Annotated in this window: 197 protein-coding genes and 1 tRNA gene (2 of these 198 cut by a window edge); 87 read left to right on the forward strand and 111 right to left on the reverse strand. The window is 39.8% G+C overall.

The window, feature by feature from the left end; all coding sequences use genetic code 11:
• The 6 genes in view from ZA06_RS06880 to ZA06_RS06905 are tightly spaced (at most 18 nt apart) and all read right to left on the reverse strand, a layout consistent with a single transcriptional unit that may run on beyond the window.
• On the reverse strand, nt 1-183 hold the beginning of the coding sequence (locus ZA06_RS06880; RefSeq protein WP_053976637.1) for a rhodanese-like domain-containing protein. 480 nt of this gene lie to the left of the window's left edge; 183 of the gene's 663 nt are visible here — the first part of the coding sequence; its start codon is at nt 181-183; its stop codon lies off the left edge, out of view.
• Between the two features lie 15 nt (nt 184-198).
• A complete protein-coding gene (locus tag ZA06_RS06885; RefSeq protein ID WP_053976638.1) occupies nt 199-789 on the reverse strand; it encodes a YeeE/YedE thiosulfate transporter family protein in 591 nt (196 codons plus the stop codon).
• Nucleotides 790-807: 18 nt separating this feature from the next.
• On the reverse strand, nt 808-1,338 hold the full coding sequence (locus ZA06_RS06890; RefSeq protein WP_053976639.1) for a YeeE/YedE thiosulfate transporter family protein: 531 nt from the start codon (nt 1,336-1,338) through the stop codon (nt 808-810).
• A 10-nt stretch (nt 1,339-1,348) separates the two neighbouring features.
• Nucleotides 1,349-2,305, reverse strand: a complete 957-nt coding sequence (nrfD, locus tag ZA06_RS06895) for an NrfD/PsrC family molybdoenzyme membrane anchor subunit (RefSeq protein ID WP_053976640.1) — start codon at nt 2,303-2,305, stop codon at nt 1,349-1,351.
• 12 nt (nt 2,306-2,317) lie between these two features.
• On the reverse strand, nt 2,318-2,851 hold the full coding sequence (locus tag ZA06_RS06900; RefSeq protein ID WP_053976641.1) for a 4Fe-4S dicluster domain-containing protein: 534 nt from the start codon (nt 2,849-2,851) through the stop codon (nt 2,318-2,320).
• Nucleotides 2,848-5,091, reverse strand: coding sequence for a molybdopterin-containing oxidoreductase family protein (locus tag ZA06_RS06905; RefSeq protein ID WP_053976642.1), 2,244 nt, complete (start codon nt 5,089-5,091; stop codon nt 2,848-2,850). The genes ZA06_RS06900 and ZA06_RS06905 overlap by 4 nt, the downstream gene beginning before the upstream one ends.
• 165 nt (nt 5,092-5,256) lie before the next feature.
• On the opposite strand from ZA06_RS06905, the gene ZA06_RS06910 reads away from it, so the two are divergent.
• Nucleotides 5,257-7,146 carry a hypothetical protein gene (locus tag ZA06_RS06910; protein ID WP_053976643.1) on the forward strand — a complete coding sequence of 630 codons (1,890 nt, stop codon included), beginning with the start codon at nt 5,257-5,259 and terminating at the stop codon, nt 7,144-7,146.
• A 36-nt stretch (nt 7,147-7,182) separates the two neighbouring features.
• Here ZA06_RS06910 and ZA06_RS06915 read toward each other — a convergent pair whose 3' ends face one another.
• The 30 genes from ZA06_RS06915 to ZA06_RS07060 form a co-directional block, all read right to left on the reverse strand.
• The gene (locus ZA06_RS06915; RefSeq protein ID WP_053976644.1) at nt 7,183-8,973 is read right to left on the reverse strand and encodes a cation:proton antiporter; all 1,791 of its coding nucleotides are present in this window, start codon (nt 8,971-8,973) and stop codon (nt 7,183-7,185) included.
• Between the two features lie 118 nt (nt 8,974-9,091).
• Nucleotides 9,092-10,159, reverse strand: a complete 1,068-nt coding sequence (rsgA, locus tag ZA06_RS06920) for a ribosome small subunit-dependent GTPase A (protein WP_053976645.1) — start codon at nt 10,157-10,159, stop codon at nt 9,092-9,094.
• Between the two features lie 209 nt (nt 10,160-10,368).
• Nucleotides 10,369-10,956 (reverse strand): hypothetical protein, encoded by a 588-nt coding sequence (locus ZA06_RS06925; RefSeq protein ID WP_205625695.1) that lies wholly within the window; start codon nt 10,954-10,956, stop codon nt 10,369-10,371.
• Nucleotides 10,957-11,206: 250 nt separating this feature from the next.
• Nucleotides 11,207-11,512: a hypothetical protein gene (locus ZA06_RS06930; protein WP_053976646.1), complete on the reverse strand. Its 306-nt coding sequence runs from the start codon at nt 11,510-11,512 to the stop codon at nt 11,207-11,209.
• 280 nt (nt 11,513-11,792) lie between these two features.
• A complete protein-coding gene (locus tag ZA06_RS06935) occupies nt 11,793-12,473 on the reverse strand; it encodes a CHAP domain-containing protein (protein ID WP_240472217.1) in 681 nt (226 codons plus the stop codon).
• 19 nt (nt 12,474-12,492) lie between these two features.
• Nucleotides 12,493-13,131 (reverse strand): DUF6266 family protein, encoded by a 639-nt coding sequence (locus ZA06_RS06940; RefSeq protein ID WP_053976647.1) that lies wholly within the window; start codon nt 13,129-13,131, stop codon nt 12,493-12,495.
• A gap of 187 nt (nt 13,132-13,318) precedes the next feature.
• Nucleotides 13,319-15,544 (reverse strand): TonB-dependent receptor, encoded by a 2,226-nt coding sequence (locus ZA06_RS06945; protein ID WP_053976648.1) that lies wholly within the window; start codon nt 15,542-15,544, stop codon nt 13,319-13,321.
• Nucleotides 15,545-15,645: 101 nt separating this feature from the next.
• The gene (locus ZA06_RS06950) at nt 15,646-16,134 is read right to left on the reverse strand and encodes a hypothetical protein (protein WP_053976649.1); all 489 of its coding nucleotides are present in this window, start codon (nt 16,132-16,134) and stop codon (nt 15,646-15,648) included.
• Between the two features lie 119 nt (nt 16,135-16,253).
• Nucleotides 16,254-17,246 carry a HupE/UreJ family protein gene (locus ZA06_RS06955; protein WP_053976650.1) on the reverse strand — a complete coding sequence of 331 codons (993 nt, stop codon included), beginning with the start codon at nt 17,244-17,246 and terminating at the stop codon, nt 16,254-16,256.
• Nucleotides 17,243-18,115 carry a peptidyl-prolyl cis-trans isomerase gene (locus ZA06_RS06960; protein ID WP_053976651.1) on the reverse strand — a complete coding sequence of 291 codons (873 nt, stop codon included), beginning with the start codon at nt 18,113-18,115 and terminating at the stop codon, nt 17,243-17,245. The genes ZA06_RS06955 and ZA06_RS06960 overlap by 4 nt, the downstream gene beginning before the upstream one ends.
• A gap of 6 nt (nt 18,116-18,121) precedes the next feature.
• Complete coding sequence (locus tag ZA06_RS06965) at nt 18,122-20,002, reverse strand: DUF3604 domain-containing protein (RefSeq protein ID WP_053976652.1); 1,881 nt, start codon at nt 20,000-20,002, stop codon at nt 18,122-18,124.
• A 36-nt stretch (nt 20,003-20,038) separates the two neighbouring features.
• Nucleotides 20,039-21,931 (reverse strand): DUF3604 domain-containing protein, encoded by a 1,893-nt coding sequence (locus ZA06_RS06970; RefSeq protein ID WP_053976653.1) that lies wholly within the window; start codon nt 21,929-21,931, stop codon nt 20,039-20,041.
• Nucleotides 21,932-22,062: 131 nt separating this feature from the next.
• Nucleotides 22,063-23,955, reverse strand: coding sequence for a DUF3604 domain-containing protein (locus ZA06_RS06975; protein ID WP_157503135.1), 1,893 nt, complete (start codon nt 23,953-23,955; stop codon nt 22,063-22,065).
• 388 nt (nt 23,956-24,343) lie between these two features.
• Nucleotides 24,344-25,900, reverse strand: a complete 1,557-nt coding sequence (locus ZA06_RS06980) for an arylsulfatase (protein ID WP_053976655.1) — start codon at nt 25,898-25,900, stop codon at nt 24,344-24,346.
• Between the two features lie 178 nt (nt 25,901-26,078).
• Nucleotides 26,079-26,975, reverse strand: a complete 897-nt coding sequence (locus ZA06_RS06985; RefSeq protein WP_053976656.1) for a hypothetical protein — start codon at nt 26,973-26,975, stop codon at nt 26,079-26,081.
• Nucleotides 26,976-26,990: 15 nt separating this feature from the next.
• Entirely contained in the window at nt 26,991-27,590 is a 600-nt protein-coding gene (locus ZA06_RS06990; RefSeq protein ID WP_053976657.1) for a c-type cytochrome, read from the reverse strand.
• Between the two features lie 119 nt (nt 27,591-27,709).
• Entirely contained in the window at nt 27,710-28,459 is a 750-nt protein-coding gene (locus tag ZA06_RS06995) for a hypothetical protein (RefSeq protein ID WP_053976658.1), read from the reverse strand.
• 91 nt (nt 28,460-28,550) lie between these two features.
• Nucleotides 28,551-30,308 (reverse strand): amidohydrolase, encoded by a 1,758-nt coding sequence (locus tag ZA06_RS07000; protein ID WP_053976659.1) that lies wholly within the window; start codon nt 30,306-30,308, stop codon nt 28,551-28,553.
• Nucleotides 30,309-30,458: 150 nt separating this feature from the next.
• A complete protein-coding gene (locus ZA06_RS07005) occupies nt 30,459-31,127 on the reverse strand; it encodes a hypothetical protein (RefSeq protein WP_053976660.1) in 669 nt (222 codons plus the stop codon).
• The gene (locus ZA06_RS07010; protein ID WP_157503137.1) at nt 31,118-31,876 is read right to left on the reverse strand and encodes a hypothetical protein; all 759 of its coding nucleotides are present in this window, start codon (nt 31,874-31,876) and stop codon (nt 31,118-31,120) included. Before ZA06_RS07010 ends, ZA06_RS07005 begins: the two co-directional genes overlap by 10 nt.
• A gap of 180 nt (nt 31,877-32,056) precedes the next feature.
• Entirely contained in the window at nt 32,057-32,614 is a 558-nt protein-coding gene (locus tag ZA06_RS07015) for a hypothetical protein (protein WP_053976662.1), read from the reverse strand.
• Between the two features lie 147 nt (nt 32,615-32,761).
• The gene (locus ZA06_RS07020) at nt 32,762-33,193 is read right to left on the reverse strand and encodes a hypothetical protein (RefSeq protein WP_053976663.1); all 432 of its coding nucleotides are present in this window, start codon (nt 33,191-33,193) and stop codon (nt 32,762-32,764) included.
• A gap of 11 nt (nt 33,194-33,204) precedes the next feature.
• Nucleotides 33,205-33,744: a YfiT family bacillithiol transferase gene (locus tag ZA06_RS07025; RefSeq protein ID WP_053976664.1), complete on the reverse strand. Its 540-nt coding sequence runs from the start codon at nt 33,742-33,744 to the stop codon at nt 33,205-33,207.
• 10 nt (nt 33,745-33,754) lie between these two features.
• Nucleotides 33,755-34,501, reverse strand: coding sequence for a DUF6090 family protein (locus ZA06_RS07030; RefSeq protein ID WP_053976665.1), 747 nt, complete (start codon nt 34,499-34,501; stop codon nt 33,755-33,757).
• 48 nt (nt 34,502-34,549) lie between these two features.
• Nucleotides 34,550-35,332 carry a DUF6090 family protein gene (locus ZA06_RS07035; protein ID WP_053976666.1) on the reverse strand — a complete coding sequence of 261 codons (783 nt, stop codon included), beginning with the start codon at nt 35,330-35,332 and terminating at the stop codon, nt 34,550-34,552.
• A 288-nt stretch (nt 35,333-35,620) separates the two neighbouring features.
• The gene (locus ZA06_RS07040; RefSeq protein ID WP_053976667.1) at nt 35,621-36,142 is read right to left on the reverse strand and encodes a T9SS type B sorting domain-containing protein; all 522 of its coding nucleotides are present in this window, start codon (nt 36,140-36,142) and stop codon (nt 35,621-35,623) included.
• A gap of 109 nt (nt 36,143-36,251) precedes the next feature.
• A complete protein-coding gene (locus tag ZA06_RS07045; RefSeq protein ID WP_053976668.1) occupies nt 36,252-36,791 on the reverse strand; it encodes a T9SS type B sorting domain-containing protein in 540 nt (179 codons plus the stop codon).
• Nucleotides 36,792-37,097: 306 nt separating this feature from the next.
• Nucleotides 37,098-38,645 (reverse strand): sulfatase family protein, encoded by a 1,548-nt coding sequence (locus tag ZA06_RS07050; RefSeq protein ID WP_053976669.1) that lies wholly within the window; start codon nt 38,643-38,645, stop codon nt 37,098-37,100.
• A gap of 296 nt (nt 38,646-38,941) precedes the next feature.
• The gene (locus ZA06_RS07055) at nt 38,942-39,547 is read right to left on the reverse strand and encodes a hypothetical protein (RefSeq protein ID WP_157503139.1); all 606 of its coding nucleotides are present in this window, start codon (nt 39,545-39,547) and stop codon (nt 38,942-38,944) included.
• Between the two features lie 90 nt (nt 39,548-39,637).
• The gene (locus tag ZA06_RS07060; RefSeq protein ID WP_053976671.1) at nt 39,638-40,810 is read right to left on the reverse strand and encodes a putative phage abortive infection protein; all 1,173 of its coding nucleotides are present in this window, start codon (nt 40,808-40,810) and stop codon (nt 39,638-39,640) included.
• Nucleotides 40,811-41,392: 582 nt separating this feature from the next.
• Between ZA06_RS07060 and ZA06_RS07065 the strand changes: the two genes are divergently transcribed.
• The gene (locus tag ZA06_RS07065; RefSeq protein ID WP_053976672.1) at nt 41,393-42,034 is read left to right on the forward strand and encodes a DUF6266 family protein; all 642 of its coding nucleotides are present in this window, start codon (nt 41,393-41,395) and stop codon (nt 42,032-42,034) included.
• 120 nt (nt 42,035-42,154) lie between these two features.
• Here the strand turns inward: ZA06_RS07065 and ZA06_RS07070 are convergent, their stop codons facing one another.
• The 5 genes from ZA06_RS07070 to ZA06_RS07090 form a co-directional block, all read right to left on the reverse strand.
• Nucleotides 42,155-42,421, reverse strand: coding sequence for a helix-turn-helix domain-containing protein (locus ZA06_RS07070; protein WP_053976673.1), 267 nt, complete (start codon nt 42,419-42,421; stop codon nt 42,155-42,157).
• Nucleotides 42,422-42,723: 302 nt separating this feature from the next.
• Nucleotides 42,724-43,299 carry a hypothetical protein gene (locus ZA06_RS07075; protein ID WP_053976674.1) on the reverse strand — a complete coding sequence of 192 codons (576 nt, stop codon included), beginning with the start codon at nt 43,297-43,299 and terminating at the stop codon, nt 42,724-42,726.
• A gap of 478 nt (nt 43,300-43,777) precedes the next feature.
• Nucleotides 43,778-44,827: a T9SS type A sorting domain-containing protein gene (locus tag ZA06_RS07080; protein ID WP_053976675.1), complete on the reverse strand. Its 1,050-nt coding sequence runs from the start codon at nt 44,825-44,827 to the stop codon at nt 43,778-43,780.
• Nucleotides 44,828-45,258: 431 nt separating this feature from the next.
• Nucleotides 45,259-46,146 carry a dienelactone hydrolase family protein gene (locus ZA06_RS07085; protein ID WP_053976676.1) on the reverse strand — a complete coding sequence of 296 codons (888 nt, stop codon included), beginning with the start codon at nt 46,144-46,146 and terminating at the stop codon, nt 45,259-45,261.
• 584 nt (nt 46,147-46,730) lie between these two features.
• Nucleotides 46,731-49,031, reverse strand: a complete 2,301-nt coding sequence (locus ZA06_RS07090) for an FdhF/YdeP family oxidoreductase (protein ID WP_053976677.1) — start codon at nt 49,029-49,031, stop codon at nt 46,731-46,733.
• A 240-nt stretch (nt 49,032-49,271) separates the two neighbouring features.
• Here ZA06_RS07090 and kduI point away from each other — a divergent pair, with 240 nt between their 5' ends.
• The 11 genes from kduI (at nt 49,272) to ZA06_RS07145 (ending at nt 61,475) form a co-directional block, all read left to right on the forward strand.
• Nucleotides 49,272-50,108 (forward strand): 5-dehydro-4-deoxy-D-glucuronate isomerase, encoded by an 837-nt coding sequence (gene kduI, locus ZA06_RS07095; protein ID WP_053976678.1) that lies wholly within the window; start codon nt 49,272-49,274, stop codon nt 50,106-50,108.
• Nucleotides 50,109-50,113: 5 nt separating this feature from the next.
• Nucleotides 50,114-50,899, forward strand: coding sequence for a gluconate 5-dehydrogenase (locus tag ZA06_RS07100; protein WP_053976679.1), 786 nt, complete (start codon nt 50,114-50,116; stop codon nt 50,897-50,899).
• 18 nt (nt 50,900-50,917) lie between these two features.
• Nucleotides 50,918-52,312: a glucuronate isomerase gene (gene uxaC / locus ZA06_RS07105; RefSeq protein ID WP_053976680.1), complete on the forward strand. Its 1,395-nt coding sequence runs from the start codon at nt 50,918-50,920 to the stop codon at nt 52,310-52,312.
• Between the two features lie 27 nt (nt 52,313-52,339).
• Entirely contained in the window at nt 52,340-53,386 is a 1,047-nt protein-coding gene (locus ZA06_RS07110) for a sugar kinase (RefSeq protein ID WP_053976681.1), read from the forward strand.
• 85 nt (nt 53,387-53,471) lie between these two features.
• Nucleotides 53,472-54,143 carry a bifunctional 4-hydroxy-2-oxoglutarate aldolase/2-dehydro-3-deoxy-phosphogluconate aldolase gene (locus ZA06_RS07115; RefSeq protein ID WP_053976682.1) on the forward strand — a complete coding sequence of 224 codons (672 nt, stop codon included), beginning with the start codon at nt 53,472-53,474 and terminating at the stop codon, nt 54,141-54,143.
• A 1-nt stretch (nt 54,144) separates the two neighbouring features.
• Nucleotides 54,145-55,122: a TRAP transporter substrate-binding protein gene (locus ZA06_RS07120; protein WP_053976683.1), complete on the forward strand. Its 978-nt coding sequence runs from the start codon at nt 54,145-54,147 to the stop codon at nt 55,120-55,122.
• Nucleotide 55,123: 1 nt separating this feature from the next.
• The gene (locus ZA06_RS07125) at nt 55,124-55,585 is read left to right on the forward strand and encodes a TRAP transporter small permease (RefSeq protein ID WP_053976684.1); all 462 of its coding nucleotides are present in this window, start codon (nt 55,124-55,126) and stop codon (nt 55,583-55,585) included.
• A 1-nt stretch (nt 55,586) separates the two neighbouring features.
• Nucleotides 55,587-56,882 carry a TRAP transporter large permease gene (locus tag ZA06_RS07130; protein ID WP_053976685.1) on the forward strand — a complete coding sequence of 432 codons (1,296 nt, stop codon included), beginning with the start codon at nt 55,587-55,589 and terminating at the stop codon, nt 56,880-56,882.
• Between the two features lie 31 nt (nt 56,883-56,913).
• Nucleotides 56,914-58,359 carry a tagaturonate reductase gene (locus ZA06_RS07135; RefSeq protein WP_053976686.1) on the forward strand — a complete coding sequence of 482 codons (1,446 nt, stop codon included), beginning with the start codon at nt 56,914-56,916 and terminating at the stop codon, nt 58,357-58,359.
• Between the two features lie 5 nt (nt 58,360-58,364).
• A complete protein-coding gene (locus tag ZA06_RS07140) occupies nt 58,365-59,981 on the forward strand; it encodes a UxaA family hydrolase (protein ID WP_053976687.1) in 1,617 nt (538 codons plus the stop codon).
• A gap of 24 nt (nt 59,982-60,005) precedes the next feature.
• On the forward strand, nt 60,006-61,475 hold the full coding sequence (locus ZA06_RS07145) for a right-handed parallel beta-helix repeat-containing protein (protein WP_053976688.1): 1,470 nt from the start codon (nt 60,006-60,008) through the stop codon (nt 61,473-61,475).
• Nucleotides 61,476-62,064: 589 nt separating this feature from the next.
• Here ZA06_RS07145 and ZA06_RS07150 read toward each other — a convergent pair.
• The 4 genes from ZA06_RS07150 to ZA06_RS07165 form a co-directional block, all read right to left on the reverse strand.
• Nucleotides 62,065-63,615 carry a DUF5123 domain-containing protein gene (locus tag ZA06_RS07150; RefSeq protein WP_082331948.1) on the reverse strand — a complete coding sequence of 517 codons (1,551 nt, stop codon included), beginning with the start codon at nt 63,613-63,615 and terminating at the stop codon, nt 62,065-62,067.
• 27 nt (nt 63,616-63,642) lie between these two features.
• The gene (locus ZA06_RS07155; protein ID WP_053977089.1) at nt 63,643-65,433 is read right to left on the reverse strand and encodes a RagB/SusD family nutrient uptake outer membrane protein; all 1,791 of its coding nucleotides are present in this window, start codon (nt 65,431-65,433) and stop codon (nt 63,643-63,645) included.
• Between the two features lie 18 nt (nt 65,434-65,451).
• Entirely contained in the window at nt 65,452-68,718 is a 3,267-nt protein-coding gene (locus ZA06_RS07160) for a SusC/RagA family TonB-linked outer membrane protein (RefSeq protein ID WP_082331949.1), read from the reverse strand.
• 529 nt (nt 68,719-69,247) lie between these two features.
• Nucleotides 69,248-70,273 (reverse strand): LacI family DNA-binding transcriptional regulator, encoded by a 1,026-nt coding sequence (locus ZA06_RS07165; protein ID WP_053976690.1) that lies wholly within the window; start codon nt 70,271-70,273, stop codon nt 69,248-69,250.
• A 281-nt stretch (nt 70,274-70,554) separates the two neighbouring features.
• On the opposite strand from ZA06_RS07165, the gene ZA06_RS07170 reads away from it, so the two are divergent.
• From ZA06_RS07170 to ZA06_RS07220, 11 genes are all read left to right on the forward strand, one after another.
• Nucleotides 70,555-72,015, forward strand: a complete 1,461-nt coding sequence (locus ZA06_RS07170) for a glycoside hydrolase family 28 protein (RefSeq protein WP_082331950.1) — start codon at nt 70,555-70,557, stop codon at nt 72,013-72,015.
• A gap of 279 nt (nt 72,016-72,294) precedes the next feature.
• Entirely contained in the window at nt 72,295-73,242 is a 948-nt protein-coding gene (locus tag ZA06_RS07175; protein ID WP_053977091.1) for an alpha/beta hydrolase, read from the forward strand.
• A gap of 12 nt (nt 73,243-73,254) precedes the next feature.
• Entirely contained in the window at nt 73,255-74,277 is a 1,023-nt protein-coding gene (locus tag ZA06_RS07180; RefSeq protein ID WP_053976692.1) for a DUF4861 family protein, read from the forward strand.
• Nucleotides 74,277-74,693, forward strand: a complete 417-nt coding sequence (locus ZA06_RS07185) for a cupin domain-containing protein (protein WP_082331951.1) — start codon at nt 74,277-74,279, stop codon at nt 74,691-74,693. Before ZA06_RS07180 ends, ZA06_RS07185 begins: the two co-directional genes overlap by 1 nt.
• Before the next feature lie 3 nt (nt 74,694-74,696).
• Complete coding sequence (locus ZA06_RS07190) at nt 74,697-75,932, forward strand: glycoside hydrolase family 88/105 protein (RefSeq protein ID WP_053976693.1); 1,236 nt, start codon at nt 74,697-74,699, stop codon at nt 75,930-75,932.
• Nucleotides 75,933-75,954: 22 nt separating this feature from the next.
• The gene (locus ZA06_RS07195) at nt 75,955-77,565 is read left to right on the forward strand and encodes a glycoside hydrolase family 43 protein (RefSeq protein ID WP_053976694.1); all 1,611 of its coding nucleotides are present in this window, start codon (nt 75,955-75,957) and stop codon (nt 77,563-77,565) included.
• Nucleotides 77,565-78,749 carry a sialidase family protein gene (locus ZA06_RS07200; protein WP_205625696.1) on the forward strand — a complete coding sequence of 395 codons (1,185 nt, stop codon included), beginning with the start codon at nt 77,565-77,567 and terminating at the stop codon, nt 78,747-78,749. The genes ZA06_RS07195 and ZA06_RS07200 overlap by 1 nt, the downstream gene beginning before the upstream one ends.
• A gap of 35 nt (nt 78,750-78,784) precedes the next feature.
• Nucleotides 78,785-80,812 carry a pectate lyase gene (pelA, locus tag ZA06_RS07205; RefSeq protein ID WP_053976695.1) on the forward strand — a complete coding sequence of 676 codons (2,028 nt, stop codon included), beginning with the start codon at nt 78,785-78,787 and terminating at the stop codon, nt 80,810-80,812.
• Entirely contained in the window at nt 80,799-81,560 is a 762-nt protein-coding gene (locus ZA06_RS07210) for a rhamnogalacturonan acetylesterase (protein WP_053976696.1), read from the forward strand. The genes pelA and ZA06_RS07210 overlap by 14 nt, the downstream gene beginning before the upstream one ends.
• A 30-nt stretch (nt 81,561-81,590) precedes the next feature.
• Nucleotides 81,591-82,508, forward strand: a complete 918-nt coding sequence (locus tag ZA06_RS07215) for an alpha/beta hydrolase (protein WP_053976697.1) — start codon at nt 81,591-81,593, stop codon at nt 82,506-82,508.
• Between the two features lie 522 nt (nt 82,509-83,030).
• Nucleotides 83,031-83,228, forward strand: a complete 198-nt coding sequence (locus tag ZA06_RS07220; protein ID WP_053976698.1) for a hypothetical protein — start codon at nt 83,031-83,033, stop codon at nt 83,226-83,228.
• Nucleotides 83,229-83,235: 7 nt separating this feature from the next.
• Here ZA06_RS07220 and ZA06_RS07225 read toward each other — a convergent pair whose 3' ends face one another.
• On the reverse strand, nt 83,236-83,826 hold the full coding sequence (locus ZA06_RS07225; protein WP_053976699.1) for a riboflavin synthase: 591 nt from the start codon (nt 83,824-83,826) through the stop codon (nt 83,236-83,238).
• A gap of 142 nt (nt 83,827-83,968) precedes the next feature.
• Here ZA06_RS07225 and pdxA point away from each other — a divergent pair, with 142 nt between their 5' ends.
• The 9 genes from pdxA (at nt 83,969) to ZA06_RS07265 (ending at nt 91,408) form a co-directional block, all read left to right on the forward strand.
• Nucleotides 83,969-85,015, forward strand: coding sequence for a 4-hydroxythreonine-4-phosphate dehydrogenase PdxA (pdxA, locus tag ZA06_RS07230; RefSeq protein WP_053977094.1), 1,047 nt, complete (start codon nt 83,969-83,971; stop codon nt 85,013-85,015).
• A gap of 72 nt (nt 85,016-85,087) precedes the next feature.
• A complete protein-coding gene (locus ZA06_RS07235) occupies nt 85,088-85,627 on the forward strand; it encodes a YceD family protein (protein ID WP_053976700.1) in 540 nt (179 codons plus the stop codon).
• Between the two features lie 8 nt (nt 85,628-85,635).
• Nucleotides 85,636-85,839, forward strand: a complete 204-nt coding sequence (gene rpmF / locus ZA06_RS16755; RefSeq protein ID WP_082331952.1) for a 50S ribosomal protein L32 — start codon at nt 85,636-85,638, stop codon at nt 85,837-85,839.
• Between the two features lie 179 nt (nt 85,840-86,018).
• Nucleotides 86,019-87,014 carry a beta-ketoacyl-ACP synthase III gene (locus ZA06_RS07240; protein WP_053976701.1) on the forward strand — a complete coding sequence of 332 codons (996 nt, stop codon included), beginning with the start codon at nt 86,019-86,021 and terminating at the stop codon, nt 87,012-87,014.
• 35 nt (nt 87,015-87,049) lie between these two features.
• Nucleotides 87,050-87,535, forward strand: coding sequence for an acetyl-CoA carboxylase biotin carboxyl carrier protein (gene accB / locus ZA06_RS07245; protein ID WP_053976702.1), 486 nt, complete (start codon nt 87,050-87,052; stop codon nt 87,533-87,535).
• 81 nt (nt 87,536-87,616) lie between these two features.
• Nucleotides 87,617-88,972: an acetyl-CoA carboxylase biotin carboxylase subunit gene (gene accC, locus ZA06_RS07250; RefSeq protein ID WP_053976703.1), complete on the forward strand. Its 1,356-nt coding sequence runs from the start codon at nt 87,617-87,619 to the stop codon at nt 88,970-88,972.
• Between the two features lie 169 nt (nt 88,973-89,141).
• Nucleotides 89,142-90,257, forward strand: a complete 1,116-nt coding sequence (locus tag ZA06_RS07255; RefSeq protein ID WP_053976704.1) for an NAD(P)/FAD-dependent oxidoreductase — start codon at nt 89,142-89,144, stop codon at nt 90,255-90,257.
• A 4-nt stretch (nt 90,258-90,261) separates the two neighbouring features.
• Nucleotides 90,262-90,957 (forward strand): monofunctional biosynthetic peptidoglycan transglycosylase, encoded by a 696-nt coding sequence (gene mtgA, locus ZA06_RS07260; RefSeq protein ID WP_053976705.1) that lies wholly within the window; start codon nt 90,262-90,264, stop codon nt 90,955-90,957.
• Nucleotides 90,947-91,408: a 3-oxoacyl-ACP synthase gene (locus ZA06_RS07265; protein ID WP_053976706.1), complete on the forward strand. Its 462-nt coding sequence runs from the start codon at nt 90,947-90,949 to the stop codon at nt 91,406-91,408. Before mtgA ends, ZA06_RS07265 begins: the two co-directional genes overlap by 11 nt.
• On the opposite strand, the gene ZA06_RS07270 is transcribed toward ZA06_RS07265, so the two are convergent.
• From ZA06_RS07270 to ZA06_RS07290, 5 genes are all read right to left on the reverse strand, one after another.
• Entirely contained in the window at nt 91,401-92,312 is a 912-nt protein-coding gene (locus ZA06_RS07270; protein ID WP_053976707.1) for an ABC transporter ATP-binding protein, read from the reverse strand. The two genes, ZA06_RS07265 and ZA06_RS07270, sit on opposite strands and share 8 nt — an antisense overlap.
• Nucleotides 92,313-92,387: 75 nt before the next feature.
• Nucleotides 92,388-93,377 (reverse strand): aspartate-semialdehyde dehydrogenase, encoded by a 990-nt coding sequence (locus ZA06_RS07275; RefSeq protein ID WP_053976708.1) that lies wholly within the window; start codon nt 93,375-93,377, stop codon nt 92,388-92,390.
• A 146-nt stretch (nt 93,378-93,523) separates the two neighbouring features.
• Entirely contained in the window at nt 93,524-93,925 is a 402-nt protein-coding gene (mscL, locus tag ZA06_RS07280; RefSeq protein WP_053976709.1) for a large-conductance mechanosensitive channel protein MscL, read from the reverse strand.
• Nucleotides 93,926-93,999: 74 nt separating this feature from the next.
• Entirely contained in the window at nt 94,000-95,106 is a 1,107-nt protein-coding gene (gene alr / locus ZA06_RS07285; RefSeq protein WP_053976710.1) for an alanine racemase, read from the reverse strand.
• Nucleotides 95,106-95,750, reverse strand: a complete 645-nt coding sequence (locus ZA06_RS07290; RefSeq protein WP_053976711.1) for a thymidine kinase — start codon at nt 95,748-95,750, stop codon at nt 95,106-95,108. Before ZA06_RS07290 ends, alr begins: the two co-directional genes overlap by 1 nt.
• Before the next feature lie 104 nt (nt 95,751-95,854).
• On the opposite strand from ZA06_RS07290, the gene ZA06_RS07295 reads away from it, so the two are divergent.
• From ZA06_RS07295 to ZA06_RS07315, 5 genes are all read left to right on the forward strand, one after another.
• Nucleotides 95,855-96,595 carry a hypothetical protein gene (locus ZA06_RS07295; RefSeq protein WP_053976712.1) on the forward strand — a complete coding sequence of 247 codons (741 nt, stop codon included), beginning with the start codon at nt 95,855-95,857 and terminating at the stop codon, nt 96,593-96,595.
• 134 nt (nt 96,596-96,729) lie between these two features.
• On the forward strand, nt 96,730-97,401 hold the full coding sequence (rsmI, locus tag ZA06_RS07300) for a 16S rRNA (cytidine(1402)-2'-O)-methyltransferase (protein WP_053976713.1): 672 nt from the start codon (nt 96,730-96,732) through the stop codon (nt 97,399-97,401).
• A gap of 34 nt (nt 97,402-97,435) precedes the next feature.
• Nucleotides 97,436-97,780, forward strand: a complete 345-nt coding sequence (locus tag ZA06_RS07305) for a HopJ type III effector protein (protein WP_053976714.1) — start codon at nt 97,436-97,438, stop codon at nt 97,778-97,780.
• Nucleotides 97,781-98,104: 324 nt separating this feature from the next.
• Nucleotides 98,105-98,992, forward strand: coding sequence for a T9SS type A sorting domain-containing protein (locus tag ZA06_RS07310; RefSeq protein ID WP_053976715.1), 888 nt, complete (start codon nt 98,105-98,107; stop codon nt 98,990-98,992).
• A 277-nt stretch (nt 98,993-99,269) separates the two neighbouring features.
• Nucleotides 99,270-100,136, forward strand: a complete 867-nt coding sequence (locus ZA06_RS07315) for a T9SS type A sorting domain-containing protein (RefSeq protein ID WP_053976716.1) — start codon at nt 99,270-99,272, stop codon at nt 100,134-100,136.
• Nucleotides 100,137-100,438: 302 nt separating this feature from the next.
• Here the strand turns inward: ZA06_RS07315 and ZA06_RS07320 are convergent, their stop codons facing one another.
• The 3 genes from ZA06_RS07320 to ZA06_RS07335 all read right to left on the reverse strand — a co-directional run bounded on the left by ZA06_RS07320 (nt 100,439) and on the right by ZA06_RS07335 (nt 103,915).
• Nucleotides 100,439-101,473: a TlpA disulfide reductase family protein gene (locus ZA06_RS07320; protein ID WP_240472219.1), complete on the reverse strand. Its 1,035-nt coding sequence runs from the start codon at nt 101,471-101,473 to the stop codon at nt 100,439-100,441.
• Nucleotides 101,474-102,377: 904 nt separating this feature from the next.
• Complete coding sequence (locus ZA06_RS07330; RefSeq protein ID WP_240472220.1) at nt 102,378-103,220, reverse strand: alpha/beta hydrolase; 843 nt, start codon at nt 103,218-103,220, stop codon at nt 102,378-102,380.
• Nucleotides 103,221-103,324: 104 nt separating this feature from the next.
• Nucleotides 103,325-103,915: a carboxymuconolactone decarboxylase family protein gene (locus ZA06_RS07335; protein ID WP_053976718.1), complete on the reverse strand. Its 591-nt coding sequence runs from the start codon at nt 103,913-103,915 to the stop codon at nt 103,325-103,327.
• A gap of 66 nt (nt 103,916-103,981) precedes the next feature.
• On the opposite strand from ZA06_RS07335, the gene ZA06_RS07340 reads away from it, so the two are divergent.
• The 3 genes from ZA06_RS07340 (at nt 103,982) to ZA06_RS07350 (ending at nt 107,612) form a co-directional block, all read left to right on the forward strand.
• Nucleotides 103,982-104,404 carry an OsmC family protein gene (locus tag ZA06_RS07340; protein WP_053976719.1) on the forward strand — a complete coding sequence of 141 codons (423 nt, stop codon included), beginning with the start codon at nt 103,982-103,984 and terminating at the stop codon, nt 104,402-104,404.
• 1 nt (nt 104,405) lies between these two features.
• On the forward strand, nt 104,406-106,109 hold the full coding sequence (gene recJ / locus ZA06_RS07345; RefSeq protein ID WP_053976720.1) for a single-stranded-DNA-specific exonuclease RecJ: 1,704 nt from the start codon (nt 104,406-104,408) through the stop codon (nt 106,107-106,109).
• Nucleotides 106,110-106,340: 231 nt separating this feature from the next.
• Nucleotides 106,341-107,612 carry an MFS transporter gene (locus ZA06_RS07350; protein ID WP_053976721.1) on the forward strand — a complete coding sequence of 424 codons (1,272 nt, stop codon included), beginning with the start codon at nt 106,341-106,343 and terminating at the stop codon, nt 107,610-107,612.
• Here ZA06_RS07350 and ZA06_RS07355 read toward each other — a convergent pair.
• From ZA06_RS07355 to ZA06_RS07365, 3 genes are read right to left on the reverse strand one after another with little or no spacing between them, the layout of a single operon-like run.
• Nucleotides 107,609-108,361, reverse strand: coding sequence for a UDP-2,3-diacylglucosamine diphosphatase (locus ZA06_RS07355; RefSeq protein WP_053976722.1), 753 nt, complete (start codon nt 108,359-108,361; stop codon nt 107,609-107,611). The genes ZA06_RS07350 and ZA06_RS07355 overlap by 4 nt on opposite strands.
• Nucleotides 108,358-108,798, reverse strand: coding sequence for a DinB family protein (locus tag ZA06_RS07360; RefSeq protein WP_053976723.1), 441 nt, complete (start codon nt 108,796-108,798; stop codon nt 108,358-108,360). Before ZA06_RS07360 ends, ZA06_RS07355 begins: the two co-directional genes overlap by 4 nt.
• Before the next feature lie 33 nt (nt 108,799-108,831).
• A complete protein-coding gene (locus ZA06_RS07365) occupies nt 108,832-109,284 on the reverse strand; it encodes a 6-pyruvoyl trahydropterin synthase family protein (RefSeq protein WP_053976724.1) in 453 nt (150 codons plus the stop codon).
• 91 nt (nt 109,285-109,375) lie between these two features.
• Here ZA06_RS07365 and ZA06_RS07370 point away from each other — a divergent pair, with 91 nt between their 5' ends.
• Nucleotides 109,376-110,017, forward strand: a complete 642-nt coding sequence (locus ZA06_RS07370; protein WP_053976725.1) for a 2OG-Fe(II) oxygenase — start codon at nt 109,376-109,378, stop codon at nt 110,015-110,017.
• 109 nt (nt 110,018-110,126) lie between these two features.
• Here the strand turns inward: ZA06_RS07370 and ZA06_RS16905 are convergent, their stop codons facing one another.
• From ZA06_RS16905 to ZA06_RS07380, 3 genes are read right to left on the reverse strand one after another with little or no spacing between them, the layout of a single operon-like run.
• Complete coding sequence (locus ZA06_RS16905; RefSeq protein ID WP_157503145.1) at nt 110,127-110,288, reverse strand: hypothetical protein; 162 nt, start codon at nt 110,286-110,288, stop codon at nt 110,127-110,129.
• Between the two features lie 26 nt (nt 110,289-110,314).
• A complete protein-coding gene (locus tag ZA06_RS07375) occupies nt 110,315-111,649 on the reverse strand; it encodes an MATE family efflux transporter (RefSeq protein WP_053976726.1) in 1,335 nt (444 codons plus the stop codon).
• Entirely contained in the window at nt 111,646-112,146 is a 501-nt protein-coding gene (locus tag ZA06_RS07380; RefSeq protein ID WP_053976727.1) for a GNAT family N-acetyltransferase, read from the reverse strand. The genes ZA06_RS07375 and ZA06_RS07380 overlap by 4 nt, the downstream gene beginning before the upstream one ends.
• A gap of 103 nt (nt 112,147-112,249) precedes the next feature.
• Between ZA06_RS07380 and ZA06_RS07385 the strand changes: the two genes are divergently transcribed.
• Nucleotides 112,250-112,323 (forward strand) — tRNA-Ala (locus ZA06_RS07385).
• Nucleotides 112,324-112,373: 50 nt separating this feature from the next.
• Here the strand turns inward: ZA06_RS07385 and ZA06_RS07390 are convergent.
• The 4 genes from ZA06_RS07390 to ZA06_RS07405 all read right to left on the reverse strand — a co-directional run bounded on the left by ZA06_RS07390 (nt 112,374) and on the right by ZA06_RS07405 (nt 121,030).
• Entirely contained in the window at nt 112,374-115,136 is a 2,763-nt protein-coding gene (locus ZA06_RS07390; protein ID WP_053976728.1) for a PD-(D/E)XK nuclease family protein, read from the reverse strand.
• Nucleotides 115,137-115,207: 71 nt separating this feature from the next.
• Nucleotides 115,208-116,554, reverse strand: coding sequence for an OmpA family protein (locus tag ZA06_RS07395; RefSeq protein WP_053976729.1), 1,347 nt, complete (start codon nt 116,552-116,554; stop codon nt 115,208-115,210).
• A 121-nt stretch (nt 116,555-116,675) separates the two neighbouring features.
• Entirely contained in the window at nt 116,676-117,869 is a 1,194-nt protein-coding gene (gene kbl / locus ZA06_RS07400; protein ID WP_053976730.1) for a glycine C-acetyltransferase, read from the reverse strand.
• A gap of 23 nt (nt 117,870-117,892) precedes the next feature.
• Nucleotides 117,893-121,030: a UvrD-helicase domain-containing protein gene (locus tag ZA06_RS07405; protein ID WP_053976731.1), complete on the reverse strand. Its 3,138-nt coding sequence runs from the start codon at nt 121,028-121,030 to the stop codon at nt 117,893-117,895.
• Between the two features lie 121 nt (nt 121,031-121,151).
• On the opposite strand from ZA06_RS07405, the gene ZA06_RS07410 reads away from it, so the two are divergent.
• Complete coding sequence (locus tag ZA06_RS07410; protein WP_053976732.1) at nt 121,152-121,760, forward strand: superoxide dismutase; 609 nt, start codon at nt 121,152-121,154, stop codon at nt 121,758-121,760.
• Between the two features lie 781 nt (nt 121,761-122,541).
• On the opposite strand, the gene ZA06_RS07415 is transcribed toward ZA06_RS07410, so the two are convergent.
• The 4 genes from ZA06_RS07415 to purN all read right to left on the reverse strand — a co-directional run bounded on the left by ZA06_RS07415 (nt 122,542) and on the right by purN (nt 126,788).
• Nucleotides 122,542-124,440: an amidophosphoribosyltransferase gene (locus ZA06_RS07415; protein ID WP_053977097.1), complete on the reverse strand. Its 1,899-nt coding sequence runs from the start codon at nt 124,438-124,440 to the stop codon at nt 122,542-122,544.
• A gap of 82 nt (nt 124,441-124,522) precedes the next feature.
• Nucleotides 124,523-125,443, reverse strand: a complete 921-nt coding sequence (locus tag ZA06_RS07420) for a PfkB family carbohydrate kinase (protein ID WP_053976733.1) — start codon at nt 125,441-125,443, stop codon at nt 124,523-124,525.
• Between the two features lie 56 nt (nt 125,444-125,499).
• Nucleotides 125,500-126,141: a ribonuclease H1 domain-containing protein gene (locus ZA06_RS07425; RefSeq protein WP_053976734.1), complete on the reverse strand. Its 642-nt coding sequence runs from the start codon at nt 126,139-126,141 to the stop codon at nt 125,500-125,502.
• 68 nt (nt 126,142-126,209) lie between these two features.
• Nucleotides 126,210-126,788, reverse strand: coding sequence for a phosphoribosylglycinamide formyltransferase (gene purN, locus ZA06_RS07430; RefSeq protein ID WP_053976735.1), 579 nt, complete (start codon nt 126,786-126,788; stop codon nt 126,210-126,212).
• 273 nt (nt 126,789-127,061) lie between these two features.
• Here purN and ZA06_RS07435 point away from each other — a divergent pair, with 273 nt between their 5' ends.
• The 5 genes from ZA06_RS07435 to pyk all read left to right on the forward strand — a co-directional run bounded on the left by ZA06_RS07435 (nt 127,062) and on the right by pyk (nt 131,371).
• Nucleotides 127,062-127,295, forward strand: coding sequence for an acyl carrier protein (locus ZA06_RS07435; RefSeq protein ID WP_009778413.1), 234 nt, complete (start codon nt 127,062-127,064; stop codon nt 127,293-127,295).
• Between the two features lie 13 nt (nt 127,296-127,308).
• Nucleotides 127,309-128,559: a beta-ketoacyl-ACP synthase II gene (fabF, locus tag ZA06_RS07440; RefSeq protein WP_053976736.1), complete on the forward strand. Its 1,251-nt coding sequence runs from the start codon at nt 127,309-127,311 to the stop codon at nt 128,557-128,559.
• A 7-nt stretch (nt 128,560-128,566) separates the two neighbouring features.
• Nucleotides 128,567-129,313, forward strand: coding sequence for a ribonuclease III (gene rnc / locus ZA06_RS07445; protein WP_053976737.1), 747 nt, complete (start codon nt 128,567-128,569; stop codon nt 129,311-129,313).
• 129 nt (nt 129,314-129,442) lie between these two features.
• Nucleotides 129,443-129,922, forward strand: coding sequence for an IPExxxVDY family protein (locus ZA06_RS07450; protein WP_053976738.1), 480 nt, complete (start codon nt 129,443-129,445; stop codon nt 129,920-129,922).
• 3 nt (nt 129,923-129,925) lie between these two features.
• A complete protein-coding gene (gene pyk / locus ZA06_RS07455) occupies nt 129,926-131,371 on the forward strand; it encodes a pyruvate kinase (RefSeq protein WP_053976739.1) in 1,446 nt (481 codons plus the stop codon).
• 84 nt (nt 131,372-131,455) lie between these two features.
• Here the strand turns inward: pyk and ZA06_RS07460 are convergent, their stop codons facing one another.
• Both ZA06_RS07460 and aceB read right to left on the reverse strand, forming a co-directional pair.
• Complete coding sequence (locus ZA06_RS07460) at nt 131,456-133,087, reverse strand: isocitrate lyase (protein WP_053976740.1); 1,632 nt, start codon at nt 133,085-133,087, stop codon at nt 131,456-131,458.
• A 72-nt stretch (nt 133,088-133,159) separates the two neighbouring features.
• Nucleotides 133,160-134,758: a malate synthase A gene (aceB, locus tag ZA06_RS07465; RefSeq protein ID WP_053976741.1), complete on the reverse strand. Its 1,599-nt coding sequence runs from the start codon at nt 134,756-134,758 to the stop codon at nt 133,160-133,162.
• Between the two features lie 125 nt (nt 134,759-134,883).
• On the opposite strand from aceB, the gene ZA06_RS07470 reads away from it, so the two are divergent.
• Complete coding sequence (locus tag ZA06_RS07470; protein ID WP_053976742.1) at nt 134,884-136,359, forward strand: helix-turn-helix domain-containing protein; 1,476 nt, start codon at nt 134,884-134,886, stop codon at nt 136,357-136,359.
• Here the strand turns inward: ZA06_RS07470 and dinB are convergent.
• The gene (dinB, locus tag ZA06_RS07475) at nt 136,356-137,468 is read right to left on the reverse strand and encodes a DNA polymerase IV (protein ID WP_053976743.1); all 1,113 of its coding nucleotides are present in this window, start codon (nt 137,466-137,468) and stop codon (nt 136,356-136,358) included. The two genes, ZA06_RS07470 and dinB, sit on opposite strands and share 4 nt — an antisense overlap.
• A gap of 63 nt (nt 137,469-137,531) precedes the next feature.
• On the opposite strand from dinB, the gene ZA06_RS07480 reads away from it, so the two are divergent.
• Together ZA06_RS07480 and ZA06_RS07485 are read left to right on the forward strand one after the other, a co-directional pair.
• A complete protein-coding gene (locus ZA06_RS07480) occupies nt 137,532-138,002 on the forward strand; it encodes a CYTH domain-containing protein (protein ID WP_053976744.1) in 471 nt (156 codons plus the stop codon).
• Between the two features lie 21 nt (nt 138,003-138,023).
• On the forward strand, nt 138,024-138,566 hold the full coding sequence (locus ZA06_RS07485; protein WP_053976745.1) for a YciI family protein: 543 nt from the start codon (nt 138,024-138,026) through the stop codon (nt 138,564-138,566).
• A gap of 53 nt (nt 138,567-138,619) precedes the next feature.
• Here the strand turns inward: ZA06_RS07485 and ZA06_RS07490 are convergent, their stop codons facing one another.
• Nucleotides 138,620-139,030, reverse strand: a complete 411-nt coding sequence (locus ZA06_RS07490) for a heavy-metal-associated domain-containing protein (protein WP_053976746.1) — start codon at nt 139,028-139,030, stop codon at nt 138,620-138,622.
• Between the two features lie 115 nt (nt 139,031-139,145).
• Between ZA06_RS07490 and ZA06_RS07495 the strand changes: the two genes are divergently transcribed.
• Nucleotides 139,146-140,024: a DMT family transporter gene (locus tag ZA06_RS07495; protein WP_053976747.1), complete on the forward strand. Its 879-nt coding sequence runs from the start codon at nt 139,146-139,148 to the stop codon at nt 140,022-140,024.
• A 59-nt stretch (nt 140,025-140,083) separates the two neighbouring features.
• Here the strand turns inward: ZA06_RS07495 and ZA06_RS07500 are convergent, their stop codons facing one another.
• Nucleotides 140,084-142,132: a M16 family metallopeptidase gene (locus ZA06_RS07500; RefSeq protein ID WP_053976748.1), complete on the reverse strand. Its 2,049-nt coding sequence runs from the start codon at nt 142,130-142,132 to the stop codon at nt 140,084-140,086.
• A gap of 17 nt (nt 142,133-142,149) precedes the next feature.
• Nucleotides 142,150-143,472, reverse strand: coding sequence for a M16 family metallopeptidase (locus tag ZA06_RS07505; protein WP_053976749.1), 1,323 nt, complete (start codon nt 143,470-143,472; stop codon nt 142,150-142,152).
• Between the two features lie 192 nt (nt 143,473-143,664).
• Between ZA06_RS07505 and ZA06_RS07510 the strand changes: the two genes are divergently transcribed.
• The 7 genes from ZA06_RS07510 (at nt 143,665) to ZA06_RS07540 (ending at nt 152,728) form a co-directional block, all read left to right on the forward strand.
• Nucleotides 143,665-144,120 (forward strand): DUF4199 domain-containing protein, encoded by a 456-nt coding sequence (locus ZA06_RS07510; RefSeq protein ID WP_053977098.1) that lies wholly within the window; start codon nt 143,665-143,667, stop codon nt 144,118-144,120.
• Between the two features lie 76 nt (nt 144,121-144,196).
• Nucleotides 144,197-144,679, forward strand: a complete 483-nt coding sequence (gene rplU, locus ZA06_RS07515) for a 50S ribosomal protein L21 (RefSeq protein WP_053976750.1) — start codon at nt 144,197-144,199, stop codon at nt 144,677-144,679.
• 25 nt (nt 144,680-144,704) lie between these two features.
• A complete protein-coding gene (rpmA, locus tag ZA06_RS07520) occupies nt 144,705-144,965 on the forward strand; it encodes a 50S ribosomal protein L27 (protein ID WP_053976751.1) in 261 nt (86 codons plus the stop codon).
• Nucleotides 144,966-145,087: 122 nt separating this feature from the next.
• A complete protein-coding gene (locus tag ZA06_RS07525; protein ID WP_082331953.1) occupies nt 145,088-146,689 on the forward strand; it encodes a tetratricopeptide repeat protein in 1,602 nt (533 codons plus the stop codon).
• Nucleotides 146,690-146,851: 162 nt separating this feature from the next.
• Nucleotides 146,852-149,698, forward strand: coding sequence for a TonB-dependent receptor (locus ZA06_RS07530; protein ID WP_082331954.1), 2,847 nt, complete (start codon nt 146,852-146,854; stop codon nt 149,696-149,698).
• Nucleotides 149,699-149,701: 3 nt separating this feature from the next.
• Complete coding sequence (locus tag ZA06_RS07535) at nt 149,702-150,715, forward strand: phytase (RefSeq protein ID WP_053976753.1); 1,014 nt, start codon at nt 149,702-149,704, stop codon at nt 150,713-150,715.
• Nucleotides 150,716-150,835: 120 nt separating this feature from the next.
• Nucleotides 150,836-152,728 (forward strand): M61 family metallopeptidase, encoded by a 1,893-nt coding sequence (locus ZA06_RS07540; protein WP_240472221.1) that lies wholly within the window; start codon nt 150,836-150,838, stop codon nt 152,726-152,728.
• Nucleotides 152,729-152,773: 45 nt separating this feature from the next.
• On the opposite strand, the gene bglX is transcribed toward ZA06_RS07540, so the two are convergent.
• From bglX to ZA06_RS07605, 13 genes are all read right to left on the reverse strand, one after another.
• Complete coding sequence (gene bglX / locus ZA06_RS07545) at nt 152,774-155,083, reverse strand: beta-glucosidase BglX (protein ID WP_053976755.1); 2,310 nt, start codon at nt 155,081-155,083, stop codon at nt 152,774-152,776.
• Nucleotides 155,084-155,090: 7 nt separating this feature from the next.
• The gene (locus ZA06_RS07550) at nt 155,091-156,200 is read right to left on the reverse strand and encodes a family 16 glycosylhydrolase (RefSeq protein WP_053976756.1); all 1,110 of its coding nucleotides are present in this window, start codon (nt 156,198-156,200) and stop codon (nt 155,091-155,093) included.
• 20 nt (nt 156,201-156,220) lie between these two features.
• Entirely contained in the window at nt 156,221-157,105 is an 885-nt protein-coding gene (locus tag ZA06_RS07555; protein WP_053976757.1) for a hypothetical protein, read from the reverse strand.
• Between the two features lie 11 nt (nt 157,106-157,116).
• Nucleotides 157,117-159,198 carry a hypothetical protein gene (locus tag ZA06_RS07560; protein WP_053976758.1) on the reverse strand — a complete coding sequence of 694 codons (2,082 nt, stop codon included), beginning with the start codon at nt 159,196-159,198 and terminating at the stop codon, nt 157,117-157,119.
• Between the two features lie 11 nt (nt 159,199-159,209).
• Nucleotides 159,210-160,679, reverse strand: coding sequence for a RagB/SusD family nutrient uptake outer membrane protein (locus ZA06_RS07565; protein WP_082331955.1), 1,470 nt, complete (start codon nt 160,677-160,679; stop codon nt 159,210-159,212).
• Nucleotides 160,680-160,682: 3 nt separating this feature from the next.
• Nucleotides 160,683-163,757 carry a SusC/RagA family TonB-linked outer membrane protein gene (locus ZA06_RS07570; protein WP_053977101.1) on the reverse strand — a complete coding sequence of 1,025 codons (3,075 nt, stop codon included), beginning with the start codon at nt 163,755-163,757 and terminating at the stop codon, nt 160,683-160,685.
• Nucleotides 163,758-163,993: 236 nt separating this feature from the next.
• Complete coding sequence (locus tag ZA06_RS07575) at nt 163,994-166,822, reverse strand: helix-turn-helix and ligand-binding sensor domain-containing protein (protein WP_240472222.1); 2,829 nt, start codon at nt 166,820-166,822, stop codon at nt 163,994-163,996.
• Between the two features lie 100 nt (nt 166,823-166,922).
• A complete protein-coding gene (locus tag ZA06_RS07580; protein ID WP_053976760.1) occupies nt 166,923-168,944 on the reverse strand; it encodes a glycoside hydrolase family 97 protein in 2,022 nt (673 codons plus the stop codon).
• Nucleotides 168,945-168,965: 21 nt separating this feature from the next.
• On the reverse strand, nt 168,966-170,222 hold the full coding sequence (locus ZA06_RS07585) for a glycoside hydrolase family 71/99-like protein (RefSeq protein ID WP_053976761.1): 1,257 nt from the start codon (nt 170,220-170,222) through the stop codon (nt 168,966-168,968).
• Nucleotides 170,223-170,300: 78 nt separating this feature from the next.
• Nucleotides 170,301-171,806: a RagB/SusD family nutrient uptake outer membrane protein gene (locus ZA06_RS07590; RefSeq protein ID WP_053976762.1), complete on the reverse strand. Its 1,506-nt coding sequence runs from the start codon at nt 171,804-171,806 to the stop codon at nt 170,301-170,303.
• Nucleotides 171,807-171,838: 32 nt separating this feature from the next.
• The gene (locus tag ZA06_RS07595; protein ID WP_053976763.1) at nt 171,839-174,772 is read right to left on the reverse strand and encodes a SusC/RagA family TonB-linked outer membrane protein; all 2,934 of its coding nucleotides are present in this window, start codon (nt 174,770-174,772) and stop codon (nt 171,839-171,841) included.
• 31 nt (nt 174,773-174,803) lie between these two features.
• On the reverse strand, nt 174,804-175,886 hold the full coding sequence (locus ZA06_RS07600) for a hypothetical protein (RefSeq protein ID WP_053976764.1): 1,083 nt from the start codon (nt 175,884-175,886) through the stop codon (nt 174,804-174,806).
• A gap of 10 nt (nt 175,887-175,896) precedes the next feature.
• Nucleotides 175,897-176,418: a DUF5004 domain-containing protein gene (locus ZA06_RS07605; RefSeq protein WP_053976765.1), complete on the reverse strand. Its 522-nt coding sequence runs from the start codon at nt 176,416-176,418 to the stop codon at nt 175,897-175,899.
• Nucleotides 176,419-177,169: 751 nt separating this feature from the next.
• Between ZA06_RS07605 and ZA06_RS07610 the strand changes: the two genes are divergently transcribed.
• From ZA06_RS07610 to ZA06_RS07630, 5 genes are all read left to right on the forward strand, one after another.
• The gene (locus ZA06_RS07610; RefSeq protein WP_082331956.1) at nt 177,170-178,114 is read left to right on the forward strand and encodes a T9SS type A sorting domain-containing protein; all 945 of its coding nucleotides are present in this window, start codon (nt 177,170-177,172) and stop codon (nt 178,112-178,114) included.
• Nucleotides 178,115-178,650: 536 nt separating this feature from the next.
• A complete protein-coding gene (locus tag ZA06_RS07615) occupies nt 178,651-178,857 on the forward strand; it encodes a hypothetical protein (protein WP_053976767.1) in 207 nt (68 codons plus the stop codon).
• Between the two features lie 157 nt (nt 178,858-179,014).
• On the forward strand, nt 179,015-179,809 hold the full coding sequence (locus ZA06_RS07620) for a cation transporter (RefSeq protein WP_053976768.1): 795 nt from the start codon (nt 179,015-179,017) through the stop codon (nt 179,807-179,809).
• Between the two features lie 207 nt (nt 179,810-180,016).
• The gene (locus tag ZA06_RS07625) at nt 180,017-180,343 is read left to right on the forward strand and encodes a DMT family transporter (RefSeq protein WP_053976769.1); all 327 of its coding nucleotides are present in this window, start codon (nt 180,017-180,019) and stop codon (nt 180,341-180,343) included.
• Nucleotides 180,344-180,701: 358 nt separating this feature from the next.
• Nucleotides 180,702-180,968 (forward strand): helix-turn-helix domain-containing protein, encoded by a 267-nt coding sequence (locus ZA06_RS07630; RefSeq protein WP_053976770.1) that lies wholly within the window; start codon nt 180,702-180,704, stop codon nt 180,966-180,968.
• A 114-nt stretch (nt 180,969-181,082) separates the two neighbouring features.
• Here ZA06_RS07630 and ZA06_RS07635 read toward each other — a convergent pair whose 3' ends face one another.
• On the reverse strand, nt 181,083-181,724 hold the full coding sequence (locus ZA06_RS07635) for a DUF6266 family protein (protein WP_053976771.1): 642 nt from the start codon (nt 181,722-181,724) through the stop codon (nt 181,083-181,085).
• Nucleotides 181,725-182,277: 553 nt separating this feature from the next.
• Between ZA06_RS07635 and ZA06_RS07640 the strand changes: the two genes are divergently transcribed.
• The 3 genes from ZA06_RS07640 to ZA06_RS07650 all read left to right on the forward strand — a co-directional run bounded on the left by ZA06_RS07640 (nt 182,278) and on the right by ZA06_RS07650 (nt 184,712).
• The gene (locus tag ZA06_RS07640; protein ID WP_053976772.1) at nt 182,278-183,240 is read left to right on the forward strand and encodes a LamG-like jellyroll fold domain-containing protein; all 963 of its coding nucleotides are present in this window, start codon (nt 182,278-182,280) and stop codon (nt 183,238-183,240) included.
• A 128-nt stretch (nt 183,241-183,368) separates the two neighbouring features.
• Nucleotides 183,369-183,890, forward strand: coding sequence for a hypothetical protein (locus ZA06_RS07645; protein ID WP_053976773.1), 522 nt, complete (start codon nt 183,369-183,371; stop codon nt 183,888-183,890).
• Between the two features lie 87 nt (nt 183,891-183,977).
• On the forward strand, nt 183,978-184,712 hold the full coding sequence (locus ZA06_RS07650) for an alpha/beta hydrolase (RefSeq protein ID WP_082331957.1): 735 nt from the start codon (nt 183,978-183,980) through the stop codon (nt 184,710-184,712).
• Nucleotides 184,713-184,766: 54 nt separating this feature from the next.
• Here the strand turns inward: ZA06_RS07650 and ZA06_RS07655 are convergent, their stop codons facing one another.
• Nucleotides 184,767-185,150, reverse strand: coding sequence for a hypothetical protein (locus ZA06_RS07655; RefSeq protein WP_157503148.1), 384 nt, complete (start codon nt 185,148-185,150; stop codon nt 184,767-184,769).
• Nucleotides 185,151-185,330: 180 nt separating this feature from the next.
• Between ZA06_RS07655 and ZA06_RS16910 the strand changes: the two genes are divergently transcribed.
• From ZA06_RS16910 to ZA06_RS07710, 11 genes are all read left to right on the forward strand, one after another.
• A complete protein-coding gene (locus ZA06_RS16910; RefSeq protein WP_157503149.1) occupies nt 185,331-185,954 on the forward strand; it encodes a hypothetical protein in 624 nt (207 codons plus the stop codon).
• 253 nt (nt 185,955-186,207) lie between these two features.
• The gene (locus ZA06_RS07665) at nt 186,208-187,068 is read left to right on the forward strand and encodes a hypothetical protein (RefSeq protein WP_157503151.1); all 861 of its coding nucleotides are present in this window, start codon (nt 186,208-186,210) and stop codon (nt 187,066-187,068) included.
• A 189-nt stretch (nt 187,069-187,257) separates the two neighbouring features.
• Nucleotides 187,258-187,812, forward strand: a complete 555-nt coding sequence (locus tag ZA06_RS07670; RefSeq protein ID WP_053976778.1) for an HNH endonuclease — start codon at nt 187,258-187,260, stop codon at nt 187,810-187,812.
• Nucleotides 187,813-187,973: 161 nt separating this feature from the next.
• Entirely contained in the window at nt 187,974-188,489 is a 516-nt protein-coding gene (locus tag ZA06_RS07675) for a hypothetical protein (protein WP_053976779.1), read from the forward strand.
• 158 nt (nt 188,490-188,647) lie between these two features.
• Entirely contained in the window at nt 188,648-189,094 is a 447-nt protein-coding gene (locus tag ZA06_RS07680) for a hypothetical protein (protein WP_157503153.1), read from the forward strand.
• A 111-nt stretch (nt 189,095-189,205) separates the two neighbouring features.
• The gene (locus tag ZA06_RS07685; RefSeq protein WP_082331958.1) at nt 189,206-189,757 is read left to right on the forward strand and encodes a peroxiredoxin family protein; all 552 of its coding nucleotides are present in this window, start codon (nt 189,206-189,208) and stop codon (nt 189,755-189,757) included.
• Complete coding sequence (locus ZA06_RS07690) at nt 189,735-190,202, forward strand: protein-disulfide reductase DsbD domain-containing protein (RefSeq protein ID WP_053976782.1); 468 nt, start codon at nt 189,735-189,737, stop codon at nt 190,200-190,202. Before ZA06_RS07685 ends, ZA06_RS07690 begins: the two co-directional genes overlap by 23 nt.
• Nucleotides 190,203-190,459: 257 nt before the next feature.
• The gene (locus ZA06_RS07695; RefSeq protein WP_240472223.1) at nt 190,460-191,434 is read left to right on the forward strand and encodes a c-type cytochrome; all 975 of its coding nucleotides are present in this window, start codon (nt 190,460-190,462) and stop codon (nt 191,432-191,434) included.
• A 2-nt stretch (nt 191,435-191,436) separates the two neighbouring features.
• Nucleotides 191,437-192,114 (forward strand): Tat (twin-arginine translocation) pathway signal sequence containing protein, encoded by a 678-nt coding sequence (locus ZA06_RS07700; RefSeq protein WP_053976784.1) that lies wholly within the window; start codon nt 191,437-191,439, stop codon nt 192,112-192,114.
• 12 nt (nt 192,115-192,126) lie between these two features.
• Complete coding sequence (locus ZA06_RS07705; RefSeq protein ID WP_053976785.1) at nt 192,127-192,543, forward strand: DsrE family protein; 417 nt, start codon at nt 192,127-192,129, stop codon at nt 192,541-192,543.
• 196 nt (nt 192,544-192,739) lie between these two features.
• Nucleotides 192,740-194,341, forward strand: a complete 1,602-nt coding sequence (locus ZA06_RS07710) for a DUF6377 domain-containing protein (protein WP_053976786.1) — start codon at nt 192,740-192,742, stop codon at nt 194,339-194,341.
• On the opposite strand, the gene ZA06_RS07715 is transcribed toward ZA06_RS07710, so the two are convergent.
• Nucleotides 194,338-195,303, reverse strand: a complete 966-nt coding sequence (locus ZA06_RS07715) for an NAD-dependent epimerase/dehydratase family protein (protein ID WP_053976787.1) — start codon at nt 195,301-195,303, stop codon at nt 194,338-194,340. The genes ZA06_RS07710 and ZA06_RS07715 overlap by 4 nt on opposite strands.
• 155 nt (nt 195,304-195,458) lie before the next feature.
• On the opposite strand from ZA06_RS07715, the gene ZA06_RS07720 reads away from it, so the two are divergent.
• Together ZA06_RS07720 and ZA06_RS07725 are read left to right on the forward strand one after the other, a co-directional pair.
• Nucleotides 195,459-195,986 carry a hypothetical protein gene (locus ZA06_RS07720; protein ID WP_053976788.1) on the forward strand — a complete coding sequence of 176 codons (528 nt, stop codon included), beginning with the start codon at nt 195,459-195,461 and terminating at the stop codon, nt 195,984-195,986.
• 113 nt (nt 195,987-196,099) lie between these two features.
• Nucleotides 196,100-198,169 (forward strand): M13 family metallopeptidase, encoded by a 2,070-nt coding sequence (locus ZA06_RS07725; protein WP_053976789.1) that lies wholly within the window; start codon nt 196,100-196,102, stop codon nt 198,167-198,169.
• Nucleotides 198,170-198,428: 259 nt separating this feature from the next.
• Here ZA06_RS07725 and ZA06_RS07730 read toward each other — a convergent pair whose 3' ends face one another.
• The 6 genes from ZA06_RS07730 to ZA06_RS07755 form a co-directional block, all read right to left on the reverse strand.
• Nucleotides 198,429-199,115 (reverse strand): tetratricopeptide repeat protein, encoded by a 687-nt coding sequence (locus ZA06_RS07730; protein WP_053976790.1) that lies wholly within the window; start codon nt 199,113-199,115, stop codon nt 198,429-198,431.
• 446 nt (nt 199,116-199,561) lie between these two features.
• A complete protein-coding gene (locus ZA06_RS07735; protein ID WP_053976791.1) occupies nt 199,562-201,079 on the reverse strand; it encodes a T9SS type A sorting domain-containing protein in 1,518 nt (505 codons plus the stop codon).
• Between the two features lie 417 nt (nt 201,080-201,496).
• Nucleotides 201,497-204,094 carry a T9SS type A sorting domain-containing protein gene (locus ZA06_RS07740; protein WP_053976792.1) on the reverse strand — a complete coding sequence of 866 codons (2,598 nt, stop codon included), beginning with the start codon at nt 204,092-204,094 and terminating at the stop codon, nt 201,497-201,499.
• A gap of 394 nt (nt 204,095-204,488) precedes the next feature.
• Nucleotides 204,489-205,193 (reverse strand): response regulator transcription factor, encoded by a 705-nt coding sequence (locus tag ZA06_RS07745; RefSeq protein WP_053976793.1) that lies wholly within the window; start codon nt 205,191-205,193, stop codon nt 204,489-204,491.
• Nucleotides 205,190-206,587, reverse strand: a complete 1,398-nt coding sequence (locus ZA06_RS07750) for a sensor histidine kinase (RefSeq protein WP_053976794.1) — start codon at nt 206,585-206,587, stop codon at nt 205,190-205,192. The genes ZA06_RS07745 and ZA06_RS07750 overlap by 4 nt, the downstream gene beginning before the upstream one ends.
• A 161-nt stretch (nt 206,588-206,748) precedes the next feature.
• Nucleotides 206,749-209,052: a M28 family peptidase gene (locus tag ZA06_RS07755; protein WP_053976795.1), complete on the reverse strand. Its 2,304-nt coding sequence runs from the start codon at nt 209,050-209,052 to the stop codon at nt 206,749-206,751.
• A gap of 112 nt (nt 209,053-209,164) precedes the next feature.
• Here ZA06_RS07755 and ZA06_RS07760 point away from each other — a divergent pair, with 112 nt between their 5' ends.
• The gene (locus ZA06_RS07760) at nt 209,165-209,632 is read left to right on the forward strand and encodes a CBS domain-containing protein (RefSeq protein WP_053976796.1); all 468 of its coding nucleotides are present in this window, start codon (nt 209,165-209,167) and stop codon (nt 209,630-209,632) included.
• Between the two features lie 155 nt (nt 209,633-209,787).
• Here ZA06_RS07760 and ZA06_RS07765 read toward each other — a convergent pair whose 3' ends face one another.
• From ZA06_RS07765 to ZA06_RS07780, 4 genes are all read right to left on the reverse strand, one after another.
• A complete protein-coding gene (locus tag ZA06_RS07765; RefSeq protein WP_053976797.1) occupies nt 209,788-210,096 on the reverse strand; it encodes a hypothetical protein in 309 nt (102 codons plus the stop codon).
• A gap of 105 nt (nt 210,097-210,201) precedes the next feature.
• Nucleotides 210,202-210,897 (reverse strand): hypothetical protein, encoded by a 696-nt coding sequence (locus ZA06_RS07770; protein WP_053976798.1) that lies wholly within the window; start codon nt 210,895-210,897, stop codon nt 210,202-210,204.
• A gap of 50 nt (nt 210,898-210,947) precedes the next feature.
• Complete coding sequence (locus ZA06_RS07775; RefSeq protein WP_053976799.1) at nt 210,948-211,298, reverse strand: DUF2116 family Zn-ribbon domain-containing protein; 351 nt, start codon at nt 211,296-211,298, stop codon at nt 210,948-210,950.
• A gap of 53 nt (nt 211,299-211,351) precedes the next feature.
• Nucleotides 211,352-211,996, reverse strand: coding sequence for a spermidine synthase (locus ZA06_RS07780; RefSeq protein ID WP_053976800.1), 645 nt, complete (start codon nt 211,994-211,996; stop codon nt 211,352-211,354).
• A 192-nt stretch (nt 211,997-212,188) separates the two neighbouring features.
• Between ZA06_RS07780 and ZA06_RS07785 the strand changes: the two genes are divergently transcribed.
• On the forward strand, nt 212,189-212,521 hold the full coding sequence (locus tag ZA06_RS07785) for a single-stranded DNA-binding protein (protein ID WP_053976801.1): 333 nt from the start codon (nt 212,189-212,191) through the stop codon (nt 212,519-212,521).
• Nucleotides 212,522-212,554: 33 nt separating this feature from the next.
• On the opposite strand, the gene ZA06_RS07790 is transcribed toward ZA06_RS07785, so the two are convergent.
• Nucleotides 212,555-213,301 (reverse strand): LytR/AlgR family response regulator transcription factor, encoded by a 747-nt coding sequence (locus ZA06_RS07790; RefSeq protein ID WP_053976802.1) that lies wholly within the window; start codon nt 213,299-213,301, stop codon nt 212,555-212,557.
• Between the two features lies 1 nt (nt 213,302).
• Nucleotides 213,303-215,366, reverse strand: coding sequence for a tetratricopeptide repeat-containing sensor histidine kinase (locus ZA06_RS07795; protein ID WP_053976803.1), 2,064 nt, complete (start codon nt 215,364-215,366; stop codon nt 213,303-213,305).
• Nucleotides 215,367-215,530: 164 nt separating this feature from the next.
• Between ZA06_RS07795 and ZA06_RS07800 the strand changes: the two genes are divergently transcribed.
• The 3 genes from ZA06_RS07800 (at nt 215,531) to ZA06_RS07810 (ending at nt 217,928) form a co-directional block, all read left to right on the forward strand.
• Nucleotides 215,531-215,944: a hypothetical protein gene (locus ZA06_RS07800; protein ID WP_053976804.1), complete on the forward strand. Its 414-nt coding sequence runs from the start codon at nt 215,531-215,533 to the stop codon at nt 215,942-215,944.
• 93 nt (nt 215,945-216,037) lie between these two features.
• Nucleotides 216,038-217,159 (forward strand): hypothetical protein, encoded by a 1,122-nt coding sequence (locus ZA06_RS07805; RefSeq protein ID WP_053976805.1) that lies wholly within the window; start codon nt 216,038-216,040, stop codon nt 217,157-217,159.
• Between the two features lie 7 nt (nt 217,160-217,166).
• Nucleotides 217,167-217,928, forward strand: a complete 762-nt coding sequence (locus ZA06_RS07810) for a T9SS type A sorting domain-containing protein (protein WP_082331960.1) — start codon at nt 217,167-217,169, stop codon at nt 217,926-217,928.
• A 75-nt stretch (nt 217,929-218,003) separates the two neighbouring features.
• Here the strand turns inward: ZA06_RS07810 and ZA06_RS07815 are convergent, their stop codons facing one another.
• The 9 genes from ZA06_RS07815 to metG all read right to left on the reverse strand — a co-directional run bounded on the left by ZA06_RS07815 (nt 218,004) and on the right by metG (nt 230,164).
• The gene (locus ZA06_RS07815; protein ID WP_053976807.1) at nt 218,004-220,397 is read right to left on the reverse strand and encodes a hypothetical protein; all 2,394 of its coding nucleotides are present in this window, start codon (nt 220,395-220,397) and stop codon (nt 218,004-218,006) included.
• Nucleotides 220,398-220,766: 369 nt separating this feature from the next.
• A complete protein-coding gene (locus tag ZA06_RS07820; protein WP_053976808.1) occupies nt 220,767-221,285 on the reverse strand; it encodes a ferritin in 519 nt (172 codons plus the stop codon).
• A gap of 57 nt (nt 221,286-221,342) precedes the next feature.
• Nucleotides 221,343-222,230 carry a DMT family transporter gene (locus tag ZA06_RS07825; protein WP_053976809.1) on the reverse strand — a complete coding sequence of 296 codons (888 nt, stop codon included), beginning with the start codon at nt 222,228-222,230 and terminating at the stop codon, nt 221,343-221,345.
• A gap of 84 nt (nt 222,231-222,314) precedes the next feature.
• Complete coding sequence (locus tag ZA06_RS07830) at nt 222,315-224,444, reverse strand: Tex family protein (protein ID WP_053976810.1); 2,130 nt, start codon at nt 224,442-224,444, stop codon at nt 222,315-222,317.
• Nucleotides 224,445-224,449: 5 nt separating this feature from the next.
• On the reverse strand, nt 224,450-225,352 hold the full coding sequence (locus ZA06_RS07835) for a DUF6268 family outer membrane beta-barrel protein (RefSeq protein WP_053976811.1): 903 nt from the start codon (nt 225,350-225,352) through the stop codon (nt 224,450-224,452).
• 53 nt (nt 225,353-225,405) lie between these two features.
• Nucleotides 225,406-225,855 (reverse strand): META domain-containing protein, encoded by a 450-nt coding sequence (locus ZA06_RS07840; protein ID WP_082331961.1) that lies wholly within the window; start codon nt 225,853-225,855, stop codon nt 225,406-225,408.
• Nucleotides 225,856-225,959: 104 nt separating this feature from the next.
• Nucleotides 225,960-226,586, reverse strand: a complete 627-nt coding sequence (locus ZA06_RS07845; RefSeq protein ID WP_053976813.1) for a class I SAM-dependent methyltransferase — start codon at nt 226,584-226,586, stop codon at nt 225,960-225,962.
• A gap of 4 nt (nt 226,587-226,590) precedes the next feature.
• The gene (locus ZA06_RS07850; RefSeq protein ID WP_053976814.1) at nt 226,591-228,051 is read right to left on the reverse strand and encodes a hypothetical protein; all 1,461 of its coding nucleotides are present in this window, start codon (nt 228,049-228,051) and stop codon (nt 226,591-226,593) included.
• A gap of 43 nt (nt 228,052-228,094) precedes the next feature.
• Nucleotides 228,095-230,164, reverse strand: coding sequence for a methionine--tRNA ligase (metG, locus tag ZA06_RS07855; protein WP_053976815.1), 2,070 nt, complete (start codon nt 230,162-230,164; stop codon nt 228,095-228,097).
• Between the two features lie 121 nt (nt 230,165-230,285).
• Here metG and ZA06_RS07860 point away from each other — a divergent pair, with 121 nt between their 5' ends.
• A protein-coding gene (locus tag ZA06_RS07860) for a S66 peptidase family protein (protein ID WP_082331962.1) crosses the window boundary here: on the forward strand, nt 230,286-230,686 show its 5' portion. 616 nt of this gene lie beyond the right edge of the window; the window shows 401 of its 1,017 coding nt (coding positions 1-401); it begins with the start codon at nt 230,286-230,288; its stop codon lies off the right edge, out of view.

Raw genomic sequence — 230,686 nt, forward strand, 5'->3', positions numbered from 1 at the left:
AATGTCATCGGTGGAAATATAACGCTCCGGACTGATGGCATGGCTTAATAACTGTTTGGAGCGAATGCCTTCCTGTTTTTCATATTTAGGTAATAATACCAATCCGGCAGCAAGAATGATCAAGGTTGCAGCCAGTATTTGATAGCGATACGAGAGGAATTTTACGGTTTTCTTTTTGTCCATGAGGATCAAGTTTAATTAGTAAAACACACTTTTTACTCTTTTTCTAACCATATCGGCAATGCCAAAGGCCACTACGGCAATAATGGCAAACACAAAAATGACCCAGTAGGGATTCCAGCCAAAGGAATCTATCAAAGTAATGTTGCCAAAGTTGTAGCCGTCATAGATGGGTTCAAAAAGATTGAAGAGTTCCGAAAAGATAAAAACGCCAATCATGATGCCAATTACATACACCCAAGCATCCAATTTACCAATGGCTACGGCACACAAACTGGTGCCCGGGCAGAACCCACCGGTTACAAAACCAGCTCCCATAATAACACCACCTATGATAGCCCCCCATAAATAAGTTGGGTGCACATAGAGTTTTGAAATATCAAGATATCCCAAGTAATCCATATAGTAAATGCCAATAACTGATACGGCTGCTGCGGTAAAGAATACTTTCAATACGGCAAAGTCATAACCGTAAAACACACCGGCCAATTTTCGCGAGGATGAAAAGCCTGAAGCTTCCAATACAAAGCCAAAGGCAATTCCAATGAATATTGCTATGATACTATCCCATTCCATTGGAATATAACCGCCAGGAATTAAAGGTCCCATAATTCTATCTTTTAAATTTTAAATCCAGTTCTTTCTAAAAAAATAAGCGAAGGCATAGGCCGATCCAAAAATGGCCAGCATGGTAAGAAACCCTCCTGTTGACAATACGGCCATACCGCTTAAAGCGGCACCACTTGTACATCCTCTTGCAATTTGAGCGCCGAGTCCGAATAGAATACCTCCTATAAGTGCAAAAATCAAACGGCGTTTAGTCGTTATTTTAGGGGAATGTTGAACGCGCCACTTGATGCGTCCACTGATGCTCCCCGAAATAAAGGCGCCTATCAAAATACCTAAAGCCTCAAATACCAGCCAAGTATTCATAGGGGAGTCCCCTTCCTTGATAAACTGGCTGTAATAGCTGTTGCTTTCGGCGTGTTTGGGAGCTACATTTTCAACTACTGTTACCACACTGCTTTTCATGGCACCACTGGCTCCCAAACCTCTACCGGTAAGGTAAAAGGTGAAAATAATGATGATGCCCAATAGGAAACCACCAAAATAGGGGTTCCAGTATAGGTGTGGGTTTGCTTTATGTTTTGTATTCATAACAAATAATTTAATAGAGGTATCGGGTAAGTTGTCCTGCTTCTACCATAATAAACCTAAAAATAAGCCCGCCGATGATGACTAAAATAGCAGGAACCGCTACGGGGACTTTATAACCTAATAATTCAATGACTTCCAAAATAGCTGGGACGAGTAGGCCCAAAAGGATGACAAAGCCAAAAAACATCAGGGTAAATTCACCGCCTACCAAAAGGTCCATGGCTTCCAATTGTACTTGCGAGCCAGCATAATAGCCCATAATCATATGGGTAATCAGGGCAATTTCTATGACAATTAGGGCTAAATCTATTTTGCTGAACAGATGGCGTTCTTCTCTATTTCTGGACAGTAAAATAATGGCTGCGGCTCCCGTAGATAAACCAGAGGTTAAGAACAGTGGCCCCAGAATAGCATTGTTCCATAGGGGGCGTGCATTAAAGGCCGATAATAAAATACCTGTATACACCCCTAAGATTATCGATAAGGGAACAAGGGCATAAGCCATATAGGTTCTGTTGGCGATAAGGAATTTTTCAAATTTCTCTAAAAACTTAAATTTTTTAAAGAGTTTTAGTTTCGATTCCCACTTAGGGAAGGCACTTCGGTAATAGCTAAACAACCATAAAAAGGACAGTGGAGTGGTAATCAATAGCACCCAGGCTCCCCAGGACATTGGGGATTCTATCCTAAAAGTGGTGTATAATCTCCAGGTGTATAGTGGATGGGTTAAATCGTAAACCAATGCCAAGAGACCAATGGATAAGGCAATTGGAGGTATTACAGCGGCTGCTTTTAGAGCGGGATACTGCTTTTCTTTTCCCATAAGGTAGAATAAAGCTGCAAAGAATAGGATGCCTGCAGCAAGTCCTCCCAGAAATAGATACAGGGAGATGGGCCAATGCCAAATTTGTAATGAAGGATCAATGTTTGGAATGTTTCGGCCGCTTGTAAATAGTTCTTCTTCCATGGTACTTTAGCGTTAAATGAGATAAAACACGTGAGGATCGGTCCCTGCCTCTGGCGATAGGGTTTTATGTTTTCTGTTTTTCAACAATTGGGATATTTCGCTATTCGGGTCGTCCAAATCGCCAAAATACATGCATTTAGTTGGGCACACAGAGACACATGCGGGCTGTTGCCCTTTTTCCAATCGGTGGTGGCAAAACGTACATTTGTCTACATAGCCATCGGGGTGTTGGTATCGAGCATCGTAAGGACAGGATTCTATACAGGCCCCGCAGCCGATACATTGGTCGGCAGTCACCAAAACAATACCGCCTTCCACCACATGACTAGCCCCAGTTGGACAGCATCTTACGCATGGCGGATTGGCGCAATGGTTGCAACGTTCCGAGCGCAATTCCAATTCTAGGTTAGGGTAGGAACCGCTAACAGCTTCAGTAATCCAATCCCTGCAATAGCCATGGGGCACATTGTTTTCTGTTTGGCAAGCCACCACACAGTCGCTGCAGCCAACACATTTTAAGGTGTCTATCACCATTGCATATCTCATACCATTGTATTTTTATGTGGGTCTTCGGTTAAAATGGAAACAAAGTTTCCTCTTAAACCAGTACCACCCATTAGTGGATCTACGACGATTTGGGAAATAAGTTCGGCGTCACTGGCACCTTTTCCAAAGGCGCGGGTCAATTTTTTATTGTTATGGCCAAAGCCATGGTACATATACACAGAATCCCAACGAATACGCTCTGTAACTCTCACTTTGATAGGGAAAGCAGATAGAATGCCATCTTGGTTTTTAAGCCAAACGGGCTGGTCTTTTTTAAGATCTAGGATTCGGGCTACCCTAGGGTTGACCCAAAGGGTGTTTTCACTTTTTAAATCGCTTAAATAAGGGTTGTTGATCGTTCTACTGAATGTGTGCATGGGAGACCTTCCGTAATTCAACCTGTAAAAACCTTGTGGAGGTTGTGGATGGTGCGTGTAGACAGGCATAGGATCGAACCCTAAATCTGCCAATTCTTGAGAATAGAACTCTATTTTTCCACTTGGAGTACCAAACACATAATCCTGTCCTTCTCCGAGGAACAATGGTCCAGAGGTTCTTTCGAAGTTCTTAACACCTATCTTTTTCATTTCATCCAAAGAAGTCCCCAATTTGTTGAGTTGCCATTCAATCACCTCTTCAAAATCGTTGTAATTGAAATAGTCTCCTAAACCAATACGGTCGCCAATTTGTTTACTGATCCACCAGGCAGGTTTGGAATTGTATTTAGGCTTTACAGCTGGAATACGAACGGCAATGGACGGATGACGGTTGGTGGCAGAGCGAATACCGTCATAACGTTCTAAATAGGTGCATTCCGGTAATACCACATCGGCATAGCCTGTGATTTCCATAGGCATGGTATCTACCACGACCAAAAATTCAACCGCATTAATAGCTTCAAGAGTTTGTTCTCGCTGTGGCAGGGTGTTTATTAAATTGGTTCCTGCAATCATCCATGCTTTAATAGGATATGGATTATCTTCATTTGGAATGGTCGCTTTGACTACTTCCGAAGTATTGCCCATTTCAGCAAATGGATATTGCTGACCTATTTCATGCCAGCCCCATTTAGGTTCTGGATAGGCGGGATGCGGATATTTTGGAATACTGATTTTCTCTTTAAAGTAGAACCCACCTCGGTTACCCCAAGAGCCCAAAAGACCATTTAAAATGGCAATGGCACGTTCGCGTTGCGAGTCGTCTCCATACCAAGTCACATGGCGTCCAGGGTGTACAATGGTAGCTGGGGCAGCCGCAGCCATAAGGCGAGCCGTTTCCCTAATGCTATCAGGTTTTATGGTGGTGATGCCGTAGGCCCATTCCGGAGTATATGGTTTTACGTGGGCTTTTAGTTCCTCGAAACCAATGGCATATTTTTCAACGTATTTTTTATTGTAAAGCTCTTCCTCAATCAACACATGCATCCAAGAAAGTAGTAAGGCAATGTCAGTCGCGGGTTTGATAGGCAACCAATGCGACGATTTACTGGCCGCTGTAGAAAATCTAGGATCCACAGTAATAATGGTAGCACCATTATCGATGGCGTCAGACATTTCCTGAACCTGGGTATTGTGCATGTTCTCTCCAATATGGGAGCCAATGAGCACTAGGCATTTAGTGTCTCTAATATCGGTAGGTTCTGGAGAGCCTACCCATGAGCCGAAGGTTAGTCCGAAACCTGTTTCCCTTGGGCCTCTACACTGCGCATAGGCAGGTTCAGCAATGGTATCGGAACCATAGGCTTTAAAGAGGTGTTCCAAATGACTTCCTGGAGACCCGTGTTTTAAAAGCGCAAACGACTCGGGGCCGTACTTTTGTTTTATTTCTGTGAATTTTTCGGCAATTAGGTCTAGGGCCTCCTCCCAACTGGCTTCCCGGTAGGTTTCTTCACCGTTTATGGTGGTTCTTATTAATGGCGTTTTTAAACGATCTTCATCGCTGTACATACCAATACCTCCCGTACCTCTTGGGCAGAGTCTTCCGTTACAGTGCGGGTCATCATCATTTCCAATCACTTTTTTGATGTCGCCAGTTTCGTCTGCATAGGCCCATGCGGCACATTTCCAAAAGCATACCTCACAATAGGTAGCAGTTCTAGAAAGTTTTTTGGCAATATTTTCTTTTACGGCAGCATCCAATAATGGATTGGGTGCTAATAAATTGACTGCTGAAGAGGAAAGTGCTAAGCCCCCTAACCCTAAAGCTGAAATTTTGATGAATTTTCTTCTGGATGTCACCATAGCTATTTGGATTGGTTCTTAAAGTTAAGGAATTTTTTAATCTTTTTAGAGAGATTAAAAGTATCATTTCTACACTTGGTTTCTTGTAACAATTGTTACAGTGGAAGCGCTTTTTTGATAGTGTTTCGGGGGAAGATTTATTGTAAATTTGAACAAGCGCTCACTATGAAAGAAAAGACCTATTTCAGATGGATTTTGATACTGGCCATTTTGTTATTTGGCTTGATGTATGTTGTGAGGCATACGGATGTTTTTAGGTCTCAGGAATTTTCAGGGGAGCAATATGAAGGTAAGGTTGTTTCTGAAGTTGAATCCTGCATGCAGTGCCATCAGCAAACCAAAGGGTTTTCAGAATACCACAATCCGGAACTCATAGGCTGCGCCAATTGCCATTTGGGAAATACAAGTTCCTTTAATAAAGAGGAAGCGCATGAAGGCATGGTTTTGATACCGGGTAATTTAGCAGATGCCCAAAAGACCTGTGGAAAATGTCATGCCAACGAATTACATAATGTAGAGCACTCCCTTATGACTACCAATAGTGGGTTGGTGGCGGTTGATAAATTTGTGTTTGGTGAAGCCGATAGCTTGAATGCCCATTACCACATTAAAGACTTGCAGTATTCGGCAGCCGATAAACACTTGCGGGATTTGTGTGCCAATTGCCATTTGGGTGCCCAAAAAACCGATTATGGCCCTATTGCCCAATTAAGTCGGGGGGGAGGGTGTAATGCTTGTCATTTAAATTATTCACAACAAGCCAAAGCAGACCTTTCTAGTTACATGGCATCCAACAAAACCCAGCTGCCACAGGTACATCCTTCCAGTGATGTGTTTATGGATGATACCCATTGTTTTGGCTGTCATAGTCGTTCCAGCAGGATTTCCACCAATTATATAGGGCTTCAGGAAACCTTGTTGGATGAAGCTGAGGTGGCCCATATCAAGGGGCATGTGGTGTTGGAGGACAAAAGGGTCTATAAACAGTTGCAGGAAGATGTGCACCATACCAAGGGTCTATTGTGTATCGATTGTCATTCCTCTCACGAGGTGATGGGCGATGGTAAGACCTATTCCCACGCCGAAGATGCCGTTACCCTGAAATGCAATGATTGCCATTTCAAATCCAAGCCTCGTACGGTGCCTTTCGATTCGATTGATAGGGAAAGTAGATTGGTCTATTTACACAGGGGCTATGAGCATCGTGACAAAGAAATATTTATTGCAGAAAAAGATGGGCACCCCTTAATAAATACCTATGTGGACTCTTTGGGGAATGCCTTTCTAATTGGAAAAAAGGATCAGAAATTACACCCTTTAGCTCCCCAATCGGCTGTTTGTTCTCGGGATAATGCCCATAAAAATGTGAGTTGTAGTGCTTGTCATTCCTCTTGGACGCCACGTTGTATTGGTTGTCACAATAAGTTTGATGGCAATGAAGCCCAGGCCTTCGATTTGTTGGATAAGAAATTGGTGAAAGGCCAATGGAAGGAATATGTCGCTGAGTTTTCGGCCTCGCAACCGGCTTTAGGGGTTAGAGAGCATAAAGACGCTATTATTGTTGAACCTGCCATCCCTGGGATGGTCATGACCATAGATAAAGGCAGTTATAGTGGTCACCCCGATACCGATGTGTCCTTTCACAGGCTCTTTGCTCCAAATTCACCACATACTACTACAAAAGCGGTGCGCGACTGTAAATCCTGCCATGCCAATCCCTATACTTTGGGCTATGGCAACGGAACTTTGGTATATCAAACAAATAAAGAAATAGGGGAATGGGTCTTTACTCCAGAATATGCCTTAAATCTTAATGATGGTTTGCCGGAAGATGCTTGGATACCTTTTATGAAAGAAGGAACTGCCCAAGAACCAACATCAACAAGAACCAATTTTAGGCCTTTTAATGTAGCTGAACAACAGCGCCTCTTGTTTGTCGGGGCCTGTTTACAGTGCCATGATGATACGTCCAAGGTTATGCAACAAACTTTGGAACAGGGATTGGAAATGAGTATGAAACAATTGAGCAAGGCTTGTATTTTGCCAGCTCAATAGAGGGATTATTGTAGCAGTGAGATGCGAGGTGTCATTTCATGTAATAAAATGTACCTTTTCCAAAGGCTGTAATTGATGTCCAAAATGAAATAGTTTTTTATGCCCAGAGGGACCTTCAATCAAAAGAGGTAAGACATTTAAATTGGATGCCATCTGTTTTTTTATCCATGCCCTGCTATCCATTGGAACTGAAATTTGGTCAATGCCTTTAGAATATTCTTCCGAAGAAATCTTTTGGAACCAATAATTCACATCTACCCCAGAGGCAAAGAGACTGGAGGTATTGGACAGTTCCAATATATCGATTCCTGCTAGGTAGTTGCTTTTGGAAAGTAAGACATGTGTGTTTGGTATCTGAAAACTGCCACTGGCCAATTGGGTAGCAAGGATATTGACTTCCGTATTAGCTGTTGCGGCTATAAAGGTCTCTATGGTAGCGGCACCGGTTTCTGCCAATACCTCTTCCTGTAGGGCATTCCCGTGATAGCAAACAAAACCCTGTTCATTGGTTTGTTTGACAATATCTTGGTTGGCGTCTATAAAGGTAATTTTGGTTTGGTCTTTTAAGTATTGGGCAATCAAAAGGCTTAAGGGGTTAGCGCCCAATATTAGCAAGCCTTCACGTTTGTTGATCACTACCAGTTCCCCCCGTTTCTTCAGCCAATCGGTGGTCCATTTCAATAAAAAAGGAACAGTCATAGTAGTTAATATAGCCATAAATACCAGTATGGAAAATATCTTTTGGTCAATAATGCCCATTTCCAACCCAATACCAGCAATGATAATCTCTACTGCTCCGCGGCCATTCATTCCTGCCCCAATAGTAACACCTTCTCTCCAACCCAGGCCAGTTGGCAGATAAAATAGAGCAACCCCTAAGATCTTTCCAATTATGGCCATGGCAATAATGGTCAATAGCATGGGGAGGTCCGTATGAAATACGTCTAGATTTACCATAAAACCGGCCGATACAAAAAATACAGGAGCCAAAAAGCCAATGGAAACATCGTAAAAGGCTTTATGTACTTCTTTTGAAATATTCTTGGGAAATAAATTGTCCTTGATAAAGAGCCCTGCCATAAAAGCTCCTAAAATACTGTGCATACCTGCCAACTCCGCCAATTCTGCATAGGCTAGGGCCACAATGATAATGCTGGTGAAAAAGAAGGTGCTACTGGCCGATTTAAACTTAGAAAGATACCTTCCCAATCTGGGCAATAGGTAGATGCCAATAAGAATGGTCACTGAAAAGAAGGCAATGGCTTTGAGGGCTACAACTAGAAGTTCGGAGGCGTCAAAGGTTCCCATGGCAGCCGCGCTCAGGATCCCGGCAAAAATCAAAAGAGCCAAGGTGTCTGAAATCAATGCGCCAGCCATAAGAACGTAAGCAATCCGGGTGTTCAGGAGTTTTAGATCAACCAGTATTCTGCTTTTGGTGGCTAGGGAGGTCACGCCTACGGCCATCCCAACAAACATTCCGGCCATGGCATTGCCGCCAAACCAAATAGTGGCATAATAGCCTAAAGCAAATGGCAGAACAAAGCCACCTATAGATGCCAAAAGTCCAGGCCAGGATGCTTTTTTTAGGTCTTTAAAATCAATCTCAATACCAATATACACCATAAGCAGCATGATGCCTATTTCAGAAAGCACCCTAATGGTTTCTGTATACTCCAACCAACCCAACAGCCCGGGACCTAATAGGATGCCGATCACAAGTTCGCCTAAAATAGACGGGTAGCCAATGCGTCTGGCAGCGGCCCCTCCAAGCCACGCAGCAACAAGTACTGCCAACAGGTTGATGATATTTAGGTCGAAAGCTTCCAATGCCTTCTAAATATAATTTTTTTTCTACACTAAACCAATAGGGGTGTCTCTATGTGTTCTGTAAATCAGTTTGTTGTGTGGATGTGGAATGCTGTGGTGTAATTATCTAATGAAGCTATTAGTACTTACCTCGCTTTTTAGCGTTCTTAAATTCCTTGACCATTTTTCCGAATGCTTTGTCCTTTTTGCGTTTTTCTGCAACTGTGGCTTCAAAATGTTCCTTTTCCCGTTCCATTTTTAGGTAGTTCTCGTAGGACATGGCATCGATTTCACCTTTATCCACAGCTGAAATGACGGCGCAACCTTTTTCGGTGGTGTGGGTGCAATCTTTAAACTTGCACTGTTTAGCTAGTTCCAAAATGGTTTCAAAAGTGAGCTCCAAACCTTCGGTAACATCGGTAATGCCTACTTCCCGCATGCCGGGGTTGTCTATAATGATGCCCCCGTTGTCAAGAACTTGCAGTTCCCGGTGTGTGGTAACGTGGCGCCCACGGCTGGTATGCTTGCTGATGGCATTGGTTTTCATCAATTCTTGGCCAGAAAGTGTATTTAATAGCGTCGACTTTCCAACGCCCGAAGACCCCAACAAACAATAAGTTTTCCCTTTTTCTATAAGGGCTTTTACGGCATCAATCCCTTGTTGGGAGGTGTTGCTTATGGCAATAACAGGAACATTTGGCAGTCTTTTGACAATGCTTTCCAATAGTTCCGAAAGAATATCTTCTGATACCAAGTCAATTTTGTTCAGAATGATCACTGGATCTACTTTTGAGTCATTGCAAATGGTCAAGTACCTTTCAATTCGGTTGATACTGAAATCTCTGTCGGCCGCCTGTACAATAAAGGCAGTGTCTATATTGGTAGCAATGATTTGTGCGTCCCCTTTTTTGCCTACTGCTTGCCTCTGCAAAATAGAGGATCTAGGGAATACGGCATGGATAAGGACCTTATCGGTATCATAGTCGGAAATGGCGACCCAGTCTCCAACCGCAGGAAAATCGGCTCTACTTTGGGCCGTATACCTTAAGTTGCCCAATATTTCGCCTTCATAGTCTTGCTCTGCCGTTTTCACGATATAGCGCTCCTTGTGCTCGGCAATTACCCGTCCTACTTCAAAGCTGTCAAGGCCATGTTGTATGCGATAGGTTTCCAAGTTGGGATTGTATCCTAAATCTTCAAGTGTCATTTTTTAAGAGCGTTGAAATTGCGTGAAATGGTCTGTAGTTTTGCTTAAGTTGTTAAGCACTTATTCCAACTACTAAAGATAATTAATTCTAGCTGTTTTTCTTGAGGATTTCATGGAAAGTTCAAGCAGTTAGGGTTTTTCAAAACATGGGAAATTTAGGATAGCTATAATTGAAGGTTAGAGTTTCTCTTTTACTGTTATTGTTAATTTTAATCTTTAGTGTTAAGTCTGTTGGATATTGTATTTGTGGTTGTGCGAAGAAAATAGAAAAACCAACTTACCAAGCCGACCATTTTAGAGCCGTCTTCGATAATATATGGATTGATATAAGGAATTTGTAAAATGTCCAATCCTACTGATAATCCAAAAAAGAATAATGCCATAACCAGCAGTATGTAATCTGTTTTTAATATGGTGGGTAGGAATATTACAAGATAGGAAATAATCAGTCCTACATAAATGGAATATATTATCAATTCAGGGACCCCGAAATAAGGAAATACGGACTCGTGTAACAGAAAGGCATCATCAAACCCTAAAAGTAATGTGACCAGTCCCGAAACAAAAAGGAATTGACAAGTTCTGTAATTTCTGTGGCCTTTAGGAATTACAAGGGCGCAAAAAAAACAGATTGCCGCAGAAGTGGCCCAAAAGAATATGCCTATTTGAGAAAAGAATCCTGTGTAGAATGGGGCGCCTGCTGCTGAAATGGGGTCTCTAGTGAGTGTGCCAATGGGGATTTCTTTCCACAGGTTTAACAGTATTACGAGACCAATAAGCATTGTTGAAATGGTCATTATAAGAGTAATTGCCAATATATTTGATTTGAGAAGTGTGAGTTGTAATTTTGGGAATTCCATGGTTGTCTTATTAGTGATGAAAATCGTCTAAGCAGAAATAACTCTCTAATAGTTTAGTGATTATGCTAAAGTTTGGTAAGAGGTAATTCTGTTAGTTTTTCGTAGAGTTGATTAAATGATTTAATATGTCAGATGTCTCATATATTTAGATTATTAATAGACTTATGTTAGAGCTTAATTGCAAAATCTAGTAAGCTGTTATTTGCGATTTGATGCTGGCTTTATACCATAAATATTTTTGTTTATAGTGGTTTTTAGCACAAATGCAGCCCATTTTTTGGTCTGCTTGAGTACTTGAAATTTTGTATAGGGAGAGAATCAAGTAGGTAGGAAATTTTAATCTATAATTTGGAGGCAGTTCTACTTCAACATTTTTTTGGGTAGGTACATCCACTAAATGACAGGTTGCATTACAATCCTTCAGGGAACAGCTTGCAAAATGGCTTAGCTTTCTATAAACACTAGCAAAGATTCCAAAGGGAATTAGTGCCATGACATATCATCAATTGGTTGGTTAATGTTAAGGTATTGTTTTTTTTTCTAATTTCAATATGTTAACCTATTTATTTGTAGTATATTATATGTTTTTCTGTAGAAATACCTACAAATAGGTATTTGGATTCAGTAATATGTTGCTTGGTAAAGGTTATTTTTTGAGTGGTCGGGTTTGTGTCCCTAAAATCAAAGTAATTATTAGCCAGTATTATTTAAAGTTGCTCTTTTTTGGCATTTATTTGTTTTTGTTCTACTACTTTTTTACTGTACGACTTTACCTATTCCTTTCTCAGCCACCCCAAAGCATGACTGTCCTGTATTTGCCATTTGTTGTTTTGGTGGGTAAGTTGAAAGGTCTCCCTAGAGGAGCCCAATGGCCCTGGGTTTTGTTGGATGATTTCCACGCTGTTTTCTTTGACTTTTGAAATGATGGCCACGTGTCCATAGGGGTTATAAAGGGTAGCGTCAAACACCAAAAGGTCGTCCGTTTTAGGTTTCGTGATGCTAGAATTGCTGTACTGTATTAAGTTACGGCGTTTATTTTTCTGTCCGTCTTGAAGCGATTTGTTAAAGAAATCCTTGGCATGTCCATAACTGTCTGGCATTTTATGGTGGAGGTGTTGGTAGTAATACCGTTTTACAAATTCAACACATTGGTATTTTAATCCTAGGTTGTAGCCGTCCTTTGTAACATTTCTGCCATTCACATTGCCTACCTTGCCGTTATAAAACACCACCACATGGTTAAGGCTGTCTATAGGTTGGCCTACCTCATACCGATTGGTGAACACAGCTTTATTAAAGGACCATGTGCCCAAAATTACAGCCACTGCCAATACTGTTATTTTATAGAATCTTTTTTTGGAAATCAATGTTTCTGGTTTGTTGGTAGGCTTCCGGGTGATTGCATGAAAGATTATGAGCATCCTGTTTTGGGATGCCCACAATTCGTTCTGCATTGCATAAAAGTTTTATAAGTTACACTTCCACCACCCCAAAATAGTCACTCAGTGATGCTGTTTGGGTATTGGTATCCATAAAGGCGGCCCATACGTGCCATTGCATCCCTTCGCTAACATCGGGGAGCGACATGCTGAACTGTTGCGCGCTTCTAGGGGTATCGGTAAGCTGCCAAAAGTAATTCTGTGTTTGGGGGCTGTACAATACCATGATCAAATTATCACTGGGGTGAGCCATAGCCTTGCTGCTGTTGTCTGCCCACTGCAGTTGCAGTTGCCCAGGAGAGGGCTGCTGTAGGTTGGCTACTTCCAGGCCTCTTAAGGGGCCCATAGCAATAAGCGCCTTGGCATATTGAATTTTAAAGCTGTCGCCCTGTGGCAGCAGTGCCTCGCGCAAATGGTAGGACATGGCTAGGTTATAGCCTGTTTTTGATAGACCTGAGGCGTCAAATGTGTGGTTAATGAGTTGTTTCAACGGACTTAAAAACGTAGAAACGGTTTTAAACTTGTCGCGTTGTTGCTGTTGAGCTGGGGTGGGGTGGTGGTTGGTGTTCGCAGGAATGGTGCGTAACACGTTGATGCCTTTCCAGGAAGTGCCCACCAAAGGACCTAATTTTCCTGAAATGCCTCCCATAATCCCGTTGGGAAGTTGTGCCATGATGCAAAGTTAGTTAAAGGGTTGTTATTGGGCTTTTAAATTATTGTATTTCTGTGAGTTATGCAAAATATTGTGAGAATTTTTTTTGATTTTGTCTTACTTTCTTCTGCTTATCTAGGGGTTTTGTTCGACAATTCTTCGTGTTTTCCCCGTAAAATGGGGCATTTCTATTTATAAAATCACCTCTCTAAAATCTATAACTTACCGTGCCTTTAGTGAAAAATGGGATGCCTGGTGTAAAATGAATTTCCTCAACCGGTGCGGCTTCATCAAACAAGCGGCTTTCGGTGGCAAACTGGGTTTCGTTCCAGTCTACATTAAACAGATTTTCAATGATAAGGCCCACCTGTATTTTGCCAAAGGTATAGCTTAGGGACGCATCCGTGACTACATAGCCTTCGGCGACAATGGAGTTGTCCTCGTTGGCAGGACGGTCCTTAAGGTAGCGCAGATTGATACCCCCTGAGAACTGTTTGTAGTTGTTTATGGAGAGTCCCGCTGTAAGGGTAGTGCTAGGCGCCAAGGGGATATAGTCGGCGTTGTTGGGAGCATCCAAACTTAGGGCATGGGTAAAAGTGGCATCGCTGTTCAAGTAGAGCCAATCGCTCAGTTGATAGCGCAGCCCCAAATCGAGGCCGTAGCGTTGGGTTTTGCCGCTGGGCTCTACAATGCCGGCATCGCCTACATATACAAATTCCTGTTGCAGGTACAGATACCACAGGGCACTGTGCACCACCATTTTCGACCATGGTTTCCATATGGTGCCTACATCTACGCCATAGGCCTTTGGCAAAATTTCTTTGCCTTCCTGCTGGACCGCCACACGGGCATCGTTGGAATGAAATCCAACCCCCGACTTAACAAACCATTGCAGACGCTCGTTGGCGGTATAGAATACATTGAATTTCGGGCTTAATATGGCTTTGGTTTCGTCCAAGGTGGCATAGGAGTCGGCTAGGGCGTCTACATTCATAAAGTTGAAATAGTCCAACCGAAGGGCGGGTACTAATTTAAAATTTCCTAGTGATAGTTCGGCATTGGCAAAGGCATAGAGCTGCGTTTGATTGATATCGCCCAATTGGATGCGCTGTAACACGTCCTTTCTGTTTTTGGTGTGCGTAAGTTCGTTTTGGTTGCTTATATCGTATCGCAGTCCTGCGCCTCCATTTAACTTTAGGTCCATATTGCGCCACTGGGTATTATGGTTTATTTGGGCATTGAAGCCCAAAATATCCCTGGTTTCGGCTTGCTTGATTTGGTCGCCATTTATGGGGTCTTCCAAGAAGAAGGTGAAATTGGAATACAGCTCAAAGGTGTAGCGGCTATAAAACACATTGGCGCTTAGCTTGGTGTCTTGGTCCAGAATGCCCTTGTACTGTACATTTACATTACTTCTGCTGGTGGTGCCGCCTTCGGTATCGTCTATAGCACCGAAGCGATCAATGATCCCTTGGTCTACGGCTCTCTGCGGAATTTGGCCAGAGGCATCCCATCGACTCGTGAAGCGGGACACACCTAGGCTGATGTTATTGCCGTCTCTAAGGTTGGCGGTGTATTTTCCCAAAGCATTGAGGCGGTTAAAGTTTTGGGGCGAATGGAACGGGCCATCGGTGGCCAGGTATTCTATGGCCATATAGGCTTGATCCCTGCTCTCTTGCGAGGTCAATTTGAACATGCCCAAGGTACGCACCGTGTTGAATTGTCCATAGGTAAGATTAATGGAACTCTGTTCTAGATCGTCCTTGGTGCTAAAGGCCACATAGCCCGCCGTGGCAAAGTCGCCACGTTCGGCATAATAAGGGCCTTTGCCAAAATCGATGGTTTCCAAGGTTTCGGGAATCATAAAATGCAGGTCGCTATAACCTTGACCATGGGCGTGGGATACCATGTTGATGGGTATGCCATCCACGGACAGGTTAATATCGGTGCCATGGTCGATATCGAAGCCCCTTAAAAAGATCTGTTCGGCTTTGCCGCCGCCTGCATGTTGCCCAATAAACAGACCGGGCACTTTACGTAATATTTCCTGAGAGGAATTCACCGGACTGGTTTCAATATCGATTTGGCTAATATGGTGCATTGGGTCGATGTCCTTGGTAATGATCAGTTCGTCTAATGAGAGCAGTTTGGATTCCATCGTGATGTTAAGGCCTTCTTGAAATGCTTCAGGCGTGACGGTCGTGGCCACGGTTTTAAAGCCTAAAAGGTTGGCAGTGATAGAATCCCCTGCATGGGTGTGTTCCAAACTAAAACGTCCGTCCATAGCGGTGTGTGCATGAATCTTGGACGTGTGGTTATACACATACACGTTTTCCAAGGGTTGCTGGTTGGTATCGGTAATGCTACCCTGTAGGGTCTGGGCATAATTGGTCCCAACAGTGAGCATGATAAGTACCCCTATTAATTTTTTCATCAATAATCGTTTAAAAAGTTAGGCATGGGAGACCCCATGTTTTAAATGAAATGCATAGCCATATAGGCCCAATATTTGGACAGCCGGCTATTTTGAAAAAACTAAGAAGCTTTTGGAGGAGGAAGGTTTATGGGTAAGTAGATGGCATAATAGTGTGCACTAAACCTCCAATTGGTTTTCCTTGGAATGAGAATGTTCTGCTTGTGAAACCTATAAATGTGAGGTAAAATGTGTTTATCGAATTGCAGCAGTGTTGTATGTTGTTCTTGTTGATTGGTGTTGCCTTCGGCAGATGAAAAAAAGGAAGCCAAAAGCCTTATGTAGCCATGTTTGTGCTGATGGACAGAGTGGGCAGAATGCTCGTGATCCGAAACATGGACATGTGAATGTTCATGATGCCCACTGCTGACCATAAAATGATGGTTGTGTTTATTGAAGTGTTCTTGGCGCTCTTTTAATGCTGTTTCCACACTATGGGAGAGGGTATGGACCATGGTTAAGGCCTCCTTGTGTATGGGAACAAAAAGGTAGAGCAGCAGCACGGCCACTAAAGCGGTTTGAAGTATTAAATTCCGGAATCCTTTCAACATTACAACAGTAATAGTCTTTCAATAATCCAAATATAGGAAGGGGTATAGGGCAGTTTCAAGCGCTTCATGATTTCTTAATCTATTGACAACAATGGCTTATTCTTTGATAGTTTTAGGCCTTAACCAAAGAATCCTACCACTCGCTCTATGGTCCAAAATGCAGCAATGCTTCCAATGGCATAGGCCGGAATGTTTTTCACAGCCAAAGGCCAGTCTTTCTTTAGGGACAAAAGCCTTAAAACCCCTAATACAGCAAGTACAAATGCCAACTGTCCCAATTCTACACCTACATTAAAAAAGGCCAATGCCAAAGGAATTTCAGATTGTGGCAGACCTACTTCCGTTAGGGCACCTGCAAAGCCAAACCCGTGGAGCAAGCCAAAACTAAAGGCCACCAGCCATGGCTTTTGAGCTGTTAAGGTGGGTTTGCCTTGATGGATTTTGGTCATTTCAAGCGCTAAAAACACAATGCTCAATGCAATGATGGCTTCCACTGGTGGGCCAGGAAGGTTGGCAAGACCCAATACGGCCATACTTAAAGTAATACTATGTGCCAAGGTAAAGGCGGTAATGGTGGTCACCAATTTTTTAAAGCCTTTGGTAATGATGATAAGCGCCAGAACGAACAAGAGGTGGTCAATGCCAAACCAAATGTGTTCTACGCCCAATACCGTGTAAGTCTGTACTACCTGCCATTTGCTACTACTACCAGGTAAAAGGGCTATGGGTGCGTCTGGATGCAACATCAGGGAGACCTTTTCGCCATTGAGGTAGGTAATGTTTACCAAAACGTCTACCATGGTTTTGTTGAGGTTGACAATTTCAATATGGCTACCCTCCAAAGGACGGTTGCCACTTAGGGTGTAGTTGTGTATCATGGCACCGCTTACGGGTCTGGGGATTCCGGCTTCATTAAGTTGAAAGCCATCCTCGAAGCGAGGGTATATCTTTAATGACATAACTCCCATGGCGGGTACTTTCCACAATATTTGGTACTGGTTGTCACTTTGCTGTACAATCTGTAAATAGGCGGGTCTGATCTCGTGGGCTCCAATAGGGATGGTCAACAATAGCGCAAGCGTCAATAGAATATAGCGTAGGGAGCGTTTCATGGTTGTTGGTTTTGGGCCAGTTCGTCTGTAATTGCTTTTTCAAGGTTGTCTGCTGTAATGCGCACCTTGTAATTGTCCTTGAGCGCTTTAAGGATGGCTGCTTGGCTTTCCTGCTCCATTTGGTATTCGTAATCGCGTTGTACCTTGTCCTTTACGTCTGCAAAGTTTGGAATGCTTGGCGGTGTTCGGGATTCAATAAAAACCAAATGTATCCCATAGCCAGACACGACGGGGCCTGTCCACTGCCCTTTAGGCAAGGTTTCTAACTGCTGCGAAAACTGTTCTCCAAACTCGCGGTTCAGGTAAAAGGCATCGGTGTCTTGGAGGGCATAATCCAAAAGAAATGGATCTCCTTTTTCGCGCATGCCCTGAGTGCCTATAGCACCATATTCCTTTAATACGGCTTTGGCCTTGTCATAAGGATTGACATGATTGTCTGCCGTGAACAGGATTTGGTATAGGGTGTAACGATATGGGGTTGCAAAATCTTTTTTATGGTCTTCAAAATAGGCTTTCAGGTTGTCTTCGGAAGCAGGTGCCACCAAACCGGAAAGGTCTTGCCCAAGAAATTCCATCTTTTGGGATAACCTGCGTTTTACAATCTCGTCGTTATGGTCTAGGTTCATCCTAAGGGCTTCCCGGTACAAGACTTCTTGGTTCACATATTTGTCGATAAGGCCCTGTAACTCTTCTGAGGTTGGAGGCCGTTGCCATTGCATGCGCCAAAGCTCTGCCATATGTTCCACATCAGCATTGTCAACAATGATGTCCTGTTCGGTATCGCTTTTGTTTACTTGACTATACAACACAAATAGTAGGCCGCCCAAAAGGAAAAAGTGGATCAAGGGTTCTTTAAGTAGTTGTTTCATGTAAAATTAATTAGGGTTATACCAGATTGGGCTACTCCAGGCGCGTTCTTGGATACTGATTGGCAAATCCTCTCTGGGTGCTCTTCCAAGTGTCTTGGCGTCATAAGTACTCCATCTAGGGGTTGGTATTTGAATGACTCTTGCGTAATAAACGGCATATTGTGAGGCATCAAATTCAGGGTCGGTCCAAACAGCCATTAACTCAACGTCTCCAATATCGTTGGTATAGGATGCCTCAGCAGCATTTACGGTGTTTCCTACGGCTGCTATTTTGCCGTTGGCATCTGGTTTTCTATCATCAGACAAAGCTACATTATAGATTTTTTCATGTTGTTCACCTTTGGCATCTACCCAACCTTTAATGATTTGAATTCTATCAAGGTTGGCGCCATCTACTTCTTTCATGGCATGTATGATAAATACGGGAGCTTTACCGTTGGATGTTCCTAAATCGCCTCCCATTGGTACGCCACCGCTATAGGCAGCTTCAATCCAATTGGTTCCAGATAGGATATTTTCGGGATACTCATAACCTCCAAAGAACCTAACTTTAAGGCGAGGTCCAGAAGTAGCAAAGGTTTCCTTGCGTAAAATCGCTTCAAAAATGTCTTCCCGTGTATTCGATTTTGCCCATACACCTGCGAGACCAGCACTACCAAATTTTCTAACCTGATTCGCTGACTTTTCATCAACCCCTGGAGGACCATCTAACCTATGTTTAGGGTTGTTCTCAAAACCAAATTTTCCGTGATAGTTGTCTTCTTCAATGGGTGAATAGGAATTGTGAGTGTCAGAATCCCCTATAAAACCATACTTAAATGGGCTTCCCTTACCTTCCATGTCATACTTAAGTGAGCGAATAAGTGCTTCTCTCACATAGCCACCACGTTTGTGTTTTGGTTCTTTTGCTCCAGCGGCCAAGGTGTAATCCCAGATTTCGAAACCGGCAAATTCATCATTTGGTGAGAGCGACGGGTGGGTTTCGGAAGATCCCTTTATTTGTATCATTTCCAAAACGGGCTCGTTACGCATGCGGGTTGCAGAGTAATCCTTGTTTATGGTGCTTCCTCCATAAGTTGTTTCAAGGGGAAACATTAGACCGTCACTGGCATTACCGTTGTGAGGCACTGCAAGTAGTGGATGGCCTTGATTTCTTTGATTATCCATCCATTTCCAAAGGTCTTCGGGAACATCAGAATCTACGGCAGAAAAGGCCAGAGCGGGTACCTGTTTAGAATCTTTAAACAGTACAACACGGTGCAGGTTCCGCCAATCGGGGGCAGCGGTCCACTCAAAGGCAGGGAACGTTGTGAATTTTCCTGGTTTATAGTGTTTATCTGCTATGTCTACAAGTTCTTTCCAAGCATTAGCAGCAAAAGTAGAGTCACCTAAAATGGGGTCTTTTTTTCTATAGGTATAAATGCCGTCCGAAATTTTCCCATAAGCGGCAAAGGAAGCCGCAGGGTCAACACCAGTGATATCGGCCGCTAAGGGGTGTTTGCTCATCATACTGTTTTTATCGGCCATTTTTGGTAAAGCCCCTAGGTATTCCGCATGATCTGAGACGGCATACCAGTCTAGTGGTTTTTTTATTTGTAATGGAGTACCGTCGCCGCCACCGGGAATACTTTCTCCTTGTGCCCAACGATAGGCATCATCTGGCCCGGTTACGGAACCATTTATATAGCCATCAAAAGACCAGCTAGTGTGTACATGGAGATTTCCAAAATACACCTCTTTAAACGGATGTTCTTTGATGGAGGCTTCTGTTAAAGTAGAATCAATTCTTTGAATTACAGTTTGATCGCTACTGCTTTTGGGGTCATTCTTGCATCCTGCAAAGAACATGATGGTTAAGGAAGCTGTTAAAAAGATGGACTTTTTCATGACGTTATTGTAATTAATTTAAATCTTTGCTGGTATTTATTTTGGGTTGTACCAAATTGGGGAGCTATAGATGCGTTCCTGAATGGTTGCAGGATGATTTGTTTCTTTAACATCAATACCTAGTTCAATAGCATCGTATAAAGAATATCTAGGCGTTGGAATTTCCAGAACCCTCACATAATAAAAGGCACTTTGGCTAGGGTTAAAATCTGGATCTTTCCAAAATACTTTTAGCTCGGTATCTCCAATGGAATTGGTGTATTTTCCTGTTTTAAGGTCAACAGTGTTGCCTACTTTTTGCTTACCGTTTGTTCTGCCGTCGGATAAGGCGACATCATATATTTTTTCTTCAGGAGTGCCATCTGCTTTTAACCAACCTTTAACCACTTGAATTCTATCAAGATTGGCCCCGTCAGGGTCTTTTAAAGCGGATATCAAAAATCCAGGAGCTGCACCATTGGCAGTTTTATTTAAATCGCCACCCATTGGTACCCCTTTGCCATAGCCTGTTTTTACCATATCTGCATTTAGATCGTTTTCGGCAAAATTATAGCCGCCAAACACACGTAAGGTGATACGTGGCCCTGTGGTAGCATAGACTTCTTTACGTTGGAAGGCATCCACAATGCTCTGGCGCGTGTTGCTTTCGGCCCAAACGCCTACCCATCCTGCAGCGCCCATATCCCAACCTTTGGAAGACCCAATGCCTGTAGGGTGAGCACGTTTTTTTGGTTCGGAATCATGTTGTCCTTTACCTGCAAAGTTGGTTTCTTCAATGGCAGACATGCCTGTATGGGAATCGGAGCTACCCACAAATCCAATTTTATAAGGATTGGCTCCAATTTTCTTTTCAAGTTCCAATCCAGTCATCAAGCCAGAGCGTACATAATCTGCTTTGGTTGGAGCTGGTCGGGTACCATCTGGGGTTAAGGCAAAATCATAGGTTTCAAAATCGGCAAACTCATCATTGGGCGACAACGCCGGGTGGGTTTCAGAGTCTCCCTTAATTTGGGTAATCTCTACAGAACGTTCCCATTTCATTCGGGCATCGGCGTAGGCTTTATCTACAGGCTTGCCATTCAAACGAGTTTCGGGAAACATAAGTCCCAAACTAATATTTGGGTTGTGGGGGATGGCTACAAATTCAGCGCCTGTTCGTTTACTTGTGGTCTCCAACCAGGCCCAAAGATCTTCAGGGTTGTCACTATCCAGGGCACTATAAGGTATAAACTGTTTGGCAACGTTGCCTCCCTGAGGCATAAAAACAACTCTGTGTAGGTTGGCGCCACTATTATTGGAAGACCATTCCCAACCTATGAGCGTGGTGAATTTTCCAGGATTGTTGTGTTTTTCAGCGGTTTCTATATAACGTGTCCAGGCTTCTTTAACTTTGTCGCCACCAAAGTCGTTGATCAAATCTTTAGCTCCCAGATTGGCATCGTTCGGTTGGTCGAAGGCGGCATAATTTAGGATATCATATATTTTTTGCATGTTCTCTTCCGATTTGTTTGGCGCGATTGCTAAAAAGGCCTTTCCAGTTTTAGTATTTGAAATGCCAGGGGTGTTTTCATACATTAAGGGTATGGAACCAATCATTTCAGCATGGTCGGCCACCACAAGAAAATCCAAAGGTTTGGATAGTTGCCAGGGCTTGCCAGTGGTAGGGCTTGTGACTTTTTCCCCTTTGGCAAAACGATAGGCAATTTCTGGGGTTGAATTAGGAGTTCCGAATAAGAAGACATCAAAAGAGTTGCCGGTGTGGTTATGGGTGTCTCCCCAATACACATTTTTTAGAGCATTGGAAGGTACCTTAGTGGTCATGGTGGTTTCCTCAGGGGAAGAATTAAGAGCAATGGTTGTTTCTTTAGGAGTATCCTTGCAGCCCACCATTAGGAGTAAGCTAAGAAACGGTAATAGCAGTAGTCTCATAATACCTGTGTGTTTACATTATTTAAAGATGAAACGTAGGTAGCTTAGGATTTATAGAGGGAACTACTAAGGTAGTATTTTTCTTTGAAAAAATATGATAACTATTTAAAAAATAGAAGTTTAACTGTTGTTTATGGGTTGTACCAAATAGGCGAAGTGTAAGCGCGTTCCTGTATGGTTCGCGGTACATCGTCTGTCATGGTAAGGTTGTAGTTCTTCATGTCGAAGGTGGTCCAACGGGGGGTTGGAATTTCAATAACCCTTACATAATAGAAGGCCTTTAAGGTTGGATCGAAATCGGGGTCTTGCCAAAAGGTCTTCAATTCGGTAGCGCCAATAGTATTTTCCCAAGACGCATTTTTCACGTCTACGGTATTGCCTACAGGAGGTAAGTTGCCTTTGGGATCTAAGCTGCGCTTATCGGCATCGCCCCAAACTACATTGTAGACTTTTTCGTGGGTATTGCCACTGGCATCCAGCCAGCCTTTCACTACTTGAATGCGGTCTAGATTTCCGCTGGTTGGGTCTTTAACAGCATGGATCAAGAAGGTAGGTGCCTTGCCCTCTGGGGCTGTTTTAAGGTCGCCCCCCATAGGCACGCCTTTGTCGTAACCAATTTGTACGCTGTTGGCATCGGCAATATCGGCATCGGTATAGTTGAAGCCTCCAAAAAAGCGCACGGTCATTCTAGGGCCGGTTGAGGCATAAGTCTCCTTGCGTTTCATGGCATCCCATAGGGCTTCTCTTGTGTTGGATATAGCCCAAACACCTGTATATCCCGAAGCGCCCAACTGCCACCCGCGAACAAATCCGGAAGGGAAATCTAAAGCTTTTTCAGACCAACGTTCAGCACTGGGTTCAGAGGAAGCATATTTTCCCCAATAATTGTTTTCTTCGGCTGTGGTAAGCGCCGTATGGGAATCGGTACCACTTACAAAACCATACTTAAATGGGTTCACCCCAAGTTCACTTTCCAGTTTTAAACCATCTTTTAAGGCCTTTCTAGCGTATTCGGTTTGTAGCATGTCCTTGGTTTTAGGCACCATCACAAGATTCCCTTTGTCCCAAAGTTCAAAATTGGCAAACTCGTCGTTTGGCGATAAAATGGGGTGGGTTTCACTGGTTCCTTTTCCTTGAGTGATTTCGTAAAGGACTTCATATTTATTGCGAAGCGTGGCCAATTCCTTGGTCAATGGAGAGCCGTCAAATGCCGTGTTTTTAAACATCAGTCCATTGGAGAGGTTCCCGTTGTGAGGAATGGCCAATAGGGAGCCGCCAGTCTTGGCTTCAAAATTTGCCATCCATTTCCAGAGGTCTTCTGGGTTCTCCGAGTCGAAGGTGGTCATTGGACTCATTTGTCTGGCAATGTCTCCACCGTCGCGGTAAATCACGTTACGGTGCAGGTTGTTACCGCCCCCAAAGTTGGAAGTCCATTCATAGGCAATAAACGCGGTGAATTTTCCAGGGTCATTAAACTTCTCAACAATGTCGATATTTTTTAACCATATGGATTTGGCAAATTCCGGATCTGTAAATACCGGCGGTAGATTGTTGTTGGATTGGCGGTTGATAAGGTCCATCATTACGGCAGCGGCCTTTTCGCCGCCAGCTTCCATATCTTCATGGTATTGGGCTACAATGGGGTCGTCCATGACTTCTGCATCACCATTGATAACAGACATGATTACTCCAGCGCCGTCGGAGTGGTCTGTAACGGCCAACCAGTCTAATGGGCGTTTTAACTTGGCTTTTTGTTTGGTAGCACTAATCACTTCTTCGCCACGGGCAAAGCGCAACGCTTCCTCAGGACCTAGGCGGGTTCCTGCAGCACCGGCATCGGCAGACCAAGCAGTGTGCAAGTGCTGGTCTCCCCAGTATACATTTTTTAAAGGATTGGTTGGTATGCTTGGTGTCATTACTTCTTTTTCGGCAGGGGTATTGTCGGTTGTGGTGTCTTCTTTTGGAGTGTCTTTGCAGCCCATCATTAGGAGAAGACTAAGAAACGGTAATAGCAGTAGTCTCATAATACCTGTATTTACATTATTTAAAGATGAAACGTAGGTAGCTTAAGATTTACGGAGGGAACTACTAAGGTAGCGTTTTTCTTTGGAAATGAATAGGGTAACTATTTAAAAAATAGAAGTTTACCTATTTGTTAGTTCCATGGGCCGTATTTGCCCACGTGGTAAAAGGAAGTGTTGTTTTCTTTGGTTTGGTCCTCACTAAAACGGAAGAGACCTTTCCAACCGCCCAGCCAAAATCTGACTTAATTGCCTGGTATAATTAAATTGGTAGTTGGAAATTTTTGGTAAAATTCATATTTCGAAGTTGAGAAAACACAAAAGCGTTATGCAGGAACAGGTTAGGGACTGTGCTACATAACGCTTGCATCATGGTAGATACATAATATGTTTATTGCCTAGAATCGGCTTTTAATATTTTATCGATCGCTTTATTAATGTCTAAAGAAGCTGCTGCTTGTCTGGGAGGATAATCCTTAAAGGTCATGAGGTGGGCATTTAAGTAACCAATAGCTGGCTGGAACACCCAAGACTTGTGCATAATGAGGTGAAAGGCCGTAAGGTCATCGTATTTCTCATAAGGGTCTTTTCTTAAGTTGAACAATCGAGGCATGGTGTGGGTAATCATGTCGTCAAAATAGCGTTCCTTGGTAGCAAAGTGCATTTTCCACGGGCCCACACGCATGGCGGTAAGGCTGCTTTCGTAATAGTAGAAAAAGTAATTGCGGGCTGAGGTATCTGTTCTTCCTGCCCAATAATCCCAATTGTTAAAACCGTCGATATAAACTTTATAGTTCATGTCGCCTACCTTGTATCCACCTCTTAGTTTGGTACTGATATCTGGAGATCCTACAGCTGCCATTAAGGTTGGCAATACATCTTCATGAGCAGAAATACCATTGCGGACCAAGCCTGCAGGAATATGGTTTGGCCAGCGCACCAAAAAAGGCGCTCTCAATCCGCCTTCCCAAGTGGTCATTTTTTCACCTCTAAACATGGTAACTCCAGCGTCTGGGAAAGTACTTTGTTCAGGGCCGTTGTCGGTAGTATAGATGACGATGGTGTTGTTGTCTACGCCTAATTCTTTTAAGTAATCCAACAACTGCCCAACATGGCCGTCGTGTTCAATAAGTCCGTGACCAAAAAGATCCATGTCTGTACTGATGCCTGTTGCCAAATTTTTGGATTCCTCTTTAAGGTGGGTGTACACGTGCATTCTACTGGTGGCATGCCAAATGAAGAAGGGTTTGCCAGCATCTTTGGCACGGCGCATAAAGTCTTTGCTTTTGCTCACCAAGACCTCGTCAAAGGTTTTCATTTTTTCTGAAGTCAACTGGCCTACATCCTTAACCGTTTGTTTACCGATGACTCCAAAGCGAGGGTCTTCGGTTTTGTCGAACTTGTCGCTGGCATAGGATTCTATTACGCCTCTAGGGCCATATTTGTTGGCGAATTCTTCGGTTTTTGGATAATCGCCCTGTTCTGGTTCTTCCGATACGTTGAGGTGGTACAGGTTGCCGTAAAACTCGTCGAAACCGTGGACGGTAGGCAAGTGTTCATTACGGTCGCCCAAGTGGTTTTTACCAAATTGTCCTGTCATATAGCCAAGTGGTTTTAAAAGTTCGGCAATGGTGGGGTCTTCAGGTTTGATTCCGAGTGGGTTTCCTGGTTGCCCTACGGTAGTCAGACCAGTTCTTACAGGTTTTTGTCCGGTAATAAAGGCTGCTCTTCCCGCAGTACAGCTGGGTTGGGAGTAGTGATCTGTAAATATGGCTCCTTCCTTAGCAATCCTGTCGATATTTGGTGTGGGATATTGCATGCCCAAGGAGTAGCAGCTAAGCGAATTGGGAGCTACGTCATCTACCATGATGACTAAAATATTAGGCTTTTCCTGGGAGAATCCCAGTAAACTTAAACTCAAGAGTAATGAAGTAACAACATGTTTCATAATAGTATCTATTGGTTATTAATAAGAGATTTTACGACCGTTAAGACTAGGGCTTGAGAAAGTTTAGTTGTAGGGGGTATCTAATTTAATAAAATATTTCTTTCAAAACATTGAATTGCAGTGAATTATATTTTTATTGTTTTGAAAACAGGTAATTTGGACATATTAAGTTTATATCCTACCAAATTTTGGTGGATCTGCCGGTGGAGCTTAGTTTGATAAGGTTTGGTTTGGGGGTGCTACCGTTGAAAGTGAGTTCTGAGGCAAACAATAGTTGGTCCTTACCCATAAAGGCTACCCAATGTGGGGTTAAAGGAGGGGCGTGCTTGTATAATGTCTGTTTATTGTCTTGGGCGTCAATTATCTCAAAACTTCGCCTTCCCCAATAGGCCATGAGCAATTGTCCTTCTTGAAAATCAACATCAAACACTTTGTTAAGGTCCAGAGGGGCATTGGTAATTTTAGGTTCTGTGATATTATTCCACTCTTGAATTATGCTTCCTGTTTGGGTTGTCAAAAAACAGGAAGTGTCTCCTAACAAAAGAATAGTGTCGTCAGGTAAAGCCCTAATGCGGTTGATGGGAGTTTCAAATTTAAAATATACAGAAGGTTGTTTGCCTTTTTGTAACGTGTAAACACTTGGGTACTTACCGAAGACCATTTGGGTGTCCGAAAGCATGAAGAACCCAGCTTCTCCAATGTGCCATTGGTCATCAAACCAATCCCAAACAACTTTCGGCTTTTGGTTTTTAATTGATTTAAGGAGACGAATTTCAAAGGTGTCGGAAGCTTGTAGGTATCGGCGTTCCAGGATGTAAATGTCCTGTCCTTTGGTATATAGTATAAAATCACTCGCCGGATATTCAGATTTTAGGAATACTTGAGGAGTACTGCCATTTTTCCAAACCATGACACAAGCGTAATGTTGCGCATCATCAATAGGATGGATATAGGACCAAAATACTTGGTTGTCCACTACAATCATATTCCCCGTTGGGTGGGCCCAAATGCTTGAATAACTCAAAAGCGCAATGGCCAACACCCAATAGGATTTTATATGTTGTAATGCATACATGTTTTTTACATGGACTTACATTTGGTCTGGGGCTACCGGTGCCGGTACCACATTTTCCACTGGATTGATACTTTTTAGATACATGAACATGGCATGAAGGTCTTCATCCTTGATATTGGCAAAATTCATCCAAGGCATAGGAGGCAGCAGCATACGGCCATTGTCCATCCCTTTAAATTTGCCTTCGGTCAACGCTTTTTTAAATTGCGCTTCGGTCCAGCTGCCAATACCTGTGTCGTCCGGTGTTAGGTTGGCGGCAAAGGAGATCCCCCAAGGGCCTGCCGCAGCGGTAAGGTCTGGATAAAACATGCCAAAACCTTCCTTGATCATTGGGCTGTCAAATGTAACTACAGGTCTATCCGAAGGGTAGCCTGATAACAATAGTTCAGGAATAAGTTCTGGGCCGTTTGGGCCTACTTTTTTGGGTGAATGGCAGTCGTTGCAGCCCATAACCCCAACAAGATATTTTCCTTTTTCAATAACGCTTTCATGCGAAGGTGTGACTACTTCGGCAGTTGCACTGGCGGTTTGATAGGTTTCTTCTTTGCAGGATACAATGCTTAATGAGGCTGTTAAGGCAATTGCCATAAGTGCTGATTGGTGTTTGAATGTCATAAGATTGTTGTTGAAACAGACGTGCATATACTCGCCTGTTGTTGGTTAATGCCTCTAAGATAGTAAAAGCGACTGGAAATTTCTAAATGTTGTGTATTAGTGATTTAAGAGAATGATATTTATGCTGAAAAGGAGATCCAATCGACAAACTTCATCCAGGTTTTGGAAGCATATATTTGCGGTGCAAAAACAAATACATTTACAATGAACATGGAAAGAGGGTAAAAGTAAAATAAGGCACTAAAGCGTTTATCTTTTTTTAAGGCCGTTCGTAAATCATAAATCAACAATGGCAGTGCAATTATTAGGTCAACAATTATTGTGAAGATGGGGTTATCTGGAATTCCAAAGGCTAATGGAATGCGATCTATCCCTGTATTGGCGAGCAGTAAGGTGCCATAAAACATCAGTCGTTTGTGGTGGAATGGCGATTTTCTCATGGCAATGCCAATAAAAAGAAGGGGAATCACTGTGAGCAGGCTAAACCCAAATATGCCCACTAAAAAACTAAGTCCTTCAATTGGGATTTCAGGGTGGCTGGTCCTAGCTGAAATGATAAGGTACAGCGTACTTAATGTCAATAGAATTAGAATTGCAAAGGCTGCCTTTCCTGCTTTGGTATGCCACTGTATTTTTTTGCGAAATACCAATTGGGTTTGAATTACATAAAGTAGTATCCAAAGAAATCCAAAAATGCCATGTAATATATAGCGGGAGGCTGCCATATTGATGCCTTGTGAAGCTTTATTCCGAATACCGGCACTGAATCCAACAATGCAAAATATCAAAAATAAAATGGCAGTAGCAGCAAAATAATAATGCTCGAATCTCTTGTGGTGGTCCTGATTTGAAACTACTGTGGTTGGCATGGTCTTCGTTTCTTGCTTTTTAAAGTTAGTTAAAAAATAGAAATAAAGCAATTTAAGGTGTTTTTGCCTTTTTTGTGGACTGTCTGTTTTCTTATGATTTAATCGCGACTGTTGTAACGAGTCTTCCTTTGTGAACTACGCCAAGGATGGGAATGTTCTTAATGGTTTCTGGAGCCACTTTAAAAGGGTTCTTTTTTAGAATAGTGAAATTTGCCGTTTTTCCTTCCTTAATGGAACCAATAGTATTTTCTTGGTTCAAGGTTCGTGCGGCGTTTATGGTAATGCCCTGCATGGCTGTAAAAACATCCACTTTTTGATCTTGTGAAAAGTGGCTTTCTTCGGCGGTTTCCCTATTAATGGCAGTCCAAGCCAATAGCAATGGGTTTGCGGGAGCCATAGCAAAATCGGAATGGTAGGATACAGGAACGCCTCGTTGGCTGAGTTCCTTGATTCTTACTAGGTTTTCGGCGCGTTCTGGACCAAGGCCAAATTCAGAATATTTGTCTGCTAGGGCCCATAAGTAGTATGGGTTTACGGAGGCTTCCATATTTAGGGCTTGAACTTGTTGGGCAATGTTTTCATCAAAATAGCCCATGTGGTGCAGTGTAAAGCGATGGTCTTTTCTTGGGTTGTTTTTTTGATCCTTTTTGTTGTAGTCCAATACTTGTTGTATGCCCAAATCGCCGTTGGAGTGTACGTGGATTTTGTAATCGTTGTTCCAGTAAAAACTCAACTGTTCCTTAAATAGTGGCAGGGGGGTCATCCATTCTCCTTTAAATTCTTCACTTAAATAAGGTTCCTTCATTTGCATGGCCAAGGAATAAATAGCGCCATCGGAAAACAGTTTTACCTGCTTTGACAAGAAGGTGATATTGTCTGTATTGTATTTGGTGGGCATGGCCTCCATAGCTTCCATAGCCTTGGCATTGTCGTTTCCGTTCATACTATAGAGCTGTGTTCCGTTGGGAATTAAAAACACATCATATGGTGGGTTTTTGTCCATTTCACCTTTTAATAAGTTGTATTCCATATCAAAATCGGAACTGGGAAACCCAGGTTCTGCTATAGTAGTGATGCCGTTTTTAAGCATGAGTTGGCTCATCATAGCCAATCCTTTTTTATAGGAATCTGGGTTGATGAGGTAGGGAGCAATAGCTGGTACAAGGGCCAACCAGCCACCTTCAAAGAAGTGGCCGTTTTTCCAATCTACCTGCGGATTGTCTTCAAAATCGGCTTCTTTGATTTTGAAGAGCTCTACCGCTTTGTCATTCAAATAGATTTCGTGAAAAGATCTGTGGATGATGCCAATGGGCGCATCGGGGCACAATAGGTTTAAGGTGTCCTTGGACATGGGGCCGTGCCATAATTGATGGTAGCCCCAAACAAAGAGCATTTTGTCTGCTTGTGCTTTGGTTTTTATTACTTTTTTGAGACGGGTTTTGTATTCTTCGGGGGTTTTGGCTGCTTCTGTAGCTCCCGTAGGTTTGTCCCAGGCATGAGGTGCAATAGTTTCATTGGGAAGCATGGTGGCGGCGATAGAAGGGTGTAGATGGGGTTCTATAAAACCAGGCATGAGGGTATTCCCTTCTAAATTGTATTGGGAAACCTGGGGGTACTTACTAAGGGCTTCCTCCTTTGTGCCAACATAAGCTATGTTGCCGTTTTCCCTCACCACAGCTTCGACATATTGGGCTTGCTCCCCTTCCATGGTAATGATGTCTCCGCCAAAATAAAGGGTCTGTTCGCTGTTGGTTTTTACTGGTGTTTCGGGGGTGTTAGCTTCCTTTTGTTTGCAGCTCATAAACACAATCAGTGCAAGCAAGACTACTATTGGTTTGTTGATTTTCATGATGACACAGTTGTTGGATGGTAAATAAAAGTCATTGTAAAAGTGGAGTTATCGAATGATAAACTTTTCAATGACTAATTTACAAATTCCTGTGTCTTAATTCGCTCGTTGTCAGTGAAATAATTTTTAAGGGGTGGGCGTTTTGCGCAGTTATGGATTCTCATAAATCAATGTTGCTTTGATTTCTGAAAGTTCAATTTCTTTTTCCGGAAATAGTACATATAGTTCCTGTAGAAGTTCTTTTGCGGTATAGCAGTTTTTATAGTCTGTTTCGCATTGAAAACTATAGGATCTTGCAAGTCTATAGCTGACGTCATAATTTTTGGGGAAAATGGCTTTGGCCTTTTTGTAGAGCACAATAGAGTTAGACCAATGTCCCTTTGAAAACCACTCATCTCCCTGTTCTATAAGTATTAGAAATTCGGTTTCCTTTTTTTGATATTGTATGGTTTCCTGTTTTTTTACGAATGCTTTATTTTGATTTATCAAAACCAAAGCGAAATAGGAAAAAATGCCGATGACTACGAAAGCAATTATTACGGAGAATAGTTTTTCCTTTCGTCTTTCCTTAATGACTTTTTTTCTGATTTCTAAGAGCTGTTCTTTTGTAGCTTTTTTAAAGTCCAATTCTCCTTTGGAAGCTTTGAAATATTCCTGTTTTAAATTTAGGAATGCTCTCTCTTTTTTGAATAGCCTTTTAGATTTGAGTAATTTTTTATTGTTACTCAAACTGGTAATCATACCTTGAATGCTTCCGCCGCCTCCAATCATATCAAATGAGGTAGTGTTTTTATTGATGATTAGGGTTTTTATTCCCAATAAATCTCTACATGGGTATTGTTAAACATAGGGTCTTCAAAGTCGCCTTGGGGTTCGCACCACATGGTTTTGGGTAAGGTCTCCATGTCTATTTTATAGTCTTCATCTACAATGCCTCCTTGTGCCTGAAACTCGATAAGCTTGCCTAGTAGATCGATGATGGCTTCTTCCTTATCTTCCGGAACTTCTTGAATGCTGATGTCGGGTCTGCCGTATTTTCGCATTCCTCGTGTGTGGAACCACTTGGTATTGTCGTCATCCTCGTCATAACAAAGAATCATGACATGTTCTTTGGGTTGCGGGGTGTTGGGAGTGAAGATGTTGTCTTTCCAGTCCTTTTTATCCCAAAAGGTCACCGTTTGTAAATCGTAAACAGCTACGCCGCCGTGATCCAACAAATAGGTGACCAAGCCAATCACGTCTCTGTAATAGTTTAAAGTATTGGTGTCAGGAACATTGCCTACAAAAATATAGCATTGCTCTGCTGCTTCAATTTGTTGGGATAGGTTAGGGTTGTCCTCTTTTAGTGTTTCCCAAAAGTAGCCTTCCAAATAGCTTTTAGGGACTTCGGGGTGGGCATTTGGACCATACTGCATCAAGTCGATACCTTGTGGAAGTCCTTTGGTGTGGTATTCTGCTCCCGATAATTTAAAGTCCACATCAAAATCGCCATATACCACATAAAATATATAAGGGCTGTCCAGCGGCCTGCTGAAATGTTCCCGAGTCCAGTCTATAAGTTCTGCCATAGTTGATTAGTTTTTTAGTGTGGTTGATAGATAACCTAAGCAGAACTATCTTTTCAATAGGCGGTTAGGTTGCGTTGCTTAAATATAAATTATTTCTAAGCAAGTACAACAATTTTATGGCGCATTATATTGATATAAAGTGGAGTGTGGTTGGGAAGGGGAAATAGAAGAGGCTCGGTTTTACCAACAATGCTCATTATAGTAGGCGATAATGCCCTCTACATTTCTTCTTTTTAATTCTTTGGATTCAATTTTATCCATAAGTGAAGTGCAAGAACTGAAGATTTTCAAATGCTTCTTTTTGATTCTCATACCAATGCGAATAATGTCGTCGTTGACCTTTATGTAATAATAGGAAGCGTCGTTATTTCCTTTAGTGGACATGCTTGCCATAACCGTAGCTGCATTGGGAAAGTTAAAGTTTTGATTGTACATCTCATCGCAATATAAGGTGATGGACCCTTTTAGTGTTTCATGTAATAGTTTTGGCGCTTCCTTGTCTTGAACCAAAATGTATTTGTAATGTTTTCCTTCGGTGTCAAAGCCATCAATGCTGTGATAGTCGTATTCTACAACCTCGGCATCTTCATTCACTTTGAATTTAATACCGCCTTCTGTTTTTATCTTAATGAGGCCTTTGGAAAGGGAACCGTCTTTAAAGAAAACGGTGCCCCTGTTATATTCGGCATAGGATAATAAGCAAACGAATAGGAAGCATAGGGTGAGAAGCGGTTTCATAGTAGGTAGGTTTAGGGTATCTATTATAAATACGGATGTTATCCCTACTTTGGACTTCTTAACCTTACATTTAAGCTTTATTTTCTTACATAATGAACTAAGTGTGAAATGAAATTGGTTCCTTTTATTATGCCATGATACGCTGCTCTATTTCTTCGTCTTAAAAATCAAACAGTCCAATTCCCAATGTTTCTCTTGCAAAGCACTCAAGGCAAAGGCAGCTGCGGCGGCCGTAAATACCGAATAATCAAAAGCGCCCTTAATACCTGTTGAAAAGGTCATTGCAATGCCAAACAAGAGTAACAATAGACCACTTAATTTGGCAAACAGTTCTGTTTTAAAGCCAATAATCAGGCAAAGTGCAAATAGGATTTCCAATATGGTGGCTATCGCTCCTGCTATAGAAATCATACCATTAGGCAACCAAGGATTGATGGCTTGGGTGTAGTCCAGAAAATTGGACCAATTGCTCCAAACCGATACATTTTCAGGCCATAGGCCAAAGCGATCTGCTACTGCCGATAAGAAAGCAGAGGCAATAGAAAGGCGTAAGAATAGTTTAATAAATTTTGTGTTCATGTTGTGTTTATTTATTGATAAATGCCATTAGATGTTAGCGCATTTTTTATATGTGCCAAATGGTGTTGACAGTGCCAGGAATAGATGCCTATGGTTTGTGTGAGGCTCAAAGGTTTTTCGTATTCTGGGTGAATGAACTCACGTGCCAATTGTTCAGGGGTTAAACTTTTTAAAAGTGTTGTCCATTTTTGGTGCAGCCCTTTCAACAGTGCCATCGATCCCGAAATGTCATCATCAAGGTCATCGGGCAATTCGGCCCATCGGTCCTCAAAATAAGGTTTAATGGTTGGCATGTCTTCTGTCAAGGCCAGCTTAAAGCGCATGATGCTGTTCATATGGCTGTCTGTGCAATGGTGGATTACTTGTTTTATCGTCCATCCATTGGGTCTGTATTTCCAATTGAGTTGCGCCGCCGAAACATTCTTTGTCAAGTCTTCCAATTGGGAGGGGAAGTTTTCAATGTTCTTGATCCATGATTCCAATACGGCAGTATCGGGATGTTTGATAGGAGTGTAGGGTCCAATGGGGTATTTTAATGCTTCTATATCCATGTTATGTTGTTTAGTGATTCTGTAAATAATCGTCTATTTGGGCAATCAACTCTTGAGTGTCTTCTTTTAGGTTTTTATGTTTTAAGATACCAAAGACTTCCCAAGCCTCTATATCTTTTAAGATGCCTTGAAATTCCATATCCTCCTGCATAGCTTCATAATTCCTGATGGTTTTAAAGAACCCGATGTTGGCCATTCGCTCTACGGTAGCTTGTCCCTTAAATGCCTTTGGAACTTTTGTAGACTGTAATGCCGAAGCACTGTAATAGGGCACAATCCTTGGTTCTAAAAAGGTATTGTAGCCAACGCGTTCGTGTTCGTAGCTGGTTAGGTATTCGTAGCCCTCTTCATAGAGGTTGGTAATGCTTTTTCTAAGTGCATCATTTTGGATGATATCCACGCCTTTAGAGGTCAACAGATTGTAGCCGCTGGTTTTATGGCTTACATGCGGATTGACTTTCAGGTAATAGAAAAAATAGCCAAGGGAGTCTTGATAGGGAGTTTTATGTTGTAGTGCTTTTAGCAGTAGCCGGCAGGAGGTAATCTTATTTTCCAAATGCGCAATATTGCTTTCCATGTCTTCGAGGTCGTAGCTAAGGTTATCACGTATTTCTTGCAGTATCAAGCGCTCTGTTTGGCGCTCCTTATGACGTTCATTGACATTGTTTACTTGTAGCGCTATCAAAATCCCTATTACCACCAAGACAATTTCACCAATGGCATACATAAGATATTTACTCAGTTTGTTGCTTGCCATTAGGTCTTGTCTTAATCGTTTAAATGGTGTTATCATGGTGTCGAGATCCTATTGTTCGTTAAGGTAGTTATTAATGGTGTCTATAAGTTGCTGCCCCCATTGCTGTTCGGCTTCCAAATATTTGATACCAATAATTAATCTAATTGAGAGGTCATTTAAATAGTTCTCTAGGCTAACATCGTTTGTAATGTCCTTAACCTGTAACACTGGTCTTTGGTCATTTTGGTAGCGTTCCATCATGTATTTTCCTCCTAGACCATCTAGTGCATTGATGTATTTTGAAGATAAGCGGTACTTTGTCATCAGGTTCTGCTCTACAAAGGCATTGATAAACCGTTTCGTGTCCGAAACGTGCTGTTCCAATTCAATATCGTTGTAATAATTGGAAATATCCGTAGCCAATTTTTGATTGGCAATTTTGAGGATGTTCCCCGTGCTCACAGAAGTTTCGTAGGAGGTTCTGTGGTAGTTGGGCAGTGTAAAGTATTGCGCAAAATGGATGTCGTTTAAAAATTGAATGGTGTCATAGGCTTGTTCTGTAGGATGAATATAAAAGTCAAGCAGCCTTAGGCAGGTAATGTTTTGGGTCTGTTTAAACGCTTTGATGTCCTCAAAGCCTTTAATGTCATTTTCAAGGTCTACTTTTATCCTGTTCAGGAGGTCTCGTTCTGTAAGCCTGTCCTTGTGATGTTGCTGCCAAGTATTGATTTGAAGGGCTATTAAAATACCAATTACTACCAAAACAATTTCACCAATGGCATATTTGAGGTATTTTGCAGTGCGTCCTTCCGAAAGTAGGTTCTGGCGTATCTTCCTAAAGAATGTTATCATATCCAAAGGGTTGGTTTGTATAAATATACCCTTTTTTGCTTTAGGATAATATGCCCTTTTTACATCCCCCTTAATCCCCCTTCAAAGGGGGAATTCACTCCGCTTTTTTAATTGTCCCCTTGAGGGGACTATAGGGGTGTTCTCCCCCTGAGGATTACCGAGAGGTAAGCTCTGTTTTGTTCGAAGGTACCGCACGCAGTGTTACAATGTATTCTATCCCTTCGTGGTTACCGATAAGAAAAACATTGTTTACTTGTTTTATGATCGCTTCGTTCTATTCAAAAGTTATCAGTGTCCCAAATAAGGGTCGTTCCATATGATTTCAATATCGCAATTTGAAAAACTAGAATCGTTAAACTCCGAGTAATTTCTAACGATACATAGATATCCATATTCTACAAAGGTTTCTTCATTTTCAACCACAATTTTGTATTTGTAGCTTCCGAAGGGTAATTCCTCAGTATTAGATTGGTCTAGGCCATTAAAAGGAAAGTTGTTTGCATAACCGTTTCTATTGAAAACGATATTGTCATTTAAATCAAAGATAGTTACGGTATTATTCGGGTAAAGGTCAATATTTTCAATAAAGAACTCGTCATTTACGCCATCTCCATTTGCTGAAAAAACTTCAATAGCCTTAATTTCTCCCAAAGATTGGTCCAGGTTGTCAACGTTCAAGTTTGCGAAAGGGTTGTCTCCACAACAGAGGAAGGTTACTTGTTCTGGTTCGGAATCACTGTTGCTGTTACAGCTAAAAATTAAAGAGAATGACAATAAAATGCCGCTTAAAAATAATGTTTTGTGTTTCATTTAAGGTTAAGTTTTTTTTTGACGATAATGGTTTGTGTAAAGTACTGCTACTACTGCTAGGTTTAGGATAGGTAAAGGAAATTGAAGTGCATGTTATTGCCTGTAGTTGCTATTGTGCTAAAAATGGGTCATGTTCGTCTTTAGCATTACAAATGATAAAACTAAAATCACCTAAATTGTCTAAGTCTGAAAAATATCTAACTAAACATACATAGCCATATTCTACAAATGTTTCGTCGTTTTCAACCACAATTTTGTATTTATAGGTTCCGGTAGGTAATTCTGAATTGTCTGATTGATTTAAACCGTAAAAAGACGTGCTGTAGTTATACTCGCTTAAATAATTGCTTTTGTTGAAAACTATGTTGTCATTTAAATCGAAGATGGTTACTGTATTGTTCGGGTAAAGCTCAATATTTTCAATTATAAAGATGTCATTCTTTCCGTCCCCATCGGGCGTTAAGGCGTCCATGGCTTTAATTTCTCCCAAAGATTGGTCCAGGTTGTCAACGTTCAAGTTTGCGAAAGGGTTGTCTCCACAACAGAGAAAGGTTACTTGTTCTGGTTCGGAATCACTGTTGCCGTTACAGTTAAAAATTAAAGAGAATGACAATAAAATACCACTTAAAAATAATGTTTTGCGTTTCATTTTAGGTTAAGTTTTTAGTTGGGGTTACTAAGGGAATAAACCCATTGGTTGTTTAATCCTTCAAAGGTATCTTTTTTTAGATATTGGGCAAATGAAGGGCTATTGCCATGCCCTTTTTACATCCCCCTTCAAAGGGGGAATCCACTCCGCAATTGTCCTCTTTGAGTAATTGTCCCCTTGAGGGGACTACAGGGGTGTTCTCTCCCCTGAGGTTCCTGAGAGGAAAGCGCCTCTTTGCTCGAAGGTACTTAGTGCAGTGCTACAACATTAGTATACTTTCAAAAACTCCCAATAGAAATCACAACCTTATTCTACATCCCTTTCACCAATGGGTTGTAGGTGTTTGGTATCGTAACCCGTAAAAAAGTAGGGGTAGTTGTCCCATGGCGATAGGCCTTCCATTCTAGGGTCGTTGGTGTCTTTCAAATAGGTGAACAGCTCGGTTTGCAGTTCCTTGCATAGGTTGGCATACTCTGGTTGAGCGGCTAGGTTGTGCAATTGATAAGGGTCGTCTTTCACATTGTACAGCTCGGTGCCTGGGCGTTTCCCGGCAGCTAACTCATAAAATTGTTTCAAGGAATCTACCTCTTTGTTGGCAAGGATGTAATCGCGGGATGGTCCGGCGTCGATATCGCCAACGTATCCTTGGTGTGGCGATAGAAAGTCTGGGTCGCCTGCAGGATATCTTTCTGGTTCAAAGTTTACCAAGTACAGCCAATCCCCTTTGCGGATGGTCCTTACAGGGTAGGGCATTCCGTCTGGGCGGCAGTAGGTGTGGCGTTCAAAAGCCGTAAACACACGGTCTCTTTTAGCATCTACCTGTCCGCTTTTATTGGCAAGCATCACGTTTTTAAAACTGTTGCCGCTCATGTCTTCTGGGATCTCTATCCCGGCTACTTCCAATAGGGTTGGTGCAAAATCCGTAAAGCTGATAAAGTCTTCAATCTTTAAGCCTGACTTAATTTTATTGCCCCAAAAAATAGCCAAGGGCATATGTGTGCCATACTCATAGTTGGTGGCCTTGGCACGAGGAAAAGGCATGCCGTTATCGGCGGTTGTAATAATGATGGTATTGTCCAGTTCGCCTGTTGCTTCCAGCATCTTGATCATTTTTCCTAAGTGGGAGTCGAACCATTCAATCTCATAGTAATAATCGGCAATGTCACTACGCACGGCCTCACTGTCTGGTAAAAATCCCGGTACTTGAATATTGGAAATGTCCTTACCGTTCTCGGCACCAATGCCCTGCTTGTAACCGCGGTGGGGCTCATTCCCGCCATACCAGAAAAAGAAAGGTTGTTCACTGTCCTTTTGTGCAAGGAAGGCTTTAAAATTCTCGGCATAGTCAATGTCCGAAATGCCTTCTGGGGCCTTCATTTTAATAGCGTTATAACCTTGGGCTATTGGCTGTGTTTGGTAAGGCTCTTCAAGTTTGGAAGGGCCATATCCCTTCCCGGTATAACCGGTAGCATAGCCGTGTTGCTTCAATACCTGTGGAAAGGTCACGAACTTTTTCTGTAGGGCTCCAAACAGCAAGCCGCCTTCCTCAAGTTCCCAAATGTTCTTCCCTGTTAAAATAGAAGCTCTCGATGGCGAACAGGAAGCCACATTGCAATAGGCATTTTGAAACATGATCCCGCTTTGGGCAATCCTATCCAAATTGGGCGTTTTAATTTCATTGGTGCCCTGTAACGAGGTGTGTATATACGATTGGTCGTCCGAAATACAAAACAGGATGTTTGGTCCTTTTTCTTCTTTGGTCTGGCAGCTTGTTGCTAATGCCAGTACACCGAACAGTGACAAAAGGAATCCTAAATTACGGGAAGCTAAAAGTGTTTTGGGGAAATAGGTCATGCTTGTTAATTGGAAATCTTTAAAAATAAGGGCCTTTAATTGGGCATTTCAAGCCCATTAACGCCTTGGTTGTTTGATCCCTCAAAGATACCCTTTTTTAGGCAAAATGAAGCCTGCTGATTCTATAGCTCCATTTTTACATCCCCTTAATCTCCCTTCAAAGGGGGAATATAAACTGTCCCCTTGAGGTTACCGAGAGAAAAGCACTGCTTTGTTTGAAGAAGTGTAACGGAATTGATGGATATATTTCAATTTAACAAAGGTTAGTATTTATATGCAGGGCTTTTAATATATAATCAATTGATTTCAACAAACTGATTTGCTTCGTGCCATAATATTATATTCTTTTCAAACCAATTTTGCTCAAAATCTTTTTCGGACCAAATGTTTTCTTTAAGAGATTTGTATGTGACTTTTTGTGGCCACGGATTGTTTTCAACAATTTCTACAATTTCCAAAAATTTTAAATAGACGCTTTGAGTGATTTTATTCCTATTTTGTAGGATAAATTCTTTGTCTTTTAACCATTTTTTTTGCCTGCTTGTGTCTACCGATATGGTGGGGATTGTAATGCTTTTGATTTTATTACCTTTTTGATAATTATAAGTGGTATCAGAAAATATGGTTTTTAATGTATCGTTAGTTTTGATATCTATGAAATAGGTTGTGACAGTTTGAGGTGATTTCACAATTTCTTCGAAATTGTATTGAGTGTAATAATTTAAATCAACAAAGTTTTGAATAGCGAGGTAATATTCATAATTATCTTTTATAATACTATTTCTCAATTCATAGTCTTTATTGCTTTTGAAAAACAATTGCTGTAATACAAAGACTGATACTCCTCCAATTATCGAAAAGAGCAAGCTTTTCAATAAATTCATATTTGTTGGTTTTTTCATAACTGGCGATTTTCTATAGTTATTAATATTTCTATAGTTATTAATATTATTGTAGAAATTAAATGAGAAAGATACTCAGTTTAAATATTTTTAATTCTTTTGATCCCAATAGGAAATAATAATTGGATTATTACTTGTGTTTGTTACTCCAACCATAATATTATCTATGTTATTATCATTAGACACATTAAATGTAAAATCTAACTCTCTGCGGATATTATATTCATTAAAGTTGGAATGAATTATAAACTCCTTCAAAATACATTTTAGGAGGTTTTCAAGTTCTTCTATTGTGAATCTTTCGAAGCCATTAGATATGTCAACTGCGGCTCCAGTTTTATTATTGTCTTTGATAAGGTTAATGTTAAAGTAGTTTCGATTTTCTGATTCTAGGGTTAATCTATATCGTCCGCTTTTATAATCTTTACTAATAGCATCTGCTCCTTCATCAGTAAGAAATTCAATAAGAACACTTTTTACTTCTTTAAATATTGTTCCTAAACCATTTTTTTCAAAATCATCTATTTTAGACCACCAATCTTTAAATTCCAATAAGTAAAAATTAGATAAATGCTTTAAAATGTTGTATTTGTTAATAAAGTATCTAGATTGTAAACCCTGCTCTGTCATAGCATTATAGCGTATAAAAAATAGTTCGCTATAGGATAATTGTGCTCTTAATATTTTTGAATATGCAGATTTATCTATTTCTTCTAAACCTGAATTGTCAATTAGTGAGTATAATCTGTACAGAGTTCTAAAATATGTCGATAGATAGTGTTCGTAATTTACATATACTTTTTGGAAATCTATAACTGCATTTTTTCTGTTTTTTGAAAGGGTATTGGAAGGGTTGAAGCTGTTGCTTAGTTGTAATTTTTGATGTTCAAAAAAAGCTTTTCCATTTAATTCTTCCCCAAAGAAATTATAACATTTTAGTTGATTTAAATTTTCTTTATATAAATCTAAAAGCTCAAAAAATGTATTGTCGAACTGTTGTTTAATAAATACCTTTCTGCTTTCCGTGAATTCTTGTCTTTGTAGAGAAAGAGTTTCGTATAGAAGTAGTATTCCAACCAAAGTGAAAATTGCCCCTACAAACCCTCCAATAAAATCCCCAACTTGTGCAGATTTTGTTAGGTTTATGGTTGATTTTGCTGAAATGAATCCTTCATAGAAGAAGCCCCTTATTAAGAACCATACAATTATTCCAAATCCAATAAAAGTTAACAGAGTGGCCAAAATAATTTTTAATTTCTTCATTCAGTAAATTTTGTGTTTAAAAAGCAAAACTCCTTTGTGGGTTTCTCAATTTGAAGCTAGTTGGTTAATAGGTCAAATATATCTGTTCACCTTTTAGGAACCATGATAAAATTTGATGTTTTCGTTAAAGTTGTATAAAATTTCTTTCAATGGTTTTTTAGCGCAATTTCTATCGTTAAACGTGCATTATTGCTCTTAATCATTAGTAAGAGCAGGCCATGGCCTTAGGCTGCTTCGTCCAAAGTCCCTTCCCAAGCACATAGCCTTGGGCCGCACACGAACAAACCTAGAGCAATCCTCGAACAAAACCCCCTGTTTTTTGGGGTGGTGGGTCAGTACGTGTCCTGGTGTGTCTGTACAGGTCTGTATGTGTCTCTATGTGTCAGTATGTGTCAGGACGTGTCACAACAGGTCAGGATGGGTCAGGTTGTGTCTGGAGGTGTCTATGGTGGTCTGCGTAGGTCTTAACAGGTCTTGTTGGGGCTTGATGTGTCGTAACGTGTCTCGGCGTGTCAGCCTATTGTTTGCCAGTGTTTTGGGTGCTACTTTGGTGCTATTACTAATCCTTAAATCCATAAAATTATGGCAACATTTGAAAAGGGAATCCTAGGCGGATTTTCAGGAAAAGTGGGCAACGTAGTGGGACTACGTTGGAGAGGCAAAGACGTGATGCGCAGCCTTCCCGCAAAGAGCAACTACCCTGCAACGCCCTTGCAGGAAGCACAGCGCCAAAAGTTTGGCTTGGTCATTAGGTTTTTAACGCCCATTAAGAGCATTGTGGGCCAATATTTTGGCAAGCCTCAGGGCGACAAGAGCCCGTTTAACCTGGCTACGGGCTACCACATTAGGGAGGCCATCGAGAATATGGGCGGCACCTACGAAATGGATTTTCCTAAGGTGCTCATTAGCAAAGGCGACCTAAGGGGGATGGACAACCCGCAGTTTCAGGCCTTGGCCAACCAACAACTGTCCGTTACCTGGGACGACAACAGCGGGCAGGGCAATGCCAGTGGCAGCGATCTGGCATTGATTGTGGTGTATGCCTACAACGAGGGGTTCTTCCAGATATTTGAGGGGGTAGCCCTGAGGGAAGACGGTACGGCTACCCTTAACCTGCCAGCCTTTTTTGCGGGCTTCGATGTGGTGGCCTGGGCGGGCTTTGTAACCCAAGACCTAAAGGAGGCCGCCACCAGCACCTACTTGGGGGCCGTGGTGGTGAGCTAGCAGGGGCTGTATACAAGCAAACACAAAACCGGCAGCGCTGGGTACCTTTTGTAAGGCCTGGGCTGCCGGTTTGTTGTGGCTATTAGTGTGCTGCTGTTAGGGTGGGAATGCGCGCCTCGCCTAGGGTTGCGGCCCCTTGCCCATGCTAATGATGGCGCCCATAAGCATGCATTTGTTCAGTAGGCTCTTGGGGTACACTACCACCCGCCCTAGCTTAAAGGCAGGAAGGATGCCGTTGCTGCGCAGTCGGTACAAAGTGCTGCGGCTCACGTTTAGGAAGGCCATGGCTTCTTCGGTAACAAGCCAGTCTTCGTCTTTTACCATAAGGTGGTTAATGGCAAAGGGGTGTTGTTGGGGTAACGGCACAAGGCCCTGTGGTACTTTCATAGCTGTTGGTTTTTAAGTGTTTAACATGTTCTTTAAGATACTGAAAATGTGAAGGTGTTTGGAGCTGTGGTTGGTATTGTTTTTAACAGAAAGGTGTTTATAACGTGGGAGTTGTGGGGTTTTTTCTTTGGGATTTTGAAGGGGGGAATGGGTTGTTTTTTGGGGTAGGGGTTTATGGTGATGGTATTTGTGTGTTTGCGTTTTCCTTCTGTTCATTTTCTTTGCTCGTCCAAAGAAAATGAATAGATTGAGAAAGCAAAGGGAAACTTAAGTGTTAAGCAATACCAACATTAATCGATTTACTAATTGGTGTATGACTCTTGTCCGCAATGTTCATTGTAATACGAAATAATGTCATAGATATGTTTCCTTTTGAGTTCTTTGGTTTCAATTTTTTGGATTAAGGAAGGGCAAGAGTTGAAAAGTTCTAAATGCTTCTTTTTGATCCTAATACCAATGGGAATAATTTCTTCGTCCATTTTTATAAAATGGTAAAAAAAGTCTACTTCTATAGAGCCAATAGGTTGGCCTCCGAAAGCGGTGTTTGGAGTTCCGAGAAAGTTATACGCGGGAACATCATCGTTATACAAAGTTATCTTACCTTTAATTTTTTCATTTAAAAGTCTTGGTGGTTCATCACTATATACTTTTACATATTTTAGTCGTTTTCCTTTATAATCAAGGCCTTTAATGTTGCTGTGGTCATAATAGATAACTGTAGAATCTTTAGCTTTCTTAAATTTTATGCCTCCTTCATCGGTCATTGTTATTAATCCTTTGGAAAAAGTTCCATCGTTAAAGAATACGTTACCAGGAGCATATTGTGCGTATGTAATTGTAAAGGATAAAATTGCGAATAAGAAGAGAAGTTTTTTCATGGGATTAGAGGAAGGTGTCAATACAATAGTTGGTTGGTTGAGTTTTGTGCTGCTACAAATCTAAAATATTTTCTTACAATTGAAAGTTGTACAAGAAATCGAAAAGGGTTTTTTTTAAAGGTTAGTGGTATTTTTTGTCCTCATGTGAGACTTCGGGACCCAACCACTGAAACGGGCGTAAAATAAAAGCTGTTTGAGGTTTTACGAGAGTAAAACCGAGTTCTTTTTATTTAGGGCATGAAGTGTTGTTGGGTGAATAATCACATGCAGACTTGATTTTTTGGCTCTTTTGTATCAAGACAAATGCAGAGCATTCATGTATACCTACAAATAAAATGGATGAATAAAAGAGTATGTACTATGAAAGCAAAATGAACATAAAAAGAAGAAGAACACAGGAACCAATATTGTCAATATAGTCTAGGTTCCCATGTTCAGGTTGGATATGTAGTGAGTAAAGATTATTGTTAGAGTGGAGCTATTCTTTAATAAAGGGAATTGTTGTGCCGTTTTGAAATGTCAAGAAATAAACCCCATTGGATAAATGGTTAATGTCAATGCTTGTGTTGTTGGAGATTTCTCCAGAGTTCATATGGCTGCCAATTGAATTGTAAATGTTGTATTGTTTAGCTGAGGTAAGACCAGTAATGTGAATGCTGCTTTGGGCAGGGTTGGGGTAAGCGGTTATTGGGGTAAGATTGTTGTCTTCGGTTGATAAAGTGTTAAAGGCTAGTTTTGAAATTCTATTGTCAAAAGCTTCTGTGAAGTAAAGCGTATTGCCATGAACGAGAAGATCTGTAGGGCCCGCTACATTAAGTAGTATGTCTTCTGGCAATGTGTATGGTGCATTTACAGAAAGGTCTATTTTAAGAAGTTTAGATCCAAAAAGGTCGGCGACATATAAATAATTGGCATGAAGCAGTAATCCTGTTGGGGTGCTTCCTGGTTTTCTCATAACGGCTGCTGCTGTTGGAGATTTTGCTCTTAAGTCTATTTTAGAAATTTCACCGGTATATTTTTGGGCAACGTACATGTCGTTTCCTTGAATTATTAAATCTACAGGAGAATTTAATCCGGTCACAATATCGGTAACGTTGGGAGGGGAATTGTTGAGACTTATTTTGGAAATTTTAGTACCGTTGGTGAAATATAAGTCGTTGCCCTCAAGGACCAATCCATCAGGATCAGTTAAGCCTATGACAATTTCTATAGGGTTTGCGTCCGGGTTATTTAAGTCTATTTTGGAGATCTTTGTGCTTTCACTGTAATACAGATCGTTCCCATTGATCAACAGGTCTAGTGGGCCGTTTAGGTTGTTCAATACCGCTTCGGCTTCGCTTAAGGGAAGTCTGTAGTTGAGGTTGATTTTGGAAATTTTATTCCCTTCTATTTCGGTAAAATAAAGATCATTGCCATTAATGGCTAATCTGTAGGGATAGTTTAAATTGGTTACCACAGGTTGAATTTGGCCAATAAGTTGAAATGTTGTAAAAAATAGGGCCAAGGCTAGAGTAAAGAGTGATTTCATTGATGAAAGATTTTGTGTTAATTGATGAAAATGATATCCTTATGGAAAGGATGAGATTAGCCTTAGGAGGCGTGAATTTAATCTAAATTGCTTGTTTTCAGTATATTAAATCGTTCAAAGTTAGCAGTTTAAAAAGAATGGAAGAGGGTGTTCAGATTTAAAATCTTACATATGGAAGAAAAGACGTTGTAAAATATAAAGCCTAATTCAATACATTGCTGAATTGGGTTTTTAAATAAAGGGGGCTGATTTTGTCTTCATGAGAGTCTGTGGGATCTAATCACATGCAGACTTGATTTTTTGGCTCTTTTGTATCAAGGCACATGCAGAGCATTCATGAATAACTACAAATAAAATGGATGAATAAAAGAGTATACATGAAAACCTTTAAATAAAAATGAATGAACTGTGAAAGCAAAATAAAACTAACCTTACACCAATTTTGCTTTAAAAAACGCAATAGTTCGTTCCCAAGCCAAAGCCGCAGCAGCCGCATCATACCTTGGGGTGGTATTGTTATGGAACCCATGATGTACGCCTGGGTACATATAGGCCGTATATGAAATGTTGTGGGTTTTAAGGGAGGCTTCATAGGCGGGCCATCCTGCATTGACACGGGTGTCCAGTTCGGCATAGTGCAGCAATAGCGGTGCTTTTATTTGGGCTGTTTCCTCATCGTTAGGCTGACTTCCATAAAAGGGCACAGCGGCACCTAGGGTAGGGACTTTTACTGCCATCATGTTCGATATCCATCCACCAAAACAAAAACCGACTACGCCTACCTTGCCGTTGCAATTAGGGTGCGATTTTAAGTACTCGAAGGCGGCAATAAAGTCTTCCAACATCTCATTGCGGTCGCGCTGTTGCTGAAGCGCACGCCCATCATCGTCATTGCCGGGGTAGCCACCTAAAGGGGAGAGGGCATCGGGGGCCAAGGAAATAAAGCCTTCCAAAGCGGCACGTCTGCCAACATCTTCAATATAGGGATTCAGGCCACGGTTTTCGTGTACTACCACAATACCGGGCAAGGGCCCTTTGGTGTCTTTGGATTCAGATAACAGACCTTTGATATCGCCTCCACCTTTTGGGGAAGGGTATTGGATGTAAAAGGAATTCAGTCGCTGGTCGTCTACAGGCACCTCTAAGGTATCCGCATAATTAGGCGAAATAAAACTCAGCAGGGAGGTAACCGTAAGCCCTCCAATAGCATATAAAGACAGCTTTTCGATAAACTGACGGCGGTCTAGTTTGTTATGGGCGTAGGCATCGTATAGTTCAAATACCTCGGGGTTGAGGTCTTCTTTTTTTATAGGTTTCATAACTGCGAATTTTAGGTTTGTAATCTTTGACTTTGGTACTATGTGTTATGTAGAATAGTATGTGCAAAGGCTTTCTAAGATACGAAAAGTCTTGAAAGGGAGGTGTGTGTTTGTTTGTTTTAAAATGATGTGAAGCGTTACAAAAGTGCAATAGGCAGGTATGTCGGTTTGGACTTATTGTTAAGACTTTTTTGCTTTTCAAAAGAACATCCCCCTTAATCCCCCTTCAAAGGGGGAATCAAGTAACGCTCATTAATTGTCCCCTTGAGGTTACCGAGAGAAAGTACTGCTTTACTCGAAGGTACCGCACGCAGTGTTATAGGGGAATTATGTTAATTTTAATAATTACCGACAGGGTGTTCCGCTTCTAGCGGAATGAGATTTAAATGTTGAAAGGTGTTTTTTCGTCCTCATGTGAGACTTCGGGACCCAACCGCTGAAACGGCCGTAAAATAAAAAGCTGTTTGAGGTTTTACGAGAGTAAAACCGAGTTCTTTTTATTTAGGGCGTGAAGTGCTGTAGGGTGAACAAGCACATGCAGACTTGATTTTTTGGCTCTTTTGTATCAAGACAAAAGAGTGTTTTCAACTACGAAGTTCCAAACTAACCTTAATCGACTTACTAATTGGTGTATGACTCTTATCCGCAAACTGATCTATAGGAATCAAGGCATTGGTTTCTGGGAAATAAGCCGCTAAGTTCCCTTGTGGAATATTATAGGCAACTACAATAAACCCATATACCTTGCGCTCTACACCATTGTAATGGCTCATGATGTTTACCACATCGCGTTGGGCAAAGCCCGCTTGGTCCATGTCCTTAGGGTTCATCAAGATCACACGGCGCTCATTATGGATACCGCGGTAACGGTCGTCCAACCCATAGATGGTGGTGTTGAACTGATCGTGCGAACGAATGGTCATCAATAAATATTCGCCCTCGTGCAACTCGTGTTTAGGTGCTTGGGTAATACTGAACTGGGCCCGTTGGTTGGGCAGTCGGCTAAAGTCTAAACGGCGTACATTGTTGGGTAAGTAATAGCCGCCATCTTTAGATTTGGTATTTACATCCTTAAAACCTTGTACCACTTGCCCTAATTTCTCACGTACCAAATCATAGTTAGACCCCAAAGAAAGCCAATCTACAGGATGGTTCCCTTGGAAATAAGCATGGGCAATACCTGAGACAATTTCGGGTTCGCTCTTTAAATGCGAGGAGGCAGGGGGCAACATACCCTTGGTTTGGTGTACCACACCCATGCTGTTCTCTACGGTTAAATGACGACGGGAGTTGCCTTTCATGTCAATTTCCGAACGACCCAAAGTAGGCAATATCAAGGCGGTTTGCCCTGTGATAAGGTGACTGCGGTTCAACTTGGTACTAATCTGTACGGTGAGTTCACAGCGCTGCAGGGCTTCTGCTGTAAATTCGGTATCAGAGGCTGCTGAAACAAAGTTTCCTCCGAGGCCTATAAATACCTTGGCGTCTTTATTGTGCATGGCCTGAATGGCGTGAACCACATCATAACCCGACTTGGTGGGCGGGTCAAAATTGAAGGTGTCCTTTACGGCCTGGTTGTAGTTTTTGGACACATAATGCATGATTCCTACGGTACGGTCGCCTTGTACATTGCTGTGCCCGCGTACAGGACAGGTACCGGCACCGGGCTTGCCAAGACTGCCTTTCAACAAGAGCAGGTTGACGCATTCCTTGATGTTATCGACACCGTTTTTATGTTGTGTAAGGCCCATGGCCCAACAGATGATGATTTTACTTGATTTGGCGAGGATGTTGACCACCTCGTCAATGAGGTGCGAAGGCACGCCACAGGCGTTCAGCAGGGCTGCTTCCGAATCGTTGCCAAGGTTTTTGATAAAGGCATCATAACCGTGGGTGTAGGTCTTGATGAATTCATGGTCAAATACCTGTTGCCCTTGTTGGTCCAAAGCAGCCAAACGTTTCTGGATGAGTTTTAGCAGGGCAATATCCTGGTTGATTTTCACTTGAAGGTGAATGTCGGTAAGGGCTACGCCACTACCTAAAAGACCATTCACTTCCTGTGGGTTTTTAAATCGGATCAGGCCAGCTTCTTCCAGTGGATTGACACTGATCACTGTGCCACCATTGCTCTTGCATTTTTCAAGTGCCGACAGCATACGTGGGTGGTTGGTGCCGGGATTCTGACCAATAACCATCACCACTTCGGCTTTGTTAAAGTCTTCCAGCGTTACCGAACCTTTGCCGATCCCTAAGGTTTCCGAGAGGCCAACCCCACTGGATTCGTGGCACATATTGGAACAGTCGGGCATGTTGTTGGTGCCAAAAGCACGGGCGAACAGACCATACAAAAAGGCCGCTTCGTTACTGGAGCGTCCCGAGGTATAAAAGATGGCCTCGTCTGGATGTTGGAGGCTGTGCAACTGCTCTGCAATAAGGCTGAAGGCCTCGACCCAAGAGATGGGTTCGTAATGAATGCTATTGGGGCGCAGTACCATAGGCTCCATCAAGCGCCCACTGCGGCCTATTTCATAGTCGGACCAACGCGAAAGTTCCTCCACCGAATATTTACTGAAAAAGTCACGGTCTACCTTTTTGGTGGTGGCTTCTTCGGCAAGGGCTTTGGCCCCATTTTCGCAGTATTCCCCAAGGTTGGAACGCTTTTCAGGATCGGGCCATGCGCAACCAGGGCAATCAAAGCCTCCTTTTTGGTTCATGTGAGACAGGGTGCGCAAGCCGCGTACAATGCCCATTTCCTTATAAATATGCTCAAAGGCTACCTTTATGGCGGGTGTGCCGGCGGCATATTGGCCTGGAGAAGTGAGTTCTAGACCTGTGAATTCTGGGTTGCTATGTATGCTGATATCGCGCTTGCGTGATTTGCTCATGGGTACTGTAATTAACCTATAAAAAGGGCTTGATTTGTAACAAAGGGATAAAATTACAATTTTTAAGGGGATGTGTTTTAATTTATCGCAAATTAACCGTATTTTTTATGTGAAATTCATAATGCCGCAATAACCACGAACAGAGGGCATTCGTGGTTTTTTTGTTGGGGCAGGGGTAAAATGATAGGATATATCATAATTTATACTATATTTGTGTAATCGATTACATAAAACAGAGATATGACACATTCAGAATTTAGGTATGCATCCCATCCAGTAGATGCCAGAGCCTACGGAACAGAGGAATTACGCCAACACTTTTTAATCCCTAACTTATTCGTTGAGGATCAGATTAATTTGACGTATTCCATGTACGATAGGTATGTGGTTGGAGGGGCCATGCCTGTTGGTAAAGAATTGAAGTTGGAAACCATTCCTTACTTGAAGTCTGAAAACTTTTTGGACCGTAGGGAAATGGGAATTGTAAATGTGGGCGGTCGAGGAACCGTAACCGTAGATGGCGAAGTGTTTGAATTGGCTAAGAAGGAGGCGCTATACATTGGAAAAGATACCAAGGATGTGGTGTTTGCCAGTGCCGAAGGAGAGCAGGCCTTGTTCTATATCAATTCTGCACCGGCCCATACAAAATACCCAACAATGAAAGTTGGGAAGGAAAATGCCGAAGTTATTGAGCTTGGAGACGAGAAGTATGCCAACAAGCGCATCTTGAACAAATTGATCGTGAACAGCATTGTAAAAACCTGTCAGTTACAAATGGGATTGACCGAGTTATTGCCAGGGAATGTATGGAACACGATGCCTGCCCATACCCACACCAGACGTATGGAGGCTTATTTCTATTTCGATTTGGAAGAAGGGCAAACCATTAGTCACTTTATGGGAGAGCCAGAACATACACGCCATATTTTCATGGAAAGCAATCAGGCGGTGTTGTCGCCAGAGTGGTCTATCCACTCCGGATCGGGAACGTCCAACTACTCCTTTATTTGGGGAATGGCTGGGGAGAACCTAGACTATGGCGATATGGATACCCGCACTCCTAACGAATTAAGATAGGCCCTATGACACTATTTGATTTAACGGGAAAAATTGCCTTGGTTACAGGAGGGACCCATGGACTTGGAATGGCTATGGCCGAAGGGCTGGCAGACGCCGGCGCACAATTGATCATAACCAGTACGACACCAGCCAAATTGGAAGCGGCTCTAGAGCACTACCGTGGCAAGGGCTATCAAGCATCGGGATACTTATTTGATGTAACCGATGAAACCTTGGCAGCACAGATGGTGGAGCAAATGGTACAGGAACAGGGCGAAATTGATATTCTGGTAAACAACGCTGGGATCATTAAAAGAGAACCTGCCTTGACTATGAAAATTGACGAGTTCAGACGTGTGGTGGATGTAGACTTGGTTGGTGCCTTTATCATGGCGCAACTAGTGGGTAACCGCATGGTGAAGAACGGTGGAGGAAAGATTATCAATATCTGCTCCATGATGAGTGAATTGGGGCGCAATACCGTAAGTGCCTATGCTGCTGCCAAAGGTGGTTTGAAGATGCTGACGCGTAACCTTGCCACCGAATGGGCCAAATACAACATTCAAGTGAATGGGATTGGTCCTGGGTATTTTGCGACCTCGCAAACGGCACCTATCCGTGTGGATGGACACCCTTTCAATGAATTTATCATCAACAGAACCCCTTCTGCACGTTGGGGGAATCCAGAAGATTTAGCCGGAACCGCTGTGTTCTTGGCGTCTAGAGCTAGTGACTTTGTCAATGGCCAAATTGTATATGTGGATGGGGGAATCCTGGCAACCATCGGGAAGCCGTCCAACGAAGATTAATAACAAACAAAAAAGGATATGTCATTTATACATGATAATTTTCTGTTAGAAACGAAGCAGGCCCAAGAGTTGTACCACAACTACGCGGCCAAAATGCCTATTATAGATTACCATTGCCATTTGCCGCCGGCAGATATTGCCAATGATACCGTGTTTGAAAACATTACCAAGATTTGGATCAATGGCGACCATTATAAATGGCGCGCCATGCGTACCTTGGGTGTAGATGAAACCTACATCACAGGAAATGCTTCCGATAAGGAGAAGTTTGCGCATTGGGCCAAAACCGTGCCTTATACCATGCGTAACCCTTTGTACCATTGGACGCATTTGGAGCTGGCACGTTATTACGACGTGTACGACCTGTTGAGTGAGAAGACTGCCGATGCTGTGTATACAAAAACAGCAGAGTTGTTGAACTCGCCAGGCTACAGCTGCCAAAACTTGTTGAAGAAAATGAACGTGGAGGTGGTGTGTACTACCGAAGATCCAATAGATTCTTTGGATCACCACGCGAGATTGGCACAAAGCGATGCTACAGTGAAAATGAGCACCGCTTTTAGACCAGATAAGGCCATTATGATTGGCAGCGATGCTTTCAATGCCTATTTGGACAGTCTTGAAAAGGTGGCCGAAATGGACATTCGTACTTATGACGATTTGAAAACGGCTTTGCGCAAGCGTATCGACTATTTCCATGAACATGGTTGTCGTTTGTCAGACCACGGATTGAACCAAATTTCATTTGAACCTGCTACCGAAAGTGAAGTGAAAGCTATTTTCTCCAAAAAACGAGAAGGGAAAGCTTTGAGTCGTACTGAGGTGCTTCAATTTGAAACAGCTGTGTTGTTATACTTGGCCGAAACCTATCACGAGTTGGGCTGGGTACAACAGTACCACTTAGGAGCTTTAAGAAACAACAATACCCGTATGTTGGCACAATTGGGGCCAGATACAGGATGGGATTCTATTGGCGATTATTCGCAAGCAGAGACCTTGTCGAAGTTCTTAAATGCTTTGGATACCAAAGACAAATTAACCAAGACTATTTTGTACAACCTAAACCCTGCCGATAACGAGGTGATGGCTACCATGATTGGAAACTTCAATGATGGCACTATCAAAGGAAAAGTGCAATTGGGCTCTGGTTGGTGGTTCTTGGACCAAAAGGACGGGATGGAAAAACAAATGAACGCCCTGTCCAATATGGGATTGATCAGTTGCTTTATTGGAATGTTAACCGATTCCAGAAGCTTTATGTCTTTCCCGCGCCATGAATATTTCCGTAGAGTTTTGTGCAACCTGTTTGGAAACGAAATGCACAGAGGCGAATTGCCAAACGATATGGAATGGATTGGCAAACTGGTGTCGGACATCAGTTATAACAATGCAAACGAATATTTTAAATTTTAATAAACTAATAAAAAACAATACATACCAATGAAAAAAGTAGTCACTTTTGGAGAGATTATGTTGCGCTTGGCGCCTCCAGGATTTTTGAGATTTTCACAGACCAATTCGTTTGATGTAGTGTACGGAGGAGGAGAATCCAATGTTGCTGTGTCGTTGGCAAATTATGGGGTTCCTGTAGATTTTGTGACCAGATTACCTAAAAACGATATTGGAGAATGTGCCCTTATGGAAATGCGTAAAAGAGGGGTGAACACACAAAACATCATCTTTGGTGGTGACCGTTTGGGAATCTACTTTTTGGAAACTGGAGCCGTATCCCGTGGTTCTAAAGTGGTGTATGACAGAGCACATTCTGCCATTAGTGAAATCCAACCGGGAATGATTGATTGGGATCAGGTATTTGAAGGCGCAGGATGGTTCCACTGGACTGGTATTACACCAGCGATTTCCCAAAGTGCTGCCGATGTGTGCTTGGAAGCTGTAAAAGCGGCAAGTGCTAAGGGTATTACCATTTCAACCGATTTGAACTACCGTGCCAAGTTATGGAAGTATTGTGATGCGGCCCATAGAGAAAAAATCATGACCGAATTGACATCATATTGTGATATCGTTCTAGGAAATGAGGAAGATGCAGAAATGCACTTTGGAATCAAGCCAGAAGGGATTTCAGTACAAACAGAAGGGCACAATGTGAAAGCAGAAGCGTTCTTGTCTGTATGTCAGCAAATGATGGAGAAATTCCCAAAGGCCAAAAAAGTGATCACGACCTTGAGAGGTTCTATTTCGGCATCCCACAACACATGGGCAGGGGTATTATACGATGGTAAAACAATGTTTGAAACCCGTCAGTACCAAATCACCGATATCGTAGACCGTGTAGGTGGAGGAGATTCCTTTATGGGAGGATTGATCTACGGATTGTTGGAATATCCGGAAGATGATCAAAACGCATTGGATTTTGCGGTAGCAGCATCCTGTTTGAAACACACTATTAAAGGTGATGCCAACTTGGTAACCATCGATGAGGTTAAAAAATTGATGGGAGGAGATGCTTCCGGAAGAGTAGCGAGATAATTCAATAGACAATAAATATTGGGTACATACATGTTGGGTTAGTCTAATTCCCAACATGTAGGCCCATCTTCAATAGTAAACTAAAATGGCACAATATTCAAGACTAGAAGTGGCTAGTGTGATGAAAGAAACAGGGATGGTTCCTTTGTTCTTTCACAGAGATATAGAATTAAGCAAAAATGTATTAAAGGCCTGTTATGACGGGGGAGCTCGCTTAATGGAATTTACCTCGAGAGGGGATTTTGCCCACGAGGTGTTTGGGGAATTGGTAAAATATGCCAATGCCAACCTACCGGGAATGATTTTGGGTGTAGGCTCGGTAACCGATGCAGCAGCAGCTTCATTGTATATGCAATTGGGAGCCAATTTTGTGGTAACTCCAGTATTGCGTGAAGATATCGCGGTGGTATGTAACCGTAGAAAAGTATTGTGGTCTCCTGGATGTGGAACCTTAACTGAAATTGCACGTGCCGAGGAATTGGGCTGTGAGATTGTAAAGTTGTTCCCAGGAGATATTTACGGACCTCAATTTGTAAAAGGCGTAAAAGGCCCACAGCCTTGGACTTCTATCATGCCAACAGGAGGTGTGTCACCAACCGAAGAAAACTTAAAAGCTTGGTTTGATGCCGGTGTAACCTGTGTAGGAATGGGTTCTCAGCTTATTTCTAAGGACGTATTGGCAAACAAAGATTTTAAAGGTCTGGAAGCTAAAGTAAGAGAGGCTTTGGACATCATTAAAAAAGTACAAAACAAATAGCATGCATCATAAACTAATTGTAGCCTTTTCCTTTTTGGGACTACTGCTTATGGGCTGTAGCGACCTTCAGGAACATCGCGTTATTAAACTAGGCCATGGTTTGGACGTGAACCATTCGGTACACAAGGCCATGGAAAAAATGGGAGAGGACCTGGCCCAAATTTCAGGAGGAAAAATGCAATTGGAAATATACCCCAGCCAACAATTGGGGACCGAAAGGGAGTGTTTGGAGCTACTTCAGATAGGTAGTTTGGACATGACCAAAGTATCTTCTGGGGTGATGGAAAACTTCTCCCCAAATATGAAGGTGTTTGGGATTCCTTTCTTGTTTAGGGATCGTGCCCATTCATTTGAAGTGTTGGACGGCCCTATTGGTAAACAATTGTTGGATGGCGGTACTAAATACTGGCTGAAAGGTTTGGCGTACTACGATGCAGGTAGCCGAAGCTTTTACACTAAGGATAAACCTATTCACACGCCAGAGGATTTAAAGGGGTTGAAGATTCGCGTTATGGAAAGTGTGACCGCCATTGATATGGTTAAAAGTCTTGGAGGTTCGCCAACTCCTATTTCTTGGGGGGAATTGTACACCTCATTACAACAGGGGGTTGTAGATGGAGCTGAGAACAATCCGCCTAGTTTTTATCTCTCACGTCACTACGAAGTTTGTAAGTATTACAGTTTGGACGAGCATACGGCCCTACCAGACGTTTTGTTGATTGGAACGCACCTTTGGGAGCGCCTTTCTGATCAAGAAAAGGAGTGGTTGCAGGAAGCTGTGGACAAATCGGTGGTATACCAACGTGAATTGTGGGCGGAAGCGGAAGCGGAAGCCTTGAGAGAGGTTCAAAAGGCAGGTGTGGAAATCATCAGACCTGACAAAACACTCTTTTCAGATAAGGTGCAAGGCATTTACGAGCAATACAAAAGCAATCCTGAAATGTATCGTTTAATCCAACAAATTAAGGAAACCGAATAATATGGTGCTTCGAGAAAAAATAGACAATGTGTTAAGCAAAGCGCTCATCATTATCATGAGCGTTATGGTGGTAAATGTACTGTGGCAGGTCTTTACCCGTTTTGTGGTGGGAACGCCTAGTTCCTTCACCGATGAGTTGGCCCGTTACTTAATGATTTGGTTGGGGGTTTTAGGGGCAGCTTATGTGTCTGGAAGAAATATGCACGTAGCCATTGATGTAATTCCTTCCAGAAGTAGTGGAAAGATTCAAAGAAGGTTGCACTTATTGGTGTATGGCCTGATTATTCTGTTTGCTTTTGCAGCGATGGTTGTAGGCGGTATACGATTGGTGTATATCACTTTTTTGTTGGGACAATATTCCCCGGCACTGCAAATTCCGTTGGCCTTCGTGTATATGGTGATTCCCTTAAGTGGCCTACTTATCATTTATTACAAAGTTTCAGATTTTATAAAGACCTTATAGCATGGATATCATCCCAATATTAGTTTTAGTACTCAGTTTTGTGTGTTTTTTGGCCATTGGAGTACCGGTGGCTTGGAGTATTGCCATTTCAGCATTATTGACCATGTTGGTGAGTATCCCTGCCATGCCTGCTTTTACGACTATTTCACAGCGTATAGGAACAGGTTTGGATAGTTTTGCCCTTTTGGCAATTCCCTTTTTCGTCCTCTCGGGGCAGCTCATGAATAAGGGAGGTATTGCCCATAGGCTCATTGCCTTTGCCAAAACGTTGGTGGGGGCATTACCAGGAGGCTTGGCATTGATTAATGTTATTGGTGCCATGTTGATGGGGGCGATTGCGGGATCGGCTATGGCATCGGCTTCGGCTATGGGGAGCATCTTAGGGCCAGAAATGGAAAAGGAAGGCTATTCCAAAGAATTTGGTGCAGCGGTAAACATTACCTCTGCTACCACGGGATTGGTGATTCCACCAAGTAATGTATTGATCGTTTACTCTCTTGCCAGTGGCGGAGTGTCTATTGCAGCCTTGTTTTTGGCTGGCTATATTCCTGGAATCTTAACAGGATTGTTCTTAATGATTGTCGCCTCCTTTTGGGCTAAAAAGAAAAAATATAAGTTGGGGAAACGCAGTTCTTTAAGAGAGGTGTTTAAAACCTTTATCGTAGCGGTACCTAGTTTGTTTTTATTGGTAGTGGTTATTGGAGGAATTGTTTCTGGGATTTTCACGGCTACGGAAGCTTCGGCCATTGCGGTGCTGTACACCTTACTTCTGGGGTTCTATTACAAAGAAATTTCCTTTAAAAGCTTACCGAGCATTTTATTGGATTCTTCTGCAACCACAGCAATTGTAATGTTGCTTATCGGGACCTCCATGAGTATGTCTTGGGTGCTTTCTTATGAAAGTATTCCGCAGAACATAAGTTCGGTATTGCTTGGCATTAGCGACAACCCAATCATCATCTTATTGATCATTAACCTGCTCCTATTGTTTGTGGGAGTGTTTATGGATATGACACCAGCGGTATTGATTTTTACACCCATATTTTTACCGGTTGTAACCAAGTTGGGAATGGATCCTGTACATTTTGGAATCATCATGGTATTGAACCTTTGTGTGGGTCTTTGTACGCCTCCGGTAGGTTCGGTGCTGTTTGTTGGGGTTGGTGTGGCCAAAACCAGTATAGAAAAAGTAATTAAGCCTTTAATACCATTGTTTTTGGCAATGATTTTGGCCTTGTTCTTGGTAACCTATTTCCCGCAATTATCATTGTGGTTACCAAGCTTATTTGACCTTTAATATTTGAATTACGAACGTAGAATTTCATACAATGAAAACATTAAATAGAGAAAACCTAAGCATTAACGAGCAACTGCCAATCAAGGTGGTGCAATTTGGAGAAGGAAACTTTTTAAGAGCTTTTGTGGATTATGCCATTCAGGAGCTGAACAAAAAAGCCGGTTTCAATGGAGGTGTTGCCGTAGTGCAGCCTATTGAACATGGGATGGTGAATATGCTGAATGATCAAGATGGTTTGTACACCTTGTTCATGAACGGCATCAAGAAAGGTGAGGAAATCCGTGACAAGGAATTGGTGACCTCTATTGTAAAAGGTATTAATCCGTATATCGATTTTGATCAGTATTTGGCCTTGGCCAAGGAAGAGAGTTTGGAGTTTGTTATTTCCAATACTACCGAAGCCGGTATCGCCTACGATGCGAATGATACCTTAGATATGCAGCCGCAAAAGTCCTTTCCGGGAAAACTGACGGCTTTGTTGTATCACAGGTTTCAATATTTCAACGGAGATGCTGCAAAAGGCTTGACGATTATTCCATGTGAATTGATCAATTATAATTCGGATACGCTTAAAGATATCATTTTAAGATATGTTGAGGAATGGGAATTGGGAGATGCCTTTAAGCAGTGGGTTGAAGAGCATAATAGTTTCCATAATACTTTGGTAGATAGAATCGTGCCTGGGTATCCAAAAGATGAAATTGAGAGCTATAATGCCATGTTGGACTATAGTGATAATTTGATTGTAACTGCGGAAACCTTTTTCCTTTGGGTGATTGAAGGAGGTGACGATCTTAAGAAGAAATTACCATTCGAAAAGACTGGTTTAGATGTGAAGATTGTAGACAACATGCAGCCATACAGAACACGAAAAGTACGCATCCTGAATGGGGCGCATACTGCTTTGGTGCCGTTATCTATTCTCTATGGAAACGAAACCGTAAAGCAGTCAGTAGACGATGCCTTTACGGGAGCATTTTTGAATGCTGCGGTGTTTGAAGAAATCATTCCAACCTTGGATATGGACAAAGTAGAATTGGAGACTTTTGCCGATGAGGTGTTCGACAGATTTAGAAATCCGTTTATCAAGCATTTGTTGTCCAGTATCGCTTTGAATTCGGTATCGAAATTCAAAGTGCGCGTATTGCCAAGCCTTTTAGAATATGTGGCGGAAAAGCAAACGTTGCCAAAACATTTAACTTATGCTATGGCCTGTTTGATTCAATTTTACAAAGGACAATGGAAAGATATGACATTGCCAGTGAATGATAGTGAAGAAGTGGTAGCAGAGTTCAACCGAATATGGGCGTTGCCAAATCTTGATGAGGTAGCCAAGGAAACCTTGGGGAATGTTGAGTTTTGGGGAGAAGATTTAAATAAGGTAGAAGGTCTGACCGCGGCCATTACGTTAGCTTTACAGGAAATAGAGACTAAAGGTATTGAACAAGGTTTGAAGGAGTTTAAAGACAAAATTTAAGCATTATGCAAGAGAAATTAATTAAGGTCCATCCATCGGATAATGTGGCCGTAGCATTGATAGATTTGAATGCAGGTGAGGAGGTGGCCTTTGAGGGAAACACTATCAAAGTGATTTCTAATGTAAAAGCAAAACACAAAATAGCGCTTTCCAATTTTAATACGAATGACCGTATCATTATGTATGGTGTACTGGTTGGAAAAAGTAATCAGCCTATAGCTTTGGGCGAGGTCCTTACTACCGAAAATGTAACGCACCAAAGTGAAAAAGTATATAAGAAAACGGGCGATATTGGTTGGACGGTGCCTAAAGTTGATAAATGGAAAGACAGAACATTTATGGGCTACCACAGGGAAGATGGACAAGTAGGAACCGAAAACGTATGGTTGTTTTTCCCTTTGGTATTCTGTGAAAACAGAAATATAGAAAAGCTTAAGGAGGTTTTTGAAAAGGAACTTTTACAACAGAAAGTAAGTCAACAACAGTTGCTGTTAAGAGCTTTGGTGAATGGAGAAGAAGGTGATGAAGCCAATTTACAAAAGACGACTTCCAACCGCGTGTTTGACAATGTTGAAGTGAAATTTATTACCCATGCTGGTGGTTGTGGAGGGATTCGCCAGGATTCTGAAAGTTTGGCGAGACTGTTGGCAGGCTATGTGAACAATCCTAACGTAGCTGGTGCTACGGTGTTGAGTTTGGGCTGTCAAAATTTGCAGATTCAGATATTTAAGGATGCATTGGAAGCCATCAATCCGAATAATAAAAAGCAGGTTCAAATATTTGAACAACAGCAAATGGGGACGGTAGATGACATGTTAACTACCATTATCAAAGAATCCTTTGCAGGCATAAAAGAAGCCAATAACATTAAAAGACAACCAGCACCACTTTCTAAATTGAAAGTTGGTTTGGAGTGTGGTGGTTCCGATGGTTTTTCAGGTATTTCTGCCAACCCAACATTGGGTTATACTTCGGATATGTTGGTAGCTTTGGGAGGCACTGCTATTCTTGCCGAATTCCCGGAATTATGTGGGGTAGAGCAGGAATTAGTAAACAGATGTGTTGAAGAAGAATCTGCCAATAAATTCCTTCAATTGATGCAAGCTTTTGAAAAGTCGGTGGTAGATGCAGGCTCAGGATTCGATATGAACCCTTCTCCTGGAAACATCAAAGATGGCTTGATTACCGATGCTATGAAATCGGCTGGAGCTGCTAAAAAAGGAGGGACTTCACCTATTGTGGATGTGTTGGATTATGGAGAATATATTCATAAAGCAGGATTGAACCTGTTGTGTACGCCAGGAAATGATGTAGAGAGTACGACAGCTTTGGTAGGTTCTGGAGCTAATTTGGTGCTGTTTACCACAGGTTTGGGAACACCTACAGGGAATCCTATCGCACCAATTGTAAAGGTGTCTTCCAATACAGAATTGGCAACGAAAATGCCGGACATCATTGATGTGGATACAGGTGCTGTAATACGTGGAGAAAAGTCCATTGCAGAAATGGCTGATGAGATGTTGGAGTACATTGTGGCAGTAGCGAGCGGAGAGGTGAAAACCAAAGCGCAGCTGCTCAATCAAAACGATTTTATACCCTGGAAAAGAGGGGTGTCTCTATAATAATAATTTAATTATTTGCCTGATATGAGGAAGTTTAGTTTTCAGTTACTTGTATTGTCTTTAGTTTTATTTGCGGTTGGTTGTAGTAATGATTCTTCGGATGTTGAGGAGATTCAAGTCACTTCTATCACCATCCTTGGTGAAACGATAACAGATGGGATGGACAGTCAATTATCTGTGCAAATTGTGCCTGCAAATGCTACAGAAACTTCGGTGACTTGGTCTGTTTCAGATCCTTCGGTAGCTACGATTTCCAACAATGGTTTATTATCGGCTGTGTCTAATGGATCTGTAAATGTTACGGCTACTTCTCAAGATGGTTCGGGTGTTTTTGGAGAACGTTCATTTATCATATCAGGAGTAGGAGTTGGCCCAGTAATAGTTGTTCAGACCAGTCAAGAAATTACCGAGGCTATTATCACTGCTTCAGCAGGAGATATTATTTATGTTAAAGGAGGTGAATATCAATTTGCATCTACCATTAATTTTAGTGCAGATGGAACTTCAGAAAATGCCATTATTTTCATGGGTGATCCAGATGACTCTGAGCGTCCACAATTCAATTTCTCTGCGATGTCTGAAAACTCAAGTAATAGAGGGATACAACTTTCCGGAGACAATTGGCATATTAAAGGGATTGATGTGTTTGGAGCAGGGGACAACGGAATGTATATCACGGGACACTATAATCTTGTGGAATTTTGTACGTTTAGTGAGAATGCCGATTCCGGATTGCAAATTTCAGGAGGTGGAAGTAATAACACGATACTAAATTGTGATTCCTTTTACAATGCCGATTCTTCGCTTGAAAATGCCGACGGTTTTGCATGTAAACTAACAGCTGGAACTGACAATAAATTTATTGGATGTAGAGCTTGGCAAAATTTAGATGATGGCTGGGACGGTTATTTGCGCGATAATGATAATATTACTACCTATTATGAAAATTGTTGGGCCTTTAAAAATGGGTACTTAATGGATGGTAGTGCTGGAGTTGGCGATGGTAACGGATTTAAAACTGGCGGTAGCGATGACAAAACTTTAAAGCATCATGGCGTTTATAAAAACTGTATTGCTGCGGGAAATATTTATGACGGTTTTGATCACAATAGTAATAGAGGAGATATAGAATTGTATAATTGTTCGGCATATAACAACGGACGTAATATCAGTTTTAGTAGTACCAATATTGCTAACTACTTATTGATTAAGAATTCATTGTCATATGAAGGGAACAATTCCGATTCATATTCGGCAACACAAACAGATATTTCCAATAATGGATGGCAGTCTGGATTAACAACAGATGCTTCAGATTTTGTGAGTTTGGATATGGATCTTTTGGCGTCTCCAAGAAATGCCGATGGCAGTTTGCCAGATATTGATTTTTTAAAACTATCATCAGGTAGTGACTTAATTGATCAAGGGGTTGATGTTGGCTTGCCGTTTTTAGGTACAGCTCCAGATATTGGAGCTTTTGAATATCAAGACTGATAGCTACTTTTATAAAGCTATTGGTGGATACACAATGTCTTAATATTCGGTGGGTAACTCTTTGAGCGACGGAATGTCTCTATAAACCAGTTCAACCCTATGCCTTCTTATTGAAGGCTTTTTTAATTACACTTGAAGAAGAAACTTTGAATTGTATGCTTCTAGTTGTTTTATGAGGTCTTATGGTGTTAGAATTTAATCAATTGTTTACGATATCGAATTGTTCTTTCCTTAGTTACATATACTATTTTATTTCAATTTTATTATATCCAAAATTCTCAAGCTCATTTTTAGTTTTTTAATGGTTTTAGAGACGTTGAGCCTCTTATTTCCACTGTGGTAATTGCCACATAGGTTTTGATGAAAAGAAGGCGGGAAAGGTCTTAAAATAGCCATTTCGATAGGTTTCCTTTCGGAGATGGAAAGGCTAAGTGTTTCATAAACTATATTCTATTGAAAGGTGAAATTTGTGTTGTTATATTGCTATTGAAAATAGTTGTGAAAGACGCATCGTTTATAAAGTAAAAAAAAAGAGGGGTGATTTTTAAATCACCCCTCTTTTTTTAACTAGTTGAAAGAATATAATTTCTTAATTATGCCAACGTGGGTCCCCAATATTATAATCTATAATAGATTGAGTGCTCACTGAGAAATCTCCGTTAACTGGATCTGCATACCCTGGGTCTACAGTGGTATATGTAGTAGAATCATCATACCTTTTAACAGATGAATCATAGAATGTTGGCGCATTAAAATAATTGTTGTTCGCAAAAGTGATGGTTTCATCTGTTGCACTATTGTCTGAATATCCTCTTGCTGCCGTATCTGTGATTAAATTGTTGGTAGAAGTGATATCGTTGTCAGCAAATCTCACATAAAAGATTCTTTTGTCTGAATTGGAACAGGCATATAGTGTACAATTCGCTAAGTTGATATTACAGGTCAATCCCATACCATTAGAATCTCCAGCCGCATCTACCCTAAAGAAATCTCTTGCAGGGGCACAATTGTTGAAGGTACTAGTATTTACATTAATGTTTAGTACATCGGAGTTTCTGAAATCTATAAAATCACCTCCATTGGTTAGAACATTGGTTACAACACTATTCTCTACTGTAAATGAATTTAGTACTGCTCCTGTCACATTACCATAAATTAAGGCTTTGTCATAATCATGAATGTTACAGCCGCTGATAAGGATGCTTTCATAGCTTCCTGCTCCGTCAAAAACAAGAACTTCCTTAAGATCAATTTCAAGGTTCCCTGTTAAATCTAAATCAATTAAACTCACAGCTGATGCTCCAGTGGATAATTTAAAACCAATTTTCAATAAGGGTTTATCAAAACTGTAAAGACCTCTAATAGTAATAGATTTGTCTAAGGTTACAGAAGCTGTCTGGGCCGTATAATCTCCAGCATCTAGCACTAAAGTTGCCCCTGGTTCGGCATCGGCAATCATTTGTAGTAAGTCATCTTCCGGAGTTACTAATAGTCCATCTCCAATATCAATTCCAGTGGTAAAAGATGTACTGCCTCGTACGGTGGTGTCATTAAATATTTGTGCAGTGTACTCAGTTTCACCTGTAAGATCAGTGATAACAGTGATCCCAGTTGCCATTTCTTCAGAGGTGATATCGTGTACAATATCACCTGGTTGAAGTGTTATATGAGTTACTGTACTATTTGGTACCCAACGCAACGTAGCTTCTGTTGCTAAAATATCTTCAGCTTCTTGAGGAAGAAATATCTGTTCTGTTTCTGTTTCAGCAGTAATTGTGGCGTATTTAGAATCGTCCAAACCTCTGCTGCTAATGGCTTTTACACGAATGTAGTAAAGGGTTTCTGCTTGTAACGGCACTAATACCGGAAGTTCATCAGAGTTTACGGTTACGGATTCTGCAATTGTGCTAAAGTCTTCAGATGCACTAAACTCCGCTAGGTACGTGTCTACAGCATCATCGGTATTCCAATTAAGCTCAATATTCACTTGGTTTCTAATGAAAGCCTCCAATTCAGTAGGCATGAATTCTCTGTCAATTTGTAATTCTTCAATTAATGGCTCTTGCTTGGTACAACTAGCAAATGAACCCAGTAGTACCATGAGCGCGAAGAATGATTTCAATATATGTGTTGTTTTCATAGTTTATTGTTTCTTGTTAGTTGCATTTTAGTATCCATAATCGTTTACTAACTGACCGTTGCTACCATCGATGAAAGTTTGCCAAATAGGCCAAAATTGTCTGGTATCAGGGTCTACACCTGGTTTATAAATGAATTCGATAAAATTATCTTCAATCGTGGTCCAATCTTTAGTGAAATATTCCGGACCTGGATTCTCCGTTTCATTTCTATTAAGTCCGTAGATGTCTAGGGTTTCTCCATCCTCTTCATATTTATAATATAAAGTTGTTGGAACATCGGCATAGTCACCGGTACGGTTTAATAAGTTGGTCATTTTTGTTTTTGCCTCTTCCAATTGAGCGCCAAGAAGGTTCCAACGAATTAAGGCTTGTTTACGCTCCATTTCACCAGTAAACTCATATTGATGCTCTTTAACAATGGCATTGAACATGGCTTCTTGGCTACCTAAACTATTAACATAATTGTCTACTTTTTCTGGGTGAAGTTCAGAAGGGAATGCACGCATTCTGATTTCTTTTAAATACGGTGCAGCAGCGCCAGGGCCATTAAGTTCATTAGCAGCTTCGGCAGCAATGAATAACACTTCTGCAAATCGCATGTAAATTTTATTAAGACCATCATCGTTGGTCGACGTCACATATCTGTCCATCCATTCGTAACGGTACTTCCCAAAATACCAAGAATCCATACTTGTTAATTCTTGTTGTGAAAACGCATCATCATTAGGTGAGGCATACTCGTAAGGAACACAAGTTACATCACGGCGCGTATCATCTTCATCATAATCATAAAATACGGTTGCCAATGGTCCGGCAGATCCTCCTCTAGCTTGACCTGTATGCTGATCTACACCTCTATGGCGTACTCCAAAAGAAAAGACAACACGTCCTCTACCCGCACTAAAAGGAATTTCCCATAAGGACTCGCCTCCTGTGGCTAAGTTTTCTTGATTATAGCTTCTCCAAAAACCTTCGAAAGATGGATTTAATGATGCAGTACCACTTTGAATCACTTCTGTAGCTTCTTGAAGTGCCAGTGTGTACATGTTTTGTACAGATAATTCTGGATCATTACTTCTTCTTACGCCATCAGGGTATTGTTGGTAACCACTAGCTACCATAGCCAAACGGGCTCTTAAAGATTTTACGAATGCTTTGTTAACACGTTCTACACTAGTAGTATTGGCAGTTTCACCTGGCCAAGCTACTAATGTGCTAGCTTCAGCTAAATCCACCAAAAGTTGCTTGTAAATGTCATCGCGATTGGCTTTTGGTAAATAGATTGTTTCAGAATTAATAGGTTCAAAGCGGGCAGGGACATCTCCCCAAGCTTTCATGAGGTCGGCATAATAAACAGCTCGAAGTGTCAATGCTTCTCCTAATAATTGCCCCATATCACTGCCAGGAACAGGATTACCAAATTCTCTTAATCCATTAATGCAAATATTGGCGCGTTCAATTCCTCTATACATCATCACCCAAGCATTATTGCTGGTATTCATTTGCGTATTTGTTGAAGACGCATCATAAATCATCAAAGGGGCTTGTGAGCTTCCGCTTTGATTGGAACTATAATGGTACTCGCAGTCTGTATTAAATCCATAAAAAGGAATAAATCTACCTCTGTAGGAGTTGGTTTGTCCCATAGGTTCCAAAATACCGTCTATGGCTCCTTTTGCCAAACCGTAGGTAGAAAAAATTATGGATTCTTCCAGAGTTGATTGAGCGGGTGCTTCTAGAAAGTCTTCATCAAATTCATCGCAACCAAAAAATAAGCCAATGAGCAAAATTCCGGTTAAAATATATATCTGTTTCATCTTAATAATCATTTTGAATTAAAAGTTTAGGTTAAAACCAAATACTAATTGTCTGCTTCTTGGATATGGAGAATAATCCACTCCAGGTGTAAGAGGTGTTCTTCTTCTAGTTGATACCTCTGGATCAAGTCCTGAATAATTGGTAATTATAAATACGTTATTAGCAGTAGCATAAAATCTTAATTTAGTTATTCCAGTCGCTTCTAATAAATTGTTAGGAATGGTATAGCCTAAAGTTAAGGTGTTTAATCTTAAAAACGAAGCGTCTTCAATTGCCCAATCCGTAAACATATATCTTGGCATATATGGGGACCACATTGTGGTGTTAGCGTTTAGCGCGGCTAATGCTTCAGGGTCGGTAACTAATTGTCCCGATTCAGGATCTAGATTGGTCCATCTAACACCGTCAGCCATTTGAGAACTTAGGTTTCTATACTGTCCATTTTCATTGGCGGTTGTAAACTCAATTTTGTTGGCATTATAAGCTTCGTTCCCAATGCTGTAGTTGAATGCTGCTGTCAAATCGAAGCCATAGGCGTAAGCGTTAAGTACAAAACCTCCGGTTACGTCAGGATTGACATCCCCTATAATCCCAATATCATCTTGGTCCACGATGCCGTCACCATTTATATCTTTTAATTTCATAGATCCTGGTTGTACCGCACCTCCCAAAGCTTCTTCACTATCTACAACTCCAGGTAGCAAGGTGTATTCGCCTGTGGTTTCGTCATAGCTAAAATCCGAAACTTCATATCTTCCATCATTTTGGTAACCAATCATAGTCCCGATAGGCTGCCCTTTATAAACGGCATAATCATTCCCTATTTGCGATGAGGCCCAGTTTGTGTTGATTCCGAAATTATCTAATACTCCTAATGAATTGATTTTATTTTTATTCATGGCCATGTTAAAGGAAAGGTTCAATCCATACTTTTCTTTTTGAATGGCAGCAACATTTACGGAAGCTTCTAAACCTGAGTTTTGAATCTCTCCCATATTTCTATATTGAGCATCATAACCGCTACCTGGCACTGGAAACAACATTAATACATCTTCGGTAATGTTTTTGTAGAGTTCAAAAGATCCGCTCAAAGCCCCTTTAAAGAATCCAAAATCAAACCCAAAGTTTTGAGATACGGTGGTTTCCCATTTTAAATCTGGATTAGGCATAACGTTAGATGCTGCCCAATAACTAGTGATATCATTTAAATACGATGTATTTGAAGACAAGAAGATTCGAGAAGTTTGTGCAGTAGGAATGTTGTTGTTCCCTACTTGACCATAACTTAATCTTAATTTTAATAAATCTACCCAGGAAGAATCGCTTAAAAAGGCTTCTTCAGAAATTTTCCATCCCAAGGCTGCCGAAGGGAAGTATCCCCAATGGTTTTTTCCTAAGAACTTACTAGAACCATCTATACGATACGTAGCTGTTAATAAATAGCGATCTTTAAAATCGTAATTCATACGCCCAAAGAAAGAAAGTAGTCTGTCTTCAGGGTCATAAAAATTATCTACAGAAAAAGGGTCTCCTTGTGTTGTTAAATTAAGAGCGGTTTGAAAATCAAAATCCTTTGGAAAACCGTGAATTTCACTTTCTACCATGTGGTCTTTGTTCACAATCATTTCTTCTCCCAACATTACTTTTAGGTGGTGATTTTCATTATCTCCAAGAACTGCCTTAAAGTCATAGTTAAGGGTGTTGGCATTTCTAAAGCTTTCTCTTTTGCGGTCGCGCATTCTTAAGGCTGGCATTTCTTGATTTTCAACTTCAGGCCTGTTTCTGGCGTAGTAGGTCGATCTTCCGTAGAAACGATAGTCTAAGTCGTATCTTTTGTTAAAACCTACTTCTGTTCTGTAAGTAAGGTCATTCAGGATATCCCAGCTAAAGCTTCCTATCAAATTAATGTTTTCATTTAGTTTTCTTTGTTGGTTATCATCTACAGCAACAAACGGATTCACCAAATAGGAAGACAAGGCTTCATCTGTATTGGTGGTTGTTAAGCCCGGTAATGGAATTGGAGAATAACCAACACTATGTCTTAGACGCGCATCTGCTGAAGAGACTTCGTTTTGCTCATTGGCACCACCACCATTTACCTCAGTGTCTGCATAACGTACAGTAAACGATAGATCTACTTTCTCGTTTGGTTTGCTTTTTAAAGCTAAGGATACGTTATTTCTTTTAAAATCTGAACCAACCATAATGGCTTTTTCATCAAATAAGGCGTAATTGAAGTTATAGTTGATTTTGTCGCTTCCTCCTCTAATGGCTAAATCACGGCTTTGAACTTCTCCTTTTCGGCCATAAATTTGTCTTTGCCAATCATTGCCTTCCATGCCAATATATTGATCATAATCTTCATACGACCCAAAATATTCTTCATAAGATTCTGGCTGTTCATCTAATAGGGCATACTCGTATTGCCATTTGACATAATCTTCAGGGCTTAATACGTCAATAGTATTGGCAATTTCCTTAAAGCCGTAAAACATATTGTAACTCACGGAAATTTTACCAGGTTTTCCGCTTTTTGTTGTGATGATTACAACCCCATTGGCACCTCTAGAACCGTATATTGCGGTTGAAGATGCGTCCTTTAATACAGTGATACTTTCAATGTTTGAAGGAGAAATGTCAGCCAAGCTTGGTGCAGGGAAGCCATCTACGATAAGTAGTGGGGCACTATCTCCAGTAATGGATCCGGCACCACGAACTCTAATGCTTATTTCGGAATCAGGTGAACCTTCTGAAGATACGACCTGTACCCCAGCGAGTCTACCGGTAAGGGTTTCTGCAACACTTGCTATTGGTTGGGCAGCTAAGTCATCCCCGTCAATGGCTACTACGGAACCAGTTAGGTCTGATTTTTTTGAAGTACCGTAACCAATAATTACTACTTCATCCAGTGATTCCAGACTAGGCTCAAGAGTAACATTGATTGTTGTCTGTCCTGCAACTGCTATTTCTTGAGTGGCAAATCCAGTGTAAGAGAATACTAGGGTCGCATTGGCATTTTCAATTGTTAGGGAGTAATTCCCATCAAAATCGGTTGTTGTTCCATTGGTGGAGCCTTTAACCAAAATGGTGGCGCCTACCATGGGGCCTCCCAGTTCGCCATCAGTCACCGTTCCCTTAACGGTAATACTTTGTGCGTGTAAAGTTGCCGCACTAAAAAGGAATGTGAACAATAGTATTATCGAATGAAACTTTAATGGATAAAGTCCCTTTGTTTTTCTCCTTAGAGAGTGTAAAAACAAAGCATCAATTAAATTGTTGTGCATAAAATGAGTTAGTTTAGAATATTAGTATGATATGTAATCGATTACCCAAAGTTATCATATATTTTGAAAAATACAATTTTTTGTTAATTTTTTTTAAAAATTATGAATTGAAAGGCCTTGAAATATCGATGTGATAATCTGCAGCTAGGGTGGCTTTTATAAAGTTTTTTTAAACGAAATATGATTTCATACTAATTTTAACGGTATAGGTGTTATTTTATAAACTTGGTTTACAATTTCATGTTGATTGTATAAGAATGGAGTCTAAATTTTTGGATTATAGAGAGTAATCGATTGTGAATATGTTAAAGCGTATTGCCTGTAATTGATGAAGGAGTGTTGATGCAAATTGTTGGGAGTGGAAGAATGTGTTTATTATATGGTGTATTTTGCTATCATCTTTGAAAATAAAAGACAAATTCTATATCAGGTTTTGGATTTAATTTTGCATTTGTATCCAATGGGAATAGTTAACTGAAAAGATACAGTTATATAAATGTTTTTATATTAATTAGGAGCGGTGGCTGGTCTAGCCTTTTTTTAGTGAAGATTTTCTAATCATCAATTCAGGGCTTAATACCACTTTCTTTTCAACCTTTACATTATTGGTATTGTTCACCTGTTCCAAAAATACCTGTGCGGTTATTTTTCCCATTTCCAAAGGCGATTGGTCTACTGAGGTAATAGGAAGCTCCATAAACTTTGTAAAAGGTTCATTACTAAACCCTACTACGGCACAATCTTCTGGGATTTTTACGCCTTGTGATGTCATTTCTTGAATCGCTCCCAGGATAACAGGATCACTCGATGAAAAAATGCCATCCGGTTTAGGGTTGAGTTTCATTAACTTTTTGGCAGCCTTTTTGCCTTCTTCGACTTTACTTCTAACCAATTCCACATAGTCTTCGTTATATTCAAAGCCATTATCAATCAAAGCTTGTTTGTATCCTGAAAAACGCTCGTCGTAAATTTCAATGCTGCGATCCCCTCCTATATGGGCAATGTTTTGGCATCCTTGGTCTATAAGATGTTTGGTAGCATTGTATGCTGCTTCATAGTCATTGATGGTTACTGAGCTTACTCCCGGAATGTTCTTTTTACGGTCAAAGAAAATTAATGGAACATTCTTTTGGATGATTTTATGGATGATATGATTTTCATCTAAAGCAACGTTGGAGGCAGAAATCATTATGCCGTCAACCTGCGCGTTCAATAGAGCTTCTAGATTTTTGGCTTCCAAATCCTGATCGTTATGGGTTTGGCAAATAATGACATGGTAACCATGCGGGTGCAATTCTTCCTCAATGCCACGAATAACGGTTGAGAAAAAATTACGGTCAATTCTAGGGACAATTACACCTACGTTATTGCTCTTGCCGCTCTTAAGGGCTACGGCCAATTTATTTGGCTCGTAGTTCATTTTTTGCGCCGTTTTTAGTACCAGCTCCCTTGTGGCTTTGCTAATCTTTGGGTTATTGTTAAGGGCTCTGGATACCGTGGCAGCTGTAATGTCCAGCTTTTTGGCAATGTCGTAGATAGTTGTTTTCTTGTTCATTAAAAGTAACGTTACATAATGATTGTGCAAACATAAGCAAAAGCATTGGACTTGTGTTCATTGCAATGTTATCGATTACCTAGATGTTTTGAAATTAGTTATTTTTGCGTGAATTTTTACAATTTATAAAAAAAACAGCTTAAAAATAGATAATTAAAAAAAATCGAATCTGTTATTTGCTACTAATATAATATTTTTTGAAAAAAATTTGGTTGCTCATGACATTTTAATTAGGTTTGGGTAATCGATTGCATTTTAGGAAGAAATTAAAGAAAGTTGAAATGAACCATATGTTAAAAGCACATCTATCTAAACTTAGTTTTATTAATCTCGTAATGTTTGTGTTTGTGGCGATAGTGTGCTTTTTTTCATGTGTTGAAAAAAAGCAGCAAACTACAGAAATGAGCCAGCAGGATGGGCCTTGGAAAGCGATGCAAAAAATTGTTGAACAGGTTAAAGTTCCCAATTTTCCGGATGTTACTTTCAGTGTTTTGGATTATGGAGCAGTTGCCGATGGAACAACAGAAAATACGGAGGCCTTCAGAAAAGCTATTCAGGAATGTTCTCAAAAAGGAGGAGGGAAAGTTGTAGTGCCTTCTGGGAAATATTTGTCAGGCCCAATTCATTTGGAAGATAACGTCAATTTGCATTTGGAGTCTGGTGCCGAAATTTTGTTCAGTACCAATCCTGAAGACTATCCTTTGGTGCACACGTCTTACGAAGGTATTGAGTTGATGAACTATTCACCTTTAATATATGCTTACCAAAAAAAGAATATTGCCATTACTGGAGAAGGAACTTTAAATGGGCAGGCTTCCAACGACAATTGGTGGCCATGGTGTAAAAAGGAGGATTATGGTTGGAAAGAAGGGATGGCTTCCCAGCGTGATAGTTTGAATTTACCTAGGTTGATGGAAATGGGAGAAACGGGAGTTCCTGTTGCCGAACGTGTTTTTGGTGAAGGACACTATTTGCGACCAACGTTTTTAGAGCCTTTTGAGTGTAGCAATGTGCTTATTCAAGGGGTGAAAATTGTCAATGCGCCTTTTTGGGTGATTCACCCGATAAAGTCCAATGATGTAATTGTAGATGGTGTAACGGTGGAAAGTCATGGACCTAACAATGATGGTTGTGATCCTGAATATTCCAAAAATGTGATCATTAAAAACTGTGTATTCAATACTGGTGATGATTGTATCGCGATTAAGGCAGGAAGAGATGCCGAAGGCAGGCGCGTTGGCATCAAAAGTGAAAACATCGTGGTGCAGAATTGTAAAATGATTGATGGACATGGTGGTGTAGTGATTGGAAGTGAAATGTCTGCAGGAGTGTCTAATGTGTATGTAGAAGATTGTAGTATGGACAGTCCTCATTTGGATCGTGCCATTCGTATTAAAACCAATTCCAGAAGAGGTGGTGTTGTAGATGGAGTGTATGTGAGAAATGTAGAAGTTGGCCAAGTGAAGGAAGCCGTGCTTAGAGTGAATCTTTTCTATGCAACTTATTCTAACCAAACAGGAGAATTTATTCCAACGGTTAAAAATATTTCTTTGGAAAATATAAAGGTTAAGAATGGTGGTAAATTTGGAATCTTGGCTAAAGGATATCCAGATTCACCAGTACAAAATATCACATTTAAAGATGTTGTTATCGAACAAGTAGATTCGGTTTATTCATTGGAAAATGTGGAAAACATGAAGTTTGTCAATACCCATATCAATGGGGAACTTATCACAAACTAAGCAACAGACGTGGTGAAAGTTTGTAGATGGGTGTGTAACTAAAGTATGGTAGGAGTATGTATGGGATATTTTGATCGTTTAGAGATAAAAGATTTCAATAGTCGGGTAGTGCCGATTTTCCATAACATCCAACCTGTTCATAATATTGTAATTGCATATTTGTTAGAGGTTAAATTGAAATGCAATTAGAAGTGTTTGCATATTTGAATTAGTTGGGTAGGAGCTTGATAATTTTATATCAAGCTCCTATTTTTTGAAAGCTGTAACTTGAAAATGACTTTGAGAAATTTATTAAAAATAGTAGTTGTGTTGTTTGCTGTGGGGCAAACCATGGCGCAATATCGGGTGCCATTAGATACTAGTTATACCTCTCGAAGTGCCTTTTTGAAAGCTCAAAAAAAATACCCTGAAATTGAATTGGTCACATTGAAAGCCGAGTCTGAAGTGGTTGCGCAAAAAGATATTGTTTATAAAAGTATTGGTGGGCGAGATCTACATTTGGATGCGTTTTTTAAACCTCAAAAGGAACTGAGGCCGGCAATTATTTTGGTTCATGGTGGGGGATGGAAATCTGGGAATAAAACCATGCAGCAGCCATTGGCCCAACAATTGGCAGAAAAGGGATGGGTTTGCTTTACAGTTGAATATCGATTGTCGCTTGAAGCGCCATTCCCGGAAGGCATCAAAGATGTCAAGTCGGCTGTAAAATATGTACGATTTAATGCGGAATCCTTCGGGGTGGATGCTTCCAAGATTGCTGTTTTGGGGTGTTCTTCGGGGGGGCAAATGGCCTCGTTAATTGCCACTACCAATGGAAATTCAGTATTTGATGACTTGGATGTCCTTTCAGAAATTTCATCTAATGTTGAAGCATTAATTAATTTAGATGGGGTTTTGGCTTTTCATCATCCCAAATCAGAGGAAGGCACTTTGTCTTCAGAATGGTTAGGAGGCACTTATCAAGAGCGTCCTGAAATCTGGAATCAAGCTTCGGCACTTTCGCATGTCAATGAAAATACGCCGCCTTCACTTTTTATCAAAAGTGACTTTGAGAGATTTCAAGCGGGAAGAGATGAGTTTGTTGAAATTTTAGAACAAAATGACATATATTATGAGATAAAATCCATACACAATGCACCGCATACCTTTTGGTTGTTTCAGCCTTGGTTTGATGAGGTGTTGTTAAGTGTGGATCAATTTTTAAAAACCGTGTTTTCCAACAATTAAAAATAAAATATTATGACAAGAATAAGTACCATGCTCCTTTTGTTGATGATTTTTGGGGTGTCCTGTAAAGATAAATCAGCTTCAAAAGAAGCAGAAGCAACTCAAGAAACCGAAGTGGTAAAAGAGGTAGTTGAAACGCCTAAAACCTATGCCGAGATTTCTATTGCAGAAGGAGGCCAGTGGATAGATGGTCCTAGAGATCATAAGGAGTATAGTGGCGGAACGTCATTTAAAAATGTAGCATCCTTAAAAGTTCCTGAACAACATACAGATCATTCTTGGTATATCCGTTATGAAGGTCCAGGTTGGGAAAGCAGTAAAGTGGGATACAGACTGTATCTGGATTGGAGAAATGCCATTGACATTTTTGGAAAGGTAACCGATGAGATGGTCTTGTCTCAAGTGGGGCAGGATGGTTTCGATTCTTACCATGAATTACAGTCTTGGGGAATGGACATCTTAAAGGCCGGGAAATCTATGGGAATAGGTTCTTTGGGGAGATATGATGGTACGGAAGTGCTGCACTTCAATGAGGTGGATTCCACCTTTGCCAATGTTGAGAATATGGCAAGCAGGTCTGTGGTAAATGTTGACTATTTTGGATGGAAGACCATGGATGATAAAATCGATTTAAAATCGCAATTGAGCATTCAGCCTGATAGTAGAATGACTAAACATACTATGACGCCTTCAAAAGCGATTTCGGGAATTTGTACAGGAATTGTAAAGTTTGATGGAATTGATTTAATACAGAAAGAAAGCGATACTTCAGATTGGGCCTACATTGCTACTTATGGAGAGCAAAGCTTAGTGCCTGATAATTTGGGAATGGCTGTATTCTATAAAAAGTCAACAGTGGAACAAGTTGTAGAAGGACCTCATGACCACATTGTGGTGTTCAAACCAACAACAGAATTAGTGTCATTTTACTTCTTAGGTGCTTGGGAAAAAGAAAAAGATGGTATTACTACAAGAGAAGGTTTCTTGACATATTTAGATGGGCTTTTGTTAGAATTAAATAACAATACCTTGTAATGAAACGAGGTGCCCAAATGTTTCTTTTTGGAGGGCTTTTTTTAGGAGTCCAAATGCTTTGTGCGCAAGAAACATCATTCACTATTGAGGATTGTGTCAATACCTTTTCAAAAGACCAAACAGTTTCTACCAAAGCGGGTTATCAATATTGGTTTGTCGATAAGGATTTCCTAGACGGAAGGACCATTAAAATGAGTGTGGTGGCACCTGGAAAATCTACCCATGCGCCTCATAAACATGTCGAAGATGAATTCTTTTATGTTCTGGAAGGGACAGCTAAATTTTATTTAGATGGAAAGGAAGTAGTGGTAGGGGCTAATACCAGTTTGTATTGTCCGTCAAATAGCATGCACGGTATTAGTAATGCCGGAGAAACCGAATTGAAATATTTGGTGATTAAAAAATATGAGAAATAACAAATGAAAAAGTATGTAAAATCAGTTCTTGTTCTCGCCGTTTTAATGGGGGCAATGAGCTGTAAAGAAAATAAAAAGGAGGTTGTAGCTGCAGAAGAACCTCAAAAAGAAATGACAATTCCTGAGAATTTAAAATGGTCTGAGCGTATGGCCTTGTCCGAAATTGTGCGTTTTCCAGATCCTACCAAGCTTGATTTTCGTGATAAGCCAAGATGGAGCTATACCAACGGATTGGTGTTGCAGGCCATGTCTAGGGTTTATGAGCAAAATCATGATGAACGCTTGTTTGATTATATCTACGATTATGCCAACAGGATGATTGCCGAAGATGGAACGATTGATACATATAAGCTTAGTAATTATAATTTGGATATGATTAAATCTGGAGATGCTGTGTACTATTTGTACAATAAAAAGCAGGAGCCTAGATTTAAAATGGCCATGGATACGCTTCATAAGCAATTGGAAGGGCAGCCCACAACTTCAGAGGGAGGCTATTGGCATAAGAAAATATATCCTTACCAAATGTGGTTGGACGGAGTTTTTATGGCAGAGCCTTTTCATGCCAAATACGCTACAACATTTATGGATGGTCCCGAAGCGGAAAAAACTTTTGAAAAAATCGTGCTTCAATTTGACTTGATTGAAAAGTATAATAGGGATCCAAAAACTGGACTATACTATCATGGTTGGGATGAGAGCAAAGAGCAAAAGTGGGCCGACAAGGAAACTGGTCTGTCCCAAAACTTTTGGTCCCGCGGTATGGGCTGGTATGGCATGGCTTTAGTGGATGTATTGGATTATTTGCCAGAAACCCACCCGGGAAGAGAGCGAATTATCAAGTACCTAAACCAATACGCCGAGGCTATTGTCAAATATCAAGACAAAAGCGGTACTTGGTATCAAGTATTGGACATGCCTGAAAGAGAAGGAAACTATTTGGAGGCTACAGGTAGTTGCATGTTCACCTATGCCTTGGCTAAAGGTGTTAACAAGGGCTATTTGCCAAAATCATATGTAACCTATGCTCAAAAAGGGTTTCAGGGTGTTCTGAACACCTTTGTAACTGTGGAAGCCGATGGGATGGTAAATCTTAACAAGTGTTGTGCCGTAGCAGGTTTGGGAGGAAATCCTTATCGTGACGGTACTTTTGAATACTACATTGGAGAAAAAATTAGAGCTAATGATCCTAAGGGAACCGGACCTTTTATCATGGCCGCTTTGGAGTTGAATCAATAATCAAAAAGCTTTCCTCAAATTTATGAAACTAGCAATTAGTTTATTTTTATCCTGCTTATACTTGGGTCTTTCTGCACAAAACTCCACACCATTATCTCAGGTTTGGGTAGCGGACAATGGTGATGGGACCTATAAAAACCCAATTCTTCATGCCGATTATTCCGATCCTGATGTTGTAAGGGTGGGTGACGATTATTATATGACTTCTTCATCGTTTAATTGTGTACCTGGCTTGCCCATTTTGCATTCCAAAGATTTGGTGAATTGGGAATTTATCAATTATGCGTTGCCAAAACAACCACCTTATGAGGTGTTTGATAAGCCCCAACATGGAAATGGCGTTTGGGCGCCCTGCATTCGATATCATGAAGGAGAATTTTACATTTACTATCCCGATCCGGATTATGGCATTTACATGGTGAAGACTAAAGATCCTAAAGCTAACTGGTCTGAACCTATTTTGGTAAAAGCCGGAAAAGGTTTGATTGATCCTACGCCTCTTTGGGACGATGATGGCCAAGTATATTTAGCCTATGCCTTCGCAGGAAGTAGGGCAGGGATTAAAAGTCTACTGGTAATTTGCACCATGAATACTGAAGGCACGGTCGCGAATGATGATGAGGTGATGATTATAGACGGACATGAGGAAGAGCCAACAATAGAAGGACCTAAATTCTACAAACATAATGGCTACTACTATATTTTCGCACCTGCCGGAGGAGTGGCAACTGGGTGGCAAACTGTGCTGAGGTCTAAGCAAATTTATGGGCCTTACGAAAAGCGCAAGGTTATGGATCAAGGAAAGACTTCTATTAATGGGCCTCATCAAGGAGCTTGGGTGCAAACGCAGGCAGGAGAAGATTGGTTCATACATTTTCAGGATAAAGGCACTTATGGTAGAATTGTCCATTTACAGCCCATGAAGTGGGTTGATGGCTGGCCTGTTATTGGGGAGGATAAGGATGGTGACGGTATTGGAGTTCCTGTGACTTCCTATGCAAAACCAAATGTAGGAGCGACCTATTCCAAAGTAACACCCCCAGATTCTGATGAGTTCAATAATCCTGCTTTAGGATGGCAATGGCAATGGCATGCCAACCCGAAGGTGTATTGGGGTTTTCCAACAAGTATGGGACATTACACCATGTATTGCATGCCCAAAGGAGACGCTCAGAACTTAATGGATGTTCCCAATTTATTACTGCAAAAGTTTCCTTCGGAAGAATTTACGGCAACCACCAAAATGACTTTCAATACTCGTTTTGATGGTGAGCAAGTTGGGTTTTTGATCATGGGATTGGATTATAGTTATCTTAAGGTGAAACAGCAATCAGGTAAATTAATGTTGTCTCAGGTAACTTGTATGAATGCCGATAAAAATGGTGTTGAAAAGGAAAACGCTTCAGTGCCATTAAAAAATAATACGTTCTATCTTCAGGTGAAGGTTGGAAATAATGGTATTTGTGAATTCTTCTATAGTGAAAATGGGAAGAAATTTAAATCGATAGGAACTTCTTTTAAATCTAGAGAAGGGAAATGGATAGGAAGCAAAATAGGCTTTTTGGCATTACGCGATGGTGTTATCAACGATGCGGGTAGTGTGGATATTGATTGGATTAGATTTACCGAATAATGAAGAAATCAACGGCAATATTGATGTTATCGTTGTTCCTAGGGTGTAGTTGCTTGTTGTTTCAAGGCTGCAAGTTAGAGTCATCTACCGAACTTCCTTTTTCCGTAAAATCAGATTTATTTGATTCTTTACAAGTTGCTGATTTGGAGTTGAAAACGCCAAAAGGGATTGAAACTTTTACGGTATTTAAACCGTCCGATAGTACCGACCATTTTAGTAACGGCGCTGTTATGAAAGCTTTTAATGGCTACTTGTATTGTCAATGGCAAAGCTCCAAACAAGATGAAGACTCAGAAGATACATGGGTGGCTTACAGTAGAAGTAAGGATGGTCGTTCTTGGTCTAAGCCAATGGTGTTAGCGGAGACACAGCCCAAGGGCTATAGCACCTCCGGGGGATGGTGGAGAAATGGGGATACTTTGGTAGCCTATTTCAATGTTTGGCCATCAAAATTAGTACCCGAAGGAGGTTTTGCCTATTATAAAACGAGTGTGGACGGCATGCATTGGTCTGATAAAAAGCCGTTGTTAATGAAAGATGGTTCTCCCATGGAAGGCGTATTCGAGCAAGACCCTCTTAGTTTGGAAAATGGACGGATTGTTAATGCAGCTCATTTTCAACCAGGATTACACGTTGCTCCCATTTTTACGGATGATCCTTCGGGGGTAAGAGGTTGGACTAGGGCCGATTTTTCAAATAGCTCCTCCAAAAATGATGTGTCTCGGGAAATCGAACCAAGTTGTTTTAGTCAAAACGATCAGACATTGGTGATGGTTTTTAGAGATCAGTTCAGTTCGTTTTTTTCTATGGCATCTGTAAGTCATGACCTTGGTGAAACTTGGACGAGTCCAATGTTAACCGAAATGCCAGATTCGCGCTCCAAACAAAGTGCTGGTAATTTGCCAGATGGTACAGCTTATTTGGTAAATAATCCTGTACATTCAAAAATAAGGATGCCCCTAGCAATTACTTTGAGTAAAGATGGAAAGTTTTTCGACAGGTCATTTGTGCTTAGAACAGGAGAGGAAGGTATTCAACCCCTGCGTTACCAAGGAAAATACAAACGATTGGGATATCATTATCCTAAGTCGATGGTGCACGAGGGGTATCTTTATGTTTCCTATACTACGAATAAGGAAGATGTAGAATTTACTAGGATTCCATTAGAAAGTTTGAAAGATTAATTAAAAGGAAGACTAGTCTTCAGTTTTGAATCAAAATGAAATTAACGAAGATATATTATACTTTATTTTTAGTCATAAGTTTAACGGTGAACTTTGGCGTATTGGCTCAAGTGCATGACCAATCCTGGAGGGCAATAATTTATCAGGAAGAAGGTGGATGGTTTGCTTCGGAAGAAGCCAAGGCAATTGCCGAAAATGTTCTGTTATACCAAAGAGATATTGGAGGCTGGCCTAAAAATATCCAAATGCATTTGCCTTTGAATTCAAATGAAAAAAAGGAGTTGCAGGAGTTGAAAACTCAGGGCGAAGGCTGTACGACAGATAATGGTGCTACGGTTCAGGAAATGCGTTTTCTTTCTAAAATGTATCGTCAAATTCCCGATGAAAGATATAAAGAGGCCTTTCTAAAAGGTTTGGATTATTTGCTGGCAGCGCAATATGACAACGGAGGCTGGCCTCAGTTTTATCCGCTTAAAAAGGGGTATTATTCACATATCACCTATAATGACGATTCCATGGCCAATATCATGAAGCTGCTTTTGGAGTTAAAAAATAAGTCGGGGTATTATTCCATAGAACCAGATGAAACAACTTTAGTTAAGGTAAATATTGCTTTTGAAAAAGGCATTGACTGTATATTAAAAACACAGTATGTTCAAAATGGGGTTTTAACGGGATGGTGTGCCCAACATGATGAGACAACTTTTTCGCCTGCTAAGGCAAGGGCGTATGAATTGCCGTCTTTAAGTGGGAAGGAATCGGCTAACATTGTGTTGCTGTTAATGGCTTTGGAACAGCCTTCTCCTGAAGTAGTAAAGGCTGTAGATGCGGCTGTGGCTTGGTTTAAAAAGGTAAAGATTGAAGGTTTGCGAGAAGAACGGTTTTATGATGATTCTGGGGAATTAACTGACAAAATAATGGTTCAGGATCCTAATGTCGAAGTTATTTGGGCGCGCTTTATGGAATTGGACGATAACAGGCCTTTCTTCTGCGATCGTGATGGGATTAAAAAGTACACCATGGCTGAAATAGGAGCTGAGCGAAGAAATGGTTATGCGTGGTACACCAATGAGCCTAAAGAGGTGTTGAAACGTTACCCAAAATGGAAAGAGAAGTTCGGTAAAGAAGCGCAAATCATTCATAAAAAACCAATGAATGAACGTTATATGGTGGTAGCCAAAGATGGTTCTGGAGAATATACCAATATTCAAGAGGCTATTAATAATACAAAGTCTTTTCCTTATGAACGCATAACCATTTTTGTGAAAAATGGGGTGTATTATGAAAAGGTAAAGGTGCATGAGTGGAATACTAACCTGTCATTGGTTGGAGAAAGTAAGGAACACACAATTATCACCTACGATGATTATTTTGATAAAATTAATCTTGGAAGAAATTCTACCTTTTTCACTCCTACCATGTTGGTGGAAGCTAACGATTTTGAAGCTCGGAATTTGACCATTCAAAATACGTCGGGTGATGTTGGGCAGGCTGTCGCTTTATCGGTGTTTTCCGATCGTGTTATAATAAATAACTGTAATATCTTGGGGAATCAGGATACTTTGTATGCCTCAGGAATTGGGAAGCAATATTATAAGGACTGTTATATTGATGGGACTACCGATTTTATTTTTGGAGGGGCTACGGCACTGTTCGAGAATTGTATAATTCATAGTAAAAAGGATTCCTATATCACGGCTGCATCTACGCCACAAGGAGCAAGTTTTGGTTATGTGTTTTTAAACTGTAAGTTGACTGCAGAAAAGGGTGTGACAGAAGTGTATTTAGGGCGTCCGTGGCGTATTTATGCGCAAACTGTGTTTTTGAATTGTGACATGGAAGGGCATATTCTTCCTGAAGGTTGGCATAATTGGTCGAAGCGAGAAGCAGAAAAAAATGCCTTTTATGCCGAATACAATTGTAAGGGAGAAGGATTCCATCCAGAAAAAAGAGTGATGTGGTCACATCAGTTAAACAATAAAGAAGCAAAGAAATATACGAAAAAGAACATCTTAGGTGAACATCCAAAAAGTAATGAACCAGAGTGGTATGAACTATTTTAAAGTATTGTTGCTGCTAATAGTGTTGGCAGGCTGTCAAAAACAAAGAGAACAGGTCGAAGAGATTCAAGCTGCTATTACAATTTATGCTGTGGGTGATTCTACAATGGCAAATAAGAAAGATCCAGAAGAAAATCCAGAGCATGGTTGGGTACAAGTGTTGCCGCCATTTTTCAACGATAAGGTGACTGTGGAAAATCATGCAGTAAACGGACGCAGTACCAGAAGTTTCATTGCTGAAGGGCGTTGGGATTCTGTGGTTGCCAAATTAAAGCCTAAAGATGTGGTTATTATTCAGTTTGGGCATAATGATCAAAAAGAAAACGATCCAAAAAGATATACCAATCCTCATACGGCATATCGTCATAATCTAATCAAAATGGTTCAGGAGGCTATCCATAAAGGAGCTAGGCCAATTTTGTGTTCTTCTATTGTAAGAAGGAATTTTAATGAGGAGGGAACTTTGGTAGATACGCATGGTGCATATCCATTAGAAGTTAGATTGGTTGCTAAAGAATTTGATGTTCCTTTTGTAGATATGCAGTATTTAACAGAGCAAATGGAAGAGGCTTATGGAGTGGAAGATTCCGAGAAATTGCATCTTCATTTTGAGTCAGGAGAACATCCTTTCTTTCCTGAGGGAAAAGAAGATAATACACATTTATCGGCCCTAGGTGCAAATGAAGTGGCGAAACGATTTGTTCAAGCTTTGAAGGATTCAAAGAGTTTTTTGGTAGATTATTTTAAATAGAATTATAATTTTGAAATAAAGTTTTAAAAGATGAATTGGATTAAATGTTTAGTATTCGGATCTATGCTTTTGGCCGTACAATTTAAAATGCTTTCACAAGAGGAAATTAACTTATATCCAAATGGTGTACCTAATGCTATTGAAGATAAGGAGTACCAAGAGGAAGCCGAGGTGAAGGATGGCAAGGTGATCAAAGTATATAAGGTTTCAAAACCAACTTTAACAGTGTTTAGACCTGAAAAGAGTAATGGTACAGCGGTGATTATTTGTCCGGGCGGTGGTTACGGATATTTGTCATTTGATAAAGAGGGAATTCAACCTGCGAAATGGCTGAATGAGCATGGGGTCACAGCATTGGTTTTAAAATATAGACTTCCGCATGATGGTATTATGGAAGATAAATCTTTTGGGCCATTACAGGATGTACAGCAAGCTATTCGATATGTGAGAACCCATGCCAATGAATTACATATTGATGAAAATAAAATTGGGATTATGGGCTTTTCTGCAGGAGGTCATTTGGCAGCATCGGCTTCTACGCTTTACAATGAAGTTGTTTATGAGGAAGGGACGGTGCCATTAAAACCCGATTTTTCAATATTAGTTTATCCGGTAATTTCAATGGAGGAAGGTGTGACACATAAAGGTTCGAAAACCAATCTTCTTGGTGAAAATCCATCTAAGGAAGAAGTTGAAAAGTTTTCTACAGATGAACAAATTAATGCGCAAACACCACCAGCTTTTTTGGTACATGCTACAGATGATGGGGCGGTACCTGTTGAAAATAGTTTGAGATACTACAGCAGTCTTGTTGAAAATAATATCTCAGCAGAACTTCATGTCTATAATCAAGGTGGGCATGGATTTGGTTTGAAAGGAAGAGGAAGTAGTGCAGGTTGGACCAAAGCGTTGGAAAATTGGTTAAAGGATTTTGGATTATGTGATTAGTATTGCTTTTTGTGAAAAGCACAATAAATCGCACTTTTTTTTGCTAATAAACTTGTTATTTTGCGGTTAAAGGATGACGGTAAGAAAAATTGTACGGGAATATATGTTTCTATTCAGTTTTTTAAATCAATTTATTCGTAGTTTAAAAGCGAGTTTCAATTTGGGTGGTACTACTGAAAATAAGAAAACATTAAATATTTTAAGGAATTATTGAGGTTAACCTAACGTTTGATTAACCTATTTGTTTTATCATTGAATCGGTTATTACTTATCTTTTGGGGTCAAATTTTAAAATGCACTTAATCGGATTTTATTGCTTTTTATGGAATATTTTTTTTGCTTTTATTTTGTAAGGTCACTTTTTTTTATAATTTTACGAACCAAATTACCTCAAAGCATATTAGAATTTAACCTTGTGAGGCGTTTCGTTTTAACATTTGTTTTCAGAATTGATTAATAGTAAGGATAAAAAACGATTGTTAAACTTGGAGTTTAAAAGCTTGCTTTTGCATTAAAGTGATAATGAAAGTACAAAACAAAAAAATATTAGCCTCGGTTTTATTTGTATTAGTCAGTTTTATGTGTGCTGCTCAAGAATTGCCCCCACCTGAACCTAAAGGAACAATACCTCCAGGTTTGCCTATTGATGGATTGGTCCCATTGCTATTGGCCTTAGCTGGATTCTATGGTGTGAGAATGAAAATCAAACAGAAAAAATAGAAACGCTCTATTGATACAATCTGTGTAGTTGACTAATATATTTTCCCACAACATCAAATTCTAGATTTACGACACTTCCTTTATCAAACTGATTGAAGTTGGTATGTTCAAATGTGTAAGGAATTATAGCAACGCTGAATTCTCCTTTCTTAGAGTTTACTACGGTCAAACTTACTCCATTTACAGTAATTGAACCTTTTTCAATAGTTATATTATGTAAAGATGGGTCGTAACTAAAGGTGAATACCCAGCTGCCATTTTCATTGGTTACAGAACTGCAAGTGGCAATTTGGTCTACGTGGCCTTGAACAATATGACCATCCAGGCGGTCTCCCAATTTCATGGCTCTTTCCAAATTGACTTGGTCACCTACTTTTAATGAGCCTAAATTGGTTTTGTTCAGTGTTTCTTTAATAGCTGTAACCGTATATTCTTCATTTGAAATATTTACTACTGTCAAACAAACACCGTTGTGGGCAACACTTTGGTCTATTTTGAGTTCGGGGGTAATCTTGCTTTTTAAGGTTATATGAAGGTTGTCCTGTTCTGTATTCAGTTTTGTAATTTCGCCTAAGTCTTCAATAATTCCAGTAAACATAATGTCGAATAAATGGTTAAATTTGCAGGTATAAAAGTACGTACAATTACGGTATTTACTTAAATGAACTGTCATTTTTTGGAATTTGGCTATCGTTTGGAAGTCATGTTTACAAGGCAGTATGAAAATTGAATCATATTTAATGAAAAAAGAACATACAATAAGAGTTGGGATTTCAGTAGGGGATTTAAATGGCATAGGACCAGAAATTATTTTAAAGACGTTTGAAGATCCACGAATGTTGGAGTTTTGTACGCCTGTAATTTTTGCCTCCATAAAAGTGATGTCATTTTATAAGAAACATACAGGAAGTAGCGTTAATTTACATGGAATCCATGATCTTGGCCAAATAGTGGAAGGGAAAATTAATGTATTGAATGTTTGGAAAGAAAATGTCACTGTTGAATTTGGTAAGGAAGATCTAAAAATAGGGACTTATGCAGTGAGATCTTTGGAGGTTGCCACCCAAGCACTTAAAAAAGGAACCGTAGATGTTTTGGTGACTGCGCCAATCAATAAGCATAATATTCAGTCCGACACTTTTAAATTTCCTGGCCATACCGACTATTTGGCGAAGGAATTGGGCGGTAAGAGTTTGATGTTTATGGTAACCGAAGATCTTAAGGTAGGATTGCTTACCGATCATGTTCCGGTTAAGGATGTTCCAAAAAAAATTACATCACAATTAATTCAAGAGAAAATAAATACGGTGTATACCTCTTTGGTGAAGGATTTTAATATTAATAGACCTCGTATAGCGGTGTTGGGCATTAATCCACACGCTGGTGATAATGGGGTAATTGGTGAAGAGGACGATAAAGTATTGGGACCAACCTTGAAGAAAATTAGGGATTCCGGAAAGTTGGTTTATGGGCCATATTCGGCAGATAGTTTCTTTGGTTCCAATAATTACAAAAATTTTGATGCGGTGGTGGCGTCTTATCATGATCAAGGTTTAATCCCTTTCAAGACTATTTCTTTTGGACAGGGGGTGAATTTTACCGCGGGATTGGATAAAATTAGGACTTCGCCAGACCATGGAACGGCTTATGAGATTGCCGGAGCCAATAAAGCGGATGAAAGTTCGTTTAAAGAAGCGGTATTCACCGCGTTACAGATTTATAAAAATAGAAGTGAGTACGAAATACTCTCAAAAAACCCGTTAAAAAAGGCGCCAAAAAAGATATGAACATTTTTTGTTTATAACAAGTAGTAATAAATAAAAAATTTATATATTTGCAGGCTCAAAATGACAGTGACTATGAAGCCCTTAAAAGAATATACCATACAATTTGTAGGTTTAAAGGTTGGAAAGCATCATTTTGATTATCAAATTGATAATAAGTTCTTTGAACATTTTGAGTACGAAGAGTTCAACGACGTGAAAATTGACACCCATTTGGATTTGGAGAAAAAGTCCACTTTAATGGAGTTGCATTTTACAGTTGAAGGTACCGTAAATGTCAATTGCGATGTAACCAATGAACCATTTGACCAAGACATTAAAGGTCATTTTGATTTAGTTGTGAAGTTTGGAGAGGAGTATAATGATGAATATGAAGATATATTGATCTTGCCTCATGGGGAATACGAACTAAACGTGGCACAGTACATCTATGAATTGATCATATTATCCGTGCCGGCAAAGCGTGTACATCCAGGTGTGTTGGATGGTACTTTGCAGTCAGACGTACTTAAAAAGTTGGAAGAGTTGAGCCCAAAAGGCGAAAAGGAGCATAAGACATCAGAGGAGATTGACCCTCGTTGGAATACATTAAAAAAACTATTAACGGATAAATAACATATAAAATGGCACATCCTAAAAGAAAGATTTCTAAAACAAGAAGAGATAAGAGAAGAACACACTACAAGGCATCTGTTCCTCAGATAGCAACGTGTCCTACTACAGGAGAAGCGCACTTATACCACAGAGCTCATTGGCACGAAGGAAAGTTGTACTATAGAGGTCAAGTGCTAATTGACAACTCTGAAAAAGAAGATAATTTAGCATAAGTATTATGCATGCATATAATAAAACGCTCAGCAATGAGCGTTTTTTTTATGATTAATTTTCTAAAGTCTCAAAAACAAGTTAATTTGCGTCATATTTGACTAAAAAAGTAGTAATTTCGTCAAAATTTACTTGTTTTTGGCCTTTTTTGCCAAAATTTCGGACAACTAATAAATAAGGAATGAGTAAAATCACAGCGGCAATTACAGCTGTAGGAGCCTATCTGCCAGACTTTGTGCTATCAAATAAAGTTCTAGAAACTATGGTTGATACCAATGACGAATGGATAACCTCTAGAACAGGTATTAAAGAAAGGCGAATACTTAAAAAAGAAGGGGCAGGAACATCTTACCTTGCCATCAAAGCAGCAGAAAACTTATTGGAACGTAAACAGATAGATCCCAAGGAAATTGATTTGGTGATTGTGGCTACGGCTACCCCAGATTTATTGGTGGCATCTACTGCGGTTTATGTAGCTTCAGAAATTGGAGCTACCAATGCATTTGCTTACGATTTACAAGCAGCATGCTCTAGCTTCCTTTACGGAATGTCTACGGCATCGGCATATATAGAATCTGGACGTTACAAAAAAGTTCTGTTGATTGGAGCCGACAAAATGTCTTCGATCATTGATTATACAGACCGGACTACCTGTATTATTTTTGGTGACGGTGCCGGTGCAGCATTATTTGAACCAAATACAGAAGGTTTAGGGTTTCAAGATGAATATTTGCGAAGCGACGGTGCGGGAAGAGAGTTTCTTAAAATTGAAGCAGGAGGATCCATTTTGCCTCCAAGTGTTGAGACTGTAGAGAATGGTCAACATTTTGTTCATCAAGATGGACGTACGGTGTTTAAATTTGCCGTATCCAATATGGCCGATGTAGCTGAAAAAATCATGCAACGTAATAACCTTAGTCATGAGGACGTGGCTTGGTTGGTGCCACACCAAGCTAACTTGCGTATTATTGATGCTACTGCGAACAGAATGAACCTTCCAGATGAAAAGGTTCTTAAAAATATCCATCGTTATGGAAATACAACTTCGGCTACTTTACCGTTGTTGTTAAGCGACTTCGAATCACAATTCAAAAAAGGAGATAACTTAATATTTGCTGCCTTCGGGGGCGGATTTACTTGGGGATCGGTCTATTTAAAATGGGCCTATAATTCCTAATTCTTAAACTAAACTAATAATATAATTAAACTATTATGGATATAAAGGAAATTCAAAACTTAATCAAGTTTGTGGCCAAGTCGGGTGCAAGTGAGGTTAAATTGGAAATGGACGATATCAAGATCACCATTAAGACAGGAAGTGAAGATAAAGGTGAATCTACTACCATCCTACAACAAATACCAGTTAGCAATCCAATCGCGCAAGCTGCTCCTGTAGCCGAGGTACAGGCAACAGTGCCTGCTGTACCAGTAGCGCCTCCAGCGGACGAGAATTCAAAATATGTAACTATAAAGTCTCCTATTATTGGTACTTTTTACCGTAAACCTGCACCAGACAAACCTGTATTCGTAGAGGTTGGTAGCAGCATTAAAGAAGGAGATGTGCTTTGTGTCATCGAAGCTATGAAACTTTTCAACGAAATCGAATCTGAGATTTCAGGTAAAATCGTAAAAATATTGGTGGATGATGCTTCTCCAGTAGAGTTTGATCAACCATTATTTTTAGTGGACCCATCTTAATGTAAAATCCCAATTTTCAATTCCAAACCTGAAGAGGTTCTTCGGGATTTGTTTTTTGAATATTGAAAATTTGAAGAATTTATGTTTAAAAAAGTATTAGTTGCCAATCGAGGAGAAATTGCACTTCGTGTAATTAGAACCTGTAAGGAAATGGGCATTAAAACGGTAGCTGTATATTCTACAGCAGATGCCGATAGTTTGCACGTTAAATTTGCCGATGAAGCGGTTTGTATTGGTCCAGCCCCAAGTTCAGAATCTTATTTAAAAATGGCAAATATCATTGCAGCTGCAGAAATTACCAATGCAGATGCAATTCACCCAGGTTATGGATTCTTGTCTGAAAATGCCAAGTTTTCAAAAATCTGTGAAGAACACGATATCAAGTTTATTGGTGCCTCTCCTGAGATGATCTCAAAAATGGGGGACAAGGCTACTGCAAAGGCAACCATGAAGGAAGCCGGTGTACCATGTGTTCCTGGAAGTGACGGAATCATTGCTAGTTACGAGGAATGCGAAAAGTTAGCCAAGGAAGTTGGATATCCTGTGATGCTGAAGGCTACTGCCGGAGGTGGAGGAAAAGGAATGCGTGCTGTTTGGAAGGCTGAAGACCTTAAAAATGCATGGGATTCCGCCAGACAGGAATCTAAAGCTGCCTTTGGAAACGATGATATGTATATGGAAAAACTTATCGAAGAGCCAAGACATATCGAGATCCAAATTGTTGGAGATTCCAGAGGAAAAGCATGTCACTTGTCTGAGCGTGACTGTTCTATTCAACGTCGTCACCAAAAATTGACTGAAGAAGTTCCTTCGCCATTTATGACAGAGGAATTGAGAAATAAAATGGGTGAAGCTGCAGTAAAAGCTGCTGAATATATTAAATACGAAGGAGCGGGAACCATCGAATTTTTGGTGGACAAGCACCGTAACTTCTACTTCATGGAAATGAACACGCGTATTCAAGTAGAACACCCAATTACCGAGCAGGTAATTGACTTTGACTTGATTCGTGAGCAAATTTTGGTTGCTGCAGGAGTGCCAATTTCAGGTAAAAACTACGAGCCAAATTTACATTCCATCGAGTGTAGAATCAATGCGGAAGATCCGTTCAACGATTTCAGACCGTCACCAGGGAAAATCACTACATTGCATGCACCTGGAGGACATGGAGTGCGTTTGGATACTCACGTTTATGCAGGGTACACCATTCCGCCAAACTATGACTCTATGATCGCAAAGTTGATTACTACTGCTCAAACTAGAGAAGAAGCTATCAACAAAATGAAGCGTGCTTTGGATGAGTTCGTTATCGAAGGAATTAAAACAACCATTCCTTTCCACAGACAGTTGATGGACCATCCAGATTATCTTGCAGGAAACTATACCACCAAATTTATGGAAGGTTTCAAAATGCAAGCCATAACTGAAGAAGCATAATAAATTACCAAAATAACAAAGACTCCGAATTGTAAAGTTCGGAGTTTTTTTATGGTGTTCTTTTGCCCAAAAGTGTTTGGCCAAAAGGCAGGCTGTCCGTTATATCTTTTTGTGAAAAACAAAAAGGATGTCACTTCCATCCTTAACACGAAAACAGTAACTTCGTAATATGAATTGGTCTTTTTGGGAAATACAATCTTGGTTCTCCAACGTCGATTTCACTATTGTTGGCAGTGGTATTGTTGGGTTGAACTGCGCCTTGCATTTAAAGCAAAATTATCCCAAAGCAAAGGTGCTTGTTTTGGAAAAGGGCATCTTGCCTCAAGGTGCCAGTACCAAAAACGCCGGTTTTGCCTGTTTTGGGAGTCTTAGTGAGATTTTGGAGGATTTGCAGTCCCATGATGAGGAAACCGTGTTTCAATTGGTTCAGAAGCGTGTGGAGGGCTTAAAACTATTACGTCAAAATTTAAGTGATACTGTTATTGATTTTAAACAACACGGAGGTTACGAACTGTTTACTCAAGAACAGAGTGCTTTATTTGATGCTTGTTTGGAGCAAATGGAATCCGTTAACAAGTTGCTTCATCCTTTGTTTAAGGAAGATGTATTTGTACTTAAGGAAAATACATTTGGTTTTCAAAATGTGCAAAACAAATTTCTATATACCCCTTTTGAAGGTCAGATTGATACTGGAAAAATGATGGAGGCTTTACTTTGTAAAGTTCAGTCATTGGGGGTGAAAATCTTAAATAAGGTTATTGTTGAAGGCTATTCGGAAACGAGTACAGGTGTAGTTATAAAAACGAAGGATTTTGAAGTGTCAACTTCCAAATTATTTGTGGCCACCAACGGATTTGCGTCCCAACTTTTAAACGAAACCGTTTTGCCGGCAAGGGCTCAAGTGCTGGTAACCAAACCTATCAAAAACTTACCGTTTCAAGGCACCTTTCATTTGGATAAAGGGTATTATTATTTCAGAAATGTTGGGGATAGAATACTCTTTGGGGGAGGTCGAAACTTAGATTTTAAAACAGAGGAAACCGTGCAGTTTGGGCTTACGGAATTGGTGCAAAATCAATTGGAAGATTTGCTTAAAAATACAATTTTGCCTAATATCCCTTTTGAAATTGAAAACAGATGGAGTGGTATTATGGGGGTTGGCTCACAAAAGAAACCAATAGTAAAACAACTCTCCAATCATGTGTTTTGTGGTGTTAGATTGGGAGGCATGGGCGTTGCCATTGGCAGCTTGATAGGAAGTGAATTGGCAGAATTGTTAGATTGATATCATGAAAAAGCTTATACGATTTTTCATAAAACTTATTTTTCTGTGGATTATCCTTTCTGCAGGCTTGGTGATTATCTATCGTTGGGTGCCGGTACCCATCACACCGCTGATGGTAATTCGGTATTATGAGCAGCCAAAGGAGAATGAGCGTAAAATGTGGAAACACGATTGGGAACCTCTTGAAGCAATTTCTAAAAATCTACAGTTGGCGGTTATCTGTAGTGAAGACCAGACCTTTGTAAAGCACCATGGGTTTGATGTAAAAGCCATTGAAAAGGCCTATGAAAATAACAAAAAAGGCAGGCGGATAAAAGGAGGAAGCACCATTAGCCAACAAACGGCAAAAAATGTGTTTTTATGGCCAGGACGTAGTTGGTTGCGTAAAGGATTGGAAGCGTATTTCACATTTCTAATTGAATTGGTTTGGCCAAAGGAACGTATCATTGAGGTGTACCTTAACAGTATTGAAATGGGAAATGGGGTTTATGGAGCAGAAGCCGCTTCTCGCTATTGGTTTAAAAAGCCTGCAAGTAAATTAACCCAATATGAGGCAGCCGCTATTGCGGCAATTTTACCCAATCCAAGACATTACAAAGCTCAACCTGCCACAACATACATTCAGGGGAGAAAGCAGTGGATTGTCAAACAAATGGGCTTTTACGGACCTTTAGATTACTCTGTTCCCAATGAAGAATAAGGAAACAATAAAACTCGGGTTGTTGCAGCAATGTTTGGAGTTAATTGAAACGCGGTTAAGAGTAAGCCAACAAAATATTCAGGATATTCAAGAATCCCTAAATTCTGAAACTAAAAGCAGTGCTGGAGATAAGCATGAAACTGGTCGTGCCATGTTACAATTGGAACGGGAAAAGGCAGGCCAACAATTAGCAGAACTGGAACGCACCAAAGCTGTTTTATCCAAAATAGAACCTAATAGTAGCTCGAAAATAATCGGTTTGGGAAGCGTGGTGTTTACCGATAAAGGAAATTATTTTATTGCTGCAAGTTTGGGAGAACTGAATATTGAAAACACGGCTTTTTATGCTATTTCTGCAGCCACTCCAATTGGGCAATTGTTATTGGGTAAAAGGGAAGGTGAAAAGGTTGATTTTGGAGGTAACAAAATAGCTATTTTGGAAATTATTTAGAATACTCCAAAAAAGTTAGGGTTTTTGGATTCAGATTCTCAAAATGATTAAAAAAAACAGTATTTCCATCTAAATCGGCTTCAATCAAATAATAATCCCCTTTAAAATAGGCTTGTTTGACTGTTGCTTTAAGGTTGGAATTTGGAACCATTTTTAATTGATGAGCGTAAACAATGTTTCCTTCAATGATATTGAATTCTCCAAAAAAGGACGCTATTAAAGGAGTCTGTGGGTTGTTGAATAAATTTTTAGGGGAATCATTGCCTACAATTTGATGCTTGTCCAAAACAATCATTCTGTCCGAAAATCCTAAAACATCCTCGCTGTCATGCGTGGCTACAATGCACGTTATTTTATGTTGTTTTAGGTATTGAAACACATTTCGGCGTAAGGATTGTTTTTTAAAATTGTCAATGTGGCTAAAAGGCTCATCCATTAACATGATTTCGGGTTGTTTCGCCAAGGCTCTGGCTAAGGCCACGCGTTGTTTTTGGCCACCGCTTAAGGTCTTTACTTTGGTTTTGGCAAAGTGGGGCAATTCTACAACCTCCAAGAGCTCAGCAACTCTTTTTTGCTTCTCTTCAGGATAAAAGTTGGATAGGAATTTTCCAATGTTTTCCTCTACCGATGTGAAAGGCATCAAATCAAATTCTTGGGCGACATATTTCATAAAATCGTAGCCAATGACCAAATTGAATTTTGGCCCCAAAATTTGTATGTTTTTCCAAAAAATTTCGCCTTGATCCAAATCGTGTTCGCCGTAGAGCAATTTTAGAAGGGTGCTTTTACCTGAGCCACTTTCCCCAATTATGGAAAGGTGTTCGCCAACACCAACTTCAAAGTTGACATCTTTTAGAACAGAGTTGTCTTTATAATGAAATGATAAGTTTTTTACCTGAAGCATGCTGCAAAAATAGCATAAAAAAACGCTCAGTTTACTGAGCGTTTTTTATAGAAGGATATAAGCTATTGATTTTTATTAAATCAAATTGTTTTCCAACAAATATTCAGCGATTTGAATAGTGTTGGTAGCTGCTCCTTTACGTAAATTGTCGGCCACAATCCACATGTTTAGAGTATTTGGTAGGGATTCATCTCTTCTAATTCTTCCTACAAATACCTCGTCTTTATCATGCGCATAAATTGGCATTGGGTAGGTGTTTGTAGCTGTGTCATCTTGAACAATCACTCCTGGAGTTTCACTTAAAATAGTTCTGATATCTGCCAAGTCAAAATCATTTTCAAATTCCACATTTACAGATTCACTATGGCCTCCAGCTGTTGGAATTCTAACAGCTGTTGCGGATACTGCAAATGAACTATCCCCCAAAATTTTCTGAGGCTCTTTGGCCAATTTCATTTCTTCTTTAGTGTAACCATTGTCTTGGAACACATCACAGTGAGGCAATGCATTGCGTCCAATTGGGTAAGGGTAGGCCATTTCGCCTTCTACACCAGCAATTTCATTTTCTAATTGTCTTACTGCCTTAACACCAGTTCCGGAAACTGATTGGTAAGTAGAAACGATCACACGTTTCATTTTATATTTTTTATGAAGTGGTGCCAAAGCCATTACCAACTGAATCGTAGAGCAGTTTGGGTTGGCGATAATTTTATCTTCTTTAGTTAATTCGCTAGCGTTGATTTCAGGAACTACCAATTTTTTAGTCGGGTCCATTCTCCAAGCAGAAGAGTTGTCTACTACTGTGGTGCCTACTTCAGCAAATTTAGGTGCCCATTCCAAAGAGGTGTCTCCTCCGGCAGAAAACAAGGCCACATCGGGCTTCATGTTTACGGCATCTGCCAAACCTACTACTGTATATTCCTTATTCTTAAATGTAATTGACTTTCCAACAGAACGCTCTGAGGCTACTGGGATTAATTCTGTTAATGGGAAATTGCGTTCTGCGAGAACTCTAAGCATAACTTCTCCAACCATTCCGGTTGCTCCTACTACTGCTACTTTCATGTTACATTTTGTATTTAAAGGGTTTTTGAATTGTTTTGAGCAAAGCTAAGTATTAATTGAGTATTTAGGGTACAAAAAAAGCCTCAGTGTCTTTAAAACCAAGGCTTTTTCACAATAAATAACAAAAAGTTATTTATTTAACAATTTTATTTTTTAAGCAAATCCCGAATTTCTGCCAATAATTCTTCTTGGGTTGGTCCTGCAGGTGCAGCGGGAGCAGGCTCTTCTTTTTTCTTCATTGCATTGATACCCTTTATAAGCATAAACATCACGAAAGCCACAATGATAAAGTCAATAACATTGGTCAAAAACTCTCCGTAAAGCAGGGCAACTTCTCCTGTAATTTCACCTGCGTCGTTGGCAGTCCCTTCGGTAATGACATATTTGAGGTCCTTGAAATCAGATTTGAAAATTAAACCGATTAAAGGAGATACAATGCCTCCTGTAAAAGAGGCCACTACCTTACTAAAGGCAGCTCCCATTACGAAGGCCACGGCAATGTCTACCAAGTTGCCCTTCATGGCAAATTCCTTGAATTCTTTTAGCATAAGATGTGTGTTAATTAGGTTATTAGAACACTAAAATACCAAAAAAACAATCAGCTCAAAATCAATTAATAGGATTATTCTAGAATGACTCTTTTTACTCTTTGTGAGATGGCTGTGAGGATTTCATAGGAAATGGTATTGGCTCCTTGGGCAAACTCCGAAGCTGTGGGATGTTTGCCAAAAACAATGACTTCATCTCCTTCTTTGCAGTCAATATCGGTGATGTTAACCATAATCATGTCCATACAGACATTTCCAATAATAGGAGCGCGCTGGCCATTGATGGTTACGGCACCTTTGCCTTGTCCATATTGCCTGCCAATACCATCGGCATGACCAATAGGGATGGTGGCTGTTTTCTGAAATTTATCGGCTTTAAAGGCTCGATTATAGCCCACGGTTTCTCCTTTCTTGATATGGTGAATTTGTGAAATAACCGATTTAAGCGTCCCGATAGGTTGGAAGTTTTGGTTCTCTTCTTCCGAGTTTCCAAAGCCATACAACCCAATACCACTGCGGACCATATCAAAATGGGCTTCTGGATAATTTAGGATTCCAGAGGTATTGCACATATGCAACATAGGTTTAAAGCCAAGGGTTTCGGTAAAGTCTTTGGCAATGGCTTTAAAAGTTTCAATTTGGTTCAGGGTGAATTCCTTTTCATCTAAGTCTTCACTAGCGGCCATATGAGAAAATATAGATCTCACGCTCACAGCTCTAGTATGGTTCAAAATAGAAGCAATGCCTTTTACATCATATTCGGAAAATCCTAATCGGTTGAGGCCTGTGTTGAATTTCAAATGCACTGGGTAATTAACTTGGTGCTCAGTTTCTGCAACAGCGATAAACTCATTCAACACTTTGGAGTTGTATAAACTAGGCTCCAAACAACGTTCAATAAGTTGTTTAAAATGCGCAGGCTGTGGGTGCAGTACCAAGATGCGTTTTGTAATACCAGCATCGCGAAGGGCCACACCTTCACTAGTGTAGGCCACTGCAAAATAGTCTACATCAAGTTCCTGTAAGTACTTGGCAATTACATTGGCATCGTGCCCATAGGAATAGGCTTTAACCACGGCCAAAAATTTAGTGTCAGGTTGGAGTTTAGACTTAAGGTAATTGTAATTGTGCTTGAGGGCTTTTAAGTCTATTTCAAGGGTAGTTTCCTGGGCTTTGGGCATTACTGTTCTTCTTTGTTTTTTGGTGAAAGATCTTCGGCATCGGTCACGTCCATGTGCTTCACTTTGTCCCTTAGCATGCATTTGTAAAATGCCGCTCTGCTCAAGGGTTCGTATTCATCTACTTCCCCCAACAAAACGAGTGCATCACTTTGGGTTTTTCGGTGGCTGTATTGGGCCAAGTTTCCCGTTTTGGTACAAATAGCGTGAACCTTGGTAACATACTCTGCAGTAGCCATTAAGTTGGGCATGGGGCCAAAGGGATTGCCTTTATAGTCCATATCCAATCCAGCGACAATCACCCGAACCCCTTTATTGGCCAAGTCGTTGCAAATCCTTACAATTTCATCGTCAAAAAACTGGGCTTCGTCAATACCAACCACGTCGCAACCATCGGCCAAAATAGGAATGTTGGCAGCTGCCGGCACGGGTGTAGAACGAATTTCATTGGCATCGTGAGACACCACCTTTTCGTCATCGTACCGCATGTCGATGGCAGGCTTAAAGATTTCAACTTTCTGTTTTGCAAATTGGGCACGTTTTAAACGGCGTATCAATTCCTCTGTTTTACCAGAGAACATCGAGCCACATATCACTTCAATCCAGCCAAATTGTTCTTTGGGGTTTACTGTATTTTCAAGAAACATTTTGTAATTTTAACGCTAAAACTAGGCTAACTTTCGTTTTGTATAAAGGTGGCGTAAATTTATCAAAAAAACAAAAGCACACATTAGATTAAATTTTTAAAGTTATGAAGAAGAAGTTGGAATCCGAATTGATGAGCATTGCCCACAGAATCCTAAAACTGAAAGGGAGGGATGATGTGGAAAAAATGCACACCGAGGTCGGAGCGCTTTATGAGAAACTTTCCGTATTAAAATTTTTACATAGCAATTTTGAAGGGGAAATGCCCAGTATTGGAAGCGATTCTTCTTTCTTCGAAATGTTGGACAAGGCATTCAACAATACCGTTAGCGATAGTATAGAAGTAGAGGATAGGGTGTATACTGATATTGATGATACCCAACATGAGGAAATCATGGAGCCAGCCATTGAAAAAATCAAAGACATTGTGGCGCAAATGCCAGAGGAAACACATCAAATTGATGAACTGTTTGAATCGGCGGTGCCAAAAAATGAATATAGAAGCGATGTGTTTGAAGATATTACAGCTGGCTTTGAAGAGACGCCCGTATTTGAACCTGTAACTGAAGCCAACGCCCGCTTTGAAACTAAAAAGTCGCTTAATGACAAACTAAAGCGTGGCGGTATCGCCATAGGTCTGAATGATAAAATAGCCTTTATCAAACACCTATTTGACGGTAGAAATGAAGACTACGATCGTGTGCTATCGCAAATCAATACCTCTGAATCTTTTGAGGAGGCTAGCAATCTCATCCAAAACATCGTAAAACCTGATTACAACCAATGGCATGGCAAGGAAGCCTACGAAGAACGCTTTATGGAAATCATAGAGAGTAAGTTTGGGTAAGTATCAAATTTCAGTTTCCTTTTTGGTAATAGACATCTTTTAGGCAGTGAAACCTCTTTTCGTTGCTTAATAACATTGGTTAATTGTGTGCATAAACTGAAAAGATTGTACTTTTGAACCCTAATCCGCCTAAAATGAGTAAGCTTTTCATAGTTCCCACCCCTATTGGAAATCTCAAGGACATGACGTTTAGGGCCATTGAGGTTTTAAAGGAGGTCGACTTAATCCTAGCTGAAGACACTCGTACTTCAGGGAAGTTGCTGAAGCATTTCGAGATTGCCACACACTTGCAATCGCACCATATGCACAACGAGCATAAAACGGTAGAAGGCTTGGTGCAAAAGCTAAAGGGCGGCATGACCATTGCCTTGATCAGTGATGCTGGGACACCGGCCATTTCAGATCCTGGGTTTTTATTGACTAGGGCCTGTATTGAAAACGGTATAGATGTAGAATGCCTTCCGGGAGCAACGGCCTTTGTACCTGCTTTGGTAAATTCAGGTTTGCCTAACGACAAGTTTGTGTTTGAAGGTTTTTTGCCCGTGAAAAAGGGACGGCAAACTAGGCTCACCCTCTTGGCCGAAGAAACCCGAACCATGATTTTTTACGAGAGTCCGCATAAGCTATTGAAGACCTTGGCCAATTTCTGCGAATACTTTGGTGTAGACCGCCCTGTTTCCGTATCCAGAGAGCTTACCAAGCTGTACGAAGAAACCGTGAGGGGAACTGCTCAGGAGGTTTTGGACCACTATACCCAAAAGCCACCCAAAGGGGAAATTGTGGTGATTGTAGGCGGAAAGAAATAAGCCCTAAAACAACATAAAATAAACATAGAGACACATGACGATTGACGCATTCAAACAAAAATTACAAAGCACACCAACACAAATAGAGTTTGCAGAAACCATGGCAGTGGTAGAAGCCAACTATGCCTTTACGCCTACCGCCTTTACCAACGGTAACCTTCATAACAAGGCGGGAGAAAACTCTGGCTCTTGCAAATTGTTGGCCTTTGCCCAATTGCAAGGTTTTAGCCAAGAGGACACTTTGGCTTGCTTCGGGAAGTTTTATTTTGATGAGGTATTGAACGACCCAAACGGAACCGGCCACCAAAACATTAGAAACTTTATGGCTACAGGCTTTGAAGGTCTTAGCTTCGAAGGTTCACCCTTGCAGGAAAAATAGTTGTAGGCATGTAGTGGGTTGTTGGCTTTGCCTCTAAACTCTTGAAAAGAGTGCCAAAACCCGTCATTTCGAGTAGCATTTCGTAGAAATGCTGTATCGAGAAAAGGGTTTTGAAAGGCTTTTAGGTTTCGATACAGTTTTTCACACTGCCATTTCGAAAAACCAGGCAACCTGACGTATATTAAATAAACACAAAGCACTCCTTCATGTATTGATGGAGTGCTTTTCTTTCTGTATTCCTGTTTAGAAGTTTTACCTGGGCCTTTTTTTAAAATCACTTGAGCTACTTTACAAAAAAGCCTTATACTTGTAGGAAAAACTTTTATGAGAAACTTTACTTTTTTAGGATTGTTATTTGCTTTTTGTACTAGTAGTATGGCGCAAGCGCCCAACGATTGTGTGAATGCCATATCTATTAACTCCAATGAGTTCTCAGGGCAAACATTTACGGTGGCCCAAGGAAAAGGAGATATTTCGGAGGTTTATGGATGTGGAAGTTTAGAGCATAATTCGTTATGGCTAAAAGTAACCATGACCGGTACAGGGACCTTTGGTTTTGATCTTATTCCTTTAAATCCTGATTTGTATATTGCAGATTATGACTTTTGGGTATACAATGCCAATTATTATGTGTGTGGTGAGGAATGGGACCCTAATGGTGAGTTGTGGGTGGACACTATCCGCTGTAATACCATGCATCCTGGGGAGGCTGGGTTAGAGAACAATCATACGGGTATGAATGGGACAACAACAGCAACGCATCAGGGACCAGGGGCTAATGGTGATTCGGGCTATGTAAGATGGTTGGATGTTCAAGAAGGTGAAGTGTATTATATTGTTATAGATGGCCCCTATGAGGTAGGTAGTGTTGATACAGGAAGAATGAACGAACCTATTGGATTTACTCTTGAACCTTTGGGTAGTTCTGTTACTTTGGGTGTTGAAGAACAGTTGTTGGCAGAGCACAGTATCAACATCTATCCAAACCCAGCAAAGGGAGCGTTTACCATAGATTGTGGTACTACTGCCAATGTAAACGGTTGGTCTGTAGAGGTAGTTAATATGTTAGGCCAAATTGTGTATAGTAATACCATGGACAGCCAACAGTTAACAGTAACCTCTCCACAATTAAACACACAGGGCATGTATTTTGTAAAAGTGAGTGACCAGTTTAATAATGTGGTAAGTGTTAAAAGGCTGGTTGTAAAATAAACTTCCCAAACCCCGCCAATTCGAATGGCATTTCACAGAAATGCTGTATCGAGAAAAAGGGTTTTAAAAGGCCTTTAGGTTTCGATATAGTTGTTCTCATTACCATTGTGAAAAACCAGGTAAGCTGACGTATGTTAAATATACACAAAGCACTCTATCATGTATTGATGGGGTGTTTTTCTTTATGTATTCCTGTTTGGGAATTTTATCTCAGGCCTTTTTTAAAATCACTTGAGCTACTTTACAAAAAAGCCTCATATTTGTGGGAAAAACTTTTATGAGAAACTGTACATTATTTGGTTTGTTTTTCTTTCTGTGCATCAGTAATAATATTGCACAGGAAGAGCCGAACGATTGTGTGAATGCCATATCTATTAACTCCAATGAGCTTTCTGGTCAAACATTTACGATGCCTGGGGGATTTGGTATCCAAGAAATTAGCGGGTGTGGTAGCATAGAGCATTGGTCGTTGTGGTTAAAAGTAACCATGACCGGTACAGGTACTTTTGGTTTTGATCTGATCCCTTTGAATCCCGAATTGGGGGTGGATTATGATTTTTGGGTCTTCAATGCCAATGATGGTGTGTGTGGTGAGATATGGTGGGACCCTATCCGTTGTAATACTATCAATGCCATGGAAGCGGGATTAGAAAACAATCATACGGGTATCAACGGGTCGACGACTGCAACTGCTCAAGGGCCCTACGGTAATGGAGATTCGGGTTATGTATATTGGTTAAACGTTCAGGCAGGAGAAGTATATTATATTGTTATAGATGGTACTCCTTATGATGGGGATGTCGGTACAGGAAGAATGGACGGGCCAAGTGGTTTTACAATGGAGCCCCTGGGTAGTTCTGTTACTTTGGGTGTTGAAGATCAGTTGTTGGCAGAGCACAGCATTACCATCTATCCAAACCCAGCAAAGGGAGCGTTTACCATAGATTGTGGTACTATTGCCAATGTAAACGGTTGGTCTGTAGAAGTGGTTAATATGTTAGGCCAAATTGTCTACAAGAATGTAATGGACAGCCAACAGTTAACAGTAACGGCTACACAATTAAACACACAAGGCATGTATTTTGTAAAGGTGAGTGACCAGTTTAATAATGTGGTAAGTGTAAAAAGGCTGGTTGTAAAATAAACTTCCCAAAACCCGTCATTTCGAGTGGCATTTCACAGAAATGCTGTATCGAGAAAAAGGGTTTTGAAGGGCTTTTAGGTTTCGATACCGTTGTTCTCATTACCATTGTGAAAAACCAGGCAAGCTGATGAATGATTAATAAACACAAAGCACTCCATCATGTATTGGTGGAGTGCTTTGTGTTTGAGTAATACTTAATGCAGTCGAGCAGGAGCGTTGGGTTGAATATGTTCACTTTTCCTTCGATCTTGTTTATTTGTTGGCTATAAAACTAAACTATAGGTTTTTTGAGGTTGGAACAATTAATTGAGTAGTTCTTCCAATTTTTGCGTCAGTTCCTCCCCATATAAATCCCGAGCAATTATTTCACCATTTTCAGCAATTAAAAAGTTGTCGGGGATACCATTGATACCATATATCAAAGATGCTTCATTGCCATCTCCTTTTAAATCACTTACATGTAACCAGTTTAAACTGTCTTTTTCTATAGCCTTGATCCATTTTTCTTTATGTTCGTCTAAGGATACAGCAAATACTTCAAAGCCTTTTGGGTTGAACTCCTTATAGGTTTTTACAAGATTGGGGTTTTCTTCTCGGCAAGGCCCACACCAAGAGGCCCAAAACTCTAAAAGGATCACTTTTCCATTGGTTTTGGATAGTTTTAATGGCTCGCCGTATTGGTTGTTCATTTCAAAATCTGCCAATTGTTCTCCTATTTTAGGATCTTTATTCAGTGCTATGTAGCGAGCAATTTTTTGACCATACCTAGAAGCTTTGTTTTGCTCGGAAAATGGCTCAAAAAGTTCCATTGTTTTTTCTTTTCCATAAGTGGTACTATAAACGGCAAGCGCGTTTGCGCTAATAATACTGTTGGGATTATTCTTGATAAAGTCCATCTCAATTTGGCGACGTTCTGCTCTTGGCAAAGTATCAAGAATTCTGTGTAGACTCTGGTTTAAACTTTCAGATTCAGAGCCTATTACGTTTGCTGTTTTAAAATCACCATTACTGGCGTCAACTGACATAGGGCTGTCTTCCAACCAAAGAAACCTATAGGTTGAATAGTCCTTTGTTCTTAAAATGGCTTGAATGGGAGCGTAGGGTAACTTGGTTTTAAAATTAAAAGTGTTGTTGCTAACAATTGTTGAATCTTTGAACTCTTCATTTTCCAAGTATATGGTTGTACCATTTTCTATACCGTTGGTTGTGCCCTGTAGAAAGAATTCTTTTTCAGGGGTTTCTTTACAGGAATAACTAAGCAATACAATTATGCCAAGAACTATTTGTACAATTGTTTTGCCTGTTTTTTGAGCTAAAGGAGTGTGTTTAAATGTCATAAATGGTTGGTTCGATTTTTAGGTTAACGTATGGAATACAAGAATTATTGTAAGATACTTCTTAATAATGTTATTTCAAATAGAAGGTGTAGCATAATTAATGCATTGGATAATTTGGAGTATGAAGTTTTGCTTTCCAATCAGCCTATTCACATCCCCTTTATTCCCCTTCAAAGGGGGAATTTACTTGGGTTTTGATATGTTTTTCTCGTAAAACAGGGCTTTTACCGAACAATCCTCGAAGGGAACACGAAGGAAAAGCGAAGGAAGGGATGGGAGAATTATTGTGCAATTGGTGCTGAGGTTGGGGGTTTTTGTGTTGTGGGGGTGGGTGTGGTGTGGTTGTTGGTGTTTGTTCATTTTCTTTGCTCGTCCAAAGAAAACGAACCAAAAGAAAAGACGCCCTGTCGGTAGGCATTTTTGTGCTTCTTTTCAGAATCCCAAAACCGTTCACAAATTCCTAAACTTGGTCCAAGGCTTCCCAAGTTTTTAACGGAATTTGCTCTCTATGCTTACGACAGGTACTTCCGGCCGTGCCGGAATATGGTTTGAATTTTGGCAAGAAGATAGGTGATGATGTTTTAAGGTTTCCTATTGATAAAAACCTCATTCCGCATGGGCGGAACGTGGCTGCCTGCAGAAATAGAGAGCGAAGATGCGGAAGTGCAACGCGCAGCGTTTGGCATGTAGCTTCGGGAGCGAACGGTAACTGCCAGCGGCAGTTAATTTCCTCAGACCGTCTTGATTTTTTGGCTTGGTTTATACTGAGCTTGGCGAAGTATTGCATCAAGGCAAATGCGTAGCATTCATGAATACCTTAAAATAGAGTGAATGAATAAAATGAACGTGGAGTCCATATTTTAAATGAAATGGAAATAAGAACTATTACTAAGGAATCTTTTTTTTACTCCAAAGCGAACAATCGACTAACTACGTCAATAAACGCTTCGTTCCACAAGCTGTTATCATGCCCGCCCTCAAATTCTTGTATTTCGGCAAATGCCTTGAGCGTGGCATATTTTGCCTTAATAAATTCGGCATCGTCTTTCAGGAAAAAGGGTTCCTCGCTTCCGTAGCGTAAATACAAATTGGGGTATTGTATGTTGCTGTGCCAAGTATTGCTTTGGATGTCGCCTCCAAAAGTTGAAAAGCATAGATAGGTTCCAATGATGTTTGGATGCGAGTTCAAGAGACTCATCCCAAATCCGGCCCCATTGGACACACCGTAGAAGTACCGATTATCTTTTTTGGGTTTTTGATTGTATTTGATTTCTATTTCCGGAATATACTCTTCAACAAAATAGGCTTTATGGTTTTTAAATCTGTGGACCAATAAGGAATCTTCTTCTCTGGAAGGGTGCCTGTCTATGTATTCAAAATTTCGGTAGGTGAGGTATACCTTATTGCCATCACCAGTGGTTGTGCTTGTACTGTCTGCAATTTTACTGTTAGAAAAGCTAGCGACAAAAATTAGGGGTTTTATAATCTGGTGCTCAATTAACGAATCTAATAAGTGTTTCTTTTGCGTTAAGTGGCTATTGCCATCAGTAGCATACATAATGGGGTATTGCTTGCTTGGGTTAAATCCCTTGGGCAAATACACAATATGCTTCCTATATTCGGAAAGGTGAGTGCTGTAAATGGAATCTGTAAAGAATTGAGATGTTGCATTTCCTTTATCAAGTTTTGAATTACAGCAAAGGGTTGATAAGAAGATGCATCCAATAACGAATACTAAAGTTTTCATGTTCATTGCAATAGTTTGGAACAATTGTTTTAGGGTTTGTGGCTTCAGGCTTGGATTGGCTTGATAAACCTCAATTCCCAATACTCACTACGACATACCAACCCCTAAATATGTTTTCCTTTATTCCACCCATGTTTCCCTAAATACTGTGTGCCACTTTCAACAGCGCCTTCTTCAATAGATGTGCCTATGCTGTCATTCCAACGGTTCAGGTAACCAAACAGGGAAATCACGCCCAGCATTTCCACAATCTCGCCTTCGTCCCAATGTTGGCGTAGGCGTTGTTCTATGGAGGCATCCACGGCGTTGGGTACTTGGCTGGCGGCAAGGCTAAAATCCAGTGCGGCACGTTCGGCTTCGTTAAAGGCAGGATGGGTGCGGTAGTCCCAAATATGGTCCAATTGCTCTTGGTGCGCCCCGTAGCGTTCGGCCGCCCTAATGGCGTGGGCCTGGCAATACCTACAGCCCGCGGCATTGCTGCTTACCCAGGCAATCATGCGCTTGAGGGCAGAAGTCACCCGCCCTTCGTTGGCCATTACCGCTTTGTTGAGGTTGATAAAGGCCTTGGAAATGGCTGGGCGCCGCTGCATGGTGAGCACCGAGTTGGGACAAAATCCCAAGGTTTCGTTAAAGAATTCGGCTAGTTCCTTGGTTTCCTGGTCATAATCTGGCGATAATGGTGTGACAAGTGGCATAATTGTTCCTTTTTAGGGTTTTAAGTAGTATTTTTGAACTAACAAGTAACGAAAAAATCACAAACGATGACACATAAAGTTGTAACGCACTGGAAAGGGAACTCTCAATTTGAATCGGATAACCCAAGCGGAAAGACCCTGTTTATGGACACTTCAGAAGAACACGGGGGGCACAATTCAGGCCTAAGACCTAAGGCCATGATGTTGTCGTCTTTGGCGGGATGTTCCGGTTTGGATGTGGTATCCATCTTGGACAAAATGAAGGTGCAGGTATCCGATTTCAGAATAGATACCTTTGGAGAACTTACCGAGGAGCACCCAAAAATCTACCACACGGTCAATGTGGAATACCATTTTTATGGCGAGAACCTTAATGAGGACAAAATAAAAAAGGCGGTAGATTTATCTGTCGAAAAATATTGTGGCGTTATGGAAATGTTTAGGAAATTTGCAACTGTAAATACTTCTATTCATTATCACAACAAATAACATGCGTTGGACGCTTAAGCCCAAACCACCAAAGGAACAGATTACTGCCCTAAAAGAGGCTCTTCAGGTAGATGATATTGTAGCAACCTTGTTGTTGCAACGCAATATTGAAAGCTTTGAAGAAGCCAAGGATTTTTTTAGACCTTCTTTAGAACATCTGCACGATCCCTACCTCATGAAGGATATGGACAAGGCGGTGGCAAGGATTGAGCAGGCCCTTTCACAGGGCGAAAATATTTTGGTATATGGCGATTATGATGTAGACGGAACTACTTCTGTGGCCCTGATGTCGTCTTACCTAAAAACCAGAACCGATAGGGCGGCTACCTATATTCCTGACCGTTACGATGAAGGGTATGGGGTATCCTATAAGGGCATTGACTTTGCCGATGATAATGACTTCTCCCTTATTGTGGCGTTGGACTGTGGTATCAAGGCCATCGACAAGGTAGCCTATGCCAAGGAAAAAGGTATCGATTTTGTCATCTGCGACCATCATAGACCGGGGAGCGAAGTGCCCCAAGCGGTGGCTGTGTTGGACCCCAAACAGGAAGACTGCCAGTATCCTTATAAGGAATTGTGTGGTTGTGGGGTAGGCTTTAAGTTGATTCAGGCCTTATCGGCTAATGATGGCAAAACTATAGAAGACCTTACGGAATATCTGGATTTGGTGGCAACGGCCATTGGGGCAGATATTGTTCCAATTACTGGAGAAAACAGAGTGCTTGCCTATTTTGGCATGCAGGTCATCAATGCGCAACCAAGACCCGGCTTTCAGGCCATCATCAACCAAGTAAAGAAAAGCAACCTGAGCATTACCGATGTGGTGTTTATTATTGCCCCACGTATCAATGCGGCGGGACGTATGAAACACGGCAACCATGCGGTGACGCTTCTTACAGAAACAAACTCTGCCCTTGCCGAACAATATGCCAGCGAGATTGAAACCTTCAACAGCGATCGACGTGAAGCCGACCAACAAATTACGGTGGAAGCTTTGGAGCAGATTGTGCAGTTACAGGAGCAGGAACGCTATACTTCGGTAGTATACCAAGAGCATTGGCACAAAGGCGTGATAGGCATTGTGGCTTCCCGTTTGATTGAAACCTATTACCGCCCTACGCTGGTATTTACCAAAAGCGGGGATAAGTTGGCAGCTTCGGCACGCTCTGTAAGTGGCTTTGATGTATACAATGCCCTAGAGGCCTGTAGCGAGCATATAGAGCAGTTTGGAGGGCATAAATATGCGGCAGGATTGACCTTGAAGGAAGAAAATTATGAGGCCTTTAAACAGGCTTTTGAAGATGTGGTGTCGCAAACCATAGACAAGACCCTTTTAACTCCTGAGATAAAAATTGATACCAAGATTGAATTGCACGAAGTGAATGCCAAACTATGGCGTATCATGAAGCAGTTTGCACCTTTTGGACCGGGCAATATGTCTCCCATTTTCATGACAGAAGACCTTGTAGATACCGGCTACGGAAAATGTGTGGGCGAAGACGATAAGCATTTGCGTGTTGTGGTGGGCCAACCGCATAATCCGCAGGCTAACGGCAACACCCTTGTGGGGATTGGTTTTGGTCTTGGTGACAAGTTTCCTTTAATTCAGGATAAGCAAGCTTTTAAGGCCGTGTATTCCATAGACGAAAACCATTGGAATGGTACGGTGTCTTTACAGATGAAGTTACGGGATATAAAGTAAATACCTTAGGGACTTTGAAGTCCACTTTGATTAGGTTGCTTAGTTTATCGAAATAGCGCTGAGAAAAAGGATATCGAAACCAAAATGCCTTTTGGAAATCGTATTCTCGATATAATATTTTTGTAGAATGTCACTCGAATTCACGACTTTTGAAAGTAGAAAGTACTGCAGAAGATTCATTTAATAAATTGTGTTAAAGTAGTGTAGTACTACAGCATCAAAATCTAACTTATGGCAAAAAACGACCCTTATGCGGCCTTGAGATATAAAGAGTTCAATACTTTTTTAATAGTGCGTTTTGCACTGGTATTTGCCTGGTCTATGCAGTTTATCGTGATAGAGTGGCAGGTATACAGTATTACAAAAGACCCCTTGTCCTTGGGGATTATTGGCTTGATGGAGATCATTCCGGCACTGTCCATGGCACTGTTTGCAGGGCATATCACAGATCAAAGAGAAAAACGGAACCTTTTGGCCCTTTGTATTGCGGCCTTTTCCTTAATTAGTTTAGGCTTGTTCCTTTTGACTTGGGATGTGGTAGTCGCCGATTGGTCTACAAGAACCATCTTGTATGGTATTTATTCCTTGGTGTTTTTCGGGGGAATTGTAAGATCCTTTTTTGGGCCAACCATCTTTTCGTTGGTAGCCTTGATCGTGCCTAAAAAGATTTACCCTAATGCAGCGACTTGGAGTAGCTCTACTTGGCAAATGGCCAGTGTTTTGGGGCCTGCAACGGCGGGAATTCTCATCAGCATCATAGGCGTGCATTGGACTTTGTGTTTTGTGTTTGGATTGGCGATGTTGGCCTTGATAGTATTATTTCAAATAAAGAAAAAACCTGTATTGAACCCAAAAATTGGGGAGCCTGTGTTGCAGAGTTTGAAGGAAGGTGTACGCTTTGTATTTAAAACCAAAGCCATTTTAGGAGCCTTGACGTTGGACATGGTGGCCGTATTGTTTGGGGGCGCGATTGCCCTTTTGCCTGTATTTGCCCAAGATATTTTAAAAGTGGGTAGTGAAGGGTTTGGAGTGCTAAGAGCTGCTCCTGCCGTAGGAGCCTTTTTAACCATGTTGACCACGGCCTATATTCCTATCAGTAGAAAAGCTGGGATGAAGCTATTGGGGGCAGTATTTGGCTTTGGAATATGCATCATAGTATTTGGGTTGTCATCCATCTTTTGGGTCTCGGTAGTGGCACTGTTCTTTAGTGGTGTGACTGATGGGGTATCCATGGTGATTAGACAAACCATTCTTCAAATCAAGACACCAGACAATATGCGCGGACGGGTGTCGTCGGTAAATTCCATGTTTGTAGGATCTTCCAACGAGTTGGGCGCTTTTGAGAGTGGTTTGACCGCCAAATTGATGGGAACTGTTACCGCTGTAGTGTTTGGTGGCACGATGACCTTGATTACTGTAATAACTACGGGATTGGTATCACCTACATTTAGAAAATTGGATCTTACCAAAGATTTGGAAGAACACCAGAAGGACGAGCACTAATAGGTTTTTAAGTGCATTTCCTTGCCATCAAATACGCCGTAGGTATAATAGTTGATCCAATCGCCTAGGTTGATGTATTTTGCGTTGTTGCCTAGGTCTATTTCCATTGGTAAATGGCGGTGTCCAAACACGAAATAGTCTCTGTGTTTGTCTTCCAATTTTCGTCTGGAATATTGTACTAGCCACTCCTTGTCTTCTCCTAAAAAGGCAGCATCTTCATCACCAGAGATGAGTTTGTTTTTCACGGAAAGGTATTGCGCCAATTTTACGCCTAAATCTGGGTGCAACCAACGGAACAGCCACTTGCTAAAAGGATTGGTGAACACCTTTTTCATGCGTTTGTAACCCTTGTCCCCAGGACCTAGACCATCGCCATGACCTATGAAAAATGTCGTGTCGTTGAAGGTGAATTCTTGGGGTTCGTGGTATACCTGGATGTTGAGTTCTTCTTCAAAATAACCATCCATCCAAAGGTCATGATTGCCCACAAAGAAATAAATAGGAATTCCAGAATCGCTGATTTCGGCCAATTTGCCCAAAGTTCTTGTAAAGCCTTTTGGCACTACGGTTTTATATTCAAACCAAAAGTCGAAAAGATCGCCAATTAAAAAGATGGCGGCAGCATCCTGCTTGATCTCGTCTAACCAAGCGACAAATTTCTGTTCTCTTGGGCGTGAGGCTTCTTGTGTAGGGGCTCCCAAATGGTTGTCGGAAGCAAAGTATATGTGTTTTCCTTGGGGGATGTTCATCGTTTGTAAAAAATATAGTCGGTTACAGGAGGTGTGATTCCGTACTTTCTAAGATCGGAAATCAACTGCCCCTTGTGGTGGGTATGGTGGTTGGAAATATGGAACAAAATGTCCTGTACCGAGTTCTCATAAGGTTCTCCCTTGGAGTTGAGGTATGCTATGGGTTCTCCAAACTCGTAGGTGTCAATTATCTTAAGGGTGGTCCTATAATTAATGGTATCTATGATTTTAAAGTTCTCCAAAGGGTGTAATTGGTTTACCTCAAAAGGGGTGGTTTCCAAAATACGTGAATTCCATATTTGGTGGGCATTTAAACAATGCGAAAACATGGCAGGGGTGCGCTCTGAAACCTGTTGGTGATACTTTAAGAATACCTCTATCAACGTTTGGTTCATGTGATGATGGTACTCAAAAATGTCTTTAAAGAAATCCTCCATGTATGTTGGTGTTGTTTACTAAAGTTGGTGCTGTTAGTTATTGTCGCTCGCAAACCATTCGGCGTAGGACGAATCGGTTTCCTGTAGTTTAAGAGAATGGAGCTGTATGTTTTGGGGCAGCCTATTTTTTATTTTTTGCGCAAAGTCTATCACCATCATTTCACTGGTAGGTTGGTATTCTACCAAAAGTACGTTGTGCCCACGATCTTCCAATTCTTTGGCCAATTCTATGTGCGGGGTGTTTTTGTTGAACACGGTGGCGTGGTCAAATACATCAACAATTTCTTCCTTTACAATCTTTTTCAGATCTCCAAAATCAATCACCATCCCAAACTTCACATTGGAAGTATCTGAAATGGGCTGTCCAATTACCGTTACCGAGAGTTTATAACTGTGTCCGTGTACATTTTTGCACTTCCCATCATAACCATAAAGTGCGTGTCCTGTTTCGAAAGAAAATTGCTTCGTAATTCGAATGTTGCTCATAGTCAAAATATTTCATTGCAAAGGTATTGAATTTGTAAAAGCAAATGGTTTTTAGATTACATTTGCGCACTTTTTTTAGATCTATGAAACCATGAGTGTGCTCTTTGAGCAATTGGATTTTGTTGAAAACCCGCTATATGAGAGCGTTATAGCGGATATTTTAACGCAGAAGTACAGTGTTGTTGAACAATTCTTTACTGCTGAAGAGGTCGCCGCTTTGCGCGATTCTTTAATGGAAAAGCACCAATTGGATGCTTTTAAAAAAGCGGCTATTGGCAACCGTGTGAATGAAACCATAGAAAAGTCCATTCGAGGCGATGTGATTCTTTGGATTGATGAGGTAAATGCCAATGCTACAGAGCAATTGTTTTTTGATAAGATCAATCATTTGGTAGGCTATCTTAATAAGACCTGCTTTATGGGAATTTTACAGAAGGAATTCCATTATGCTTTATATCCGAAGGGGACTTATTACAAACGACATTTGGATACCTTCCAAAATGACGATCGTCGTAAACTGTCTTTTGTTTGCTATTTGAATGATGAAGATTGGCAGCCAGAAAATGGAGGCGAGTTGGTATTATACCTTGATGAAAATGGTGTGGAACAGGAGAAAGTGATTTATCCGTTTCCGGGGCGCGTGGTGATTTTTGAAAGCCAGGTGATAGAGCATGAGGTAAAACCTGTGGATACCCAAAGATTGAGTATTACAGGTTGGTTAAAGACGCGTTAATCTTAGCGCCTTTTGTTGCGGTTGTAGATGTAAATCACAATCAATACAATGGCTAGGATTAAAAACAAGCCGTTACCGCTTAAAAAGTTTAGGATATTCATGGTACTGTTTAGTTTTGTTTGTTTTTGTTGTATCTAAAAATGAGATAAGCAATGGCCACCAAAATTGCAAATGGTAACAAGGAACCAATAAACACGCCAATTTCATATCCGGAATCGGGCGCATTTTTGATTTTTTCTTCTATATCTACTTGTAGAATGGTCAATAACATGGCTCAAATTTGCTTAACGGCCAAAGTTAACTGTTTTTGGAAAGAGGCATAAACATTTTTCTAAATTTTATGATTAATGGAATGCCTCTGGCAATGATCCAAATGGTCAACGCTATAAAGATACCGTAGAGTTGGTAGTGGAAATGATCAAGTGTGAAAAGGATAGGCACAAACACTAGAAATGTTGCAAATAGCAAAAGGTTTCTTAAATAGGCCATTTCACCCAAACCTTTGAACATCCCGTCAAAAATAAAGGCCAAGGCACAAATGGGCTGCATGGCCAAGACCATCCAAAATATGTTGTAGAATTCCGTCAGCACCAATTCATCTTGAGTAAAAATCCTTCCGATAGGATGGTAAAGAAGTGCACCAATACTTGCCATAAAGATACCGACAATTATGCCATAAACAATGAGTCTGTTGCTTAGGTTTATAAGTTGTTTGTATTGTTTGCCTCCTAAAAGTTTTCCAGACAAAATATTGCCGGCACTAGCATAGCCATCAATTAAGAAGGCGCCTAAAAACCAAAGGTTAATGGCAATGGTGTAGGCCGCAATGTAGTTGGCGCCATAACTTGTGGCAAAGGAACTGGCAAAATATAAGGTTACATTTAAGGCAATGGTTCTCACAAATAAGTTGATGACCATTACCATAAACGTTTTGATTTCTTTATTGAAAGGCAGCCTTGCCCGTAAAGGAATGACGGTCTTTTTGTGAAGATATATGCCTGAAATAATAGCCATGAGCAATTGCGCCAATACACTTGCGTAGGCCGCTCCTTTAATATGCATGGCGGGAATAAAACCTTCTATGCCATATACAAAGGCGATATCCAAAACAATATTAGAAACCGCTCCCACTATGGCAATAATCATTGGATAATAGGTGTTCTGAAGTCCTCTAAAAGCACCAAATACACCGATTGTGAATAATGTAAATGGAAACCCAAAAATGCGTATCCTATAATAGTCTACACAGTACTGTAAAATCAAATCACTAGCGTTATACAATTTGAAAATGTAATTGGCAAAGGGATAAGTAGCTGCAATTATCAACAGGCTTATGGACGTAATGATCAAAATTGCTTGAGCTGGTAAGGATTGTACTTCATTTAATTTTCCTGCTCCCAAATACTGAGAAATAATGGATGAAATGGCGCTGCGTGTTTGTCCAAACACCCAAATAAGCATGGATAGAAATGTGGTGACAATACCCACTGCTGCCAAGGATTCTGTTGGATGATGCTGAACATTGCCTACTATGGCCGTATCGGTTAGGGATAGGATAGGCTCGGAAATACCTGAAATGAGGGCAGGTATGGCTAATTTGTTGATATTTTTTAGGCTAATGTCTGTGCTCACAATACTAGTTCGTAGCAATAAAAAGGATGCTCACTTTGGTTAGGAAAGTATATTGCTTCCAGTTGTTTGTAGCCGCGAAGTTCGTAAAATTTTTGGTTTCTTGAGTTTTGTGAGAAGGTATCCAAGCGAATGGATTTGAACGAATTGGTTCTGGCATACTGTTCAACAGTATCCATAAGTTGTTGGGCAATTCCCTGTCCTTGATAATTTGGCTGTACAGCCAACCTGTGGATATATAGGTTGTTTTCATCCTTGGTAAGCCATGTTACATTATTGTAAACATCGTCCTTGTGGGGACTTCTAACCACACAGCCGAGGATGCCATTTTGCTTTTCAAATACCAAAAGTTCTTCTCGTTCAATGTCCTTCTTAAAGGCAGCTCTGTTGGGGTAGTTGTCGTTCCATTGAAAAATGCCATTGCCGCACATATGCTTAGCACAGGCCAATGTTATGGAAACAACAGCGTCCAAATCTTGTAGGGTAGCCTTTCTTATCAAGAGGTAAATTTTTTAGATATAAATTTAATTTTTTGGCTTTGAAATTAAATAATATTTCGTTTTTTTGCAGTCTCATCACAGCTATGTTATGAGAGACAGTTGAGGGGCATTAGCTCAGCTGGCTAGAGCGCTACGCTGGCAGCGTAGAGGTCATCGGTTCGACTCCGATATGCTCCACTTTACGAAAACGCAATCTTTTAAGTTTTAATTGATTGCGTTTTTTGTTTTTATACCTCCCTTTCAATAAAATCAATATCAGGATTGCAGATTTCTAAAATCAAGTTTTTTAGGACTTCAGAGAAATTTTCCAATGTTTCTGAAGTAATTAATTGGTCTTTCTTTGCATAAGCACCTGGTTTGTCCTTTTTGGCAAATTTTAAAAAGCCCGCATTTAGGTTTTTAAAGGAAATAATACCCGCTTCTAGATTTTCGGTTTTCATTTCGGGAACACTGTGCATCATAAGGGCATAGGTGAGTACCTGAAAGCTCTTGCTGTATTTGTCATAATCTGTGGTTAAATCTTCCCATTCCACCACTTCTACTTTACTTTGGTCTACCTTACCACTTTTGTAGTCTATGATTCTTGTAATGCCATTGTATTCATCAATACGGTCTACTTTTCCCGTTAGATATACTGGAAAATCAAGTTCTGGGATGTCCAATAAGGTTCTGAATCCTTTTTCAAGGGCGATAATTTTTATTTCATTGCCTAGCCTTAATTCGTTTAGTTCTAAATTTATGGTGTTCCACACATAGCGTTTCGCGACCTCAAAAATAATAAGGTTTTTACCTGTAGATATATCACCTTCCTTATAGGTTTCCTTGAAATGCTTTTTTACCCAGGCATCTATTTTGGGCTTCATGCCTTCAAGATCTTCAGGTTTTAAGAACTCCCCAATATGTGGTTTGTAAAGATCCTCAAGAGTATTATGGATCACTGTCCCTAGGGTATTGGCTGCAATTGATTCTTCTACATCTTCATAGGTTTTTACGCCTAGAATCTTTTGGGTATAGAAATCCATGGGGTTTCTAATGTAATTGGTCAAGGAGGAAGGAGAGAAGCCCGCATTGGACAAGCGCTTGATTTGCTCTAGGACAGCATCCGTTTTCTTAATAGTTTTTAACTGTTTGGTAATCTTTGGAACTTTTGGTGTTACCACTTTATGTTGAATAGGATGTATACCCTCAATTTCCAATTGGGTAATAAATCTACTTTTTTCACCTGAATTAAGCGCATCTATTTCAGTATTGTAGAGAATATGTGCATTGGTGGCACGCTGCAACAAGCGATAAAAGTGGTAGGTATATACCGCGTCTTTTTCTTTGTAGGTTGGTAACTTGTTTTCTAGTTTGACGTCGTACGGGATAAAAGAGTTATGGCTCTTTCCTGCGGGAAGAATACCTTCGTTGACTGAGGCAATAATAAGTGATTCAAAATCCAAGGCACGAGTTTCCAGCATTCCCATAATTTGAAGGCCTTCTAGAGGTTCCCCTTGGAAATCCAAAGTTTCGGTGCTTAGAAGTTCCTTGTAGAAACTATAAAGTGTTGCAATGGTTTTGATGTGTTTGTGCTCACTGTTCAGTAAGCTTAATTCATTAAACAAGGCATTGAAACGGTACAGATATTCCAAAGCCAACATGTTGGATGGTTTATCTTGGTCCAAATATGATTTCAACAGGGAAATAAGCTTAAAGCAGTTCTCTAAAGCCCTATTCGGATTGTCTTTCCAAGGACCAAATAGGAGGCTGAGAACCGTGTTATATTCTCCTTCAAATAGGGTAATTAGTTTATCTAAGTTAAGATAGATGATGTTATTTTCTTCAATTGTTGAAATGACATCGGCTACCTTGATTTTGGCTTCATTTAGTAATGGTCGTACAAATTGATTTGACAATACTGCCAGCGCATCTTTGTAATAGAAATTGTCACCACCTTTAATGTGGAGCTTTAAAAGCTGATCGAACAATGCTACCAGTGGGACACTTTTTAATGGAAGTCCCATAGTGATATTAACGGCTCCTATGCTTTTTGGAATGGAATTGAGCAAAGGCAGTAGTAGTTCCTCATTTCCTAGTACAATGGCTGTTTTTTTTAAGCTTTCGCTGTCGAGTTTCAAAAGTAGCTCACCTATATATTTTATTTGACTCACATTTTTTGGAACTCCGGTGACCTTTATGTTTTTGGGTTTGGTATAATGGTGATGAAGCCAATTGAAAGGATGTTGTTTTAGATAGGGCCAAGTAGCCTTGTGCTGTCTGATAAATAGCCCTGCGTCATGTTCACGATTTTGAATAAAGGTTTCATCTATATCCCAATAGATGTGTGCAAGATCTTGTTGTAGCAATTCTTGAATAATGGTTTCCTCAGCCTTGTTTAGGGCATTGAAGCCCATGAAAATATATTTGTTATTGGGATGATCAGAGGTAAACTGTTCGAGGTTATCTACTGCTTTTCTGTATACTAAGCCCTGATAGCCCTTATTTTGCTCCAATAGTTGGGTTTGAAGGGTGTTGTAATAATGTTTGAGTTGATTCCAGAACAACAAATAATTCTTGACAAAAGTTGAAGGGTTTTCATCTAATGACCAATGCTGATGTTCAATTTCTTTTATGGCCGATAAATAATCAAAAATCTTAGCAGGGGGAATAAGATAGCGATCTATTTCATTGAAATCTTGAATGAGCATTTGTGCCCATTTAGAGACTTCGTCAAATGACTCTTGGTTTTCCTTGTCTGTCAGTTTTAGATAGACTTCGTAAAACTCAAAAATTAACTCGGTATTGGTGATGTAGTGGAGATCTGATAGAGTTTCTACAAATTCTTCAATAGAAACAATTTCGGGAGCAAAAAAAGTTTGAGTACTATGTTTTGAAAGCTGATGTTTCAAAAAAACTCCGGCTCTTCTACTGGGTAATACAAAGATTAACTGGGGTATGTTAAGGCCTTTTTGGTAAAGGTCTACTATAACGTCTTCAATAAAACTGGTCATAGCATAAAAATAAAAAACGCCCCGAATATCGGAGCGTTTTTACACTTATTATTTTTAAGGTTTAGAACCTCTTATTTTACTAAGTTAATTTCAACACGTCTGTTGTTAGCTCTACCAGCACTAGTGTTGTTAGTGTCGATTGGTTGAGACTCCCCAAATCCTCTAGAAGATAATCTGAATTCATCGATACCATGGTCAACTAAGTAGTCTTTTACAGAAAGAGCTCTAGCTTCAGATAACTTCATGTTTGAATCTTCGCGACCAACACTGTCGGTATGACCTTCTACGGTAAACTTAGCGTTAGGATACTCGTTCAAGATAGCAATGATATCGTTAAGAACTTTTTCAGACTCAGCTTTGATTGATGATTTGGCAGTGTCGAACAAGATTGTTTTAGCATAAGCATTCAATGCTTTTTGAACTTCTTCAGATACAACTGGACAACCATCGTTAGAGGCAGGACCAGCTAAGTCTGGACACTTATCATCTTTGTCTGCAACACCATCACCATCTCTATCTGGCCAAGGACAACCATTGTTAGCAGCAGGACCAACTTCGTTTGGACAGTTATCATCTTTATCAGCTACACCGTCTCCATCAGCATCTGGACATCCGTTTAGTTCTTTCAATCCTGGAATTGTTGGACAGTCGTCGTTTTTATCTGGCACACCATCACCGTCAGAATCAGGACATCCGTTGAATTCAGCTAAACCAGCTTCGTTTGGACAATCGTCCTCGCTATCTTGGATTCCGTCACCATCAGTATCAGGACAACCATTGAATGCTTCCAATCCAGGAACTTCTGGACAAGCATCATCTTTGTCATAGATTCCATCACCATCAGTATCTTTACCGCCAAATTTGATAGCAATACCTACAGTGTGTTGGAAGTGTGTATCTAAATAATCTTCAAACGCGTGTTTGTAAGCAGATTGTACAGTTAATCCGATGTTTTCAGTAAACCATACGTTAAATCCTAAAGTTCCGTTTAAAGTACCAGCTCCAATTTCATCAACCCAAGTGTAACCACCACCAACTCCAATGAATGGGTTGAAAGTAGAATGTCTTAAGAAGCTGTAAGAGATAGTCCCGTCAAGACCATAGTAAGATAAATCATCAACTGAAAGGTCACCGAAGTTTTCAATTTGGTTGATAGATCCTGTAGCAGTGAATATAAATCCGCTACCCATGTATCTAGAAACGCTAAGGCTTGACAAGGATGGAAGAATGTTGTAGTGATCACCTACATTGAAATACTCGTCAAAGTAACCACCAAGAGGCGCATCTTCCCCAGTTGGATAAAAATCAACCATGTTTACGCCGATACCTACTGCCCAAGGATTGTCTTCATCTTGAGCATTAGCATTGAAGCCTAATAAAAGCAACGAAGCCAATAATAATCTGCTAAGATTTTTCATATTCTATAATTTAATTTTAAGTGTTAATGTAAACAAATGTAAGTTGTTAAAATTTATTAACAAAGACAAATATATAAAAATATTGCTTATTTGCTCTAAGATATAAGTGTTTGGACTAATTTTAAATTATCTCCAAGGCCTTTCCAACCTTTGTAAATGCAACGATAGCTTTGTCCAAATGTTCTTGACTATGAGCTGCTGATAGCTGTACTCTAATACGTGCTTTATCCTTAGGAACCACTGGGTAAAAGAAGCCGATAACGTAAATTCCTTCCTCCAAAAGCATCTTAGCCATGGTTTGGGATAACTTAGCATCATACAGCATTACAGGTACAATTGCAGAGTCTCCGTCAATAATGTCGAAACCGGCAGACTTCATTCCTTTTTTGAAATATTTGGTGTTCCAATCCAACTTATCTCTAAGTGAAGTGTCGGATGAAAGCATCTCGAATACCTTAATAGAAGCTCCTACGATTGCCGGAGCCAATGAGTTGGAAAATAAATAAGGTCTAGAGCGTTGACGTAACATTTCGATAACCTCTTTTTTGGCAGTTGTATAACCACCCATAGCGCCTCCTAAGGCTTTTCCAAGAGTTCCGGTAATAATGTCAATGCGTCCCATTACGCCTTTTTCTTCCAAGGTACCTCTTCCGGTTTCTCCTATAAAGCCAGCAGCGTGACATTCGTCAATCATTACTAAGGCATCGTATTTATCTGCCAAATCACAAATTTGGTCCAAAGGAGCAACGAGCCCGTCCATGGAGAATACCCCATCCGTTACAATAATTTTGAAACGGGCGCCATTTTCATTGGCAGCGATCAACTGTTTCTCCAAATCGGCCATATCGTTATTTTGGTAACGATATCTTGCCGCTTTACACAAACGTACCCCATCAATAATGGAAGCGTGATTCAGTGAATCTGAGATAATGGCATCTTCAGCGCCTAATAATGGTTCAAAAACGCCTCCATTGGCATCGAAAGCTGCAGCGTAAAGGATGGTGTCTTCAGTGCCGTAGTATTCAGCAATTTTGGCTTCTAAGGTTTTGTGGATATCCTGTGTTCCACAAATAAACCTCACGGATGACATTCCAAAACCATGAGTGTCCATAGCGTCCTTGGCTGCTTGGATGACTTCAGGATGGTCTGATAGTCCTAGATAGTTATTGGCGCAAAAATTTAAAACGGTTTGCCCCGTGCTTAAAGTAATTTCTGCATTTTGAGGTGAAGTAATGATGCGTTCTTCTTTAAATAATCCCACATCTTTTATGTCTTGTAGTTCTTGCTGTAAGTGCTCCTTAATTTTTCCGTACATGATAATTTCAATTTACTGCAAAGTTAAAATTCTTTTATATGAATATCATCATTGACGTAGACAAGAATTTTGTTAGCAACCTTGAAGCCCATATCTTCCAATACTGTTTGGTAGCCTTCTAGCTGTTTGAGATGGGAAGTGGTTTCCGTTCCGGTTTTATAATCGATGATGGTAGCTTCTTTTTGGGAATTGATGACCACTCTATCTGGTCTTACAATGTCGCCATGTTTTGTAATAATGTCCCTTTCGTTATAAATTTCCAAATCTGAATTGAAGAATGGTTTTAGGGAACTATGGTTAATGATTTTCAGAATTAATGGTTTTAATTCTTCGTGTTGTTTTGAATTCAGTTTTCCTGTGTCAAGGAATTGTCTAAGGGCAAAATCTACATCTTGATCAGAATGTACCAAGGCCATAATATCATGCACCAAATTTCCTTTTTCGATGGCCCGCTCTTGTTCTGTCTCCCAAAGTAATCCTGCTTTTGTAAGAATCCTTAAGCTGTGATCTTCTTTTGGGGTAGAAATAAAGGCTTCTTGAATGAGGTTGGCTTCAGCTAATTCTATTTTTTTAGATTGTCTTTGTGGTGTTCCAAAGGTGTATTCTAGAGTTGTATCTTGCCAAAGTTGTTCCTGCGCCAGATATTGCATCAAAATACCAGCATAGGTTTTGTTGTTGAAGTTCCCTTTGGAGTCGGCATCCTTTTTTGAAATTATATAAAGTTGTTCAATGGGTCTTGTGCAAGCCACGTAGAGTAGGTTGATGTTGTCCAATTCCAATTGAGCCTGTTGTACTTCGTAGAGCATTTGGCCTATCTCGCCAAAGTGTTCAATATCTTTTCCGTAGTTAAGTAGTGCATAGTCGAATCCATTAAAATCTTCAGGTGTTAATGGAAACCAAACCTTTGGGTCTATCTGTCTGTATATGTCCATATCCGCATAAGGGAAAATCACGACAGGAAATTCCAACCCTTTGGATTTGTGGATGGTCATGATCCGTACTGCATTTTGACCTTCGGGAGAGATGATGCTCAATTGATCTTGCTTGTTTTCAAAATGGGAAACAAATCCAGCAAGGTCATAGGTGTGCTTTTGAGAATATTCTAAAACCAAATCCAAGTAAAACTGAATATAGGCATTGGAGGTATCTGTAAGTTGAAAGCTTCTTATGACGGTTTCTATTAAATCATAGATTGGTAGAAGCAAGAGCGCAGAACTGTCAAGGAAAATCCCATATTCTGAAAGGCTTTGTATGAATTCTTTCAGTTCCAAAGGAATATGTTTCTTGAAAAAAGCATGCCTATCTTCAAGATTCAGTTTTTCAGAAAGAAAATTTAATACGTCTACCTTTAACTCGTTGTTTTTTGGCTGTATCAAGAGTTTTAAAAAGGCATTGGTAAAGGCAACTTCAGGAGAATTTTTAATCAATAAAGTTTCCGAAGAGACAATATCGATGCCTTTTTCGTTTAAAAAATCGGCTATAGCAACACCTTCTTTGCCTTTTCTTACCAACACACAAATGTCTTTGGCTTCAAAACCATTGTCCATGCAGGTTAAAATGCTTTCATATGTTTTTTGACAATAAAGTTCATCCCTGTCATCATCCTTGGAAATTTCCAAAAAGGAAAGGTTGACATATCCCTGATCCTTGGAAAAGGTTTTTTGGGAGGCGGTTTGGTAAAGCGATTGATAGGTTGGATGGTTAAAGGTGTGCTCCGAGATAAAATCAAATAGATTGTTGTTGAATTCAACAATGGTTTGAAAACTACGGTAATTGGTAGGGAGGTTTTCCACCTTTTTCTCCACTTGGAATGGATTGACGTCTGTGAACAAATCAATAAACTGTTCTGCTTCACCACCTCGCCAACGATAAATAGCCTGTTTAGCATCCCCTACTAACATGGCCGTTCCACTTTCCGAGGCCAAGGTGTTGTTAAGTAACGGAATGAGATTTTGCCATTGCAATGCGGAGGTATCCTGGAACTCATCGATGAAATAATGGCGAAATTTTTCCCCAAGGCGCTCATAAATAAAAGGGGAAGGCAAGCCTTTAATTTCGTTATTGATTATGTTGTTAAATTCCGAAATCAATAGTTTGTTCTGTTCCTTTTGAATAGTTGTGAGTTCGTGTTGTATGGCATTGAGCACTGAAAGTGGTGTGCTGTTTTTGTATATGGCCTTTGCAAATCTAGATTGATAAAAGGCGTTTTTTATATTGTTGTAGTGTTCTATGAGTTGAGGCTGAATGGCATCAATTGTGGAAGCAACATTGTCGGTTACTTTTTTAGGATATAAACGCTCGCTCTCCACGAATCCTTTTTCCCATTGTGTGGAACCAAAGTCGTATTTAAAGTTGCTGTCGGTAGCCTTGATAAAGAATTTAGGGAGGCTTCCTCTTGTGAAATCACCATGTTCCAAACCACTTTCATCAATCAATTCCAAAGCAGCTTCCGCTTCTATTTTAATAGAGTTGTCAAGGTTGGAGCTTTTTTTGATCAATTCCTTTTTTAGGCTTGTAAAATCTTGCAAGGATTTATCCTTAAAGGTTTTTACAAAAGGCAATTCGTTTTCATTGATTAATAATTTGGCAATCTTGTTGAAATCGAATGAAATGTCCCAACTTTTATCGTCATCTGCCTTTTCAATGGCGAAATCTACCAAAACCTTAGTAAGTTCTTTGTTGGTTCCAGCTTTTGAAATAAGACTGTCAACAGCTTCGTTCAATAAGGTGTTTTGGTCCAGTTCTACTTCAAAGTTTAAAGGGAGTTTTAAATCGTGTGCAAAAGTCCTTATAAGTTTATGGGTAAAACCGTCTATTGTAGAAATGTCAAAACTTGCGTAATTGTGCACAATGGCATTTAGGATGCGTTTGGATTTTTTATGAAGTTCTTGCGGGGACAATTTGGCTTCCATGCAAAGCTCTTCAAACATACTATTACCCTGTTCCAAAATCTCGGGTTTTGCAAATAATTGCAAGGTGTTTATAATACGTTCCTTCATCTCTCCAACCGCTTTGTTGGTAAACGTGATGGCCAAGATATGCTTAAACTGTTTTGGGTGCGTGGAGGTAACTAGAATTTTCAGGTAATCTTTAACTAGAGTATATGTTTTTCCACTTCCGGCAGAGGCATTATAGATTGAAAATGGGCTCAGGTTTTGCATACAACGAATTTTTGACAAGATAGAAACTATCAATCATTTCATAGCTATTTAATATTTTTAATTGCGCTGTATTATGTGTAAATTTGGATGAAATTAATATTAATCAAATAAAACAAATATTATGGCTTTCGAATTACCGAAATTAAAATATGCATACGATGCTTTGGAACCACACATCGATGCGCGTACTATGGAAATACATCATACAAAACATCATAACGGCTATACCACCAACTTGAATAACGCTATTGCAGGAACTGATTTGGAAGGAAAAACGGTAGAAAATATTCTTACCAATTTAGATATGGACAATACCGCTGTAAGAAACAATGGTGGAGGATTTTACAACCACAATTTATTTTGGGAGGTTATGAATCCTGAAGGAAAAGGAGTTTTGTCTGGAGAATTAAAAGACGCTATCGAAGCTGCATTTGGTTCGGAAGAAGCCTTCAAGGATGCGTTCAGTAAAGCTGCAGCAACTAGATTTGGATCTGGATGGGCATGGTTATGTGTTCACAAAGGAGGAAAAGTAGAAGTTTGTTCTACTCCTAACCAAGACAACCCATTAATGCCAGGAATTGGTTGCGAAGGAACTCCTATTTTAGGATTGGATGTTTGGGAGCACGCTTACTATTTACACTACCAAAACAGAAGACCAGATTATATCAACGCATTTTTCAACCTTATCAACTGGAATGAAGTTGAGCGTAGATATGCTGAAGCAAAATAATTTTAGTATAGCTAAATTTATAAAGGCAAGCCAAAAGGCTTGCTTTTTTTATGTCATGTATTTTTAAGAAGCTATGACAAATAAAAAAGGTGAACTAATGTTCACCTTTTTTGCCCCAAATCTACCATAAACTTAACCTACTTATGTTATGGTGACAACGAATATAGAAGCACTTTTTAAATTATTTCAAAAATTTAGATGAACAACGTTTAAATTAGTTGAAAAGTATTTTTTGTAAAATAAATATCTGATTTTTAAATATTTGCACTAAAAACGAAGTGAATTTTGAGAAGAGTGCAATTTCCTATTTAATGAAAATTTTGAGGAGTAAAGAAATATCAAAATAAAAAAGGTGAACTGACGTCCACCTTTTTTGCCCCAAATCTACCATAAACTTAACCTACTTATGTTATGGTATTGACAAATATATAAGGTCTTAATTTTAACATTTAAATTTTTTAGATTAAAGACCCATAAATCGGTTTAAGCGGTAAAAAGTGATTTTATTTTGATATGTTATGGACTCGCTGAAAGTTATTTGTTCGATGAAATGCAGTCTGAAATAGAGGTGATTAGGTGTAGAATTGAATGGAAATAAAAAAAGGTGAACTGTTGTTCACCTTTTTTTGCCCCAAATCTACCATGAACTTAACCTACTTATGTTATGGTGATGCTAAAGTATACGTAATTTGCTTAACTTTTGATAATTATTAGATGAAATGCATTTAAATTAGATAAAAAGTCGTTTTATCGGATAAAGTGCTCTAAAATATCAAAGCTGTTAATAAGCTCTTTCTTTGTTTCCTTCAAAGAAATTGATGAACGCTCTGTTAACCACGCGGTTACCTCCAGCCGTTGGATAGTCTCCTGTGAAATACCAATCTCCTAAGTTCTTCGGACACGCAGTATGCAAATTATCCACTGTTTGGAAGATGGCTTTAACCTCGGCATTAATGCTGTCATCACAGATCAATTCAGAAATTTTATCAGATATTTCATCATCTGTAAATTGATCGTAAAGCTCTTTTACAAAGTTTTGAACATCCTTGTCTTCCAAGTCTACCTGCTCTTTACATTTGTGGTAAACTTCCTCAACCATATGGTATTTGTCATTTTCTTTCAACAATTCCAACATGGCTCTAAAAGCAATTAGGTCTTCAAGTCTTGCCATGTCAATACCATAACAATCTGGATATCTAATTTGTGGAGCCGAGGATACAACAACAATTTTCTTAGGATGTAAACGGTCCATCATTTTAATGATGCTCTTTTTAAGAGTTGTACCGCGTACAATACTGTCGTCGATAATTACCAAATTGTCCTGTGGCTTAATAACCCCATAAGTGGCATCATAAACGTGTGCAACCAAATCGTCTCTACTGCTGTCTTCGGTAATGAAGGTTCTTAATTTAACGTCCTTGATGGCAATTTTTTCAATTCTTGGTCTTTCTGATAAAATTTCAGTTACATGTTCTGCTGAAAGTTTACCTCCTCCATCAAGAATTGCTTTTGTTTTCTTTTCGTTAAGGTGTTTTTCAATAGACTCAATCATTCCGAAAAATGATGTTTCCGCAGTATTTGGAATAAAGGAGAATACCGTATTTTTAGTATCGTTTTCTATTGTTTCAAGTACTTTAGGCATTAAAAGTTTACCAAGGGTTTTGCGCTCTTGGTATATTTCGGCATCACTTCCTCTTGAAAAATAGATGCGCTCAAAAGAACACGCCTTACGCTCTAAAGGCTCAAGAATCTTTTTGATGGCAACTTCTCCAGATTTTTTGGTGATGATGGCATGACCAGGATCCAATTCAATTACCTTATCAAAATCTACATTGAATACGGTTTGGATTACTGGACGTTCCGAAGCTACTACCACAACTTCATCATCCTTGTAGTAATAAGCTGGTCTAATACCTGCTGGATCACGTAAAACGAAGGAATCTCCGTGACCTAACAAACCGGCCATAGCGTAACCTCCATCCCAATTCTTGGCGGCTCTTTTTAATATTTTGGCTACGTTTAAACGTTCTGCAATAATTGGAGAACATTCTCTTTTGCTGTAACCTTCTGCTTTAAGTTGTTTGTATTTTTTAGAAACGGCATCATCCAAAAAGTGACCAATCTTTTCCATGATGGTAATGGTGTCTGCCTTTTCTTTTGGATGCTGACCCAAACGTACCAATCCATCAAATAATTGATTTACATTGGTCATGTTGAAGTTACCTGCAACAATAAGGTTTCTGTGCATCCAGTTGTTTTGTCTTAAAAATGGGTGAACGCTTTCTACACTGTTCTTTCCAAAAGTCCCATAGCGAACATGTCCTAAAAGCAGTTCTCCTACATAAGGAATATGACGCTTTTGAAGCTCTACATCGTCGGCATATTCTGGATTCTCGCTCAATTCCTTGTTGATTCTGGAATTGATTTGAGCAAAAATATCCTGTATTGGCTGTTGGGCAATAGACCGCACACGACTTATATAGCGCTCTCCAGGATCTGTATCTAATTTAATACTGGCAAAACCTGCACCGTCCTGACCACGGTTGTGCTGTTTTTCCATCATCAAATACATTTTGTTAACGCCATAAAAAGCACTTCCATACTTTTCTTTATAGAATTCCAATGGTTTTAAAAGTCTAATAAGTGCGATTCCGCATTCATGTTTTAAAGCATCACTCATAATGTCTGTTGTCAAGGTTTCTGCCGTAGCAGGATAATTGTTTAATTAAAAACGCACTCGTGTGAGAGCGCGTTATATTATGCTAGTTAATTTTAAACTGCGTTAAATTTTCAAATTGCTGTATGCGTTTATGGATTTCATTGGATGATAAATCCTGCATTCGCTCGGTTCCAAATCTTTCAACACTGAAAGATGCCATAGCCGATCCATAAATGACCGCATTTTTCATGTTCTCAAAAGACAAGTCTTTGGATTTTGCCAAATATCCAGCAAAGCCTCCTGCAAAGGTGTCGCCTGCGCCTGTTGGATCAAAAACTTGCTCCAATGGTAACGCGGGAGCTGCAAACATGTGTTCTTCATGGAACAGCAAAGCACCGTGTTCACCTTTTTTAATTACCACATATTTAGGACCCATTTCATGGATTTTTTTAGCAGCAGTTAATAAAGAGTGTTCTCCTGTAAGCTGTTTGGCCTCTTCATCGTTGATGGTGATCACATCGATACGCTTGATGACATTTAAAAGGTCTTCCAGGGCATGATCCATCCAAAAGTTCATGGTGTCCAAAATGGCCAATTTTGGTGTGTTCACCATTTGGTCCAAGACGCTAGATTGCACGATAGGGTGTAAATTTCCTAACATTACAATTTCAGAATCTCTATATTTTTCGGGAACTACTGGGTTGAAATCTGCCAAAACGTTCAGTTCGGTTACCAAGGTGTCCCGGGAGTTCATATTGTTGTGGTAACGGCCGCTCCAAAAGAAGGTTTTGCCGTGTTCCACTATTTCAATCCCGGAAATATCCAAACGTCTGTTGGATAAAAGGTTCAAGTAGTCTTGTGGAAAATCGCCTCCCACTACAGATACAATTGAGGCGTCTACATTAAATTCTGAAGCTGCCAAACCTATAAAGGTTGCGGCACCTCCAAGTATTTTATCGGTTTTTCCGAAAGGGGTTTCAATAGCATCGAATGCTACCGTTCCAACAATAACTAACTTGCTCATAAAGAGGTTTCAAAATTTTGTGCAAATATAGTGTTTTACGCTCTAAATTACGAATATTATTTTCTTCCAAAATCTGCTGGAATTTCACCCCAAGCTTTGGTTTCCCATTTAACAATGGTGGTGGTATAGTCGTTATTTTTTAGCCAACTTACAGCGCGGTCTACAAGTTCAAAAAGTGCCTTGTTTTTCTCATTGCGAGGAAGCTTGGTATTGCATGTTTTTTTCTTTACCCAGCTCATGGCGGTTTTGGAATCGGTGTAGATAATGCGGTTACTATTGTTTTTTTTGAGCATTGCCAAGCCGTGTACAATGGCAAGAAACTCACCAATATTATTGGTGCCTTCAGGGAAGGGGCCTTGAATGAAGAGTTGTTTTTTGGTCTTGGTGTCCACGCCGCGGTATTCCATAATGCCTGGGTTGCCACTTGAGGCAGCATCCACCGAAATGGAATTGTAATTTGGTTGTCCTATCTTTTGGAGTTCTGCAGGAGAAAGTGTGCTTTTAAAGGTTTTGGGCTGTCCGATAAAATCTTTGTAATTCCCTTTGAAGGCAGCTTTTGCGGCCTCAAAAGTGGGGAAAGATTTATACAAAGCTCCTTGATAATCCTTTATCTGGGCTTTACAGTCATTCCAATTGTCGAACACACCGGTGTTATGGCCTTTCCAAACGGTGTAGTATTTTTGCTTTTTCTTGGCCATTTATACCTTAATATATAGGAGTAAATTTTAGTAGTGGTAAACTTTGTCTCTTTTAAGAGAGAAAACAGTTATTTTAAATGTTCTTCGGTTAGGAGTTTTTCAACTACAACAGGAAAATGTTTCATCTCCAAATCGTGAATTTTTTTGGCAACATCATTTGCATTATCCAAAGTATCAACAAAACAACTGTCTTGGAAAATGATGGCTCCTTCGTCATAGTTTTCATTAACGTAGTGGATTGTGATTCCTGTTTGTAGTTCTTTGTTGGCTACAACCGCTTCGTGCACATGCATGCCATACATGCCTTTTCCTCCATATTTAGGTAGTAGGGCGGGATGGATGTTGATGACTTTGTTTGGGAACTCATGTAGGATATTTTCGGGGAATTTCCATAAAAAGCCTGCCAACACAATCAAGTCTGGTTTGGAGGCTTTGAGAATATTTAAAACATCATCCGTTTTATAAAGGGAAACTCTGTTGAACGAAAGGGCGCTCACTTCTAGTTTTTTGCAACGATCCAAGACTGTGGCTTGCGGATTGTTGGTCAGAACTTGAACTACCGAAGCTGTTTTTGATTTCGAAAAATACTTGATTAAATTCTCGGCATTGCTACCACTGCCCGATGCAAATATGACAATACGTTTCATGTTTCAGTCTTCTATTTTGGATATTACGTTGAAAATAACAGTAGGGTTGCGCGCGCTTCCTTAGGTATTGGTGTTTCGTTCTTTATAATGTTTTAACAGCGCCCCTAAAAACCTAAACAAAAAAAAGAATAATATTTCACAATAAGAAGCGTAAAATGAAAATACTTAGATGAGAATTTAGTAATTTTAGAAACACATTTTTAAAGTAAAGGTGTGTTATAAGAATAAAGTTTTTTATTTTTGCCAACTAATTAAAACTTAAAATTAAAGATTATGTCAGACATTGCATCAAGAGTAAAAGCGATTATCGTAGACAAATTAGGTGTTGATGAAAACGAAGTGGTAGCTGAAGCAAGCTTCACTAACGATTTAGGCGCAGATTCATTGGACACTGTAGAATTAATTATGGAGTTCGAAAAAGAATTCGATATTCAAATTCCAGACGATCAAGCTGAGAACATTGCAACAGTTGGTCAAGCTATTTCGTACATAGAAGAAGCAAAATAATTAAAAACAATTTATGGAATTAAGGCGAGTAGTAGTTACAGGTCTGGGTGCTTTGACCCCTATAGGTAATACCAAGGATGAATATTGGGAAGGCCTTGTGAGTGGAAAAAGCGGTGCAGCACCTTTAACATATTTTGATGCTGAAAAATTCAAAACCAAATTTGCTTGCGAGTTAAAAAACTTCAACGCTACCGATTTTATCGATAGAAAAGAGGCTCGTAAAATGGACCGTTTTACCCAATATGCAATGGTAGCTTCAGACGAGGCAATCGCCGATGCAAAATTGGATTTGGACGCCATTAACAAATTACGTGTAGGAGTTATTTGGGGAGCAGGAATTGGAGGTTTGGAGACCTTTCAGGATGAAGTGCTAAACTTTGCTTCTGGAGACGGTACCCCAAGGTTTAATCCGTTCTTTATTCCTAAAATGATTGCAGACATTGCACCTGGTAACATTTCCATCAAAAATGGATTTATGGGACCAAACTACACAACGGTTTCTGCCTGTGCCTCTTCTGCAAACGCTATGATCGATGCTTTAAACTATATTAGATTGGGGCATTGTGATGTAGTAGTAACAGGAGGAAGCGAAGCGGCCGTAACCATTGCAGGTATGGGAGGATTTAACGCCATGCATGCCTTGTCCACAAGAAACGAGAGTCCGGAAACGGCCTCAAGGCCTTTTGATGCCACCAGAGATGGTTTTGTTTTAGGAGAAGGAGCAGGTGCTATTATCCTTGAAGAATATGAGCATGCCAAAGCAAGAGGCGCCAAAATATATGCCGAAGTTTTAGGAGGCGGGTTGTCATCAGATGCCTATCATATGACAGCGCCACATCCAGACGGTATTGGTGTAATTGCAGTAATGAAAAATTGTTTGGAGAATGCAGGAATTGCTCCTGAAGAAGTTGATCATATCAACACTCACGGAACATCAACGCCTTTAGGGGATGTTGCGGAGCTTAAGGCAATTTCTGAGGTTTTTGGTGATCATGCCAAAAACATCAATATCAATTCTACCAAATCTATGACAGGTCACTTATTGGGAGCTGCTGGAGCTATTGAAGCAATTGCTTCTATTTTAGCGATGGAGCACGGTATTGTACCGCCAACGATCAATCATGAGGTTGTAGATGAAAATATTGACCCATCATTGAATTTAACATTGAACAAAGCTCAAAAGCGCGACATTAAGGTTGCCATGAGCAATACCTTTGGCTTTGGAGGACACAATGCTTGTGTCTTATTCAAAAAATTAGATTAATTCCCGAATGAATTACATTCGTAACATATTAAATTCCCGTTCTAAAAATGACGGGAATTTTTTTTTACAACTGAAAAGTATTCTAGGGTTTAGGCCAAAGGATAAAAGCTTGTATGTTAAGGCGTTTACCCATCGTTCCATGAATTTAAGGGACAAAAAGGGGAACCCTATCAATTATGAGCGTTTGGAGTTTGTAGGGGACGCTATGTTGAGTGCGGTTGTAGCATCTTATCTGTTTAGTGAAGTGCCACAAGGAGATGAGGGCTATCTTACCAAAATGCGTTCTAAGGTGGTAAGCCGAGAACATTTAAATGAGCTTGGGAAGGAACTTAAGCTTATTGATTTGGTGGAGAGTAAGATTGCAAAGTCTAACTTTGGGAACAATATTCATGGAAACCTTTTTGAAGCCTTGGTTGGGGCCATCTTTTTAGATCGCGGATATAAGTATTGTGAACGCTTTATTTATGACCGTGTCATCAATCCGCATGTAGATATTGAAACATTAGAAGGAAAGGTTATCAGCTATAAAAGTTTGTTGATTGAATGGTGCCAAAAGGAGAAGAAAACCTTCGATTACAATGTTTACGAAGATACAGGCAACGATAACCTAAAACACTTTTCGGTGAAGTTGTCAATAGACAATAAGGTTGTGGCAAAGGCAAGGGCCACATCCAAGAAAAAGGCTGAGGAAAAAGCTTCCAAAAGAGCCTTCTTTGCCTATCAAAATAAAATCACAAAGTTTTTTAACGAATAGCCACAATATTGCAATAAATTATAATTAACTATAACGTTTTCGTTGGGTTTCGAAAGAAGATTAACGGAAACTTCATTTTTAAATTATTTTAATATAGTATATTTACACCATCAATATTTTGATGGGAGCATGGCTTTGCATAAATTACTTGTTGACGATTTTTATGATGCCTCTTTTTCACTTTTAGCCATTCATTGTAGGTTGGAAGATTACAGATTGGCTTACCTGCTGAATTCCTACTTAGATATCAAATTGAAGCGTAAACCCCAAGATTTGGATTATAAATATTTTGCGGCTACTTACGCTATATATGAGTGGGATAATGAAAAGAAGTACATCACTTGGAATTTAATTTCCAATGTATGTAAAAAGGAAGAAGACAGTTTGCAAAGCTCCGGATCACTTTTTGATGTTCAGGAAAAGGTGTTGAAGACCTATAATTTGATCCCCGAACTGAAAAATGTTGATTATTTAGTGAAGATCACAGACGAGAATGAACAGTTTAATGAAAAGCTGGTCCTCGATAAAATACAGTCTATACCACAGGTCATTACGGCTTATAGTGTAGATACAGAACAATTGAAATCTAAAGATTATTTAATTTTTTAATTAATGCAACAAAGAAAGAAAACTAAAATAGTTGCCACTTTAGGCCCTGCAACCAGTACTAAGGAAGTATTGAAAGGCATGATGGAAGAAGGTGTTAACGTGTTCCGAATTAACTTTTCTCACGCCGATTATAGTGATGTGGCAGAACGCATCAAAATGATCCGAGAGCTGAATGAAGAATTTGGGTTCAACACGGCCATATTGGCGGATCTTCAAGGGCCAAAACTTCGCGTTGGGGTTATGAAAGGGGAAGTGGTAGTGAATGAAGGAGACGAGATCATTTTTGCTACTGGAGAGCGCTTTGAAGGGACCAAAGAGCGTGTTTACATGACTTATGAAAAGTTCCCTAAAGATGCCAAACCAGGAGAGCGTATTTTGCTGGATGACGGAAAATTGATCTTTGAAGTTGTATCAACAAATAACGAAACGGAAGTTAAGGCTAGAGTAATTCAAGGAGGACCTTTAAAGTCTAAAAAAGGAGTTAACCTTCCAAATACAAACATCTCTCAGCCTGCATTAACCGAAAAGGATATTGAAGATGCTATTTTTGCCATTGGTCAAAAGGTAGATTGGATTGCCTTGTCTTTTGTGCGTCATGCAGAGGATTTAATGCAATTGCAGGAATTGATCAAGGAGCATAGCGATGAAAAAATTCCAATCGTAGCGAAGATTGAAAAGCCTGAAGCGGTAGAAAATATCGATAAGATTGTAGCTTACTGTGACGGTTTAATGGTAGCTCGTGGAGATTTAGGGGTGGAAGTTCCTGCTCAGGAAGTGCCTTTAATTCAAAAGCAATTGGTATTACGTGCCAAAAAGGCTAGAATACCGGTAATTATTGCTACGCAGATGATGGAAACAATGATTTCCAGTTTAACGCCAACACGTGCCGAGGTAAATGACGTTGCTAACTCTGTAATGGACGGTGCCGATGCGGTAATGCTTTCTGGAGAAACCTCTGTTGGATCTTATCCTGTACAGGTAATTAGAACAATGTCTAACATTATTCGTAGTGTGGAAGATTCTCACTTAATCCAAGTGCCACAATCGCCTCCGCACATTCGTACAAAGCGATATATTACTAAGTCCATTTGTTACCACGCTGCCAATATGGCTAATGAAATCAATGCCAAAGCTATTTCTACTTTGACAAACAGTGGTTATACAGCATTCCAGATTTCGGCATGGAGACCAAAGTCGCACATCTTGGTATTTACTTCTAACAAGCGTATTTTAACCCAACTTAGTTTACTTTGGGGTGTAAATGCATTCTATTATGACAGGTTTGTAAGTACTGATGAAACCATCGAAGATGTTAACGCCATTGCTTGTGAAAAGGGTTATTTAACAGAAGGTGATATGTTGGTGAGTTTGGCTGCTATGCCTATTCAGGAGAAAGGTATGGTAAATACGTTAAGGGTGACCGAAATTACAAGTTGTAATATTAAATAAAACATTGGTCAAAAATTGATCAAAAAGGCGTCTTGAAACTATCGAGACGCCTTTCTTTTTATGTGAAATGTGTAAATTGAAAAACTATGCTGTCAAAGGGAGTTTCTTAATAGCTTTATTTTCATTCTTATTATTTTCAAATTGATGAGAAGTGTTTTTCTTGCCGCTCGCTTTTAAGGCTTGTTCGCCAGAAAAGAACGTCTTATGGTCATCACCGAGGTCCGAACCTGCCATTCTTTGGTGCTTTACGCAGGAAACGCCTTTTCGAATTTCTTGTCGCTGCACTTTTTTAACGTAAGCCAACATGCCATCTTCTCCAAAATAGTTTTCAGATAAATCATTCATATGGAGAGCTGTGGTGTGGTAAGTTGGAAGTGTAATTAAATGGTGAAAACCCCCCGCCTCATTCGAAGCATCTTTTTGAAACGATCTTATTTTATCATCTGCTATATTAGATAGTTCTGAGTTATCATATTTTATATCCATTAAATTATCCTTGTCATAAAAGGACATATCTTTTCCAGATGAAAGCATTTCTTCGTACGCCTGCTTCCTAAAATTCAAGGTCCAATTAAATGAAGGAGAATTGTTATAAACCAATTTGGCATTAGGAACAACAGCTTTTACTCGGTTAACCATGTGCGCAATTTGTTTCAGGTTTGGTGTTGGGGTTTCAATCCAAAGTAAATCCGCTCCATTTTGCAAGCTGGTAATGCAATCTAAAACTACCCTGTCAATATTGGTATGTTCTCTGAATTTATAAAGCCCATTTGGAAGCCTAACAGGTTTTACTAGTTTACCGTCGCGTTTAAAGAGCACATCATCTTCTTTGGCGTTAATAATACTAGTTTCTTCAGCTTGAATAAAGGCTAGATATTGCGAAGCTAAATCACCTGGCTCTTTGCTAACCGGTAGTTTTTGAGTGAGACCTGCACCTTCTGAATCTGTTCTTGCCACAATAATGCCATCTTCAACACCTAATTCAAGGAACGCATACCTCACGGCATTAAGTTTGGCTATAAAATCTTCATGAGGAACAGTAACTTTACCATCTTGGTGGCCGCATTGTTTGGCATCTGATACTTGGTTCTCAATTTGAATAGCGCAAGCACCAGCTTGGATCATTTGTTTGGCCAAAAGGTAAGTGGCTTCTTCATTTCCAAAACCTGCATCGATATCGGCAATGATAGGGACGATGTGTGTTTCAAAATTATCAATTTGTTCTTGGACATCTTCCCCGTTTTCCAATCTTCTAAACAAATCATTAAGCTCTATGGCATCCGCTTGACGTAAAAACTGATAGATTTCATGAATCAATTTTGGCACTGCTGTTTTTTCATGCATGGATTGGTCTGGCAATGGTCCAAACTCTGAGCGCAAAGCGGCTACCATCCAGCCCGATAGATAAAGGTATTTCTTGTTAGTGGTTTTATGGTGTTTCTTGATGGCGATCATTTTTTGCTGGGCGACAAAACCGTGCCAACAGCCAAGGGACTGAGTGTAATTTGAAGAATCGGCGTCGTATTCTGCCATGTCCTTTCTCATAATGCTAGCCGTGTATTTAGCTATGTCCAAACCTGTTTTAAAAGGATTTTGCGCAATCATTCTAGCAGCATTTTCTGAGCTAATTGATTTCCAGGATTCACCGTATTTTTCTTTCAGATTTTGTACGGTCTGTAAGGCCGAGCAGTAATTGCTTTGTTGTAGATTTTTCATAATTTTGTGATACGTTATTTTTATTAATAATTAGATCCTGTTGATTGTTGCCGCAATCGCAGGATTGTTTTTTTATAGGTACTTGTATGCAGGAATCGTTAAAAATTCTTCAAATTCTTCAGAAAGTACCAAGCCGTTGAATAGGCTAATGGCTTGTTTAAGCTTCGAATCTTTAATATTACTTCCGCTTAGTTCTGTGATGATTTTTTCTACTTCATCATCAAATATTTCTGAATAAAGGTTTTTTGAAAAGGCTCTTCCGTCTTCAAGGATTACTTCGTTTTTAAGCCATTGCCAAACCTGGGTTCTCGATATTTCTGCAGTGGCCGCATCTTCCATTAGATGGTAGAGTGCCACGGCTCCGTAACCTCGTAACCATGCTTCTAAATATAGTATGCCAACATTAATATTTTTTCGTATTCCAGCCTCTGTAACGGTACCTTGAGGCTGTGCAACCAAATCCATTTCTGTTATATTAACATCCTCTCTCTTTAAGTGTATTTGGTTAGGGGTAGACATATATTTGTCGAATTCGTCGATAGCAACGCGTACCAAATCAGGGTGTGCAACCCAAGTGCCATCATGCCCGTTTTTAGCTTCACGCTCCTTATCCTTTCGTACTTTTTCCAAAGCTAAATTGTTAGCTGTTGGGTTGTTTTTAATGGGGATTTGAGCAGCCATTCCACCAATGGCATGAATGCCGCGTTTGTGGCAGCGCTGAATCACCAATTTAGAATAGGCCTCCATAAATGGGGTGGTCATGGTGACTTGATCTCTGTTTGGGACATTGAATTCAGTATGATTTCTGAATTTTTTGATATATGAAAATATGTAATCCCATCGGCCGCAATTGAGGCCTACAATATGGTCTTTTAGTTCGTATATAATTTCATCCAATTGGAAACTAGCCGTGATTGTTTCAATTAAAACGGTGGCTTTAAATGTACCGTTGGGAATGTTAAGGTACTCTTGTGCAAACATAAATACCTCGTTCCACCAACGAGCCTCAAGGTAATGCTCTAATTTTGGTAAATAGAAGTAGGGGGCAGTGTTGTTTTTTAGAAGTGTTTTCGCGTTATGAAAAACGTACAGAACAAAATCCACTAAACTTGCGGAGACTTCAACATTGTTTAATAATAAGTGTCGTTCATTTAAATGTAGACCACGAGGTCTCACCAATAGTACAGCAGGATTGTCGTTTAGTGAATAGGTTTTACCTTTGGCATGGTCTATTAGGCTAATGGTTCTTTTATTGGCATCAATTAAGTTTTGTTGGCCTTGCATGCAGTTTTTCCAGGTTGGGGCATTACTGTCCTCAAAATCGGCCATAAAGGTTTTGGCTCCGGAGTTTAAGGCGTTAATAATCATTTTTCTGTCCACAGGTCCTGTAATTTCAACACGTCTATCTTGAAGATCAATTGGGATTTCTCCTGCGGTCCATTGGCTTTCTCTAATGGTTTTGGTTTCCTCAGGAAACTTTGGAAGGTCTCCTTTGTCAAACAGCTGCTGTTGTAGTTTTCGATCGTTAAGTAACTCCAGTCGCCTGGAATTAAATTGATCATGAAGCAGGGCAATAAACTTTAAGGCTTCCTTGGTTAAAATTTCAGGATAAAAGTTTTGAACGTTATTATCCAATTTGATTTTTGACGTTTTTAAAATTGTATTTTCCATGTTTTCAGAATTTTACAATACAATATTAGAATAAAGATTTTTAAAAAACAAGCGAACGTTCGCTAAAAATGTATTTTCGCTTTTTTCCTTTGATTCGCAAATTTTGTTATTTTTGTTAATGTAGTATGGAACAAGATTATATAAAACTCATATTTGGGCTTAAGCTGAAGCAAATTAGAACCGATAAGAATTTATCCTTATTTGGGCTGTCCAAGCTTACGGGACTGTCAAAATCCTATTTAAATGAAATAGAAAAGGGTAAAAAATACCCCAAGCCAGACAAAATTGCTGTATTATCCGAAAAATTGGATGTCCCGTATGACCAAATGGTTTCCTTAAAGCTTGACAAAAATTTGGCGCCCATTGGAGAATTACTGCAGTCAAAAATTTTAAAGGAAATTCCCTTAGATCTTTTTGGAATAAAGGAGAGCAACCTTATTGATATTGTGGCCAATGCACCGGCCAAAGTGAATGCATTTGTGAGCACTATTATTGAGATTGCAAAACATTACAATTTTAGTAGGGAGAGTTTTTTTCTGGCTTCAGTGCGTTCCTTCCAGGAGGCCAATAACAACTATTTTGAGGATTTGGAACAAGGCGTTTTAAGGTTTGCAAAATCTTATCAAGTGGATTTAACAATGCCAATTTCATCCAAAGAGTTGGAGGAAATTTTGGTTGAAGAATATGGATATAGCATTAATGAAAATGAATTGGGCAAACATGAAGCCTTAGGTAATTTAAGGTCTGTTTTTGTACCCAAAAGTAAAACATTGCTCTTGGCAAATGGTATTGATGAGCCACAACGTACCTTTATTTTTGCTAAAGAGATTGCCTATAATTATTTGGAAATTAACGATAGGTTGTACACTTTTCCTTGGATAAAATTTAAAAGTTTCGATCAGGTACTTAATAACTTTTATGCGTCCTATTTTGCTGGTGCTTTGATTCTTCCAAAAGCCCAACTTTCTGCGAAATTAGAAACACTCTTTGAACAAGACACTTTTGATGCCGGTTTGTTTTTGAAAACCATGGAAAGTTTTAATGCCTCGCCAGAGTCCTTTTACCAGCGGTTGACAAATATTTTGCCTAAATCATTCAATATACAAGACCTGTTTTTTTTAAGGTTTACGCATAGGGCCAATAGCGACAAATTTTACTTGAAAAAGGAGTTGCACTTAGCACATCAACATTCCCCTAGGGCCAATGAAACCAACGAGCATTATTGTAGGCGTTGGGTGGCCCTGAAAGTTTTGGAAGATATCAGCAAGAGCCATAAAGACCATGAATTTGATATTCAAATTTCTAATTATGTTAGTGATGACATGAAGTATTTAGTGCTGTCGTCTGCTACGCGGGATCCATTTCGGGACAATCAATACAGAAGTATTACCATAGGTTTGCTCATTAATAAGCAGTTGGAACGGAAGCTGAACTTTTTAAATGACGATAGAATTAAAACACAAGAAGTTGGGGTAACTTGCGAGCGCTGTTCTATCATGGATTGTAAGGTGAGGCAGGTGCCCGCCTTAGCTTTGGAAAAGGCTTATAAAAACAAAAAAATTGAGAATATTGTAGAAACCTTGAACGATAAATTTTCTTAAAAGTCAAATTTCAATTGTACACTTACAGTGCTTTCTTCGTCTTTGATTTTGTCTTTATCCTTGTGTTTTTCAGTGTTTAAATTGGAAATGGAAATTCCCAACAGCCTTACGGAATTGTCAAGTTTTTCCTGATACAAGAGGTCCTTTGCAGTTTCAAGAATGATGCTTTTATCACTTATGAAATAGGGCAAGGTTTTGCTTCTGGTTTGTAGGGTGAAATCGGAGTATTTTATTTTTAATGTCACTGTTTTTCCTGCCACTTTACTTTTTGTCAATCGTTTGGAAACTTCCTCTGAAATATGCTCAAGTTTTTCGAGCATGAATATTTCCGAGGATAGATTTTCACTGAATGTGCGTTCTGCAGCCAAGGATTTTCTAATGCGGTTGGGTTTGACTTCACTTGTATGGATTCCCCTAACTACATTATAATAGTAGCGCCCCGATTTTCCAAAGTGCTCGTCCAAATACTCCATAGATTTTAATTTCAAATCCTTTCCTGTGAAAATCCCCAATTGGTACATTTTTTCGGCCGTCACTTTCCCTACACCGTAAAATTTCCGAATATCCAAGGCTTCAATAAAATCCAAGACCTCTTCTGGTCCAACTGTTTTTTGTCCGTTCGGCTTGTTGTAATCACTGGCAACTTTGGCAATAAATTTATTGATGGAAATCCCTGCGGAAGCTGTTAGGCCTATCTCATCAAAAATGCGCTGTCTGATTTCCTTGGCAATCATGGAAGCACTGTAAAGTCCCTTTTTGTTGGTGGTAACATCTAAATAGGCTTCGTCAAGGGATAGGGGTTCTACCAAATCGGTGTAATTGTAAAAGATTTTCCTGATTCTTTTAGAGATTTCTGTGTAGCGTTCAAAATTAGGGCGGACAAAAATTAGTTCCGGACAAAGGCGTTTGGCCTGAATGCCGCTCATGGCACTTTTCACACCAAACTTCCTGGCTTCATAACTAGCGGCACTTACTACGCCACGTTTACTGCTACCTCCAACCGCAATGGCTTTACCTTTGAGTTCAGGATTATCCATTTGCTCCACAGAGGCATAAAAGGCGTCCATGTCTACATGTATAATCTTTCTTATTGGTAAATCACTTTGCATGCCGTAAATTTAGGCATTAAATGCCTTTTAATGATTGGTTTTTAAAAGGAGTAAGAAAGGTTTATGATAGAAATAGAACGTAAATTTTTAGTGTCGTCGGAAGCGTTTAAAACTGAAGCAACCAGTAGCAAGCAGATTGTTCAGGGGTTTTTGAATACGGATAAAGAACGCACAGTTCGAGTTAGGATTTCAGGTGATAAAGGTATCCTGACGGTAAAAGGGAAGAGCACTGAAGATGGATTGAGCAGATTTGAATGGGAAACCATCATCGAAAAGGCAGAAGCTGAAGCATTGTTGCAGATTTGTGAGCCCGGTGTTATCAATAAAACACGCTATGAAATACCAATGGGAAACCATTTGTTTGAAGTAGATGAATTTCATGATGAAAACGAAGGTTTAATAGTTGCTGAAGTTGAATTGAATGCTGTAGATGAAGACTTTTTGAAGCCTTCATGGTTGGGAGAAGAGGTGACTGGAAAAGTGGAATATTACAATTCCTATTTAAGTAAAACGCCTTATAAAACTTGGAAATAGAGTGATGAAAAATCAGAATTGATGAGAAAAATAATAGTAATGATGTTCGTTTTTGGGATGTTGTTTGCTTGTAAAGATAACTCCAAAGGACATGAGGAGTCCAATATTGAAACTACCGTAGAAGCTGTTGTGGATTCCATTGTGGTTCAAGAAGAGACTCTTGTCGAGAAAAAAATATCGGTTAGGGCTCTTAAGGATTCATTAACTTCAAAAGGGTTTCAAACCTTCGAATATGTGGATTCCAAGACCAAAGATACGGTGTTGATGCAACAATATTTTATAGCTTTTTTAAAGAAAGGCACGGTCAGAAATCAAAATGAAGAGGAAGCAGCATTGCTTCAGGAGGAACATCTTAAACATCTAGGGAAAATGTATGAGCTGGGTTATGCAGATATCTCAGGACCTTTTGGAGATGATGGGGATATAAGAGGTATTACTATTTATAATGTGCCAACATTAGGGATAGCAGATAGTTTGGCTAAATCGGATCCTATGGTAAAAGCAGGCCGATTAGAGGTTGAGGTTCATCCATGGTGGGCCGCCAAAGGATTTCAGCTTAGATAATAAAAAAAGCCGCTTGATATTAGCGGCTTTTTTTATGTGTTTAATAGTGAAAATTAGTGAGCACTTGCAGTGGAAGTTTCAGTGAAAGCTTCTACGGTTTTCATATCGTTCACTTTGTACATGGTTCCTGTTTTTGTAACGGTTTCTTCCAAAGAAGTTGGTGTTACCTTTGCTTCGTCATATTCAACCATAGCCAATTTTTTGTCAAAATCAACTGTGGCAGATTTTACACCTTCCATTTTAGAAATGTTCTTTTCAATGGTTTTGGCACATCCAATGGCGCAGGTCATTCCTTCAATGCTGAATTCGGCTTTAGCGTAAGTTGCATTAGGATCCAATTGCTTTCCTTCTTCTGCATGAGATTCAATTGCAACGGTCTTAACTTCAGGAGCAGAATTGTCCTTGCAAGCCACAGTGCTTAATGTTAATGCGCCAACAGCCAAAATAGTAAAGATAGATTTCATAGTTTTTCGTTTGTGCCCCTAGGGAGGGACTGTATGTTAATGTAAGACAAATCTAATAATTATTGATGTTTCCTGCAGAATAATTAACGAATTTTGTGATTTTCAAATAAGAAGCATGGAAAGAATCAATATTAAATGGATTTACCTCATTGTTCTGTCATTGATTTGGGGGAGTTCTTTTATACTTATCAAGAAATCTTTGTTGGGCTTGACACCTTGGCAATTGGGGGCGTTGAGGACGATTATTACTGGGTTGTTCCTTTTTACTGTGGGAGTGAAGCATTTAAAAGAAGTAAAAGCTAGACAATGGTTGTGGATTTCCATTTCTGGTTTTTTAGGTTCCTTCTTTCCTGCGTTTTTGTTTGCCATAGCCGAAACCGAAATTGATAGTGCGGTAACTTCTGTGCTGAATTCTTTGGTGCCTTTGAATACCTTGTTGATGGGGATGGCGGTATTTAAAATAGGCTCCACCAAAAGACAATTGTTAGGGGTAATCATTGGCTTTATTGGGACCTGTTTGCTTATTTTAAAAGGCGCAGCACTAAATCCGGAACAGAATTATTTATATGCAGGGTTTGTGTTGTTGGCCACGGTAATGTACGCAAGTAATGTGAACATTATTAAAAGATATCTGCAAGATGTAAAGCCTTTGGCAATTGCCACTGGAAATTATGTTGCCATTATTGTTCCTGCGATATTGGTGCTGGTTTGGTCTGGATTTTTTGCTGAAACTACTTTTACAAATCCAGAGTTTAAAATGTCCTTGGTGTATGTGACGATTTTGTCCTTTTTTGGGACTGCTTTGGCAAAGGTGCTGTACACTACTTTGGTACAGATTTCAACCCCTGTATTTGCTTCTTCGGTAACGTATTTAATGCCTGTGGTGGCCTTAATGTGGGGTGTGTTGGATGGAGAATCGTTCAGTGTGTTGCAGGGATTAGCTACCGCTATAGTGTTGCTTGGAGTTTATCTTTCGCATAGAAGGAATCGTTGAAAAAAGAAAAGGGCAAAACATATCGTTTTGCCCTTTTGTATTCATGTTAATCCTTTTTCTTATTTGAAATCGGCATCACTTACACCTTCGTTTACTTTGATTTCTTTTACTGTGAAATCGAAACGACGTGGACCAAATGTTTGACCAATAGTAAATGGGAACTTAACTCCAGCTACTTCTTGGTAGTTGGTATAGAAAGTAGATTGAACACCCATTGGGGTTGTTTTTTCTTCTTTAATTTTTAATCCAGATTCTACACTGTAGAAAATAGCAGTTTCAGCGTCAACTTTAATTTTGTAAGCTTTTTCGCCATCAACTACTTCAATTTTTTCCAAAGTAACACCACCGTTTAGATAGTTAACTTCTGGGAAAGGAGATGATTCTACTTGTACAGCTTTAACTTGCTCTTCGTTCATGTCAATTTTTTGACCTTGAGCTGAGGAATATCCAGAATTACCGTCTAAAACTTGTTTTTGAGATTGCCCCATCATGGTAATTTCTTGAAGGAATTGGTTTTTTACCGTTTTTTTCATCTCAAGGTTCATAACCATTCCTGGTTGCAATTCAGCTTCAGCAGACATGTATACAGAGTTTACGGCGTCCAATTTAGACTGACCTCCAATAGCAGCGATATAAGCGTTCAATACCTTGTTGGCATCCATATCAGCAGGCATTGGGATTTCGTAAACCGGCTTTTCAGTAGGCTTTGCATTTGTGTCATAATATTTAATAGGAAATCCTGTTTTTTCAAGGTTTTCCAATACGTCGCTTCCTTTTCCAACTACAATTACACGAGCATTTTGTGTCGCAAAGTGCTTGTTGGCAGCATTGGTGATATCCTGAACAGTTACATTGTTAACACGCTCCAAATAAGTTTCGTAATAGTTCTCTGGAAGGTTATTCAATTTAATGTTAAGGGCATATTCAGCAACAGTAGAAGGGTTTTCCAAGTTCATTACAAAGGAACCGATGTATTTAGCTTTTGCATTTTTAAGTGCTTCTGCATCTACAGGTTCTGTTTTGATACGGTTGATTTCTTTTAATGCTTCTACGATAGAGCTATCTGTTACGGTATTTCTAACTTTGGCAGAAGCGTTAAAACGTGATGTTTTGTATCTGCTGGATCCAATGCTTGAGTAAGCGCCATAAGTATATCCATGAGCTTCACGAAGGTTCATGAACAAATAACCTTCACCTCCACCACCAAGGATGTAGTTAGCTAATTTTGTTGCAAGGTAGTCTTCGTCATTCATTTTCAAATCTACATTGTTGGTCACAGAAATGTTAGATTGTACAGCATTTGGCATGTCGATGAAATCAATCTCAGTTGTAGCTACGTTAGCTTTTGGAGCAGGTACAGCAGTAGTGATTTCTTGACCTTTTTCCCATTTTCCGAAGTACTTTTTGATTTGCTTTTTAACGTCTTTAACTTTTACGTCTCCAACCACTACAATGTAAGCGTGGTTAGGAGTAAAATATTTATTGTAAAAAGCCTTAACGTCATCAAGAGTTACATTGTTCAAAGTTTCCTCTGTCATGAACTCTCCATAAGCGTTATCCAAACCGTATGATAAAGCGCCACCAACACGACCGGCAATGGCGTCAACACTTTTTTCGCTAGATTTTAGGCCTTCCAAAGCTTTTGCTTTCTCTTTTTCAAACTCTTCTTGAGTCAATAATGGGTTGATTGCAGCATCTGCCATCAATTCCAAAATTCTTTCAGAGTATTGAGATAAAGAGCTTCCGTAAGCACTTTGTGAGCTAAACCCTAGACGCGCTCCCAAGAAGTCTATTTCTTCGTTAAAGGCATCTTTAGAGATGGTAGTTGTCCCGTTTCCTAACATAGATCCCAATAAACTGGATACGCCAGCTTTGTCGCCTTCAATGATAGGCTTGTTATCTATTTGAAGGGAATAAGATACTCTTGGCAATTTGTGGTTTTCTACTACAAGCACCTTGATACCGTTTTTTAGTTCAAATTCATTTGGTTTTTCGAGGGTGATTTTTGGAGCTGGCCCCGCTTCTGGTTGTTTTGATCTGTCAATTTGTGCAGTGGCACCTAAAGACATTAAAAACAAGACTAATAAAGTTGATATTTTTGCTTTCATCTGTGAAATTTATGTTTTTAGTTGTTGCTTTTTTCTTCTGGTAAGTACTCTAATAACAAACGTTGGTTAGGGTTTAGGTACTTTTTAGCAACGGCTTGAATGTCTTCTCTAGTAATAGATCTGTAGATATCAATCTCATTATTGATAAGGTTGGTATCTCCATAAAGCATGTAGTATCTTGCTAAAGAATTGGCAATACCTTCAACATTTGAGTTGGCATTTACAAATTGGTTTTCAAATTGGTTGAGAAGTTTTTGGTAGTCACGCTCAGAGATTAGGTTGCTCTGTAGGTTCACAATTTCCTCGTCGATTTCTTTGATGATGGCATCTAGAGTTACATCTCCTAAAGGTAATCCTAGCAAGATATAAGCACTGTAGTCTTCTTGGCTAAAGTTGAAAGCAGCTACTTCCAAAGCCATTTTTTTCTCATCTACAATCTTTTTGTACAATTTTGAAGATTTTCCTCCACTTAAATAAGTTGAAATCATATCCAAAACATAAGCGTCTCTATCTTTAAAAGAAGGTGTTCTATAAGCAGCAATGATAGCTGGGATTTGAATGTTTGGATCGTAAGCTTTAGCGTGGATGGTCTCGGTGATAGGATCTTCTTTAGGAAGGTTTCTAACCACATCTTCCCCGCGAGGAATTGGTCCAAAATAGTTTTCGATCATGGTTTTAACTTCTGCTTTGTTGAAGTCTCCAGCTACAACCAAAACAGCATTGTTAGGCACATAGAACTTTGCGTTGAAATCTTGGAACTCTTCCAAAGTGGCAGCATCCAAGTGTTCCATTTTACCAATGGTAGTCCAACGGTATGGGTGCTTTTTGAATAGGTTTACCTTTACATTTTCCAAAAACTTACCATATGGGCTGTTGTCTACACGCATGCGCTTTTCTTCCTTAACAACCTCGTTTTGGGTATCTACGCCAATTTGGTTGATTACTGGGTGCATTAAACGCTCAGACTCCAACCATAATCCAAGCTCTACTTGGTTAGAAGGGAATACTTCGTAGTAATATGTACGGTCATCGGTAGTGTTGGCGTTGTTTTTTCCACCGTTGGCAGCAACGATTTTGAAAAATTCTCCTCTATCGATGTTTTCGGTACCTTCAAACAACAAGTGTTCGAAAAAGTGGGCAAATCCAGTACGGTCTGGATTTTCGTCTTTAGCTCCAACATGGTACATAACAGAGGTAGTTACTACTGGAGCAGAATTATCTTGATGTAAGATGACGTGCATCCCGTTATCTAAGTCATACTCTTCAAATTCAACTTTTTGCGCCATGGTCAAATTACCAATAAGCAACAAAGAAGCTAAAGAAAATAAGCCTTTTTTCATTGTGCGTTTTTTAGTTTTAAAATTATAAGTTTCAATGTAAGTCTAACACAGGTTGAAAATGTTACACTCCTTGCAAAAATAGAAATCAAAGTTGGCTTTGTATAGCAATTATGTAAAAAGTATTATAAAAATTATATTAATACATAAATTTTCACGAAATTTAAAGGTGGTTGATTTTTAATGGATTGGATTATGAAGACACCTTTTTCTGTTTCCGTAAAATTCGGAATTATTATTGCGGTTGGTTTGACGGCTTATTTTTTATTGGTACGCCTGGTTGGGCTACATCAAAATCCTTGGCTGCGACTTTTTAACGGAATTATCATGGCGGCCGGCATATACTATGCTATTAAAAACTACAAACTTGCCTCGGAAGAAGCTTTTACCTATATAGATGGTTTTAAAACGGGGTTGATGTCAGGGGTGGTAGGGACCCTAATTTTTACCGGTTTTATGGCGGTTTATATGTATCACATAGATCCTGAATTTACAAAATACCTGCTCGGGGAGTGGTTCGGGAACTACGGTGCAGGGCCTGGAATTCTGGTGTTTATCATCCTTATAGAAGGCCTAACTTCAAGCATTGTTCTTACCTTATCCTTCATGCAAATCTTTAAAAAAAGCTATAATACGCCTCAAAACGTATAAAAGGTTTGTAGATTAATTATTTAGGAGTATATTTGCACTCATTTTTTAATAAACATTTTAATTTAAACGTAACGCTATGTACGCAATTGTAGAGATAGCAGGGCAACAATTTAAAGTTGAAAAAGACCAAAAAGTGTTTGTTCACCGTTTAGCTACTGAAGAAGGAGATGCAGTATCTTTTGATAATGTACTTCTAATTGGTGACGGAAAGAACATTACTGTTGGCGCCCCAGCTATAGACGGAGCTCAAGTAGGAGCAAAAGTTTTAAAGCACCTTAAAGGTGACAAAGTAATCGTTTTCAAAAAGAAACGTAGAAAAGGTTACCGTGTTAAGAATGGTCACAGACAAGCTTTAACAGAGATTGTTATTGAAAGTATTGTTGCTTCTGGTGCTAAGCCAGCTGCAAAAGCTGAGAAAAAAGTAGCAGCTCCTAAGGCTGAAGCGTCTCAAGATTTAAGCGCTTTAACTGTTGCTGAATTAAGAGAAATGGCGAAAGCAAAAGATGTTTCAGGATATTCTACTATGAAGAAAGCTGAATTAATCGCTGCTTTAAGTTAATAACAAAACATAAAATCGAAATAAAATGGCACATAAAAAAGGAGTCGGAAGTTCGAAAAACGGTAGAGAATCAGAATCGAAACGCTTAGGTGTTAAGATTTTTGGTGGTCAAGCTGCTGTAGCTGGAAACATTATCGTTAGACAAAGAGGTACTGCACACAATCCTGGTGAGAATGTGTATGCTGGAAAAGACCACACTTTACATGCTAAAGTAGATGGTATCGTTAAATTTGAGAAAAGAAAAGGTGGAAAATCTTTTGTTTCTATTGAGCCTTTCGAAGCTTAAGAAACAATTCTCATATATTCTAAAAAATCCCTACCTATTACAGGTGGGGATTTTTATTTGCAGTCATTTAACATTGGCATCAACATTAAGTAACATGCAAACTGTTTCTTTGGTTGTTTTACATGTTAATGATGATGAAAATTGCCAAAGCCCTTCCTTTAATTACCAATTTCTTTATACTTTATTTTTTTTTGGGTTGTCAGGTACATGCCCAAGAAAGTAGTCTCAAAAGTCACTTTGTAGATTCCATTTTTAAGGATTTTAAAGCACAACTCCAGAAATCAGAAAATCTTCAGGACGAATTAGGAATTGTAAAGGCCCATATTAAAATGGCCGATTTTTATGGAAGTTTAGGAATTGCCAATGAAGCCTTGAAGCACTATCACGAAGCTTTGGAGGTTCAAATTACTCAGGATACCTTATCAGTATACATAAATAACAAATTGGGGGCGTTGCATTTGTCTTTAAAAAAGTACGGACCCTCCAAAATTCATTTAGATGAAAGCTTAAATCTAGCCGAGGCCCTGCAATTTGAAAAAGGAAAAGCTATAGCGATAGGCTTGTTGGGTGGTGTAGCTGAAAAGGAATCCGATTATGATAATGCCCTGGAGTATCAGCGCCAGAGTCTTGCCTTATTTGAGAAGTTAAGTGACAGTACAGGTTTGGCGGTTACCTTTGAAAATATGGGAAGTATTTATGAGGATTTGGAGGATTTTGACAAGGCCTATGAATACTTCACGAAAGCAAGGAATTATGCACTTCACAGTCCTTTGAGTGTTCAAGTGAACATTATCAATAATCTAGGGGATATCAAACGAAAAAACGGAGAGTTTGAAAAGGGGATGGAGTATACCCAACAGGCTTTGGAGTTGGCCAAAAGTATAGGCAGTACCCATCAAGAGGAAAGTGCCTTGAAGGATATGGCTAAAGTGTATGCGGAACTTGGCAATTTCCGACAGGCCTTTGAATTCATGGAAGCCCATGCCGATCTGAACGAACAAGAAATCCAACGTAAAAATACAGAGCAGGTGGGGGCACTTCAGGTACTGTACGAAGTGAAGGAAAAGGAAGCGCAAGTGGCTCTGTTGAATCAACGAAATGAAATCCAAAGCATTCGACAAAATATTATGACCCTCACGAGTGTTTTTATTCTCTTGGGACTTTCAGGATGGTTTATCTATTTCAAAAAGAAGAAGCAACAAGAAGCTAAAATAAGTGTATACAAGCAACAGATTTTACAGGCCGATTTGGACAGGAAAACAGCGGAGGAAGCTTCGTTGCAAAGGGAAATAGAGTTTAAACTTTCGGCATTGACCAACTATAGCTTGCATTTGTCCAATAAAAATAAAATGTTGGAAAATATTTCCCGAACACTGTCTAATTTAAAAGGAAGGAACCAGACAATGGTAGCTTCGAAGTTGGAAGCTTTGGTAAAGGAAATCGATTTTGACCTTTCCAAAGAAAATGAGTGGACCGAATTCACCGGGTATTTTGAACAGATCCATCCACAATTCTTCCAAGATTTGAATGCTTTTGCCGTTGAACCATTATCACCTGCCGAATTGCGTTTATGTATGCTGTTGCGCCTAAATTTGTCTTCAAAGGAAATAGCCTCCATTTTAAGGATAACTCCTGACAGTGTGAGAATAGCACGGTATAGAATGCGTAAAAAATTACCCTTAGATTCCAAAGACGATTTACAGGCATTTCTCTTACAACTCTAGTGAGTTTTCCTAAGTTTTATCTGTATGTTACCACAATGTTAATGTTGCCTTGTTATATAGCCTAAAACCAGAGGGTTGTTACATTTTGTTAACGCTAATTTTAGCTCCAATCCAAGCTCCAAATATAGTTTTGCTCTCAACTAATCTATATAACAAACAGAAATGAAACTACTCAAAAGTTTATTTATTTGGTGTCTTTTAGTATTTGGTTCAAATGCGCTATTGGCACAAAATGGTATTATCCGCGGGGTCATTACAGATGACAATGGATTGAGCGTCCCAGGAGCCACCGTGGCAATTGACAGTTTAAAAAAGGGAGCTGTTTCCGATTTTGATGGAGCCTATACCCTTTTGGAAGTTCCTGAGGGAACCCATACTGTAACGGTGAAATATTTGGGATATTCCGATATCAGCAAAGAGGCCACTGTTGTCCCTGGAGGAACCGTGATTCTTGATTTCACCTTAACCTCTAAAAATACCGAATTGGATGAAGTATTGGTAACCGGGTACGGTTTAAGTGGTCAAGCAAGAGCCTTGAACACCCAGAAGAACAAAACCAACATTACCAATATTGTATCTACCGACCAGATTGGGAAATTCCCAGATGCCAACATTGGGGATGCTGTAAAACGTATTCCAGGTATCACGATGCAGGTAGACCAAGGAGAAGCGCGTAATATTATTGTAAGAGGTTTATCACCACAATTGAACTCTGTAACCTTAAACGGAAGTAGAATTCCTTCGGCAGAGGGTGACAATAGAAATGTACAAATGGACTTGATTCCTTCGGACATGATCCAAACCATTGAGGTAAACAAAGCCGTAACGCCTGATATGGATGGTGATGCTTTGGGTGGATCGGTGAACTTGATTACCAGATCATCACCACAGGGGTTCAGATTGTCTGCTACTGCTGGGTCTGGTATCAACTTCATTACCGACAAAAGAATTCTTAACGGATCCTTTTTGGTAGGAGACCGTTCTAAAAATGACAAATTTGGTTGGATGGTAGCAGCCTCTATTAACGACAATGATTTTGGAAGTGATAACGTAGAAGCAGAGTGGGAAGATGAATTTGAATTCAACAATGGTGATGAGGATAACTTGGAAGAGGTAGAGGTAAACCCTTATGCCAGTGTATTTGAAATAAGAGAGTACCTGGTACAACGTGTACGCAGAAGTTTCTCTGCAAATTTTGATTATAAATTAGATCAAAACAACACGCTTTATTTCAAGTCTATCTATAACTGGAGAGATGACCGCGAAAACAGATTCCGTTTGGAAAATGAAATTTTGGATGGAGAAGATATCGAATTGGGTGATTTCACAGTAGATAGCAATGGCAACTTAACAAGCTTCCCTGTAGAGGCAAAACGTCAAACTAAAGGAGGGATCTCAGGTGGACGTAACCAAAATGCACGTTTGGAGGACCAACGTATGCAAAACTATAGCTTAAGTGGGGATCATTTGTTGAAAAACTGGAAAATTGACTGGTTGGCATCGTATTCCAAAGCTTCTGAACAGCGTCTAAACGAGCGTTATATGACTTACGAAAGTGAGTATGCCGTGACATTTAATGGAAATGAGGATAAGCCATTATTTTCTCCAGTAGATGCTGGCGATGCTGATTTCGCACTTTTCGAATTTGATGAATTATCAGAGGAAAATCAATATACAGAAGAGCAGGACATTAACTTCTTCGTAAATGCTCAAGTACCGTTAAGCTTCATCGCGGAAGAGGAAGGCTTCTTGAAGTTTGGTGGAAAAACCAGATTAAAGAATAAAAATAGAGATAACGATTTTACAGAATTCAGCCCAGAAGGAAGTGACTACGATTTCTTAGGGGATGTGCCAACGAGAAACTATTCAGATTCAGATTTCTTGGCTGGTGGCCAATACCAAGTAGGGTCGTTTGTTGATCCAAGCTTTTTGGGAGGTTTGAACTTATATGATACGAATCTCTTTGAAGGAGAAGATTTACCAGAGGAATACCTAACTGCCAACTTCGACGTCAATGAAAATGTGTATGCGGGATATGCCATGATGAGCCAGAACTTTTCTAGTAAGTTCAGTGTATTGTTTGGAGCAAGAGTAGAGCACACGGCTATTGAGAGTGAAGGGAATGAAATCATTTTTGATGAAGAAGGTGATTTTGCAGGTACCAATGTTCTTAAAGATAAAAATAACTATACTAATGTTTTGCCAAGTGTACATTTAAAGTACGGATTTGGAGACAATACGGTGTTAAGAGCTGCTTGGACCAACACTTTGGCGCGTCCAAATTATGTGGACTTAGTACCATATATGGAAGTGAACAATGAGGATGAAGAAATCTTCTTAGGAAATTCAGAACTGGATCCAACAACATCCATGAACTTTGATGTCATGGCAGAGCATTACTTTAAATCTGTGGGAATCATCTCTGGAGGTGTGTTCTATAAAAACATCGATAAATTTGTATACACAAGACAAACGGAGGATGCTAACGGATATGAAATCTACCAGCCTTTAAATGGCGATGGAGCAAGCGTATTTGGTGCTGAGGTGTCTTTACAACGTCGTTTGGATTTCTTACCAGGCTTTGCTAAAAACTTCAACATCTATTTAAACTATACCTATTTAAAATCGGATGCTGATGGTATTTTCAACGAAGATGGGGAAGAGCGTACAGATTTGGATTTGCCTAACACGGCTCCTAACATGTTCAACGGATCTTTGGGATATAACGGAAAGTATTTCAGTGTACGTTTGTCTGCTAACTATTCAGATTCCTATATCGATGAAATCGGTGGACGTCCATTCGAAGATCGTTACTATGATGAGCAATTGTTCGTAGACTTCAATGCAACAGCTGCTATTACCAAAAACTTGAGTTTGTATGTTGATTTGAATAACATCACCAACCAACCATTACGCTACTTCCAAGGTTCTAAAGGAAGAACGATGCAGATGGAATACTATGAAAAGCGTTTAACTTTTGGATTGAAATACGATTTGTTTAAGAAATAAGGAATGAAGAATATATTAAGTTTAGTTTGTGCCCTAGCATTGATGGGATGTAAGGAGTCTTTACCTGTGATTGCTCCAACTTTAGTAACGGAAAAAACACCACATGATAGTGACGATCCAGCTATTTGGATCAATCCAAACGATCCTGCAAAGAGTATTGTTTTCGGAACCGATAAGGATGAAATTAATGGCGGTGTGTATGCTTTTGATTTGGACGGAAAAATCATTCCAGAAAAAAGCATTGTGGGCATCAGTTATCCCAACAATGTGGATGTGGAATACGGTTTTAAGTTGAATGATTCTACAGCTACCGATATCCTTGTGTTTACGGAAAGGGAGAAGCACCAAGTTCGTGTGTTTTCTGTGCCAGATATGACCGAGTTGGACAATGGTGGTTTTAAGGTGTTTGAAGATGAAACCAATGTTGAAATGAAGCGCCCAATGGGAGTGTCTGTTTACAAAAATCCTGAAACGGGAGAGGTGTCATTTATCGTGAGCCGTAAAAACGGGCCTAAGGAAGGGTATCTACATCAATATGGTTTAATAGCAGATTCTTTGGGAGTTTCGGCTACGTTGTTGAGAAAGTTCGGGACGTTTAGTGGTCAAAAGGAAATCGAAGCCATCGCGGTAGACGATGCCCTTGGGTATGTATACTATTCCGATGAAGGTGTTGGGATTAGAAAATACCATGCCAACCCATCAAAAGGAGATGAAGAGATAGCGCTTTTTGGAGGTGAACATTTCAAGGAAGATATCGAAGGAATTGCCATTGCGGCCTATGATAATGGAGAGGGCTTTTTGATAGTGTCCAACCAACAGGATCACAGCTTCAATATTTTCAAGCGTAACGATAACACTTATGTGAAAACGATCAATTTGGGAACTAAGGAAACCGATGGTTGCGATGTAACCACCATACCATTAGGAGCTAAATATCCAAAAGGCTTATTTGTATCAATGAATGATGAACAGGATTTCTTTTATCATGAACTTGGTGCACTTATGTTAGCTGAATAAAATCAGCAGTTGTTTTAATTCGATGAACCCTTTCCGTTTACGGAGAGGGTTTTTTCGTGTGTAGGAATAAGTAATTGGGAATTAATAGGTATCTTTCAACACAAACTAATATTTCTCCCAATGAAACTAAAGTTATGGTGTGTCGTGGGCTTTTCGGCCCTAATGTGGTCCTGTGGAACAACCAAGGAAACTGTAAAGGCGCCTTCAGCAATAAAAGTAGGCGTAGACCTCGTAAATGTAACCAACGATCAAGTAAAGGTTACCGTAACGCCTCCTGCAATAGGCAGTTCAGAGGTGACCTATTATATGGCGAAAATTATCCCTGGTACTTATGCTATAGCGGATTATGGGCGCTATATTTCAGAAGTTAAGGCTTTCGATTCCAAAGGAAATGTATTGGAAGTTGCAAATAAGGATGTTAATTCTTGGGAAATCAAAGATGCTCAAAAACTTCATCATATCACTTATTTGGTTGATGATACTTTTGACAATGAAGGGGTTTCGCATTTCGTGTCGGCAGACTCCGAGACCATTTTTTCTCCAGCAGGGACTAATATTTTAGCCGATAAAAACTTCGTTCTTAATATGAGTGGTTTTGTGGGGTATTTTTCGGAAATGTTGGAGTATCCTTATCAAGTAACCGTAACGCATCCTGAGAATTTATTGGGAAGCAGTGCTCTAGTGGATCAAAATTCCAAAAATGATGTAGATAGTTTTTATACCTCACGTTTTGCTGAATTGGTAGATTCTCCAATTATGTATGCAGCTCCAGATGTGTCAACTTTCAACTACAATGATATGGAGGTGCTGTTGAGCATGTATTCGCCTAAAAATACCAGCATCACATCAAAAGTCTTTTTGCCGGATTTAAAAAAGATCATCGTGGCTCAAAAAAACTATATGGGCGAGGCCAACAACACTAAAAAATATGCGGTGTTAAATTATATTACATCTTTTGAAAAGGATGATGCCAAGGGTATTGGAGCCTTGGAACACAACTATTCTACGGTGGGCGTATTCCTAGAAACCATGAAAAGCAATGATCTGGTAGATGTTATTTCCCATGAGTTTTTCCATACACTAACACCACTGCACATCCATTCCAAAGAAATTCAATATTTCGATTTTAACGATCCTAAAATGTCGGAGCATTTATGGATGTATGAAGGCATTACAGAATATTTTGCCCAACATTTTCAGGTGTACGAAGGATTGATAGATGAGGCTGCGTTTTTAGCCACTATGATGAAAAAGATAAAAATATCCTACGGCTATAACGACCATTTGTCCTTTATCGAAATGAGCAAAAATGTTTTGGATGGTAAAATGCAGGTACAGTATGCCAATGTATACCAAAAGGGAGCGTTGATGGGCATGTGTTTGGATATTATCATTCGGGAGCAGTCCAATGGGGAGCGTAGCCTTATGGATGTTATGGCCGAATTGGCCAAAATGTATGGTCCAGGCAAAGCCTTTGATGATGAGGAGCTAATCCCTGTGTTTGTAAAACTAACGTATCCGGAAGTAGGCGAGTTTATCAACGATTACATAGTAAATGGTTCGCCTATCGATTATGATGCGTATTTGGGTAGAATGGGAATTACCCGAGCGAAAATGCCAGTCGCTGATCCTTTGGTGTTTCTTAAGGGAGGTAAGCCCTATATCGGTTTAGACCAAATTAGCGGGAAGATTATAGCTGTGGTTCCTGATGATAAAAATGCATTTTTCAATGCCATGGGAATTGAACAAGGAGATATTCTGTTGGAAATGAATGGAACCGAATTTGATAGTAGTAATCTTCAAAAAACCTTGATGATGGGTTATGATCTTCAAGAAGGAGCGCCCATGACAATAAAAGTTGAGCGTGGAGGAGAAATAATGGAACTGAAAGGGAATGTAGTCCTTAATTATTCGGAGGGAGAAGGTTATAGATTTACTGATACTTCCAAAAAAGCACTTAAAGATGCTTGGCTAAAAGGAGGGGAGTACTATAAAATAAAGGGAACACCATAACGGTATTCCCTCTAGAGTCTCCATTTAGTTAGTTATTGGAATGGATTAATTTATTGTGAATTCAGATTCTAAACCACTTGCTGAACTTCCTCCAACAAACACTTTAAAATCTCCTGGCTCTACAATGTAATTACCTTGGTTATCGTAGAAACCTAACTCTTTTTCTGTTAAAGTGAAGGTTACGGTTTGGGAAGTTCCCGGTTCTATGGAAATCATTTCAAAACCTTTCAATTCTTTTATTGGGCGGGTAACACTTGCAAACAAATCATGGATATACAACTGCACCACTTCTTTTCCAGAATATGCCCCCGTATTGGTTACGGTACCTGAAACCTTTACGCTATTATTTTCAACATTCGAAACTTGTAGGTTGCTATACTCAAAAGATGTATAGCTTAGGCCATATCCAAATGGGTACAAAGGCGAATTGCTTTCGTCCGTATAATGCGACCAAAACACTTCTCCTGGAGAAGGCTCATTAGGTCTTCCTGAGCTTTTGTGATTGTAGTAAATAGGTACTTGTCCTACATTTCTAGGAAAGGTCATTGGTAACTTCCCGCTTGGGTTATAATCGCCATACAGTACTTGGGCAATGGCATTTCCGCTTTGGGTTCCCAAATGCCAAGTTTCCAAAATAGCAGGGATATTCTCGTTAGCCCAGTTAATTGCCAAAGGGCGTCCGTTACTTAAAACCAAAACAACATTAGGATTGGCCTTGTGAACCGCTTCCAATAATTCTTGTTGTAATGGGTCCATTTCAATATTGGCTTGACTTCGTCCTTCACCTGTTTGCATAGCATGTTCCCCTAAAGCCATTAATACCACATCGGCATTTTTTGCAGCCGAAACAGCTTCCTGTAAGCCTTTTTTATTGGAGATGTTAAATTCTAACTGGCGAGAAAAAACAATGTCGTTTTCAACAAAATTGGGGCCTTGTACATAGGTGATGGTATTTCCTTTGTAAGCCTGAAGTCCTTCTAAAAGGGAAACGGCCGTTCCGTTTTTTGCTCCCAATCGCCAATTTCCCAAAGGACTCGTTTTATCGTTGGCAAGTGCTCCAATGATAGCAATATTAAGACCTTCTTTTTTGAGGGGAAGCAGTTGTTTGTCGTTTTTAAGAAGTACAATAGATTTTTTGGCCATGTCCAAAACCGCTTCCTGTATTTCGGTACTACCCACTACATTGGCTTCGTTGGTTTCGTTGGAATATTTGTAGGGATCCTCAAATAATCCCAATTCATATTTTAATCTTAAAATACGTCTCGCAGCATCATCAATATAGGCTTCTTTCACGTCTCCATCTTTTACCACTTGTGAAAGGTGTTCTACATATAAATGGGATTCCATATCCATGTCGGAGCCTGCATTGGCCGCAATCTTGGCGGCTTCTTTTCCGTCTTTGGCATAACCATGGGCAATCATTTCACCAATGGAGCCCCAATCGGACACTACAAAGCCATTAAAGTTCCAGTCGCCTTTTAAAATTTGGCGTTGAAGAAAAGCATCTCCAGTGGCAGGAATACCGTTTAATTCATTAAAAGAATTCATAAAGGTTCTTGCGCCAGCTTCATTGGCTGCTTTGAAAGGGGGGAGTACAACGTTGTACAAAGTAGAGGTTCCTAAGTCTGCAGTATTGTAGTCTTTTCCGGATTCGGGAAATCCATAGGCAGCAAAATGCTTGGCACAGGCTGCAATGGTACTGTTGGCAGAAAGGTCATCTCCCTGAAATCCCTTTACTCTTGCGATTGCAATTTTACTTCCCAGAAAAGGGTCTTCTCCGGCGCCTTCCATAACGCGTCCCCATCTGGCATCTCTAGAAATGTCTACCATTGGGGCAAAGGTCCAGTTTATTCCTGAGGCAGCTGCTTCTTTGGCGGCTACTTCGGCTGAACGTTGGATGGCTTCCAAATCCCAGCTGGCAGCTTCGGCCAAAGGAATGGGACTAACCGTTTTATAGCCGTGTACCACATCAAACCCAATGATCAATGGAATTCCCAAGCGGGTTTCCTCAACCGCAATTTTTTGCAGGGCAGTTACCTCTTTGGCTCCCGTAACATTCAGCATGGAGCCTACCCATCCTTTTTTAAGGTGTTCGTATTTTAAGGCTTGATTCCCTTCGCTTGGAGTTGGGCCCGTAACTTCCCAAAATCCTGTGTATTGATTCATCTGACCAATTTTTTCTTCAAGGGTCATAAGTGAGAGAAGAGAGTCTACTTTTCTTTCAATATCAGGATTGAGTCCTTGTTGAGATTTTACGTTGGTATCAGCTGATTTTCCAGTATCGTTTGTATTTCCGCAGGCACAAAAAAGTACCGCTAGGGCATAGCCCCAAACATAATTTAACCGTGTTTTCATGTGCTTATTATTGGTATACCCTTACATAGTCTACTTCCATGGTGGATTCCATAAAATTGGGGTCTATAGTACCGCCTAGATTTCCTCCCATGGCAACATTCATAATGATAAATTGATCTAAATCAAATGGCCAGGTTTGGTCATTTTTATTACTTGGTTGATAGGTGTAATGTACATTGCCGTCTACCGAAAACACCATTTTCTCAGAAGTCCATTCCAGCTCGTAGGTATGAAATTCACTAGAAACATTAGCGACTTGCTGTCCGCCTAAATTGGAAGTGTTCCCAAAACTAGAAGGAGTGTGTATGGCACTTTGTATATAGCCTTGGTTGTTGCCAACATGTTCCATAATGTCGGTTTCGCCACAGGCTGGCCATCCCACCGCATCTATATTGGCACCCAATAGCCATAGTGCAGGCCAAGTACCTCCTCCTTCTGGAAGTTTGGCGCGAATTTCAACTTTACCATGGGTGAATTCAAACTTATCCTTGGTTAACAATCTTGCTGAGGTGAACTCTGATCCTTGATAGTTTTCACGTTTGGCGATGATTTTTAACACCCCATCTTCAACAATAACATTGTCCGCTCTATCGGTATAATATTGCGACTCATTGTTTCCCCAACCGCTTTGTCCCGTTCCAATATTGTAGCCCCATTTGGAGGCATTAGGCGCACCGTTAAGATCAAATTCATCAGACCAAACCAATTGCACGGAATCGTCTACATATAGTGAGATGGTTTCTGAGGTGCTGATATTGTGATCGGTGCTGGAATAGGCAAAAACATAGATGGTGTAATTGTTTGTGCCGGGATTGGTATAGGTGAATTCCATAGTGCCATCGGTACTCGGTATTTCCTCTCCATTTCCAAAACGGAAGCCGTAACTCACGGCATCTATTGCCGTGGCTGTACATTGAATGGTGCCGGAACCATCTCCGTTGGGAAATTGTTCGCTGGCTCCAACTTTGGTAATATTTAATACCAAAGCCGAAGGAATAATTGGCACAATGCCCCCATCATCATCTCCAGTGGATTGTGAATCATCACCACCACTAGAGCATGATATGGAAAGAGCACAAAGCAAACTAAGACATATATTTAACATGGTCTGTTTCATTTTAAATCAATTTGTTGTGTCTAGTCTTCGGCGATCAAAATGGCAAACCAACCGTTGCCATCAGATCCTACCGTTTTAATCATCATTTCATTGGCTGAACGTTCCAGAATGGCATAACTATGATCGCCACCAACGTAAAATCCATGGTATCCTACATTTGAGAATGTCAAGGTTTCCTGTCCTCCAGGAGCACTTAACGACCATGATTCGGAATAATCATCTAGAGGGTAGTTAACGTATTCGTCATCGGCATTAGGTGTTTGTCCTGCAACTCCAAAATCTTGGTCAAGAGGTGTTGCTTTTCCGTATCCTGTTCCATTGGTAATGTGGGTGAAAGTTCCATCTATATTAAAAATAAAGCGATCATCGTAAGCTCCTAGCCCTTCCTTGTCGTAGGGAGCTGCTGACCACCAAACTGGGCTGGTTTCATCGGCTGGTCCAACTCCAAAGTGGCCTGCTGCTTCAGCTTTCAATCGCCAAGTTCTAGAACTGTCGTTGGTCAACATGGTTAGTAAATCTGCTGGAGGTGCATAAAGCGCTAAAACTTCCACTTCTACAGTAGCACTGGTGGTGGCGCCTCCAGTTCCAAAAGCCAAAACAGTTACGGTGTAGGTATGTACTCCTGTGTTGCCAAAACTGTAGGTCTTTTCTCCGCTAGGAGCCAACGATTCTGAACCGTTGTAAACATATTGATAAGTAATGGCGTTGTCTGCATTTGCCGAAAAGTTGACATTTCCGCTTCCATCTCCGTAAGGATTATCGGCATCTTGACCAACAATATTGGCTGTAATCTGCAGATTGGAAGGAGCTATGATATCTCCAAATTCGTAGTCTTCTTCCTCACAACTAAAGAAGGTAAAGAAGCCAACAAGTAATAATCCAATGATATATTTTAAATGTTTCATCTTGTTTATTTTTATTGCTTAATCAATTTATAGGTCCAGAATACACCTGATCCCGCTTCAATGCTGACGGTCATTGTCATGTCATTATCTGTAAGGGTAACATTGTAGGTAATGGCACTTGGAACGGCCACATTAGGAAGCTCTCCATCGTTATTGGCTTTTGGAAGTCCTAAATACGCTCCAGAACCATTTAGTGTTAATGTTCCTGTAGCTTCATCGTAATCAAAGGAAGCACTGTTTGATCCATCATGAGGTGCTACAGGCGCAGCACAGCCTTCAGGATCGGCACCTTGCCAGCCTTCTACCCAAGTTTCATCTCCAAGGATATTGCTAAATGAACCGTCTGATGTAAAGAGATATACATCATCATAATAACAAGCTCTGTCTGATACTGCCTGCGCATCAATTGACCACCAATCGCCACTTCCAGCAGTTGGCCCAACCATAAGGGATCCTGCTTCAGGAGCCATTTGCCAAGACCCAACGATTGGAGAAATGTAACGCACCAGTTTGTAGGTCCAGAAAACTCCTGAACCAGCTTCAATACTCACAATCATGGTATTGTTGTTGTCTAAAAGTGTAATGTCGTAAGTGACGGAACTCGGCACGGCTACATTGGGAAGTTCGCCATCGTTATTGGCCTTAGGGAGGCCTAGATAAGCACCAGTTCCATTCAATGTTAAAGTGCCATCTCCTTCATTGTATGTAAAGGTAGCAGGATTGGAACCATCGTGTGGGGCCACAGGCGCACCACAGGCTTCAGGATCCATTCCTTGCCAAGGTTCAATCCAAGTTTCTCCATCCAATACATTATTGAAAGTGCCTCCCAGGGAGAATACATATTTATCGTCGAAGAAACAGGCACGATCCGCTACTACTTGTGCATCGTTGGACCACCAATCTCCACTACCAGGGTTAGGGCCAACCATCAAGGCTCCTGCTTCTGGTGCCAATTGCCAAATGCCTTCAATTCCAGAAGCTGCTGCAGGTGCTTTCCAGAAATAAAGATTGTCTATAAATACAGTTCCTCCGGCCCATGGCTCTCCAACAAATTTAAATTGGTGTAAGTCTGCCATAGATAATCCTTGATCTGTAAATGCCGAAAGTGGAATGTCGAAACTGTTCCATTGGTCTGGAGTTAAATCTTGGGTAACCTGTTGTTCTCCCGTACCTAAGCTAATTGGGAATATTTGTATTTGGTCTACATCGGCAGTCCAAACATCAATATGCAAATACTCCATTTGGGAAGCATCTACAGTTTCTCCAAACTGAATACCTTGATAGCTAAGATTGATGTATTGCAGCATTTCGTCACCATTTAAGTTGAACATGGCATAACTGCTACCTTGACCAGATTGTCCCCAATCTGGATTATAATCAGTTCCAGCTATATTGGTGTAGGCTCCTGCAAAAATTGAAATATAATCCGATTCATATCTCGATGGTTGCGCAGGTGCTGGGTTGATAGGTTGTAGAATTTCGGTTACTGTAAATTCTTCTGTATAGGTGGTTGTTTCAATGGCGGCACTCATGGCTACCACTGTGATGGTGTAAGTGCCGGCTTCTTGGTAAACATAAGAAACGGTCTCACCCATATTGCCACTTACAGGGTCTGTAACTCCAGGTTCTCCAAAATAGACATCGTATGTAATTCCAAAATCTGCCGTTGCTGTGACGTTGACTTGTTTTGAAACCGCCAAATCATTTTCAATGGTTACCATTAAATTTTCGGGAGGATTAAAGGAAACTACCAAACTTTGGGACGCTTCGGCTTCCAGACCTGTAATGCCGTAGGCAACTAATTGTACGTTATAAGTGCCTTCTGCATAAATGTGTTCAACGCTTTCTCCTGCTGTTAGAGTAGTAGGCTCTTCGGTAGTATCTCCAAAATGCACATCAAAAGCTACGGCGCCTTGCCCGGTTGGCGTAATCGTTACCAAGCCTGTATTGTCTTGGGTAACATTAAAAGCCGCCGAGACATTGGAAGGTGCTACGGCAGAGTTTACAAAATCTGCGTTGTCATCATCATTGCTACAGGCAAACACTAACAATGCTATCAGACAAATGGAAGCTATGTATTTAATATTTTTCATATGATTCAATTTTAGTATTGTGGGTTTTGTGTTAATCCTGAAATATCAATTTCACGTTGCGGCACAGGGAATACATCATGTTTGCCGGAAACAAACCCTTCTATTTCGGTAGCTGCCTGTCCAGTTCTTACCAAATCAAAAAAGTGATGGCCTTCCATGGAAAGTTCCAAATTCCGTTCGGCCCAAATGGCTTGTACCAGAGCAGTTCCTGAACTTGAAATATTATGGTCTGAATTTCCAAAGGCACGTTCTCTCACTTGATTTAAGTATTGTCTGGCCAAATCTTCATTGATGTTACCTCTGGCATTCGCTTCGGCCGCCATTAACAGCACGTCGGCGTAACGGATCGCTCTATAGTTGGTGAGGTAGTTCAATTCTGTTTGTGCGCCACTTTCACCTGCTCTAGGAATGTACTTTCTATTGAAGTATCCCGTGTGTTCGTAACCCTCAGCGTAGGAGGCTCCGGTTTCTTCGGAAAACGCTACAATGTTTAGGATGGAAGCATCACGGCGGGTATCTCCTTCATCAAAAGAATTGTAAAGCGCTGCAGTTGGTACATTAAAGCTCCACCCAGAGGCAAATTGTGGTCCAGAGTAAGCTCTTGGTCCGTTGTGGATGATTCCGAAGTTTCCTTCCCCACAGGTTGGACATCCCCAATCGTACCATTCTGATTCATTGGAATATTGAATTTCAAATACGGATTCGGGACCATTTTCTCCAGACTTTAAAAATTGACTTTCATAGTCTGGAACTAAGCTGTACACGCCAATTACATTTTGTAGCATTGAGGCTGCTTCCTGGAATTTATCCTGAAACAGGTATACTTTTCCCAAAAGTGCCTGTGCTGCATATTTATTGATGCGTCCTGCTTGATTTTGTGTGGTTGGAAGGCTGTTAACGGCTTCCAATAGATCGTTTTCTATTTGGGCATACACCTCTTCTTTAGATGTTCTTTGAAGCGTTCCTGAATCTGTACCGTCGAGTCTGCGCTCTGTAAATAAAGGAACGTCTCCAAAAAACTTAACTAACTCAAAATAATAGTATGCTCTTAAGAAATAGGCTTGACCGTAAATGGCATCCTTGCCTTCGAAATCTAGCTTAGCTTTGTTTTCTTCCAAATAATTCACGCGATTCACACCTTCGTAACACCATTGCCAAATAGAGGTTAGGTTGTCATTATTTGGGTTGTGTGTATAATCGTCTATTTGCTGTAATCCTATAACGTCGGTGGCACTTTCTCCACCGCATAGGGAGTTTCGTGTAGCAATGTCCCCAATCAACGTGTTGAGGTAAAGCCATTGCAGTGGGTCGTAGCAGCCTGTAAGAATGGCTTCGTAATCGCCTTTGGACTGAAAGTATACCCCGGCAACAATTTCATGTGTTTCGGATGGTTCAAAATCGACGTAATTTGTGCAGGCATTAGCTGTTAAAAGTACGGTACCTATCACGAAAATTTTATTTAGATATTTCATAGTATTCATTTTTTAAAATTTAACATTTACACCCATGGCCCAAATTCGTGGGATTGGATAGGTTCCTCGGTCAATTCCTGTATCAGAAAAAGAACCGGCAGATATTTCAGGATCGTAACCTGAATAGTCGGTAAACGTAAAGGCATTTTTAACCTGTGCATAGAGACGCACACTGCTCAAACCAGTTTGGTCGTATACGGATTGAGGAAGTGTGTACCCCAATTGGATGTTTTTCACTCTGAAATAGCTTCCGTCTTCAATATATCTGTCTGAAGCCCTACGGTTGTTATTGGTGTCTACAAAAGTTACTCTAGGCTCGCTATTGCTTGTACCTTCTCCCGTCCATCTATCCAACGTGGCAGCAAATCTGTTGGTGTAGTTTAGGTTTCTTTCATAGGCACGATAAATATCGTTGCCTACGGAAGCAAACGTGGACACGTTGAAGTCTATGTTTTTAAAGTTGAAGGACAAGTTCCATCCAATAGTAAAATCAGGGAAAGGGTCTCCAATTTTTGTACGGTCGCTATCGTTGATAACACCGTCTCCATTAACATCTTTATAGCGGATATCTCCAGGTTGTGCACCATCTTGAGTAGCATGAGCATCAACTTCTGATTGGTTTTGGAAAATTCCGTCTGTTTGGTAGCCAAAGAAATACCATGGGGTAAAGCCTTCTTCAAAGCGGGTGATGTTTGTATAAGGAATACCGTAACCAGATCCCCATATAAACTTACTGTCATTGCTAACTTCTTCTACATTGGTGCTTACCGTTGTAAAGTTTACGCTAGTACTAAAGGAGAAGTTTTCTGAAAAGCTATTGTTATAACCCAAGGAAAGGTCAACCCCGTTGGTTTTGGACTTTCCAATATTGGCAGGCGGTGCCGTGATTGAACCCAAATATAGGGAAGGCGTAGGGTCAAAAAGTAAATCGTCGGTAGTTTTTTGATAGTAATCCGCAGTAAGGGATAATGAGTTATTGAACACTCTTAAATCAAAACCGGCATTGATCTGTATTTGTTTTTCCCAGGATACATCCTCATTTGGAATGGTTCCTAAAGTGGCACCACTAATGATATTTCCATCAAACACATATTTTGGGAACGTAGAGATTCTTGAAAATTGGTTAGGGATATTGTCACTTCCTACGGTACCATAACTACCTCTAATTTTTAGGTAGTCGAAAGTGTTGGAACTGTAAAAGTCTTCGTTTGAAATAACCCAACCAAGGGATCCTGAAGGGAAAAATCCGAACTTGTTGTTCTTTCCAAATACGGTGGAACCATCCACACGCCCTGTGAAAGATAACAGGTATTTTCCTTTATAGTCGTAATTGACACGTCCAAAATAAGATAGGTTACGTTTTACATATTGCCAAGAACTTGAGGTCTGTGATTCGGCATCCCCTGTAGCTGAACTAACATCGGCGTAGGTCCATGAATTGAATGGAATATCCTGTGCATTGGCAGTGATGTTTTCGCCTTTGTCACGTTGAAGTGACATTCCCAGAACGGTTTCAAAATTGTGGTTTTCATTAATCATGAAATTGTAGTTCGCGAACAGTTCATAGGTATAATTGAAGTAATTAGTCTTGGACTCGCTTACTCTGTTATGTGTTCTAGTTTCTTCACCTGTTTCTGCATCCACTGTTACAATTGGGGATAAATCTGGATTTGCATTTGTTGCGTTATGTCCAACCCCGTAGAATACAAAAGGAGAGAAATTTTTGTTGTAAATATCTACATAGGTATAACCTAAGCGAGAGGTTACTTTTAAGTTGTCCAAAAGATCATACTGCAATTCAATTTTACCAAAAAGTTTGTTGGTATTACTTTCATTAAAGGTGTTTGCAATTTGAGCTAGTGGGTTTACGATTTCCTGAGTAATGGTGTTACTGATGCTGTAGTCGCCATTTTCATTGTATACAGGAACGGTGGGGTCAAAGTTCAAAGCATTGGCTAGTACACTGTTCACACTGTTTTCTGCCAGCCCCTTACCTTTTATATTGGTGTAATTGGTGTTTAGAAGAAGTTTGAATTTGTCCGAAAGGTCGGCATTCAATCTATTGGCCAAGGTCAATCTGTCAAAAAACGATTTGTCACCACCGCCTACAACACCTTCTTGACTTAAATATCCTGCAGAAACATAGTAATCTACTTTTTCCCCACCTCCTGCGGCAGAAATGTTGTAGGTTTCAATTGGAGCTGTGCGAAGCACTTCATCCTGCCAATTGGTGCCTACCCCAAATTGGGAAATATCCGGAAATATAATGCCCTCTCCTGCATTGGCACTGGCTTCATTTAGAATTGCCGCATATTCACTGGCATTAAGGACGTCAATGGTTTTGGTAACTTCTTGAACTCCATAATACGAATCGAAGTTAAAGGTGGTTTTGCCATATTTGGATCCAGATTTAGTGGTTACTACAATAACCCCATTTCCTCCTTTTACTCCGTAGATGGCAGCCAAGGCAGCATCTTTAAGCACGCTAATGGAAGCGACATCGGAAGGGTTAAGGGAGTTTAAATCCGCCAAAGTTTGCTGAATACCATCGATAACTACCAAAGGACTGCTTCCGCTGTTGGAAACAACTCCTCTAATGGCTATTGCGGGACCCGCTCCAGGAGAGCCACTGGAAATAATATTGACACCAGCAGCATTGGATTGAAGGGCTTCTTCAACTCGAACTGGCTTGAGTTGCTCTACCGCTTCTTCTTTTACTGTGGCTACAGAACCAGATACCTTGCTCAGTTTTTGGGTTCCGTATCCTACCACTACCACCTCATCTAGAGTTTCGGTGTCTACCTGAAGTATGACATTAAGAGTTGTGCTTTCTGTAATGACAATTTCTTGGGTTTGGTAACCTACATAGGAGAACACCAAAATGGAATTGATAGGGACATTTTCCAAAAGGAAATTACCGTCAAAATCTGTGGTTACTCCTTTACTGGTATTCTTAATAATGATATTGACACCTGGTAACGGTAGGGCGTCTGTGTCAGATACCGTTCCAGTAACATTGCCATTCTGGGAGAATGCCAATGTCGACACTAAAAGGAAAAGTGTCGTTGAAATAAGTTTTGAAATCATAGAATTAGCTTTTAGTAAGGTAAACTTATTATAATACAGTGTGAAATCCTTAAAATAGACCACAACAAAAAACATACAATTTAAAAATGTTGGTGTTTTTATGAGAATATGACAATAAAGTCCTTGTGTATAAAGGCTTTTAGGTAGAGTGTTTTTGTTGCGAAAACGTTTTCTAGATGCTGAAAATCAGTCTGTGTAGTGGTAATGTATAGGTGATTTTAAGCTTTGTATAGGCTCTATATTTCCAAAATGTAATTTGTTAAGCTAGCTTCGTGAGGTAAATCCATTTTTTTTCGAAGTCTGTAACGCTTTACTTCCACGCTTTTTGCAGAAATATTTAACAAGGGTGCAATTTCTTTGGATGAAAGGTTGAGCCTTAAATAAGCGCAAAGTTTTAAATCGTTAGGAGTAAGGGATGGATGTTTGTCTTTGATCTTGTTTAAAAAGTCTTTGTCAGCATTGTTAAATGCTTCCTCGAAGAATTTCCAATCCTCCTTATTGTTGAGGTTTTTGTCAATAATACGAATAACCGATTTAATGCTCTTGTCTTCTTTTGAATTTTTGAGTTCGTTTTTAATGCCATTCAAGAATTCGTTTTTCTTGATGAGGCTCATAGTGGAGATAGCCAATTCCCGATTTTTGTTTTCAATATCCTGCTGTAGCTTTTCATTTTGAAACTGCATGAGTTGCTGTTCATTTTCAAGCTCTTTCAATTCAAGTTCATGTTCCGCCTCTTTCAGCAGTTTGTGTTGTTGCTTTTTGTAGTAGTTCCTATAAACGTTATGAAGTAGTAAAGACAGTAAAATAAGACAAATAGCATAAAATCCCCAAGCTAAATTTGATAAATACCAAGGTCTGCCAATCGTAAATTTGTAGCTAGCTACATTATCCGTTAGTGTATCCCCTACCTTGCCTCTCACTTTAAAAATATATGTGCCATATGGTAGGTTTTTAAATAGTTCAGAGGAAGATTCACTCCATGGACTCCAATGATCATAGAAACCTTCTAATTGATACTGGTATTCGGGCTTTAGGTATTTGTCAAATTCAGGGATACTAAAGGTGAATTCAAGGTTGTTCTGCTTGTTTTTGAATTCCCCTGTTTGTGTTTTGTCTGCAAAAAAGATATCTGAGTCTAAGGATTGGTTGCTTACCGTGTTTAAAGAAATTTCATATTGTTTTGTGGAAATTTTGTCTAGATCTAAAATGGTGTAGCCTGTTGATGACCCAAATAAGTAGTTGTTTTGGTTGATATAACTTATATTTTCATAGCCGGTCATTCCTTTTCTTAAGGTATTTGGAAAGGCAATTTTTGTGAGTTTGGGATGACCGCTGAAATTCCTCTCAGAAAGGAAACTAATATCTTCCTTTGAGAATCCCCAAAGGGTGTTGGTAAGTTTTTCAGAGATTAATTTTCCTGAAGTATAGGATTCTTCATCAAACATTTGGCTTAAAATGGTGTCTTTTATAAAGGTTTTATTTTCTGGGGTATACGCAAATATTCCCTTTTTATATGCATACAAAATCTCTCCGTTGTACTTAACGAGACTTGAATTGATGCCCTGTTCAATAGGAACTTTTTCGACGTTGAGAACTTTTGTGTAATCTTTGTCTGTGGTAATTTTATAAACCCCTTTGTACTCGTGATCCACAAAAAACTCATTGGTGCCCAAAACTTCAAAGAACTTAGTGGAATTGTTGAAACCTTCAATTTTATTTTTAAAGGTCCATTCGCCATTTACTTTTTGGAGTACGTTGATGCCGTTATAATTTCCTTGAAATAATAAGTTGTTATGATTTGGGACAGGTTTAAGATCCCAAGTACCATCGATAGGAATTTTTAAGGAGGCTTTGTAGCCTTCAACTATGAAGGTGCCAATGTTATGTCCGCAAAAGAGTGAGTTGTCATGGGTAACCAAACACCAAACTTGACCTTTGGTACCTTCAACAAAAGTGAATTCCTCTGAAGAATTTAAAGGCTTTGCAAATAGTCCTTGGTTGGTGCCCAAATATAGCAGACCCTTAAAAATGGCCGAAGCATAAACAGTTCCTAAGGTGCCATTTTCGTCTTTGTAAATACGAAATGGAGAGGTAATATTTACGCAATTGATACCATTGTCCAATCCTAGCCAGATATTCTGTTCCATATCCTCAAACATGGAAAGCACGGTGTTGTTGCTTAAGCCATTTTGCTGATTTATAATGTAATTGGCTTCTCCGTCTTTGGTTAAATGAATAATTCCTTTGGAAATGGTTCCAAGGGCAAAACTCCCATCCTGTAATTGAATGCTGCTATAGACACTTACTTTGGAGAGTAGGTCTTTAGCCGGAATATCCCATTGTTTGGTTGTCCCATTTTCTATAACATAAAAACCATTGTCTTGGGTTTCCGCTAAAAGCATATTTTTATGAAAATAAACATTAACGACAACATTCTGGGTCATTACAGGATCGCCTGATAATACTTTTGATTGACCATTTTCAATCTTGCAAATTCCCAAACCAATGTCTTGGTAATAAATGCTATTGTCTACTTTGTACATTTTGGTTACGGCTACCTTAGATTCAATTACATTGAATTCAGAAGTTGTCATGTCGTAAACATAAATCCTGTTAAGGGATTGAAAGAGAATCCAGTTGTCTATTGCTAGAATTTTCCAAAACTGTTCGTCCTCAATTAAAGGAGTGGAAAGGTCTTTAGAAAGTGATGTGTACTCCAAAGCTCCCAATGAATTTTTTTGCCAGTATCCAAACTCCATATAACAGCCAGTGTAAATCACATCGTTAATGACCTTTACTGAGCGAATCACTGTTTCGTTTGGAGAGGCATATAAACGCCATTTGGCACCATCAAACTCTAAAAGGCCTTTGTTATTGGCTACATAAATGGTTTTGTTGGAAGTTTGTGAAATGCCCCAGTTTTGGTTTTCTGCACCGTATTGTGTGGGAGTATAAATTTCAATGGGAGGCAGCTCTTGGCCTACCAAATTCAATATACAACAGAGTGCAAAAAGAGGGATGAGATATAATTTCACAATTGGCAATTCCTTGATGTTAATATACAATAATACAAATTAAATAATGTCGATTTTTAAGGAATCCATAAAAAAAGCCATATCCTTTTGATAGTGATATGGCTTTCAAATTAACATTTAAACAAATGAACTACTCGGTAACTGGGGTGAACCTAATGGCGGTTCCTCCACCAGCAGCCCAGTTCAATTCTAAAGTGGGGTTTCGGTCCACTGTTTTAGTAGTTATGTTAATTGGGTAGGGATTACTTTTGTAATTGGCGCCTTCGCCGTCCTCATAAATTTGAGCTGTATAAGAAGTGTTTTCATCTAAAAAGGTCAAGGGAACCTGTAGTTGGCGAGCGTCCGCATTGGTAATGGCTCCTAAATACCAATCTAGGCTATTCCAATCCTTGCGAGCCATAGTGACGTACTTGCCAATTTCGGCATTTGGCACCACAGTTTCTGACCAAATTTCAGGGATGTCCTTTATAAATTGAAACGCTGGTTTGCCTTCGTAATTTTCCGGTAGGTCTGATGCCATTTGCAGCGGGCTGAACATAGTAACGTACAAAGCCAATTGTTTTGCAAGGGTAGTTGGTACCATGGCTTTGTTTGGAGTTTCGTAACTGAAGTCGAAGTTTCCGGGAGTAAAGTCCATGGGGCCGGATAACATTCTTGTGAATGGTAGAATGGTGGTGTGCTCCGGAGGATTGCCTCCATCAGAAGACCAAGCATTGTACTCTTGGCCTCTTCCGCCTTCTTGGGTCATCAAGTTGGGGTAGGTGCGTTGTAACCCCGTGCCTTTGACAGGTTCATGGTTGTCGATCATGATATGGTATTTGGCAGCGGTTTCAATTACTTTTCGGTAGTGACGCACGCCATACTGGCCATCGTGCCATTCCTTCTTATCCAAATATTTGTTGACATAACCTGTTTTTACCGCATTCACACCAATCCTGTTGTAAAGTTTGAAGGCGTCCTCCAATTGGTCTTCATAATGTTTGGCAGCTCCTGCGGTTTCGTGGTGCCCAATCAAGCGCACATTGTTCATGGCTGCATATTCACCTATGGCTTCAATATCAAAGTCGGGGTAAGGCTGTGTAAAGCTGAATGCTCTTCCATCGGCAGTCCAGTCGCCATCCCAGCCTACATTCCAACCTTCCACTAAAACGCCATCCAAACTATGCTTCGCAGCAAAGTCGATGTATTTTTTAGTATTTTCGGTGGTGGCACCGTGCTTGTCTCCTTGTCCCCAAGAATATTTATCCAAATGCATTCCCCACCAAATGCCAATATATTTGGAAGGTTTGATCCAAGACAAATCCTCAATTTTAGAAGGTTCGTTAAGGTTGAGCATTAAAGTTGACGTTACCAAATCGCCAGGTTGATCGCCAATAATTAAGGTTCTCCATGGCGTTTCAAAAGGAGTTTGGGCGTAGACTTTTACACCATTGGCCCAAGGCACCAAATCACTTTCATATTGATTGTCTTTGGATTTCACTAAGGTCATCGAAGCAAAGTCTGTTAAGTTAGCTTCGTGAAGTGCCAAATACAGTCCGTCCTTGGTTTCGAATGTTGCAGGGGTGTTGATAGTATCAGTGGTGTTCATGGGGCTTTTTTTATACAGACTTTCGTAGTAGCTGTTTTCTGCATGAACAGGAATCCACCATACATCATAGTTTTGTGGAAAGGTAAACTGAGTCAATTCGTTTGAGATTTTTACACTGTCCATATGTTCTTGCTTTGGAAAGGCATATCTAAACCCAAGTCCATTATCAAACAAACGGAATTTTAAGTCCATCAAACGTTGCTCTCCATCAGTTTCTTTAAGGTGTACCACCAATTCGTTGTGATGATCCCTTATGGTTTTAAATTCACCCCAAGGTTGCTCCCAAGAGGTGTCGGTGTTATGCTCTTCACTGCCTATGACTTCAAAACCATCGGTCATGTCTTTTAGGTCTTCAAATTCAAATCCCAATAAGGAAGGCTCCAAAACAGAGGCTCCGTTATGAGATACCTTGTATTGTGGCGCTCCTGATTCGGTGAGGCTAAACTCTAATGTGGTTGTTTGGTCTGGAGAGCTAAGCTTGTAGGTTGGTTGCTCTTTGGCGCAGGACACAATGAGCGCGCAGCTGCAGAGGGTGAGGCCAAATGTATAGAGGTAATTTTTCATGGTGATATATTGAGTGGTTATTTAGTCTTCAATTGCCTGTAGCAGTGCAAGGGCATCATCCACCTGCAAAGCCACGAAATAATAGAATACTTGATCCAATTGTTTTTGTATGTTGGTATTGTTGGCATGCGCCTTTCTAAGGGTATACAGCTGATATATGCTGCTGAATACATTAGGAAGGTTTTGAACCTCTGCAAAGGATTTTATGCTTTCCAAAGAACTGTATCCAAATTCCTGAGTGGGTTCCAGCATGGTGCCTTCTCCAAAATCGTTCCAAGTTATTAACTGCAAATATTCAGCATTAGAGCCAGTAGCTAAAGATAAGGTTTCAGTTAAGGTTGCTCCACTATTATGATCTATGCTCCAACCGATGCCTGCTTCGGCACCGCCTTCTTCGTAAAAATCGTCAAAGCCGGGGTAGGCGCTTCCGAAGGCTAAGTCAAGATTTGGGAATTGGTTGTTGTAAAAATTGGTGAGATGGGTATTGTCTTCATATACCCAAGAAAACTCGCCTTGGGCATTATCGCCAGCCTCTGCCGATTCATACCACAGCGTCAAAAAGCTAGGTTTAGGGCTCAAAACACTAAAGGTTTCTGTCCATTGTTCTGGAGTCGTCAAGGTAATGGGGCCAAAATTGAGCAACAGGGGTTTGTTGTTTATTTGAATGTAGGCATTGTCGTTAAAGTAGTTACTTTGCATATAACTCATATCCGACTTGGCAGCGCTCTCTATAGTTGGTGCCATTCCTTGGTCTACAATAGCTTGTAAAAAGCGGTCTTCATACACTATGGCGTAGCCAATGCCTACTTCATCCAAAACATCTATTAGGGCTTCGGTGTTGTCGCGAATCATCCTGTAGTCATTTACATCATATCGACCATACCAATCTATTAAAACGCCATCAATACCGGCATACTTCATCAATAGCAAATGGTATTCTATGACATCTTTATCACCTGAGTGGTAAGGACCAATCAACGGATAGAAATGCGAGGCAATTTCCCGTTTTCCTGTCCCATCCACATTGTTTGGGTTTTTGTTGGCCATGGTCCAATGGTAGCCCCATTGGTTATTGCCGCTGCTCTCGTTGGTCTCAAACCAAGGCATATAATGCATGTACACTTTGGTGCTATTGATTTTGCTAACAGCTACGGGATCTAGTACTTCTACTTCTGGGGTAGGATCAGGATTATCGCTTCCGCCATCGTCGGAACCACAGCCCAAAATGGACACGAAGAGCATTGCGCAAACTGTTTTTAAACTTTTGGAAGTTATCATTGTTATAAAATTAATCGATAAAGAGTTGACCTCCTAAGAACTAATTCAAATATCTTAGAAGGCCAACATGAAAACAACTTAATACCCTGGGTTTTGAGTTAGATTAGTATTGGTACTGAGTACCGTTGCAGGTATTGGGAAAATGGCTCTATAAGGCTCGGTGGATCCTTTTTCCCACCAAGGCTCAAAGAACGTTCCAAAACGGATGGTATCTGTACGTCGTTTTCCTTCAAATATAAATTCTCTTAAACTCTCTTGGTTGATGAACTGTAGGTCGATCATGTCTGGCATGTCTGTACCTGCTCTTTCGGTAATTTGGGTCAAGAACGGTATGGCACCATCTGGATTCCCTAAACGCACATAACATTCGGCTTGCATTATCAGGATTTCGGCATAGCGAATGATTACCAAATCATGGTCGCGTTCCCACTGCTCCCCGGCTTTGGTTTCGTATTTAAACAGGCGGCCTCCTTCATTTTCCTGTGCATCTGCAAGACTGCTGATCTCTTCTGTATAGGTTAATGGCGATCCGTTGTCCATCATAATTACCGAGTTGGTTGCTACGTTGATTTGATCCCCAATAAGGATGGCATCTATTCGCATATCATTTTCAGCAAAAGAAGAATATACTCCCGGTTGGGCCGACATTCCGTTGGCAGACCAAGGAAAATCATTTCCTGAAGCCGAAACCGTTAAACGGTGCAAATAGTGTAGGGACATGGAGTTCATGTAGTTGCCGATAGTTCCTGCATCATTGTCATAAGGAATGGCGAAAATGGTTTCACTGGAGTTTTCATTTTCTGTCAAGAAATTGGCGAAATAATCAGGTTCCAAAGTGTATCCAGAGATGTTTTGGCACATGTTGATGCAGTCCTGCCATCTTGGAGTTCCTACAAAAGCTTCGGAGTTTAAATACAACCTTGCTAATAGGGCATAAGCTACATTTTTAGTGAATTTAGAATACACAATTTCCGATTTCAGATAAGGTAAGGATTCTAACAATTCAGCCTCTACAAAGTTGTATACTTCCTGACGTGATGAGTTGGAAGGTAAGCCCGTATCTTCAAAGTCGGTTACAATTGGCACATTTCCAAACATGTCCAACAACATGTAGTAGTAATAGGCTCTCACCGATCTCAATTCGGCATAGATAGGGGTCTTTTCAGCTTCCGTCAAACCAGATTGGTCTACTTGATAGATGATGGAATTCACCTTAGCAATTCCTGCATAGCAATAGCGCCATGCCGAAAGGATGATGCCGTCCTCTGCCAACCATGTGTGGTTTTGGGCGCGTTGGTACACCCCGCCATCGTACCAGTTGGTTCCTCGGGTTGGGATGGTAGCCTCGTCTGACACTACTTCGTTAAGAAAGAATACAAACTCACTGCCAGGGAAGGCATTGGAGATTTCGTCGCTAAAGCCTCTTAGGGACGAATAGGCGCCCCCAACAAGGGCATCTATTTCATCTGGGGTGGTCCCAAAGTTGTTGTCTTCTACGCGGTCGTACAGATCCTCGTCCAAATCGGTACAGGATACCGTCACAAACAAACTGCTTAGTAGTACTGCAAATATTTTAAATTTCATTGTCTTCATATTTTCTAATTACTATCGCTCTATTAATTACCTAGTGTTAAGTTAAGACCCAAAGAAATGGTGGTTGGTCTTGGGTAATTATTAAATCTGTCAATTCCAGGATTTGCCAATCCGCTCATGTCAATTTCAGGATCTACACCTTCGTAGCCTGTAAATACAGCCAAGTTTTCTCCCAATAGGTATACACGCAATTTAGAGTTGGATTTCTCAAACGGAATGGTGTAACCCAAGCTCATAGACTGTAATCTGAAGAAAGAAGCATCCTCAATCCAGTAGCTAGAGTAGGTAGGAGAAGGTTCATTAATGCCGCTGTCTAAATATCCGTCTGGTACATTATAGGCAGGCAAACGATTTGGGTTGTACAATACCATATTGGTAGCGTTCAATACTTCTTGCCCGAACATTCCGTAACCTGTAATGGCAAAGTCGAAATTGGAGTAGGTGAAGTTCATGGCCAATCCCATAGATAGGTCCGGTTGAATGTTTCCTATGTCTGTTTTTTCTTCGCTCAGGATGAAGTTCCCATTTTCATCCAAACCAGAACTTTCATATCCCCAAAAGGTTCCTACAGGATAACCCTCGGCAATGATTTGAGAGAATTGGTTGGACAATCCTGACAAGCCGTGAAGCGATCCACTGTAAATCACATCGGTTTCATAAGTTTGGTTGGATAGCTTTTCTATCTTTTGTTTGTTATGTGCCATGGTAAGGTTGGCATCCCAAGTAAACTTATCGGTGTTGATGATGTTGGCGTTTAAGCTCAACTCAATCCCCTTGTTGGAAAGTTCCCCCACGTTAGCCAACATGGTTCCCACCAAATAAGGCGGCTGAGGTACTTCGTAAGTATACAATAGGTCTTTAGTGTATTTGTTGTACCATTCAATAGTACCGTTCAAGAAGTTGAACAAACTAAAGTCCAAACCAATGTTGAACTGCTCAGTAGTTTCCCACTTTAAGTCTGGATTTGGGTTTTGTGTTGGTGAATAGGCTAAACTCCAATCGCCGGTTGCAGGGTCGTAGTAAGAATCGTTTCCTGCACCCAAAATAGAAAGGGATTTGTACTCGCCAATTCCATCTTGGTTACCGGTTACCCCATATCCAGCACGAAGTTTTAGGTTGGTCAACCAGCTGGAATCTTCTAAAAATGCTTCGTTGGAAATTCTCCAAGCTACTGACGCTGAAGGGAAGGTTCCCCATTTGTTGTTTTTACCAAAGCGACTTGATCCATCCTCTCTAATAGTTGCGGTAAGCATAAAGCGGCTGTTGAAGCTATAGTTGGCTCTTGCAAAGAAAGATACCAAACGCGATTTTCCTTTATAGGAGTACACATCACCAATGCGGTAGTTGGTTCCCGCGCCAAGGTTGTTGTAGCCAAAAGCATTGGTTACAAAACCACTACGTTGTGCTCCAAAACCTTCGTATACATTTTCAAGGAAGGAATAACCACCCATTAAGTTCAGGTTATTCTTTCCAAATTCCTTGGTGTAGTTTAAGTAGGTCTCCAACTGCATGTTGGTGTATTCCCCATAGGTTTTTTGGGCATAACCGTTTTCGGTAATCCCTTCCAAAATAGCATAAGAAGGCTTGTATGTATTTCCTGTGCTTGCATTATGCTCGTAAGAAAGGTTTAATACGGCCTTAAGGTCTGTGCAAAGGTCGGCCTCTGTTTTAAAGTATCCCAACAGGCGGTTACGCTTGCTGTCTGCGGTACGGTTGGTCAAGATTTCCACAGGGTTTTCGTATAAGGTTCCGTCTACAGAAGTGAAATTCCCGTTTTCGTCATATACTGGGATGGTTGGATTTAAGTTGAAGGCACGCTCGAAAATGCGGTAATCCAATGGATTCCATTTGTCAACCGTAGCAAACATTCCTGCATCGAATTTTAACTTCTTGTCCATAGCATATTGGTAAATGCTCAAGTTTCCACTCAAACGCTCCAATCCGGTAGTTTTAATGATCCCTTTATTGTCCAAATAGGATACCGATGCTCTCAAACCATTGTATTCAGCTCCAGAAGCTAAGCTTACGGTATGCGACATGGTTGCTGAGGTTGTCTGGAGTTCTTCCTGCCAATCGGTGTCTCCACCGTAGTCGATAGCACCCGTAACATTATTGTCACGTACATATTGACGCCATTGGTTGGCCGAAAGCATGTCTAGGTTGTTGCTGGCATAGCTTATCCCAGTATACCCATTATAAGTCACATTGAAACCAGATTTTTGACTCTTTGTGGTAATGATGATGACTCCGTTGGCTCCTCTAGATCCATAAATGGCGGTAGCCGAAGCATCCTTAAGAACGTCTATGGTTTTGATGTCGTTTGGTTGTACGGTGTTGATGTCTACCCCCGGAATCCCATCTACTACCACCAACGGATTGTTGCTGGCCGTTAAGGAGGTACCTCCTCTAAGGCGTAGCGACGCCCCGCTACTTGGATCTCCTGTACCTTGTATTACGGTTAAACCCGCTACCTTCCCTTGTAGCACCTGCTCTGTAGAAGAAATCACTCCTTTTTCAAGCTCGTCTGCCGATACGGTAGAAATAGCTCCGGTAAGGTCCGATTTTCTCATAGTACCATAACCAACGGCTACCAGTTCTACAGCGTCCAAGGCATAGGCATCTTCCTGAAGGGTCACCTGCAAAGGCATGGCCGTATTGGCGGTAATGTTAATGGTTTGTGTGGCATATCCTAAATAGGAAATTTGAATGTCATTGCCGGTGGTCACTTGTAAGCTGAACTTTCCATCAAAGTCTGCTGTGGTTCCATTGGTGGTTCCCACCTCCAAGATCGTGGCACCGGCCAATTCTAATCCGTTGTTGTCAAATATGGTTCCTGTTACCAAAAGCTTTTCTTGGGCATAGGCTGTCATAGACAGGCAACACAGGAGCAATAGAGCAAACAACGCCTTAAAAGTCCTGAATGGATTTGGACTTTTGTGTATGTTTTTAAGTGTCATTCTAATCGATGTTTTAAAGTGATAGTATTAGTTAGTCTAGTGTTTTCAATGGAAGGGTAGTGTCAATTATGGTGTTGCCCTGGTTGTCCACTACCAATACCTGAATTTCGGTAAGGTTAGGAATGCCCTGTAATAGGGTAGGCAAATCGATAAACCCTTTGATCTCGTCCATATTGCCCGAGAATTCACCATTGATTTCCGTACTGCCCGCTGTAATCGTATAGATCAAGGTATTGATACCTGTTTCGTTATTGATACGGGAAATTTGTAGAAAGTCCTTTTGACTGATCTGCAACGGAAAGAATCTAAACTCTGGTGGTGGTGGCGGAATATATTCAGCGGCATAGATTACCAGTTCAGGGGAAGTGCCTGCCCAGTCGTCCTTTACAAACAAAAAGGTAATATTCTCCATGATAAAGCCTTCTGGAATATCATTATAGTACTCTGAAGGAATCAAGTCCATTTTGTAAAAGCCGTCCCCCATGTCTTTCAACTTGGTCTTTTCCACAATCTCTGGGAGCCACGATTGGTATTCTTGTAAAATGGCCCAAGTGTTCATTCCCGAGTGTATATGTACGCTAGTAGCGTCTGCAAAACCATCTACTAAATTGGAATTGAACAGGATGCTCAAACCTCCATCCAAGGTTGCTTCGGTTGGGTAGGAACGCATCATTTCATCTGCCGTAAAGAAGGAGTCTATTGGCGTGTAGGGCATATTGGCCACTTCGGTTTGTTTGCTTCCTGTAAGGTCTTTTAAACGGAACCAAAAGCCCGCGCTACCCGCAATGTCTTCGGCACTCATAGAAAAGTACTCGGTAGGAGTTAAGGTAAAGCTCCATACAAAATTGCCCTCATAACTAAGGTGTGCAAACTCAGAGGAGTTTTCCCAGTTGCCTGCATCGGGTTCGCTAGGCGACCAGATCCAGATGTATACATCTTCGTTTTCGGCAAAGGTGGTACCTGAAAGGTCAAAGTACCAAGTGACTTCCTCGCTATATTGGTACACTACCGGGTAGGACCACATAGAGCCTACCGAGCCTACCAACTCCTGAGCCTGTGTCAGGTTGGGGATGAGGTACAGTGCCATTAATAAGGTATATAATAGTTTCTTCATTAGTGTTAGATTAGTTGTTAGCCATTAAGTTGAATACATAGGATACAAATGGAGTTCCGCCCGAAGTGCGCACCAAAGTAATTTGCATTTGTGCGTTGGTACCAGGTACCGCTGTAAGCTGTAGCACATCGGTAAGGTTGGTGTGGGCCGCATCGCTATACAGATGGATCAGGATTGGATTGGCAGTGGTAGGCTGAAAAGGCGTGCTCAACTCATAGTACCCACTGGCAGCAAACAAAGGCGGCACATTGCCCATCACCTCATAGGTAGTAGGCTGGTTGTCGCCATCTACATTAAAGGTAATTTGGAAGGTGTCATAATTGAACCAAGTGCTCAAGTTTTGTTCGTTGGGGGAGATGTTGGTGGCCTTGGCCACTTCGTCCACCATTTTTAGGTTCATCAAGTTCCATTGGCCCGCGATTTTTTCGTACACGGTAATGGGGGCTACATAACTCCCATCATCGGATTTGTTGCATCCAAAAAATGCCAAGAAACCAATGATCATTAGAAACCGAATGTTAGTGTATTTCATAAAAAAAGTAATTGGTGATTGTTAGACTTGTACCACTCCTAAAAAGCGATGGTCTAAATTATCTGTTAAGAAATCCTTAAAAAAAAGATTGAGTTAAAATCAAAGTGTTTCAAGACGGAAAATTCTCCTAAAACGTTGTAGTATATGGGTTTATTGAAATTGGTAAATGGAAAAAATCAAGATGATATTAAGAAAAATCAAAGTGTTTTTTGCTGAAAATAATGTGGATTTCATAATATAAAAGGCATGTTTTTTGCTAATTCGCAAATAAAGCTCTTTTAATTCGTTTAAAAATAATGCCGCTAATCATTTATTGTCAATTTGACAATAAGCACTTGTTTTTTGCTTTGAAATGTGAGAAGTAATGCATGTGTGTTTTTATGGAATAGGCACTACAAATTGTATGCGTATATGCCTAGGAGTAGTTGTGTAGTTATGGTTAGTCTAAAATTAGGATTTGGAAGGAGTAATTTATGTTTTGTTTTATTCAATGTGATTGTATTGTGGGATAAATACAGTTTTTTAACAAAAATATTGAGTTTTATTTTATTTGTAAGTTAAATCGTATATATTTGAGATAATGATGACGACATAAATAAGCTTCTTAATAGCTACTATTTTATATATAGGTTGGTGTGAATAGAAAATTTTAATGTTGGGTGAATTTGTACATCTAGAATTTTAAGTGTACGAAAACTAAAATGGATCTATAAATAACCAGTTAGCAACCATAAAAACAAACAACTAGTGTATGAAACACATTTACATTCTAACTTTAGCCTTTTTGGGTCTTTTTATTTTCACCGGTAAGATGCAGGCGCAATCAATTATTGATTTTAATTCAACGGCAGATTTAACCACCAATTTCAATCCTAGTTCTACCACAACGGTTAGCAATGGGAGTTCAAGTGGTATTTCTAATTCAGGAGCTGTAAATTTTAGCGGAAGTACCAATGGTAATTGGACTTTAAAAGAAGGATTCCCAGTAGCATTAAATGCCGATTATAAAGTGTCTGCTTATGTTAAGATTGAAGGTAATGCCGGCCGTGGTGGTATAGGTTTTGCCGTAAACAGTGCTAACACAGCCAATACCTATGGGCATCCTGCTAAAACCTTGGGTTTTGCGTTCCATGGTGGAGGTGGGGATCTTATCAATAATGCATCTGCTTCTGCAGTAAATTGGCCGCCAGATTTAGTGTTGGGTAATTGGTATTACATGGAGTTGACCGTATCATACATTAGTGCCAATACATTTTCTATCGACTTTAATATCTATAACAGCGATGCTGAGGGGAATTTGGGAGCGTTGAAAACAAACCATAAATTCTCTCAGGTAACAAATGCCGATTTAGGAGGAGCCACTATCTTGTATCCTTATTTTTGTCATGACGGCTATAGATTATCTGAGTTGGATAATTTCTATTATGCAACATTTAATAACGCGTTGGGTGTAGAAGATTATGATATGCTGTCTAGGAATATTTCCATCTACCCAAACCCTTCTTCCGATTACATTAAAGTTTCCAATTTAAGCAATAGGGAGGATTATAGTATTTATGATATTTTAGGTAAAAAAGTATTGAGTGGTACTGTTTCAAAAAGTGAGGCTATTAATATTCAAAACATACCAAACGGTCTGTATTTTGTACAATTTGAAAATAATAATAAACTAACGTTGAAATTTATAAAGGAATAAACTACCTACTAAAACTTGCCAGCTTGTTATGTGTAGATTAGCAGTTAGGTATACATCGTAATGTTTGTACTGAGCTGCTTTTTTTATGTCTTATTGGGTTTGAATTTGATGAAGTTTACCTTAACCGTTGAGTATTTTTAACTCTTTCTGGATAACAATGCTAATGAGTTAATCCTAGTCAATTTCAAGTGTATGTAAGTGCTTTCTAAAGTCGATGGTTTGTAGTATTTTTAGTATTTAATCTAGGGGGATTCGGTCTTTCTGTAATCGATTGTTTCGATGAAGTGTTAAAAATATGCGACTCAGGACGTTATGTTGAAATAATTGATGAATTTAATATTGCTATTTCAACATGTTTTTTTATATTCGTCACGCTATCAGGTACAAAGGTCTAATGCCCTATGGTGCCAAAACAATTACAAACAATTTCCTGACCAAGTACGTTGTTTGTTGGACGGCTTATCCCGCCATCCGCATTTAAAAACCCATATTAATTAAACAATAACTAAAGTTAGTAATCCATTAACTAGAACTATATGCATACCAAAAATTTAAAAGTAGCCTTAGGCCTTGTATCCTTTGTGTTGGGGTTTGGCTTAAGCCTACAGATTAGAACCAATGTTGCTGAGGTTATGCCATCCTCTTTCTTTCTCAATGTATTAACCCTTATTTTTACTACTATAGGATCCCTATTAATGTACCGTCAACTTATGCGTCTTTTATATGTAAAGGCTACAGTGTAGCTTATAACTAAGTATTTAATATAGAGTAGATAGATAGAATCACAGATTTTTTACAAGAATTTGTGATGTCACCTCTTTCCATCGCCTACCTTTTGGATAGTATCCAATTGGGGAATTGTATATTTGTTAGGGCTCTTGGCCTATAACATAACTGTACATGGAAAAAACCATCTTCGAGATTAGTAAAATGGACTGCCCTTCAGAGGAGAACCTTATTCGTATGAAGCTTCAGGGCATGCCAGGTATCCAGCAACTGGATTTTGATATTCCCAATAGGGCCTTGACAGTATTCCACGAAGGCCACCTTTCCCAAATAGAGCAGGCTATTGTAGGCCTCAATTTAGGAGGGAAGCAAATTAGCAGTGAACACACCAATCAAACAGAGTTCTCCGAACACAAAGACCAGAGCAAACTGCTATGGACAGTCTTGGTCATTAACTTTGCCTTTTTTGTGGTTGAAATGACCACGGGGCTGCTTTCCAAATCGATGGGCTTGGTAGCCGATAGCCTTGATATGTTGGCCGATGCCTTTGTGTATGGCATCAGTTTGTTTGCAGTGGGCGGTACCTTGATACGCAAAAAGCGCATTGCCAAACTAGCGGGCTATTTTCAGATACTGTTGGCCCTTATTGGCTTTGCAGAAGTGCTGCGCCGTTTTTTTGGCAGCGAAAAGCTTCCAGATTTTAATACCATGATATGGGTGTCTGTTTTGGCATTATTGGCCAATGGCTACTGTTTGTACTTGCTGCAGAAGTCCAAAAGCAAGGAGGAGGCCCATATGAAAGCTAGCATGATTTTTACTTCCAACGACGTTATCATCAACCTAGGTGTGATAATAGCCGGTGCTTTGGTGCACTGGTTGCACTCCAATAAACCCGACTTGATCATTGGCAGCATTGTATTTGTTTTGGTGGTGCAGGGTGCCATTAGGATTTTGCAGTTGGGCAAGTAGGGTTTGGGAGTATTGAGGAGTTAGTATGGAGTAGTGAGATGGAGGGTGCACATTTTTTTGTGTTATCACTAGTGGCTATTGAGGTAAATAGCTCATGTTTTCAAGATGAGACCTCTATTTTTGTTTAAGATTTCGTGTATATTGCCATTAGGTTGTAAGGCTTATGCCGAAGCCATATAGAACCATTATTTAGCAAGACTACTACAAATGAATTGGGTACTATTAATTATCGCCGGACTTTTTGAAGTGGCCTTTGCGGCCTGTTTGGGAAAGGCAAAGGAGGCCAAGGGCGTGGACGTTACCTATTGGTACATTGGTTTTTTGGTGTGTTTGGCCATTAGTATGTTTCTCTTGGTTAAGGTTACCAAGCAACTGCCCATTGGTACAGCCTATGCCGTTTGGACGGGCATAGGGGCCGTTGGTACCGTATTGGTTGGCATCTTGGTGTTTAAGGAGCCCGCAACCTTTTGGAGGCTCTTCTTCATTACAACTTTAATTGCTTCCATTGTAGGGTTGAAAATCGTGTCGCATTGAGGTTATTTGCTTTTTCGGTTAATGCAATTTTAAAACGAATTCCAAAATAGTATTGTCATTATCTGCGTGGAATCTTGGATTTCATAATGGAGCACAATGCAATGAAGCATCCATGGGCAGTAGATGAGATTCCTCCTTCGTCGGAATGACAGTTGTGCTATTGCTTGATTTGTTGGCGCATCGTTGGGCTTCGTTCGATACCTTCTCAACACATATTCTTCTTTTCTAAACTCTTTTATACTTAACTAGCGCTAACTCACTTATAAACAATAAGTTGTTGATAATAAACATGGGTGTTTTGTGGTGACGTGTTGAAAATGAATATCTTAGGGTATGTTAACCAACTCAAATAAACGTTATGCAAAACCCAAGACACACAGTGCCCATTGCGGATCAGGGTCAGTTGGTATTCAACCTGAAACTGGCCCAAAAGGAAGATTGGCTTACCTCTGAAGATGTAATGGCTTTGTTGAACATTAGTTCCAGTACGCTCTACCGCTACCGAAAGGATGGGCGGATCCCCTACATAAAGTTGGGGCGGGTAATATGTTACCCTAAAAACCTTATTAATAAGTACCTGTTGCAAAACAGTATGCTGGCCCTTAAACAGGGGTCGGCGGCCTAGTGCCTTAAGAAGTATCTTTTCCCTGAGATATAGTGATGAAAGCCGAAGCCAGCAGCCAAAAACTCAAGTAATTTTGTGCTGCTGGAATTGGCATGTAAACTGGTGACGGTTTGCTTAGGTAACCGTAACGCTGCCCAGGTAACTGCTGGTGGCCGCCTCCTGTTGGTTGGCGGTAACAAAGCTGGCCCACACATACACCTCGAAGCCTGTAAAATAGGCTGGCAGGTTAAGGGTAACGCCCCCATCTCCGCGCAGGGCCACCCCCTCAAAGATTTGAAAAAACTGCCCCTCTGGCGAGTAGATTACCGCAATGCAGGCGTCTGATGCGCTGGCGTTGCCCTGTCCGCTGTTGTCTTCCCAGCTCAGGGCCAGTTGTTGGTTGGCCAAGGCTTGTACTTGCGGGGTGTCCATCCCGCGCAGGTCGCCCTTACTAATGAGTATCTTAAGGTAATCCATTTCAAAACCTTCGTCTACCGGTTCTACGGCCTCCTTAAGGTGGTAGGATACCGCTAGGTTGAACGGACTTTTGTCGCTCTGGCGCTTGCCAAAATAGGCGTTGAGCAGCCCTTGGATGGGTGTAAGGAACTTCATGACCAAGCCGAACTTTTCACGTTGTTCCAATTGTGCGTTGCTGGGTACATAATGTCCCCGAGACGGCAGACTGCGCATAATGTCCTGCCCTCTCCAGCGGACACCTACTACATTGCCCACTTTTCCTGAAAAGCCTCCTAGGATGCCTTTGTCGAGTTTTGCCATAGTTGTTATGGTTTTAGAGTTAAACTTGTTACCAATGTAGAAGCTAAATTATTGTAAAACAAGGGTCTGACGGCTTATGACCGTTCGTGACTGCTTATGACGGGTTATGATGGTTTATGACGGCCTATGACTACTTATGACCGCTTATGACTGTTTATGACTACTTATGACGCTTTATGATGCCTTATGACTGCTCAACCCAAAATTTAGGGGGTTTTGTTCGAGGATGGTTCGAGGTTTCTTCGTGTAAGGCTCTAGGCTATTTGGGCAGGAGGTACCTTGGCACGAACAACGGTGGGATGATGGTGGGGTTGTGGTAGGATTTAGTAGTTTTTTGAACCCTTTTAAGGATAATTTTTGCCAATAAAAGGCGTTTGTGGAGCATTTGTAAGGTTTTAACGAAAAGCTTGTGGTTTCTGTATTTTGTAGGGGGAATCTGTTATATTTGAATGGTTATAATAGCGGATAGGTATGTTAGATACTTAGTTCAGGTAGAGATAAATGTATATCCGTTTTCAATATGAATTAGCAACAATATTTCAATATTCCAACCATGAAAAAAATTACAATTTTAGTGTTTTTATTAATTAATAGTAGCTATTTGTTTTCGCAAAACGAATTAGAGGAGTCTTTAGTGGTTCATTATACTTTTGAAAAAAACTGTAATGACCAAAGCGGCAACAACAACCATGGATTAATTGTGGGTGGTAGCTATACATCTGATCGTAACGGGCAAGAAAATAGTGCTTGTTTATTAATTGGAGATGGTGATTGGGTAGAATTCCCAAATGTTCAAAATTTATGGGAAGATACCTGGACTTATTCTTTGTGGTTTAAGTTGGACGTATTGCCATCTACTCTTTCAGATGCCTTTTTATTGTCATATAAAGATATTTCATACGGGGAAGATGTTCATCTTTTTGTAGATGACTCAGATAATAGAATAAAAATGTTTTTTGCTGATACATTTGTTCAAGTGTCATCAAATGTTATGGTTAGTCCAGATACTTGGTATTTTGTGGCAATTGTAAATACTCCTAGCGAAAATAAATTATATGTTAATGGAGTGCTTAAGGCTGGGACGACTAAAAAATACACTACTCAATATTCGAACAATAAACTGATGATTTCATCTAATTATTCTTCTGATAATTTAAAAGGAAGAATTTTTGGGGCAATTGATGATGTAAGATTATATAACATTTCATTAAGTGAATCTGCCATTCAATCCCTATATGAATCGGATAATACTTTAAGTATTTCGGAACTCAGGTTCTCTTTAAATAATAAAGGAGTTACTGTTTTTCCTAATCCTAGCTATGGCAAGTTCTATGTTAAATCAGAAGAGAAAATTGAAGCCGTATATATTTATGACTTGAAAGGAAGCAAGGTGAAAGAAGTTAAAAACCTTAATAGTGAAATTATGGAAATTTCCGATTTGGCAAAAGGAGTCTATATTTTGTCCATAGAAAATGCTAATGGGAATTTGACAAATAAGAAATTAATTATTAGATAAGAAATGAACCCTATCATAACTATGGCACAAGTTGTGGGGTAGAGCAGGCTAATTTAGGTTTGGGTAGTGAGCAACATAACTTATTGCTAAGAGAAACAACTAAAAAATAATTTTATAAAACCAATTATATGAAACAAAGATTTGTATTACTGTTGCTTGTGATGTTATTGACCAGTTGTGGAGTATACATAAAATTTGTGGTAGACTATTCGGGAACCAACAGGCCTTATGGGAATCCGTTGATAGTAATTCCTTACGAGCGAGGGAGCACTCGTAACTTTACAAACAAGCTTAAAGAAAATATGGAAGCTAAGTTTGAGGAAGATGCCAAGCAGGTGGAAATATTGCTCTTTGAAAAAGCAAAAAAGGGCTTGACTTTAAATACCAGTGAAGGTAGAGAGGCGCAGGTGAATAGCAGTATTGTTTCTGGGAATAAAGATTTACTTTTGCTGTTCAACCCTACAAATATGCAGTACTATAATGGCGGGTTGATATCGGTAACCTATGAGTTGGTGGGGATAGATACCCAAACCAATAAAGAGGTTTGGAAGGCTACTTTTAATTCAAGCAGTTCTTTAGGTCCAGCCATGTTTGCTGAAAAGTCGGCCAAAACCATCTTTGAAAAGTTAAAGGCGGACAAGGTTATCTAGAGGTGTTTTTTATACAGTTAGTTACAAGGAGCTATTTAGGACAGATGCTTGTGTGATAACTGTATAAAGCTCAAAAAAAGAGATTGTATGAATATGCAATATTGGACACTAAAACGAACCCTAAGGACTATTTGGATAGTTACTGGAATTGTGTTTACGCTGTGGCTTTGCTATTCCATGCAGGCCCATGGAGTGGATAAGGCACTCTTAAAGAGTGATAACTTGCTGCAGTTTGAAAATACAGAGCAGTATTACTGCTATACACCCAAAGCTTCTTTTATACAGGTACTGTTCTTTTATCCTGGGGCACTTGTAGAGCCCAAATCCTATATCCCACTTTGCAGGGAATTGGCAACAGAGGGCATAAAAGTATACTTGATAAAAATGCCTTGGCGCCAGGCAACACGGGGATACAACATTCCTAAAACATTGGGTTTGTTTGACGATGCGGGCAAAACCTATATCTTGGTGGGGCATTCGCAAGGAGGGAAAATGGCGGCACAGTTTGTATATGAAAATCCAGGAGTGGTAGATCAATTGATATTGATTGGCACTACCCATCCACTGGATATCTCCTTGGGCTATGCAAAGATTCCTATTTTAAAAATCTATGGTTCTAGAGATGGCGTTTCAGACGAGGCCTCTATTATGGACAATAAAGTGCAATTGCCTACCAGCGCCCAATTTGTGAGGATAGAAGGTGGCAATCATTCCCAGTATGGGTATTATGGATTTCAGTTGGGGGATAAAAAAGCTACTATTGATAGGGAGCAGCAACAGGTAGAAACTTTGCGGGCTATGTTAACTTTTATCAATGAGTAAGCTCTTGATCGTGGAAGGTGTTTGTGTCTGTCAGTGTTTCGTGCGAGGTCGTTTTTAGTTCGCTTCGTCACATTCCCTAACAAAGTTGTAGTCCAATTGCCAAGGTTCTGGGTTATCCAGTTCCATCCTGTCTGGGGTAAGGGTGGTAATGCGGTAGGTTTGGGTTTCGGCAGCATATATGTAATTGATCCTTATGGATACTTTTTCCCCGGAAGTTGAATAGGTGCCATAGTAGGTGTTGTTACTTGCTTCAACTTTACAGGTATTGCTATTGAAAAACTCCCAAGATTCCATACTACCGTTACAGTGCCATTCTACAAACCATTTGCCTAAAATGCCCTTGTTGATATTTACGGTAATATGGGAGTCGTCTGTGTCATCAAATGCGCAGGAAAGCATTAGGAATGCTATGCATAGAATGTACTTTAAGCTATCCATAGTGTAGCATGTTGATACACTAAAATTTACGAAATATTTTGGTGCTGTGCAATATGGTGAGTACTGTGGTTTGCATAGCTATACAAGGGCACTTTTAACTTTTAATAAAGGCATGTTTTGATAATAAAACTCCTATCTATTGCGTATCTTTAAGTAAGGTTTTCAATACAATATTTAGGCATGTCAGTTTTAAACACTCTTAAACGGCTGTTGTATCCTGTTACCTTGCTCACCTTGGTAGCCCTTTTAAGTATTGGCTTGAGTATACTGGCCATTTATAAAGGGTTTGCCCTGGAGAGTCCCGCTATTATCTATCCTATTGTCGCAGTCCCAACGACGTTATTCATTCTTTGCTTGTATACTATAGACCGCTTTCTTGTAAACCGAATAAAATACTGCCAACTCATGTTAGCAGAGTTGGTATTGCTTATGGGGGGCTACTTGTGGTACGGCTATTCCAGCAGTTCCACCGACATCCATATAGAGACCGATGAAGATTATATTTTTGTGCTGTATGATGCCACAGAGAATTCTATGGACAATTTTAGCAGAAAGCGACTCTTTGGTAAAGAATGGCTTGTAACCGGCAATATTGTACATCTAAATCCGTCGCTTATTTCCAGAAACGATATCCGTATTCTACCGCCTGAGAATTGGATGGGTATTTATGAGGAGAACGGGAAATATTTTTATCAAGGCGGCTCCATTTCATATAGCTATAAGTTAAGAAGCAGGCAGGCCAATGAGTATAAGCGTACTCAGCAAACATATATTGATAGTTTGCTGACTTTGGTATTGCGTTGAGAAATGGCGTGCGAGCTTTATTGTGATGTTTATCAGTTTATTAAAGTTTATTTCGTAAGAAAGAAAGTTTCTTTTTTAGTAGAATTCATTAATTTTAGAAGGCTGTATGGTGTTGGCATTTCTTAAGCTGAACAGCCCCAACTTCTCTATGTTTTCTTAGTTTTTGCAGTTCTGTGCGGTTTGTATTAATAGCATTTGCCTTGAATTTTAGTTCCCTACGTAACGTTTTATGCAACTTTTAATACACAACCTTATGAAAACAAAGCAACAGATTTTAATCGTGGCAGTTTTGTTACTGCAAACCTTGGCATTTGGTCAGGACACCGCTTATGAATTAAGAGACATCGTAGATATGCGAGGGTCTTCTTCGGAAGAGGTTCTTAAAGATAGAGGCTACCATCTAGAAAATGTGGATAAATCCTCCAGCGGCATTTACCAGAATTGGTGGAACAGCAGAAGGCGTCAATGTGTGACCGTACGCCTTGTGGATGGCAGGGTGCGCTCCGTGGTAAAATCCCCAGATTTAGATTGTAACAAGGATGAGGGTAGCTCCAATCACTCTTCTTATAGTGATGACGACATCAATTTGTATGATCTTAGAGGGATGTCGGAATCAAGAGCTTCTACCAGATTGCAGGATCATGGGTATAAGGTGGTGAAAAGTTATGGCTCGAATGTCATTTCAATGTACTGGCAGCATAACAGGAGCGATAAATGTTTGTTGATGGTGGTAAAGGATGACGATGTGTCTTCAGTGACTAAGGTAAATTCCTCATTGTGCTCTGGGGGTAGTAGTTCAAGTAGCCATCATTCTAACAGTAGTCACCATTCCAGTCATGATAGTCGTGATTATGGTAGAGGTGTAACTCTATACAAAGATTGTGGTTTTAAAGGAGGCAACATTACTTTGGGAGAAGGGCGCTACGATCACGATGAATTGGGAATAGGAAACGATAATTTGTCATCTATTGAAGTCCCTCGCGGATATAAAATTACCATATACCAAAATGAGCGTTATGGTGGGCGCAGCAGAACCTACTATAATGATGTCAGCTGTCTAACCGATGACGATTGGAACGATAGAACCTCCAGTATTAGAATAGAAAGGGATTAAAATTTCAAAGAAAGGGCAAGTATGAGTAAGCTTTGCAAAATGATTTAAGGGAGGTTGCCTAAGCAAACACCAGCTTATTGCTGGTGTTTGTGTTAAATGGGGTAAATTGTTGATGTTGAGTATTGTAGTTTGGATGTGATATTGTAAAATGCTTATATTTAGCCTCATACATGCTAAGATTTTACAAATATGATAACGAACAATTGGAAGGAGGAGTGGAAGACCATTACCTTCGACGACAAGATTGCGGATAATGAAAAGTTTAAGATTTCCAATTATGGGCGGGTAATTAACTGCAAAGGAGACGAAGAGGTATTGGTTAACAAAACCTATATCAATGGGTATCAGAATTTACGGGTCAAACAAAAACACAGCGGAAAAGCTACTAGCCGCTATGTGCATAAACTGGTAGCACAACACTTTTTGGAACAAGGGGACGGCCTTTATGTCATTCATCTTAATTATGACAAAACCGACAATAGAGTGCTCAATTTAAAATGGGCTACCAAAAAAGAAAAGGAACGTCATCAGTTTAGCAATCCGGAATATAAAACGGGCTCTCGTAAAAGAACCTATTCCAAACTCTCAGAGGCCAAGGTAAAACTCATTAAACGTAAAATTCACGATCCCAATCGGCGTACACGCATGAAAATGATTGCCAAACAATTTGGGATTTCAGAAATGCAGTTGTATCGCATCAAAAGTGGTGAGAATTGGGGTTCGATTACCGATTATGAGAAATAATGTACTCTTGGTTTTTGGCTACATGTCTCTTGTTCATGAAATTAAGCTGTTATACAGAATGGTTTAAAATTAAGCGTTCATTTTAATCTTTAATTATCACTTAATCAGATTGTTGTGTAATTATTTTATCTTTAGGATTTTAATTCTTAAAGTCAATTTCCATGGGAAAATTAGATAATTACACAGAAGAAGAATGGCATGTAGTGGCATCCATTCCGCAGTTGGTAGGCGCTACTATGGCCAGTGCTGGATTTAGTGGTATTGTGGGGTCTGGTAAAGAGTTGTTTGCTACCGTTCGCAGTATGATGGGTGCCAAGGAAACCTACGCTAGCAATCCATTGATTACAGCCATTATTCCAGATCCGGAAGCAGCCAAAGAAGCCATGTCTGATGCCAGTGAGCAGCGCAAGCAGTTTGTAAACCGTATCAAGGAAGCTCAGGTCAATTCCAAAGAAGGTTTGGCCAATTTGGTATTGGAAGATTGTAAAAAGGCCTTGTCAATTGTAAAGGAAAAAGAATCCGAAACGGTTGTAAACGATTATAAAACTTGGCTACTAAATATTGCCGAAACCGTTGCCAATACTGCTAAGGAAGGTGGTTTTTTAGGGTTTGGTGGCGAACAGTTTAGCGAAAACGAACAGAAGTTGTTTGCAGAATTAAAGCAGGTTTTTCAATAAGTTTCCATAGGTGTTTTACATAGGGATGTTGAAGCCATTCTAGGGTGGCAGGCATAAATATGTTCTTGTGTAAGAAATTTGGTTATATTGTACACGTCTTTTAGGTGCCCCAATACCTAATGGACATTTGAATAATTTATAACCAATAAAACCTACTTATGAAACAGTTATGTATGTGGATGCTGGCATTCAGCTTCTTTTCTGCCACTGCCCAAATTTCTTTCAAAACTGGCAGTGTGCAATTGGATACCGACTTAAATACCATCAATGCACGTGCGAGTGCCGATTTTGGAGCCTTTAAAACCGATATGAAATTGTCTTACAATGTGTCTGAAAAGAGCATTGAGTATATGACGGGCAATTTGCATATGGCTTTTGGAGAAGTGTATTTGGCCCTTGAAATTGCAAAAATCACAAGAAAACCTTTAAATGATGTACTGGTTTGCTATGAAACCCATAAAAGCAAAGGGTGGGGCTATATTGCCAAACAAATGGGTATCAAGCCAGGTTCGGCAGAGTTCCATAAGCTTAAGAATAGTGCCAATTCCAAAAAGGGTAAGGGCGCTGGTAAAAAACAATCAAAAGGCAAGGGTAAAAAGCACTAGCATTTCTTCTAAAAAATGGAAATGAAACTTGTTTAGAGGTGTTTGGCTATTGATTTACGGTAGTTTGCATAAATTGAGTAACTTTGTGCGGCTCCTGTAAATCAATAGCTTATGAAACGATTAATGATTTATTGGGGGATATTTTTCTTTTGCATGGTATCTCTCCAAGCCCAACAAAAGGAGTCTTCTTTTGTGGGTACAACTGCCCCTGATTTCACTCTTAAGGACTTAAAAGGCAATACAGTTGAAATGGCTTCTTATAAAGGAAGTTATTTGGTGTTGCATATCGCCACTACTTGGTGTCCATTTTGTAATGCCGAAGCACCCTATTTGGTAGAGTTGGCCAATGAGTATGCTTCCAAAAATGTAAAGGTTTTAATTATTGATGTGAAAGAGTCTCAGGCTTTGGTGCAGGAAAAGTTGCAGGATCGGTTTGATTTTCCATTTCCCGTATTGTTGGACGAAGATGGTGCGGTAGCAGCAAGTTTTGCTCCTGAAGGGGTATTGCCGGATTTGGCTAGGGATGAGGTGATGTTGGCTTCTAATTTGTTAATAGATCCAGAAGGCAATATTCAATTTATGTCGCTTTTGGATTCCAAAAATTTTGATGCCAAACTTTTGGCTCTTAAGTCACGGCTTGATGAGCTGCTTTCAAAACATTAAGTTATTCCTTTTATTTTTCATTGGTGTTTCTTGGTCTACAAATGCCCAAATTCAATGGGTGCAAATTCAGGATACGGTATATCAGGTTCAGAAAGGAAAAAATACAATTCAACTCCAATTTTCAATTACTGAGGGCTATCATATTCAAGCTAATACTGGTGTTTTGGATTGGATATCTCCTTCTGCGTTAAACATGGAAACGAAAAATCCATTGGCTAATGTTTCAATGTATTTCCCCAAACCACATGAAATTTCCTTGATAGGTATCAAGGAGCCTTTACAAGTCTTTTCAGAGACATTAATAGTGCAACTTGAATTTTATATTGCTGAAATTCCGAAGGATTCCATTCCGTGGAAAGGAACTTTAAGCTATCAAGCTTGCGATAATAAGCAATGCTATTATCCTCGTACATTGTCTTTTATGTTGCAATTGGACCCAAATTAAAAAAGTAGGAGAATTTGTAAAACAAACCGCTTTTTTTGTAAATTAGAAGAACATAATCCCTTCCTAATAGTTTTCATCTTTAAATAAGGTGAACCAATAGTCTACCCCAAACCTTATTTTTTCCTGCTTATAAGTCTCAAATATACCGACAATTTGACCCGTTGCATTTTTAGAACGTATTCATGGGTGAGCCCTCGGAACATAAGCTTAGTCGTTCAAGGAATAAAAGTATTTTGTATTGCGGTCTTGTTATAGTATTGACAAGTGCAATTACTTTTCTTCTTGTAAAGGGGTGTGGAAAACATGAGGTAGAGCCTTTGATAGCTCCTATTGAGACCAAACTTGATGTCTATGCCCAAAATTACGATCCTACTACTTTGGGTGATTCTGAAGAAGATGCCGTCGTAAAATTGGGGTATCAATTGTTCAATCAAACCCCAAAGTACCTGGGACCTGATAATGGAAATGCCGATATGGTGTACCAAGGAAATAGGCTGGCCTGTAAAAATTGCCATCTCAATTCGGGGACCAAAGCCTATTCGGCACCATTAATAGGAATCATTCAGCGGTTTCCGCAATTCCGCGGACGCGAAAATAAAATGGGAACCATTCAAGAACGCATTAATGGTTGTTTTGAGCGTAGTATGAATGGTAAGATGCTTCCTGAGGAGAGTAAAGAAATGCAGGCTTTGGTAAAGTATTTGGAATGGTTGAGCAGATTTGCGCCAGAGGACGGGAAGATAAAAGGACAGGGATTTGTGAAGATTTTTATTCCCAATCGCGCTGTCGATCTGGAGCATGGTAAACAAGTGTTTGCAAAAAACTGTGCGGTTTGCCATACCCCAAGTGGAAAAGGAGTGATGGATGCCAATGGTTATACCTATCTATATCCGCCTTTGTGGGGAGACGACTCCTTTAATCATGGGGCAGGAATGGCTAGGGTGATTACTTCGGCTCAATTTATAAAGGCCAATATGCCTTTTGGGACGAAATATGATGCCCCTGAATTAACAGATGAAGAAGCGTACGATGTGGCAGGGTATATCAACCAACAGGAGCGTCCCCAAAAAGCCAATCCCGAGAAGGATTTTCCAGATCTTCTAAAAAAACCAGTATCTACCCCTTATCCTCCCTATGCCGATGATTTTCCTGTGGAACAACACCAAATGGGACCTTTTCAGCCCATTATGGAATACTATAAAAACACACATAACATAACCAAAAACAAATAATTATGAAAACAGCCAAAAGCAATTCAAGACGACAATTTCTAGGGGCCCTGGCCCTTGGGGCTACAGCAAGTACCCTTTCGGTACTTACCAATCCTATTTATGCCAATATTCCAATGGATGATACCAAGAAGCTTTCAGAAGCTGAGGCATGGTTCAAAAATATCAAGGGAACCCATCGCATTGTATATGATGGATCTAAGCCGCATCACGGTTTTCCTATTATTTGGAACTGGGCATATTACCTCAGTAATAACAGTATGGGGGTGTTGGATAAGGAAATGACAGCGGTTACAGTGCTACGTCATGATGCGATACCTCTGGCTATGGAAGACAAATTGTGGCAGAAATATTCCTTTGGAGACATGTTTAAGGTGAATATGAGCAGTGGTAATGCATATACCCGAAATCCGTATTATGCGCCACAGGAAGGCGATTTTCCAATGGCACAAATTGAAGGTATCAAGCGCTTGCAGGAGCGTGGTGCTTTATTTTGTGTATGCGATCTAGCCATTCAAGTGTATAGCGGGGCAGCAGCCATAAAGATGGGCTTAGACCCCAAGGAAACTTATCAGGAATGGGTAAATGGAGTGCTTCCGGGTATTCAGTTGGTGCCTTCTGGAGTGTGGGCTTTAGGTCGTGCTCAAGAAAATGGCTGTGGCTATATTTTCGCTGGGGAATAAAATATTAGGATTATGAAAGCAATCATTCAAGCAGCATGTGTCTTCCTGTTATCTACCATGGTAATGTTGGCACAGCAAACACCTGTGAAAATAGTCTTTGATGTTACCAGTCCAAATACCAAGGTGCATCAATCCACGGTTAGGCATGTAAAGGCCATGTCTCAAGCTTATCCTAATTCTAAGTTTGAAGTAGTGATGTACAGTGGGGCTATGGAAATGGTGTTAAAGGATAAATCTGTAGTGGCAGAGGAATTGGAAACATTAGCAAAAAAGGACAATGTCGATTTTGTGATTTGCCAAGGAACCATGAAGCGTTACAATGCCAAGGACTCCGATTTGATTACAGGGGTAAGGACGGTTCCAGATGGGATTTTGGAAATTGTAGAAAAGCAGCAACAAGGTTGGAGCTATATTAAAGAGGGACAGTAATTCTTAAATGAGTCATTTTTTTAAAATAATTAAGTTATGGAAACCGCAGAAATAGCGGTTTTCTTTTGAAGTAAATCGTGTAAAGTTGTATTGTGAAAACATCAATTTTTGGAACGTATCATTAAAAATTGTGTATTTTAGGCCAACCTTTTGAAGGTTTTCTTGAATAACCCTTAGAGGGATTTATATAACTTGCATGGCCTACAGAATTATTGCATTACTTTTTTTGAGTTTTATGTTTGCGTCTTTCACCGTAAAAGAACTGCCGGTTTTGGAGGAGTTGGATGAGGTGTTGGGACAAAAGGAGCTCTATATCAAAGAAAAGTATGCCACGATCGATGCTTTAAAAGATGAGGTTAAAAAGTATACACTAAGCCAGGATAACCACAATCTTTACGATACCTATTTAAAGTTGTTCAATGAATACCGATCGTTTAAGTACGATTCGGCATACCATTTTTTGGACAAGGCCAAAGCTAGGGCCTTGGTGTTGCAGGACTCCCAATTATTGGACAAGGCCAAGATCAAGGAAGGCTTTGTATTAATGTCTTCCGGTTTGTTCAAGGAGGCTTTGGATACGCTTCATAGTGTTGATGTTGGAGAGTTGGATAGAAATTCCCAGTTTCAGTATTATGCCGTTAAGGCCAGATCATACTACGACCTTGCCGATTATAACAAGGACGAACGTTTTAGCATTCATTACATCCAACAAGGCACACAATTTTTGGAAAGAGCCTTAGAGTTGGCAGAACCCAACACCAACGAATATTGGGCTACAGAGAGTTTGAAGCGCATGAAACAGCAGGATTGGGAAGGGGCCGAATTCGCCTTTAAATATTGGATTAACAATTTCCAGTTGCCATCAGAATATTATGGGATTGCCACCTCTAGTTTGGGATATATTTACTCGGAAGAAGGCTATCCGCAAAAGGCTATTGAATATTTGGCTTTGGCAGCAATTGCCGATGTGAAGCATGCTACCAAAGAAACGGTAGCCCTCAGAAACTTGGCCAATGAGCTGTTTAAAATGGGCGATTTGGAGAAGGCCAACCGCTATATTGGATTGGCCATGGAAGATGCTACTTTTTACAATGCGCGACACCGAAAAATTGAGATATCTAAAATTCTGCCTATTATCGAAAAAGCACAGTTGAATAAGGTAGAAAGCCAAAACAATAAACTGGCGAGCATTGTTATTTTATTGACAGTTCTTTCAGTAATTATTATCGTGTTTTTGGTGATTATCTTCAAACAGCTTCAGGTTCGAAATAAGTCCAGAAAAGCAATGGCCGATTCTTATGCCAAGTTGCAGGAAATGAACAAAAGTTTGAGTGAATCTGATGCGATTAAGCAGGAATACATCAAGTATTTTATTAATGCTACGTCAGATTTTATCAATAAAATAGACCACATTCAAAAGAGCACCATCCAAAAGATGATTGCCAAAAAGCATAATGAGGTCATCCCAAATTTAAAGCGGTACAATGTCAAGGAAGAACGCGAACAGTTGTTCCATCAGTTTGATGAAATCTTCCTGAAACTCTTTCCAACCTTTATTGATGACTTTAATAAACTCTTCCCTGAAGATCAAGTCACAGCTGTAAAGCGTGGCGATTTGTTAAATACCGAGCTACGTATTTTTGCACTTTACCGTTTGGGGATACAGGACAGTAGCCAAATTGCCCAATTTTTGGAACTTACCGTGTCTACAATCTATACCTACAAGGCGCGCATCAAGGCTCGATCCAATTATAAAGAGGACTTCGATGAAAAAATTATGGAAATTAGAGCTATTTAGTTCGCGTCTTTTTCGCTTTGGATTTTAGCCAAATTCGTCAACATTTCCTCGGTCATTTTCGACATGTCGAAAGAGTGTGACCAATTCCAGTCGGTCCTGGCAATAGAGTCGTCAATGCTCTTTGGCCAGCTATCGGCAATGGCCTGTCTGAAATCAGCGTTGTAAGAAATGCTGAAATCAGGAAGATGCTTTTTAATTTCTTCAGCCAATACTGCAGGGGTAAAACTAATGGCTGCAACGTTATAAGAAGAACGGATGGTAAGCTTGTCGGCGTCGGCTTGCATCAAGTCTACAGTAGCATTAATGGCATCGTCCATAAACATCATTGGCAATTCGGTTTCTTCTGAAAGGAAACATTCATAAGTCCCGTCCGCCAAAGCTTTGTGGTAGATATCCACAGCATAGTCTGTGGTTCCTCCACCAGGAAGGGTTTTCCAACTGATGATACCAGGGTAACGGATGCTTCGTACATCAACTCCATATTTGTTAAAGTAGTATTCACACCAACGCTCTCCAACTTGCTTGGTGATACCATAAACGGTGCTAGGCTCCATAACCGTATGTTGTGGCGTGTCTACTTTTGGTGTAGTAGGACCAAAAACTGCAATGCTTGAAGGCCAGAACACACGCTTGATAAAACCGTCTTTGGCTAAGTTCAATACATGGAATAGGGAGTCCATGTTCAAATCCCAAGCTTTCATTGGGTATTTTTCCCCCGTAGCACTTAGCATGGCGGCCATTAGGTAAATGGTATCGATTTGGTATTTTTCAACACAAATCTTGATCGATCCATAATCCTGTGCATCTACAATTTCAAATATCCCAGAGTTTACCACATCAAGATTGTTGTAATTGATATCGCTGGCAATCACATTGTCGTTTCCATAAATGCTACGAAGTCTCGTTGTTAATTCAGATCCTATTTGCCCGCAAGCGCCAATGATTAATATTTTTGATGACATAAACTGTAGATATTTGAATTTTTTGCAAAAGTAATAAGAATATAGTGTCCGAAAAATAGAATATTGAAATATATGTGTGCTTTAACATAAGTACTCTGAAGATTAGATTCGCTATATTTGTGACCTGATTTTAATTAGGTTAATAGCTACGAAATATGCAAATTCTAAAAACAGCCTTGTTGGGCTGCACTGTTTTTCTGGCGGTTTCCTGCGGAGGCGATTCTGAAACGCAAACCGTGATTGTAAACGAGACGAAGGTAGACCCCAACCAAATTACTTCCAAGGATATTGAAGCTCTTGATTTTACCGATTATATGCTCAATTCCAGTTCGCAGACCAAAGTGGCCGATTGGGAAAAATTACACGAATTGAATACCCAAGCCGACTTCCTGAAAAAAGGAGACTTATCGTTTTTTGCTGGTTCAGATTCTATTGTGAAGGTATTTGTAGGAGAGTTTAAGGCAGGAATTCCTGAGTCAGTAAAGACCAATGTGATCCAGGCAAGGGTGACTGCTTTGGAGACAAAACTATTAAAGTTGAACGGTGCTACCGAATTGGATAATGTGTCCAAGAAAGAGTTGCTTCAGGATATCAAGGAATTTTTGGAAGCCTTGGCTAATCTTAATCTTCAAATCAACAAAAAATTTGAAAAGGATGCCAATAACGTGGGCAGACCTGAGTAAACTTCTGGAAGAACTTCAATTTTAACATATAAAGTTCTGTTAATATGTAACAAATGCAATTTCAAAACTTCTTATATAACTAATTTTAACCCTATTTTTTTAACTATTTATTTATGAATACCAATATGAAACATGTATTGGCAGTGTCTGTACTAAGTTTGGCGGCATTTACTTCTTGTAAAGAAGAAGCCAAGGTTGGGGAGACTGCTATGGCAGAAGAAAAGGTTCCGGGAATCATTCTTGAGAATATGGACCCTTCTGTAAGCCCTAAGAATGACTTTTACAATTATGTAAATGGTAATTGGATGAAAAATACCCAAATACCAGATGACGAAACACGATGGGGAGGGTTTACACAATTGAGAAAAGATACAAGACAAGATGTCCTTGAAATCGTGAATACTTCGAAAGAGTTGGGAACTTATGCAGAAGGAACTGACCAAAAGAAGGCGCTTTTAATTTATGAAACCGAATTGGATACAGTAGCGCGTAATGCTGCAGGAATTGCACCAATTCAACCTTTATTGGAGGCTATCAACGGTATCCAATCTTTGGCAGATATGCAAACTGTGTATGCTAAAACTACAGGTGTTGCCGCTCCTTTTGTAGGGATTGGTGCCTCTGCCGATTTGAACAACAGTTCAATGAACATTGCTTGGGTAGTACCAGGAGGTTTAGGTTTGCAACGTGATTACTATTTAGATCAAGATGCGAAATCTCAAGAAATCCGTCAAAAATACGTAGCGCACATTGCTAGAATGTTGCAGTTCATCAACTATGATGAAGCGACTGCAAAAGCTGCTGCCGAGAAGATTTTGGCTATGGAAACCCAATTGGCAGAGCCTAGATTGGATAAAGTAGCAAGACGTGATGCTAGAAACTTTAACAATCCTACCACTTTTGCCGATTTGCAAGCGATGACTCCTGCTATCGATTGGGCTAAGTTTGTTAAAGATATGGGGATTGAAAAGTCTCTTGATACTGTAAACGTAATGCAGCCTAAGTACATGGCTGCTGTTCAAAACTTCTTGACGACTACTTCTATTGAAGATATCAAAACTTTGATGGTTTGGGAAACTTTAGATGGTTTGGCTGGGTATTTAACTACCGGAATTGAAAGAGCTAACTGGGAGTTTTACGAGCAAACGTTGAATGGTGCCAAGCAAATGCAACCAGCTGACGAGCGTGCTTTGGGTACTGTAGACCGCGCTGCTGGTGAAGCTGTAGGGAAATTGTATGTAGATGCCAAGTTTCCACCAGAAGCTAAGGCGAAAGCTGAAGATATGATCCGTAACGTGATTACTGCCTTCCAAAACAGAATTACAGCTTTGGATTGGATGTCTGCCGAAACTAAGGAAAAAGCAGTTGAAAAATTGGGTAAAATGACCATTAAGATTGCTTATCCAGATGAGTGGGAAGACTATTCTAAAATGGCCGTTAAAGAAGGTAATGGTTATTTCCAAAACATGATGGCTGTTGCAGATTGGTCTAATCAAAAGAATCTTTCTGAAATTGGAGAGCCTGTAGATAAGAAAGAATGGGGAATGTCACCACAAACAGTGAATGCATACTTCAACCCAATGAACAACGAAATTGTGTTCCCTGCGGCTATCTTGCAACCACCTTTCTATAATTTTGATGCTGATGATGCTGTAAACTACGGTGGTATTGGAGCTGTAATTGGTCACGAAATTTCTCACTCTTTTGATGATTCTGGATCACGTTTCGATGGTGACGGAAACCTTAAAAACTGGTGGACAGAGCAAGACTTGGAAGAGTTTACTAAGCGTGGTAACCAATTGGCAGAGCAATATAGTGCTATCGAAGTCTTGGACAGCGTGTACATTAACGGTGCCTTTACTCTTGGTGAAAACATTGGAGATTTAGGTGGTGTATTGGGAGCTTATGATGCCCTTCAATTGGATATCGAAAAGAATGGTAGACCAGAGAACATTGACGGATTTACTCCAGAGCAACGTTTCTTCATGTCTTGGGCTACAGTTTGGAGAACTTTAATGAGAGAAGATGCTTTGAGAACTCGTATCAAAACAGATACGCATTCTCCAGGTCAAGTAAGAGCTACACAGCCATTGAAAAACATCGATGCGTTTTACGAAGCTTTCGATATCAAAGAAGGTGACCCAATGTACGTGGCACCAGAAGATCGTGTAAGAATTTGGTAAGACGAAAGTCAAGCAAAGTTTTATAAAAAAGGCGTTGGGATGTTCCAACGCCTTTTTTGTTTTATTATAATTCGAACATGTCAGATCGAGTGAAATTCTTGTAAAGGATTTTGTATCGAGAACTAAGGAATGAATCTCCAAGACTTCTCGATACCGTTGTTCTTCATTCCATTCCGAACACCTACTCGAAGTGACTATAGGTTATTTGTCATTACAACGAGGATTCGACGAAGTCAATGACAAAGCGAGTTTCTCCTTCTTACGACTTCGGCTGTCTAGATAACAAGGCGTCCTTGGCCAATTGGGCCAATTTAAAACTTGGGTCTACTACCAAAGCGTGGTTTAACAAAGCAAGAGCACTTTCAACATTTTCATCTTTATTTTCATTGAATACCAAAATGCCTTTTAGGTATAAAAACCCTGCTTTTAAAGAAGCTTGGTAAGGTGGCTGAGATTCGTAATAGGTGCGTTTCATATCATCTGTGGCATTAGCCAATCCGTATTCTACACTGGTTTTTGCACCTGCGAGATCCTGAACCTGCATTTTAAGGTCGGCAATTTCATAAGCCAAATATGGATTAGGCTCTTTAGCAAATAAGACTTCATAGTGTTCTAAGGCACGCTGTGGTTGGTTGATGGCTTTAAGGGCAATGGCCTTTACTTCGGTGTTGAGGTTGGAATCGTTTTGGTTTTTATCAATTCCAATAGTGTTTAAAGCTTCCATATAGCGTCCCTCGGACACGTAAATGTAGGCAAGGGTGTCTTTGCGGGATTGGGTAGGCTTGAGCACGTCCAAATGCGTTAGGGCGTTAATCACACCTTGCACATCCCCATGTTCTTTCATTTGTTTATAATAGGCTTCGAAGTGTTTGGTAAGTTCGGTGTTGGTTTGGGCATTTAGGCCAAAACTCGCCAATGCCAAGACCATAAAAAATCGTTTTTTCATAGTTTCAAAGTTTAGGTTCTAAATCTATAAAAATTCAAAGGATATTCTCTTAAAGAGATGCTAATAATTTAAGGTTTGTTTGAGGGTTATATGTAAGTTTAAATGACTTCTCGATACGATTGTTCAGCATTTTCATGCCGACCAACCACTCGAAGTGATTATAGGTTATTCCTATGTGATTTTAAATGATTTGGAGAAACGTCAGTTCGAGTGAAATTCTTGAAAAGAATTTTGTATCGAGAACTATTGCTAAGAACATAATCTATCTTACTATTGAATACTGACTACAAAAAAAAGGGCAGCCAATTAGGCTGCCCTTTTTAAAAAGAGTTTTTTGAGGGGCTTATTTTACATACCATAAAAATATAGATAGGCTTAAGGCTAGATATAATACAATTAGAAATAGCTGTAACCTGTATTTATAGATGTTTTTGCCCATAGACTAACTACTCTTTAATAATCTTGATGGTTTTCTCTGCTCCGTCAATGTTCACTTTGGCAAAGTAGATGCCGTTTGGTAAGGCACTCATGTTTACGGTTGACATAGTGTTGTTACCTGCAGTTGCCAATACTTTTTGACCTACTACATTGTAGATAGCAACAGATGAAATCATGTTTGGAGACTCAAACGTCAAACTGTTTTTAACCGGGTTTGGATAGTATCTAAAGCCTTCAAAGTTTACTTCTGCATTGGTCAGTGAATTTTGAGTGATTTCCAAAGTGTAGGTAAATGTTTGAGTAGAATTAGAGCCGCTTATAACTATGTAATAGGTGTTTCCTGCGTAAAGAAGAAGATCTTCAAAAGATCTATTTGTGATGCCAAATGATCCTTCATAGGCTAAACAGTTTGTAGCCGCGTCTACACAGCCTTCTACGACGGATAAAGAGGTTCCATTGCTATTGATATCTAGTAAGTTTACATTAATAGATATGTCATTAGAAGGGGTGATTTCGTAAAAAACATCTTTCCCTTTCATGTAAGTGGCTGTACAGGGACTTGTATTATATGTGTTTTCATAATTGTCTGTATTGTCAGATGTACTATAAGGGAATGTGTTGACTATATGTGCATTGTCACAAGAGGCTCCCACAGCCGGTTGAGCTCTAGTGGTAAAAGTTTGAGCGGTACATTCTGTTGCCGATCCAAAAGCATTATAAGGCGTGATCAATACATAATAAGTGGTTGAGTATTCCAAAGTATTTGGAAGAGTGAATTCAGTACTGTTGCCTACGTCGGTGCTTGCTACAAAGGTGTAGTCCTCTGAGGTTAGGCCAATTGCTATGTTATAACCAGAGGGAAGGCCTGAGGCAGAATTCCAAGAGATAGTTGGCATTGAGATGGCAACGTTGGTTGTCTCAGAAGTTAAAGCACTGTCACAATTAGGGGTTTCAATAGCTGTCTGTAAAATAGATAAGTCATCAATAACTGCATAGACATAATAAGAACTTCCGCGATTTACTAAGTTGAATGATCCTCTAAATTGAAAATCGACTCCTTCAGGTAAGTTGGAGGCATCAATGGTGTAAGAGGCTGCATGGCATGTTCCGTCATAGGTGTAGTTGTTGTCATCAATGCTGCCAATAGTTGTCCAATCTGTGCCATTTGTGGTGTATTCAAAAACAAAGGTGCCCCAGTTTTCTTCAGGTGCTTGGTATTCATAGGAAGTTGATAGTCCAACTATTTTATAATTAAAATTAATTTCGGCATTTGTACCATTGCTGACTCCAGGTAAATTTTTTGTGGTAAACGTTTTTGTGGATGCACTATTGGCAAGTGTGTAAAATGATCTACTCCCACAACGGATGTTACTCGAATTGGTAGCAGTGCTTGTGGTTTCAAAATCGCCATTCCAACCAGACGGAAGATTACCGGTGGAGTATGACTCGAAATCTTCATAAATGTCAATTTGTGAGTAGGTGATCATGCTTGTAAGTAGCATGAAGACAAGAGTAATTTTTTTCATTAGTAAATTGTTAAAGGTTAAAAGATATAAATGGGTAGTTATTTGCGATATGATTGTAGTTGTTTGAATTTTTGGTTTAAAAGATATGGCTGTGTTATATAAATTATGAATAGTGCAATTAATGTTAGTAAAGATTAAAGTTTGTTGAACATAACAATACCATATCTAAATTATATTTTCATTCTTTTTTGGTATAAGTTCTTAATGGTGGTTAACTTTAATTTAACCTGAAGTTTGTTTTAAATAATTGTACAATTGTTAGTGAATAAAAAAGGGCAGCCAATTGGCCGCCCTTTTTCAAAGAGAGTGAGAAACTATTCTATATACCATAAAAATATGGAAAGGCTTAAGGTTAGATATAACACAATTAAAAATAACTGTAGCCTGTATTTATAGATGTTTTTACCCATGTATTAATTACTCTTTAATGATTTTAATAGTTTTCTCTGCTCCGTCAATGTTCACCTTAGCAAAGTAAATGCCGTTTGGTAAAGCACTCATGTTTACTGTAGACATGGTGTTGTTGCCTGCAGTAGCCAATACTTTTTGACCTACTACATTATAGATAGCTACAGAAGAAATCACGTTTGGAGACTCAAAGGTCAACGTATTTTTAACTGGGTTTGGATAGTATCTAAATCCTTCAAAGTTTACCTCTGCATTGCTCAAAGTAGCATCTGGGTAGATGAAGAATGAGAAGGTGGCAATTTCACTATTACTGTTTGAGTTAACATCTATTAAATAGGTAGTTCCAGCAACAAGGTCTACATCTGAATTTCCTTGTATTTGACAGCTTGAAGTTACTCTGTTATCTGTAGATACTGAAGCACAATCTGAAGTGCTGAACATGCTGTAGAAAATGTTACTACCTGTAAGTGTAGTAAAATCAATATGGTAGGTTCCTGTATATTGAGGGGTGAAGCTATACCATACATCCTCGTAGTACGATGATAAACCTGAACCACAATTTGCCATTTCAAGAGAATAATAAGCGTTTTCATGTGTGCCGGTAATGGTGTTGCTGCCGCTAGCATCAGATTCCGTTATTACTTGAGCTGCGCTACATTCGTCGTTTGCAACAGCATCAGGCATTTTATAAACACAAAGGGTAAAATCCATTCCAGGAATTGTGGAGGCTGTAATACTTTGTACAGGAATATAATATTGTGTTCCTGCTGACAATAGGCGGATAACAGAGTATGAAGAACCGCAGGTCCCTACAGATGTGAATTCAGTATCGCAACTACCGCTTAAAACAGAAATTCTATTAGAACTTACATCGGTAGTAACAACAAATTGGTAATAACCATCTTCTGACGGAGTAAAGGTATACCAAACATCTTGATAACTAGAATAGCATACGTCTTGAGTTGAATCTGTAGCTTCATAGGTGTAACCAGACACAGAGTTGTCGCAGTTTTCATCTGTAGAAAGCGTTAAGGCAATGGCATTGGCGCATTCATCATTAACTGGAGGACAGTAATAAGTAATAGACTCAGTAATGAAACATTCTTTATCAGAGGTAATGGTAAAGGATTGAGTAGAGCTGTTGTCATAAGGTCCAAAAGTTACTTGTCCTACAGCTGAAAGTGTTTGGTTTGTGTTTACACCATCACTTATGGTTAAAGTAGTAGCATCTCCAAAATACGTTACATCAACTTGAACTGAATACTGACTATTGTCACAATCTGCTACTGGTGTTAAGGTTGCAGTTGGGTTAATACAATCATTTTTAGTGATAGAAAGATCAAACTGGGTGTTGTTTTCAGTGTAATTTTGACCAGTTGAAATAACGATATAATAGATGTTTCCAGGAATTAATACTACATCTTCTAGAAGCAAGTTAGTGAAAAAGCCATTATCATCTTTTCCGTATCCTGTAGCGCCAGAGGCTATACATTCTGTAGCAACATCTACACAGCTATCTAAAACATATATATTGGCTCTTTGGTTGATAATGTTGGTGAGGGCAATATCTACAGAAACATCAAATATAGGTGCAATAGCATATACCATTTCATTACCGGCCATTGAAGAACCGCTACCAGCGTTACATGGAGCGGTGTCATAGTCATCTTCGTAGAGGTTTAGACTTACTCCAGTAGCGCTAAAATCGCCAGAGTCTATGTCAATAATGATAGGGTCACTACATGCGGCACCTTGTAATGGAGCATCACGCGTTGTAAAACTTTGTACTGCACAACCTGTGGCATCTCCTAAGGTATTGTAAGGAGTGATCAATACATAATAGGTAGTTGAGTATTCAAGGCTCTCTGGGAAGGTAAAACTTGTTGTGTTGCCTACATCTGTAGAAGCCACAAATGTATAGTCTCCTGATACTAGACCAACAGCTAGTTTGTAACCAGTAGGAATCCCTGTAGCTTTATTCCATGTAATGGTTGTGTTTTCTATAGGGACATTAGTGAGTTCAGAGCTTAGGGTAGCATCACAATTTGGAACCTCTGTTGCCGTTTGAGCTATTAATACGTTGTCCAGTGAAAAATATAGCTGATTAGAATCGTTTACTATATTAAAGGTTGCTCTAAATTGGAAATTAGTTTCTGCAGGGAGGGTAGCGGCATCAATTGTATAGGATGCAGATTTACATGATCCATCATAGGTGAAATTGGAATCGTCAATAGTTTGAAGTGTGGTCCAATCCGTACCATTTGTACTGTAGTCTATTACTACAGAGCCCCAATTTGCTTCGGGTGCACCATATGCAGGGTAGGTAAATCTAGGATTTCTGTGTACAACATTGTAGTCATAACTAATGTTCATTTCTGTGCCGTTGGATACTTGGGTATTGGTAGTGACTACATGTGTAGTTCCTTGGATTCCATAACCGTTTAGGGTGCCAGAAGTACAAGCGCCTACGGTGGAATTGCTTATCCAAGTCCCATCGTAAGTCCAATCGGCGGGTTTCGTAGACTCATCGAAAGGCTGGTCGATAAAGACTTGTGAAAATGTAAGCGAACTGAATAACAGCAGCATTAATAGGGTAACTTTTTTCATGTGTTTAAAAGTTAAAGGTTAATAATATAATTAATGTGTAATTGGTTTTTAGTTGTGTTGCATTTTTTGTGTTAAAAATAAGCATATGCAGTTTATACTATTCACTTAGGATAAAAGCAAACTTATTGTTTTTGAGGGTAATGGGGAATGGCCCCAACTGTTTGTAGTAATTGAAAGCTGTTAACTTCTTAAGGCTTAAAAAGAATATTGTAGAAATACTAGATAGCATTAGTTTATTTTTTTTTATTCAACAAGGAATTAATCTTAAAAATATGTTATGGATGAATTGCTTTGTTAAATAAAAGAGCAATTAACTTTAATTTAACTTAAAAGGGTTTTTTTTAAATAGTAGATGTTTTTATAGGTTAAAATGAGTACGTTTTCTGTTTGTGTTTTAGGAGTGAGATAGTAGTTGGAATTCCAATCCCAATCCTCGGACGCTTTTAATGTTGATATCTTCGTCTTCATTAAAATATTTACGTACTTTACTTATGTACACGTCCATGCTTCTCCCTGAGAAAAAGTCGTTATTGTTCCATATTTTGGTTAGGATATCTTCTCTGCGTACTAATTTGTTTTTGTTACTGTAAAGGAAGTAGATCAACTGGGCTTCTTTTTTGGTAAGGTTATGTGTGGTAGTGTTACTTTTTAAAAGTGAATTTCTATAATCGAAATGATAGCTGCCAATTGAAATAATGTCCTTGTTTCCATATTCTCTAAGTACAAACTGCTGTTGCTCGGTTCGTTTGATGATGTTTTTTAGGCGTAATACAAACTCTTCAGGATCGAAGGGTTTTACAATGTAATCGTCCGCCCCTAGTTTTAGTCCTTTTATTTTGTCTTCCTTGGTTTTACGTGCGGTTAAATACAAAAAAGGCATTTCGGGATCTACCTGTGTAATTTTTTTTGCCAAGGTAAAGCCATCCATTTTGGGCATCATTACGTCCAATACACATATATGAAACGTGTTGGAGTTGAATAGTTCTAGGGCTTCTTCGCCATTTTTGGCCCATTCTACATTGAATTTGTTACTTTGAAGGTACTGTGTTAACATACCCCCGAAATCGTGGTCGTCTTCTGCTAGTAGTATGTTTTTCATTGGTTAGAAAGTATTATGGTGAATTCGGTTCCGTTTCCTTTAGTGCTACTCACCGAGATGCTTCCTTTATGGGCCTCGATGATCTGGTGGGTATAAAACAATCCCAATCCTAATCCTTTATAATTGTGAGTATCCTGTTCGCTAACACGATAGAACTTGTCAAAGATGGATCGTTGGTGTTTTTTAGGGATGCCTATACCATTGTCCTTAATTTTAATGAAATGGGTGCGTTCCTTGGGGGTGTAATCATAGTGTAGGCTTACTGAAGTGCTGCCATATTTCACTGCATTCCCCAATAGGTTGTTAATAGCGGTGCTGATGTAAAATTTATCGGCAGAAATTAGGATGGCGTCCTTATGTATGTTCGTAGTTATGTCAATATCTTCTTTGAGGCTAAGTTTAAAGTCGTCTACAGTTTCTTTCAGGAACTGTGGCATGTTGAAAATTTCTTCGTTAAGTTCAATTTCCTGATAACCCAAACTGGTATTGAGGACTTGATCTATGAGTTTCTGTAGTCTTATATTTTGACGATTGATGACTTCTAGGACACTATTGTTAAAAAGACCATTGTACTTGGATGCCTCATTGTTCAAATTTTTAATGGCAATGGCCAAGGTAGATAGTGGTGTTTTAAGTTCGTGGGTAATATTATTGATGAAATCGGTCTTGATGTCGGCCAGTTTTTTTTGTTTCAATAAACTATTAATGGAATAAAATAAAATGCCTGTCACGAACAAAAATAGCAGGCAGGCAAGCAATAATACACCAGACATCTGCTTAATTAAATACCCGCTCCAACCTGTTGATTCGGACATGAACAGTTTGGTTTTGAATTCAAGCATATAGGTGTAAGATTTCCCATTGATGTTTGCAACAAGGCCTTTGGTAAAGGTTGCGTTATTGATAAGTTTTTGTTCGCTATTTTCTGTAGGTTTATAAGGTGTGCCTAATAGTAGTAGGGTGCTGTCTTTTTCATTATATATTGTTTCGGCATTTCCCAAGGTATCATGAAGAACCATGGATGTTAGCTTTTTTTGTATCGAAATATCTACAGGTATGGAATATTCTGCAAAGCCTTTGTTGATTTCTTCCAGAAAATAGGGATTTAAGGAGGCTGACTTTTGTTGAAGGTTGGTTATAACTTCTTCTTTGGAAATTTGTTTGTTTTTATAGGCCTGGGCTTGTTTTATGGCATCATTTCGTAATTCCCAAAGTAAATATTCAACAGGTTCAGAATTGTAAATTTGGGTAAAAATGCTTTGGCTTTCATATTGGGCTGTAGCTCTTTTCAACTGGTAGGTATTACGGATCAAATACCCTTGAATGGCAGTGAGTGCCAATAGGGTAAAAACGGAAGCCGCAATTAAAAGTTTTGTCTTGTTAACCAGTTTCATGGTCTTAAAATTATGTTAACAAAGAAAGACGAGCTAGGTAAACAAGTGTTGTTAACGTTTTATTAACGTAGGGTATTCTTATCTAAAAAACAATTTTGTTGATTTTTTTTTAGATTTATTTTGAATATCGTGTAAGATTGTTTGTATAAGGATGAAAATTGTCAATTTAAAATAATGGTCTCCTTGACCATCACTGCATCATTGTTAACAAATGGTTTCGGGATCATGCCGGCAGGCCGTTGAGGCATCCTAAACAATGGGTTGCTGGGGAGGTCGAATGAGACTTCCAAATAGTCTAGTATCAACGGTGTACCCATTGGAATGCTTAGTTCTATATCCATTAAATTATCGTCCACAACAGAGTAGGCAAATAGTTGTTGCCCTAAACGCTCTTCCAATACATATCCATTGTGTTTGGTATTCTTAAAATCGTAGCCATTCATTTTAAAATCAATGAAATGTTGGGTGGAGTCTGCAAACAATACCAATTTGTGAGCTCTGCGTTGAGGCGCGATGAATAGTTTTATATGGCGTTCCTCTCCAACTAGTGAATCTTGTAAAATATCTATATGAGGTTTTGGAACTGGTTTTACATCGGCATTGTTCACATAGCTTATTGGTGTGCCATATTTACTACGGCTGTTAAATTTTGAAAGCGAATCGTTGGCTCTTGGATTGTCAGATAGGAAGGTTTTGGTCCAAGCATCCAATTGTTGGTCGTAAGTGGCCCAAAGCGCTTTGTTGCTATCGGTATCCCAGAAGTAGATCAAACTATTGGGTTTAGGACGTTCCTCGTTGAAATCGGAATTTATATGGGCATAGATAAAACAGCCAATGGATACTATAAATAGAAAATAGGCCCAACGGTTTTTATATCTGGAAAAACCAAATACTGAGATGCACAGGGAAAAAATCAGGGATATCAGTACAGTGGACGCAACTAAAAGTTTTAGTCCCAAACCTACGGGAAACATTTTAACAAAGGGTACCAAGATCCAAATGGTTGGGAAAAGCAGCAATGCCATTAATAAAATGTTGGGACGTTTTTGGCGTACCAAGATCCACAAGCTGATCAAACCAAAAAATACGGGAATGATAAAGAAGCTGGCTCCCTTAAGGTAAATGGCTATAAGGGTGCAGATAATCAACCACAGGAATAGTGGGGGTACAACCAAACTTGCCGTGTTTTCAGGTTTATAGACTTTGTTGTATAGCCACATACATATGGCCATTGCCAATATAGAGAATGCTAAAATATAGGTATGCCCGTTATAGGTAAACCCTTGGAGGATTTCATTATATTGAGGGTAAATAACCGTTAGCACCTTCCAGCCACCAACGCCTATAAGTCCATTCAATAAAATGGCGGCCATACCGGGAATAAAACCAATGGCCATATGCTTAGAGTTGAGCATGCGTTTTTTCAAACCGTAAAATACCAAGCCTAAAAACAGAACGATAGCCACGACAAGCATTGGGACAATCCAAGCAAAGGGATAGCTCACGGTTTTAAACAAAGGGATGTTAAAGTATACATTGTCCTCATCGCTTTTTAAATCAGTTAAGTCAGCATTGGCGAAGTAATGGAGTAAAGGCATAAGGTAGCTACCTTGGTGCTCCAGAGAAGATCGGTCCAATCGTTCAAAAGTGTCTAAGGCCGTATGGTAATCGAAATGATCATCAATAAAAGCAAAATTGAATCCGTCAATATTGCCGTCCTCCCTAAAACTGGTCAAATCGGTGTCGTTTGGAAGTTTTTTGTAAACACTATAGGCAAGGGAATTTGCCACGGGATATTGGGGGTTAGCTGCCACAAAATCTTTTAGGAGTTTATGGTTGCCTCCATTGGTTTCCACCAACATATAACTAGGGCCGCCACTTCCTCGGGATTCAAAATTTAAAACCAAGCCCACATCTTTTGCCCAAGGATGCTCGTTTACAAAAAGTTCGGCGCCATTGAGTCCTAGTTCTTCGGCATCGGAAAGCATCACAATAATGTCATTTTTGGGCTGTTTTCCTTCATGTAGAAAAGCTCTAAGACCTTCCAAAATGGTTACCACCCCGGAACCCGCATCACTGGCTCCCAATGAGGAATGCGGGTTGCTATCGTAATGTGATAAAAGTAATAGTGCTTTGGTGCTGTCGGTTCCCTTGATGCGGGCCAAAATGTTTTTAGCCTTGGTGATGCTTCCCCATTTTTCATTGTGACTGTAGCCTTCCTGAATCTCGGTTTCCAATCCCAAGTTTTTCAGAACAGTTACAATATAGTCTCGAACCCTTTGGTGTTCGGGAATGCCAACATAATGAGGCTGTTTTGAAATTTCTTTGAGGTGTCCCAAAGCCCTGTCCGTAGAAAATTCGGTATCAGTCGTTTCCAAGCCAGAAATTGAAGTGGGTTTTAGGGCAAGAAAACTCCAATAAATGGCCAAAAGTATCAGTGCTAAGGCGATGATTTTTTTTAGCATGGGAAGAAGTGTTAGTTAGTTCTTCTTAAATGTACTGAATATTTTGCTAAAATTCACTTTAGGTTAAATGACTTAAATTCAGTAAATTTAAAAGGAATTAAAATTTTAGGTTATGGGCATAAAAAGTTTTCAGGGGTCTCGAAAGCAGCAAAGCAATACGGTAGAGGAGATCCCATTTAGGGTTAGAGATTATATGAGTACTACATTAATTACGTTTAAACCAGAGCAGTCTGTGGAGGAGGTAATCAAGGCTTTGATTGCCCACAAGATTTCGGGGGGACCCGTTGTGAACGACAATTATGAGTTGGTTGGCATCATTTCGGAAGGAGACTGTTTAAAGCAGATTAGTGACAGTAGATATTACAACATGCCAATGGCACAGGACAATGTTGAGAAACGCATGATCAAGGAGGTGGAGACCATAGATGGCAATATGAATGTGTTTGATGCGGCTAAGAAATTCTTGGAGTCCAAGATGCGCCGTTTCCCAATTGTACAGGACGGTAAATTGGTAGGGCAAATTAGCCAGAAGGATATTTTAAAAGCAGCCCTTCAGTTGAAAGGGCATAATTGGAAATAAGAAGAATTAAATGAACGTGATACAATCACGCTTCAGTTGGGTTTGTTAAACATGTGCAGCGATAGTTTTTAGGATCGCTGCATTTTTTTTGGGAGGGTGATTTGAGTTATTCAAAGCAATCCTTTTTAATCCAGCATAGATTTTCGATTTCTATTTTAGAACACCAAGGATAAAAAGGTTAGTATTAAAAAGAATGGATATCCGATTATCGAAATGTAATATTGATAATTTTTTTTCTCTTCATTTTTAATGCTGAGAATAGTTAGTATAATACCCGTTATAAGGAGTAAATTTCCGAATACCGATACAATGGCAATATTTCGTTGGAATTTTTCTATATCGTGAAACCCAACAGCAAAAGTCATTACCCGATAAGCGATTACTAGGTTTACTGCAACTACATAAAGAAATACTCTAAAAGCCCATTGTTTGTAATTTGTTTGTTTTATTGGTTCTGGTTTCATTTCAGGGTGTTGTTTGTTGCCAATCTCAACATAAACTTTCTCAAATGGTTTCTGATATAATTGGCGTGTTGGTTATTCTAAAATATAATAGACTATTCTTATAAATTAAGGTCGGCTTTCAAGAGCCTCGGGCAAATCGGAGATGATCAGTTTTTGCTTGCCCTCGCTTTCAAGCGACAGTATTTTGGAATAGGGGAAGCCTTCAATGGGTTCGGTAAAGCTTTTCCATTTGGCAATTCCTGATACGGTGATGCGTTCGCCTACTTCTATGATCCCTTCGCTATAGCGCAATTGTTTGTTGAAACCGAAAAAGTTGGAGCTCTCAATATGATAACGTTTCAATAAGGCCTCAAATTCGGGTGTTGGATTGTTGAACATTCCAGAGGCGGTGTTCTTGTCGGGCACTAAATAGGTGACATAGTTTTTCGGGGTATGGGAAGGTTTGATCATGACCATTTCGCCTCGATGATCCACAAAAAAGTCGTGAAATTGTTCATCGTGAATCAAGGTTTTCCAATGCGAATGTTTGCCGCTGCTCTTCTTCTGTTCAATAGTGATGCTATAGAATACGCAATCGCGCTTGCTTAAGGGGGCCTTAAGCGGTTCATTGGCATGTAGGGCCTTTCCTGAAATTTTCACCAGCTCATTGGTCCTGATACTGCCCATGGTTTTGTGCGGTATTTTGGCTAGGGCACGAAGAATGACCTTTTTCGAACTGAAATAGTAGGAACCCAAACCAATGCCGGCAATAATTACAAGGGCTATAATGATAGGGACAAATGAGGAAGCTAATGCTATCATAAAAGGGAGCTTTTTATTGATAAGTAGGAAAACGGCTTAAAATGTTACAGCTATTGTTCGCGTTTTACCAAAGCGTAAAAGTCGCCCTCAAGAGGGAGATACCCTTGGTCGTACACAAAATAATAGACCTTGCCGGTTTTGGTGGTATAAATGCTGGTAATGTAGTTGAAGTCGAAGCCTTTTTCAACCAGCCTTCCTTTGGATGCCGTAGATTTTTGCTCTGGATTAAGTTCTTCTAAAACCCTATAATTTTTGCGAAGCTTGTTGTTGGTATTCCTGATTATGTTTCTAACGTCCTTATTAACCTTGTTGTTATAACTGTTTCGGCAGGCATCGCTACAGAATTTTTTATCCACTCTTCCGCGGATAGTATCTCCACATTCTGGACACGCTTTTTGCATAATACAATGGGTTGGTTGCGTATACAATATAGGAAATATTCATTTATAATAGATTATTGGGTTTGGGCCACTAGCAGGGTATTGGTACCATTTACTTTTTGAAGGGTGTTAACCAAAAAGCCATTGACCTCCAGAAGTGAAATAATAGGGTGTAAGTTTTCTGAGTTGGAAGCATGCAAAGCTGCATTAAAAAGAATGGCTCCTTGTTGGGAATGCGATTTGAGGATAGCCTTCCAAAAGGAAAGCTCCATAAATTGTGATGGCATGTGGGCATCAATGTAAAGGTCTACAATAATGAGGTCGAAGCTAATTGTGTTTTCTAGAATAAATTGTTGGGCATCGGCGCACACCATACTTAAAGTAGGAGAGTTGTAATGCTGAAACTCTTTTTGGGCAATGGCTATCACTACAGGGTCAATATCCACAGCCGTGATGTGTTGTTGAAAGTTGAAGTGGTTGCGAAGTGTGTCAATCACGCTGCCGCCACCAAGACCCAATAACAAGCAGTTGGAGATGGAACTCAGGTGAATATGCTCCAAGCCGAACTTTAAAATTTCCTGTAAGGAACCATACGAATAGTTGGCATTTTTGGTGTTGAGGTATTTTTTGCCATCATACCAGGTCACCTCCAACTTCCCATTGTATTGGGAAGGCACTTTTTTGCTGACTGGGTAGATATAGCTTAAGAGGCGCTTCATAGGGCTTAAAAAGCTGCAAATATAAGGGTTTGTTGGGGATAATTATCCGTGTACAAACGACTACAAACGTTTACAAACGACTATAAATGCGTAACTACCGACTAATTTTAGAAAGGTTAACAATCTTTGTCCTGTTGAATTGAACTAACGAGATTCAATGGTATTAACTGTTTAACCTTAAAATTTAAAATTATGAATGCACTTAGAAACAAAGTACAGTTGATTGGCAGATTGGGACAAGATCCTGAAATTGTAAATTTTGAAGATGGCAACAAGATGGCCAGATTCTCCTTGGCGACTGATGATAGTTATAAGGACAAAAGAGGTGAGAAGATAGAGCGCACCTATTGGCACAATATTGTTGTGCGAGGTGGCCTTGTAAAGGTGGTGGAAGGCTATATTACAAAAGGGCAGGAAATTGCCGTAGAGGGGAAACTTACCAACCGTAGTTGGGAAGATAAGGATGGTAAACGGCACTATGCCACAGAAATTCTCTGCAGTGAATTATTGATGCTGGGGAAGTAAGCAAATTAAAAAAGGCTCCATATGGAGCCTTTTTTAATGAGACATTCGTTTTTTTATAAGTCTCAAAAAAGCTTCTTTTTTTCTAGTGGAAACATTTATGATGCTATCATTGTCCATGGTAACAAAACCACTTTTGTTATAGGATTTTATATGGTTTATGTTTATCAGAAATGAATTGTGAACTCTGAAAAAGGAGCCATGCGGAAGAAGTTCTTCATAATATTTAAGTGGTTTAGATACATGTATCTTTTGGTCTTTAATATAAATAAAAGTATAACTGGTATCAGCTTCACAGTAAAGAATATTATTCGTTTCTATAACCAAAAAGCCTTCCGAAGTGGGTATGGTTATCTTTTTTGAAGTATCGTTTGCTTTCAAGTTGTAAAGCAATGTTTGCATTTGAGATTCCAAAGTCCTGTTTGAAAGCCCTTTTTTTAATCTGTTTAGCACATGTGTAAAATCATCCTCATCGATTGGTTTTAGTAAGTAGTCAAAGGCACTGTATTTAAAAGCCTTAATTGCAAATTGCTCATAGGCTGTAGTAAAAATGATGTTGAAATTCACACTGTTTAGTGCCTCTAAAAAATCAAAACCAGTTTTTCCATTTATTTGGATATCCAAAAAAACAAGGTCAGGGTTAACTTTATCTATTAGGATTAGGGCGTTTTCTACTGTATTACAGGTGGCAACCACCTCCAAAACTTCAGGATGTTTGGAAGTAAGATAGTTTAATCTATCAATACAATGTTGTTCGTCATCAACTATAAGCGCCTTAATCATTTTAAAAAGCTAATTGTAAGGGAATAGAAACTTTTACTAGAGTTCCTTGTCTTTTGTCAATAATTTCTACACTCCCATTTGTGTTTTTTTGTTTATTCAGTATGTCTATTCTGCTCTTGGTTATTTTGGTTCCCAAAGATGTTTTATTAATTTCTTTTTCTGCGATTGTTTTTTCTACTCTCCCAACTCCATTATCTTCAACAGTACATATGATAATGTTGTTTTCCTTTGTAAAGCTTATATTTATCATTCCATCATTGTCCTTTTCCTTAAAACCATGAACGATACTGTTTTCAATAAATGGTTGCAGGATTAATGGGGGAATTAAAGTGTTCTTGGGGTCTATGTTTTTATCGATGTTTATTGAATAGGAGAATTTGTTGTTAAATCTTCGTTTCTCAATATCTAGGTAATTCTCTAAAATAGCTAAGTCTTCATCGAGAGGGACAAGTTCTTTTTCTGAGTTTTCCAGAATTTGCCTTATGAGTTTAGAAAATTTACTGAGATAGTTGATGGCAGACTCTTTATCATTTTTTAGGACATAGTCACTAATGGAGTTGAGTGAATTAAATATAAAGTGGGGGTTCATTTGAGACCTCAAAGCTTTAAGTTCAGTTTCGGTAATTAAAGCTTTAGTAATTACCTCTTTTCGCCGTTTATATAACAGAAAGCTGACAATAATTAAAAGAATAAGTATGCTGCTACCTGCTATAGTAATCTTTTTTAATAATTTTTCGTGTGTGAGGTTTGCCAATGAATTGGCCTGTTCAATTTCATGGCTAGAATTAAGTTGGGCTAGTTTTTTTTGATATTTAAATTCCGATTCAAGCTTGGCTATTTCAGCCTTTTTTTCAGACATAGAAAAACTGTCTTTAAGTCTTTCAGCTTGAACTTTTATATCGTAGGCCTTTTTGTAGTTGGCTTGTAGTTGATTAACTTTAGCTAGTTCATCTAGGATTTGGATTTGAAAATCTAAATTATCATTGTTGTTAAGGTCAAGCGCTATTTGGAAATTCCCTTGAGCATCGTCCAATAGTTTTTTATCGCCTATATATTCATATTTTTTTAGGTAATTATCTCCAATGGCAGAGAACACTATTGATAAACTATTCTTGTTTCCTAGGTCTTGATATATGAGTTTTGTTTTATTTAGGTATTCCAAACTTTTGGAATAGTTTTTAAGTGATGTATGGGCAATGCCTATGTTGGTGAGTGCATTGGCCATTCCCTCCTTGTTGCCTATTTCTGTCATTATCATATAGGCTTTATTGTAAAAATCTATAGCTTCCCTGGGCTTGTCCATTGAGTCGAAAATATTACCTAAGCTATTATAGGTGTTGGCAACTCCTATGGGGTAATTTAATCTTTCATATACTTTTTGGGCATCATTTTGGTAGTCAATAGCAAGGGGATGATTTCCAAGTTTATTGAGTAATATGCCTATATTGGCTAATGTACTTCCATAGTCAAAAGAATTATTTAGGTTTAGCCTATCATATAGTTTTAATGCTTTTAGATAAGTGTCTAAGGCTTCAGAATATTTTGACCGATACATTAAATTGATCCCAATACTATTTAGCATTTTGGCCATTAGAAAGCTGTCCTTTTCTTTTTCAAAAATCTCAAAGGCTTGAAGGTTGCATTCATTGGCTCTCAGGTAATCTGAATTTCCAAAGTAAATCAAACCTTTGTTAAATGTTGTTTTGGCAACGCCAACTAAATTGGCACTTTCCTTATGTATTTCAATAGCTTTATCATACATTAACAAAGCCATGGAGTCATTAGATAGCGCATGGTAATTGGTTCCTTTGTTTTGGTAAGCAAATGCCAAGCCTTTTGAAGATTTTAATTTTTTAGCTAGCTCTATAGCTTTGTCGCTAAGTTCTAATCCCTTTTCTGGATTTATTAAGTGATTTTCGTAGGAAAGGTTGTTTAAAATATTTAGCCGGTTTTCATCAGGGATATCACTTTCTGATAATTCAATATTGAGCGAGTCAATAATTTCCTGTTGTGGGAGAGCAGGAATACAAAATGTAAGAAATATGCTTAAAAGTACAAATCTCATGTAATTGGTTGGTTGATAGCGATTTAAAAGTAGTGTTTTTTATGCAGAAAACGCTGGTAATCAAGCAGAAAAAAACTGAAATCCTTCGAATATAAATTGAGGCTGGTTTTTGCTTATAGCTATAAGTAGTTTTATTGACAATTCTGAAATTAAAGCTATGAGTTATGAGAAATCTATTCCCCTTAGTAGCCCCTGTTGTTATTTTTTTAACCCCCATAGACGTTTTATCCCAAAAGCGTATCCAACAACCCTCAAATTCTGGAATTGAAAGTGCCGACAAGTTTGTGGCCAAATCCTTTGAAATTTATGAAAATGTGTTTGTTCATGATAGCCTGACCCAAGCTGGTGCTGAGGTCCCTGATGAACTGGAAGATGCCATTTTGGAACAATCTCAACAGAATATTGACAGCCTTTGGGAAATTTTTCCAGAGGTAGTAGATGACATTGCTAATGGTAACGGCTCATTTATGAAAAAAAGCAGAGCTACCTTAAACATGAGCAAGGTAAAAAAAACTTTTAGGTATTGTGGGGAATATCTAAAAGGCATATTGGTTGGTACAACTGAGGAAGAACGATGATTTTGAAGCAGTATGAGAAAATTATACTGCATTCCATATATGAAGAAGAAACAACTTAAACCAATTTATTAATGCTATTAATCTCTTTTTATTATGAAAACAAAACAATTACTTTTAAGAGTAGTGCTGTGTACTACTTTGTTATTAACCTCTTTTACTTATGCTAAAACTTGGCGGGTAAACAACCAATCTAATTTTGATGGGGCTTCAACCTTTGGGGATAATTTTGGTGGGACTCCTAGTTATCCGGTGTTTAAGGAAATTGAGCAAGCGGTTACTTATCCTAATGTGGTGGCAGGGGATACATTGCATGTGGAAGGTTCTATTGCAGTATATGCTAATGCAGATATTACTAAGCAGTTAGTTATTATAGGGCCTGGTTATTTTTTAACCGAAAATCCCAATGTATCCAACAATACACTTGATGCTAAAATAGAACGTATTTATTTTAAATCAGGTTCAGAAAATTCACAAATTATTGGAATGAATGTAATAACTCAAGGTAGTTCTTTTAGTGGGAAAATTTATGTAAATGTTAATGGTATCACTATTAAACGTTGTAGAATAGCTCGAAACATAGAATTTGCACGTGAATTAGTGGATGTCTATATTCTTCAAAACTTTTTTTCAAATAATTATAATACAAATGCATTAAATATTGATGGTTCTAGTTTTTTTGTGCCACCGCAAGAAATTGTATTTAATAATAATATTTGCCAAAAAAGGTTGATTTGGTCAGGGAATTGGGGTATGGGGACTATTACGGAGTGCAATAACAATGTGTTTGATGGCCCTGTCAATGAGTTAAGTTTGGAATTTAATACTGGGTCCTTCCAAAATAACATCTTGAAAGCAGCCGGTATTGTCGCGAATATCAATAGTGGTACCAATAACAATGTGCAGTACAATACCGTGTCCAACGCTACTGTGTTTGAAGGGACTTTAGGTAATGTTTACGTTCCCAATATGGTGAACTTGTTCATAGATGAGGGGCGGACTACAGATGGAGCCTATCAATTAAAGGCTAGTTCTACCTACAATGAAACAGGAAGCGATGGTGCAGAGCGTGGAGCGTTTGGAGGGGTTGCGGTATCTAATCGTTATAACCTGTCTGGGTTAGGAGCCATCCCTGTGATTTATCGAGTGGCTACTCCTGGAGTTTCAGAGGCGGATACTGGGCTTTCAGTAACCCTTAAAGCAAGAACCAATAACTAATAGAGCTATGAAAAAGATTGTTTTAACTAGTCTATTATTAGTGGCTATAACATTAGGTATTGAAGCGCAATCCAATGTTACCCATGTTGAGTATTTTTTGGATGAGGATATTGGAGTTGGAATGAATACTGTATTGAGTGTCACTTCGCCTAGTACAGATATTACTCAAGCTGTATTGGCAAATATCCCAGCTTCAACAACTATAGGGTACCATAAGCTTTATATGAGGGTTAAGGATGCTAATGGAAATTGGAGTCATACCATTAGAAAAAATATTGAAGTCTATGAGAATCCTGACAGCGAGATTGTTGCTTTAGAGTTCTTTTTTGGTGATGATTTGGGGTTTGGCAACAATACTGTTGTTAATTTAAATGAGTCAAAAGATGAGATCACAAAAAGCTTTAATGTTCCCTATACTCCGTTGACATATAACTTTGAAGATGTGCTTTACGTACGGGTAAAGGATTCCAAAGGAAATTGGTCTATTACAACTGTTCTCGATGAATTAGCTGATAATCTTGGTGTTGAAGATAATTTGAAGAGCTCAATTAGTATGTATCCAAACCCCTTTGTAGATAAGATTAACATTGGTTCATCACAAGATTTAAGTGTACAAAGTATTCAAGTTATGGAGATGAATGGAAGGGTGATTTATAGTATTTCAGAAAATGCAACATCCTTGGATCTTGGATACCTTTCTCAAGGGCTATATTTTGTGAAATTGGAGACCAGTAAAGGAGAAGCTACCTTTAAATTGGCGAAGAAGTAAGGTTATTATAAATATTTAATTTTATGTGAACATTAATAGAGGCCATCTTAGGGTGGTCTCTATTTATATGACTTTTTAGTTGATTTGGATACGCTTCGTTTCGGAAATTAAGCTACCATCATTGCAAGTACCTTCTATAAACATCTTCAAAGTGCCAGTTTGGATATTGTCTATTTTAAAAGAAATGTTGCCCTCTGCATCTACGTGGCAATTGGGGATCCAATTCACTACACCGTATTCTTTATAGAATTGCGTTTGATAAAACGCATATTTTGGGGTGTAGAATTTGGAGGGCGTGCTGAAGGTAAGTGGAATGTTAAACGTTTGAAACGGACTGTTCTCATTAAAGGTAACTGAAATTTTAGGATCCGTATAAATTTTAATGACTCCAGCGCCTCCATTGACACCTTGTCCAAATCCTGATTTGTCAACAAGAATGTAATCCACAATATCCAAACGGTATTGGTATAGAGTATTCAAATCGAACAGTCTCATGTCGTCCAAGTATACCACAGGACTATTGTTGGTTCCAGAAGCTGCCGAAGGATTGATAATATCAAGTTGCCCATTGTTTTGGTAGACCCTAAACCCCTTGGTTTGTATGTAGGAGGCAAAATCCATATAAGACCTGCGTAGGTTATCATCAAAGACATCAATTTTGCCATGCTGCTGCTGGCTCAGCTGCTCTTTACGACTGTCCTTTTTTCTAACCGAAAGCACGATTTCATTCAATTGTTCCACACCACTCCAGGAGTTGATCAAAAACGCTTGTGAGTTATTGGAGTTAAAACTGACGGGTTGTTTTAAAGGTTCTATTTTAATATGCTTCTCCAAATCAGGAATTTTGGAAGGCGAAAACTCTAAAAACAAATGGGGTTTTATTCCTGAGTTTTTTCGGTTCAGTTCTACAAAACGCAATTGTTCTTTGTCCAGTGGATAAAGACCTTGTTTTTTAAAATAGGTATTGCTGGCATTTAGTTCAAAGGTTTCAAAATCATTGTTGGTAATGGGGAACATGGCAAAGGTATTGGACTTCGATTGGTTGATGTGCGCTTTAACGGTGATGCCTTGTTCAAAAGAATATTTTGCATTGGGAGGATGGTTGAAGATCTGTCGCCAATTATAACTGCTCCATCCTTGGGTAAGCAAAAGATTGTCCAACTCAAACTCTTTTTGTCTATTAATATCTGAAAAATAGTAATGGGCATTTTCAATGAATCCTTTTACAAAGGGTTGTAAATACAGTGCAGAAATAATGTTTTGATGGTGTTGGTAGGATTTGGTTTCGGTAGGCAAAACGGATACACTGAAATTATTAAAAGCTTTTGGGTTGACAGTTTTAATTGGAATTTTTATCAGCGTTGAATCTTCGTCTTTTTGGAAATTTGCTTCTTCAGATTTTACGAACTGAACCCCTTCATATTTAAAATAAAGGCGTTCCAGGATTGGATTGCCTTCTTCATCAAATAAGGTTAAAATATTCATGCCTTTGAAAAGGTCTTTGTGAGGGATTAGAGTTAGGATTTCTGTAGCATCTGTAAATTGAATGCCAATGGTTTTAAGATCATGCCCATTGTGAACCATTAAAGTATAAGGTTTGTTTTTAATGAATTTAAAGGTATCTGTATTGGTGTTGAACCTTAAAATGATTTTGTCGGTGAGTTTGTTTAAGGTCATGGCAATGCCAAAAGGTTCAGATGGCGGCAATGGTTGAATTTGTGTAATCTCTTGCGTTTTAACTCTTACTTTGTAGAAAGTGCCATGGTCAGGAGTGAGCGCAAATTTTCCAATGCCAAATTGATTGGTTCCCATACTGCCCAGGCTTTGGTTATTGGAATCCAAAAGCTCAAAAGTGGTATTGGGCAGTCCAAGTCCTAAAGTGTCTTTTATAACAATACCGATAGTGTTTGGCGTGTTGGCCACCAAATGGCCTCCTTCTGGCAATAATTGAATATCGAGATGTGAGGAAACTAGAGGAGGTGGTGTGGTTTCGTTGGCATCAATGATGGAGATGCCCTGAACATAAAAATTCTGCTCGTCAAAGTTTTTCATCCAATTGGTGTAGGCGTGAAAGTTGTAATTACCCGAGGAAAATTGTTCATCCACAAAAAAGCTTCCATAGCAAACCCCATTTTGAGCCAATAGCATTTTATTCTTTATGATGTTACTTTCATTGTCAACAATAGCACAATACACATTGGTGGTTGCTGTAGACAACTGTTTACTGTTCTTGTCGAAAACATACACCGTAAAGGCTAGAGTTTCTCCTTTGATATATGTGGATTTGTTCAGATGCGCATAGGCAATCTCTCTCGGCAATTGGGTATGGGTTGTAAAGGATTCTGCAATATGCTTTATTTGAGAAGATTCTTGGGAATAAGAAGAAACGAATGAAAGCAAGCAAAGAAGCCAAATGATGTAGGTAATATTGTAAACGGCTTTGGCTTTTATTTGTCGGTTTTGAAGCATTTAAACTTAGGTGTGTTGATAACTTCAAGTTAAAGATTTTATTAATGATAAGGCATAAAAAAAGAGATTAGCATACAACTAATCTCTTTCGTATTGTTAAAGGAGGTCCTAGGAAACTAAGCCACCTTTTTAAGCAAATCAAAACAAGGGCACTTTTTGCAACGCTTGTTTTCTCCCTTTTTATATTTCTTGCAACAACTGCTTTTTACCTTATCGGCATTAATGATGCCTGATTCGTGCAGCTGCTTTATCGCTTCTTTCTTTTTTTGCTTTTTGTCTTTTTTCTTGCCCAAAACAAATAATAACTATTTCAAAACGAGGGCGAAAATACTTATTTTAAATAAATCTAAATAAGATTTAATGTTAAAATTATTCAGGTGTTTCGGCAGCGGCTGTACTTACGTTCAATTGTTGGATGTCGCGATCGAACAAATACAAGCCTCCCTTATCGTTCCCAATCATGTTTATTTTGTCCAAAATAGTTCTTGCAACCGCTTCTTCCTCTATCTGTTCAGATACATACCATTGAAGGAAATTATGTGTGGCATAGTCCTTTTCCTGAAGAGTGATATGTACCAATTCGTTGATGCTTTCAGAAACAAATATTTCATGTTCATATAGCTTTTCAAACATTTCCTTGAACGAATTAAAGGTCACATTAGGCGCCTTTAATGCCGATACCTGGGCATGGCCGCCACGTTCGTTTACAAAACGTACCAATTTCAACATGTGCATACGTTCTTCATCGGATTGATCGTACATAAAATTGGCTACTCCTTCCAGGCCTTTTACCTCTGCCCAACAGGCCATGGCCAAATAAATTTGCGAGGATTCGGCTTCAATGCGTATTTGATCATTAAGAGCCTTTTCTATAGATTTTGATAACATAAGCTTCGTTTTTTACCAAAGTTAGCTATAAAACTCTTAGGATTTAAACATTCTTGCTTAGGATTTTTCTTTTTTAGAAAATCTAAATAAGGGAATGGGCTTGGTATAAAATGTAATTCTAATTCCTAATAATAATACAAGTCCGCCAATAATCATTTGGAGGGTAATAGATTCGTTAAGGAATATCCAGGCTAGAATTGATGCTAAAATGGCTTGTCCTAATAAGCTCACTGAAACTCTTGTGGCTCGCATATGTTTGGTGGCGTAGCTAATGAGCAGCCATGCCAATAACTGGCAAACCAACCCTTGAATTACCAAAACCAACCAGCCTTCATTGGAAAAGCCACTGAAGGGTTCGCCTATGGCAACACAAATAAGGCCCAAGGTAATTGTAGAGGACATCACGCTTATGGTCATAAAACTAACCACGTCTACTTCACCTAAAACAAATTTGCTCACAAGCATATACACAGCATAGAGCATTCCAGATAATACCGCGAAGAAAAATGGAATGTTGAATTCCATTTTTAAAAAGAAACGAAGGCCAACCAATAGCACCATGCCTATCAAGGCTATTACGGTTCCTATCCAAAAATTCCTTAAAGGTTTGTCCTTTAAAAATAGGAAGGCTCCAATACCCACCCAAACGGGTGATAAATTGGTCAGCAGTGTGGCCTGTGTTGCTGAGGATCCTTGAATGGCGATGTTCCATACGCCAACATCCAATCCGAAGATAAGGCCGCAAAGGCTTGACAGCAGGAATAGTTTTCTGGAAGGAATAACAAACTTTTTTGCGAGCAACACATAGGGTACAATAACGGCTGAGGCAAAGGCCATTCGGTAAAACGCAGAGATGAGCCCGGGTGTCAAGCTAAGCCGCACCAAGACAGGAAATATCGAGATGCAAACAATGCCAATAACAAGCGCAATTCTAGGTTTTGTCATCAGTTATAAACTAAAAGAACATAAAAGTACTTAAATCTTTATTATGAATCTGTATTGTAGTGTGTTATGGTGTAAAAAAAGCGCTTATTTGTGCAATTTTAATTGAATGCGTTTGCGGTTAATGTCAACCTCCAATACCTTAACAATCACTTGTTGATGTAGGCTGATGTGCTCGTTGACATCGCTCACAAAACCATCGGATAGATTGGAAATATGAATCAACCCACTTTCTTTAATGCCTATATCCACAAAAGCACCAAAATTGGTCACGTTGTTGACAATTCCAGGTAGTAGTTGGCCTTCCTGTAAGTCGTTGATGGTTTTGATATTTTGGTTGAAGGTAAATACCTTGGCTTGCTCCCTAATATCCAATCCCGGTTTTTCCAATTCCTTGACAATATCTTTTAGTGTAGGCAGCCCTACTGTATCTGTGCAATATTTGTTGAGGTCAATTTTTTTAAGGAGTTCTGAATTGCCTATCAATTCGGAAACTGTTTTGTCTTCATCTTTGGCAATTTGTTTGACAATACTGTAACTTTCTGGGTGAACTGCGGAATCATCCATTGGGTTTTTAGCGCCTTTAATTCTTAAAAAGGCAGCGCCTTGTTCAAAGGCTTTGTCTCCCAATCTTGGCACTTTTTTAATGTCGGTTCTAGCTAAGAATTTACCGTTTTCCTCTCTATAGGCCACAATGTTTTCTGCCAATTTTGGGCCAATTCCAGACACATAGCTTAATAGGGATTTACTGGCGGTGTTGATGTTCACGCCAACAGCATTTACACAACTTTCCACAACGGTGTCCAATTCGTTTTTCAACTTGGTTTGGTCCACATCATGTTGGTATTGCCCAACCCCAATAGATTTTGGGTCAATCTTTACCAATTCTGCCAAGGGATCCTGCAATCGTCTTCCTATGGAAACAGAGCCTCTCACGGTCACGTCGTAGTTTGGGAATTCCTCTCTGGCAATTTTGGATGCCGAATAGATACTGGCACCAGCTTCATTCACCACAAATACCTGGATGTCATTCTTAAAATGAATACGTCTGATAAGGGCTTCGGTTTCTCTTGAAGCAGTTCCGTTTCCAATGGCGATGGCCTCTATCTGATACGCCTCAGCCAAAGAACTAATTTTTTTTATGGCTCCCGTAGTATCATTTTTAGGGGCGTGCGGGTAAATGGTTTCGTTGTGCTTTAGAGTTCCTTGCGCATCCAAACAAACAACTTTACAGCCGGTTCTAAACCCTGGGTCAATGGCCAAGATTCTTTTTTCTCCTAAAGGTGATCCTAGGAGTAACTGCTTAAGGTTCTTCGCAAATACAGAGATGGCCGATGTATCGGCTTTTTCCTTGGCATTTTGAACGGCTTCGTTGGAAAGCGATGGCAGCAACAAACGTTTGTAAGCATCTTTTATAGCCAATTCAATTTGTTCAGAGCAAGCGTTGTTGGAGCGAATGATGCGACTTTCAATTTTTGAAAGGGCGCGCTCTTCATCAATATCTATTTTAAGGCGAATAAAACCTTCGTGTTCTGCACGTAAAATGGCTAAAAGTCTGTGTGAAGGAATGCGGCTTAACGATTCTTCCCATTCAAAATAATCCCTGAATTTTTGAGCATCCTCCTCTTCGGCCTTTGCCTTTACCACCTTGGAGGAAATAAGGGCAAAGCGTTCCAATTGTTGACGTATCTGATTTCTGATATCGGTACGTTCATTGATCCATTCGGCAATGATATGGCGTGCGCCTTCCAAGGCGTCTTCTGCAGAGCTAATGTCTCCTTTGGTATATTTAAAAGCGATAGACTCCAAATCAGAGGCATTTTGACTCATGATGATTTTGGCCAACGGTTCCAAACCAGCTTTTCTGGCGGCTTCGGCTTTGGTTTTGCGTTTTTTCTTGTAGGGCAGATACAAATCTTCCAAGGTGGTTAGATCTGTTGCCTCTTCAATGCTGTTTTGCAATTCTGGAGTTAAAACGTCCTGTTCTTTCAAGGCTTTTAAAATAGCAGCCTTTCGTTTTTCCAAAGCCTCAAATTGCTCTTTGTATTTCACAATATCTCCAATTTGCACTTCATCCAAGTTTCCAGTGCGCTCTTTTCGGTATCGGGAAATAAAGGGTACCGTGCAGTCTTCTTCCAAAAGTTGGAGTGTATTTTTAACTCCAGACTCAGGTAAATTGGTAAATGAAATGATATAGGAAATGATGCTTTGGGACATGATATTTAGTTTTGTTGCGAATTTAAATGAAAACGATAAATAGTCTCAATTTTGAAGAACAAACTTCCTTTTAACTTTGGGTTCAATTGGGTGCGTTTGTCATCAATCCTGAAGTCAATCACCTTTAAGCCAATGGTGTCGTCATCGTCAAAAACCGCATGTCTGTTAGTGGCGTAACCCAATTTGCTTCGAAAGAGGACTTGTTTGTTAAAGGTGTTAAACTCTATATAGCTAGCAAATTCCAATCGGTTTTGCTCTACATACCTTCCTATTTGTTCTGGATTGTGTAAGTGGTAGCTGCGTTCGATTCCTAAATAATCAATTCCGATTTTAAAATGTGGCAGCGTATAGTTGATATTGGCAGAGAGTGGAATTGCTAAGTCAGCCTCAAAAAGCTGGTTGTTGCTAAGGTAGTATATTCCTAGAATTGGGGTGGTCGTAACTCCGAAAGCCTCTTGTGAGAGGTAAAGGCCGTATCTAAAAAACAGGTTGTCCCTGCGTTGGTTTTTGAATATGGCAAGGCCTCCTAGGTAAAAATCATCTGAGGAGATGTCTTGGTAATCCGAAGCAATTTTAGGAAGGGCAATAAAAGTACCCTGCCATGTATTGGAGAATTTGGAATTGATGCCTAACCTTAGTGTGGTGTTGTAAAGGTGAGAGTAGCCGTCGTTTGGAAATAGCTTTAGGTTGTTGTAGGTAAAGTTGGCCCCGGTAATAATGGCTGTGGACTCATTGATTGGAAAAGGAACGGTGGCAACCGATTCAAATGAGTTGACATCTGTATGATTAGGGGTGTTTTCAAAATTTGAATGAGGGGTGTAGGCGTACCTAACTTGAAGTACATCAACGTAATTTTGCGCACAAAAGAAGGAGGGAAGCCAAATTAAAAGGAACCAGAAATTTTTCAAAATATAGTGTAATTATACCTAGCTACATAAAGATAGGTTAATCGGTGAGTGGTTTAATCCATCACCGATTGGTCTACTTCAAACTTTGCCATGGTGGCCATTTTGGCCTTATTGAGACTTAAAACTCCGTTAACAATGGTGTAATTATCAACAGATTCCAAAACTTTCAAAAAGGCTTTTTCAGTACTCATGTCTGGGCAGGCTTTCATGGTTGAAATGAGTCCTGACAATTTAATGCCGTATTCATTTTGGAGCGTATAGCTGCCGCCAAATCCATTACATCCTGAATTCCCTCCAGCACGATTGGTTTTGGAATCCAAGTATAGATAGGGTTGCGGGGTCATGTCGGTAATTTTTTGTCCCTGTAATTCTACCAGTTTCCAAGGGGTGTCTGTTAGGGAAATGGAGGTTGTGTTATTGTTGGAACTAGTGGTTTGTTTTGAGCTTTTACAAGCCGTTAGCATTAGTATGCATGTAAATAAGAAAAGTGCTTTTGTTTTCATAATTAAAGGTTTTAGAGGAACAACTTGTTGTTGAAAAGTTGTTCCTCTAATTTAACCAATTACCATACCAAAACCAATGGCAAAGGTATATGGGGTGTGATGTTTTATACTCTTTTAAAAAGGGTATATACATATGGACGTTCGCCACCAAATGGATTGATGAACGTATAGTCCATACTTTCCAAAAGTTGAAATTCGTCGCCAAGTTTTTCCTGTAGCATGTCCGTGTTGTAACGTTGTAAGGGCAGGCCACAACATTTTTCGGCTCCGTCCAAAGCAAATACGGCAATCAACACATAACCATCTTTGGCAACCACTTTTTTGATCAGTTCAAAGTAGGTAGCTTGTTCTTCTTCTTTTAAAAAGAAATGCAATACGGCACGGTCTACCCAAAGATCTATTTGGTCTTGTTCCAAAAGCGCTTTGGGCTGGGTTAAATCATCTGTAATACAATTTAAGTCATGGTTAAACTCATGTTTGATACGTGCCTTTAATTTGCTTAAAGCTACGTCGCTTAAATCGTTAGCGATGATATTTTGGTACCCACTGGAAACCAGTGCATCTATCAAATTGCTAGTGCCAGCACCTACTGCTAAAATGGAAGCGTCAGGTTGTAGGTGGCATTTATCTATAAGTTGCAATGTAGTTTCTGGATGAGGTTCATACCATCCTAATTCTGGGTCTGCTTTGGTATCGTAAACGTTGTCCCAATGAGATTTGAGGTGATTCATTAATTTAAAATGTAACAAGGTTATAGTTTCCTTCCTTTAAATCGAAATAGCCATAATAAAGTGTGTTATCATGAAAGAAAATATAATCTGCAGTGCTATATTTTTTGTCTTTTTTAAAGGTGTCGATTTTATCAAATATATTTTCTTCAATCTCTCCAGCTTGGTGATTAAACTCTAAATCAAATATGGAGTGAAAATAGGTGGATTTTGTTTTGGTGTATGTATTATAAGCCAAATATGTCGGGTTGTAAGAGCTATAAGTTCCTGCAGGAGTAGTAAAAGTATTTAATGGATCAGATAAATCAGTAGGGATTGGTGTGGGGTTTTTGGTGATTTTATAGCCGCCCATGGATGCATGATAGCTATTTTTTATTTTAAGAACGGTTATTCCTAGATTTCCTGAAGATATTTTTCGAAGATACTTTTGGGTTTCTTCCAGTTCACGGGTACTAATAAAAGGTACTCTTGTCCCTTCTTGTATTATGGCAGAATTTTTAAAGTCAATGGGATGCTCTTTGTCGATATAAAAACTTTTAACCAATTCCCCTGTGAGGTTCTTGATTGAAAAATTCATTTCATGTTTTGAGCTGGCTATTTGGTAAATTTTGTCTTCGTAGATATAAGAATTGAATTTTTTAAAAGGTTCAATAGTGCCTTCTGGATAATCAAAAGTTTTAAGGTTAATTTCATAATTCTCTATATCGATGTCATAGAAATAAGTTTTGTCCTCCACATTTTCTAAGGTTAAGTATACCTTGTTTTTGGTTTGATAAAGTTTGCCTAAGCTAGAGGTTACTTCTAATATGTTTGGGATACGTTGATCTATTTTTGAGACGCCAGAAACTTTTGTCCCGTTCCATGATGGCTTCCCAATATTATTAGAAGAATAAACGTTAACAAGGTGATTTTTGGTTAAAAGTGATTTGTCCTTCAAGTCATCTAAAGTGAAGGTCTTTATTTTATTAAAACTTAGATTGTTGAATGTCCAGATACTCAGCTCTAAATTGTCTTCTGCTGTAAAAAGAAAAAGTTGGTTGTTGTAATTGACGGTGCTTAAATAAATTTCTCCATCAAAATCCATTTTAAACTCAGAAATATCCATAGAGCCTAAACCAAAATCGATATTTAAAATAGCAAACTTGTCTTTTTTGTCATTGGCATATAATATGTTGTAGTTTAAATCGTCAACGGTGTAACCGACCACTTCATTGTATTTGCTTTTTAATCCTTCTGTCTCCAAAGCAGATTTCTGATTGAAATCTACATCAAAAAGGTAGGCAAAGGCATTTTTATCTTCAATTAGAAGAATGGCTAAATCATTGTTTTCGGTATTAGAAAACGTGTAGGACTCCTTCGTTAATCGTTTTGATACTTTCTCGTTTTCAAATGTAAGTACGGTTTCCTGGCAAAAGGTATTTAGGCTTATAAATAAAATTAGAAAGCTTAAAGGTTTAGCAAATGTCATACGTAAGGTTGATAAGTGATTTGGGTTATAAACTGACCAATGGTTAGCTTATTTGCAATCCGTTGGTAACGTTTTGCCCTTCGTCAGGGTTAACGAACACCAATTTACCATCGGCTGTTTCGGTCATTAAAATCATCCCTTCACTTTCTACGCCACGTAAAGCTCTTGGTGCTAAGTTTACCAATACGGTCACACGTTTCCCAACAACCTCTTCAGGTGAAAAGCTTTCAGCAATACCAGACACAATGGTTCTTACGTCAATACCAGTATCCACTTTCAGCACCAATAATTTTTTTGCCTTGGGCATTTTTTCAGCTTCTAAAATCGTTCCTACACGTAGGTCCAATTTTGTAAAGTCGTCAAAAGTGATAATGTCCTTTTGAGGTTCTACCGTTTTGTTGACCGCTTCATTGGCCTTTTTGCTCGCTTCCAATTTGTCCAATTGGGTTTGGATGTCTTGATCTTCTATTTTTGAGAACAACAATTCAGCGTTTCCAATTTGATGTCCAGCAGCAAGCAAGACCTCTTTGGATGTAATGTCATTCCATGAAATGCTTTCTGAAGCCGAGGCCACATTCAGCATGTTCTTTAATTTCTCAGAGGTAAATGGCAAGAAAGGCTCACTTAAAGTTGCCAAAGCTGAAGCTATTTGTAGGGCCACATACATGATAGTTTGTGTACGGGCTTGATCTTCCTTGATTACTTTCCATGGCTCTTCGTCTGCCAAATATTTATTCCCCAAACGGGCCAAGTTCATCAACTCCTGACTTCCCTCACGGAAACGGTAGCGTTCAATAGAACTTGCTATTACCGATGGATATGCTTTTACGGCAGCCAAGGTTTCTTCGTCAATCTCAGTCAACTCTGAAGGCGTTGGCACAATGCCATTATAATATTTGTTGGTCAAGACCACAACGCGGTTGATAAAGTTTCCGAAGATGGCTACCAATTCGTTATTGTTTCTCGCTTGAAAGTCCTTCCAGGTAAAATCATTGTCTTTAGTTTCAGGGGCATTGGCAGTCAATGCGTAACGCAATACATCCTGCTTTTCTGGGAAATCCTGCAAGTATTCAGGAAGCCAAACCGCCCAGTTTTTGGAGGTCGACAATTTGTTGCCTTCCAAATTCAAGAATTCATTGGCAGGTACATTATCAGGAAGGATATAGCTGCCTTCAGCCTTTAACATGGCTGGGAAAATGATACAGTGGAATACAATATTATCCTTTCCAATAAAGTGTACCAACTTGGTGTCTTGGTCTTTCCAATACGGTTCCCAATCCTTGCCTTCACGCTCTGCCCATTCCTTGGTAGCTGAGATATACCCAATAGGTGCATCAAACCAAACATATAACACCTTTCCTTCAGCATCTGGTAGTGGTACTGGGATTCCCCAATCCAAATCTCTTGTTACCGCACGTGGACGTAATCCGTCATCGATCCATGATTTTACTTGTCCGTAAACATTAGGTTTCCAGTCTTTTTTGTGACCTTCCAAAATCCATTCCTTAAGGAAGTCTTCATGCTTGTCCAATGGTAAAAACCAGTGCTTGGTCTGCTTCAAGGTTGGCACATTTCCAGTAATGGCGGATTTAGGATTGATAAGATCCGTAGCGTTTAAACTGGTGCCACACTTTTCACATTGATCGCCATAAGCTTCTTCATTACCACATTTTGGACAAGTTCCCGTTACAAAACGGTCTGCCAAAAACTGATTGGCCTGCTCATCGTATAACTGCTCGGTGACTTCTTCAATAAATTCTCCTTTGTCATATAACGTTTTGAAGAATTCCGAAGCGGTTTCATGATGTACTTGTGCTGACGTACGGCTATAGTTATCAAACGAAATACCGAAATCTTCAAACGATTGTTTAATGATGGCGTGGTATTTATCTACCACGTCCTGAGGTGTTACCCCTTCTTTTTTTGCCTTGATGGTGATAGGCACCCCATGTTCATCACTTCCGCATACAAAGGCAACATCCTTGCCGTTAAGTCTTAAAAATCTAGCGTAAATATCGGCAGGTACGTATACACCAGCCAAGTGGCCAATATGGATAGGACCGTTGGTGTAAGGTAATGCTGCGGTAATGGTATAGCGTTTAGGATCTGTCATGGATTTGTATGTTTAATACTTGCTGCAAGGGCAACAAGGCTCTAATGTTTTAGTGTTTAAAATAGGTGAGCAAAAATACGGATTTTGAAAGCTAATTAGAAAAAAACTGTACATTTATCCTATGTCAAAAAACATCCAATTAGTTTTCCTGTGTTGTGCCCTGTGGTTCTTTGCAATGACCACTGGTAATGCACAGCAATCCAATTCACAAACTCCAAACAAATTGATACAGCCAGAGTACTTAAAAGTAGGGGATACCGTGGCCATTGTGGCGCCTTCGGGAATATTAAAAAATAGGGAAGATGAGGTGCAGGGTGCCATTGCCTTGTTGGAAAGTTGGGGACTGTATGCCAAAGTGGGAGCCCATGTGTTCAGTCAGGATAATCATTTTGCGGGAACCGATGCCCAACGCGCAGCCGATTTCCAAAAGGCTTTGGATGATCCTGCTGTCAGTGCTATTTGGTGTGCCAGAGGAGGCTATGGGAGTGTGCGTATCCTAGATAGGTTGGATTATACCAAATT

The organism is Mangrovimonas xylaniphaga, from assembly GCF_001280435.1.
GTDB classification, from domain to species: Bacteria; Bacteroidota; Bacteroidia; order Flavobacteriales; family Flavobacteriaceae; genus Mangrovimonas_A; species Mangrovimonas_A xylaniphaga.

Coding starts and splice junctions, on each gene's coding strand:
- ZA06_RS06885 (WP_053976638.1), bottom strand. CDS start 789: ATGGGACCTTTAATTCCTGGCGGTTATATTCCAATGGAATGGGATAGT.
- ZA06_RS06890 (WP_053976639.1), bottom strand. CDS start 1,338: ATGAATACAAAACATAAAGCAAACCCACACCTATACTGGAACCCCTAT.
- nrfD (WP_053976640.1), bottom strand. CDS start 2,305: ATGGAAGAAGAACTATTTACAAGCGGCCGAAACATTCCAAACATTGAT.
- ZA06_RS06900 (WP_053976641.1), bottom strand. CDS start 2,851: ATGAGATATGCAATGGTGATAGACACCTTAAAATGTGTTGGCTGCAGC.
- ZA06_RS06905 (WP_053976642.1), bottom strand. CDS start 5,091: ATGGTGACATCCAGAAGAAAATTCATCAAAATTTCAGCTTTAGGGTTA.
- ZA06_RS06910 (WP_053976643.1), top strand. CDS start 5,257: ATGAAAGAAAAGACCTATTTCAGATGGATTTTGATACTGGCCATTTTG.
- rsgA (WP_053976645.1), bottom strand. CDS start 10,159: ATGACACTTGAAGATTTAGGATACAATCCCAACTTGGAAACCTATCGC.
- ZA06_RS06925 (WP_205625695.1), bottom strand. CDS start 10,956: ATGACCATTTCAACAATGCTTATTGGTCTCGTAATACTGTTAAACCTG.
- ZA06_RS06930 (WP_053976646.1), bottom strand. CDS start 11,512: ATGGCACTAATTCCCTTTGGAATCTTTGCTAGTGTTTATAGAAAGCTA.
- ZA06_RS06935 (WP_240472217.1), bottom strand. CDS start 12,473: ATGCAGAACGAATTGTGGGCATCCCAAAACAGGATGCTCATAATCTTT.
- ZA06_RS06940 (WP_053976647.1), bottom strand. CDS start 13,131: ATGGCACAACTTCCCAACGGGATTATGGGAGGCATTTCAGGAAAATTA.
- ZA06_RS06945 (WP_053976648.1), bottom strand. CDS start 15,544: ATGAAAAAATTAATAGGGGTACTTATCATGCTCACTGTTGGGACCAAT.
- ZA06_RS06950 (WP_053976649.1), bottom strand. CDS start 16,134: ATGTTGAAAGGATTCCGGAATTTAATACTTCAAACCGCTTTAGTGGCC.
- ZA06_RS06955 (WP_053976650.1), bottom strand. CDS start 17,246: ATGAAACGCTCCCTACGCTATATTCTATTGACGCTTGCGCTATTGTTG.
- ZA06_RS06960 (WP_053976651.1), bottom strand. CDS start 18,115: ATGAAACAACTACTTAAAGAACCCTTGATCCACTTTTTCCTTTTGGGC.
- ZA06_RS06965 (WP_053976652.1), bottom strand. CDS start 20,002: ATGAAAAAGTCCATCTTTTTAACAGCTTCCTTAACCATCATGTTCTTT.
- ZA06_RS06970 (WP_053976653.1), bottom strand. CDS start 21,931: ATGAGACTACTGCTATTACCGTTTCTTAGCTTACTCCTAATGGTGGGC.
- ZA06_RS06975 (WP_157503135.1), bottom strand. CDS start 23,955: ATGAGACTACTGCTATTACCGTTTCTTAGTCTTCTCCTAATGATGGGC.
- ZA06_RS06980 (WP_053976655.1), bottom strand. CDS start 25,900: ATGAAACATGTTGTTACTTCATTACTCTTGAGTTTAAGTTTACTGGGA.
- ZA06_RS06985 (WP_053976656.1), bottom strand. CDS start 26,975: ATGTATGCATTACAACATATAAAATCCTATTGGGTGTTGGCCATTGCG.
- ZA06_RS06990 (WP_053976657.1), bottom strand. CDS start 27,590: ATGACATTCAAACACCAATCAGCACTTATGGCAATTGCCTTAACAGCC.
- ZA06_RS06995 (WP_053976658.1), bottom strand. CDS start 28,459: ATGCCAACCACAGTAGTTTCAAATCAGGACCACCACAAGAGATTCGAG.
- ZA06_RS07000 (WP_053976659.1), bottom strand. CDS start 30,308: ATGAAAATCAACAAACCAATAGTAGTCTTGCTTGCACTGATTGTGTTT.
- ZA06_RS07010 (WP_157503137.1), bottom strand. CDS start 31,876: ATGGCAGAACTTATAGACTGGACTCGGGAACATTTCAGCAGGCCGCTG.
- ZA06_RS07015 (WP_053976662.1), bottom strand. CDS start 32,614: ATGAAACCGCTTCTCACCCTATGCTTCCTATTCGTTTGCTTATTATCC.
- ZA06_RS07020 (WP_053976663.1), bottom strand. CDS start 33,193: ATGAACACAAAATTTATTAAACTATTCTTACGCCTTTCTATTGCCTCT.
- ZA06_RS07025 (WP_053976664.1), bottom strand. CDS start 33,744: ATGGATATAGAAGCATTAAAATACCCCATTGGACCCTACACTCCTATC.
- ZA06_RS07030 (WP_053976665.1), bottom strand. CDS start 34,501: ATGGCAAGCAACAAACTGAGTAAATATCTTATGTATGCCATTGGTGAA.
- ZA06_RS07035 (WP_053976666.1), bottom strand. CDS start 35,332: ATGATAACATTCTTTAGGAAGATACGCCAGAACCTACTTTCGGAAGGA.
- ZA06_RS07040 (WP_053976667.1), bottom strand. CDS start 36,142: ATGAAACACAAAACATTATTTTTAAGCGGCATTTTATTGTCATTCTCT.
- ZA06_RS07045 (WP_053976668.1), bottom strand. CDS start 36,791: ATGAAACGCAAAACATTATTTTTAAGTGGTATTTTATTGTCATTCTCT.
- ZA06_RS07050 (WP_053976669.1), bottom strand. CDS start 38,645: ATGACCTATTTCCCCAAAACACTTTTAGCTTCCCGTAATTTAGGATTC.
- ZA06_RS07055 (WP_157503139.1), bottom strand. CDS start 39,547: ATGAAAAAACCAACAAATATGAATTTATTGAAAAGCTTGCTCTTTTCG.
- ZA06_RS07060 (WP_053976671.1), bottom strand. CDS start 40,810: ATGAAGAAATTAAAAATTATTTTGGCCACTCTGTTAACTTTTATTGGA.
- ZA06_RS07065 (WP_053976672.1), top strand. CDS start 41,393: ATGGCAACATTTGAAAAGGGAATCCTAGGCGGATTTTCAGGAAAAGTG.
- ZA06_RS07070 (WP_053976673.1), bottom strand. CDS start 42,421: ATGAAAGTACCACAGGGCCTTGTGCCGTTACCCCAACAACACCCCTTT.
- ZA06_RS07075 (WP_053976674.1), bottom strand. CDS start 43,299: ATGAAAAAACTTCTCTTCTTATTCGCAATTTTATCCTTTACAATTACA.
- ZA06_RS07080 (WP_053976675.1), bottom strand. CDS start 44,827: ATGAAATCACTCTTTACTCTAGCCTTGGCCCTATTTTTTACAACATTT.
- ZA06_RS07085 (WP_053976676.1), bottom strand. CDS start 46,146: ATGAAACCTATAAAAAAAGAAGACCTCAACCCCGAGGTATTTGAACTA.
- ZA06_RS07090 (WP_053976677.1), bottom strand. CDS start 49,031: ATGAGCAAATCACGCAAGCGCGATATCAGCATACATAGCAACCCAGAA.
- kduI (WP_053976678.1), top strand. CDS start 49,272: ATGACACATTCAGAATTTAGGTATGCATCCCATCCAGTAGATGCCAGA.
- ZA06_RS07100 (WP_053976679.1), top strand. CDS start 50,114: ATGACACTATTTGATTTAACGGGAAAAATTGCCTTGGTTACAGGAGGG.
- uxaC (WP_053976680.1), top strand. CDS start 50,918: ATGTCATTTATACATGATAATTTTCTGTTAGAAACGAAGCAGGCCCAA.
- ZA06_RS07110 (WP_053976681.1), top strand. CDS start 52,340: ATGAAAAAAGTAGTCACTTTTGGAGAGATTATGTTGCGCTTGGCGCCT.
- ZA06_RS07115 (WP_053976682.1), top strand. CDS start 53,472: ATGGCACAATATTCAAGACTAGAAGTGGCTAGTGTGATGAAAGAAACA.
- ZA06_RS07120 (WP_053976683.1), top strand. CDS start 54,145: ATGCATCATAAACTAATTGTAGCCTTTTCCTTTTTGGGACTACTGCTT.
- ZA06_RS07125 (WP_053976684.1), top strand. CDS start 55,124: ATGGTGCTTCGAGAAAAAATAGACAATGTGTTAAGCAAAGCGCTCATC.
- ZA06_RS07130 (WP_053976685.1), top strand. CDS start 55,587: ATGGATATCATCCCAATATTAGTTTTAGTACTCAGTTTTGTGTGTTTT.
- ZA06_RS07135 (WP_053976686.1), top strand. CDS start 56,914: ATGAAAACATTAAATAGAGAAAACCTAAGCATTAACGAGCAACTGCCA.
- ZA06_RS07140 (WP_053976687.1), top strand. CDS start 58,365: ATGCAAGAGAAATTAATTAAGGTCCATCCATCGGATAATGTGGCCGTA.
- ZA06_RS07145 (WP_053976688.1), top strand. CDS start 60,006: ATGAGGAAGTTTAGTTTTCAGTTACTTGTATTGTCTTTAGTTTTATTT.
- ZA06_RS07150 (WP_082331948.1), bottom strand. CDS start 63,615: ATGAAAACAACACATATATTGAAATCATTCTTCGCGCTCATGGTACTA.
- ZA06_RS07155 (WP_053977089.1), bottom strand. CDS start 65,433: ATGAAACAGATATATATTTTAACCGGAATTTTGCTCATTGGCTTATTT.
- ZA06_RS07160 (WP_082331949.1), bottom strand. CDS start 68,718: ATGCACAACAATTTAATTGATGCTTTGTTTTTACACTCTCTAAGGAGA.
- ZA06_RS07165 (WP_053976690.1), bottom strand. CDS start 70,273: ATGAACAAGAAAACAACTATCTACGACATTGCCAAAAAGCTGGACATT.
- ZA06_RS07170 (WP_082331950.1), top strand. CDS start 70,555: ATGAACCATATGTTAAAAGCACATCTATCTAAACTTAGTTTTATTAAT.
- ZA06_RS07180 (WP_053976692.1), top strand. CDS start 73,255: ATGACAAGAATAAGTACCATGCTCCTTTTGTTGATGATTTTTGGGGTG.
- ZA06_RS07185 (WP_082331951.1), top strand. CDS start 74,277: ATGAAACGAGGTGCCCAAATGTTTCTTTTTGGAGGGCTTTTTTTAGGA.
- ZA06_RS07190 (WP_053976693.1), top strand. CDS start 74,697: ATGAAAAAGTATGTAAAATCAGTTCTTGTTCTCGCCGTTTTAATGGGG.
- ZA06_RS07195 (WP_053976694.1), top strand. CDS start 75,955: ATGAAACTAGCAATTAGTTTATTTTTATCCTGCTTATACTTGGGTCTT.
- ZA06_RS07200 (WP_205625696.1), top strand. CDS start 77,565: ATGAAGAAATCAACGGCAATATTGATGTTATCGTTGTTCCTAGGGTGT.
- pelA (WP_053976695.1), top strand. CDS start 78,785: ATGAAATTAACGAAGATATATTATACTTTATTTTTAGTCATAAGTTTA.
- ZA06_RS07210 (WP_053976696.1), top strand. CDS start 80,799: ATGAACTATTTTAAAGTATTGTTGCTGCTAATAGTGTTGGCAGGCTGT.
- ZA06_RS07215 (WP_053976697.1), top strand. CDS start 81,591: ATGAATTGGATTAAATGTTTAGTATTCGGATCTATGCTTTTGGCCGTA.
- ZA06_RS07220 (WP_053976698.1), top strand. CDS start 83,031: ATGAAAGTACAAAACAAAAAAATATTAGCCTCGGTTTTATTTGTATTA.
- ZA06_RS07225 (WP_053976699.1), bottom strand. CDS start 83,826: ATGTTTACTGGAATTATTGAAGACTTAGGCGAAATTACAAAACTGAAT.
- pdxA (WP_053977094.1), top strand. CDS start 83,969: ATGAAAAAAGAACATACAATAAGAGTTGGGATTTCAGTAGGGGATTTA.
- ZA06_RS07235 (WP_053976700.1), top strand. CDS start 85,088: ATGAAGCCCTTAAAAGAATATACCATACAATTTGTAGGTTTAAAGGTT.
- rpmF (WP_082331952.1), top strand. CDS start 85,636: ATGGCACATCCTAAAAGAAAGATTTCTAAAACAAGAAGAGATAAGAGA.
- ZA06_RS07240 (WP_053976701.1), top strand. CDS start 86,019: ATGAGTAAAATCACAGCGGCAATTACAGCTGTAGGAGCCTATCTGCCA.
- accB (WP_053976702.1), top strand. CDS start 87,050: ATGGATATAAAGGAAATTCAAAACTTAATCAAGTTTGTGGCCAAGTCG.
- accC (WP_053976703.1), top strand. CDS start 87,617: ATGTTTAAAAAAGTATTAGTTGCCAATCGAGGAGAAATTGCACTTCGT.
- ZA06_RS07255 (WP_053976704.1), top strand. CDS start 89,142: ATGAATTGGTCTTTTTGGGAAATACAATCTTGGTTCTCCAACGTCGAT.
- mtgA (WP_053976705.1), top strand. CDS start 90,262: ATGAAAAAGCTTATACGATTTTTCATAAAACTTATTTTTCTGTGGATT.
- ZA06_RS07265 (WP_053976706.1), top strand. CDS start 90,947: ATGAAGAATAAGGAAACAATAAAACTCGGGTTGTTGCAGCAATGTTTG.
- ZA06_RS07270 (WP_053976707.1), bottom strand. CDS start 92,312: ATGCTTCAGGTAAAAAACTTATCATTTCATTATAAAGACAACTCTGTT.
- ZA06_RS07275 (WP_053976708.1), bottom strand. CDS start 93,377: ATGAAAGTAGCAGTAGTAGGAGCAACCGGAATGGTTGGAGAAGTTATG.
- mscL (WP_053976709.1), bottom strand. CDS start 93,925: ATGCTAAAAGAATTCAAGGAATTTGCCATGAAGGGCAACTTGGTAGAC.
- alr (WP_053976710.1), bottom strand. CDS start 95,106: ATGCCCAAAGCCCAGGAAACTACCCTTGAAATAGACTTAAAAGCCCTC.
- ZA06_RS07290 (WP_053976711.1), bottom strand. CDS start 95,750: ATGTTTCTTGAAAATACAGTAAACCCCAAAGAACAATTTGGCTGGATT.
- ZA06_RS07295 (WP_053976712.1), top strand. CDS start 95,855: ATGAAGAAGAAGTTGGAATCCGAATTGATGAGCATTGCCCACAGAATC.
- rsmI (WP_053976713.1), top strand. CDS start 96,730: ATGAGTAAGCTTTTCATAGTTCCCACCCCTATTGGAAATCTCAAGGAC.
- ZA06_RS07305 (WP_053976714.1), top strand. CDS start 97,436: ATGACGATTGACGCATTCAAACAAAAATTACAAAGCACACCAACACAA.
- ZA06_RS07310 (WP_053976715.1), top strand. CDS start 98,105: ATGAGAAACTTTACTTTTTTAGGATTGTTATTTGCTTTTTGTACTAGT.
- ZA06_RS07315 (WP_053976716.1), top strand. CDS start 99,270: ATGAGAAACTGTACATTATTTGGTTTGTTTTTCTTTCTGTGCATCAGT.
- ZA06_RS07320 (WP_240472219.1), bottom strand. CDS start 101,473: ATGACATTTAAACACACTCCTTTAGCTCAAAAAACAGGCAAAACAATT.
- ZA06_RS07330 (WP_240472220.1), bottom strand. CDS start 103,220: ATGAAAACTTTAGTATTCGTTATTGGATGCATCTTCTTATCAACCCTT.
- ZA06_RS07335 (WP_053976718.1), bottom strand. CDS start 103,915: ATGCCACTTGTCACACCATTATCGCCAGATTATGACCAGGAAACCAAG.
- ZA06_RS07340 (WP_053976719.1), top strand. CDS start 103,982: ATGACACATAAAGTTGTAACGCACTGGAAAGGGAACTCTCAATTTGAA.
- recJ (WP_053976720.1), top strand. CDS start 104,406: ATGCGTTGGACGCTTAAGCCCAAACCACCAAAGGAACAGATTACTGCC.
- ZA06_RS07350 (WP_053976721.1), top strand. CDS start 106,341: ATGGCAAAAAACGACCCTTATGCGGCCTTGAGATATAAAGAGTTCAAT.
- ZA06_RS07355 (WP_053976722.1), bottom strand. CDS start 108,361: ATGAACATCCCCCAAGGAAAACACATATACTTTGCTTCCGACAACCAT.
- ZA06_RS07360 (WP_053976723.1), bottom strand. CDS start 108,798: ATGGAGGATTTCTTTAAAGACATTTTTGAGTACCATCATCACATGAAC.
- ZA06_RS07365 (WP_053976724.1), bottom strand. CDS start 109,284: ATGAGCAACATTCGAATTACGAAGCAATTTTCTTTCGAAACAGGACAC.
- ZA06_RS07370 (WP_053976725.1), top strand. CDS start 109,376: ATGAGTGTGCTCTTTGAGCAATTGGATTTTGTTGAAAACCCGCTATAT.
- ZA06_RS16905 (WP_157503145.1), bottom strand. CDS start 110,288: ATGTTATTGACCATTCTACAAGTAGATATAGAAGAAAAAATCAAAAAT.
- ZA06_RS07390 (WP_053976728.1), bottom strand. CDS start 115,136: ATGACCAGTTTTATTGAAGACGTTATAGTAGACCTTTACCAAAAAGGC.
- ZA06_RS07395 (WP_053976729.1), bottom strand. CDS start 116,554: ATGAAAAATCTTAGCAGATTATTATTGGCTTCGTTGCTTTTATTAGGC.
- kbl (WP_053976730.1), bottom strand. CDS start 117,869: ATGTACGGAAAAATTAAGGAGCACTTACAGCAAGAACTACAAGACATA.
- ZA06_RS07405 (WP_053976731.1), bottom strand. CDS start 121,030: ATGCAAAACCTGAGCCCATTTTCAATCTATAATGCCTCTGCCGGAAGT.
- ZA06_RS07410 (WP_053976732.1), top strand. CDS start 121,152: ATGGCTTTCGAATTACCGAAATTAAAATATGCATACGATGCTTTGGAA.
- ZA06_RS07415 (WP_053977097.1), bottom strand. CDS start 124,440: ATGAGTGATGCTTTAAAACATGAATGCGGAATCGCACTTATTAGACTT.
- ZA06_RS07420 (WP_053976733.1), bottom strand. CDS start 125,443: ATGAGCAAGTTAGTTATTGTTGGAACGGTAGCATTCGATGCTATTGAA.
- ZA06_RS07425 (WP_053976734.1), bottom strand. CDS start 126,141: ATGGCCAAGAAAAAGCAAAAATACTACACCGTTTGGAAAGGCCATAAC.
- purN (WP_053976735.1), bottom strand. CDS start 126,788: ATGAAACGTATTGTCATATTTGCATCGGGCAGTGGTAGCAATGCCGAG.
- ZA06_RS07435 (WP_009778413.1), top strand. CDS start 127,062: ATGTCAGACATTGCATCAAGAGTAAAAGCGATTATCGTAGACAAATTA.
- fabF (WP_053976736.1), top strand. CDS start 127,309: ATGGAATTAAGGCGAGTAGTAGTTACAGGTCTGGGTGCTTTGACCCCT.
- rnc (WP_053976737.1), top strand. CDS start 128,567: ATGAATTACATTCGTAACATATTAAATTCCCGTTCTAAAAATGACGGG.
- ZA06_RS07450 (WP_053976738.1), top strand. CDS start 129,443: ATGGCTTTGCATAAATTACTTGTTGACGATTTTTATGATGCCTCTTTT.
- pyk (WP_053976739.1), top strand. CDS start 129,926: ATGCAACAAAGAAAGAAAACTAAAATAGTTGCCACTTTAGGCCCTGCA.
- ZA06_RS07460 (WP_053976740.1), bottom strand. CDS start 133,087: ATGAAAAATCTACAACAAAGCAATTACTGCTCGGCCTTACAGACCGTA.
- aceB (WP_053976741.1), bottom strand. CDS start 134,758: ATGGAAAATACAATTTTAAAAACGTCAAAAATCAAATTGGATAATAAC.
- ZA06_RS07470 (WP_053976742.1), top strand. CDS start 134,884: ATGGAACAAGATTATATAAAACTCATATTTGGGCTTAAGCTGAAGCAA.
- dinB (WP_053976743.1), bottom strand. CDS start 137,468: ATGCAAAGTGATTTACCAATAAGAAAGATTATACATGTAGACATGGAC.
- ZA06_RS07480 (WP_053976744.1), top strand. CDS start 137,532: ATGATAGAAATAGAACGTAAATTTTTAGTGTCGTCGGAAGCGTTTAAA.
- ZA06_RS07485 (WP_053976745.1), top strand. CDS start 138,024: ATGAGAAAAATAATAGTAATGATGTTCGTTTTTGGGATGTTGTTTGCT.
- ZA06_RS07490 (WP_053976746.1), bottom strand. CDS start 139,030: ATGAAATCTATCTTTACTATTTTGGCTGTTGGCGCATTAACATTAAGC.
- ZA06_RS07495 (WP_053976747.1), top strand. CDS start 139,146: ATGGAAAGAATCAATATTAAATGGATTTACCTCATTGTTCTGTCATTG.
- ZA06_RS07500 (WP_053976748.1), bottom strand. CDS start 142,132: ATGAAAGCAAAAATATCAACTTTATTAGTCTTGTTTTTAATGTCTTTA.
- ZA06_RS07505 (WP_053976749.1), bottom strand. CDS start 143,472: ATGAAAAAAGGCTTATTTTCTTTAGCTTCTTTGTTGCTTATTGGTAAT.
- ZA06_RS07510 (WP_053977098.1), top strand. CDS start 143,665: ATGAAGACACCTTTTTCTGTTTCCGTAAAATTCGGAATTATTATTGCG.
- rplU (WP_053976750.1), top strand. CDS start 144,197: ATGTACGCAATTGTAGAGATAGCAGGGCAACAATTTAAAGTTGAAAAA.
- rpmA (WP_053976751.1), top strand. CDS start 144,705: ATGGCACATAAAAAAGGAGTCGGAAGTTCGAAAAACGGTAGAGAATCA.
- ZA06_RS07525 (WP_082331953.1), top strand. CDS start 145,088: ATGTTAATGATGATGAAAATTGCCAAAGCCCTTCCTTTAATTACCAAT.
- ZA06_RS07530 (WP_082331954.1), top strand. CDS start 146,852: ATGAAACTACTCAAAAGTTTATTTATTTGGTGTCTTTTAGTATTTGGT.
- ZA06_RS07535 (WP_053976753.1), top strand. CDS start 149,702: ATGAAGAATATATTAAGTTTAGTTTGTGCCCTAGCATTGATGGGATGT.
- ZA06_RS07540 (WP_240472221.1), top strand. CDS start 150,836: ATGAAACTAAAGTTATGGTGTGTCGTGGGCTTTTCGGCCCTAATGTGG.
- bglX (WP_053976755.1), bottom strand. CDS start 155,083: ATGAAAACACGGTTAAATTATGTTTGGGGCTATGCCCTAGCGGTACTT.
- ZA06_RS07550 (WP_053976756.1), bottom strand. CDS start 156,200: ATGAAACAGACCATGTTAAATATATGTCTTAGTTTGCTTTGTGCTCTT.
- ZA06_RS07555 (WP_053976757.1), bottom strand. CDS start 157,105: ATGAAACATTTAAAATATATCATTGGATTATTACTTGTTGGCTTCTTT.
- ZA06_RS07560 (WP_053976758.1), bottom strand. CDS start 159,198: ATGAAAAATATTAAATACATAGCTTCCATTTGTCTGATAGCATTGTTA.
- ZA06_RS07565 (WP_082331955.1), bottom strand. CDS start 160,679: ATGAATACTATGAAATATCTAAATAAAATTTTCGTGATAGGTACCGTA.
- ZA06_RS07570 (WP_053977101.1), bottom strand. CDS start 163,757: ATGATTTCAAAACTTATTTCAACGACACTTTTCCTTTTAGTGTCGACA.
- ZA06_RS07580 (WP_053976760.1), bottom strand. CDS start 168,944: ATGAAAAATTACCTCTATACATTTGGCCTCACCCTCTGCAGCTGCGCG.
- ZA06_RS07585 (WP_053976761.1), bottom strand. CDS start 170,222: ATGATAACTTCCAAAAGTTTAAAAACAGTTTGCGCAATGCTCTTCGTG.
- ZA06_RS07590 (WP_053976762.1), bottom strand. CDS start 171,806: ATGAAATTTAAAATATTTGCAGTACTACTAAGCAGTTTGTTTGTGACG.
- ZA06_RS07595 (WP_053976763.1), bottom strand. CDS start 174,772: ATGACACTTAAAAACATACACAAAAGTCCAAATCCATTCAGGACTTTT.
- ZA06_RS07600 (WP_053976764.1), bottom strand. CDS start 175,886: ATGAAGAAACTATTATATACCTTATTAATGGCACTGTACCTCATCCCC.
- ZA06_RS07605 (WP_053976765.1), bottom strand. CDS start 176,418: ATGAAATACACTAACATTCGGTTTCTAATGATCATTGGTTTCTTGGCA.
- ZA06_RS07610 (WP_082331956.1), top strand. CDS start 177,170: ATGAAACACATTTACATTCTAACTTTAGCCTTTTTGGGTCTTTTTATT.
- ZA06_RS07615 (WP_053976767.1), top strand. CDS start 178,651: ATGCATACCAAAAATTTAAAAGTAGCCTTAGGCCTTGTATCCTTTGTG.
- ZA06_RS07620 (WP_053976768.1), top strand. CDS start 179,015: ATGGAAAAAACCATCTTCGAGATTAGTAAAATGGACTGCCCTTCAGAG.
- ZA06_RS07625 (WP_053976769.1), top strand. CDS start 180,017: ATGAATTGGGTACTATTAATTATCGCCGGACTTTTTGAAGTGGCCTTT.
- ZA06_RS07630 (WP_053976770.1), top strand. CDS start 180,702: ATGCAAAACCCAAGACACACAGTGCCCATTGCGGATCAGGGTCAGTTG.
- ZA06_RS07635 (WP_053976771.1), bottom strand. CDS start 181,724: ATGGCAAAACTCGACAAAGGCATCCTAGGAGGCTTTTCAGGAAAAGTG.
- ZA06_RS07640 (WP_053976772.1), top strand. CDS start 182,278: ATGAAAAAAATTACAATTTTAGTGTTTTTATTAATTAATAGTAGCTAT.
- ZA06_RS07645 (WP_053976773.1), top strand. CDS start 183,369: ATGAAACAAAGATTTGTATTACTGTTGCTTGTGATGTTATTGACCAGT.
- ZA06_RS07650 (WP_082331957.1), top strand. CDS start 183,978: ATGAATATGCAATATTGGACACTAAAACGAACCCTAAGGACTATTTGG.
- ZA06_RS07655 (WP_157503148.1), bottom strand. CDS start 185,150: ATGGATAGCTTAAAGTACATTCTATGCATAGCATTCCTAATGCTTTCC.
- ZA06_RS16910 (WP_157503149.1), top strand. CDS start 185,331: ATGTCAGTTTTAAACACTCTTAAACGGCTGTTGTATCCTGTTACCTTG.
- ZA06_RS07665 (WP_157503151.1), top strand. CDS start 186,208: ATGAAAACAAAGCAACAGATTTTAATCGTGGCAGTTTTGTTACTGCAA.
- ZA06_RS07670 (WP_053976778.1), top strand. CDS start 187,258: ATGATAACGAACAATTGGAAGGAGGAGTGGAAGACCATTACCTTCGAC.
- ZA06_RS07675 (WP_053976779.1), top strand. CDS start 187,974: ATGGGAAAATTAGATAATTACACAGAAGAAGAATGGCATGTAGTGGCA.
- ZA06_RS07680 (WP_157503153.1), top strand. CDS start 188,648: ATGAAACAGTTATGTATGTGGATGCTGGCATTCAGCTTCTTTTCTGCC.
- ZA06_RS07685 (WP_082331958.1), top strand. CDS start 189,206: ATGAAACGATTAATGATTTATTGGGGGATATTTTTCTTTTGCATGGTA.
- ZA06_RS07690 (WP_053976782.1), top strand. CDS start 189,735: ATGAGCTGCTTTCAAAACATTAAGTTATTCCTTTTATTTTTCATTGGT.
- ZA06_RS07700 (WP_053976784.1), top strand. CDS start 191,437: ATGAAAACAGCCAAAAGCAATTCAAGACGACAATTTCTAGGGGCCCTG.
- ZA06_RS07705 (WP_053976785.1), top strand. CDS start 192,127: ATGAAAGCAATCATTCAAGCAGCATGTGTCTTCCTGTTATCTACCATG.
- ZA06_RS07710 (WP_053976786.1), top strand. CDS start 192,740: ATGGCCTACAGAATTATTGCATTACTTTTTTTGAGTTTTATGTTTGCG.
- ZA06_RS07715 (WP_053976787.1), bottom strand. CDS start 195,303: ATGTCATCAAAAATATTAATCATTGGCGCTTGCGGGCAAATAGGATCT.
- ZA06_RS07720 (WP_053976788.1), top strand. CDS start 195,459: ATGCAAATTCTAAAAACAGCCTTGTTGGGCTGCACTGTTTTTCTGGCG.
- ZA06_RS07725 (WP_053976789.1), top strand. CDS start 196,100: ATGAATACCAATATGAAACATGTATTGGCAGTGTCTGTACTAAGTTTG.
- ZA06_RS07730 (WP_053976790.1), bottom strand. CDS start 199,115: ATGAAAAAACGATTTTTTATGGTCTTGGCATTGGCGAGTTTTGGCCTA.
- ZA06_RS07735 (WP_053976791.1), bottom strand. CDS start 201,079: ATGAAAAAAATTACTCTTGTCTTCATGCTACTTACAAGCATGATCACC.
- ZA06_RS07740 (WP_053976792.1), bottom strand. CDS start 204,094: ATGAAAAAAGTTACCCTATTAATGCTGCTGTTATTCAGTTCGCTTACA.
- ZA06_RS07745 (WP_053976793.1), bottom strand. CDS start 205,193: ATGAAAAACATACTACTAGCAGAAGACGACCACGATTTCGGGGGTATG.
- ZA06_RS07750 (WP_053976794.1), bottom strand. CDS start 206,587: ATGAAACTGGTTAACAAGACAAAACTTTTAATTGCGGCTTCCGTTTTT.
- ZA06_RS07755 (WP_053976795.1), bottom strand. CDS start 209,052: ATGCTAAAAAAAATCATCGCCTTAGCACTGATACTTTTGGCCATTTAT.
- ZA06_RS07760 (WP_053976796.1), top strand. CDS start 209,165: ATGGGCATAAAAAGTTTTCAGGGGTCTCGAAAGCAGCAAAGCAATACG.
- ZA06_RS07765 (WP_053976797.1), bottom strand. CDS start 210,096: ATGAAACCAGAACCAATAAAACAAACAAATTACAAACAATGGGCTTTT.
- ZA06_RS07770 (WP_053976798.1), bottom strand. CDS start 210,897: ATGATAGCATTAGCTTCCTCATTTGTCCCTATCATTATAGCCCTTGTA.
- ZA06_RS07775 (WP_053976799.1), bottom strand. CDS start 211,298: ATGCAAAAAGCGTGTCCAGAATGTGGAGATACTATCCGCGGAAGAGTG.
- ZA06_RS07780 (WP_053976800.1), bottom strand. CDS start 211,996: ATGAAGCGCCTCTTAAGCTATATCTACCCAGTCAGCAAAAAAGTGCCT.
- ZA06_RS07785 (WP_053976801.1), top strand. CDS start 212,189: ATGAATGCACTTAGAAACAAAGTACAGTTGATTGGCAGATTGGGACAA.
- ZA06_RS07790 (WP_053976802.1), bottom strand. CDS start 213,301: ATGATTAAGGCGCTTATAGTTGATGACGAACAACATTGTATTGATAGA.
- ZA06_RS07795 (WP_053976803.1), bottom strand. CDS start 215,366: ATGAGATTTGTACTTTTAAGCATATTTCTTACATTTTGTATTCCTGCT.
- ZA06_RS07800 (WP_053976804.1), top strand. CDS start 215,531: ATGAGAAATCTATTCCCCTTAGTAGCCCCTGTTGTTATTTTTTTAACC.
- ZA06_RS07805 (WP_053976805.1), top strand. CDS start 216,038: ATGAAAACAAAACAATTACTTTTAAGAGTAGTGCTGTGTACTACTTTG.
- ZA06_RS07810 (WP_082331960.1), top strand. CDS start 217,167: ATGAAAAAGATTGTTTTAACTAGTCTATTATTAGTGGCTATAACATTA.
- ZA06_RS07815 (WP_053976807.1), bottom strand. CDS start 220,397: ATGCTTCAAAACCGACAAATAAAAGCCAAAGCCGTTTACAATATTACC.
- ZA06_RS07820 (WP_053976808.1), bottom strand. CDS start 221,285: ATGTTATCAAAATCTATAGAAAAGGCTCTTAATGATCAAATACGCATT.
- ZA06_RS07825 (WP_053976809.1), bottom strand. CDS start 222,230: ATGACAAAACCTAGAATTGCGCTTGTTATTGGCATTGTTTGCATCTCG.
- ZA06_RS07830 (WP_053976810.1), bottom strand. CDS start 224,444: ATGTCCCAAAGCATCATTTCCTATATCATTTCATTTACCAATTTACCT.
- ZA06_RS07840 (WP_082331961.1), bottom strand. CDS start 225,855: ATGAAAACAAAAGCACTTTTCTTATTTACATGCATACTAATGCTAACG.
- ZA06_RS07845 (WP_053976813.1), bottom strand. CDS start 226,586: ATGAATCACCTCAAATCTCATTGGGACAACGTTTACGATACCAAAGCA.
- ZA06_RS07850 (WP_053976814.1), bottom strand. CDS start 228,051: ATGACATTTGCTAAACCTTTAAGCTTTCTAATTTTATTTATAAGCCTA.
- metG (WP_053976815.1), bottom strand. CDS start 230,164: ATGACAGATCCTAAACGCTATACCATTACCGCAGCATTACCTTACACC.